212 protein-coding genes and 3 pseudogenes (2 of these 215 only partly in view) are annotated in these 230686 nt (G+C 45.0%); 102 read left to right on the forward strand and 113 right to left on the reverse strand.

Annotated elements, in window-relative coordinates:
* Nucleotides 1-1168 carry the 5' portion of a SulP family inorganic anion transporter gene (locus BUB19_RS07120; protein WP_073093866.1) on the reverse strand. It extends 377 nt beyond the left edge of the window, so the window shows 1168 of its 1545 coding nt (coding positions 1-1168); the start codon lies at nt 1166-1168; its stop codon lies beyond the left edge, outside the window.
* 334 nt (nt 1169-1502) lie between these two features.
* On the opposite strand from BUB19_RS07120, the gene BUB19_RS07125 reads away from it, so the two are divergent.
* The gene (locus tag BUB19_RS07125) at nt 1503-2069 is read left to right on the forward strand and encodes an acyl-CoA thioesterase (RefSeq protein WP_073093867.1); all 567 of its coding nucleotides are present in this window, start codon (nt 1503-1505) and stop codon (nt 2067-2069) included.
* Nucleotides 2070-2071: 2 nt separating this feature from the next.
* Here BUB19_RS07125 and BUB19_RS07130 read toward each other — a convergent pair whose 3' ends face one another.
* Nucleotides 2072-2797, reverse strand: a complete 726-nt coding sequence (locus tag BUB19_RS07130) for a class I SAM-dependent methyltransferase (protein ID WP_084097086.1) — start codon at nt 2795-2797, stop codon at nt 2072-2074.
* Between the two features lie 333 nt (nt 2798-3130).
* On the opposite strand from BUB19_RS07130, the gene BUB19_RS07135 reads away from it, so the two are divergent.
* Complete coding sequence (locus BUB19_RS07135; protein WP_073094209.1) at nt 3131-3574, forward strand: DUF4440 domain-containing protein; 444 nt, start codon at nt 3131-3133, stop codon at nt 3572-3574.
* Nucleotides 3575-3642: 68 nt separating this feature from the next.
* Here the strand turns inward: BUB19_RS07135 and BUB19_RS07140 are convergent, their stop codons facing one another.
* From BUB19_RS07140 to BUB19_RS07150, 3 genes are all read right to left on the reverse strand, one after another.
* Entirely contained in the window at nt 3643-4305 is a 663-nt protein-coding gene (locus BUB19_RS07140) for a bifunctional 4-hydroxy-2-oxoglutarate aldolase/2-dehydro-3-deoxy-phosphogluconate aldolase (protein ID WP_073093868.1), read from the reverse strand.
* Nucleotides 4306-4398: 93 nt separating this feature from the next.
* Nucleotides 4399-4851: a NanQ anomerase/TabA/YiaL family protein gene (locus BUB19_RS07145; protein WP_073093869.1), complete on the reverse strand. Its 453-nt coding sequence runs from the start codon at nt 4849-4851 to the stop codon at nt 4399-4401.
* 11 nt (nt 4852-4862) lie between these two features.
* Nucleotides 4863-5888 (reverse strand): sugar kinase, encoded by a 1026-nt coding sequence (locus tag BUB19_RS07150; protein WP_073093870.1) that lies wholly within the window; start codon nt 5886-5888, stop codon nt 4863-4865.
* Between the two features lie 333 nt (nt 5889-6221).
* Here BUB19_RS07150 and BUB19_RS07155 point away from each other — a divergent pair, with 333 nt between their 5' ends.
* Nucleotides 6222-7016, forward strand: a complete 795-nt coding sequence (locus BUB19_RS07155) for an SDR family NAD(P)-dependent oxidoreductase (protein WP_073093871.1) — start codon at nt 6222-6224, stop codon at nt 7014-7016.
* Nucleotides 7017-7063: 47 nt separating this feature from the next.
* Here the strand turns inward: BUB19_RS07155 and BUB19_RS07160 are convergent, their stop codons facing one another.
* The 5 genes from BUB19_RS07160 to BUB19_RS07180 all read right to left on the reverse strand — a co-directional run bounded on the left by BUB19_RS07160 (nt 7064) and on the right by BUB19_RS07180 (nt 12595).
* Nucleotides 7064-7930 (reverse strand): SDR family oxidoreductase, encoded by an 867-nt coding sequence (locus BUB19_RS07160; protein ID WP_073093872.1) that lies wholly within the window; start codon nt 7928-7930, stop codon nt 7064-7066.
* A 242-nt stretch (nt 7931-8172) separates the two neighbouring features.
* A complete protein-coding gene (locus tag BUB19_RS07165; RefSeq protein WP_073093873.1) occupies nt 8173-8568 on the reverse strand; it encodes a hypothetical protein in 396 nt (131 codons plus the stop codon).
* A gap of 156 nt (nt 8569-8724) precedes the next feature.
* On the reverse strand, nt 8725-8931 hold the full coding sequence (locus BUB19_RS07170) for a hypothetical protein (protein ID WP_073093874.1): 207 nt from the start codon (nt 8929-8931) through the stop codon (nt 8725-8727).
* A gap of 103 nt (nt 8932-9034) precedes the next feature.
* Nucleotides 9035-9841: a polysaccharide deacetylase family protein gene (locus BUB19_RS07175; RefSeq protein ID WP_073093875.1), complete on the reverse strand. Its 807-nt coding sequence runs from the start codon at nt 9839-9841 to the stop codon at nt 9035-9037.
* A 54-nt stretch (nt 9842-9895) separates the two neighbouring features.
* On the reverse strand, nt 9896-12595 hold the full coding sequence (locus tag BUB19_RS07180; RefSeq protein ID WP_073093876.1) for a DUF7133 domain-containing protein: 2700 nt from the start codon (nt 12593-12595) through the stop codon (nt 9896-9898).
* Nucleotides 12596-12910: 315 nt separating this feature from the next.
* Between BUB19_RS07180 and BUB19_RS07185 the strand changes: the two genes are divergently transcribed.
* From BUB19_RS07185 to BUB19_RS07200, 4 genes are all read left to right on the forward strand, one after another.
* Complete coding sequence (locus BUB19_RS07185; RefSeq protein ID WP_084097088.1) at nt 12911-13999, forward strand: amidohydrolase family protein; 1089 nt, start codon at nt 12911-12913, stop codon at nt 13997-13999.
* A gap of 96 nt (nt 14000-14095) precedes the next feature.
* Nucleotides 14096-14794: a hypothetical protein gene (locus BUB19_RS07190; protein ID WP_143155945.1), complete on the forward strand. Its 699-nt coding sequence runs from the start codon at nt 14096-14098 to the stop codon at nt 14792-14794.
* 308 nt (nt 14795-15102) lie between these two features.
* On the forward strand, nt 15103-16014 hold the full coding sequence (locus BUB19_RS07195) for a pirin family protein (RefSeq protein WP_073093878.1): 912 nt from the start codon (nt 15103-15105) through the stop codon (nt 16012-16014).
* Between the two features lie 328 nt (nt 16015-16342).
* Complete coding sequence (locus BUB19_RS07200) at nt 16343-18013, forward strand: hypothetical protein (protein ID WP_143155946.1); 1671 nt, start codon at nt 16343-16345, stop codon at nt 18011-18013.
* Between the two features lie 77 nt (nt 18014-18090).
* On the opposite strand, the gene BUB19_RS24125 is transcribed toward BUB19_RS07200, so the two are convergent.
* Nucleotides 18091-18246: a hypothetical protein gene (locus BUB19_RS24125; protein WP_178371452.1), complete on the reverse strand. Its 156-nt coding sequence runs from the start codon at nt 18244-18246 to the stop codon at nt 18091-18093.
* Nucleotides 18247-18469: 223 nt separating this feature from the next.
* Between BUB19_RS24125 and BUB19_RS07210 the strand changes: the two genes are divergently transcribed.
* Nucleotides 18470-20728 carry a nitric-oxide reductase large subunit gene (locus tag BUB19_RS07210; RefSeq protein ID WP_073093881.1) on the forward strand — a complete coding sequence of 753 codons (2259 nt, stop codon included), beginning with the start codon at nt 18470-18472 and terminating at the stop codon, nt 20726-20728.
* Between the two features lie 295 nt (nt 20729-21023).
* Here the strand turns inward: BUB19_RS07210 and BUB19_RS07215 are convergent, their stop codons facing one another.
* The 4 genes from BUB19_RS07215 to BUB19_RS07230 all read right to left on the reverse strand — a co-directional run bounded on the left by BUB19_RS07215 (nt 21024) and on the right by BUB19_RS07230 (nt 25895).
* Nucleotides 21024-21653: a YceI family protein gene (locus tag BUB19_RS07215; RefSeq protein ID WP_073093882.1), complete on the reverse strand. Its 630-nt coding sequence runs from the start codon at nt 21651-21653 to the stop codon at nt 21024-21026.
* A 290-nt stretch (nt 21654-21943) separates the two neighbouring features.
* Nucleotides 21944-23257 carry a sulfatase family protein gene (locus BUB19_RS07220; protein ID WP_245802794.1) on the reverse strand — a complete coding sequence of 438 codons (1314 nt, stop codon included), beginning with the start codon at nt 23255-23257 and terminating at the stop codon, nt 21944-21946.
* Nucleotides 23258-23444: 187 nt separating this feature from the next.
* On the reverse strand, nt 23445-25619 hold the full coding sequence (locus BUB19_RS07225; RefSeq protein ID WP_073093883.1) for a polysaccharide lyase family 8 super-sandwich domain-containing protein: 2175 nt from the start codon (nt 25617-25619) through the stop codon (nt 23445-23447).
* A gap of 45 nt (nt 25620-25664) precedes the next feature.
* Nucleotides 25665-25895 carry an MbtH family protein gene (locus BUB19_RS07230; RefSeq protein WP_073093884.1) on the reverse strand — a complete coding sequence of 77 codons (231 nt, stop codon included), beginning with the start codon at nt 25893-25895 and terminating at the stop codon, nt 25665-25667.
* A gap of 318 nt (nt 25896-26213) precedes the next feature.
* On the opposite strand from BUB19_RS07230, the gene BUB19_RS24335 reads away from it, so the two are divergent.
* From BUB19_RS24335 to BUB19_RS07270, 7 genes are all read left to right on the forward strand, one after another.
* Nucleotides 26214-26894 (forward strand): response regulator transcription factor, encoded by a 681-nt coding sequence (locus BUB19_RS24335; protein ID WP_073093885.1) that lies wholly within the window; start codon nt 26214-26216, stop codon nt 26892-26894.
* A gap of 123 nt (nt 26895-27017) precedes the next feature.
* Nucleotides 27018-32408, forward strand: a complete 5391-nt coding sequence (locus BUB19_RS07240; protein WP_143155947.1) for a hypothetical protein — start codon at nt 27018-27020, stop codon at nt 32406-32408.
* Between the two features lie 12 nt (nt 32409-32420).
* Nucleotides 32421-36731, forward strand: coding sequence for a hypothetical protein (locus tag BUB19_RS07245; RefSeq protein WP_073093887.1), 4311 nt, complete (start codon nt 32421-32423; stop codon nt 36729-36731).
* A gap of 220 nt (nt 36732-36951) precedes the next feature.
* Nucleotides 36952-37437, forward strand: a complete 486-nt coding sequence (locus tag BUB19_RS07250; RefSeq protein WP_073094212.1) for a hypothetical protein — start codon at nt 36952-36954, stop codon at nt 37435-37437.
* 338 nt (nt 37438-37775) lie between these two features.
* Complete coding sequence (locus tag BUB19_RS07260) at nt 37776-39245, forward strand: efflux transporter outer membrane subunit (RefSeq protein WP_143155948.1); 1470 nt, start codon at nt 37776-37778, stop codon at nt 39243-39245.
* Nucleotides 39242-40405 (forward strand): efflux RND transporter periplasmic adaptor subunit, encoded by a 1164-nt coding sequence (locus BUB19_RS07265; RefSeq protein WP_073093889.1) that lies wholly within the window; start codon nt 39242-39244, stop codon nt 40403-40405. Before BUB19_RS07260 ends, BUB19_RS07265 begins: the two co-directional genes overlap by 4 nt.
* A 12-nt stretch (nt 40406-40417) precedes the next feature.
* Nucleotides 40418-43537 (forward strand): efflux RND transporter permease subunit, encoded by a 3120-nt coding sequence (locus BUB19_RS07270; protein WP_073093890.1) that lies wholly within the window; start codon nt 40418-40420, stop codon nt 43535-43537.
* Between the two features lie 126 nt (nt 43538-43663).
* On the opposite strand, the gene BUB19_RS07275 is transcribed toward BUB19_RS07270, so the two are convergent.
* Nucleotides 43664-45634, reverse strand: a complete 1971-nt coding sequence (locus tag BUB19_RS07275; RefSeq protein ID WP_073093891.1) for a right-handed parallel beta-helix repeat-containing protein — start codon at nt 45632-45634, stop codon at nt 43664-43666.
* Nucleotides 45635-45792: 158 nt separating this feature from the next.
* The gene (locus BUB19_RS07285; protein ID WP_073093893.1) at nt 45793-46344 is read right to left on the reverse strand and encodes a DUF2911 domain-containing protein; all 552 of its coding nucleotides are present in this window, start codon (nt 46342-46344) and stop codon (nt 45793-45795) included.
* Nucleotides 46345-46569: 225 nt separating this feature from the next.
* On the opposite strand from BUB19_RS07285, the gene tnpA reads away from it, so the two are divergent.
* From tnpA to tnpC, 3 genes are all read left to right on the forward strand, one after another.
* Nucleotides 46570-46857 carry an IS66 family insertion sequence element accessory protein TnpA gene (gene tnpA / locus BUB19_RS07290; RefSeq protein WP_073093894.1) on the forward strand — a complete coding sequence of 96 codons (288 nt, stop codon included), beginning with the start codon at nt 46570-46572 and terminating at the stop codon, nt 46855-46857.
* Nucleotides 46857-47126, forward strand: a complete 270-nt coding sequence (tnpB, locus tag BUB19_RS07295) for an IS66 family insertion sequence element accessory protein TnpB (RefSeq protein ID WP_084097094.1) — start codon at nt 46857-46859, stop codon at nt 47124-47126. The genes tnpA and tnpB overlap by 1 nt, the downstream gene beginning before the upstream one ends.
* A gap of 254 nt (nt 47127-47380) precedes the next feature.
* Nucleotides 47381-48886: an IS66 family transposase gene (gene tnpC, locus BUB19_RS07300; protein WP_073093895.1), complete on the forward strand. Its 1506-nt coding sequence runs from the start codon at nt 47381-47383 to the stop codon at nt 48884-48886.
* Nucleotides 48887-49170: 284 nt separating this feature from the next.
* Here the strand turns inward: tnpC and BUB19_RS24735 are convergent, their stop codons facing one another.
* The 4 genes from BUB19_RS24735 to BUB19_RS07320 all read right to left on the reverse strand — a co-directional run bounded on the left by BUB19_RS24735 (nt 49171) and on the right by BUB19_RS07320 (nt 54193).
* Nucleotides 49171-49512, reverse strand: coding sequence for a DUF4136 domain-containing protein (locus tag BUB19_RS24735; protein WP_394333880.1), 342 nt, complete (start codon nt 49510-49512; stop codon nt 49171-49173).
* Between the two features lie 104 nt (nt 49513-49616).
* A complete protein-coding gene (locus BUB19_RS07310; protein WP_084097126.1) occupies nt 49617-49910 on the reverse strand; it encodes a phosphoribosyltransferase family protein in 294 nt (97 codons plus the stop codon).
* 190 nt (nt 49911-50100) lie between these two features.
* A complete protein-coding gene (locus BUB19_RS07315) occupies nt 50101-52323 on the reverse strand; it encodes an outer membrane protein assembly factor BamB family protein (protein ID WP_073093897.1) in 2223 nt (740 codons plus the stop codon).
* A gap of 67 nt (nt 52324-52390) precedes the next feature.
* Nucleotides 52391-54193 carry a PQQ-dependent sugar dehydrogenase gene (locus BUB19_RS07320; RefSeq protein ID WP_084097096.1) on the reverse strand — a complete coding sequence of 601 codons (1803 nt, stop codon included), beginning with the start codon at nt 54191-54193 and terminating at the stop codon, nt 52391-52393.
* Nucleotides 54194-55112: 919 nt separating this feature from the next.
* On the opposite strand from BUB19_RS07320, the gene BUB19_RS07325 reads away from it, so the two are divergent.
* The 9 genes from BUB19_RS07325 to BUB19_RS07365 all read left to right on the forward strand — a co-directional run bounded on the left by BUB19_RS07325 (nt 55113) and on the right by BUB19_RS07365 (nt 62177).
* Complete coding sequence (locus tag BUB19_RS07325) at nt 55113-55481, forward strand: endonuclease domain-containing protein (protein ID WP_245802795.1); 369 nt, start codon at nt 55113-55115, stop codon at nt 55479-55481.
* A 375-nt stretch (nt 55482-55856) separates the two neighbouring features.
* Complete coding sequence (locus BUB19_RS07330; RefSeq protein WP_073093899.1) at nt 55857-56828, forward strand: phosphotransferase; 972 nt, start codon at nt 55857-55859, stop codon at nt 56826-56828.
* Nucleotides 56829-57701 carry a 3'(2'),5'-bisphosphate nucleotidase CysQ family protein gene (locus BUB19_RS07335; protein ID WP_073093900.1) on the forward strand — a complete coding sequence of 291 codons (873 nt, stop codon included), beginning with the start codon at nt 56829-56831 and terminating at the stop codon, nt 57699-57701.
* 213 nt (nt 57702-57914) lie between these two features.
* Nucleotides 57915-58439, forward strand: a complete 525-nt coding sequence (locus BUB19_RS07340; protein ID WP_073093901.1) for a DUF6557 family protein — start codon at nt 57915-57917, stop codon at nt 58437-58439.
* Nucleotides 58440-58505: 66 nt separating this feature from the next.
* Complete coding sequence (locus BUB19_RS07345) at nt 58506-59747, forward strand: alpha/beta hydrolase family protein (RefSeq protein WP_073093902.1); 1242 nt, start codon at nt 58506-58508, stop codon at nt 59745-59747.
* Between the two features lie 73 nt (nt 59748-59820).
* A complete protein-coding gene (locus BUB19_RS07350; protein WP_073093903.1) occupies nt 59821-60366 on the forward strand; it encodes an antitoxin Xre/MbcA/ParS toxin-binding domain-containing protein in 546 nt (181 codons plus the stop codon).
* 2 nt (nt 60367-60368) lie between these two features.
* Entirely contained in the window at nt 60369-60836 is a 468-nt protein-coding gene (locus BUB19_RS07355) for an RES family NAD+ phosphorylase (protein ID WP_073093904.1), read from the forward strand.
* Between the two features lie 119 nt (nt 60837-60955).
* Nucleotides 60956-61387 carry a very short patch repair endonuclease gene (locus BUB19_RS07360; protein WP_073093905.1) on the forward strand — a complete coding sequence of 144 codons (432 nt, stop codon included), beginning with the start codon at nt 60956-60958 and terminating at the stop codon, nt 61385-61387.
* 37 nt (nt 61388-61424) lie between these two features.
* Nucleotides 61425-62177, forward strand: coding sequence for a TdeIII family type II restriction endonuclease (locus tag BUB19_RS07365; protein ID WP_073093906.1), 753 nt, complete (start codon nt 61425-61427; stop codon nt 62175-62177).
* Here BUB19_RS07365 and BUB19_RS07370 read toward each other — a convergent pair.
* The 3 genes from BUB19_RS07370 to BUB19_RS07380 all read right to left on the reverse strand — a co-directional run bounded on the left by BUB19_RS07370 (nt 62164) and on the right by BUB19_RS07380 (nt 64560).
* The gene (locus BUB19_RS07370) at nt 62164-63564 is read right to left on the reverse strand and encodes a DNA cytosine methyltransferase (RefSeq protein ID WP_073093907.1); all 1401 of its coding nucleotides are present in this window, start codon (nt 63562-63564) and stop codon (nt 62164-62166) included. The genes BUB19_RS07365 and BUB19_RS07370 overlap by 14 nt on opposite strands.
* Before the next feature lie 478 nt (nt 63565-64042).
* Nucleotides 64043-64312 carry a Txe/YoeB family addiction module toxin gene (locus BUB19_RS07375; protein ID WP_073093908.1) on the reverse strand — a complete coding sequence of 90 codons (270 nt, stop codon included), beginning with the start codon at nt 64310-64312 and terminating at the stop codon, nt 64043-64045.
* Entirely contained in the window at nt 64312-64560 is a 249-nt protein-coding gene (locus tag BUB19_RS07380; RefSeq protein ID WP_073093909.1) for a type II toxin-antitoxin system Phd/YefM family antitoxin, read from the reverse strand. The genes BUB19_RS07375 and BUB19_RS07380 overlap by 1 nt, the downstream gene beginning before the upstream one ends.
* Before the next feature lie 414 nt (nt 64561-64974).
* Here BUB19_RS07380 and BUB19_RS07385 point away from each other — a divergent pair, with 414 nt between their 5' ends.
* From BUB19_RS07385 to BUB19_RS07400, 3 genes are all read left to right on the forward strand, one after another.
* Nucleotides 64975-66294, forward strand: coding sequence for a purple acid phosphatase family protein (locus BUB19_RS07385; protein WP_073093910.1), 1320 nt, complete (start codon nt 64975-64977; stop codon nt 66292-66294).
* 445 nt (nt 66295-66739) lie between these two features.
* The gene (locus BUB19_RS07395) at nt 66740-68158 is read left to right on the forward strand and encodes a sensor histidine kinase (protein ID WP_073094215.1); all 1419 of its coding nucleotides are present in this window, start codon (nt 66740-66742) and stop codon (nt 68156-68158) included.
* A gap of 7 nt (nt 68159-68165) precedes the next feature.
* Entirely contained in the window at nt 68166-68825 is a 660-nt protein-coding gene (locus tag BUB19_RS07400) for a LytR/AlgR family response regulator transcription factor (RefSeq protein ID WP_073093912.1), read from the forward strand.
* Nucleotides 68826-69072: 247 nt separating this feature from the next.
* On the opposite strand, the gene BUB19_RS07405 is transcribed toward BUB19_RS07400, so the two are convergent.
* Entirely contained in the window at nt 69073-72294 is a 3222-nt protein-coding gene (locus BUB19_RS07405; RefSeq protein WP_143155949.1) for a PVC-type heme-binding CxxCH protein, read from the reverse strand.
* A 232-nt stretch (nt 72295-72526) separates the two neighbouring features.
* On the opposite strand from BUB19_RS07405, the gene BUB19_RS07410 reads away from it, so the two are divergent.
* Nucleotides 72527-73987 carry an SLC13 family permease gene (locus BUB19_RS07410; protein WP_073093913.1) on the forward strand — a complete coding sequence of 487 codons (1461 nt, stop codon included), beginning with the start codon at nt 72527-72529 and terminating at the stop codon, nt 73985-73987.
* A gap of 60 nt (nt 73988-74047) precedes the next feature.
* On the opposite strand, the gene BUB19_RS07415 is transcribed toward BUB19_RS07410, so the two are convergent.
* The 7 genes from BUB19_RS07415 to BUB19_RS07445 form a co-directional block, all read right to left on the reverse strand.
* Complete coding sequence (locus BUB19_RS07415; RefSeq protein ID WP_073093914.1) at nt 74048-75259, reverse strand: tetratricopeptide repeat protein; 1212 nt, start codon at nt 75257-75259, stop codon at nt 74048-74050.
* Nucleotides 75260-75293: 34 nt separating this feature from the next.
* The gene (gene gyrA, locus BUB19_RS07420) at nt 75294-77807 is read right to left on the reverse strand and encodes a DNA gyrase subunit A (protein WP_073093915.1); all 2514 of its coding nucleotides are present in this window, start codon (nt 77805-77807) and stop codon (nt 75294-75296) included.
* A 172-nt stretch (nt 77808-77979) separates the two neighbouring features.
* Nucleotides 77980-78969, reverse strand: a complete 990-nt coding sequence (locus BUB19_RS07425) for a hypothetical protein (RefSeq protein WP_073094217.1) — start codon at nt 78967-78969, stop codon at nt 77980-77982.
* A gap of 92 nt (nt 78970-79061) precedes the next feature.
* Nucleotides 79062-79577, reverse strand: a complete 516-nt coding sequence (locus BUB19_RS07430; RefSeq protein WP_073093916.1) for a hypothetical protein — start codon at nt 79575-79577, stop codon at nt 79062-79064.
* A 120-nt stretch (nt 79578-79697) separates the two neighbouring features.
* Nucleotides 79698-80351 (reverse strand): ribulose-phosphate 3-epimerase, encoded by a 654-nt coding sequence (gene rpe, locus BUB19_RS07435; protein ID WP_073093917.1) that lies wholly within the window; start codon nt 80349-80351, stop codon nt 79698-79700.
* Between the two features lie 82 nt (nt 80352-80433).
* Entirely contained in the window at nt 80434-82065 is a 1632-nt protein-coding gene (locus BUB19_RS07440) for a S8 family peptidase (protein WP_073093918.1), read from the reverse strand.
* Complete coding sequence (locus BUB19_RS07445; RefSeq protein ID WP_073093919.1) at nt 82052-82741, reverse strand: hypothetical protein; 690 nt, start codon at nt 82739-82741, stop codon at nt 82052-82054. The genes BUB19_RS07440 and BUB19_RS07445 overlap by 14 nt, the downstream gene beginning before the upstream one ends.
* Before the next feature lie 52 nt (nt 82742-82793).
* Here BUB19_RS07445 and trpF point away from each other — a divergent pair, with 52 nt between their 5' ends.
* The gene (gene trpF / locus BUB19_RS07450) at nt 82794-83423 is read left to right on the forward strand and encodes a phosphoribosylanthranilate isomerase (RefSeq protein WP_073093920.1); all 630 of its coding nucleotides are present in this window, start codon (nt 82794-82796) and stop codon (nt 83421-83423) included.
* On the opposite strand, the gene trmB is transcribed toward trpF, so the two are convergent.
* The 9 genes from trmB to holA form a co-directional block, all read right to left on the reverse strand.
* Nucleotides 83420-84085, reverse strand: coding sequence for a tRNA (guanosine(46)-N7)-methyltransferase TrmB (gene trmB, locus BUB19_RS07455; RefSeq protein WP_073093921.1), 666 nt, complete (start codon nt 84083-84085; stop codon nt 83420-83422). The genes trpF and trmB overlap by 4 nt on opposite strands.
* Before the next feature lie 4 nt (nt 84086-84089).
* Nucleotides 84090-85394 carry a bifunctional folylpolyglutamate synthase/dihydrofolate synthase gene (locus tag BUB19_RS07460; protein ID WP_073093922.1) on the reverse strand — a complete coding sequence of 435 codons (1305 nt, stop codon included), beginning with the start codon at nt 85392-85394 and terminating at the stop codon, nt 84090-84092.
* Between the two features lie 9 nt (nt 85395-85403).
* Complete coding sequence (locus tag BUB19_RS07465; protein WP_073093923.1) at nt 85404-86357, reverse strand: energy transducer TonB; 954 nt, start codon at nt 86355-86357, stop codon at nt 85404-85406.
* Nucleotides 86358-86360: 3 nt separating this feature from the next.
* Complete coding sequence (locus tag BUB19_RS07470) at nt 86361-86753, reverse strand: ExbD/TolR family protein (RefSeq protein WP_073093924.1); 393 nt, start codon at nt 86751-86753, stop codon at nt 86361-86363.
* A gap of 1 nt (nt 86754) precedes the next feature.
* The gene (locus BUB19_RS07475) at nt 86755-87456 is read right to left on the reverse strand and encodes a MotA/TolQ/ExbB proton channel family protein (RefSeq protein WP_073093925.1); all 702 of its coding nucleotides are present in this window, start codon (nt 87454-87456) and stop codon (nt 86755-86757) included.
* Nucleotide 87457: 1 nt separating this feature from the next.
* Nucleotides 87458-88129, reverse strand: coding sequence for an SPOR domain-containing protein (locus tag BUB19_RS07480; RefSeq protein WP_073093926.1), 672 nt, complete (start codon nt 88127-88129; stop codon nt 87458-87460).
* Between the two features lie 127 nt (nt 88130-88256).
* A complete protein-coding gene (locus BUB19_RS07485) occupies nt 88257-89939 on the reverse strand; it encodes a TonB-dependent receptor (RefSeq protein ID WP_073093927.1) in 1683 nt (560 codons plus the stop codon).
* Nucleotides 89936-92944, reverse strand: coding sequence for a tetratricopeptide repeat protein (locus BUB19_RS07490; RefSeq protein WP_073093928.1), 3009 nt, complete (start codon nt 92942-92944; stop codon nt 89936-89938). The genes BUB19_RS07485 and BUB19_RS07490 overlap by 4 nt, the downstream gene beginning before the upstream one ends.
* A 5-nt stretch (nt 92945-92949) precedes the next feature.
* Nucleotides 92950-93972 (reverse strand): DNA polymerase III subunit delta, encoded by a 1023-nt coding sequence (gene holA / locus BUB19_RS07495; protein ID WP_073094218.1) that lies wholly within the window; start codon nt 93970-93972, stop codon nt 92950-92952.
* 120 nt (nt 93973-94092) lie between these two features.
* Between holA and BUB19_RS07500 the strand changes: the two genes are divergently transcribed.
* The gene (locus tag BUB19_RS07500) at nt 94093-94788 is read left to right on the forward strand and encodes a tetratricopeptide repeat protein (protein ID WP_073093929.1); all 696 of its coding nucleotides are present in this window, start codon (nt 94093-94095) and stop codon (nt 94786-94788) included.
* Here the strand turns inward: BUB19_RS07500 and BUB19_RS07505 are convergent.
* Both BUB19_RS07505 and BUB19_RS07510 read right to left on the reverse strand, forming a co-directional pair.
* Entirely contained in the window at nt 94775-95611 is an 837-nt protein-coding gene (locus BUB19_RS07505) for a universal stress protein (RefSeq protein WP_073093930.1), read from the reverse strand. The genes BUB19_RS07500 and BUB19_RS07505 overlap by 14 nt on opposite strands.
* Before the next feature lie 15 nt (nt 95612-95626).
* Nucleotides 95627-96553, reverse strand: coding sequence for a 2-hydroxyacid dehydrogenase (locus BUB19_RS07510; RefSeq protein ID WP_073093931.1), 927 nt, complete (start codon nt 96551-96553; stop codon nt 95627-95629).
* Nucleotides 96554-96787: 234 nt separating this feature from the next.
* Here BUB19_RS07510 and BUB19_RS07515 point away from each other — a divergent pair, with 234 nt between their 5' ends.
* Nucleotides 96788-97636, forward strand: a complete 849-nt coding sequence (locus BUB19_RS07515; RefSeq protein ID WP_073093932.1) for a DUF2911 domain-containing protein — start codon at nt 96788-96790, stop codon at nt 97634-97636.
* A gap of 42 nt (nt 97637-97678) precedes the next feature.
* On the opposite strand, the gene BUB19_RS07520 is transcribed toward BUB19_RS07515, so the two are convergent.
* Nucleotides 97679-99400 (reverse strand): sodium:solute symporter family protein, encoded by a 1722-nt coding sequence (locus BUB19_RS07520; RefSeq protein ID WP_073093933.1) that lies wholly within the window; start codon nt 99398-99400, stop codon nt 97679-97681.
* 72 nt (nt 99401-99472) lie between these two features.
* Nucleotides 99473-101992: a PIG-L family deacetylase gene (locus BUB19_RS07525; RefSeq protein WP_245802796.1), complete on the reverse strand. Its 2520-nt coding sequence runs from the start codon at nt 101990-101992 to the stop codon at nt 99473-99475.
* A 159-nt stretch (nt 101993-102151) separates the two neighbouring features.
* On the opposite strand from BUB19_RS07525, the gene BUB19_RS07530 reads away from it, so the two are divergent.
* Nucleotides 102152-103096 (forward strand): phytanoyl-CoA dioxygenase family protein, encoded by a 945-nt coding sequence (locus tag BUB19_RS07530; protein WP_073093934.1) that lies wholly within the window; start codon nt 102152-102154, stop codon nt 103094-103096.
* A gap of 11 nt (nt 103097-103107) precedes the next feature.
* Here BUB19_RS07530 and BUB19_RS07535 read toward each other — a convergent pair whose 3' ends face one another.
* Entirely contained in the window at nt 103108-105336 is a 2229-nt protein-coding gene (locus BUB19_RS07535) for a DUF5916 domain-containing protein (protein WP_143155950.1), read from the reverse strand.
* A gap of 127 nt (nt 105337-105463) precedes the next feature.
* The gene (locus tag BUB19_RS07540) at nt 105464-106657 is read right to left on the reverse strand and encodes a Gfo/Idh/MocA family protein (RefSeq protein ID WP_073093935.1); all 1194 of its coding nucleotides are present in this window, start codon (nt 106655-106657) and stop codon (nt 105464-105466) included.
* A gap of 175 nt (nt 106658-106832) precedes the next feature.
* Here BUB19_RS07540 and BUB19_RS07545 point away from each other — a divergent pair, with 175 nt between their 5' ends.
* Nucleotides 106833-107519, forward strand: coding sequence for a hypothetical protein (locus BUB19_RS07545; protein ID WP_073093936.1), 687 nt, complete (start codon nt 106833-106835; stop codon nt 107517-107519).
* 106 nt (nt 107520-107625) lie between these two features.
* Nucleotides 107626-108825: an L-2-hydroxyglutarate oxidase gene (gene lhgO / locus BUB19_RS07550; RefSeq protein WP_073093937.1), complete on the forward strand. Its 1200-nt coding sequence runs from the start codon at nt 107626-107628 to the stop codon at nt 108823-108825.
* Between the two features lie 14 nt (nt 108826-108839).
* Here the strand turns inward: lhgO and BUB19_RS07555 are convergent, their stop codons facing one another.
* From BUB19_RS07555 to BUB19_RS07565, 3 genes are all read right to left on the reverse strand, one after another.
* Nucleotides 108840-109256: a response regulator gene (locus BUB19_RS07555; protein ID WP_178371453.1), complete on the reverse strand. Its 417-nt coding sequence runs from the start codon at nt 109254-109256 to the stop codon at nt 108840-108842.
* Between the two features lie 218 nt (nt 109257-109474).
* Complete coding sequence (locus BUB19_RS07560; RefSeq protein ID WP_073093939.1) at nt 109475-109822, reverse strand: hypothetical protein; 348 nt, start codon at nt 109820-109822, stop codon at nt 109475-109477.
* Nucleotides 109819-111033 (reverse strand): BaiN/RdsA family NAD(P)/FAD-dependent oxidoreductase, encoded by a 1215-nt coding sequence (locus tag BUB19_RS07565; RefSeq protein WP_073093940.1) that lies wholly within the window; start codon nt 111031-111033, stop codon nt 109819-109821. Before BUB19_RS07565 ends, BUB19_RS07560 begins: the two co-directional genes overlap by 4 nt.
* Nucleotides 111034-111169: 136 nt before the next feature.
* On the opposite strand from BUB19_RS07565, the gene BUB19_RS07570 reads away from it, so the two are divergent.
* A complete protein-coding gene (locus BUB19_RS07570; protein WP_178371454.1) occupies nt 111170-112054 on the forward strand; it encodes a DNA/RNA non-specific endonuclease in 885 nt (294 codons plus the stop codon).
* A 34-nt stretch (nt 112055-112088) separates the two neighbouring features.
* Nucleotides 112089-112730 carry an outer membrane protein assembly factor BamD gene (locus tag BUB19_RS07575; RefSeq protein WP_143155980.1) on the forward strand — a complete coding sequence of 214 codons (642 nt, stop codon included), beginning with the start codon at nt 112089-112091 and terminating at the stop codon, nt 112728-112730.
* A 36-nt stretch (nt 112731-112766) separates the two neighbouring features.
* Here BUB19_RS07575 and BUB19_RS07580 read toward each other — a convergent pair whose 3' ends face one another.
* Together BUB19_RS07580 and BUB19_RS07585 are read right to left on the reverse strand one after the other, a co-directional pair.
* Nucleotides 112767-113372, reverse strand: coding sequence for a tetratricopeptide repeat protein (locus BUB19_RS07580; protein WP_245802797.1), 606 nt, complete (start codon nt 113370-113372; stop codon nt 112767-112769).
* A gap of 9 nt (nt 113373-113381) precedes the next feature.
* On the reverse strand, nt 113382-114197 hold the full coding sequence (locus BUB19_RS07585) for a 2,3,4,5-tetrahydropyridine-2,6-dicarboxylate N-succinyltransferase (protein ID WP_073093943.1): 816 nt from the start codon (nt 114195-114197) through the stop codon (nt 113382-113384).
* Between the two features lie 38 nt (nt 114198-114235).
* Here BUB19_RS07585 and BUB19_RS07590 point away from each other — a divergent pair, with 38 nt between their 5' ends.
* From BUB19_RS07590 to BUB19_RS24485, 25 genes are all read left to right on the forward strand, one after another.
* On the forward strand, nt 114236-115372 hold the full coding sequence (locus tag BUB19_RS07590) for a glycosyltransferase family protein (RefSeq protein WP_143155951.1): 1137 nt from the start codon (nt 114236-114238) through the stop codon (nt 115370-115372).
* Between the two features lie 238 nt (nt 115373-115610).
* Entirely contained in the window at nt 115611-116282 is a 672-nt protein-coding gene (locus BUB19_RS07595; RefSeq protein ID WP_073093945.1) for a metal-dependent transcriptional regulator, read from the forward strand.
* A gap of 102 nt (nt 116283-116384) precedes the next feature.
* Nucleotides 116385-116837: a thioredoxin family protein gene (locus BUB19_RS07600; RefSeq protein ID WP_073093946.1), complete on the forward strand. Its 453-nt coding sequence runs from the start codon at nt 116385-116387 to the stop codon at nt 116835-116837.
* A complete protein-coding gene (mnmE, locus tag BUB19_RS07605; protein ID WP_073093947.1) occupies nt 116838-118220 on the forward strand; it encodes a tRNA uridine-5-carboxymethylaminomethyl(34) synthesis GTPase MnmE in 1383 nt (460 codons plus the stop codon).
* Between the two features lie 242 nt (nt 118221-118462).
* Nucleotides 118463-118816, forward strand: a complete 354-nt coding sequence (locus BUB19_RS07610; RefSeq protein ID WP_073093948.1) for a helix-turn-helix domain-containing protein — start codon at nt 118463-118465, stop codon at nt 118814-118816.
* A complete protein-coding gene (locus BUB19_RS07615) occupies nt 118813-119907 on the forward strand; it encodes a site-specific integrase (protein ID WP_073093949.1) in 1095 nt (364 codons plus the stop codon). The genes BUB19_RS07610 and BUB19_RS07615 overlap by 4 nt, the downstream gene beginning before the upstream one ends.
* Nucleotides 119908-120134: 227 nt before the next feature.
* The gene (locus BUB19_RS07620; RefSeq protein ID WP_143155952.1) at nt 120135-120920 is read left to right on the forward strand and encodes a hypothetical protein; all 786 of its coding nucleotides are present in this window, start codon (nt 120135-120137) and stop codon (nt 120918-120920) included.
* Nucleotides 120921-121151: 231 nt separating this feature from the next.
* A complete protein-coding gene (locus BUB19_RS07625; RefSeq protein WP_073093951.1) occupies nt 121152-121451 on the forward strand; it encodes a helix-turn-helix domain-containing protein in 300 nt (99 codons plus the stop codon).
* Complete coding sequence (locus BUB19_RS07630; protein ID WP_073093952.1) at nt 121448-121744, forward strand: helix-turn-helix domain-containing protein; 297 nt, start codon at nt 121448-121450, stop codon at nt 121742-121744. Before BUB19_RS07625 ends, BUB19_RS07630 begins: the two co-directional genes overlap by 4 nt.
* On the forward strand, nt 121731-122651 hold the full coding sequence (locus BUB19_RS24340) for a BT4734/BF3469 family protein (protein ID WP_084097098.1): 921 nt from the start codon (nt 121731-121733) through the stop codon (nt 122649-122651). Before BUB19_RS07630 ends, BUB19_RS24340 begins: the two co-directional genes overlap by 14 nt.
* 3 nt (nt 122652-122654) lie before the next feature.
* Nucleotides 122655-124472: a DUF3987 domain-containing protein gene (locus tag BUB19_RS07640; protein ID WP_073093953.1), complete on the forward strand. Its 1818-nt coding sequence runs from the start codon at nt 122655-122657 to the stop codon at nt 124470-124472.
* 119 nt (nt 124473-124591) lie between these two features.
* Entirely contained in the window at nt 124592-124882 is a 291-nt protein-coding gene (locus tag BUB19_RS07645; RefSeq protein ID WP_073093954.1) for a helix-turn-helix domain-containing protein, read from the forward strand.
* Nucleotides 124883-125000: 118 nt separating this feature from the next.
* Nucleotides 125001-127004, forward strand: coding sequence for a Piwi domain-containing protein (locus tag BUB19_RS07650; RefSeq protein ID WP_073093955.1), 2004 nt, complete (start codon nt 125001-125003; stop codon nt 127002-127004).
* A complete protein-coding gene (locus tag BUB19_RS07655) occupies nt 127004-127414 on the forward strand; it encodes a Fur family transcriptional regulator (protein ID WP_014022288.1) in 411 nt (136 codons plus the stop codon). The genes BUB19_RS07650 and BUB19_RS07655 overlap by 1 nt, the downstream gene beginning before the upstream one ends.
* Before the next feature lie 45 nt (nt 127415-127459).
* Nucleotides 127460-127789 (forward strand): DUF6660 family protein, encoded by a 330-nt coding sequence (locus BUB19_RS24740; RefSeq protein ID WP_394333878.1) that lies wholly within the window; start codon nt 127460-127462, stop codon nt 127787-127789.
* Between the two features lie 187 nt (nt 127790-127976).
* Entirely contained in the window at nt 127977-132389 is a 4413-nt protein-coding gene (locus BUB19_RS07660; protein ID WP_073093956.1) for a CusA/CzcA family heavy metal efflux RND transporter, read from the forward strand.
* 27 nt (nt 132390-132416) lie between these two features.
* Nucleotides 132417-133688, forward strand: coding sequence for an efflux RND transporter periplasmic adaptor subunit (locus BUB19_RS07665; protein WP_073093957.1), 1272 nt, complete (start codon nt 132417-132419; stop codon nt 133686-133688).
* Between the two features lie 108 nt (nt 133689-133796).
* Nucleotides 133797-134138, forward strand: coding sequence for a P-II family nitrogen regulator (locus BUB19_RS07670; protein WP_073093958.1), 342 nt, complete (start codon nt 133797-133799; stop codon nt 134136-134138).
* Nucleotides 134139-134160: 22 nt separating this feature from the next.
* Entirely contained in the window at nt 134161-134955 is a 795-nt protein-coding gene (locus BUB19_RS07675; RefSeq protein ID WP_143155953.1) for a cation diffusion facilitator family transporter, read from the forward strand.
* A gap of 21 nt (nt 134956-134976) precedes the next feature.
* On the forward strand, nt 134977-135360 hold the full coding sequence (locus tag BUB19_RS07680; protein ID WP_073093959.1) for a DUF3703 domain-containing protein: 384 nt from the start codon (nt 134977-134979) through the stop codon (nt 135358-135360).
* Complete coding sequence (locus tag BUB19_RS07685) at nt 135350-136231, forward strand: cation diffusion facilitator family transporter (protein ID WP_073093960.1); 882 nt, start codon at nt 135350-135352, stop codon at nt 136229-136231. Before BUB19_RS07680 ends, BUB19_RS07685 begins: the two co-directional genes overlap by 11 nt.
* A gap of 137 nt (nt 136232-136368) precedes the next feature.
* Nucleotides 136369-136653, forward strand: coding sequence for a SpoIIAA family protein (locus tag BUB19_RS07690; RefSeq protein WP_262485834.1), 285 nt, complete (start codon nt 136369-136371; stop codon nt 136651-136653).
* Between the two features lie 199 nt (nt 136654-136852).
* The gene (locus tag BUB19_RS07695) at nt 136853-137239 is read left to right on the forward strand and encodes an ArsR/SmtB family transcription factor (protein WP_073093962.1); all 387 of its coding nucleotides are present in this window, start codon (nt 136853-136855) and stop codon (nt 137237-137239) included.
* Nucleotides 137236-137850, forward strand: a complete 615-nt coding sequence (gene merTP, locus BUB19_RS07700) for a mercuric transport protein MerTP (protein ID WP_073093963.1) — start codon at nt 137236-137238, stop codon at nt 137848-137850. The genes BUB19_RS07695 and merTP overlap by 4 nt, the downstream gene beginning before the upstream one ends.
* Nucleotides 137851-137869: 19 nt before the next feature.
* Nucleotides 137870-138079: a GDCCVxC domain-containing (seleno)protein gene (locus tag BUB19_RS24485; RefSeq protein ID WP_073094223.1), complete on the forward strand. Its 210-nt coding sequence runs from the start codon at nt 137870-137872 to the stop codon at nt 138077-138079.
* 1094 nt (nt 138080-139173) lie between these two features.
* On the opposite strand, the gene BUB19_RS07710 is transcribed toward BUB19_RS24485, so the two are convergent.
* Nucleotides 139174-139518: a winged helix-turn-helix transcriptional regulator gene (locus BUB19_RS07710; RefSeq protein WP_014773247.1), complete on the reverse strand. Its 345-nt coding sequence runs from the start codon at nt 139516-139518 to the stop codon at nt 139174-139176.
* 88 nt (nt 139519-139606) lie between these two features.
* Between BUB19_RS07710 and BUB19_RS07715 the strand changes: the two genes are divergently transcribed.
* The 13 genes from BUB19_RS07715 (at nt 139607) to BUB19_RS07780 (ending at nt 155942) form a co-directional block, all read left to right on the forward strand.
* Complete coding sequence (locus tag BUB19_RS07715) at nt 139607-140023, forward strand: DoxX family protein (RefSeq protein WP_014773246.1); 417 nt, start codon at nt 139607-139609, stop codon at nt 140021-140023.
* 33 nt (nt 140024-140056) lie between these two features.
* A complete protein-coding gene (locus BUB19_RS07720; protein ID WP_014773245.1) occupies nt 140057-140932 on the forward strand; it encodes an SDR family oxidoreductase in 876 nt (291 codons plus the stop codon).
* A gap of 38 nt (nt 140933-140970) precedes the next feature.
* A complete protein-coding gene (locus tag BUB19_RS07725) occupies nt 140971-141603 on the forward strand; it encodes an NAD(P)-dependent oxidoreductase (RefSeq protein ID WP_073093964.1) in 633 nt (210 codons plus the stop codon).
* 8 nt (nt 141604-141611) lie between these two features.
* Nucleotides 141612-142658: an LLM class flavin-dependent oxidoreductase gene (locus tag BUB19_RS07730; protein WP_014773243.1), complete on the forward strand. Its 1047-nt coding sequence runs from the start codon at nt 141612-141614 to the stop codon at nt 142656-142658.
* An 801-nt stretch (nt 142659-143459) separates the two neighbouring features.
* Nucleotides 143460-143894, forward strand: a complete 435-nt coding sequence (locus BUB19_RS07740) for a DUF6943 family protein (protein WP_073093965.1) — start codon at nt 143460-143462, stop codon at nt 143892-143894.
* 178 nt (nt 143895-144072) lie between these two features.
* Nucleotides 144073-144714, forward strand: coding sequence for a DUF6266 family protein (locus BUB19_RS07745; RefSeq protein WP_073093966.1), 642 nt, complete (start codon nt 144073-144075; stop codon nt 144712-144714).
* Nucleotides 144715-145095: 381 nt separating this feature from the next.
* On the forward strand, nt 145096-145401 hold the full coding sequence (locus tag BUB19_RS07750) for a hypothetical protein (RefSeq protein WP_073093967.1): 306 nt from the start codon (nt 145096-145098) through the stop codon (nt 145399-145401).
* 13 nt (nt 145402-145414) lie between these two features.
* Nucleotides 145415-145849: an HYC_CC_PP family protein gene (locus BUB19_RS07755; RefSeq protein ID WP_245802798.1), complete on the forward strand. Its 435-nt coding sequence runs from the start codon at nt 145415-145417 to the stop codon at nt 145847-145849.
* A gap of 109 nt (nt 145850-145958) precedes the next feature.
* Complete coding sequence (locus tag BUB19_RS07760) at nt 145959-149783, forward strand: efflux RND transporter permease subunit (protein WP_073093969.1); 3825 nt, start codon at nt 145959-145961, stop codon at nt 149781-149783.
* Between the two features lie 34 nt (nt 149784-149817).
* Nucleotides 149818-151224, forward strand: coding sequence for a TolC family protein (locus BUB19_RS07765; protein ID WP_178371457.1), 1407 nt, complete (start codon nt 149818-149820; stop codon nt 151222-151224).
* A gap of 25 nt (nt 151225-151249) precedes the next feature.
* Nucleotides 151250-153034 (forward strand): efflux RND transporter periplasmic adaptor subunit, encoded by a 1785-nt coding sequence (locus tag BUB19_RS07770; RefSeq protein ID WP_073093970.1) that lies wholly within the window; start codon nt 151250-151252, stop codon nt 153032-153034.
* Between the two features lie 142 nt (nt 153035-153176).
* Nucleotides 153177-153827 (forward strand): DUF3347 domain-containing protein, encoded by a 651-nt coding sequence (locus BUB19_RS07775; protein WP_143155955.1) that lies wholly within the window; start codon nt 153177-153179, stop codon nt 153825-153827.
* Between the two features lie 60 nt (nt 153828-153887).
* Nucleotides 153888-155942 (forward strand): copper-translocating P-type ATPase, encoded by a 2055-nt coding sequence (locus BUB19_RS07780; RefSeq protein WP_073094225.1) that lies wholly within the window; start codon nt 153888-153890, stop codon nt 155940-155942.
* A gap of 224 nt (nt 155943-156166) precedes the next feature.
* On the opposite strand, the gene BUB19_RS07785 is transcribed toward BUB19_RS07780, so the two are convergent.
* Both BUB19_RS07785 and BUB19_RS07790 read right to left on the reverse strand, forming a co-directional pair.
* Nucleotides 156167-157375 carry a dipeptidase gene (locus tag BUB19_RS07785; RefSeq protein WP_245802799.1) on the reverse strand — a complete coding sequence of 403 codons (1209 nt, stop codon included), beginning with the start codon at nt 157373-157375 and terminating at the stop codon, nt 156167-156169.
* Between the two features lie 189 nt (nt 157376-157564).
* Complete coding sequence (locus BUB19_RS07790; protein WP_245802800.1) at nt 157565-158737, reverse strand: hypothetical protein; 1173 nt, start codon at nt 158735-158737, stop codon at nt 157565-157567.
* A gap of 504 nt (nt 158738-159241) precedes the next feature.
* Between BUB19_RS07790 and BUB19_RS07795 the strand changes: the two genes are divergently transcribed.
* Both BUB19_RS07795 and BUB19_RS07800 read left to right on the forward strand, forming a co-directional pair.
* Entirely contained in the window at nt 159242-160135 is an 894-nt protein-coding gene (locus tag BUB19_RS07795; RefSeq protein ID WP_073093971.1) for a glycoside hydrolase family 16 protein, read from the forward strand.
* Nucleotides 160136-161032, forward strand: coding sequence for an alpha/beta hydrolase (locus BUB19_RS07800; protein WP_245802801.1), 897 nt, complete (start codon nt 160136-160138; stop codon nt 161030-161032).
* Between the two features lie 605 nt (nt 161033-161637).
* Here BUB19_RS07800 and BUB19_RS07805 read toward each other — a convergent pair.
* The 3 genes from BUB19_RS07805 to BUB19_RS07815 form a co-directional block, all read right to left on the reverse strand.
* Nucleotides 161638-162069: a nuclear transport factor 2 family protein gene (locus BUB19_RS07805; protein ID WP_084097104.1), complete on the reverse strand. Its 432-nt coding sequence runs from the start codon at nt 162067-162069 to the stop codon at nt 161638-161640.
* 226 nt (nt 162070-162295) lie between these two features.
* Complete coding sequence (locus BUB19_RS07810; protein ID WP_073094229.1) at nt 162296-163555, reverse strand: glucuronyl esterase domain-containing protein; 1260 nt, start codon at nt 163553-163555, stop codon at nt 162296-162298.
* A gap of 25 nt (nt 163556-163580) precedes the next feature.
* Nucleotides 163581-164498 (reverse strand): dienelactone hydrolase family protein, encoded by a 918-nt coding sequence (locus tag BUB19_RS07815; protein WP_073094230.1) that lies wholly within the window; start codon nt 164496-164498, stop codon nt 163581-163583.
* A 344-nt stretch (nt 164499-164842) separates the two neighbouring features.
* Between BUB19_RS07815 and BUB19_RS07820 the strand changes: the two genes are divergently transcribed.
* The 12 genes from BUB19_RS07820 to BUB19_RS07870 all read left to right on the forward strand — a co-directional run bounded on the left by BUB19_RS07820 (nt 164843) and on the right by BUB19_RS07870 (nt 175069).
* Nucleotides 164843-165184 carry an ArsR/SmtB family transcription factor gene (locus BUB19_RS07820; RefSeq protein ID WP_073093972.1) on the forward strand — a complete coding sequence of 114 codons (342 nt, stop codon included), beginning with the start codon at nt 164843-164845 and terminating at the stop codon, nt 165182-165184.
* 11 nt (nt 165185-165195) lie between these two features.
* Nucleotides 165196-166074, forward strand: a complete 879-nt coding sequence (locus BUB19_RS07825; RefSeq protein WP_073094231.1) for an arsenite methyltransferase — start codon at nt 165196-165198, stop codon at nt 166072-166074.
* A gap of 164 nt (nt 166075-166238) precedes the next feature.
* Nucleotides 166239-166745 carry an arsenate-mycothiol transferase ArsC gene (locus tag BUB19_RS07830; RefSeq protein WP_317041581.1) on the forward strand — a complete coding sequence of 169 codons (507 nt, stop codon included), beginning with the start codon at nt 166239-166241 and terminating at the stop codon, nt 166743-166745.
* Entirely contained in the window at nt 166742-167779 is a 1038-nt protein-coding gene (gene arsB / locus BUB19_RS07835; protein ID WP_073093974.1) for an ACR3 family arsenite efflux transporter, read from the forward strand. Before BUB19_RS07830 ends, arsB begins: the two co-directional genes overlap by 4 nt.
* Nucleotides 167780-168151: 372 nt before the next feature.
* On the forward strand, nt 168152-169009 hold the full coding sequence (locus tag BUB19_RS07840) for a heme/hemin ABC transporter substrate-binding protein (protein ID WP_073093975.1): 858 nt from the start codon (nt 168152-168154) through the stop codon (nt 169007-169009).
* On the forward strand, nt 169006-170067 hold the full coding sequence (locus BUB19_RS07845) for a FecCD family ABC transporter permease (RefSeq protein WP_073093976.1): 1062 nt from the start codon (nt 169006-169008) through the stop codon (nt 170065-170067). The genes BUB19_RS07840 and BUB19_RS07845 overlap by 4 nt, the downstream gene beginning before the upstream one ends.
* A gap of 1 nt (nt 170068) precedes the next feature.
* The gene (locus tag BUB19_RS07850) at nt 170069-170368 is read left to right on the forward strand and encodes an ATP-binding cassette domain-containing protein (RefSeq protein ID WP_073093977.1); all 300 of its coding nucleotides are present in this window, start codon (nt 170069-170071) and stop codon (nt 170366-170368) included.
* Entirely contained in the window at nt 170305-171015 is a 711-nt protein-coding gene (locus BUB19_RS07855) for a ChuX/HutX family heme-like substrate-binding protein (RefSeq protein WP_073093978.1), read from the forward strand. The genes BUB19_RS07850 and BUB19_RS07855 overlap by 64 nt, the downstream gene beginning before the upstream one ends.
* A 43-nt stretch (nt 171016-171058) precedes the next feature.
* On the forward strand, nt 171059-172066 hold the full coding sequence (locus BUB19_RS24490) for a TonB-dependent receptor (RefSeq protein WP_245802802.1): 1008 nt from the start codon (nt 171059-171061) through the stop codon (nt 172064-172066).
* Between the two features lie 33 nt (nt 172067-172099).
* Nucleotides 172100-173377 (forward strand): TonB-dependent receptor plug domain-containing protein, encoded by a 1278-nt coding sequence (locus BUB19_RS24495; protein ID WP_262485835.1) that lies wholly within the window; start codon nt 172100-172102, stop codon nt 173375-173377.
* Nucleotides 173378-173385: 8 nt separating this feature from the next.
* Nucleotides 173386-174009, forward strand: a complete 624-nt coding sequence (locus BUB19_RS07865; RefSeq protein ID WP_073093979.1) for an HmuY family protein — start codon at nt 173386-173388, stop codon at nt 174007-174009.
* A 181-nt stretch (nt 174010-174190) separates the two neighbouring features.
* Nucleotides 174191-175069 carry a poly(ethylene terephthalate) hydrolase family protein gene (locus BUB19_RS07870; protein WP_143155956.1) on the forward strand — a complete coding sequence of 293 codons (879 nt, stop codon included), beginning with the start codon at nt 174191-174193 and terminating at the stop codon, nt 175067-175069.
* 484 nt (nt 175070-175553) lie between these two features.
* On the opposite strand, the gene BUB19_RS07875 is transcribed toward BUB19_RS07870, so the two are convergent.
* The 4 genes from BUB19_RS07875 to BUB19_RS07890 all read right to left on the reverse strand — a co-directional run bounded on the left by BUB19_RS07875 (nt 175554) and on the right by BUB19_RS07890 (nt 177789).
* Nucleotides 175554-176357 carry a DUF1206 domain-containing protein gene (locus tag BUB19_RS07875; RefSeq protein WP_073093980.1) on the reverse strand — a complete coding sequence of 268 codons (804 nt, stop codon included), beginning with the start codon at nt 176355-176357 and terminating at the stop codon, nt 175554-175556.
* Nucleotides 176329-176685, reverse strand: coding sequence for a hypothetical protein (locus BUB19_RS07880; RefSeq protein WP_073093981.1), 357 nt, complete (start codon nt 176683-176685; stop codon nt 176329-176331). Before BUB19_RS07880 ends, BUB19_RS07875 begins: the two co-directional genes overlap by 29 nt.
* 583 nt (nt 176686-177268) lie before the next feature.
* Entirely contained in the window at nt 177269-177571 is a 303-nt protein-coding gene (locus BUB19_RS07885; protein WP_073093982.1) for a type II toxin-antitoxin system RelE/ParE family toxin, read from the reverse strand.
* On the reverse strand, nt 177568-177789 hold the full coding sequence (locus BUB19_RS07890) for an addiction module protein (protein ID WP_073093983.1): 222 nt from the start codon (nt 177787-177789) through the stop codon (nt 177568-177570). The genes BUB19_RS07885 and BUB19_RS07890 overlap by 4 nt, the downstream gene beginning before the upstream one ends.
* Nucleotides 177790-177925: 136 nt before the next feature.
* Between BUB19_RS07890 and BUB19_RS07895 the strand changes: the two genes are divergently transcribed.
* A complete protein-coding gene (locus BUB19_RS07895; protein WP_262485836.1) occupies nt 177926-178099 on the forward strand; it encodes a helix-turn-helix domain-containing protein in 174 nt (57 codons plus the stop codon).
* Nucleotides 178100-178167: 68 nt separating this feature from the next.
* Here the strand turns inward: BUB19_RS07895 and BUB19_RS07900 are convergent.
* The 5 genes and pseudogenes from BUB19_RS07900 to BUB19_RS07920 form a co-directional block, all read right to left on the reverse strand.
* Nucleotides 178168-178680 (reverse strand): annotated as a pseudogene (locus tag BUB19_RS07900) (RHS repeat-associated core domain-containing protein); the annotation flags it as partial.
* Nucleotides 178681-178769: 89 nt separating this feature from the next.
* On the reverse strand, nt 178770-179192 hold the full coding sequence (locus BUB19_RS07905) for a hypothetical protein (RefSeq protein WP_073093985.1): 423 nt from the start codon (nt 179190-179192) through the stop codon (nt 178770-178772).
* Nucleotides 179182-180057 (reverse strand): annotated as a pseudogene (locus BUB19_RS07910) (RHS repeat-associated core domain-containing protein); the annotation flags it as partial. The pseudogene BUB19_RS07910 and the gene BUB19_RS07905, both read right to left, overlap by 11 nt.
* A 287-nt stretch (nt 180058-180344) precedes the next feature.
* Complete coding sequence (locus BUB19_RS24745) at nt 180345-180641, reverse strand: type II toxin-antitoxin system RelE/ParE family toxin (RefSeq protein ID WP_073093987.1); 297 nt, start codon at nt 180639-180641, stop codon at nt 180345-180347.
* Between the two features lie 2 nt (nt 180642-180643).
* Nucleotides 180644-180877, reverse strand: coding sequence for a hypothetical protein (locus tag BUB19_RS07920; RefSeq protein WP_073093988.1), 234 nt, complete (start codon nt 180875-180877; stop codon nt 180644-180646).
* 165 nt (nt 180878-181042) lie between these two features.
* Between BUB19_RS07920 and BUB19_RS07925 the strand changes: the two genes are divergently transcribed.
* On the forward strand, nt 181043-181243 hold the full coding sequence (locus BUB19_RS07925) for a transcriptional regulator (RefSeq protein WP_073094233.1): 201 nt from the start codon (nt 181043-181045) through the stop codon (nt 181241-181243).
* 243 nt (nt 181244-181486) lie between these two features.
* Here BUB19_RS07925 and BUB19_RS07935 read toward each other — a convergent pair whose 3' ends face one another.
* The 6 genes from BUB19_RS07935 to BUB19_RS07960 form a co-directional block, all read right to left on the reverse strand.
* Nucleotides 181487-182278, reverse strand: a complete 792-nt coding sequence (locus BUB19_RS07935; RefSeq protein WP_073093990.1) for an RHS repeat-associated core domain-containing protein — start codon at nt 182276-182278, stop codon at nt 181487-181489.
* Between the two features lie 307 nt (nt 182279-182585).
* Nucleotides 182586-183662: a Fic family protein gene (locus BUB19_RS07940; protein WP_143155957.1), complete on the reverse strand. Its 1077-nt coding sequence runs from the start codon at nt 183660-183662 to the stop codon at nt 182586-182588.
* A 73-nt stretch (nt 183663-183735) separates the two neighbouring features.
* A complete protein-coding gene (locus tag BUB19_RS24750) occupies nt 183736-183897 on the reverse strand; it encodes a site-specific integrase (protein ID WP_084097110.1) in 162 nt (53 codons plus the stop codon).
* A gap of 27 nt (nt 183898-183924) precedes the next feature.
* Nucleotides 183925-184257 carry a hypothetical protein gene (locus BUB19_RS07950; RefSeq protein ID WP_073093991.1) on the reverse strand — a complete coding sequence of 111 codons (333 nt, stop codon included), beginning with the start codon at nt 184255-184257 and terminating at the stop codon, nt 183925-183927.
* A 278-nt stretch (nt 184258-184535) separates the two neighbouring features.
* Nucleotides 184536-184844, reverse strand: coding sequence for a type II toxin-antitoxin system RelE/ParE family toxin (locus BUB19_RS07955; RefSeq protein ID WP_073093992.1), 309 nt, complete (start codon nt 184842-184844; stop codon nt 184536-184538).
* A 3-nt stretch (nt 184845-184847) separates the two neighbouring features.
* Nucleotides 184848-185132 (reverse strand): hypothetical protein, encoded by a 285-nt coding sequence (locus tag BUB19_RS07960; RefSeq protein ID WP_143155958.1) that lies wholly within the window; start codon nt 185130-185132, stop codon nt 184848-184850.
* A gap of 180 nt (nt 185133-185312) precedes the next feature.
* On the opposite strand from BUB19_RS07960, the gene BUB19_RS07965 reads away from it, so the two are divergent.
* Nucleotides 185313-185651, forward strand: a complete 339-nt coding sequence (locus tag BUB19_RS07965) for a helix-turn-helix domain-containing protein (RefSeq protein ID WP_073093994.1) — start codon at nt 185313-185315, stop codon at nt 185649-185651.
* Nucleotides 185652-185784: 133 nt separating this feature from the next.
* Here BUB19_RS07965 and BUB19_RS24755 read toward each other — a convergent pair whose 3' ends face one another.
* A complete protein-coding gene (locus tag BUB19_RS24755) occupies nt 185785-186258 on the reverse strand; it encodes a CHC2 zinc finger domain-containing protein (RefSeq protein WP_073093995.1) in 474 nt (157 codons plus the stop codon).
* 144 nt (nt 186259-186402) lie between these two features.
* On the opposite strand from BUB19_RS24755, the gene BUB19_RS07975 reads away from it, so the two are divergent.
* Nucleotides 186403-186768: a helix-turn-helix domain-containing protein gene (locus BUB19_RS07975; RefSeq protein WP_073093996.1), complete on the forward strand. Its 366-nt coding sequence runs from the start codon at nt 186403-186405 to the stop codon at nt 186766-186768.
* A gap of 86 nt (nt 186769-186854) precedes the next feature.
* Here BUB19_RS07975 and BUB19_RS07980 read toward each other — a convergent pair whose 3' ends face one another.
* The 8 genes from BUB19_RS07980 to BUB19_RS08020 form a co-directional block, all read right to left on the reverse strand.
* Nucleotides 186855-187202 carry a YxiG family protein gene (locus BUB19_RS07980; RefSeq protein ID WP_073093997.1) on the reverse strand — a complete coding sequence of 116 codons (348 nt, stop codon included), beginning with the start codon at nt 187200-187202 and terminating at the stop codon, nt 186855-186857.
* Nucleotides 187199-188716, reverse strand: coding sequence for an RHS repeat domain-containing protein (locus tag BUB19_RS07985; RefSeq protein WP_073093998.1), 1518 nt, complete (start codon nt 188714-188716; stop codon nt 187199-187201). The genes BUB19_RS07980 and BUB19_RS07985 overlap by 4 nt, the downstream gene beginning before the upstream one ends.
* Nucleotide 188717: 1 nt before the next feature.
* Nucleotides 188718-189068 carry a hypothetical protein gene (locus tag BUB19_RS07990; protein ID WP_143155959.1) on the reverse strand — a complete coding sequence of 117 codons (351 nt, stop codon included), beginning with the start codon at nt 189066-189068 and terminating at the stop codon, nt 188718-188720.
* 102 nt (nt 189069-189170) lie between these two features.
* The gene (locus tag BUB19_RS07995) at nt 189171-189731 is read right to left on the reverse strand and encodes a hypothetical protein (protein WP_073094000.1); all 561 of its coding nucleotides are present in this window, start codon (nt 189729-189731) and stop codon (nt 189171-189173) included.
* Nucleotides 189732-189783: 52 nt separating this feature from the next.
* The gene (locus BUB19_RS08000; protein WP_073094001.1) at nt 189784-190404 is read right to left on the reverse strand and encodes a hypothetical protein; all 621 of its coding nucleotides are present in this window, start codon (nt 190402-190404) and stop codon (nt 189784-189786) included.
* Between the two features lie 573 nt (nt 190405-190977).
* Entirely contained in the window at nt 190978-191217 is a 240-nt protein-coding gene (locus tag BUB19_RS08010) for a type II toxin-antitoxin system RelE/ParE family toxin (RefSeq protein WP_218588548.1), read from the reverse strand.
* Nucleotides 191211-191429, reverse strand: a complete 219-nt coding sequence (locus tag BUB19_RS08015; RefSeq protein ID WP_073094003.1) for a hypothetical protein — start codon at nt 191427-191429, stop codon at nt 191211-191213. Before BUB19_RS08015 ends, BUB19_RS08010 begins: the two co-directional genes overlap by 7 nt.
* 70 nt (nt 191430-191499) lie before the next feature.
* Nucleotides 191500-191733: a hypothetical protein gene (locus BUB19_RS08020; RefSeq protein ID WP_178371458.1), complete on the reverse strand. Its 234-nt coding sequence runs from the start codon at nt 191731-191733 to the stop codon at nt 191500-191502.
* Nucleotides 191734-192013: 280 nt separating this feature from the next.
* Between BUB19_RS08020 and BUB19_RS08025 the strand changes: the two genes are divergently transcribed.
* Together BUB19_RS08025 and BUB19_RS08030 are read left to right on the forward strand one after the other, a co-directional pair.
* Entirely contained in the window at nt 192014-193336 is a 1323-nt protein-coding gene (locus BUB19_RS08025) for a site-specific integrase (RefSeq protein WP_073094004.1), read from the forward strand.
* Nucleotides 193337-193354: 18 nt separating this feature from the next.
* On the forward strand, nt 193355-194206 hold the full coding sequence (locus BUB19_RS08030) for a hypothetical protein (RefSeq protein ID WP_073094005.1): 852 nt from the start codon (nt 193355-193357) through the stop codon (nt 194204-194206).
* 47 nt (nt 194207-194253) lie between these two features.
* On the opposite strand, the gene BUB19_RS08035 is transcribed toward BUB19_RS08030, so the two are convergent.
* The gene (locus BUB19_RS08035; protein WP_073094006.1) at nt 194254-195345 is read right to left on the reverse strand and encodes an endonuclease/exonuclease/phosphatase family protein; all 1092 of its coding nucleotides are present in this window, start codon (nt 195343-195345) and stop codon (nt 194254-194256) included.
* A 195-nt stretch (nt 195346-195540) separates the two neighbouring features.
* The gene (locus BUB19_RS08040) at nt 195541-195792 is read right to left on the reverse strand and encodes a hypothetical protein (protein WP_073094007.1); all 252 of its coding nucleotides are present in this window, start codon (nt 195790-195792) and stop codon (nt 195541-195543) included.
* 847 nt (nt 195793-196639) lie between these two features.
* Between BUB19_RS08040 and BUB19_RS08045 the strand changes: the two genes are divergently transcribed.
* Together BUB19_RS08045 and BUB19_RS08050 are read left to right on the forward strand one after the other, a co-directional pair.
* Nucleotides 196640-197743: a 6-bladed beta-propeller gene (locus BUB19_RS08045; RefSeq protein WP_073094008.1), complete on the forward strand. Its 1104-nt coding sequence runs from the start codon at nt 196640-196642 to the stop codon at nt 197741-197743.
* A 43-nt stretch (nt 197744-197786) separates the two neighbouring features.
* Nucleotides 197787-198065 (forward strand): hypothetical protein, encoded by a 279-nt coding sequence (locus tag BUB19_RS08050; protein ID WP_143155960.1) that lies wholly within the window; start codon nt 197787-197789, stop codon nt 198063-198065.
* Between the two features lie 151 nt (nt 198066-198216).
* On the opposite strand, the gene BUB19_RS08055 is transcribed toward BUB19_RS08050, so the two are convergent.
* The 6 genes from BUB19_RS08055 to BUB19_RS08080 form a co-directional block, all read right to left on the reverse strand.
* Nucleotides 198217-198408: a DUF6922 domain-containing protein gene (locus tag BUB19_RS08055; protein WP_218588550.1), complete on the reverse strand. Its 192-nt coding sequence runs from the start codon at nt 198406-198408 to the stop codon at nt 198217-198219.
* Between the two features lie 131 nt (nt 198409-198539).
* On the reverse strand, nt 198540-199460 hold the full coding sequence (locus tag BUB19_RS08060) for a helix-turn-helix transcriptional regulator (protein ID WP_073094010.1): 921 nt from the start codon (nt 199458-199460) through the stop codon (nt 198540-198542).
* A gap of 5 nt (nt 199461-199465) precedes the next feature.
* On the reverse strand, nt 199466-200029 hold the full coding sequence (locus BUB19_RS08065; protein ID WP_073094235.1) for a GNAT family N-acetyltransferase: 564 nt from the start codon (nt 200027-200029) through the stop codon (nt 199466-199468).
* Nucleotides 200030-200633: 604 nt separating this feature from the next.
* Nucleotides 200634-201509 (reverse strand): toprim domain-containing protein, encoded by an 876-nt coding sequence (locus BUB19_RS08070; protein ID WP_073094011.1) that lies wholly within the window; start codon nt 201507-201509, stop codon nt 200634-200636.
* 209 nt (nt 201510-201718) lie between these two features.
* Nucleotides 201719-202954, reverse strand: a complete 1236-nt coding sequence (locus BUB19_RS08075) for a VapE domain-containing protein (protein ID WP_073094012.1) — start codon at nt 202952-202954, stop codon at nt 201719-201721.
* Between the two features lie 84 nt (nt 202955-203038).
* Nucleotides 203039-203320, reverse strand: coding sequence for a helix-turn-helix domain-containing protein (locus tag BUB19_RS08080; RefSeq protein WP_073094013.1), 282 nt, complete (start codon nt 203318-203320; stop codon nt 203039-203041).
* A gap of 281 nt (nt 203321-203601) precedes the next feature.
* Between BUB19_RS08080 and BUB19_RS23785 the strand changes: the two genes are divergently transcribed.
* Together BUB19_RS23785 and BUB19_RS08090 are read left to right on the forward strand one after the other, a co-directional pair.
* Nucleotides 203602-203784, forward strand: coding sequence for a helix-turn-helix domain-containing protein (locus tag BUB19_RS23785; RefSeq protein WP_084097112.1), 183 nt, complete (start codon nt 203602-203604; stop codon nt 203782-203784).
* A gap of 4 nt (nt 203785-203788) precedes the next feature.
* Nucleotides 203789-204211 carry an efflux RND transporter permease subunit gene (locus BUB19_RS08090; RefSeq protein ID WP_245802805.1) on the forward strand — a complete coding sequence of 141 codons (423 nt, stop codon included), beginning with the start codon at nt 203789-203791 and terminating at the stop codon, nt 204209-204211.
* A 46-nt stretch (nt 204212-204257) separates the two neighbouring features.
* Here the strand turns inward: BUB19_RS08090 and BUB19_RS08095 are convergent, their stop codons facing one another.
* The 17 genes and pseudogenes from BUB19_RS08095 to BUB19_RS08185 all read right to left on the reverse strand — a co-directional run bounded on the left by BUB19_RS08095 (nt 204258) and on the right by BUB19_RS08185 (nt 224623).
* On the reverse strand, nt 204258-204611 hold the full coding sequence (locus BUB19_RS08095) for a SpoIIAA family protein (protein WP_073094014.1): 354 nt from the start codon (nt 204609-204611) through the stop codon (nt 204258-204260).
* A 17-nt stretch (nt 204612-204628) separates the two neighbouring features.
* Nucleotides 204629-205891 carry a saccharopine dehydrogenase NADP-binding domain-containing protein gene (locus tag BUB19_RS23790; protein ID WP_084097114.1) on the reverse strand — a complete coding sequence of 421 codons (1263 nt, stop codon included), beginning with the start codon at nt 205889-205891 and terminating at the stop codon, nt 204629-204631.
* Nucleotides 205888-206472 carry an SRPBCC family protein gene (locus tag BUB19_RS08110; RefSeq protein ID WP_073094015.1) on the reverse strand — a complete coding sequence of 195 codons (585 nt, stop codon included), beginning with the start codon at nt 206470-206472 and terminating at the stop codon, nt 205888-205890. Before BUB19_RS08110 ends, BUB19_RS23790 begins: the two co-directional genes overlap by 4 nt.
* A 53-nt stretch (nt 206473-206525) precedes the next feature.
* The gene (locus tag BUB19_RS08115; RefSeq protein ID WP_073094016.1) at nt 206526-207524 is read right to left on the reverse strand and encodes a sodium:calcium antiporter; all 999 of its coding nucleotides are present in this window, start codon (nt 207522-207524) and stop codon (nt 206526-206528) included.
* Nucleotides 207525-207549: 25 nt separating this feature from the next.
* Nucleotides 207550-208344, reverse strand: a complete 795-nt coding sequence (locus tag BUB19_RS08120; RefSeq protein WP_073094017.1) for a cation efflux transmembrane domain-containing protein — start codon at nt 208342-208344, stop codon at nt 207550-207552.
* Nucleotides 208344-208775, reverse strand: a complete 432-nt coding sequence (locus BUB19_RS08125; protein ID WP_073094018.1) for a Fur family transcriptional regulator — start codon at nt 208773-208775, stop codon at nt 208344-208346. The genes BUB19_RS08120 and BUB19_RS08125 overlap by 1 nt, the downstream gene beginning before the upstream one ends.
* 45 nt (nt 208776-208820) lie before the next feature.
* Nucleotides 208821-211442: a TonB-dependent receptor gene (locus BUB19_RS08130; protein ID WP_178371459.1), complete on the reverse strand. Its 2622-nt coding sequence runs from the start codon at nt 211440-211442 to the stop codon at nt 208821-208823.
* A gap of 73 nt (nt 211443-211515) precedes the next feature.
* Nucleotides 211516-214017, reverse strand: a complete 2502-nt coding sequence (locus tag BUB19_RS08135) for a heavy metal translocating P-type ATPase (RefSeq protein ID WP_073094237.1) — start codon at nt 214015-214017, stop codon at nt 211516-211518.
* A 25-nt stretch (nt 214018-214042) separates the two neighbouring features.
* A pseudogene (locus BUB19_RS08140) lies at nt 214043-214377 on the reverse strand (YnfA family protein).
* 134 nt (nt 214378-214511) lie between these two features.
* Nucleotides 214512-214928: a Fur family transcriptional regulator gene (locus BUB19_RS08145; protein WP_073094020.1), complete on the reverse strand. Its 417-nt coding sequence runs from the start codon at nt 214926-214928 to the stop codon at nt 214512-214514.
* A 10-nt stretch (nt 214929-214938) separates the two neighbouring features.
* The gene (locus BUB19_RS08150) at nt 214939-215226 is read right to left on the reverse strand and encodes a P-II family nitrogen regulator (protein WP_317041582.1); all 288 of its coding nucleotides are present in this window, start codon (nt 215224-215226) and stop codon (nt 214939-214941) included.
* A gap of 119 nt (nt 215227-215345) precedes the next feature.
* On the reverse strand, nt 215346-216623 hold the full coding sequence (locus BUB19_RS08155; protein ID WP_218588551.1) for an efflux RND transporter periplasmic adaptor subunit: 1278 nt from the start codon (nt 216621-216623) through the stop codon (nt 215346-215348).
* On the reverse strand, nt 216623-221035 hold the full coding sequence (locus BUB19_RS08160; RefSeq protein ID WP_073094021.1) for a CusA/CzcA family heavy metal efflux RND transporter: 4413 nt from the start codon (nt 221033-221035) through the stop codon (nt 216623-216625). The genes BUB19_RS08155 and BUB19_RS08160 overlap by 1 nt, the downstream gene beginning before the upstream one ends.
* 326 nt (nt 221036-221361) lie before the next feature.
* Nucleotides 221362-221682, reverse strand: coding sequence for a DUF6660 family protein (locus BUB19_RS24695; protein ID WP_073094023.1), 321 nt, complete (start codon nt 221680-221682; stop codon nt 221362-221364).
* 116 nt (nt 221683-221798) lie between these two features.
* Nucleotides 221799-223016 (reverse strand): hypothetical protein, encoded by a 1218-nt coding sequence (locus BUB19_RS08175; RefSeq protein WP_073094024.1) that lies wholly within the window; start codon nt 223014-223016, stop codon nt 221799-221801.
* Nucleotides 222991-223419 (reverse strand): QcrA and Rieske domain-containing protein, encoded by a 429-nt coding sequence (locus tag BUB19_RS08180; RefSeq protein WP_073094025.1) that lies wholly within the window; start codon nt 223417-223419, stop codon nt 222991-222993. Before BUB19_RS08180 ends, BUB19_RS08175 begins: the two co-directional genes overlap by 26 nt.
* Before the next feature lies 1 nt (nt 223420).
* Nucleotides 223421-224623, reverse strand: a complete 1203-nt coding sequence (locus BUB19_RS08185; RefSeq protein ID WP_143155962.1) for a di-heme oxidoredictase family protein — start codon at nt 224621-224623, stop codon at nt 223421-223423.
* Between the two features lie 71 nt (nt 224624-224694).
* On the opposite strand from BUB19_RS08185, the gene BUB19_RS08190 reads away from it, so the two are divergent.
* On the forward strand, nt 224695-225336 hold the full coding sequence (locus BUB19_RS08190) for a metal-dependent transcriptional regulator (protein WP_073094026.1): 642 nt from the start codon (nt 224695-224697) through the stop codon (nt 225334-225336).
* Between the two features lie 146 nt (nt 225337-225482).
* Here the strand turns inward: BUB19_RS08190 and BUB19_RS08195 are convergent, their stop codons facing one another.
* The 6 genes from BUB19_RS08195 to BUB19_RS08220 form a co-directional block, all read right to left on the reverse strand.
* Nucleotides 225483-225695: a heavy-metal-associated domain-containing protein gene (locus BUB19_RS08195; RefSeq protein WP_073094027.1), complete on the reverse strand. Its 213-nt coding sequence runs from the start codon at nt 225693-225695 to the stop codon at nt 225483-225485.
* A gap of 33 nt (nt 225696-225728) precedes the next feature.
* A complete protein-coding gene (locus BUB19_RS08200) occupies nt 225729-227993 on the reverse strand; it encodes a heavy metal translocating P-type ATPase (RefSeq protein ID WP_073094028.1) in 2265 nt (754 codons plus the stop codon).
* A 139-nt stretch (nt 227994-228132) separates the two neighbouring features.
* Nucleotides 228133-228705 carry an AraC family transcriptional regulator gene (locus BUB19_RS08205; protein WP_073094029.1) on the reverse strand — a complete coding sequence of 191 codons (573 nt, stop codon included), beginning with the start codon at nt 228703-228705 and terminating at the stop codon, nt 228133-228135.
* A gap of 122 nt (nt 228706-228827) precedes the next feature.
* Complete coding sequence (locus BUB19_RS08210; protein WP_143155963.1) at nt 228828-229280, reverse strand: hypothetical protein; 453 nt, start codon at nt 229278-229280, stop codon at nt 228828-228830.
* Nucleotides 229281-229435: 155 nt separating this feature from the next.
* Nucleotides 229436-230071, reverse strand: coding sequence for a DUF2911 domain-containing protein (locus BUB19_RS08215; protein WP_073094031.1), 636 nt, complete (start codon nt 230069-230071; stop codon nt 229436-229438).
* Nucleotides 230072-230076: 5 nt separating this feature from the next.
* A protein-coding gene (locus BUB19_RS08220; protein ID WP_073094032.1) for a DUF6503 family protein crosses the window boundary here: on the reverse strand, nt 230077-230686 show its 3' portion. Its footprint extends 164 nt past the window's final position; the window shows 610 of its 774 coding nt (coding positions 165-774); its start codon lies off the right edge, out of view; its stop codon occupies nt 230077-230079.

A 230686-nucleotide genomic window follows, 5' to 3' on the forward strand; every position in this document is an offset into this window, starting at 1 on the left:
GGGCAAACTGTTCTCTTCCCAGTGAATACATCTCTTTAAAAAGGGAAGGCTTTGCCAATTTATAACCGACCAAAAACAATATGGCCGCCAGACTGGCCAAAGGAATCATGTTCAGCACATTGGCAATCGTAATGGCACTGATTAGCAGAAAGAACCCATGTATAATGGCTGACATTTTTGTTCTCCCGCCGAATGCGATATTGGTGGAACTTCTGACAATAACCTGAGTAATAGGCAATCCCCCTATCAAACCTGAGATGGTATTGCCCAGACCTTGTGCTTTCAGCTCTCTGTTTGTCGGTGTTACCCTTTTTTGAGGATCCAGTTTGTCTGTTGCTTCTACGCATAAAAGCGTTTCTAAACTTGCTACCACTGCTATGATAACCCCAATTCTCCATATTTCCGGCATCGCCACTGCGGAAAAATCAGGAAATGTAAATTGGCCAAGAAAATCGCTGGCGTTTTCGGGGACAGGTAGATTGACCACCTGAGTGCTGTTCAAAGAAAAATTTAAAATGCCGCTTTGGTAAAGAAAGTGAATCAATATACCAACCAACACCACCACGATAGGTCCTTGTAACAACTGAAATATCTTATGTTTTTTTGTCAATACCATTTCCCAAAGCATCAAAATGGCCAGGGAAATAACAGTGATCAATAAGGCACCCGGAGTGATATTTTGGAATGCTTTTATGATCTCCGAAAAAGTATTTTCTCCATCGATCTGATGAAATGCAAAATCTCCCAGCACATCTTTGTCCCATCCCAGCGCATGGGGAATTTGTTTTAAAATGATCAGCAAACCGATCCCGGTTAACATCCCTTTAATCACAGATGTAGGAAAGAAATAGGCAATAAATCCCGCTTTGGCAAATCCCAGTATAAGCTGTATTGCGCCACCGATGACTACAGCGACCAGAAAAAGCTCCCAATTTCCCCCCAATTCCTCGATGGCATTAAAAACGATAACAGCCAGCCCTGCTGCTGGACCACTCACCCCCAACGGAGATCCGCTGGCTATTCCTACCACTATTCCGCCAATAATTCCCGCGATAATGCCAGAGAAAAGCGGGGCACCGGAGGCAAGGGCTATGCCCAGACATAAGGGAAGGGCTACAAAAAATACAACGATACTGGCAGGTAAATCTCTATTTAAGTCTTTAAACATATTCAGCTTTTTGGGTTGTTAATGCTAATCAATTTGGTATAAACGACAATTTAAAAGTAACAAATAGATTAGAGACTAAAAAACCTGTGTTCAGGTTGTTTCAATAGACAGGTTGAAAAGCCAATTTTTCTTCGTTAACTTCCGGTTAGAACAACTGTCATATTCAAGCTCAAAGCATTTCAGGAAATCTATGCAGGCGTGGTTTTGACAGGCTATATCGTAAATCTGCCGTTTCTTCATAACGGTTATCCTTTTTACCATATTAAAATAGGATAATCGTGCTTACATTTGGTGGAATTTTGAAGTAGTTTAAGTCATTTTAATGCCATTGCTTATGCCTGTTTCTATACAGCCAAAACCCGCTAGTTTTTCGAGAGTCACCATCACCGAACTGATGATCCCCTCTTATGCCAATTTTGGCGGGAAAATCCATGGTGGTATACTACTATCGCTGATGGACAAAGTGGCTTATGCGGCAGCCAGCAAGCACAGTGGCGCCTACTGTGTCACCGTGTCGGTAGATACCGTTAACTTTTTGCAGCCCGTTGAAGTCGGAGAGTTGGTATCCCTCAAAGCATCCGTAAACCATGTGGGGAACAGCTCCATGATCATTGGCATCAAGGTAGTTTCTGAGAATGTCAAAACAGGCGTGGTAAAGCATACCAATACCTGCTATTTTACGATGGTGGCCAAAGGAGAGGATGACAAGCCCACGACTGTGCCTCCCTTGCTACTGGAGACACGGACTGATGTGAGAAGATTTGTAGAAGCCATCAAAAGGAAAAATTACAAAAGAGAATATGATTTACTCCTGAACCAGGTAAAACGAAATTGGGATCAGGAGGCCATCTCCTCATTGTTAGATGGGCAGCGCTGTGTGGTATCCACGTCGATACAATGAACTTACCGGGTTTTGCCAAAAACCAGAAAGTGCTGGATATTTAAAAATTGCCCATTTTTTACCAGTTCAAACCCATTTGCAGAAAGCTCTTTCTTCACCTGTTCGACGGTCATCTTATGTAGGGGTTTTATCGCCACGGCCGGATCCTCACCCCGGTACTCAATCAGCAGCAATTTACCCTCCGGTTTGAGGGATTTACGGATGTTTTGAAGCATTTCCTGAGGAAACTCCAGCTCATGATATACATCCACCATGATGACCAGATCGACTTCGTTTTCGGGAAGATTTGGAGATTTTGCGGAACCCATAATAGGCTTTACCTGGTCTGCATTCAGGTCAATTGCTTTCTCTTCAATATAATCCAGGGCCGCTTGTTGGATTTCTACTGCATAAACTATACCCTCCGGTACCCGCTCGGCTATCCTGAAGGTATAGTATCCAGAACCTGCACCAATGTCGGCTACGATACTATTTTCTGTGATCGGCAAATTGGCGATCGCTAGTGCGGTATTCTCCTCTTCTGGTCTGCCAGGCCTTTCCAGCCAGGCCATTCCGTGAAAGCCCATGATCTGGGAAATTTCCCTACCCATATAAAATTTACCTATCCCATCCCTGCTCGCATTGGCATAGGAATAGGTGGAGTTTTCCTGGGCCTGACTACGGTCACAGCCCATCAGGGTAAATGTAATGAATAAGACCAGGTATGTATACTGATTGTAGAATGCCATAATTTTTAAACGGTAAACGGCATTCCTTGTTTAATTTCTCAGGCGATTAGTTTACGTCAGCAGGGGTCTTCAACGATAATGGCGTTTTTTCAGGCGTTTGTCGGATGGGATCCCAATGCGAATAAAACGATCGGGCAATAAGCAGCGGCATACAGTTAAGATATCATCTATCGGTAAATTTGATTATATTTATAAAAACGCAGGACACCAAAAAATAGACACGTAAAAAATGATCATAGGGTGCACAATGCAATGATTATTTTAACCGGCAATGATTCTCCCGATAAAATAGTGACAAGGCGTCCGACCAATAAAAAAGCAATGTATACATACATGAAAACTCAATTACTTACGTCCCTTGCGATGATGCTTCTTTCGGTGATTCCGTTGTGTGGCCAAACCATAGAAGACGGAAAGGCCATCATTGATCTGATCGCCAAATATGCAGAAGCCCGGGACAAAGCAGATACCCTTTTGTTAAAAGCGATCATTACCGAAGACATGGACCAGTTGGTTTCTTCGGGAGAATGGCGCCATGGTATGGACGCAGCCGTAAAGGGCATGATAGGAAGCTCACAGGCCAATCCCGGAGAGCGGGTATTGAAAGTAGAGCGTGTCAGGTATTTGTCAGAACAGACGGGTATAGCAGATGCGCGATATACCATTAAGAATTCCGATGGATCAGAACGCAGGATGTGGAGTACTTTTTTAGCAGTAAAAAGGGGGAAAAACTGGAAAATTGCTGCCATCAGAAACATGCTTCCGGCAGAAAATTAAAAAATCCGGTGTTATTTTCTGATTCAACAGAAAACCACACCGGATCAGATAAAACCCAAGCAGATAAATTACGATTTCACTTCGTTGACTACCTGAATCGCCTGTTGGGCCATTTCCTTAATTTTAGGATAATCTTTTTTCTGCAGCAAGTCTTTGCTTACCAATTTGCTGCCCATACCTACAGCACAGACACCTGCTTTGAACCAGGATGCAATATTGTCCTTGTCAAGGGAAACTCCCCCAGTGGGCATAAAGAGCAAGTCCGGAAAGAGCGACTTGATCGCCGACATGAATCCGGGGCCCAACATGTCGCCGGGGAAAAGCTTGATCATTTTTGCACCCATATTCTCCGCTTTAATAATTTCGGAGGGCGTCATGCATCCGGGGATCCAGAGCATATTATGTTGATCGGCAATTTCCGCAACTTCCTCCACCAGTCCCGGACAGATGATAAAATCTGCGCCTGCGGCGATGTAGGTCTCGGCCATTTTTTTGTTTTTAATGGTCCCGATACCCAGCAGCAGGTCCTTCATTTCTGCATTCCTCAAGGCCACCATTTTTTTGAAATTCTGCAGTGCAGCTTCTCCCCGGTTGGTATATTCTACCATCCGGATGCCGGCTGCGTACAGTGCTTTCAATACTTCCAGGCTTACAGTTTCATCCTTATCGAAATACAGGGGAAGGATCCCCTGTTCTGGTATTTTTTCTAAAATTGATGCTTTATCACTCATTTTACAAATGGTTTAAACTAGTCTATACAGCATCTCCGGCTGTATCAATTCACATGTAACACCGAAATCGGGTATTTTGTCTTTAATGGAGCGTCAGACCTTTACCTTGACCACCATTTTTTTGATTTCTCCTTTACCGATCATGGGCGAATGCACGTCTTCGGGAAACAATATCACAAATTGGCCGGGTTGCATTCCAAAATACATTTCAGGCGCATCCGCATAAAATGAAACGTCCTTTTCAGCATTGTAGTCCCCCTTCTGATGCCTGCAGGATGCCCTTGGCTTCCAGCCTATGCTTTCCTCGCCTGAAATGAGCACCTGAATGTCGATATGGCGGTCATGACACTCAAACTTGTCGTTGGATTCCTCTGCGGTTTTAGCAGGTTTGGTAAACACAGCAGCTACTGCCCTGTCGCCGTCGATTTCATATTTTCCATCCTCCAATGCCTTCAAATCCTGTCCTTTGATGTAAGCAAACGCCTTTTCAAAAAGGGGGTGAATGCCTTGGTATTTATGGCTATTTGCAAGCGTATCCAGTACCATATCAATTGCAATTAACGCTGTACCCGTCCACTGGCATCTCCACCCATCAGGACCTTTACCTCCGAAAGTGTAGCATGGTTCATGTCACCAGGAATGGTATGCTTGAGGGCAGAAGCCGCCACGGCAAATTCGCAGGCATCTTTCATCGCCATTTTTTCTACCAGTCCGTAAATAAAGCCGCTGGCAAAGGAGTCCCCGCCGCCCACACGGTCGACAATCCGCACATCGTACTTTCGGGAGTGGTAAAATTCATTGCCATCATACACCAGGGCACTCCATCCATTGTCTGAGGCACTGTAGCTTTCCCTCAATGTTGAAGCAATGTATTTGAAGCCAAACTTATCTTTCATCTGCTTAAATACATCCTTGTATCCCTCCAGATTCAGTTCGCCTTTTGTGACGTCTGTTTCTTTGCTTTTGAATCCCAGTGTAGTTTCTGCATCTTCCTCGTTACCGATGCAGACGTCCACGTATTTGCAAAGCCGGGTCATCACCTCTTTGGCCTTTTCCTTGCTCCACAATTTTTTGCGGTAGTTCAGGTCAATACTTGTCGTTACACCTTTTGCTTTTGCTGCCTTCAGTGCGGCTTCTGTCAAGGCTGCTGCCTTGTCGCTTAGCGCAGGAGTAATACCGGTAGTATGGAACCATACGGCTCCATCAAATATTTTGTCGAAGTCAAAATCGTCAATTTCCGCTTCAGCAATGGAAGCATCTGCACGGTCATAAACGACCTGTGAGGCTCTCATAGAAGCTCCTGTTTCTAAAAAGTAAATGCCAAGTCTTTTGCCTCCTCTGGCGATAAACTGAGTATCCACCCCATACCTTCTCAAATGGTTGATAGCAGACTGTCCTATTGGATTATCAGGTACTTTTGTGACAAAGGTGCCCTGTAGTCCATAGTTACAGAGTGCACCGGCTACATTGGCCTCTCCGCCTCCATAAGTAATGTCAAAGGTGTCTGATTGGACAAAACGTTTAAAGTCAGGTGTTGAAAGACGAAGCATTACTTCACCAAGGGTTACGACTTTTTTGGACATGATTATTTGATGTGTTTAATGATGATTTGAAATAATGGATTGAAAGGCCTTACCTACGGCTTTTCGAAAGCAATTATGCCATAAAATGCCTTTTCAAGACAAGACTACTGCTTTATTTTGGAAAAACCAAATAACGTCCCAGCAACAGAAAGTATTCGATTCGTTATCAATAACATATACATGGTGGATGATTTCACGGCAGATATCACCGTGTCGGCATGCGGCAGGTAGCTGGACTTAAAGGACACCCGCCAAAACATACATCCTGGTAAAATTTTTCAGTGCTTTGCTGCCAGATTACCTTCTAATCATTCATTTTTATTACTTTAAAGGATGAATAAAAATGTTTTCACTCTCATCACAGGGGCAAGCATGGGTATCGGAAAGGCCTTTGCGGAAGCCTGTGCAGCAAGGGGCATGAACCTGCTGCTGGTGGCACTTCCTGATGAGTTTCTGCAGCAGGTAGGGCAGGAGCTAACAGCTTCATTTTCCGTAAAAATATTGGTCTATGGTACAGACCTTACCAGGGAGGCCGCGGTTCCGGAGCTTTTTGAATATTGTCGGAAACAAGAGCTGGAGATCAATATGCTCATCAACAATGCCGGCGTAGGAGCGGGTGGAAGGTTTGAGAATATTTCGCTGGAAAAATACCTGCAGATTGTAAACTTGAATAACCGGGCATTGGTGCAGATGTGTCATCATTTTCTACCCCTTTTGAAACAACACCGGCAAGCTTATATGTTAAATATGAGCAGTATGGAAGCCACTTTGCCCTTGCCATACAAGGCCGTCTACACAGGCTCAAAAAATTTCGTATATGCCTTTTCACTGGCATTGAGGGAAGAACAAAAGAAGGGACCCGTAAGAGTAACCGTAGTTTGTCCCGGCCCTGTCATGACCAATCCGGATGCTCTCAGAAGATTGGAAGCGCATGGAGGCAGGGCCAAATGGGTGGTCAGCAGCCCCGCAGAAGTGGCTGAAGCAGGTCTGAAAGGCATGCTTCGTGGAAAAAATATCATCATTCCGGGCAGGATCAATGGTTTGATGAGCAGTTTGATGAAACATTGCCCCACCGGATTGAAAATGCGGCTCCTGGAAAGATTATTCCGGGTATATAGCGAACATTGAGCCTCCGAATGCTGAAAAAGGCTGATTCATAACCGGACTTTAACCAATCAGGGAAAGTATTTACTGATACCACACATTTCCATACTCAGGTCCCAAAGTCTGGCAGCAGCCACCGGTGAATCAGCTGTGTAAGAAGGACTTTTGATGTGGCAATTGTCCCAATATTTGCCCGAAATACCCCTTACTTCCCCGGAGCTGGCAAGGTAAATGCTGGTCTCAGCTCCCTTTCTGGCCGACTTACCCACGAGCCTTCTGAGTTTCCACATCAGCCCATGAAAAGAAACGGTGTGTTTTAATCCAATGTCGGTCTTGACCAATCCTGGCTGCACGGCATAGACGGAAAGCTTTTCAACCGGCTTTCTTACTTCGAATTCATGAGTAAACAACACATTGGCCAGCTTGGATTGAGCGTATGCACGCAATCCGTGGTATTTTTTGCTCAGGTTAACGTCATCAAAATGTATTTTCCCATGAAAATGAGAATCTGAACTTATATTGATAATTCTTGGGTCTTTTGCCTCAAGCAATGCAGGCAATAACAGATGTGTCAGTAAAAACGGGGCAAGGTGGTTGATGGCCCACTGTCTCTCGAAACCATCTTCTGTCCGTCCGAATTCAGAAAACCAGGCTCCTGCGTTGTTGACCAGAACATCAATTTTAGGATATTGCTCCAGTATTTCCTGAGCGACGGTCCTGACCTGCTTTTGCGAAGACAGGTCAGCAATGGCCAGATCAATTTCCGCTTCCGGATGCAAAGCGGTAATTTCCTTCCTTGCCTTTTCTGCTTTATCGGCAGAACGGCACAGCAAAATCACCTTACTGCCTCTTAGAGAAAGCTCCTTTGCGGTCTCAAAGCCTATTCCTGAATTGCCACCTGTGACCAGGCATATTTTACCTTTCCTATTAATTGTCATTATTAACGTAGTTACGAACTTGCCGCTATTTATCCCGTTAGCAATACTACACCGCGATTGAAGTAAGATGATGCTCAGTCAATAACTATTCCAATGTAGAGGTTCTTTAGTTTTAGATTCCTCTACGATAGGGCAATCAGAACGAGGAATAAATGCAGTATCTTGTGAAATGGAGACCGGAATGTCACCATCAAACCGTTTAGGCCTGACCCTTTATTTCTGGCAGGTAAGCATCCAAGCGGTCAGGGCTGCTTGTCTGACAGCTCCTCTTTTGCCTGCCGGATATGGGGATACAGGTCATAGGTTGGATAAAATTCAGTGGAAAATGCTCCCCACACACTCTTTTCTACAGCCATGTTGAGCGTCCTCAATTCACTGGCGGGAATTCTCAGCGTTACTACCTGCCCGATTCCCATCATGACATACCAGTTGACCACCTTGGCCGAGGGGGGAGGAAAATTTTCCAGGAATCCGTTTTGATTCCTGATTTCGCGTAGTTCCTCAATGTTTTTATCCTGGTGGTGTTTCATGAAAATGGTGATCATCAGGCTGTCGGATGGAGTATTTTGCGCGTTTTCCTGCGCGTGCGACACCAAGAAACTGAAAAGGAGAGGAAAAATAAAACTGAAGAATTTCATAAGCCGTTGGGGTTGGTTCATTCAAATGTATAAAATTAATTGTTTTCCTCACTGGTTTGATTGTCCTTCCAGAAATTGTCGTTTATCTACCAAAAAGAGCCCGGTATATATTTCCGGGCTCTTTCGTTCATAATCCAGGGCTGGAGGGAAAAATCATTACTTACAGAACAAAACACGGTCCCAGATACCATCATGCTGGGACTCACCGTCGGTCAGTTTCAGTTCTGCGGTCAATCTTACCTCATAGGAGCAATTGGGCAATGCCGCCACGTCGCCGGTATATGACGATGTTCCGTATGCTTCTTCACCCGGCGAAGGGAAGGTGACCGGGGCAAAACTGTGAGGACCTCCCGGACCTGTCATTCCCAGGCTTACGTTTCCAAGATTGGGATTAGCAGCCGTAAATTTTACGGTCAGGGAATCTGAAATGGTGCTGCAACCACCTGAGCTGGCCAGTTCTTCCAGGTCAATTTTTCAGAGGTTTTGTAAAATCTGGTTTTAATTGTCTGGCAGCTTCTTCAAAGTCAATATATACTTCCAAATCCCGTAGGGACAATACCTGAAAACCGTGTTCGCTTAGGAAATCCAGGTATTTGGCAAAAAGCTCAGGAGAAGTAGTGACCCAGGGGTGTTCCAGATCCGGAACCCCGTGGATGGTCAAAATGACCACTTTTCCATTTTTAGCTTTTTTCAGCGCATCAAAGATTACTTGCTCATTGGTATCGTCTGTAGCCCAACTGGGAATCAGGTAGGGGTAATCTGAGTGCGGATCATAAGCACGGCTGCCACCTGCCCTTGCCATACGGTAACCTTTCTCTTTCAGAACGTCTAATACAGCATGGCTCATGCTGTACCCGGGATAAGCAAAACTGAGAGGTCTTTGCATATCGAGCGAATTCATCTTTCCTTCAATGTATGCAATCTGTTGCCGGACTTCTTCCTTTGGCAGCTTTCCCACACCGGCGTGGGTGTGGGTATGATTGCCCACTTCGAAGCCCATTCGGTCGAGCTCCTGTATTTGCTGCCAGGTCATGTATTTGCTGCTATCCGCATAATTGGGTGGAAATTCGCAAACAAAAAACGTGGCACCAAAATTTTTTTCCTTCAGGAGCGGTGCGACATGGCTATAGTGACTGGCAGGGGCATCATCAAAAGTCAGGACTACAGTTCGATCCGGAATAGGCTTTCTGACAATCTGTGCCTGGCTGATACCCTGGAGCAGCAAGATCATCCCGCAGAGCCACAATAGGAAGCTACTAGTTTTAAACTCCATCAATAAGCTTGTTTAATATGGCTTAAAGGCGTTGGATGACCGGTCTTTTCTCCGCTATCGGGCATATATTCTCAGGTTCTTCATTGCCCATGCATTTTCCCGCTGCTCGTTCAGCACCAGCCGCACCTGGTTTACGGCCGTTTCGTCCTTCCAGCTAACTGTATTGATGCCCTTTTGACCAGCTTTTGACGCCACCCTTCTCCATTCTTTGCCGTCGCCGGATACTTCCACGGAATAGCTGCCAGGGAACAGCTCCTCTCCGGAGTCAAACTGGATTTCAGACAATTTCTGTGGTTTAGGTACGGTTACCTGAAACCACATTCCTGGTTTTTGAGATTCTTCCGTCCTCCACCCTTTGAAACCAAAGGCATATCCGGGATCCCGGGTAGAACCTACTCCCTGCAATGCTGTACTACTGGCACTCACCTGCCAGTTGTCTTGTGGAAATAGCTGCTTGGGTACCTCTGCAACCAAGGCATCGTGGGAATAGTTGTTTTTGCGATCTTTTGTGGCTTCCCTCACCTGAGCTACGTACTCAGGGCTGATAAAACTCCCCTGATTTCCAAAGTCATTCCGGATATACGAAATTACAGAGGCGATCCATTCATCGGTATTTTCGCCCATTGCGATCATCACGCCTTCGTATTCTTTACCTTCAATGGCACCTGTAAGGCCGTGAAGTAAGGTTTTGACCGCATACTCAGGATGACCCTGTATGCGTGGCGATCCGGAAAAACCTGGTGCGATGAGTTGCCCGTCTGCACTTCCCGTTGGGGTACCAAGCCCTTTTACCCCATGACAGGTCGCACAGTAACTGTCAAAAATCGCTTTTCCACCATCAAATAAAACCCGTTCTTCGGCCGTATACTGGTTGGCAGCTCGTTCCCGGGCTTCGGCTATTTTATCGAGCACCTGTTGGGCCACCGTCTGTACACCTTTTGCGGTATTGCTATCGAGGGCCTTTTTCATTTGTTGTTCTATATCTTCAAAACCAAGGATATAGCTACTTAGCATGGCCTGTACGGCTACTTTCGCATCCTCCGCTTCCATTAGCCTGTAATATTCTTCCTGAAGGGATTTGTCTCCATATTTGTAGAGGGTTTCTCCTGCCCTGAGCGCCTGAACCTGTAACCTTGGGTTCCGCGTCCGAAGCCATTCCTTAACCAATTCCGGTTGTAAAGCTCCCAGTCCCTCCAGCGTCCACAACGCGTGGATACGGGCCAGCTCGTTGTCATGCCTTTTAGCCATTTCTTCCAGTTCGGAAACTACCGATCTGTCCTGTCGAAGGATAAGCAACTGCTGGGCCTTGTCCCGCCACCAACCGTTCGGATGGCTGAGGTGTCGGACCAGGTCACCCGAAGATTCCTCAAACATCTGAGGTTTCTCAGTACTTCTTGGATAATCCTCGTGGGTCAACCTCCAGATACGGCCATTGCCTACCACGTCATCCATTTGATATTGCTGAATTTTGGTACGCAGATAGCTGCCTTCCTGAGTCCAGTTGCCTTCCTGTATGATCCCTCTGTACATGTCTACTATGTACATGGTGCCGTCGGGAGCAGTAGCCATGTCTACAGGCCGGAACAAGGGATCGGTTGATTGAATAAACTCTTTCTGCTGATCCCTGTAGGGGTTTTGCAGGTAGGTCAATCCTTCGGACTTGTCCGAGCGTACCTGTCGTACGATGCGACCCACAGGTTCGCCGTAAAAATACTGATTGATCAATCTTTCCGGGAGCCTGTCTCCGCGAAAAACGTCATTTCCTGCGGCTCCGGTCACGTTATTGAGTGAGCCGTCCGCTTTTGTTTCCCGCATGCCCGGTTCAAAATCTGCCAATCCTACCAGGCTGAACGGCTCGCGGAAACCTTCCTGAAACTGTCCTGAAACCCTGAAATTGCCGTAAACGATCGGAAAATTGAAGTTTTGAGGAACCCCTCCGGCGCCGTCCTGAAACCATACCTGTCCATAATTGTCCTGCGTCACGCCCCATTGTCCATACGGGTTGCCTGTTGGCTCCTGTATGACACCTTCAGGAGTCCAGCGGATCCGTCTGGAATTGTAGGTACTGTACATCCAGTTGTCCATCGCCCAGGTCAGGAAACTGGTTTGGTGCTCCACATTTCCGGAACGACCCAGACCGGTAGCAAAAAGCTCTTTGGTATCTGCTTTACCGTCGTTGTCAGTATCCGTAAATTTGTACACATGATCTTCGTTTGACTCCATTGATAAAATGGTATTCGGGCCAAACGGGACAACAAAGCGGGGAAATACCAGACTGTCCAAAAACACCACACCAGTTTCATAAATACCGTCATTATCTGTATCCTCCCAGCGGGAAATGCGACCTGCAGGCATCAATTCCCCTGTAGCATCTATATCCTGCATGTAGGTGCGTAGCTCCAATACATACATCCTTCCATTCCCATCAAATTGGATGGCGGCCGGCTCCTGTATATGTGGTTCTGCCAGAATCGGCTCCATATGAAAGCCAGGTTGAAGCCGAAACGACTTTTGTTCCTCCAGGGCCGATACCGGGATTACAGGTGCGGTAGGGCTCAGGTCGATGCCTTTCCATCGGGGAGATTCCATATCCACTCCTTCGGGAATAAGAATTTGAGGATAGGGAGCATCATTTCTTTTGGGATCAAGCTTTGCTTCCGGAGAGACATCAAAAGCCGGCGGCTGCAATTCTTTTTGCTGACAGGCAGCTGCCAATAATAGGAGGCAGAAGTAACTCAGGTATTTGGCATTCATTTATGTATAATGGTTTTGTTCTATCCAACTTTTAGCATCTGTTCTCGTCAGGGCAGGCGAAAAACAAAAAGCAAGTGCCAAAGTAGGGCATTTTTGTAAAAATACCGGTACCGGAAAAATAATTTTTTTGGGTACTATACCATACTTGTAAATTTTGTACTAATTTATAAGCCTGATCAATTGCCAATGAAATCAACAACATGTAGAATCATTATTAGCCACACGGGGAAATGAGAATGGTACCCGTCAAAGATTACCGTCCGACTGGTTTCATCTGGGCCGGTATGTGGCCTATTAATAACAAATTATTAACACATGAAACTAAAAGTATTTCCCGCCATCACCATCAGCACGGCAACTCTCCTTTGCATGGTTCTGGCTTGCAACTCAGATTCAGAATATTACAGCATGGAGGATTATCCTGAAGTAACCAAAATGGATGTACATGTACACCTGGAAACCGAAAGGACCCTTTTTGTTGAAAAGGCAACCGGTGAGGGCTTTAAGCTGATCAACGTGGCGTTGGAATATACAGATGGCTGGAACGATGTATACCGTAAATTTGCCTATGGCAGGCAGCAGGAAAATTCCTACCCGGAGAAGGTATCCAATGTAACCGCATTTGCCGTGGCCGACTGGGATAGTCCGGACTGGGAAAGCAAAGTAATTCAATGGCTGGACAGCTGCTTTGACCAGGGTGCTCTTGGCGTAAAAGTGTGGAAAAACATCGGTATGGTCTCCCGGGATACGGCTGGAAACCTCATACAAATTGACGATGCCCGTTTTGACCCAATTTTTGAACATATTCAAATGCGGGGTAAAACCCTTATGGGCCATTTGGCAGAGCCCAGGAATTGCTGGCTTCCCCTGGATGAGATGACTACCAACAATGATAGGAATTATTATGGCAACCATCCGGAATACCACATGTATCAACAACCTGAAATGCCCAGTCATGAGGAACTTATACGTCGTCGGGACAATATGCTGGAGAAACATCCCGATCTAAAATTTGTAGGCGCACATATGGGAAGTCTGGAATACGATGTGGATGAATTGGCCAGTACGCTGGACAGATTTCCGAATATGGCGGTAGATCTGGCGGCACGAATGGGACAGGTGTTTTACCAGACGGCTGAGGACAGAGAGAATGTACGGGATTTTTTTATCAGGTATCAGGATCGTCTGCTTTATGCCACGGATCTTTCCGACAATGGAGAGCGGAGTGAGGAGGAGCTACATGCGGCAATGGATGCAGCATGGAAGCGGGATTGGGAGTTTTTTGTGACAGACAACGAGATGAAAAGTAATCTGATTAACCAGCCATTCCGGGGATTGAAACTGCCCAGGGAAGTGGTCGACAAGGTGTTTTATACAAATGCGAAGGAGTGGTTTGGGATGTAAGCATGAAATGTATTACCCACCTGGCGAAGGCCATAAATTGTATCAAATTGCCTTTTCAGTTTTAGAAAAATTATTTACTCACACCAATTCTTCAATATGAAAACAATGTTGATTGCACTCTTTTTGGGTGTTTTACTGAACCCTGCCCGGGCACAGGAAATCCAGGGAAAAATTCAGTCCCATCCCCGTAAAGACATGGATATGGTACTGATGCCCTTTGGAATGGATCATTCGATTTCTTCGGGAAAAGTCGACAAGAGAGGTGATTTTGTTCTCGATCTTAGCAGCGCCGATTCGCCTGATACACCCCAGGAGGTCAAATCCATGTTTATGAGTGATTTGTATTTTAACTTTCATTTCAGATGTGGGGATGGAAATGATTTTGGAGAAAATCATGATGTGCCGGCTGCCCGGATAGATTATGTCCGGCTAGTACAGAAAGGGGAGTGGGCCGGAACCGTTTTTATGGTGTCTGATGAAGACCTCATACCCTGGCTGGAGGACGAGGCCTACCATCCGGCTGCTGAAGGAATATTTTGGGAAATACTTTATTTGGAGGATGCGCTTACCATTGATACAAGCTGTACTTTCTCAAAATTTGTGGATGCGGATACCAATGTGGATGTTACCTATTTGTATCAGTTGGAATTAAAACCCGGCTTTAACTGGCTTGAATACCAAATCGAAGAGGTTCATCAAACCGAAGATGGCCAGATGGCTTCATTTCCTTCAAAAGTAAAAATTACAAACCTGTATGATCCTTCAAAAATGCGGTGGATCGGCAAGTATTATTAGCCGGTTTTCTCAACCATTTTTACTTCGTATTTCCCGGGGCGAACCCCTTTATCAGGTTTGGCAAACCGGCCATTGGTATCCAAAATCTGGAAGCGCTGGCCCGGGAATGCCAATGGAGGAACCGAACACATTTCCTGGCTTGAGAACCGATTGAAATAATAGATTAAGAGCTCACTTCTCTGAACCGGGGAAAGAGCCTGTCCCGCATTTTAACAATTTTATATTATCCTGATAACATATTCCCGCCTGTGTATGTTACCCGTAAAACGAAAGACTGTAAATAGTAAAAAATCAACTTGAAATTTGCCATGCCAGAAATCGTCATCAATGCCCGGAAGGCTGCTATTGGACCCGGAATGATGGTCAACCGTATTCTTCCTTTTCGCATGCGTCGAATGGTGGGTCCCTTTATATTTATGGACCATGCCGGTCCGGTCAGCCTGGATGCTGCAAATGGGCCTGGGATGGATGTGCTTCCTCATCCCCATATTGGATTATCTACCGTAAGCTATCTTTTTAAAGGTAAGGTAACGCATAGGGATAGCCTGGGCGTTAAGCAGATCATTGAACCGGGAGAGGTAAACTGGATGACCGCCGGAAAAGGAATAGCACACAGTGAGCGGTTTGAAGACCCGGCGGTATTGGCCGGCGGGCAACTGGAGATGATTCAGACCTGGGTGGCTCTTCCCGAAAAAGATGAGGAGACTGATCCCTCTTTTTTCAATTACCAAAAGGAACAACTGCCTGTTTTTGAGGATACAGGATTGTGGATGCGGCAGATAGCAGGAGAGGCCTATGGATTGAAAAGCAATGTGCCTACGCATTCTCCCATGTTTTACCTCCATGTAGAATTGAAAAAAGGTTTTCGATTGGAAGTACCCAGGGGCTTTGAAGAGCGTGGATTGTATGTGGCGAAAGGGCTCCTGGCATTGGGTAACCAGCAGTTTGCTTCAGGCCAGTTACTGGTATTCACAAAAAATGAAGAGCCAACTGTACAAGCGCTGGACGATTGTACGATTATGCTCCTTGGAGGAGAGCCGCTCGGTGAGCGGTTTATCTGGTGGAATTTTGTAAGCAGCAGAAAGGAACGTATCGAACAGGCAAGAGAAGACTGGAAGCAGGGTAGGATAGACCTCCCGCCGGATGATAAAGAAACATTCATACCACTACCCGAAGAAAAGTTTCGCCGAAAGGACCCTCCGCCAGAAGCTTTATCCTAGCTGTTATTATTGGCATGAATACCTTTTTGATTCACCAAACTGGTCAGTTTCATAAGGTATTTCTGAGATAGATGACAACCAAAAAATAAATTTTTAAACTATTTTTTAAGAAATATTTTTTAAACTAAATAAAATGTATTTTATTGTATTAAAATTGTTTTTTGAACTTTAAATATGACAGCTATGAAAAAACACAATATCCGATTGGGGGATGTCTTCCCATGTGCAGTTGAGACATTACTGCCGAATCACAACGAGCGCTTCGCTTTTTTTATTCAATTATTTTATCGCTAATACCTATCAATTTTATTTACTAAATCTTTAAATTATGAAAAAGACAACACTTTTCCTTTGTCTCATGATGGCTCATTTCTTTTTATTTGGCCAGAACCTTTTGGACAACACCCAGGTAAAATGGGGTAATGAAATGAAATTCAACAAAAAAATGACGCTGTCAGAAGTTGCCGCCGCAGACAAAACCGGCTATTACCTGATCAAGCGTAAGTACGCGCAAGAAGTGCGGGAATCGCAGAAACTTCCACATTTAGAGAAATATGATCAAAACCTGCGTTATGTAAAAAGTGTGGATCTATCGAAATTGGACCTGCCCGGAAAACCCAGCTTTGTGAATCTCTTGCATTTGAACCAGCAGCTATGGCTTTTTTATGCTACCGATCCCGGTAAGGGAGGTAAGGAAGGTTTGTACAGGCTGGCCATTGATGGCAATAGTCTTCGACCTGATGGTGATAGCCATTTTGTTATGGAAACGGGTAACAAAGGGGATAAATCCGGATTTGCCGGACTGGGAATCAGCTTGAAGAGTACTGACCCACAATTTTATTTTCATCATGTGCCGAACCAGGACAGACTCCTGATCGTGCATGAAAACGGAGCACTAAAGAAACAAGAAAAACTGGTCAATTTACTTGTCCTGGACCTTGAATTTAACCCGATCTGGATCAGGGAGGAAACTATTCATGCCAATTCGGACGAATTGGAGGTTGTCAATGCACTACTTGACAGCAATGACAATGCGCACCTGCTGAGCAAGAGCATGCCGGCTAACATTGGAGTTAAAGCGCTGTTTAAGCAGGAAAAATACTTTTTCACGCTAACCAGCGTCACCCAAAACGGAAAGGAAGCTTTGCACAAGCAAATCGATCTGCAGGAAAATCAGATCAATGCCGCAAATATCCAGGTTAATCAGGATGGTGCCTTGTATTTCGGTGGGTTTTACACCAATGCGAACAGAGCTACCAAGGGTACCGGAGGTACATACTTTCTGAAAATCAATGGTAAGGACCATAGCCTGTTGAGCCAGCAAATTGAAGCTTTTGATGCCTCCTTTCTTACCAGGGGGCTCTCTGAAGGAAAAGCCAAAAGAAAGTCAAAAAAACTGGCCCAGGGCAAAAATCCGGAGGACTCCTATTTCTTTCTTGATGAGATCATAATAAAAAATGATGGCACAGTAGTCTTCGTTGGGGAAGATCGCCAGGAAACAACGGTTAGCAATACCAGCGCTTCGCCCAATACCGGTGTGGTATCCACCAGCGTGAATCATCATTATTCGTATGGAAGCATCGTAGTAGCCGAATTCAGTCCGGAAGGAGAAAGAAATTGGGCGAAGAAGATCGTGAAAAACCAAAAATCCACCAATGATTCCGGATTCTATTTTTCTTATTCCGTTTCCCTGATCAACAATAACCTGTACTTCATTTTTAATGATAATGTTAAAAATCTTGGCTACAATGGAAGAGGGAAGGTAGAACGATTTACGCCCAAAAGCTATAAGGAGCACATGATGACTTTTGCAAGGCTGGATGGCGAGGGCAATGTGAGCCGGAGTTCACTTTCCATGAACCGTAATCGCAACCTCATGACCATAACACCGGTAAACACCCAGACGGATGAACACGAGATGGTTGTGTACGGGCAACACAAAAAGAAATACAGGTTGGCCAGACTGGATTTTGATCCAAAAATGCTGGCTGCAGAGTGAGTTTCTGCCTGTAGTCACTCAGGCATTCAATGAATCTGAAAGGGAACCTGTTTCGGGCGGGTTCCTTTTCTTCCGGATCAAGAGTATAATAAAAGATCCTGTATGATACCGCCGAAATCAGCAGGATTATGAATCTTCGCCTGGTTTTCGTTGTTTCCGGCAGCTATATCCACACTTTCAGCGACATTGCTGACCCAAACTCCAGCAATTTCCACATCATTTGCAAAGCGCATTTCTACAAATAATTCGTTCTCAGTCCTCTCCGTATTTACTGGAAACCATAGCTGCCAATTTCCACTGCCCCTTTCCGAATATATTTTTGATACCCACTTCAAATCAATTCACCCCCTAAAAAAATCTGTACATTTATTTGGTAGAGAATAAAGGTAATTATATCTTAATATCCTATTATAAACACATCAACAGATTCGTCAACAAACGAAAATTTTTGTAGATATGAAGACAGAAAAAAAATTATGGATAGCCTTCTCACTTGTAGTCGGTATTTCATTTGCAGTCCTGGGATATTATGGATATGAGATCTATCAGCAGGCACCTCCCATTCCGGAGCGTGTGCTGGATGAAGACGGGACCGTATTGTTTACCGGGCAGGATATCCGAAACGGCCAAAACGCCTGGCAGTCTATGGGTGGACAGGAAGTGGGGTCAATCTGGGGACACGGAGCTTATCTTGCACCAGATTGGACAGCAGACTGGCTACACCGGGAAGCCTTGTTTTTCCTGGATCGAATGGCAGGGGAGGAAGGCCATGCGGATTACGAGAGTGCACCTGAAGAAACACAGGCTGCGTTGAAATCGCGTCTGCAACAGCAGATCAGGGAAAATACCTATGACCCTGAAACGGAGGACTTGAAGATTTCATCTATGCGGTACGAAGCCTTCCAATTTCTAAGCAACTATTACAAGGATTTGTTTATGGGAGGTGGCCAATTGGAAGATTTGAGAAATTATTACTCTATTCCGGAAAATGCCATAAAAGATCCGCAGCGAATGGCAGACATGAATGCATTTTTCTTTTGGGCCAGCTGGGCATGTGTGACCGAAAGGCCGGGAGAGGAGATCAGCTATACCCATAATTGGCCGTCAGATGAATTGATTGGCAATAAGGCCACAGGCGATTTGTTGCTGTGGACCGGATTTAGCGTGATCATGTTGCTGTTTGGTACAGGCGTTCTGGTTTTTTATCATGCCAGAAACAAGGAGGAAGAGGTAGATGCACCGCAAGAGGATCCATTGATGCGACAGCAGATCACACCTTCTATGAGAGCGGTGGAGAAATATTTCTGGGTAGTAAACCTTCTTATATTGGTGCAGGTAATTATGGGTGTGATCACGGCCCATTACGGGGTAGAGGGCAACCTGTTGTACGGCTTTCCGCTGGCAGAGGTCCTTCCTTATGCCGCCTCCAGAACCTGGCATGTTCAACTGGCCATCTATTGGATTGCGACGGCCTGGTTGGCTACTGGACTCTACATAGGTCCATCTCTTACGGGAAAAGATCCCAAATTTCAAAAGTTGGGCGTTAACTTCCTTTTCATAGCACTTCTGGTGATTGTGGTCGGATCCATGGCTGGCCAATGGATGGGAATCATGCAGAAGATGGGCTACGTGGAAAACTTCTGGTTTGGACATCAGGGTTATGAATACGTTGGCCTTGGCCGGTTTTGGCAGGCATTTTTGCTGGTTGGGCTTTTCATCTGGCTGACCCTGATGGTGCGTCCCATGATACCGGTATTCAAAAGCAATACGAACGAAAAGCATCTGCTCACAATGTTTTTAATTTCCTGTGCGGCAATAGCCCTCTTTTTTGCTGCCGGCTTGATGTGGGGCAGGCAAACGAACCTGGCCATTGCAGAATACTGGCGTTGGTGGGTGGTCCATTTGTGGGTGGAAGGCTTTTTTGAAGTTTTCGCTACGGTGGTCGCTGCCTTTTTATTTACCAGGATGGGTCTGCTCCACATCCGGTCTGCGAGCAGCGCAGTCATTTTTGCAACGGTCATCTTTCTTGCGGGAGGAATTTTAGGTACTTTCCACCATTTGTACTTTACCGGAACACCGAAAGCGGTGATGGCACTGGGAGCTACCTTTAGTGCACTCGAAGTTGTGCCCCTGGTACTTATCGGTTTTGAAGCCTTTCACAATTACCGCCTGAGCAAATCCACCGAATGGCTGAGAGATTACAAATGGCCCATCTATTGCCTGATATCAGTGGCCTTCTGGAATTTCCTGGGTGCAGGTATTTTTGGCTTTCTGATTAATCCACCTATAGCCCTGTATTACATGCAGGGATTGAACACCACGCCTTTACATGGACACACCGCCTTATTTGGCGTCTACGGCATGTTGGGGATTGGTCTGATGTTGTTTGTACTGAGAAGCCTGTACCGGCACCAGGTGTGGAACAACAAGCTCATCGGTTTTTCGTTTTGGTCGATCAATATTGGCTTGATGCTCATGGCAGTGTTGAGTTTATTGCCTGTAGGCTTACTGCAGACTGTGGCAAGCGTGAACGAAGGCATGTGGTATGCCCGCTCTGCCGAATTTCTTCAGCAGCCCATAATGGATACACTCAGATGGTTGAGAGTAATAGGAGACACGGTATTTGCGATAGGAATTCTGGCATTGTTCGCTTTTGTCATTGGTCTTTTTTATGATAAGAAAAAAGTAAAATCGAGGGAGAAAGAGTTGGTGTGAAGTTACAGCGAATCAATGCCGATATTACACGAACGATACCTATTTAATGGTGCACAAAACATTAGGCAGTTGACTCATTTCACATAAAAATGTCCTTTAGAATAAAAAGCAGCGGATAGCATTCATCTCATAAATGCTCCGCAGCTTTTCTTTCAATACCTTTTTCCATTTATGCAAAATGACGATACTATCGCTACTATTGAAAAAAGTACCCTGCTGATCTTATCATAAAACTACCGCCCCAAGCTATATTATCGATCCGGTACGGCAGTTGTTTTTACGATGTGGGGTTGACTTATTTCTTTGCCAGCAGTACTTCAGCATGTACAGCCACCTCGCTCCAGGTTTTGCTTATGCCATCTGACCCGGTATGAAGTGCTTCGCAGGCTTTGTTTATGGAGGCAACAGCATCAAGTGCATCCCAATTGGCCAATTCCATCACCCCGTCAAAAACGAATTTGGTATCGTCTACTACCGAATATTCCAGAGGGATATTTTCTGTTTGTCCATTTAGGGTGACGTCGATGGAACATTGCTGGTTTGCATCCACTTTAAACACTCCTGAAATCAGCTCGGTGTTTTCCAGAGCGTCAAAGAAAAATTCTAAGATTTTAGGGTCTCTGGTTCCCGTAGGATCGTTGGTAAACAGACTGCTAACGGGAATACTGAATTCTGTACCGTTCATCGCTTCAAATGCGGTATCTCCTGAACCGAAATTGCTGATATTTATATTGGTAAATTCTCCTCCCACAGGCACCTTATCGGTAGTTTTATAGGCTACAAAACCGACCTTGGTCGAATCGCGTACCAATTCATAATTTGATGTATTTTCCTGGTCCTGCGTTTCCTCTGTATTACGGGAATTGCTACAATTGAAACAGGTAAGTGATACCAGGGTGATAACAAGGTAGTGAATCTTTTTCATAAGTATTTTTTTATCACAAAATAAGGCCTTTACTGGCAAAATAAAAAGTTTATGGATAATAGACGCAGGTTTTTCCTGGTACAGTTATGATTCAGTGCCCTTTAATTAAAATAGAATAACGGTTGTTTACGTCAAAAGCGTTGGTCGCTATTAGAAAAATAGGATAACCCAGGCATTCCCCCCGGATGTTCCATACCATCCGCAAAGGATTTTTATTGTGATGCAACATATTGACAACAAAATGAACGCATCTTCTGAATAGTGCGGTACAGTGGTGAAATCTTGTGAATTCACCTCATATTACCAATTACCCTTTTAAATTTTCTCACGGATTTCTTTCCCAGTCTATCCAGGTCCTTAAACTGAAGTGGACTGTTTTCGAGCGGGTCATTGCGCAGGTCGTAGATTTCTCCGTCTGCATAATACTTCCAGGAGGTATCGTAAACAAAGGTTCTTGGAGTGAAGTTTCCCCAATTAGGTGCATAGTGGCAAAATACCCATTCCCTGACCCTTCCGGAATATTGCGGGTTTACCAATTGGGGGTAGAAGCTGATGCCGTCCATTGGAAAGGTCTGATCAAGGGGGTCCCTACCAGATACTTCGAGCAGCGTAGGTAAAAAATCGGTCAAATCGATCAGGTTTGGATTGCGGCTACCCGCCGCTATGGTCCCGGGCCAGTAGGCCAGCAATGGCACGTGAGTACCCAAATCGTTGGTATACCCCTTGTTTCCCCGCAATTCACGGCCATTTAACCGGTTGACAACGTCTCTATCTGTACCATTGTCACCCATAAACAGAATCAGCGTATTCTCCGCCAGCCCAAGCTCGGTAACTTTGTTGATGATCCTGCCCACCAATTTGTCCATATAGCTGACCATACCCGGAAAATAACGGGGATCATTGACCCGGTCCTCAGGATCATAAGAGACGTAATCCGGGGAGCCAGGATAGGGTTCGAAGGGATCGTGGGTCAGGGCCATGGGAAAATACGCAAAAAACGGTTCGCCTGCCTGTTTCTCCACAAAATCCTCCAGATAATCTGTAAAAAGGTCCGGGCCGTACTGGCCTTCAAACTTTTCCAGCCCGGTGCCTTTGGTGTCGAGCAGCGCATTTTTATAACGGGAGCCCAGATCGCGCACCTGCCACAGGCGATAGGAATCAAAACCAGCTTCCTCCGGCAGACTGCCTACTTTGCCCCCAGCCAGTTCCTGCTGTCTGGCGTTTCCGTAAAGTTGCCACTTGCCCACCACGCAGGTAGCATAGCCCCGGTCTTTCAGCCAATGTGCGATTGTCTTTTCACCCGGGTCCAGCAAGCCAAAGCCAATGTAATTGCGGAAATTGTACTTTCCGGTCATCAGCTGCACACGTGAAGGTGTACAGAGCGGCGTGGCATGTGCGTTTTCGAAAACCATACCACCTGCAGCCATGCGGTCCAGAAAAGGAGTTTGGTGTTCTTTGTTGCCATAGGCGGGAAGTACCTCATATCCCAAATCATCTGCAAAAATCAAAATGATATTGGGAGACTGCTGGGCTCGCGGCCCGGGATTTACTCCTGCCAGACCGATTAAAAGCGTGAAAGCGATCAATAAAGGTTTTGGTGTCAAAATGAAGGTTTTTGAATGGGTGAACATTACGTCGGGCCTCTTTCCGCAAGTTAATCTACTACATAATCGGAGGTTTTCCAATAATCAGCTTCGCAGATGAGGCTATCAAATCCAAAACAGCAGAAAGCCAAAATTTATTGATTTTAGCGAAATAGAAGTCTGAACCAGAGTCCACAGGCTGATTTTTCTACAGCTCCTCCAGGGCAATGGAGACTGACTTACCTGCATAAACGCCATTTGGCAGCTTTATGGTGATTTGGGTGGTCTCATTGCTTTCCTCCCAATTGGCTTCAGCCTGTGTCCCTGTTACGGCATACCTTCCGGGTAGCCTGATATTAAAGGTATCCAATTTTCTCATTGGGTCAGCTACCGTCAACGATTTTTTGCTTTTTGTCTCCTGTCTGAGTAGTAATATTCCCGGCTGATCAACATTTATCAGCGAACCGTCTGACAGAGAAAGTGAACCTGCCTCATAAAATACGGCCTGGGTTTGCTTCAGACCGGGGTGATGGACGGCCTGCAGCCCTGGCTCGTTGGCCAGGATCCGCAGACCAGATTGTGCCATGGCTGAAAGGACTTCAGGATTGGTAACTGGCAGCACCACATAGGCATAGCTACCTCCATCGGGCCGCACGCCATGATCAAAGTAGGCTGTCAGGACCTTTTTTCGGATCTCTTTCGTAGACACATGCTTTTGATCGGTGATATCCGCCCAGCTGCCGGTTTCTACCCGGTTGCTGACCTTCAGGTTGGGCTGCTGCGGAAACCAGTAGCCAACCCCATCGTGATACAACCAGTCCAGATTTTCCAACACATGTTCTCCTTCGGGAAGCTGGCTGGCGGCCCTTCCGTTTTGCCCGATGCTGATCTCATCTCTGAGTATTACCTGATCTACGGTAGTAGCCACCGGATAAGGTTTGGAGGAAGCGATTCCTGCTCCAAGGCAAACATACATCCTGTCGAAAAAAAACCAGGCCTTTTTTGCCATTGTACTGTCATGAGGACTGATAAAGTCAAATCCTACCGCCCCAAAGTAACCGTCTTCAGCCGCGCCGACAAATTCTGTCAAACCATCCAATTGAATATTGTCTGGCCTGTGTAGTTCCGGTTTTTGAAGGATGGTGGTCCCGGATATCTTTTGCCAGTCGTAAACGGGCCAGATATCATGGTATTCATCGCCTCTCAGCATGAGGTAATTGGTCCCATCTGCACGATGGTGGGTGGTAATGCCCGGACCATTGTAAGGTTTCTCCATATTTCTATTTCTGGTAGAAAACATACGCACTGTAGTGTAAAAATCAGGTCGCTGCAGCACAAAATGTTCGGTCTGCCAGAAAAATTTAGCGAAAGAAGTACTGGGTTTGCTTTCTCCCTTTCTGAGCCTCAATATCTCCATTAATTCTTCCTCCCGGTAATTGGTACTGCGCAAAAGCCGTTCAATTTCGAGGGTGCCTTTGGGCTGGAATCCGGATTGATTGGAAATGGACCTGTTTTTTACACTGATATCCTCGTAAATGCCATACACTAACTGTTTGTATACCCCATCGAGGTAATAATCTACCAATTGATTGATCCGGTCCTGGTCGAAGGCGTAGCTGGTGCCCGCCACATAATCCGCCCACTCACCAAAGGCATTGGCATATTTGCCATAGCCATAAGATGTGGTATTGTTTACCCGGTCTTCCCGGTGATGAAAACTATAATCGTGCTGGATGCCGCGCTCACCGGTACTGAATTTGATCTCATTGGCAATGATCTCGATGACCTCGTCAAACGCTTGTTTGTTTTCCGTGAACAACATGTTTTTTGCCAGTATACCGGCAATTACGATGCGGTCACCACTGGGCCTGGCACCCGAGGCTGCCATATGTGCCCTGCCAATAATGGGTTGTGCTTTTCGCACCAGTCCAGTCGGAAATTCACTTCCCATCAGCAGCATCAGATTTACCAGATGGGTAGGGGTAGTAATTTGATTGTTGTGCCAGTTATCTCCCACAAAGTCATTCACCACCCAGTATCTCAGCGACAAAGTAATTTTTTCTTTGAGAGCAGAATCCTGAAAGAAGGGAGAAGATTTTTTGCTGTAGGCTTTGGCCAGATAGACCAGATCTGCTGTATGCCTTCGATGTGGAAAGCCCGCATTCCTGCTCAGGTCTTCATAATCGATTTCAGGAAAAGCCCCCTCCTCATTCATGCGGTCCAATATATCATGGACACGGGAGGGATCGATCGCCTCCTCCAGCAGTTCAGCAACCACCCTCTGGCGAATCGTATCCAATTCACTGGCGTGTGATAGAAATGATGGGAATGAGCATAAAACCAGTAAGAACAACAACAGCCTTCCGGATGCATGTAATTTCATATTCAGATTATTTTGGGCAATAGACTAGTTGGCAACTGGATTTATTCAGGATTCTTTCCTGTCATTCCGTTCCAATTCTTCCATTCTTTTTCTCAGAGAAAGTGGTCGCATGTCGGTCCAGATTTCCTCGATATAGTCCAGACAGTCCTGTTTTTTGCCAGCCTTTCCTGCAGCTTTCCAGCCCAGCGGAATTTCGCGGTCTTCCGGCCAGATGCTGTACTGTTCTTCGTGGTTGACGACCACCTGATACCGCCTGTTGTCTTCATCTTGATTCATGCAATACAATTTATCTTTTTATAAAGGTTTATTACGATTTCAACCTGTCACTTTTGCTGCAAGCAGGAATATTCCGGCGAAGCCAAATAGAAACCCCTGTGCATATCGAAAATAACACGACGAATGCGACATTGCCATTAAATGTACGGATTTTCTCGAATGTATCAAGCAATTGTGTTTGCCAAGCCGGATACTGGAAAATATTAAAATGTAGAAAAGGTAGATTTTCAGGGTACCGAATCGGAACTTTTTTCCATTTTATCTTTATCTTTATTGACTTGATAAATCATTGGTACATAGCTTTTTAATTTTTATCTCATGTCGGCAAGCAACGAAAGCATGACACCTTTTACCGGGATTTTGTCCAGGGAAGAGATATGTGCGCTCCAGCACTGTTGTAAACATGAAAAAAACCTGATGGTCAGTATTTTTGATACAGGGAGGAAAAAATTCTTATTCCACAACGATACTTTTAAAAGCATCCTCGGTTACAACACCGATGAAATGACCAATGGTGGCTGGGAATTTTGGTTTAAGAAAATCAAACCTGTGGAGCTGAAGTCTATCAGCAACCTGATCGATTCCCTCACTGGTACTTCGGAGGCCCTGCCTCCCATGCACAGTGGTCAGGCCTACACCTACCACGTGCAGGATATTTTTAGAAATTGGTTGTTGATTCAACACCAGGTTTCACTTTTGATGAAGGCCAATAAAGAATTTATTATCAGCTATATATATAACATTACCAATCAGGAGCGTTTGGATACGATTCTTACAGAATTTCAATTCTGCTACCAAAACAATACGGTTGAGATTTCTAGAAGGGAGAAGGAAGTGCTGCATTTATTAGGGGAGGGATTTTCATCGAAGCAAATTGCCGATAAGCTTTTTATCAGTATTCATACGGCAATTTCCCATCGAAAACATTTGATTGAAAAATTCGCTGTAAAAAATACTGCTCAACTGATCAAAGAGGCCTCCAAATCTGATTTGATCTGAAAATCCCCATAAATAGGGATTGTGTTCGCGCAGGCATTCGGGTAAATTTAACTTTCGGTAATTCGCTGTGTTCCCTCCAGAAAATTGCCGGGATCTTTTTTTTCAAGCCAGCAAACCTTCTCCATGAAAAAAACAAACCCAGCATCCGTTTTATCCGGCCTAATAGGACATTTACGTCTTGACAGGCCGGAAGAGAAAAAGGCTTCTCTCGAGCTGAACGCACTTTTGACCAGAACCCGGCTTGAAGGAGGAGCTGAAAGGCTGAGGTCAGGTCTGTTTTCGTTCGAAACATCGGACCTTTTCCAGGCCGATACGATCAGCAAATCTCAGCAAAAAGCGATTCAGACCATCCGGGATGCCCGACAAAAAAGAAATCCGGAGACACAGTTTAAGGTTTTCCGCAGAGAGCTGGCACTGAAAGACCCCCTCATACCACAATCGGTATCGGACTGGTCTGTGGGCTCCAGGGTAGATGAGACAGTGGGTCCGTTTAGAAATAAAGATGGCAGGCAATTCTGGTTTGACTTTTTGCCCATAGGCAGCTTTACGGCATTATACAAGCAGGGCACAACAGCTCCCATCCTCTTGTTTCAGGAGAGGAAAGCACCTGGTAAAACAGCTTTGCGTGCAAAAAATACGATACGACCATCCCACCAGTATTCTCTGGGAGATGGCGGAATATGGATCAATGCCAGGCTTCTGTCTCCAAACGCACCTGAGGGTACATTCACCGGACTCACGATCAGCTCCGGGCTCATCAAAATTAGCCATCCAGCGAAAACGGTCAGCAAAAAATTAACCCTTCCGGCCAATGGTCAAATAGAGGTGGTTTTAAAATTGGCACAACAGGAGCTCACTGCCGTCGATAAAAAAAGTGCCTATGGAAAGGCTGCGGCTGAGATGACCATAAACCTCCCTGCCATTCTGGAATTCGGCATTGCTGGTAACACAGCATCCATTGATAAGATCGACCGGTCGGCATGGACCCTGATGGGGCAAAAATTAAACTTTACCTGGGATAAACAACAGGCTTTAACCTACCATCCCCTGTTGCAGCGCATTCTGATCCCTTTTCAAGTTTCAGCTAAAATGCTGGAAATGCAGCAAAACGAGTCAGACTTCAATTTCCTGAGCAATAGGGCGCCGATAGAAAATTCCGGATGGCTATTGCCCGTCACGCAACTGGACCTGAACCAACCCACAGTCCCGGAGGGTACCGGACAACTGTACGTTCGTACCGGGCCGGGACTGGTTAACTCCTGGGAAGGACTGCAGGGTAGCGGCTTTCAGCTATCTCAAACACACCTGGTGGGTGGACCTGGCCAATTGCTCCTGGTAGATTTTGCCGTTTCTAATCCCCATGCAAGTCAGGAACTGGACTTGTGGAAAACCGCTGATCAAGTGGTAGCATCAAAAGCTTTGCTTACATTTCCCCAAACCGGCCCTTTGATTTACCTGAGCCATGCCAATGGCAATGAACTCCTGATGCGTTATTGTGATGCAGATTTTCGGGTAGACCGGCCGGTCAAAGTGGATGGTACACCGCCTGTCTTACAATCCAGGCATTCCCTTCTCCTCTTATCTGCTACTCCTGCAAACCGGTTGATTTATTTGTTTGACGACAACCTCATCGCTGACACAGCCGCAATAGAGAATCAGGATCCCTATATGCCGGAGCAAATGGCGCTAGCCATGAGCAATGCCTTATTTAAGGTCACACAGCCAAACGGCTGCCTGCTCTTTGGGGAGTTGGATGAAAATTTCGCAAAAGTAACTGAAGGCTTTCTCTTTTTGTCATTCGGTCTATTGGCCTATATCCCGATCCTGCCAGATCCCTATGCTGCCAATTTAGGTCTGGTACGAAGCCAATTCAGGGAAAGCAGTAGTTCTACCGGTGGGGCAGGACTTCAGGGCTGGCTGATAGGAAGAACGGCATGGAGCCCCGGTGAAGAGGGCGATCAGGTCGGCGTTTCCTTTCACTTCTCACCGTTGGAGCAGCTTTTTGGAGGGATTTCCCTGGAACAACCGGAACAGCATGGCACTACCTCTCCTGAGGTTGCTGGCCCGGGAATGGTTTCGGCAATTTCTAAGCGTCCTCCCTTTTCATCCGTAGCCAACGCTGATCTGGAAAGTCCCGGAGGCAGACTTTCAGCCATGCATTTTTCGTCAAGGCTGGAACAGTCAGATGCGGTCAGGTCTGCCCCTCTGGCTGCTACTGCCGCAGCAGCAGCGAGTGCTGCTCCGGTACGGCTACCGGACTATGACAGCCAATGGGAAAAGGAGACCAGCAGGTACCGGCGGGATGTTTTTGCACTGCTGGACGTCAGCACCAATGCTGATCTCTTTGGAATCAGCTTTGATCTGCTGAATCGCCGTGAATTCAGGGTGGATACAGAAAGGGATCCAACAACTGGAGAAATTAGTTACAGCTTTTTCTCTCTGCAGGTACAGGGCCTGGATGTGGTCAGTGCCGGTGAAAATGTACGGGCCTTTACTGTACCACAAATTTCATGGGAGCCGGTGATCAACCTGAGTCCTCCGGTTCCTCCTCCAGACGGACCCTTCGACGGGGACCCGGCAGCCGGGTTCAATTATTATCCGGACGATGGAGGCCCCACAAGGATCTCCAATAATAGCGAAGATAAGGTCATACTTGCTCCACTGCCGCTTACTGATTTCCTGGTGGAGCATCGAAAAAATGACGAAAATTTTAAAGCTTTCTCATTTTTCACCCTTCCCTTCGGTATGAAAGCCGCAGCACTGCTAACGGAAAATTACAGCTTCAACAATGTAAACCGGCAAGGGGGCGATTTAAGTGGAAGCCGGTATTCTTTTGACGAGCAGCTACTGTCGGGGCTGCAACTTCGAATGGATGCAGGGACACCTCTGAGAGATGGAGACAGTCAAATGTTTATGGGATCTACCGTACAGATAAATAACATTCTCGATTTTTTAGGCAATGAAACGGGTAATAGTACCCTGGGTGGCAGTGTAACTGATATTTTCAACCGGGAGTTTTTTTACGACAGCAACTATGCCTTTGAACTTTACAAGCAGCGGGGTGTGCCGGTGACCCGTATGGACCTGAGCGGATATGGTGCCAATATGTTCAGCAATTGGCTGAATACGAAGGCGGCGGTAGCGGAAACCAGCCAGGCAAAGTTTGATGTGATGATGGGACGCTGTTCACACGAGATCATTCAGGTCAAAAGCATCCTATACCCCTGGGCAATTAAAGTAGTGCGGACCATTACCCTTTTCCGGGTGAGCAGCGGGTACGTTTACCGATTCGACAGCGGATGGCGGGCTGAAAGCGACGGCAAATTTGATTTCAGGTATTTCGTGTACGAAAACAACCCTGCCTTTCCCGGAGGACCTGCTGAAAATCCCGAACCACAATTGATTGGAATAGAGAAGATGGCCGAGTATGCGATCCATCCGGGATTGATTAAGGGTTTGTACAATGTGTCGAATATCATCGAAACCGGCGAAGTCGCACCTTTCAGTGAGAATATACTCTTCGAAGAATCGGTGGATCAGGAGGGGATGGCGGTGAATATACCTCAAAATCTCGATGTGAATCTGCAGCCTGTCTATTTTGATGCGGACGTGGAGATTGAAGGCGTTGTTTCCGGCATGCAAACCAAACCAACCACCGACGGTGATAAGGCATTGGTACCTTCACGGAGAATTCTGGGTTTTGTACAGTTGGGCCCCAAGGGATTTCCATTGAATAATGCTGCCTTGCGACTACTGGTGCAGCGGCAAGGTACGATTGGAGGGGCAATTGATTGCGAGGTGGATTTGGTTGGCAGCCATCAGAAGATGCGGCTCAGTCACTTTGATTTCAACAATTCATTTGCTGAAAATGGCTCAGATCCGGTTTTCTGTGTAGCGGGTAGGGGCAATATGTTACTTCCCAAGGATGGCAGTTGGTCCATGGTCCGACACGAGCGGGCCAATGGTGAAGTCAGCCCTGTTCCTCCAAATTTCGGCATTCCGGTAATCCGTCCTGGCAAAGTGGTAAAAGATGGGGATGGCGTAAAAATTGACCTTCCGGCTACTGCTGTGCTTACCCGTATAGCTGAGCCATTGGAACTGCTCCGGCAGCCGGTAAATGGTACCATCAATTATGGTTTTTTGCAAAGTACCGATACACAAAAGGCCCTGTTACTTACTCCGTCTTTCCAAAACGGGGTACAGAAGCTTCTCAGCAAAACACCTCCTTTATTTGTGGATGCATTCAGGATCGTCAATACAAAAGGAATTTTTCCAAACATAGGACAGGGAGATGATTTTTCCGCACAAACCCTGGGTGAAGCCATCCTGATGAAGAAAAACGGCTCCTTTCCTTTTGACCTGAATGCTTTACAGGATCTGGGCCAGGATGTATTTGAACTGATGGACGTGCAGGATACCCTGAACGGCATCAAGGAACAGGGCTTACAATTGCTGCACAATCCGGAGGAAATGTTTGACCTGCCCACCGAGTTTGAACTCATCGATGTGGGAGATGGAAATTTCAGAATTTACATCGAATATGACAAAAAAGACAAAAATGGAAATGTAGAAACGCAGGGATCGCTGGATTTTGACATCAATTCCGTAGCAGAAAGTTGGAAAAGCAAGATGAACAATATCGGCCTGGTCATTGATCTGGCTGGGATCAAGCGACTGATGACCATTCGGGGCAATTGGGATTCTGAGAACGGGAAAGAGGCCAGTTATCCACAGCCGGATCTTGAATTTGCACCCGAACTGGATCCCCTGGTCGATTTGCTGGAAATATTGCAGAGTCTGCAGGAGGGTGATTACGGAGCCGCGGTTCAAAATGGGCTGCAACTGGCCATGAGTAACAAGGCAGGTAGCTGGGAATACAAGTTTGAAGCTTCGAAGGAGATTCCCGTGATACGATTTCCTATTCCTGACGCCGTCTACAACGACCCCAATACGCCCTTCAAGCTCGAGGCCGGACTAAAAATCGGCGCTTACTTCAATGCAGCAATCAAAGTCACGACAGACGCAAATGAGCTGCTTCCCTCTGCGGGAGGAGTTCTCGGTTTTTATGGGCGTTTGTCGGTGATGTGTGTATCCATTTCCGCAGCCACCATTTACGCCATAGGGCAGGCTGACGTAGATATAGCCGCAGATACCAAGATCGGCCCCTCGCTGAGAATGAAATTTGGTTTTGGAGCCCAAATTGTAGTTGGCCTGCCCGTAGCAGGAAATGTAAGCGTGCTCTTTGTAGTAGGTGCTGAAATTTTTATTGCGCAAGGGATAGTGAAAGTTTCTGCTTTCATGCTTTTCGAGGGGCATGCTGAGATCCTGGGAGGCATTGTATCCATCACCATACGTATCGAAGCAAAGGGTACTTACGCCAAAAAGGCGTTAGAAGGGGGAGCTTCCCGCACCGATCTGCAATGTCAGGTCACCTTTGGGCTGGATATCAGCATAGCCTTTATCATCAATATCAGTTTCACCGAATCCTGGCAGGAACAACGCCGGATCGCTTAATAGATTTTTGCCATGAATGCCAATCAGAGATTATCTATCATGACCTTTCCGCAGTATTTTGACGGAAATGAATTGCAGGTAAATATTGTGGTACTGCCCAGAGACCACAATCCACTGAATCCAATCATTACCGGAGAGGCACCAGCCATTCCGGATGCATCGGAGGCCTTTGCGGATGCCAGCTTTTCCTTTGGGGTACAGATAATCCAGGGGTTTGGAGCCAACCCCTTGCCTCAGCCACAGCCGCTGGCAGACGCTCAGCCCGTAGGTACCCAGGCTCCACAAAATCCAAGAGAGATATTTGAAGCCATGGCCAATCATCTCCAGATCCTGGATGTGAATATGGTCAACAGCAATGCTGTTTTAACCAACATACCCCAATCCAGACAATTTGAGGCACCCAGACCCCTGAATGTATCTGTATTCAAACATCTTCCCAAAACATTTTTAAAAGCTACCGGGCTGAAAGCCATAAAAAGTAAAAATGCTTTTACCGATGACACTTACCATTGTGCGGTGAAAGCAGCGGATTTCTACCAGGGCTTTCAGCAAACTGGTCCGGCAATCAGTTGGGGGAAAGTGTTTGCCCATATTCTGCGGCAACCGCTTCTGGCAAGGGCCGCCGGATTTATTTACTCCTTTCAATTGCCCGTTGCAGCCGATACATTTCCTGAGGGTGGTTTTCTTTACATTGACCTGGCGGAAGGTAGCAGCTTTAGTCCTCAGTTTGCTGCAGACGATACCTTTATCAAACGATATGCAGCCAGAATACCCATACTCAGGCCTGGTGAGCCACGCCAGGTTTTTGCCCCCTTGCTTTACCCGGTATTGAATGTTCACGATGGCAATTACGATGAATTGTTTATCGAGACAGCCATCTATGACGACGGCTTTGCCAAGACGGTACACTGCCATCAGGCTCCTCATAGAGATCCACTGATTGAAGAGGCTGAGGGGGCTTTTCCCCTCCAGGATGCAGGTGTCCAGCTCGGCTGGGATGACCTGCAACTGCTGAACTGGTATATCCGTCAACTGTCCATTGACACCAGTGTAAGCGGACCGGTGAAGCGCCTTGACGCCCCTATCGGCGTAAATGGTTTTGTCATTGATGTCCGCCAACAGCCGCCTGCAGGAGAAGATCCGGGCGAATGGGAATCCCTGAATTGGGTTCAGAACCGGAATACTTTCAGCCTGAGCCGTGATCCTGATAATCCAGATGACGTCATTGTGCTGGGTGACTTTTCCGGGGACCTGCCTTATCAGGTTTATCCCACCCAATTGGACGGTACGGAGCAGGTGACCGGACAGCGACAGCCCTATTGGTTACCGATGTACTTTGCCAATTGGACAGGACATAGCATGGTCTTGCCGGATCAAGATGCAGCGACCATCTACCAGACCACCCACCCGGATTTAAATGCGGATCCCGATGGTCAGCCCGCTACTGACAAGGATGGTAATCCGGTAAGCACCGGTACCGGAGTCACCGGTGCTGCACAAAACCAACTGAATCAAATTTATCAGGCTGGTCCAATAAATGCTCTCCTGCGGTATGGGCAATCCTATGAATTCCGTGTACGCATGCAGGACATCAGTGGGGGAGTACCCGATATCAGCCGCCAACCGGTCAATCAGACACCATCGGATATAGGATTGTGCCGTTTCAAGCGATTCATTGCGCCTATCCAGCCCCGAATTCTGGAAGTGGAAGCTGATCCGGGTGCGCAGCCGGGCGATGAGCATCCGGTAACCGGTGTGGACGGACCAAACCATCTGGAGGAACTCACCATTCGCAGGCCCAAGTTGAGCTATCCTGCTGTGGTTTATACAGGAAAATATTCCGATCCGATAGGAAGGCTTACCGCACAATCCAACCTGGGACTCAGTCCGGAGGCAGGAGATGCTGAACACCGCGTTGGCCTGGGCATAGCAGATCCGGATGTGGACCGTATTGAGATCTCCGTAGAAATAGCCACCTTAAAACTGGACAAATTGGATAGCCTGAATGGAAAGGATGACTACATTCACCTTTATACTACCTACAGGTATTTCCCGGCAATAGGAGACAATGAAGACGGGTATGAAGCAAACCTGAATATCCCCATCATTTACAGGGATATACAGGGTACCGACAAGGTATTGCATACGGGAGCCAGCCTGAATCTGGAGCAGGATCTGGGCCTGGAAGCCGATATCGTCCAGCTCAGCGAATTGGTATTGCCTACGGGAAGAACAGCCAGGCTGACCGTTAGGGCTGTATGTGAGGACAAGGAAACAGATTCCCAAACAGAAGCCTATTATGGCGTAGTGGATGCAGCCAAGCCTTCGCTGGACGTGCGTTTCGGTGCTGCATTCACTGTACTGCTCTATCAACCTTCGGCAGATGAAACCGGTTTGCTGGCCGATACGCCGGGGGTTCCTGCACTTCAGGGCCTCTATATGCGGCCGGATGCCAGCACAGTATTTGACGGAACCTGGAATACGCTTCTTTTTGGATCCTCCGGAGAAGGTCAAAACAGCAATATACAGCAACTCGCCAACAGGCTAAACCTGGAAAGTAATGGGCTCACCCTTTATGCCCCAAAAGGTAAGCGGGTTGTTTTTGGTTGCAGCAGTCGTATCCGGCACAGCCTGGCTCCAGACGGATCCTCAATAACCTTTGCTTCAAAGGGAGATCTTTTCAATCACTGGATTTGCTGTCTCAACTATGAGTTGGACCGGGATTGGATGTGGGATGCGATGGAGACCGAAGCATTCTGGATCAGGCGGTCAAAAAAGTTTACCCACGATTCAGATCCAGGTGAAACGGACGTAAAAGTTGGAGTATTGAAAATGGTCCGTACTGCCTCTTTTGAATCCCTGGACGGTGCCCAGAGAAACAGTACCCAATTGGTGTTTTTTGATGCCGTAGAGCCCAAGAGATCAGAAGAAAATGCTTTCCCGGATACGATTGACATCACTTACAGCATGGAAGCCAGATTTAAACCTGATCATGGCACATCCCGGGATGACATGGAAAGTATAGCAATGACATTGCCCATTACCACTGTACCGGCTCAAGTGCCAAAGGTTGTTTCAGCAGGATATGCCTTATCACCCTATGTACGGGATGAAAAGTATGAAAACAGTGAATCCAGAAAGCGCTTTTTGTGGATCGAATTTGACCAGCCGGTAGAAGACCCACAGGATTGCTATTTTGCCCGGGTTCTGGCCCAGGCGCCCGACCAGTTGATCAGCAACAATCATCCAGCCTTGTTTCTGGCACCTGAAGAACCCGCATTGCCGGTGGACGCTGAGCTGCTCCGGATCATCACCCCCGCTTCATCCAATGATCTTGCCGGACTAAATGCCATGCAGCCCATGCTCAAAAGCAAAGACAGTGACGTTCACTATATCCTTCCACTTCCTCCGGGACTTCACGCCAATAGCGACGAAATGTTTGGCTTTTTTACCTACGAATTTCGCGTCGGCCATTTTAAACGTCCTCCTGCTGAGGAAGGCGGTGCAGGAGAAAGTGTGTGGACCACAGCTCAGGGACGCTTCGGTCGTAGGCTCAAAATGCAGGGAATACAGCATCCTGCGCCCGCATTGTCATGCATGCCCAACAGAGACAAAGAAAAGGTCTGGGTAACTGCCCCATACGCCGTAGCCGTCCATAAGGGAAAGAATGTGACAGCAAATCCACCCCGTACCGGGCTATGGGCACTCCTCTATGCCCAGGTGAAGCGTGTGGACAATCAGGATTACCGTAATATTTTACTGGATGACAGGCCACTGGACTGGCGGGTGCAGGTTCAGGCAATTGTGCAGGAAAACCTGCTGGAGTCCTACTCAGAATTGGAGCTACAATTGCTCAATCAGGTTGCCATAAAAACCCTCAAAGGGCAGGGAGATATATCCTCCGCAAGGAAATTTCTGAAATTAAAGTCCGGATCCGGAAAGAACAAAAATGCCACAAAATACGGGACCACACTTTGGAGTAATACTGAGATCAATCAGTTTCTGCAACTCTATGGATTACCCCGGGATGCTTCGCTTAGCGTAGTGGTAGTGGAAGTCCTGCCTCAAATCAATGATCTTTTTGACCATGTGTCCGGGCTCGAAGATACGCTTGTAGCAGAATCTACGAGTAATTTTATGAATTCGGGTCAGCGGGATTCCTTCAATCAAAGTTACAAGCAGCGATTCGGCTCAGCAGCAGGAACCACATCCGCACCTGTAAATTTGAATAGTCCGGTCAGCAATGAATTGGGCCACCACCGCATTTTGCGTACATCCAGATTGACCAAGGTGCCTGATATCTGCTGTCCGGATTGTGACTGATCCGGCAAAGCTGCTATCCTGAATCGGGTACGATTGTGTGGATTTCTCTGCGGAAATAGTTTGAATTGATGCAGCTTCTGTGACAAGCGATACCAGTTTGTTTCTGGAGATAGGCGTTGGTTATACAATGTTTTTGGCGGATTTTGCAAAAATCAGACTAATTTTGCTTGCATTGGTCCGGACTTTTCCCGGAAGTTTTTTAGTTCGAGAAAGAAAGCACATGCAGATACCGAGTTTAAGCACACTAAAAAAGGAATTACAACAAAAAGAAAGCAATGAACTTATCGAATTGATATTGCATCTGAGTAAGCTCAGTAAAGACAACAAAACCTACCTTTTTTTCAAGTTGTTTGATACCGAAGATTCCAGGCTTTTTATTGATACCCTGAAAGAAGAACTGGAAGCTGCCTTTTATAAAGCCAACACCAGTAATTACTACCTGGCCAAAAAGTCAGCCCAGGGCATTCGGAAAATACTCAACAAAAACCTGAAATTTACCAGGGATCCCATTGCCAAAATTGAATTGATCTCCTTTTTTTGTCAGCAAATGCAAGGTTTTGGCTACCTGGAATTCCGGCATCCGGTTATTGAAAATTTATACAGCTTGCAGGTAGGTAAAGTAGAGAAATTGGTTGAGAAGCTCCATGAGGACCTTCAATACGACTACAGAGACACCTTGGAAACGCTGCGAAACCCCATTGGCTAAAAGGCCTGTCCAACTGGAGAAAATGCATAACAAATAAAAAAGTAAGCCGAAAAAAACTAAAAAACATTAAATGCTGCAGCACAGTTATATGGAAACAATTTTCATCTGTTCAGGCAAAACCGGGATTTGCAAACCCTTGAAGATTCAAATTTCCTTCAGAATGTGGGCCTAATTTTCAAAATTCCCTGGAAATGCCAGATACCATGGTCAGGCGAAACCTGGTCTCAGGACTACAAATATTTACCTCTTGATTGCGCTCGCCGTGGATCAATGGGAAAACAAAACCTTGCTATTGATTACCTGCGGTTTTTTACTAACTTCATAAAAATAAAAGTCTTTTGCCTTTAAAACGACTGACAATATTGCTTTTTTCTTCTCTAAATGGAACCCGACTAAAGTCTGGTCTTCCAACCACATTGATCATCCTCTTTCTGGGAGTAATGACAGCCTGCGGAAACAGGGTGACCACCTCTGATCTTCCAGTGGCTATACCTGAAAATTATACCCTCAATACCGGCGAAGAAGATCTTGAAACAGCCTGGTGGACCTCATTTGGAGACACCAGGTTGAATGCTCTTGTGGACAGTGCCTTGCGGCGCAACCTGGAGCTGCAGGGTTCCTGGTACCAGGTGGCCCAGGATGCCAGTACCGTTGCCATTATTGCTTCAGAGCGGGTGCCGCAGGTGTTTCTGGAACTTCAGGGTGGAGCAAGCCGTCCGGTTCCTGATTTTGTGGGTGGTGAAAATACCCAGCTATCTCTACGGAGCAGCTACGAAGTAGATTTATGGGGCAGGGTAAAACAAAGTAAGATGGCAGCAGAAAGCAGGCTCAAAGCAAGTTACCTGGACTATCAGACATTGGCGATCAGCATAGCCGGAGAGGTGGCCGTTACCTGGTTTTCCCTGCAGGCATTTCAGGAACAACTGACCCTGATCAGAGAACAGACAGATTACAACGAGCAGGTTTTGGGCTTGATACGAGCGAGATTTGCCAGCGGCCAGGTCAGGGGTGTGGACATACTCCGTCAGGAACAACTGATCCAAAGTACAAAAGAGCAGGCTACCGCCATTCAAATAGAAATTCAAACTCTTCAAAACCGGCTGGCCGTATTGCTCGGATCTGCACCAGGTACAATTTCCCTTAGTCAGGATGCCGGCTTACCAGAGCTTGGACCCTTACCGAATGCAGGTCTTCCGATGGAGTTGATCAATCGGCGCCCCGATATTCAAAGCAGTTTTTTTCAAATGGAAGCGGCAGACCGGGAGGTGGCTGTAGCCATCAGCAATACCTACCCAAGACTGACATTTAATTTTACTGGTGCATTACGTTCCAATACGCTTACCAATCTGGTAGAATCTCAGGCCGCTTCCATTACCAGTAGTTTGTTGATGCCGTTATTTTATGGAGGAAGGCTAAAGGCTGAAAAGAGACAAGCTGAGGCCTTCAGAGACCAACAAATTCAAGCATACGGGCAGACTGTTTTGCTGGCACTACAGGAGGTAGAGGATGCCATGGTGCGGGAAAGGCTTCAGCGGGAACGAATCGGCTACCTGGAGCAGCAACTCAAACTGGCTGAGCGGGCCTTTCAGCAATTGCGTGTGGAATACCTCAATGGATCTATTGCTTACCTGGACGTTTTGGTGAGCCTGGATCAGATGCAGCAGCTCAAGCGCGATCTGGTCGGCGCAGAACTGGATCAGCTCCTGTTTCGGCTTGCTTTGTACCGCGCCCTTGCCGGAGGCTTTGAAACCCCTATAGAAACGGGTGAAGGATTTACCATGAACGAAAACACAATTCCAACACAATGACCAAAACGAAGACCATATGGATCAGCCTGGCCCTCCTGGCAGGAAGTATCCTTGCCGCTTTGATATTTTTCTGGACGGCGCCCGAAGCTGAAATGGAGGGTGCATCCAAAACTACGGCCATGCTGGTGGATGTAGTTCAGGCGGAAAGAGGTGATTTTACACCTACAGTCGTAGCTACCGGAATTGTACAGCCTGCCACAGATATATCCCTGAGCAATCAGGTAGGAGGGGAGATCACCCGGATAGCTCCAGCATTTTTGCCCGGAGCTTATGTCAATAAAGGCGATCTGCTGCTCCAGATAAATCCCGCGGATTATGAAAATACGCTGATGTTGAGAAAAAGCGATCTGGCCCTGGCCCGGTCAGACTATGAAGTAGAACTTGGCAGGCAGGACGTCGCGCAGAAAGACTACGAATTGATCGGTGATGATTTATCTGCAGAAAACCGTGATTTGGTTCTTCGCAAACCCCAACTCGAGGCGGCAAAAGCAAATGTTGCTGCTGCAGAAGCTGCAGTTAACCAGGCAACCCTTGATCTTCAGCGTGCCAGTATTCGTGCCCCTTTCGATGCCCATATCCTGTCGAGAAACGTAAATCTGGGTTCACAGATTTCTCAGGGATCTGACCTGGGAAGATTGGTAGGTATAGAGGAATACTGGGTGGTTGCCAATGTACCTCTTTCCAAGGTCAATTGGCTGGATATTGGTGAAAACACCTCCGGGCAGGGTGCACCGGTAAAAATCGTCCACCCAGCTGCCTGGGGTCCGGATGAGTTCCGTGAGGGTAGGGTTTCGAGGCTGGTAGGAGCGCTGGATAACCAAACAAGGCTGGCGAGAGTTATCATTAGCGTAGATGATCCGCTAATGAGGTTAAACCCCGAAAATGACAGACCACCACTTATCATCGGTACCTTCGTAGAAGTTCAAATAGAAGCGCGTAAATTAGAAAACGTAGTTCGGCTGGAACGTCAGTACATTAGGCCTGGAAATACGGTATGGGTATTTGAGGATGGGGAGCTGTCCATCAAGCAAGTGAATATCCTCTTTGAAGACCGGGAATTTGCCTATATCAGCCAGGGATTAGAAGACAATGCACAGGTGGTGGCTACAGATCTGGCAACTGTAGTGGAAGGATCACCGCTTCGCCTGGACGAAGATTAAATATACATCGACATGAACAACGACAAGAAACCGGATACCGAAAACGGCGCCATAGCCTTTATGGCCCGCAGGCCTATCATTACCAATCTGTTGATGGTCATCTTGCTTGCTGGTGGGGTATATACCATGTACAGCATTCAAAAAGAAGTGTTTCCACAATTTCAATTGGACATTGTAGAAGTATCCGTGGTATACCCCGGAGCAGCACCGGAAGAGGTGGAGCAGGGCATAGTATTGCCCGTTGAAGAGACGGTGCGGCAGGTTCAGGGTATAAAGGAGATCATTTCTACAGCAAATGAAGGGTCCGGTACGGTGGAAATCTGGCTCATACCCGGTACCGACCGCATGAAAGCACTGCAAGATATCAATCAGGCAGTAAGCCGGATACAAACCTTTCCGGATGACATAGAGCGACCTCAGATCATACTTCAAAATCAGCAAATGGATGTGATGCAGGTTGGGATTTATGGCCACGTGGACGTATGGACGCTTCGTGTTTTAGCCGAAAGGCTCCGCAGCCGCTTTCTAAGCAATGAACAAATCTCACAAGTGGAAATCGGTAATGTGCCTGACTTTGTTACCCATGTGGAAATACCGAGAAATACTTTACTCAAGTACAATTTAACGCTGGGCCAGGTGGCCGACCTGATTGAAAATTCCAGCCGGGATATTCCTGCAGGATCTATTGAGACCTTGTCGGGGGAAATTTTGCTGCGCATGGAAGAACGCAAGCTTATGGCAGAGGAGTTTGCGAAAATCGACATTGTTTCTTCAGAATCAGGTACTACGGTAACCCTGGGAGATATCGCCAGCATTCGGGACGGATTTGAAGAAGTAGGCTTTCACGGTCAGTTTGAGCAGCAAAATACCGTAGATCTGGAAGTATTCAGGATCGGTAATCAGTCTCCCCTGGAAATAGAAGAAGCAGTCAAGTCCATTCTGGAAGAATTTGAACCCAGCCTGCCACCAGGAGTAAAGGTACGGGTAGAAAGCAACCGGGCGGAGGACTTTCGCGAGCGCCTTTCCCTGCTGACTGAAAACGGTTTGATGGCTATTGTGATCGTATTGGTGATCTTAGGACTCTTTCTGGAATACAGACTCGCTTTTTGGGTCATGATGGGCATGACCATCTCATTTGTGGGTGCCATGATCGTCTTTCCTGCGGTAGGCATAAGTATCAATATGATTTCCATGTTTGGCTTTTTGATTGTCCTGGGTATAGTCGTTGACGATGCCATCGTAGTGGGTGAGAATATTTATGAGTACCGGCAAAAGGGCTATAACTACATGGATGCGGCCATATTAGGGGCCAAGGACGTGTCCAAACCGGTAGTGATCAGCATTTTGACGACCGTAATGGCATTTGTTCCCCTGCTGTTTATCCCCGGCGAAACGGGGAAATACTGGTGGCCACTTCCCGTAGTGGTGATCGTGGTTTTATTTGTATCACTGTTCGAGGCGTTATATATTCTTCCTTCACACGTTACCAAGCCTCCAAAATCTAAAAAGCACCCCTGGGTGCATAAACTGGAGACCTGGCAGGGGTCCATTGCAGATGGATTTAACCGTTTTATCAATAGGAAATACAAGCCATTTCTGGATCTTTGTCTGCGCAACAGGTACCTTACCTTTTCAGCGGCCATATCGCTGCTGATCCTGGTTGGAGGATTTGGCTACAGCGATCATATGGGTATGGTACTGATGCCGGAAGTGGCCGCAGATGAAATCGAGGCGGCAGTCCGACTGCCTGTTGGAACTACCAATGACCAGGCGGCAAAAATTGCTGAAGAGATTACCACCAATACCCGTAATATGTTTGAAACACATAACCTGTATGAGGTGGCAGAGGGGGTCAAGACCAATGTGCGTGGCAAGGATTTTATTGATGTAGAAATCGTGATGAAGCCGCCGGACCAGCGGGACATGAGCCCCAAGGAATTGATTGCACTCTGGCGGGACAATATTGGTGATATCAAAGGGGTAGATCAAATCAACTTTGAAGCCGAACGTGGACCGGGCGGTGCCCGTCAGGATATCAGTGTGGATTTGAGCCACCCCGATATTGAAGTCCTCGAGCGGGCCAGTGAGGAGTTTTTGCAGCGGGTAAATGAATTTGCAGAAACCAGAGATGTGAGCGACAGTTACAATAAGGGGAAGCTGCAACTGGGCTTTGAATTGCTTCCGGAGGGGCGAAATCTCGGACTTACGCCCAATATGGTCGGGCAGCAAATCAGGGATGCTTTCTTTGGTGCCCTGGCGATGCGCCAACTCAGAGGTATCAATGAGTTTGAAATCAGGGTAAAACTCCCTTTGGAGGAAAGAAAAGACATGGATTACCTGGATGACTTTATCATTCAGGCACCAGATGGCACACAGGTTCCACTGATGGATGTAGTACGCATTAAGGAGGGCGAAACCTTTACCAATATCAACCGGAGGGATGGCAAACGGGTAGTCAATGTAGGCATGGATGTGGAACCTCCAGCGGCGCAGACCCGGGTCTTGAACGCACTGAATGAAAGGGTGCTGCCACAACTCCGGGCAGACTTTCCGGGGATAGCCTGGACCTATGAAGGCAGTCAGGCTGAAATGAGAGAATCTACTCAGGCTCTCTGGTCTGGATTCATCATTGCCATGTTGCTGATATTTTGTCTGCTGGCAGTTGCCCTGGGCAGTTATACCCAGCCGATAGTGATTATGATGGCCATTCCTTTCGGCATCGTGGGAGCCGTAATAGGACACATTTTGCTCGGGTATGACCTCTCACTGGTAAGCCTGATGGGCGTGATCGCCCTTTCCGGAGTAGTTGTCAACGATTCTCTGATCATGATCGATTATGCAAATAAACGACGTGATCCGGACACCTCTGCCTTTGAAGCCATCCACGAGGCCGGTGTCCGTAGGTTCCGTCCCATTATCCTCACCACGCTGACCACCTTCGGTGGGTTGACACCCATCATACTGGAGACTTCCAGTCAGGCCATGCAGCTAATTCCCATGGCTATCTCACTGGGTTTCGGGATTATTTTTGCCACAGGCATCATCCTGGTGATCGTGCCCTGCCTGTACATGATCTTTGATGATCTGGTACAGGCAGCAAAGCCGGAAAAAAAGCAGGAGGTATCAGTGTAAGCGCAAGAATGGTAGTAGCGTTGGAGGAGTTCGAAAAGAGCATAGAAGCCTTTGCGAACCTCGGTGTAAGGGTAATGGTTTCCGATAGCATCCCGGCAGGCTCCGGTTTCATTCGATCCGGCTATGCTATCTGTACCAGATCGGGTCTTCCAGCCCTCTGGGGCCATATTGATGTGCTGTAGCACCGGCCTCCAGTGCGCCCAAATCCGGTGCCTCTCCTGTGTAATTGTCGTTGATATTGGGTATCAGAGTTCCTTTACCAACTGCCATTCCCGAGGCATTTAGAGTGAAATCCAGGTCTGAGGCATGGTAAATCCGATGGGGCTTATCTGAGTCCGGAGGCCTCATTTCCTTAAATACTCCATAGTCCACCAATACGCCATTTGCCTCTAATCCACTACCAGCGTATAAGCTTTCCAGCGAGGAATAGCGCTGCAGGTCTCCCTCATTCAGTTCATAATCATAAACCTTGTTACCTTCTGGCCCAAGGTAAAGGAAATGGTTTTCAGTGCCGGGATTGATCCGGTAGCCATTGTAATCTGAGGTAGAATAAGCAGTGGCGAATGGGAAAGCATTTACAGGTCTTCCGGACTTGCTGGTACCCATAAAAAGATTGTTTCGGAAATGGGCGTTAGAAAAGGTTTGTGTATTTCGGTTCTCTGATATGATGGTATTGTGGTACACAACAAGACCTGCAGGTTTGGACATGAATTTAAGGGCAAACCCGTTCGGTATATTGTAAACCAGGTTGCGGATGAAATAGGCAGGGCCACCAAAAACCGGCTGTGCACTTAGTGCACACTGCCCCGAATTTACTCCCCTGTTTCTCATAATCCGGATATTGTGCACTCCTCCATCTGCTTCGATAAAGTCATCAACCATCAGGTGCAGGTCATTGTTGTAAATGTCAATGGAGACTGCTTTTAAATCCTGTGATTCCTCCGGAGTGCCATAGGTCGAAACATTGATGCCATCATGAAAAAAGGCGATGGCATTGTGACAAATCACATGTCCGGCACCATATACTTTTATACCCATATAGCTTTTTAAGGGGCTGGGAGGATAGGGCTGCGGATTGGCCCAGCCTACCAGGTGGCTTCGTGGATCCCTTCCTAAAATCACATTATCGGCGATGTAAAAATCCCTTGATCCGGCAAATTCCGTAATCAGCCCCAGGCCTACATCTTCCATCCGACAATTCCGGACAGTAAGATTACTGGCTCCGACGACTCCTTTTGTGCCGGCAGAAAATACGATGTCTGTATTCCTGAAGGTCAGATGCTCAAAAATATGGTGCTGTGTACCCATAACGTCAAACAAGCGGTGGGCGCCGTTCCCGTCAAAAATGGCTTCTCCATCCCCAGCGCCACGAATGACTATCGGTCTCTCCTCTGTGGCGTTGATATTGAGCACATAGGTTCCATCAAATGGAATGCCATGGGGGTCAACATAGTCCAGTAGGTCGGCCTTGTATGTACCAGCGTGGACCAGAATAATATCGCCGGGCTGCGCCGGCTTCTCGCTTACAACAGACCAGTCTCCCAGCCCGGATCCATAATAGGCCTTCTTGAGCCCTTCAAAAGCCGGTTCTATCATTTCGCCCTTATACCCGGGAGGATATACGTGCAGGATACGTCCATTTTCATAGGCATTCGGTGCCGTGCGCGTTGTGACCTCTACTTCCTTGACGGTAGTTCCTGAGACGCCGTCAGGATCTGAAAGCTCAAATCGACAGGCATAGGCAGTACCGGGCTCCAGATCAAAAATGCTGCCTGAGAACTGGTGCGGGACCGTGTATTCCAACTGTTCTGCTTCACGAAATATCCTTTCCCCGCCGATCCGAAGTAGAGGCATAGCCGGCAACCATTCCGGACTGTCCGATTTGCGGTAACTTACCTGAACCATTGCATTTCGGTTTGCGTCACCTGAGATTTTCCACTCGAATCCCAGGTTCATCAGGGTAGGGGGTTCGACAATAAACTCGCCGGAGAGGACGGCATCCTGAGCACGAAGTGAAAAACAACATATTAAAAAAATAAAATACAAGCTGAGTTTTACCGTAGCGATTGTCGAATCGATTTTATTTTTTAGTTTCATGGAGGGTTTATTTACAGCAAGATACCAAATTCCGATCAGTTGTGTATCCTTCGCTTTGCAGCAAAATTATCCTGATCAGATTGGAATGGCATTGATTGACCAATTTCGCATTTTCTATTCCTGGATCAGAAAAGAAAGGCAGCAGGGAGTAAAATTCCTTATTGGAGGGCCACAGGTACCGAAAACCGGACATTGTCCCAGCTAAAAGTAATCCTGGCAGCATTATCAGCAGCGCGGATATCGATGGTAAAGGTCTCTACGGTAGAATTTGTCTGCTGAACCGGGGCTTTTACACTCAGTACATCCAAGGCGGCATCCGGTTCTGAAGCGCCAAAGAATGCACCTGTATCGCTGTTCAGCCTAACTTCAAATGTTTCCGGACCGGGAATCGCATACAGGCGGTATGTGCCTGCATTGACCGCCTGTCCACCAAAGGTCACGTCTTGATTGAAGGTGATTTCGGTAGGCGCATTGGCCCCCAAACGCCAGTATTTGCCATAGGGCTGCAGTGCGCCGGCACTTTCCTCCCCAAATATCAATCGTCCTTTTTTGGACGGTTGGCTGTAGTCTACCGTAATTTCCAATCCACCCTGGTTGTAGGAAGCGGTAGCCGGAGGACTTAGCGGGGTAGTAAGAAAAAAGGCATAGACCACCCAGATAATAAAAATCAGCATTACGATTCCAGCGCCGATTAAGATATTTCTTCTCATTTCTTTGTATGTCTTCTACTTAAAGGTAAAAAAAATATTCTATTTATACAGGCAACTATCCGTTTTTAAGTAATTTGTTTGCCAGAAGATCGTAACAAGGATGTTGTCCTGACAAATCATCAGATCAATTATCTAATAAGGCAGAAAGTGTACCGTATGCGACCCACCAAGTGCATGTTTCCTGTAAACAGGGAGCTATTTATTTTTGTAACAAAAATGTAAGTTATGAAAATAAGAGAAGAAATGACCCTGTTGATGGAGGAATATGAAACGAGCGGACAGACGCAGAAGCTTTTCAGTGAATCCAAGGGTATAGGGTTCCATAAATTCAATTACTGGTACAGGAAGCTGCAAAGAGAAGCAGCGGCCCCAGGTGGTTTCCATAAGATCGAAAGCCGTGTTCCCCGCCCGGTCCGGGATTGCAGGGCAGAGCTTGTCTACCCAAATGGAGTGGTGCTGCGGCTTGACAGTTTGGATCCTGAACTTGTTTCCCGTCTTATCCGGCTTTACTGATGTTCAGTCTGGGATCCACTCACAGCTATTTCCTTTACGGCAGTCCCGTGGACATGAGAAAAAGCTTCGACGGACTTTGCGGCCTGGTTCGTAACCACCTGGATAGAGACCCCTCATCGGGAGTGGTGTATGTGTTCCTGAACCGGGGCAGGAACCTTATCAAACTGCTTCACTGGGAACAGGGCGGTTTCGTGCAGTATTACAAAAGGCTGGAACAGGGCACCTTCACTCCGCCGGAAAAGGTGGAAAAGGGTGGCCCGATCCGGTGACCGGAGCTGATCATGATGGCCGAGGGCATCTTAGTACAGGGGTACAAGCAAAAAAAAAGGTACCAAAACAGCTTCTAAAAGCACTTTTTTTATTGACCTTGAGTCAGTAAATTTCCTACCTATCTGCGTTTGCAGGCCGTATGGGGTGATTTTGCTCCGTTTTTTCAAAAATCCATTTTTTTTCCCGACTTATCCACAGACTGTGTGGAAAAAAAAACCATTGAAATACGCTTCCCACAGCCTATTTTCACCCTATGGAAACCTCCCTGGAACTGCTCTCCAAAGAACAACTCATCACCCTAGTGGGTGACAGGGAGCGTATCATCCGCGAGAAAGAAGAGGAAGCCGTTTACCTGAAGGCGCTTGTCGAGAAGTTCAGGCGGCTTGCCTTCGGACAGAGAAGAGAACGCTTTGAGGGCAGCAGTGACCAGATGGCACTTCCCTTTGAAGCACCTGCCGAAAAACAACAGGAGCAGGCAGCGGAGTTTGAAAAAAAGAAGGAAAGACTACGAAGTAACAGGAAAACTTCCCATAGAGGACGCAGACCCCTGCCGGAGCATCTTCCCGTGGAAGAAGTGGAACTGTATCCGGATGGTGACCTCTCGGAGATGGTCTGCATCGGAAAAGAAGTAACCGAAGAACTCGACTATGTTCCCGCAAAGTTTTTCATCAAAAGGTTTATCCGCTACAAATATGCCCAAAAGGACAAATACAGCGAAAACGGGGTAAAAATAGCGCAGTTGCCCACCAGGATTATCGACAGGGGCATCCCGTCGGCAGGGCTTCTGGCACATATACTGGTGGGTAAATATATGGACCACCTGCCACTCTACAGGCAGATTCAGCAGTTCAAAAGGGAGAAGATCCCGATTGCTACCTCCACAATAGAGGGATGGGCAAGACAGGGCCTGGAACGGCTGGAACCCTTATATGACTGCCTGCTTGAAGACACCAAATCGATGGGCTATCTTCAGGCGGATGAGACAACCATCAGAGTGCTGGAAAACCCGGGTAAAAAGTCCTGTCATCTAGGCTTTTACTGGGTCTACCACAGTCCGCTGGATGGCACCGTCCTTTTTGACTACAGTCCTACGCGTGCAGCGAAAAGCATGGAAAACATACTCAGTGGCTTCAAAGGCTATCTGCAGACCGATGGGTATGCCGGATATAAAAAGACGGGTGCCAGAAAGGATGTCACTCATCTCGCCTGCTGGGCACACGCCAGAAGGGAGATTTTTGAAGCCATGTCAAACGACGAAAAAACGGCACAGCAGGCACTCACCTATATAGGTCAGCTCTATGAAGTGGAGCGGGAAGCTAAAGAAAAGAAGCTTAGCCCCGAAGCCCGCAAGGCACTCAGGCTTGAACGATCCCTTCCAGTTATCAATAAAATGGCTGCGTGGATAAAGGAGCAGCTGGTAATTATAAAATCCCGTGAAGCTATCGGAAAAGCACTTTTATACAGTGCCAACCGATGGGCCGAATTATCCAACTACCTTCACGACGGCCGGTTGGAAATAGATAATAATTTAGTTGAAAATACCATAAGGCCCGTTGCGCTTGGAAGGAAAAACTACCTCTTCGCAGGTTCACATGCATCAGCACAGAGGGCTGCCATGATCTATTCCTTCTTTTCTATATGTAAAAAACATGATGTAAATCCATATGAGTGGCTCAAGTATACACTTGAAAACATCATGCAGACAAACCACAGAAACGTTAGGGACCTTTACCCACAGAACTTCAAAAATAAGGCTTAGAATGTACTCGGTGGGATGCATACATAAAAACTGTCGCCAATATTACCAGAAGGGATGTGGAAGAATTTCTTAGCCTGGCGGCTTCAGTTCCCATTAAACCTGAAGTAGAAATTTATCCATTCGGTAAAGCCAATGAGGCGATACTGGTCCTGAAACACAAACAGGTGAAAGGGGCCAAAGTTTTAGTTATTGAGTAAGCATAAATCACGGTTTTGCTTTTTTTTCAGACCCGCAGTTACAACTTAAAAATCAGACGGCAATACCTTCAAAGAAAGGAATATTGCTCATAAAGCAACATCTTTTTTAAGGTAGGGGGATTGTTCAAAGGCCTGCTCAATTGTAGCTCTAAGGCGTTGATTAATGTGGGATCTTGGAGTTTCCAATACACCAACAATCAGCGCGCTCCAGGGCACAGGTACATCGCTGCCTGGCCCATTGTTTCTATTGTCGGTCATTTGTATGAAGAGGGATCCGGCCGTGTAGCCAGTCCTGTGAACGGGATAGTAATATCCGGGGTAGTACCATGCCCATCCGGGATACCATCCGGGATACCACCAATACCAGTAATTCCAATCATAATAGTAGTAAACACGGGTACTTGTAGCAACAGAAGGAAAAGGACAAATGGCTCAATAGGACCAACAATTATCTCCGTATTGCCAAAAACTATTCCGAAAAACTTCCCCTATGAGTCCGGAATAGGTGGATTTAATTCCGGTCAAGTAAAAAACTACTTTTTCGGCTGATCCTCGTTTATCGTGTCTGCTGACAAAACCTCTGAGGCCATTTCGGAAATGTAAAAACTGCCATCTTCAGCAACTGCCCCAAATGCGGCTTCAGGATTGCCGGGATAGCCCAATTTTCGGGTAATCACCAGCGACATCTCTGCGTCTAAGTGCCTGGCTACATAATATGCCGTTTCTGCACCGCCTCTGGGAATTCCAAGGACCAGCGTCTTTCGGCTCCTATACCTCTCTAATGCCCTCGCCAACTTTTCTGCGGCATCTTTTCTGTCCTCAAACATGATATTTATAATTTGGTCTAACTTACTAATGAACTGCCAGCTTGTTTTTCCGGATCGGCCGGCAGGCATTCCTCCGTTTGCCGCTAAATCCTGATGTAGCCGTGCGAAGACTGATCCTTAATATTCCCAAAATATTTCATAAACCACACGGATATGAATTCGATATTTAACGATGCAATTTTGGGGTTTATCAGTCCGGCAATGAAAATGCCATTACCGATCCGGCCGTGTTGCCGGAATTTCCTCCAACAGAAAGTACAATGTACTGCCTGCCGTTCACCTCATAGCTACTGGGATTGGCATTGGCAAAACCCGGTAAATCGATTTCCCAGAGCTTTTCTCCGGTATCCTTATCAAAGGCCCTAAACTTGTTGTCCCTCGTCCCGGCTATAAACACCAGTCCGCCTGCGGTAACAGTAGGTCCGGCAGAACCCGCTTCACCTGTCTCTTGCTCATCAAACTGAAGCTCAGGGTTATTGCCCAGACGAACACTCCAGGCAAAATCCCCGGTATTCAAATCGATGGCATGTAGCATGCCCCAGGGCGGTTTGATACCCGGCCGGCCTTCTGGATCCCTGAAATATCCATAGGCGGTAAGGTTCAGGTATCTCGGTAGGCTGTCTATGGCCTGGTTTTCAGGCGAAGCGCCCTGGTTGTTGTTGATTTCTTTCAACAGGGATGTTTCCCGCCCGGGACGTTCTTTGGTTTGGTTCTCGAAAAGGTAAGCCAGAATAGCCTCTTCCTTTGCTTTGTCTGAAATGACACTGGAGAAACCGGGCATTTTACCTGCTCCCTGTTTGATTTTGGTAAGTACATCTTCCCGGCTCATGCGCCCCTTTAATGCTACCAGGGATGGATTTCCCTGTTCGTCTCCATTCCGGTCCCGGCCATGGCAGCTCAGGCAATAGCTGGTATATATAGACTCTCCCTGTTCATATACAGATTGATCGGTGATGTTACTCTCGGGCTCCACCTTTTTCAGGCGCATGATTTCGGGTGAATCGTTTGACCTGACGTAGAGGAGGCCGGTTTGGGCATCAAAAGCCGCACCTCCCCAGCTAGATCCACCCCGGGAACCGGGAAACTGCAAGGTCCCCTTTACAGATGGAGGGGTAAAAAGCCCTTCATAACGAAGAGACCGGAATACCTGTAGCAAAGAGTCCCTGGATGAAGGCGAATAATCAGCAATGTCTGATTCGTCCAGGTATTGCCGGGCGTAGGGAGCGGGTTTCAGCGGAAAGGGCTGGGTGGGCCAGGCCTCTTCACCGGGAACATCTGAGGCAGGTACGGGCCTTTCCTCTATGGGAAATAAGGATTCACCTGTTTCCCGGTCCAATACATAGAGAAACCCTACTTTGGAAGTCTGAGCTATTGCATCGATTTTACGGCCATTCTGTTCCACTGTAACCAGATTTGGAGGTGCCGGTAAATCGTAGTCCCAGAGGTCGTGGTGTACAGTCTGAAAATGCCAGATGTAGGCCCCTGTTCTGGCATTCACAGCGACTACCGAATTACCAAACAGGTTCATGCCTTTGCGATCTGCGCCGTAGTAATCATAGGTAGGTGATCCTGTTGCAAAAAATACCATCTCCCGGGAAGCGTCCAGGCTTAATCCTCCCCAATTGTTGGCTCCACCGGCATATTTCCATGCTTCGGGTGGCCAGGTGTCATGCCCGACTTCACCTGGCTGTGGGATGGTGTGAAAAGTCCATACCAACTTTCCCGTACGCACGTCATAGGCCCGTACATGGCCAGGCTCGGCGCCGTATAGCTCGGAAACCTCAGTACCGAGTATCAACAAATCTTCGAAAACAATTCCCGGTGAAGTGGGGATTACAGAGATTTTATCGGGGTCGCCCCGCATGCCCTGGTTTAGGTCCACCTTACCTTCATTGCCAAAGCTGGGAATGGGAAGCCCGGTGCCGGCATCAATGGCAAATAATTTATCTCCCCCGGTAAAAAGAATGCGTTTGTCTGCACCGTCCTCCCAATACGTAACTCCCCGTTTGATTCCGCCGCCACGTTCTCCATCGAAGGGATCAAAACTCCATTTTAACCGCCCGGTGCCTGCATGGACGGCGAATAGCCGGCCTCTTGCCGATGTGGTGTAAAGTACCTCCTCAATGACAATCGGGTTGCTCTCGCTGTTTCGCGGTCTGCCCCCGGCAATGGTGTCCATGGGCTCAAAAACCCAGGCCAGGGCAAGCTTAGAGACGTTTTCTTTATTAATCTGATCGAGAGGAGAGTAGCTGCTACTTCCCGGGTCTGCCTTATAGACGCCCCAATTGGAATAGGTATCCTGTTTTTTTTGCTTACAACCACTATTAATGGCAAGCAGTAGCAGGCAAAGCATTAAGCCATTGATGGCCGGATATTTATGCTGCCTGACTTCAGGTAAACTAGCAATTTTCATTTTTTAAACGGGTAATTTGGATTTCCTGGAAAAATACAAAAATTCTGCCCGACTCATGCGTATTTCTCTAATTCACCACCTTCTCTCTGATTATTCTTACCTCGCTCGGGCTGATGGGACTGGCTTTGTTTCCCCATCTGTTTCGGATATAGGAGCTGATGGAAGCTACTGCATGATCGTCCAGGATATTGGCATGCGGAGGCATGTACCCGTTGTAGGTTTTACCACGTACGGTGATTTCGCCTTGTATTCCGTTCAGGATGGAGGCAACGAGGGGCTCAACCTCCCCAAGCACCCGCTCCGATCCGGCCAGTGGTGGGAAGCGGTTATTGTCTCCCTCTCCGTTGCGCTGGTGGCAGGTGGCGCAGTAAGTATTGTAAAGAATTCCTCCTTCCAGCAGTGAACCTTTATCCAGGTTATCTACACCCGCTACCGGTGTCTTGATATAGGTTTTATGGGCGGTTAGCCGCTTCATTTCCTGCAATTGCTTTTCGCCAAATTCTTTTTTGTCTCCTTTGTACATGACCCTCCAGATTTTTCCTTTGTTCGACTCGGACAGGTACAAAGAGCCATCCGGGCCTTCTGCCAGGCCCATGGGACGGTAGCGGGCATCTCCGGTATTTTCTACCGTATCTACCCCGGCAAATCCATCCGCAAAAACTTCCCAGTCACCGGCTTTCCCATCGGCCAGGGGAACAAAGCAAACGATGTATCCGGCCTGCGGGTAAGGTGACCGATCCGTGGATCCGTGAAAGGCGACAAACACCCCCTGTTTATATCGATCGGGGAATTGTCTTCCCTGGTAAAAAAGCAAATCCATGGGAGCCCAGTGGCCGGGGAAGCCAATCACAGGCTCGTCAAATTCCGCTGCCCTGCCTACGATCGTACCATCACCACCGTAGGCCGGGGACAAAACGTTTTTTCCCTGCAACTGATCATAATAAGCATAGGGCCAGCCAAAATCTGCACCTTCCGTTACCTTCACCAATATTTCCGATGGCAGAACCGCTGCCTGCCAGGAGGAGTATAAAGCAGGGTAAAGTGTATGAAAATTGTCTATCCCGTTGACCACAGCATAGAGCTGGTCGTCCAGCGGGCTCCAGGTCATGCCGACGATGCTCCGAAGTCCTGTGGCAAATTTGGTTCCGTCTGCCTGAACCTGACCCTCCCTGCCGGCGTCAAACTTCCAGATGCCGGCATGCATCTCCCGTTCCGGACTGGGATCCAGGCCCTTCCCGCCCGGAATGCCGGTAGGACCATATAGGTCAATGTCCTGTCCTGCATCAGAGGGCGATCCAAAGGGGATGTACATATTCCCCTTTCCGTCAAACGCAGCAGGTTTCGTGGTATGCCAGTTTCTGGCCACATTCGGGTGCGTATCGGTGAGTATCACTTCAGTCCTGCTACCGGGCACCAATTCTCCCGGGCTAAGTTTGTTTCTGAGAACCTGCCGGACCGTACTGGTATAGAGGTATCCATCATAGATAGTAACGCCCACCGCAGAACCGCCCACATCCTCATAGTCGCCAAAGCGAACGAGAGTGTCTGCCTTTCCATCCCCATTGAGGTCCCGCATACCAATGGTGCCTCCCTGCTTGTCCCTGGAGAAGCGGAGTTTGGCATAAATGTCGCCATTGTCGTTGACTGCAATGTGGCGGGTAGGGCCGGCACTGTCGATGACCACCAGGGCTTCAAACCCACCCGGAAGGATCAAACCACCATTATCTGCATCGCTGGCTGGCAATTGCACCTGCTTGTTTTCGCAGGAAACGCTGAAAAGCATTGCCACAATGAGGCTGTAAATCCAAAACAATTGGTTGAAGCCAAAATTCAAATAAACCAATTTGGTTAATCTATATGGGTGGAGCATGATCCTTTGTGAATTTAAAGAAGTAGCAGCATTTTAACGGGTAATTTAACCTTCTTCGGTCTATTTATCGATATTGGTCTTACTATTTTTATACTGAATGATATGTTATTTAGCAGGTGTTCGAAAGGCCTTACCATTGCTCCGCCAGGCTAAATTGACTCAATTCAGTAGACATGCACTAAGGTAAGCAAGTCCTCTTTGGCAAGAGTGCAGCATGTCCCGACCAAAGTCGGAAAGGTTTTTATTAGATTGGTCAAATTTATAATGTATTGAATTACTGATAGTTATGTAAATAAATCCCCCTTGCCCCCTTAAAAGGGGGATTTGGATGCGATTGGGTAGGCGGATAACGTATACCCGTTAAATTTCTCAGACCAGGGTAATAGCATCAAATAAACGATAAAATCTATTTGGCGTAAATCCCATTTGGCAGAAGAAGGCCGTGACTGTTCGGGCCAAAGTCGGGAGTGATTTTTTGGAAAGTTAAAATTCCTAATATATTGATTTATTGATAATTACGTAATCAAATCCCCCTTGCCCCCTTAAAAGGGGGATTTGGATGCGATGGGATAGACGGATAACGTATATCCGTTAGATTTCTTGGACCAGGGTAATAGCATCAAATAAACGATAAAATCTATTTGGCGTAAATCCCATTTGGCAGAGGAAGGCCGTGACTGTTCGGGCCAAAGTCGGGAGTGATTTTTTGGAAAGTTAAAATTCATAATAAATTGATTTATTGATAGGTACGTAATTAAATCCCCCTTTCCAAGGGGGACCAAGGGGGATTTATTACCAAACGGAAAATCGATCGAGAAATATAATTTTAATATCAAACCAATTATTAAAGAAAAAATCCTGGAATTCTAATCCATTATTTTTAAATTAATTCATGCACTTTGTTCCCTACAACAAAAAATTGAAAGAATTCTCCAGAGAATTAAGAGCTCATTCTACCTTATCTGAAGTTTTACTTTGGCAAAAATTACGGGCAAGTCAATTTCGAGGGTATGCTTTTAACAGACAAAAACCTTTGGGAAATTATATTGTAGACTTCTACTGCAGGAAATTGCAATTGGTAATCGAGATTGATGGAGATTGCCATTTTGATGGTGAATCTGTCGTTGAGGATCAAAGCAGACAATTAATTTTGGAAAAAATGGGCTTATGTTTTCTAAGATTTTTGGATAGCGATGTTAAGAAATCTATGCCTTTTGTTCTTCAGGAAATTGGTTCATTCATTGATGACTGGGAAGGTAAAAATGGTGTTCCTAAAACAGGTTTTTGAGGTAGTTGAGATTAAATATTAAAGTTCTCGTTAAAATCCCCCTTGCCCCCTTAAAAAGGGGGAATAGCTGAAATGCTGATTCAAAGCAGATTGTTGCCATTAAAATGGGCTTAGCAAATCCACCGGTTTTTCCAAGCTTATAAATAAATCCCCCTCGCCCCCTTAAAAGGGGGATTTGGATGCGATTGGGTTTGAGGATAACCTATATCCGTTAACTTTCTCAGTCCGGGGAATTAATGCCAAATGAGCCATATTAGGCAATAAGATAAAAATTTCTTTAATTTTATTTTCCGTTAGCCACAGTTAGTAAATAAAGAACAGAGGTTTTTTTCAACCGACACAAGATACCAATAAGTATAAAATTCCAATCAATCCATGCATGCAATAACTACCCAAATTCTTGAATGTACCAGGGCAAAGGCGATCAAAGACAGCGAAGAGGTGCAAAGCTTATGGAGTGGTTATGGATCCATCAAGCGCTATACATTGGAAGGAGGGAAGTATCCCTCGGTAATTGTCAAGCACATACTTTTGCCTGAAAGCGGGAAACACCCAAGAGGCTGGAATACCGATTTGTCCCATGAGCGCAAAGTCAAATCCTATGCTGTGGAAAGCTATTGGTACCGGCATTATGCCTGCTTGTTGGGATCGGAATGTAAAGTGCCCCGATTATTACATGCTGCCGAAGAGGGTAGCAGTCGGCTGCTGGTTATGGAAGATCTCAATGCCCTGGGTTTTCCTGGACGGCTGTCACCTGACACGGTTTCATTGGGAGCAGCGAAAAACTGCCTGACCTGGCTGGCCAGGTTTCATGCCAGGTTCATGCAGGTACCCCCCAAAGGCCTCTGGGAAACAGGCACCTATTGGCATTTGGCCACGCGACCCGATGTATGGAAAAAAATGAAACATATCCCCCTGCAGCAGGCAGCTCCAGCCATCGACCAACGGCTTAATGCAGCTGCTTTCCAGACCCTGGTGCATGGCGACGCCAAGCTGGCCAATTTCTGTTTCGGCCCGGAAGAACAGGTAGCAGCCGTGGATTTTCAGTATGTCGGCAGGGGCTGTGGCATCAAGGATGTGGCTTACTTTATCAGCAGTTGTTTTGCCGAAGAAGCCTGTGAAGCCTATGAAGAGGATTTGCTGGAACATTATTTCAAATCACTTGAAATAAATATGGATAAATATCTTGATTTTCAGTTGGTTAAACAAGAATGGTCCAGGCTCTACAAATTTGCCTGGGCCGATCTGTACCGCTTTCTGGATGGCTGGAGCGCCGGTCATTGGAAACTGCACAGCTATAGCGAGCGCCTTACCCGATCTGTATTGGACGAATTAAATGAACTTTAAATGCTAAACAAAGACATTCTTTCCAACCTTTGCCAAAGCGCCGTTACCGCAAGTATAGAAGCCGGGCAAATGATTCAGTCGCAGGTCAATCAGCCATATAAACATAAAGAAAAGGAGGGAGCACATTCCAGGGCTTCCCAGGTGGTGACCGAGATCGATTTTAAGGCGCAGGAAATTATTTTAGAACATTTGAGGCCAGGTATTCACCAATACGATCTGGGCGTATTGACGGAAGAAGCTGCCGATGATCAATCCCGGTTGTATACCGACTATTTCTGGTGCATTGACCCCCTGGATGGTACCCTGCCTTTTACGGAACAGCGGCCGGGATATGCCGTTTCCATTGCGCTTATTTCTCAATCCGGAGATCCGCTGACCGGCGTGGTCTATGTACCGGATGAAGACCTTTGTTATAGCGCTATTAAAGGTGAAGGTATAGTCGTGAATGGTCAGCCTTTTCAATTAGGAAATTCAAGCAATGAAAACGTTTTGCATATCTATATGGACCGCAGCATGCAATCGGCCGGATATTTTGGCGCCTTAAAAGACCGAATAAAGCAGTGGGCCAAAGCCCAAAATTACGGTGAGGTGGTCTACCACCTTGGTTTTGGTGCTGTCCGGAACGCCCTGGGTGTGTTGTCACACAAGCATGCCTGCTACATTAAATTTCCCAGACCGCAAAGGGGAGGAGGCAGCATCTGGGATTTTGCGGCCACCCGGCTGATTTTTGAGGAGTTAGCCTTACCGGTTTCCAATATGAAAGGTAAAAAACTACATCTCAATAGCCCGGAAACTACTTTTATGCACCGGCAGGGGGTGGTGTATGCGACTACGGAACGCATTGCAGAGATGGTTTTGCGGTTAGAGTTTTAACTTGAATTTCCGTATGCCTTTTTGGAGGCATTTGGTAGCAAATCAACCATGAGTAATCGTCTTAGACTGGTAACAAGGACAAAGTTTTTCTACCTCCCGAGCCCAATTAACCACCCACCTCCTAAAACAGTAGGGCAGTTAGAGTAGGTGGAAAAATTGAGGAGAGGCAGAATAATATAGAATAAAAAGACACAACCTTAAAATAACCCAACCATGACATTCCACGAATTGATTCGAAGGCAACACTGGCTAAGCATTGAAACAGAACTAAATCGGCTTTATCCAGATCAGGAAGAGCAGATCGATGCATATAGAGAGGTGTTCAACCAGCTAATGGAAATGAAACCTGATCCTTCCAGCGATATTGCCATCCGGCTGACTGAAATCAGGGAAGAAGCTGAAAATTATGTGGATGTAGATGGTTACCACGCTGATGGAAGAGTGGATCCGTTTTCTGGAAACGATGGCTTGGCTCTTGAATTTACTCCCTGGGACATTTGGCTTGGCATGAAGGTGGATGAGCGTGCATTTAAGGAGTTTACGGAATTGGAAATCATTGCCCATTGCCTGTATGAAATGACATTTTTCTCTTTTGACCAGGAGGAAATAGCAGAGCAACTTGAAGACCTGAACAAGACTATGGAGGAATTTAAGGATATGACCCCTGAGGAGAAAAGAAGAAACACCAGATCAATGGATGACTTTTTGAGTGGATTAGGCGAGAGGGAAAATGAGTGAATTCGCTTAACTCAATTAAAGAATTTACTCAAGTCTCTTTTTCAACCAATAACGAAAAATTAAGAATTGAATATAAAAAAAACGATTTTAATCGGCTTAGCCCTCTTTCTTTTGCGAGGACTGGTGCTTGCCCAAAAGGGGCTTTCTCTCCCGCCGGATCTACATGGAAAAATTCCCTGGGATTTAGAGACCTTATCTGCCGCCCCCGACTTTACATGGGTAACCCAGGAAGACGATGTCTGGTCGCTGATCTATACCGGTGAAGAATACGAAGGGAAAGTGACGGAGGTATTTGCTTATTATGCCAGCCCGGCTACATTGGGAGAACAAAATCCAGGAACCGGGGAATTTCCCGGCATCGTGCTGGTTCACGGTGGAGGAGGCACAGCCTTTCGGATCTGGGCAAAGGAATGGGCGGAAAGGGGATATGCTGCTATAGCCATGGACCTGAGTGGCAATCAGCCTTTACCTACAAATCAGCAGGACAACCCCTGGGGATCAAAAAGCACCCGGCTAGCTGCCGGAGGCCCCTTGCAGGACGATGAACACAAGTTTTTCCGATTGAATGAAGACTTTACCGCCCAATGGCAATTCCATTCGGTATCGAATATTATCCGGGCCCATTCCCTGATCCGCAGCTTTCCGGAAGTCAATCCGGAGCAAACTGCCATCACAGGCATCAGTTGGGGCGGATACCTAACCAATCTGGTAGCCGGAGTGGATCACCGATTCAGCGCCGCCGTGCCAGTATATGGAGCGGGTTTTCTCCATCAGGGAAGTGCCTGGGACAGTCATTTTGATTCCCTGGGAATCGACGGAACCCAAAAGTGGGTAAGTTTATGGGATCCTTCCCGTTACGTCGGCAATTCAACCGTACCCATGCTGTTTGTCAATGGTACCAACGATTTTGCCTATTTTGTCGAAAACTGGCAGAAAACGGCTAACCTGGCCAGCAATGCGCAATATTCCATGATACCGGAACTGAAACACAGCCATTTGCACGGAGCAGAACCCGGTGAAATTTACCGCTTTATCAGTACCCAACTGGAAAATAAAGCCGAATTTATTAGTTCAATTAAATTAAGCCGAAAGGGGAGTCAGGCCAGGTATTCGATTTCTCCTGCGCCGAAAGAAGTTTACCTGGCATACACCGCAGATGCGAAACGGAGTCCGGAAAGGAACTGGCAACGGATCCCTCTTGATAAGGCCAAAGGTAACGTCACTATTCCTTCAAATGCCAGGCTTTGGTACATCTACTGGGTGGATGAGTCGGGGAATAGAAGGAGTGGGGAGGTTTCAGGCAATTGAAACTCAACACACAAAGTAAAAGATAGAAAAAAGCTTGTTTTAACCCTTCAAATGACATATATTAGGATATCAAATGAAAAAGAACAAGCAATACGAAGCCATTAGGTCTGAAAACCTTTCCGAAATCAGTGATTATGAAAAGCCCTATGGCATTACTGATACATTTGTGGTCAAAAAGGGAGACCAGCAAGTCAGTTATGAGGTCAGGAACGGGTATGGTTATTATTTAAATGGTTTTAAGAGTGCAAAGAGCTTGGCAGAGGTGGCTGGAAAGCTTGAGGATAAGTTGACCTATGCTGAGATTTCCCCGATAATTGATTTTCTGGATCTTAAAATGGTTGATTTGGCCAAGGCAGCCGCAGTTTCCCAAAGCACTGTTTCCAGGTGGTCTGCTGACAGTAAAATCGGCATACCTGGTTCTTACCAGTTTTTTAAAATAGACGAAGTGATCAAAAAGGGAATGGAGATTTTTGGTCGGGAATCCAGCTTAAAATCCTGGATGAATACACCAAATATGGCTTTGGGTCAAGTCAAACCCAGGGATCTATTGGTATCCATGACGGGGATAGACCTGGCGCATGAAGCCATAGATGCCCTTCAGTTCGGAAATGTCATGTAGGCATGTTGACCTATTACCGCATGATGTCGGAAAAATACCACCGGGAGCCTTTTAGCAGTTCTTTGTCAGGAGGAAGGTGGAATCCCAAAGCTTATCCTATGATTTATACCGGCAACTCGGCAGCTCTGGCGGCATTGGATTACCTATGTATCAAAGGTACTTCTACTGCTCTTGAAACGGGGTATGTGGTTATCTATGAAATCCCTGACAGTGAACTGGTTGGTACCCTTGATAAAGAAAGTCTGCCACAGAACTGGGACATGCTGCCACATAACAAAGCAACACAAGATTTTGGCAAACTGTGGCTGGTAGAAAATAGTTTTCCATTTTTAAGGGTTCCATCCGCCAGGTTGCATTTATCTTTTTATCCGGAAGAACACAACCTATTGGTCAACCCCAGGTTCCCTGGTATCCAGGATTTGTTCAAGGTGGTGGATGTCAGGAAGTTTGTTTATAAACTTGGGAATTAGGGAATATCGATCTTTATATGGGTGGAGCACAAATTTGGGATTTGGGTTTATCAGAAGGGAAGGGAGAATGGCAAATGGGTGGGTGGAACTCAATGAACCATGTACGATGTTAATCCCACATGCCAAAAATACTACGTTTCAGTGAACATTTTACCACTACAAAAGAGCGCTCAAAATTAATGAGTAAAATCCGAGGTAAAGATACCAAACCAGAAGTGGCATTACGTAAAGCTCTCTGGGCGAAGGGTATTCGATACCTCAAAAACTATAAAAAGCTGAATGGCAACCCAGATATTTATATTTCAAAGCATAGATTGGCCATCTTTATTGATGGGGAGTTCTGGCATGGATATAAATGGGCTGAGAAGAAGGAGAAGATCAAATCCAACAAAGAGTATTGGATTCCGAAGATAGAGCGTAATATGGCAAGGGATATGGACAACAACCAGCAGCTAGAGTATCTGGGGATTACAGTATTAAGGTTTTGGGAACATGAGATAAAAAAGGACTTGGAGGGATGTGTTAAAAAGGTAATTGGGAAGTTAGGCTAGTTTTTAATAATTTTATGCCTTATTCTAAAATTTGCCGATGACCAATTCAACAAAAGAATCGATAAAGAAACTTTTGCTAAATATCGTTACTGACACTATAATGAGAACAAAAGCCAATTTATTAGGTGACAGGAAACCATTTCACAAAGCATTGTTGGATAATGAAGTTATAAAACTATCATCTTTTGAGAGGTCATTTTCTACAAGCTTTGGCCAAAAGTATGTGGAAGAGATATCTCGGTTGATTGTTGAAGGGACAGGGATTTCTTGTTACAGGCAACATTTGCTAAAGGTAAGTATTTTTCAGGGTGCTGCTGACCAAATAGATACAATAATGGCATATTTAAAGACTAACAGAACCCGCCCTGATTGGAACAGAGAACTTGCAGATATTGCTGCCCATGATAAAGGGCGTACCATTGTAAGAGATGTTATTTCTGACTTATATTTTGAAAGAAACGGAATAAAACATTACTTCTCAATTAAAACTGTAAAGCCCAACCTTGATCAAACCTCTATCGCCAAAAGAGACATGCTATATATAAAGGCTCATAACCCTTTAAATGAACCATATTTTGCCTTATACTATAACCCAACAGGAGAAGGACAAGATGAATATAATTACTCCCAACCCTTCAAATATTTTAATATGAAGCATGATTCATGTGTGCTAATAGGTAAGACCTATTGGGATTTTTTAGGGGGGTTAGGTACCTATGAGGAACTACTGAAGATATTCAATGAGGTGGGCCAAATAACTATAGACCAGGTAAAGTCTATGAAACTTTAAGTATCCGTTGCTGCAGTTTGGAAAATTCTTCTTCCCAGTCCTTATCATTCGTATTTACATAACGAGAATACTTAAAATTATTAAATACGGGAATATTTTCCTTATTCATAGCTTTAATAATCAACTCACCAACAGCCTTTCCAAGGCCCACAGGAACTGCATTCCCTACCTGTTTATACTGCTCAACCAAGCTTCCTGCTATATGCCAGGTGTCAGGGAATTGCTGTAAACGTTTGTATTCTTCAATGCTTAATGGCCTATCCTCCACAGGATGTGCTAGATCGGTTGCGGGCATGGCAGGATGTGTAACGAGGGTAGGTGCCGGTTTGTCCCATGCCAGCCTTCTTAAAAAACCTGTTTTACCACCGCCTAAATAGTAGGATTTTCCTAAAGCCTCCTTTTGGAGGTTTTCCGGGAGGTTTTTCCAATATTGCCCAGGCTGCAAAATCCTGTAATATTTAAGTCGTTTTTCCGGAAAATTAAGATGCTTCATCCCTTTTATCGGCAAGCCCTGCACTGCATCTTCAAAAGTCAACCATTTTGGGAGACCGTAATGTCCTTTTTCAGAATGAGTAGGAAGCAGGTAGGGCAGCTTTTTCCCATCCCGGGAAGCAATAATAATTACCCGCTCTCTTTTTTGTGGAGTTCCAAAATTAGCCGCATTATAAAGGTTAAATGAGACACCATATCCAGAATTCCGCAATACCTCAATTATATGTTTTAACGCTCCACCCTTAATAGGCTCCTCTAAACCATTATCTCTGTTCAGTCTATATGAGGCAGAGAGGATACCACGCACATTCTCAAAAACTGCAAATTTCGGCCTCAACTCAATAATTCTATCTAAAAAAGTGAGGAAAACATTCCCTCTTTCATCTTCAAATCCTTTTCTTCTACCAGCAGTACTAAATGCTTGACAAGGTGGACCTCCGACAATAAGATCAATATCATCATTTTCCGATAGCCCTGCTTTAAACCTTATGTCAGCAGTGTTATGATTTCTTATATCACCAATCAGGGCAATATCAGGTTTATTGTGTACAATGGTTTTTCTACATGCTTTATCTACTTCACAAGCTAATAATGTTTTAAAACCCGCCTTTTCAATACCAAGATCAAGTCCCATAGCACCTGTAAAAAAAGATAATGCTATAGGGGTTTGAAAATTAATGCTCTGCTCAGACGCTGAAACAGTAGTGCCTTTATCATCAGTTTTTCCACAACTATTTTTAGCCATGTAGTTAATCACAAGTTGCTCCTCTAAAATCCATGTATTTCCTACTTTTTCAGCATAAAGCTTATTGTCACGACAAAGGTTACGAACTTGTTGTGGAGTAAGATCAAGTTGTTCAGCTGCTTCTTTAATTGTGATATAGGTACTATCCATACTTTCGAAAAGGAAAATTTAAAGAGTACCCAAATTTATTTGATATTTGTTAAATAGCAAACTATTTTGATTTATTTTTAAGAATTTCGAAAGCAGAAAGCCCGCTGAAAAACCAAAATATCAGGCCAGCATCCGGCCAGGAAGGTTGATGGATTATTTTACCGGTACAAGCTAGACAATCCCTTCCGCAGCCGAAAGTTTGTCTAAAGGCCAGCGTGCTTCCTCTCATGAATCTCTTTTGTCGGTTTGATAGGAATTTCGTAGTATCTTCAATTTATAGGTGTGTTGGTGTATCAAAAATCCGAGCCAATATCCGGTATTGCAGGTTAAACGTCAGTATTGGTTTAATTAAGTTGATTAATGTTTTTATCTATGAAAGAAAGTAATCTCCAAGAGGCCAGAGTAAAAATAAACAAAAACAGGATAATAAGTTATATAATTTATATTATGTTAAATACTAATAATTCCAACCCATCAATTAATAATGAAACCTGCACTGAATAATGGTACACTTCTGGTCCCTCCCTTTTGTTCCTAACACCGCATAAACCAATCGGTGTTCTTTATTGATACGCCTGGACCAATATCCTCTATAATTGCCTTTAAGTGCTTCGGGTTTGCCTTCCCCCTTGAAAGGATCTCTTATGATTCCTTTAATTAAGCTGTTGATTTTTTTTGTTATATCCGGGTCGGACATAACCCAATACTGGTAATCTTCCCAGCCATGTGGCGTAAACTCTATGTTCATCAAAGTTTAAAAGGAACTGATTTCCCGTCTTTATGCTGTTGGATTGATTCATCCAGACGTTCCCTATTCGCCTTGGTTGACATCAGGTGAAGGGTTTCGTTGATCGAGTTGTACTCCTCCTCTGATATCATTACCACTGCATGCTGACCACTTTTTCTGGGAACGATAATCGTTCCTGAATCCTTGGATACGTAGTCAAGATGCCTTTTCATGGACTTACGCAATTCGGTCATTGTTATGGTTTTCATTGGAAAAGTATTTTTTTACAAATGTACATAATTATGTAACGTATTGTGGCAAAATTAGGTGCTTGATTTTAAATAAAGAATCAATTTTGTAACTTTCCTTGTCTAGCCCTTATTTATTATTTTCTTTCCGGTAAAGGAACCCCTCTCAAAAATTGCTTTCGAACGAATACCTACTTATGTCGTAGTATTTGTAATAAAAAGTCTGCACCAGCGGTGCCATCTCCCCCATCCTATTGCGGTTTTTAACTAACAGGAACGTTGATTAAGTATCAATCTATTTCCAGTACTAAATGGATAAAAACGAAAAAATATCTGCTATAATCATTCGAAATTAGAAAGGATAGCCCTTTTTAATACGCTCCAAATAGCCACTTTTTCCCATTTCCGGTATATTTACCAAATAACAACTAATCCATGCAAAGCCGTCTTAGCCCCCAACTTTGGTTACGCTTTCTTACCGGTCAACTGCTGACCCTTTGCCTCTGTGCAGCTGCCCTGGCCCAAACTGAGCCTGCTGCCATCCTCCTTACCTGGCAACAAGACCCCACCACTACCATCAGCATCGACTGGCATACCCTTCCCGAAAGTGAAGCTCAGGAAACCCTTTCCTACCGCTCTTCAGGCAGCACCGAGTGGAAGACCGCTCAGGCCCAATCCTTTCCATTCCCTTATTCTGAACGTCAAATCCACCGTATCGAGTTGACCGGCTTGCACCCAAATTCAAACTATGAATTTCGTGTAGGGGAATTTCAACGGGTCTACTCTTTTCGCACCCTGCCAGCCAAAAATGACAGAGCTCTCCGCTTTTCCGCCGGAGGAGATACCTCTCACGGAGCACTATTCCGCCAGATGAACCGCGCCGTGATGCAATACGACCCGGATTTTATCGTCTGGGGCGGAGATCTGGCCTATGCCAACGGCAACAAGGAAAATGTGGACCTTTGGTACCAATGGTTTGATGGAATCCGGGAAACACTGATTACCGAAGACGGACGCGTGGTCCCCATTGTGGTAGGTCTGGGTAACCACGATGTCATCAATCACCACTACCCGGCCTCGGAAAGCAATATCGACAAAGGAATGGGCATGCCCGCCTTTATAGCCAAAGTGAAACAAGGAGAAATGGAAGAACCGACCGATGCCATGCGCCTGGAAAAAGCACCCTTTTTCTATCCCCTCTTTGCTTTTCCCGGTCAACCCGGCTACGGAGTGCTGGATATTGGGGATTACCTCAGCCTGATCATCCTGGACAGTTCGCACAGTAATCTGATCAGCGGTACCCAAACGGACTGGCTGGAAAAGACCCTGCAAAGCAGGCAGGACCGGCCTCACCTGCTTCCTGTGTACCATAAACCGGCTTTTCCCTCAGGTCGGGTGGAGCCCGGAGGAAAACGAGTTCAATTCTGGTCAGAGGAAGTGCTGGATAACTGGATTCCTCTATTTGAGGAACATGGGGTCCGGGTCGCATTTGAAAACGACGACCATACCTACAAGCGGAGTTATCCCATAAGAAACAATGCCATCCATCCTAACGGAATCGTCTACCTGGGTGACGGTTCCTGGGGAGTGGAAAAAAAGAAGCCTAAAACCCCGGAAGAAGTCTGGTACCTGTCAAAATCCGCCGAGGAAAACTCTGCCATTATTGTTACCCTCCATGGACCTCACCAACATTTCCTGATGATCAACGAAACCGGCAAGATCATCGACGAATGCCCGGAAACAGTAAAACAGTAAAGATCATTCCCTAAATTAGTGGCTGTTCAACCCCTCCCGGGGTTGGGAATATTCAAAAACTTTGCCAGCCCTGGGTTGACACCCAGGGTTATTACTGTTCAGGCCCTTCAGGCCTTTTACCTACCCTAAATGGTAAACCCTTAAATTCCATCCCTCATTTCCCCCATTTCGTCACATAAATTTGATGGAAGGCTCATTGTGGTTTATTCTTGTGTTAAAATTATTGCTTCCTGAATCGTCCGGAAAGAAAGGGCCAAATTCAATAAGCCAGACAATTACCATGAGCAAAGCCACAAAGAGAACCTATATAGCACTGCTACTTGCCGGTTTACTATACAATATCTACCTGACCTGTGGAGCATGTAAAACGTCTAATCAAAAAATCCCGATTCAAACTGAGTTCAGCGTATTTGGGATAAACTTTAATTTTTAAATGGAATACAAAATGAAAAACAAACCTTTAGCATTTCAGGAAATAGAATGGTGGACCGTTACTTTCGTTTTTTTGATTACAGTCCTGGTCAATATTCTCAGTTCCGGCAGTATGCATCACCAGTACAACTATGGCCCCGCTATAGGAAATTTTGCCAAGGTGACCATTCCCATCATCCTCTTCGCTGTTTTTTACCTGATGCATCGGGTTTTGATACCCAGGTACCGGGAGAATTCCCGTAAGTGGCCATTTATCGGCTATAGCCTGTTGATATTTCTGGTCTCCTACGTGCTTGTCACCATGATAGCGGCCGGCACAGGCATTATCCAGCCGCCTTTTACGCCATTTTATTTTACCATTATGGCCTTATACCTGAGTTACCTGATATGGGTACGGTTGATCAGGCAAGCGTTCCTTCCCCCAAAGAGGAAGGACTACCTTACCTATAACCTGTTGCGCCTGTGCAGCATTTTCTTCTTTGTGATCCTGATGTTGTTCCAATTTGACTTTTTGGTATCAGAAGATATTTCGGTAGCTTTGGCCCTTTTTCTTCCGGCATCTGTATTGGTCTTGCTTTACAACTACTTTTTGATCTACAGGAATCGCCTGCGGGGGAAAAAACGTGCTGCATTATGGTTCAATATCCTTTTGATCCTTATTTTTCCAGGATTTCTGTTATTTGCAGGACTGCTAAACCAGGAGCCGGTACTGGTCTTTTTCGGTCTGGGTGCGGGATTGGTCATTCAGTTGGTAGCCTTACCCCTCTCCGACCTGGTCTTTGAAAAGTATTTTGGGATGAAGGGAAAAATTGAAAACCTCAGCCATCAGGTGGATCGTGGCTCGGCCGACCTGCGTTTTCTCAAGTCGCAGATCAATCCGCATTTTCTTTTCAATGCCCTGAATACCTTGTATGGTACGGCATTGACGGAACAGGCGGAAAAGACCTCAGACGGCATTCAAAAGCTCGGGGACATGATGCGCTTCATGCTGCACGAAAACCAACAGGATAAAATCCCCCTTCGCCGGGAAATCGACTACCTGCGCAACTACCTGGACCTGCAGATGCTGCGCTTTAAAAATGAAGATAATCCCGAAATAAGTATTAAATTGAACGATGAGTCTTGTGAAGGAACAATTGCACCGATGCTGCTCATACCTTTTGTCGAAAACGCCTTTAAACATGGCATCAGTACCAAAAATGAATCCTGGATCCGGATCAACCTGCGTTGCCTTGCCGGTTCGGTGCACCTGGACGTGGTCAATTCCATTCATCCGCCCAAAACACTTAAAGATCCGAAAGAGGAATCCGGAATCGGACTGGACAATGTACGCAAGCGACTTCAGGTACTTTATCCTGAACGCTACAAGCTGAGCATCGTGGCCAATGATACGGAGCATTTTGTTCATTTTTCCCTACAGCTAAACCCTTGATATTTTGATGATTACCGCAATCGCAATTGATGACGAACGAATGGCCCTGGAGGTAGTCAGGTCTCATGCTGCGAAGGTACCCTTTCTGGAACTGCAGCAGGTTTTTTTGGATGCCATTTCTGGTCTCGAGTACCAGAAGACCCGGCCGGTAGATCTTGTATTGCTGGATATCAACATGCCGGATCTCTCCGGAATCGACCTGGCTGAAATGCTACAGAATGAAACCATGGTGATCTTTACCACGGCCTATTCGGAGTATGCGGTCAAGGGATTTGAACTCAATGCCCTGGATTACCTGCTAAAACCATTTTCCCTGAGCCGCTTTTTGAAAGCCTGCCAAAAAGCACAGGAATGGAAACAATTACAGCCTTCCGAAATAAATGGCCATGTATTTGTAAAAACAGCTGAAGGGCAGATCAGGATCAACTTTTCAGAATTATTTTTTTGTGAGGCCATGGGCAATTACGTCACCCTGCACCTGGAAGATGAAAAGATAATTTCCCGCATGACTTTCAAGGAGCTGGAAAAGTTGCTTCCCTCCTTTTTTATCCGGACTCACCGTTCTTTTTTGGTCAATAAGAACCGGATCGAAAAAATTGAAAAACACCAGGTACAGATCGGAGACCACAGGGTTCCCGTAAGCCTGTCTTATACCCTCTCGTTGTAATTTTTCTTTAACGGAGAGCGTAACTCCGCTTAATTCCTATTTATTAACTAGTTTGCAAGGGTAAAAAGTGGTTGTAAAGCCACACGTAATTAAGTCCCTCTTTTTAAGCCGGATTTGATTTCGGTTGAATTTCCAGGTCGGATATTATTTGTGATGTGTTAATGGCCTTTTACAAGCCTTCTGCTAACTCAAAAAAAAAAGCCAGCCCCAATTAAGAAGCTGGCAGTTGCCTTAAATTTTTCACATCTTACTCTCCCGCTTCCATAGGATGCTCCTGCAGCAGTTCCGCAGGGGAATAAAATCCTTCTTTTGCTTTGGTCGCTTCCCTGACTTCAGCCACTTTTTCGGGTTTGATAGGGGAAGATTCGTTGCCGAAGCTATTCCTTACATAGGTTGCCACTGCGGCCACTTCCTTATCATTAAGCATACCGGCGTAGGGTGTCATGGGTACCTGTCCGGGATATTCTTTACCCAGCACTTCGATAGGACCCATCAAGCCGTTAAGGATGATTTTTACCAGGCGTTCCTCACTTCCGTTTACCCATTTGGTGCCTGCCAGTGGGGGAAATCCTGAGGCGCTCAGCCCTTTTCCGTCAGGCTGGTGACAGGTAATACAAAACCCTTCCCTACTGTAGATGGCTTTACCCATTTGAAACAGCGTCAGGTCTTCTCCCTTCAGCCTGCTATTGGAGGGTTTTTCCTCTTGTGCAGCTTCCTGAAAGACGATACTTCCATCCGGATTCACGACCATATTGCTGACCGACATGCCGTTCAGGTGAGCGAGGGCGGTCTCGAACGGCTTTTGCATCCACATATCTTTCGGATGCTCATCGGCTACTTCCAGTATGGCCAGGCCATCTTCTTTGTCCAGCCAGGAGGCCGCTACGATGGCTTCCAGCCGAACCCTTCCGTGGGGGTCTGCAGCTGCTTTTTTCAGCATTTCTACCTGATCGGCTACCTGATGACCGGTATAGCGTAAAATCCTAGCTACTGCTGCCCTTACCCTGTGGTCGTCAGAAGCAAACAATGTCTTCATCAAATCCTCGTCCACCTGATTCAAGCCCCAACTCACCCAAAGCGCTTCGAGCAGGTGGTGCTCATAACGGGGATCGTTGGGATCTAAGGAGGCCGTCCAGTCCTTCATCTTTTCCAGCACTTCTGCCTGGTCCCTGCCCCGTAGTTCGGCGCGGGTGCGGTAGCGAGCCCTGAATTCAGGTAATTTCAGGTTATCCAGCAATGTTTCGATGCTGGCCCCATCGATCTGCGGAGGAGTCACCAAAGGTCTGGATGGATAGGTGATCCGGTAAATTCTACCATGTACGTGGTCGCGGAGCGGATCCCTTGCGTTGTGTTGCATGTGACCTACCAGGATATTGTGCCAATCTACAAAATACAAAGAACCATCGGGAGCAAATTCCATGTCCACCGGACGGAAATTGCGGTCATCACTACGGATAAGATCTACGCGGTGCTCGCTGTCATAACCAGTACCGTCTTCCATCATCTTGTGCATCTTCATGCCCAGGAAGCCAATGGTATTGTTGATCAGCAAATCCCCCTGTACATCTTCGGGAAAGTGCCGGCTCGAAACAAATTCAAGACCAGAGGTAGGCCGTACCCTATGGGCATCCTCGATCAGGTTAGGCCCTTTATGGGTACCTTCACCGTACCGGGGTTTGATGGAGCCAGGCATCATCCAGCGTACATCTGGACCAGAGGTTTCTGCAAAGAAGTTTTGTCCCCATTCGTCGAAGGCAATACCCCATGGATTAGGGATGGGAAGCTGAGCGGTTCGTTCCAGATGCATCCGGGCAGGATTGTATCGGTAAAAGCCACCGTTTGTTCCCCGAACCGGCCCGTACGGCGTCTCTACATTGGTATGTAAAAACACACCTTCTCCCATGTAGATTGCTCCGGAAGGATCGGCTACGAAGGCAGAAATATTGTGGTGCGTATCGTGGTCATCGAATCCGCTCAGCAAAATTTGTCGTTCCTCGGCATAATCATCCCCATCCTTATCCTTAAGGATGATCAGGTTGGTACCTTGGGATAAATAGACGCCTTCTTCGGCAATTTCCATCCCGATGGGCAGGTGCAGGCTGTCTGCAAACACCGTCTGCTTATCGGCTTTGCCATCGTTATTGGTGTCTTCCAGGATCAGGATTTTGTCATTGGGTTTTGGATCTCCTGGCTTGTAATGGGGATAGCTGGGCATCACAGCCACCCATAGCCTTCCTTTGGTATCAAAGGTCATCTGTACCGGATTGGCCAGGTCCGGAAATTCGGATTCAGAGGCAAATAGTTCCACCTGATAGCCTTCAGCCACTTCAAACTTTTCCAGTGCATCTTCGCCATACAGGTATTCCAGGTCTCCATTTTTCTCCGGGTTGTAATTGGTCTCTACCTGAGGAAGTTCAATGGTATTTTCATCTGCCGCCGCCAAATCAAAGCTTTCACCTTGACTTACACTCCAAATGGCCTGATCGCGGTTATCGGTCATCTGGCGGATTTTCTGTAGTTCGTAGGGGTAATTGTCGGGGCCAAAGGGATTGTATCTCCTGCCGAAAACGTGAACACCATTTGGTATTTTGTAATCGTTGTGCCACATCCAGTTTTTCTCAAATACTGCCGCACGAATGGCCTCACGCCTGTCTTCTGCCACCGCCTCGTCTTTTCCAAACAACTTGTTGGTGAGAAATTCGCTGAATTTTTTGTAGCCCTCTTCAGTAAGCTGAAAGCCGTCGATGGTAAGATAGGCATCCTCATCGGCATACCAGGATTTGGAGGGTTCAAAAGCGTCCACAAATAACACCTCATTGGCCGCTGCTATTTCCTGCATCGCCTCGGTATACAATTTTAGATTCTGGTTTTCCGTTTCTCCGTTGGGAAGGTCAAAATCTCCACTCAGGTTTTCAAAAGCGATGGGGGAAACAAGTGCCAATTGCGGCGCTTCCTCTCCATTGTAAATCGTATTTTTGGTATGGCTGATAAACGCTTCCAGCTCATTTTTATAATCCTCCAGCCCCTCCTGGCCCTCAAAGGACTCGTTATAGCCAAAAAACCCTACGATGATATCTGCTTCGTGTTTGTTGATCCATTCGTCCGGAGACTCAAAATGTCCCTCACTGCCTGAATTGGTGGCCAATTCATCCTGAAATTCTTCTGCTCCCGGGAAGGCCCAGGGAGAAACCCTTCCCGCATGGGGTCTGAAACCGGGGGTATCTCCCGCATCACACATGTTTCTGATGTACAACAGAGAATCCGGATAACGAACATGCATTTCTGTCTCAAAATGACCAAAATTCATCATCCTGGAACCAAGGTTATTTCCTACTAAAATAATATGGTCACCTTTTCGCAATTCCAGTTTGGGCCCTTCAGGTCCGCATTGAAAAGCCAAAAAAGAAACCAGCACAAGGATAAGTGTGGTGTAAATTCGTTTTGCCGGGTTTAATTTAAATGGGATCATTGATATTTTTATAAGTGATGACAATGCATTTTCTCCAATAATACTACAATTTTCCAAATATTCTTAAATAAAGTGATTAGAGCGGTGATTTCTGTCCTGCACTGTCCTGTGTCGTCCACCAATGGAAATATTTCCCTTCACAAGCGCGGGAGGATATACCCTCCAGGTTTCCGTGCAAAAAAAATTTTTGATTTCCATGATTTATGGCTATTCTTAAATTTTAATTCCTGCTATGCAAACACAAAAAATCGGCTTATTATTAGGTCCGGCGATCTTCTTCGGTATTTATCTTACTGCCGCTCCCGAAGGCTTATCAACTTCCGGACATGCTTTATTGGCGGTCACTTTCTGGATTGCCATCTGGTGGATCACAGAAGCTATCCCCATCGCAGCAACTGCGCTTTTGCCGTTGGTTTTGTTTCCTTTTACCGGCATTATGGGGATCACTCCTACCGCCGAACCCTACTCAGATCCAATGGTTTTGTTGTATATGGGAGGCTTTATGATTGCAGTGAGTATAGAAAAGTGGAACCTGCACAAGCGGATTGCGCTGAAAATCATTTCCTATCTGGGTACAGACCTGAAAAGGATAATCCTGGGTTTTATGGTAGCCACCGCTTTTTTGTCAATGTGGATCTCAAATACCGCTACCTCTCTCATGATGCTGCCCATCGCCATTGCTGTGGTCGTTCAAATCAGCCAGTCCAATGAGTCCGTCAAAACGACTCTGGGCCAGGCCCTGATGCTGGGAATCGCTTATAGTGCCTCTATCGGCGGCCTGTCTACCATTATCGGAACGCCTACCAATATCATTTTGGTGGGTGTAATACAAAACACCTATGGTGTAGAGATTAGCTTTGGGGAATGGATGATGGTAGGTTTGCCCATTTCACTGGCTTTGTTGTTTGTTTGCTGGTACTACCTGGTAAACCGGGCGTTTGTTTTTCCGAAATCGCTGAAATTCTCAGGTGGAAAAGAGGAGATCAGCCGGCTATTGGAACTGCTTGGCCCCATCAGCAAACAGGAGAAGCGGGTTTTGTGGGTTTTCCTGCTCGTCAGTTTTTCCTGGATCAGCCGAAGCTTTATTTTACAGGATTGGATTCCGGCGCTAAACGATACCATCATCGCCCTGGTGGGGGTACTGCTGTTGTTTGTTATTCCTGCAGGAAATGATAAAAAGGAGCAATTACTTGACTGGAATGTAGCCGAAAAAATTCCCTGGGGCATTTTGATCCTATTCGGGGGCGGACTGGCTTTGGCAAAAGGTTTTCAGGAAACCGGACTTGCCAATTGGATAGGCGAACAGTTTATCCTGCTGCAAAATGTACCATTCTGGATCTTTTTATTGTTCATTATCGCAGCAGTCAACTTTTTAACTGAAATCACCTCCAACGTAGCGACCGCGTCCATGTTGCTGCCCATATTGTCTGCTGTGGCTCTGGCCATGGGTGTACATCCTTATGGTCTTATGGTTGCCGCTACCATGTCTGCATCCTGTGCCTTTATGCTACCCGTGGCTACCCCTCCCAATGCGGTGGTATTTGGATCAGGGTACCTGACCATACCCGTCATGATGAAAACCGGTTTTGCGCTCAACCTATTATCGATTTTGCTGATTCTGGTACTTACCCTATTTTATTTTCCCTGGGCATGGGATTTTGCCCTCATGGAATTTCCGCTCGAGTGGAAATAAAAAGGGCTTTCAGCCTAAGCCGAAAGCCCTAAAATCATAATCGGATTGATTATCCGATAATTATCTGGTCAACCAGTCTTCTCCCAGTTTTTCTGTAAGCATTTGGTTGTATTCTTCCGCCTTGGCTTCATTCTTCAAACGCGTATGGATCTGGAATAAAATTTCCATAATGTCCGTATTATCGGGTTGTAATTCAGAAGCTTTGGTGAAGTATGGCAGCGCTTCTTCGTACAGGCTGTCCGCTTCAGCCAGCATACTGTCAGACTTTTCTTCCCATTCCTCATCAGAAAGGTTGTTTACCTCTGTGATGATATTTCTGGCTTTATCCAGATAAATGGCACCTGCATAATAGTTGCCTTCAAAAAATTCCGGATCTGCTTCTACCGTTCTCTTGTATTCCTGAAGCGCACCTTCCATATCGCCTGAACTTTCTTTCAGGTACCCATATCGCAATCTGATGGCCGGATTATCCGGATCAGTTTCCAAAGCCTTTTCTATAGAAGCCATGGCTTCATCCATTTTATCCAATTGTAGCAACAATTGAATTTCGAATTCTGCCAGACCTTTGTCGTCCGGATATTCTTCTCTGGCTTGTTTTGCTATTCTATATGCTTCCTCTGGATCCTTGTCTTCTGCACTTGCAATCTGGATCAGAAAATAATAGGCATTTAATTTATCATACTCCTCAATCTCCAGCAATTTGGTAAAATACTTCTTCGCTGCATCTGTATTGCCTATCATGTTGGCCGTGTAACCAGCGTTAAAAACAATTGAGGTATCTTTGGGGTCCAAATCGGCGGCAAGAGAGAAAAACTCAAATGAAAGCTCCATATCTTCCTCTTCGTATTTTTCTATCGCTTTGTTAAAAGAGGCATTCTTCAGGCGGTATACCCCTTCACCCTGCAGATTGGCAGGCAAATCAGGAATGACCTCCTTGAAGAGATCTTTACTTACCTTGCTGGTGGAGTCCATTTCTTCCATCTCAAAAGTCGTCATAAAACTGCTTTCTGCTTCTCTTCCCAATGCTACCGTCTCCTGCGTGTTGGAAGAATCGGCTTCAAACATCTGGGTTTCAATTTTACCCTTGATGAAATAGGTTTCCGACTGGCTACCCGTTTCTTCATCATTTATAGCAGTTTTGATATCTGAATAGGCTTCTTCGATATTGCCTCTTCTTAAATTTCTTTCGGCTGAGCGGACTACCTTTTTTTGTGCAAAGGCAATTGTAGCAGCTATGCTCAACAAAGCCAACGATAAAATTAACTTTTTCATGTTACGAGTATGGTTCTAATTTGGTTATAAACTATTATTCTGTATCTGGACTGATCGTGTTTTCCGAATCCAGCGAATCGCCGTTTTCTGCATCTTCTTCCAGGATATGCTCTATTTTTTCTACGGAGGAGATTTTGTCTGAATCGTTTAGCCGGATAAGTTTGACGCCCTGAGTAGCTCTTCCCATTACACGAACTCCATTTGCAGGAGTTCTGATGATGATGCCCGACCTGTTGATGATCAGCAAATCGTCGGTATCTACCACTTCTTTAATAGCGACCAGGCCACCCGTTTTTTCAGTAATGTTCATGGCTTTTACACCTTTTCCACCTCTTTTGGTGATCCGGTACTCAGACAGAAAGGACCTTTTCCCATATCCCTTTTCTGTGACGACCAAAAGGGTTGCCTCTTCTCTCTGAACACAAACCATGCCAATTACATGGTTGTCTTCCTCACCCAAATTGATGGCTTTTACTCCGGTGGCAGTCCTGCCCATGGGGCGTACATTGGATTCGTGAAAGTGCACCGCCCTGCCTGAGCTGGAAGCTATCACTACATGGGCATCGCCATTGGTCAGTTCTACATTCAGCAATTGGTCATCGTCCCTGATGTTCAGGGCAATAATGCCATTTGTTCTCGGCCTGGAGTACTGCTCAAGGGTGGTTTTTTTGATGATCCCATTCCGGGTCACCATTACAATATTGTTATTGTTGATATAATCTTCATCATTCAGGTCCGTGACCTGAATAATAGACCTGATTTTATCTCCGCTTTGTATGTTGATCAGATTCTGTATGGGCCGGCCTTTGGAAGTTTTGCTTCCTTCCGGAATGGCATATGTCTTCAACCAGAAAAGCTTACCCTGGTCGGTAAAAATCAACAGGTAATTGTGGGTAAGTGCGGTAAACAGGTATTCTGTATAATCGTCTTCCTTGGTACTCACGCCACGGGAACCTACCCCTCCCCTGCTCTGGGATTTGTATTCTGTAAGCACCGTACGTTTGATATAGCCCTGATGAGAGACAGTGATGACCACCTCCTCATTGGGAATCATGTCTTCATAATTGAAGTCTTCCGCGTTGTGCTCAATCTCGGTTCGCCTTTCGTCGGAGTACCGGGTCTTCATCTCCACCAGCTCATCCTTGATGAGCTGCATGCGTTTGTCCTCATTGGCCAGGATATCCTTCAGCTCTTCAATGAGTTTCATCAACTCATCGTATTCCTGCTGAATTTTTTCCCGCTCCATGCCGGTAAGCCTCTGGAGCCGCATGTCCAGTATGGCCCTGGCCTGGATTTCTGACAGTTCAAACCTTTCCATCAGACCGTTACGGGCGGTTTCGGGGTCTCTGGAATCCCGGATCAACTGAATCACCTCATCCAGATTGTCCAAAGCGATCAGGTAGCCCTCCAATATATGGGCCCTCTTTTCTGCTTCCTTGAGTTCATACTCCGTCCTTCTGATAACCACCTCATGCCGGTGATTGACATAGTGGACAATCAGATCCTTCAAATTTAAGGTGTGGGGCCTTCCCTTTACCAGGGCTACATTGTTGACGCTAAATGAAGTCTGAAGCTGTGTATGCTTATACAGGTTATTCAGTATCACGTTGGGGACGGCGTCCTTTTTCAATTCGTACACAATGCGCATCCCATGCCGGTCTGACTCATCCCTTATGGCCGAAATCCCATCCAGTTTCTTTTCATTGATCAACTGTGCGGTTTTTTCTACCATGGAAGCCTTGTTGACCTGATAGGGAATTTCGGAAATGATGATCATTTCCCGGCCATTCGATTTGGTTTCAACGGTGGCTTTCCCACGCATAATCACCCGTCCCCTACCTGTTTCGAATGCCGCCTTGACACCATTGTATCCATATATAATACCGCCGGTAGGAAAGTCCGGCGCCAGGATATGCTCCATCAGTTCGGGAATGGTGATATCGTTGTTATCGATATATGCGGTAATGCCATTAATCACCTCTCCCAGATTGTGGGGAGCCATATTGGTGGCCATTCCCACGGCAATTCCCGATGCGCCATTTAGTAAAAGGGCGGGAATTTTTGCGGGTAAGACTACCGGCTCTTTGAGGGTATCGTCAAAATTGAATTGAAAATCAACCGTGTCCTTGTTGATGTCTGTCAGCAGCTCTTCGGCGATACGCCTTAGCCTGGCCTCTGTGTAACGCATGGCTGCGGGATTATCTCCATCCACGGAACCAAAATTACCCTGTGGGTCGACCAGAGGATAACGCAATGACCAGTGCTGGGCCATCCGCACCAGCGTTTCATATACTGCCGAATCTCCATGGGGGTGGTATTTACCCAGGACCTCTCCTACTATTCTGGCTGACTTTTTATAGGGTTTGTTATGGGTGACACCCAACTCCTGCATGCCGTACAAAATCCGGCGGTGAACTGGCTTTAATCCGTCTCTGACGTCCGGCAAAGCCCTGGAAACAATTACCGACATCGAATAATCGATGTAGGCACCACGCATTTCCTCCTCAATATTTATTGGGATAATGTTCTCGTTCTCTCCTTGAGCCATATTTAAAATTTCTCGCTTATAACCTGCAAGATAGCAAAAAGAACAGGTTTAGAAAAATATAATTTTTCTATGAATATAAATTGAAGGTATTCAATTTATATTCATAGAGTTATTTTTACATTCACTTCATGAAATTTGGCAAAGGATCACTTAGGTGGCCTGAATCTGTACTTTACCATTGCCCGACTTTCCGGTTTTGACGAAACCAGATGGAGCTTCCGCGGTACTCCACTCCATTGTGCAGGTGCTTCATCACTACCCGGCATCCTGGCACCTTGCATTTTTTGGTGCCGGGCAAACTGATCGAAATACCAGCCTGTAGGGTATACAGGTTTTGATCGATGCTTTGTATTTCCGGTGCCTCTGGCTCAGCATAGGCAAATGACCTGAAGGATGCCGAGGGCTTCACAAATGCACGTGCATATTCCGAAAAATCGTACTCCAGACGTAGGCCTATTCCATAATAGGGATCCGGAGCGGTAAGGCCGGGATCCGGCACTTGCCGGAGCATCATGGAGCCAAATTCTCCTTCCAACACCAACCTCCAGGGATATATTTGTCTGGCGCGCTGCTTTAGCTCCGACTGCATGTATATGTTGTTTCCGGAATACTTTCGGTATTGCCATCTCAGAAAAGCATTTCTCTTTCCTGCACCCCAGAGTACGATACCCAGGGTTCCGTATAACTTGTCATAGGTGTATCTGCTACTTTCCAACTCCAGTGCGTACTCCGGGCTGCTGAGCACTGGAAGGCGGCCCCATTCTCTACCATATCCGGCTCCCACAGTGATAAAATTAAACACATTGATCCTTAGTCCCAGATTGACCGGATAGGCCATTGCTCCCCCCTTCAGACTAAGTGTATCGCCAGGCTGCAGATCCATAACCTGATCAACGCCCGTTGCCCGGATGGGGTAATTGGACGGGCTTTCACTGCTAAAAAGCAAAGCATGTTCCTGATAGGCAGCTCCTGCGGAGAATTCGAAGGAAAAGTTGCTCACCACGTTTCTAAATACATTACCCAACTCATTGTCACTTTTCCGGCCTTTCAATTTTCTTTCTATGCCGAAAATATCTTCCTGGGCCAATCCGGGGGTCTGCAGTGCACAAAGGACAAGCAATAAGATAAGAGCACAAGGGTTTTTTCTTGATAACGTTATCATGTTGAGGTGTTTGTACATGAATACCTAACGTACAAATACAAAAAAACCCTCACATCCGGAGGGTTTTTTTTAAATTTATTTTGAATAGGAGATCATCCTGCGTCTGCAGCAGCCTCGTCTTCAGACTCTACCGTCCTTTTTTCCTTCAGATCAGCAATCATGCTGTCCACCTTTTCCTGAATTTCCGGATTCTCCTTCATGGCCTTGTTTACCTTATTATAAGTAGCCACACCGAGGATATCATCGTTTTTGATCAATCCAATCTTAAGATCCCTCACTTCATTGCTCAGCGATCCCATAAATTCGAGTATTTCTTCATATGCTGCTTTCTCTTCATCGGTGATCTCGATCTCGGCGAGTTTCTCCTCGTCTTCCCAGGCGCCCTTGATCTCATTGTACCGGGCAGCACCCTCAATTACTTCATTGTTCTTGATCATATCCACCAATTCCTCGTTTTTCTGGTCGTAAAATGCCATGACGGAATCTTCAACCGCCGCAAATTTTGCCAATTCTTCATCAGTGATTTCCTCTTCTGCTTCGTCCTGGGCCTGGGCCTGAAATCCAATTACACCTAGCATCAAGAAAGCCAATACAAATAATCTTTTCATAATTTCTATATCTATTTATTAAACGCTTTATACCCACTAATTAAATGAGATTCCATTTATTTCACAAATAATATCGCAAAAAATACGCCATTTTTTATACGGAACCCTTAATATTTGAATTTAAACGATGTTTTTTAGCTTTTTGATGGTTTCTGCAGGATTTTTTGAAGAAAATACAAAATTACCGGCTACGAGTATATTGGCTCCTGCGTTAAACAGCTTTGCCGCATTTTCCATGCTTACACCGCCATCAATTTCTATTCTCGCATGAGATCCTGTTTCAACGATTAATCTGGAAAGCGCATTTACTTTCTTAAAGGTATTTTCGATAAACTGTTGTCCTCCGAATCCTGGGTTAACCGACATGAGTAAAACGATGTCAACCTCCCTGATAATGTCTTCCAAAAGTTTAACCGGGGTATGTGGATTCAAGGCTACCCCAGCCTTACACCCCAGATCTTTAATTGTCTGAATGCTCCGGTGAAGATGCGTACAAGCCTCATAATGCACTGTAAGGTGCGATGCTCCGGCTTGCTGGAAAATGGCCAGGTATTTATCCGGATCGGTGATCATCAGGTGCACATCCAGCGGCTTTCTGGCGTGTCGGTGGATGGCTTCCACTACCGGTAATCCCAGCGAAATATTGGGGACAAAAACTCCATCCATAATATCCACATGAATGTAATCTGCATCAGATTCATTGATCATTTCAATGGCGTCCTGCAGATTCGCAAAATCGGCGGCCAGGATGGAAGGGGCTACTGTAGGATTCATGATATTGGTTTTTTGAAATAGTTGTTAATGGATACAACAAGGTACCCATAGTACAAAACAAGAAAATAAAACCATCAATTCCTTATTTCTTCAATAACTTTATGCTTCCCGCACGGACACTATCCTCTATTTCAAGCCAATAAATACCGGGATGCAGCATCCCCATATCGATCCGATATGGTTCGTTCCGGCCCTGGCGGTGCAGGGATAAAAGATTCAGCATCTTGCCCTGAGTATTATAAAGTTTTAGACTGCAGTTGTTTTCTGTCCCAAATTCCAGCATCAATTCATTTGCCTCAAGGGGATTGGGATAGATCTTAATGTCTCTTTCTACCAGAGTGCCGGTATTGGATGTCTTCTTTACCCTCAGGTAGTTTGGTATCCCATAACCGAGTTCAGCGTCCGGTTGGTCTGATTGGGAGCCGCTTTCCAGCAGCTTGCTCATCAACATGGCCCGTGTCCATCCGGGATATGCCTGCCATATACCGGCTGCCAGAGCGGCTACCTGAGGTGAGGAAAATGAAGTACCGCTGGAAACACTCGTTCCCTCCTTCTGCCGCCAAAGTGTGACTCCGGACCCGAAAGCCACCAAATCGGGTTTGATCCTACCATCGCTACTTGGGCCGGTAGAACTGAAGCCGGCTTTGTTCAGGCTGTTGGTAATAGCACCTACTGCAACGACGTCCTTCGCATCCGCCGGAACGGTAATGGTTTTCCAACTCAAATTGCCTTCATTGCCTGAGCTGGAAACTACCAGAATGCCTTTTTGGGCAGCCATATTGGCAGCAATGGAAATTATGGCTGTCGTTCCATCTAAATCATCTTTCGAATAATTCATCTCCGGATCGTCAAAAAAATTGTAGCCAAGAGAACTATTGATTACGTCTACCCCCAGGCTATCGGCATATTCCGCTGCCCTCAGCCAATTGTATTCCTCTATTCGGAATTCTGAAAAGACGTCTTCAGTAATACATAAAATATATTCTGCTGCGTAGGCGGCTCCTACCAATTGACTGGGATCATAGGCGGCCATCAAAGAAAGTGACCCGGTGCCATGGGTATCGGTATGGTATACACTGCCGGACCCACCCTGTACGAAGTTGCGGGTACCAAGAATTCGGTTTTCATTGAACAGGTGCTGCAATCCGCTGATTTGATCAGCATTTAAAAATCCGGCATCAAAAACAGCGATCCGGATACCTTCTCCATGATACCCATCCCGATGCATTTCAGGTATCCCGAGAATATTATTCTGAAATTCAAAAGCCCTTTCATCTGAATAAAGTATTGATATGGGCGATTCCCGAGGCTCCCGAATACCCTTAGTCCCATCAAATCCATTGGCTATGCCACCCCTGGCTACGAGCTCCACTTTTTCCACAAAGGCCAGCGCTCTGATCTGATCGATCGCCATTGGACTTGCGCTGACCAGAGAGGCATTCAGCCACTTAGAGTGGTAGATAATCTCATTAACTTCCTCTTTTATCAAGCTAACATACTGCTCGGATACAGGCAGGTCGGTACTGTCTACTGCCAACATTTCCCTTTCGCGCCTTTCGAGCGCGGCAGGTGTCATCAATTCTTCCGGCCTATCCAGGCTATACTTTACCGTGGGCTTGTACTTGTAATGTATGGCATACCTGTCCTGAGCCAGCAGTGTATTGCTGCCTGCAAGCAGGATGAAAAAGAGACAGAAAATACTACATTTGCCCATGGCCGATCAGCTTTAAATGTGTAAAACGTCCTTCCTGAATGATTTGTTCTCCCAGGCAGTCATTTCGGGAGCAATAGCGGAATACCTCATAATACTTTTCCACCAGGCCAATGTTTTTCGCAAAAACTTCATAGCGATTGTCTCTGATGGTGATCAGGTCATCCTCCTCCCGCTGTCTGACAGTGATGGTTTCCGCAAAATTCAGATTTCCCAGAATGTAGTCCCCTTCCCGCTCCACAACAAAGGTCTGCATTAGTTTGTTGTTAAGTGCATTGCCGTCCCATTCCCTCCCGGTATCGGCAGGGTAGACCAAGATGATCTCCTGCAGGTTATCGTCCTGCCGAATGATGCGGTTTCTGCTCAGCGACACGGTGAATATGCGCTCATTGAACCAGTTTATCCTGTCCGGAGAGGACTTTCTCTGAATTTTATAGACCAGCTCATTGTCTGCATTGAGGTATTGATCTACCATTTCATCCCGATAATAAAAAGACCGGTTTTCCGCGTCGCCTTCACCGAAATAAACAGTCTCTTCCACGCTGTATTCCCAGAAATTGCCCATGGCAAAGGGATAAAAAGGAGAGCCAATGGTTTCGGGATCTTCCCGGTAGGTTTCACAGCCGAATATAAAAATGAGGAACAGAACAAAGGACTGCCTTTTAAACAAAATATACATTCTCTATCTTTGAATTCGCTAGAAAATTACACAAATAATACCCTAAAATAAAATGGCTTTAAAAACTTTTGTCAAGATAAGCAACGTCAATAATCTCAGTGATGCCAGATACTGCGCGGGGATGTACGTCAATCTCATGGGCTTTTCGCTGGAAGAGGGTGATGAATACTACGTGTCTCCCTCAGAGTTTGCCGAAATCACCGAATGGTTATCCGGATTGCATTATGTGGCAGAGTTTAACATGTCCCATCCGGACCAGATCCTGGAAGCCCTTCAGCAATACCGGGGATTTGATTACATTCAGGTAAACGAGAAGTTTCACCTTCAATTGCTGTATAACTCAGGCTACGGACTGATCTATAATCAGGTGATCAAGGAGGATAAAGACTGGGATGAACTACAAACGCTTTCGGTAAGTCTTAAAAAACACAATGTCATGTTAAACCTGGAAGCGGATGCTGCAAGGGAATTGCAGCCGGACGAAAAAAAGCACCTTCAGGAGCTGTCAAAAAATTGCGATGTTTTGCTGGGGTTCGGCTTTGATGCAGAAAATGTAGAACAAATCCTGGATCAAACCGGTGTGAGGGGCATCAGCATGAAAGGGGGGCACGAAATCAGCCCTGGTATCAAAGACTTTGATGAATTGGCAGATATCCTTGAGGTGCTTGAGCTTGAAGACTAATCGGCTGTGAATCCAAATTCCAGGTATTTGATCGTTTCACCCTTTTCCATAAACATTTTCTCGTATCGCGTCATGATGCCATGGTGCTCGTCCTTCCAGGGAGAACGATAAAAATCTTCTGTTTTGCGTTCTATCCGGATTTGCTCCATGGAGGCGAGCAGTTCGGTAGTGTAATGGAAGAGGCCGGTATTGTCGGTTTTGAAGTGTATGCGGCCGCCTTTGGATAAAAGCTGCCTGTAGGTTTCCAGGAAGCGTGGGGCAGTCAAACGTTTCTTCTCCTCTCCTTCTCTTGGTCTTGGATCAGGAAAGGTAATCCATAGTTCATCGATTTCTCCCTCTGCAAAAAACTTGTCGAGCTGCTCGATTTGCGTCCGTAGAAATGCTGCATTATCCAGGCCTTCCGAATAGGCCTGGCTGCTGCCCTTCCAAATCCTGGATCCTTTGATGTCTACCCCCACAAAGTTTCGGTCAGGATACTGCCTGGCGAGGCCTACGGTAAACTCTCCCCTGCCGCAAGCCAGTTCGACCACCAGGGGCTTATTGTTTTGAAATTGCAGTTTATTCCAATTTCCCCTGATGCTGTCAAAAAGCGCCTTTCCAGCCTGTACTACATGTGGATTGGCCTCATTTTGCCTGAAACGTTCCAGTTTTTTTCTTCCCATTGTGCTATACTTCCATTAATTCCGCCACCACGAAGGTGCTTCCTCCTACAAAAACGACATCTCCGGCAGCCGCTGCCTTCCGAGCATAAGCCAGCGCCTCGTTGACATCCGGAATACAACGGCCCGCCAGGCCAAACTTTTCACACTTTTCCAGCAAAGATTGGGCTGGCAATGAGCGGGGCTGATCTGCCTGGCAGAAAACGTATTCGGCATGTTTTGGTAACATAGATAAAATCTGCTCATGGTCCTTGTCTTCAACCATTCCCAGAACCATAAACAGCCTTTGCGGACCCATTTCCTTGAGTTGCGAGAGAATGGACCTGAACCCATCTGCATTGTGTCCGGTGTCGCAAATGGTCAGCGGATCTTCGCCTATAATCTGCCAGCGCCCCTTCAATCCTGTTTTCTGCCTGATTTCTGCAAGGCCGCTGAGAATATGCTCTGCCCGGATATCCAGGCCAACTTCCTGTAATGTCTCCAGGGCTTTCAATACAGCCGGTAGGTTTTTTAGTTGATAGTTTCCCATCAGGTCGATCGCGATCTCATTGAGTCCTGACAATGCCGGATGGATTTGATACACTGCCCTGTGCTGCTTGTCTCCACCGCGCCTCAAACCCAGAGATGTTACTGTAAATGACTGATCGGCAAAGCAAATCGATGCCCCACACTCTTCTGCCTTCTCCCTGAAAACAGGAGCTGTCAACCGATGTGTCTCACCTATAACCACAGGTACTCCTGATTTGATGATGCCCGCTTTTTCAAAAGCGATTTTTTCCAAGGTATCTCCCAGGAATTGCGTGTGGTCCATCCCGATATTGGTAATCAGGCTAAGTATAGGCCGGATCACATTGGTACTGTCAAATCTGCCGCCCATTCCGGTTTCAATGACAGCATAGTCTACCTTTTCTCTGGAAAAATAATCGAATGCCAGTGCTACGGTCATTTCGAAAAAGCTGGGCTTTAGTTCGGAGAGGTAGGCCTTATGCCGGGCCACAAAGGCAGTCACATCTGCCTCAGGGATTTCAATGCCATTTATCCTGATTCTTTCGCGAAAGGATTTCAGGTGGGGAGAGGTGTACAGACCGGTCTTGTATCCGGCTTGCTGCAGCACGGCAGCCAGAGCATGTGCCGAACTTCCCTTCCCGTTTGTGCCGGCGATGTGAATGCTTTTGAAATTTTCCTGGGGCTTGCCAAGCCGAGCGCACAATTGAAGGGTGTTGCTTAGATCCTTTTTGAATGCCGTGGCCCCTACCCGTTGAAACATAGGCAAGGCCTTGTATAAAAATTCTAGTGCTTCCTGATAATTCATGGATCTCACTTAGTCCACCCGAATGATAAAAGTAATTCGTCCGGTAGAATATTCCGCGGTAGGATTACCACTTTGCCGTTTGAATGAAAGCCTGTTTACCACCGTTCGGTAATAATTTAACACCTCATTACTTACGTTATATTCCAAAGGTATGGCTTGTACAATCCGTCCGTTGTCATTTACCGTAATCCGAAATACGATCTTCCCGTTTCTGTTGGAGACGTTATCCTGGATATTAGGCCTGGAAGCAAAATCCCAACCCGCCAGATCCAGGTTGTAGCCCGAGCCATCACCCGTATTGCCACTTCCGGATTGCAAAATGGAGCGCCCATCAACAGTTCCCTGAGGATTTCCTTCGTCCCCCTGCTGATTGCTTGTGCCCTGCTGACTGCCAGAGGCCGGTTGGTTGGAGCTGCCCTTGGTACCCCCGGCGCCAAAAATGGCTCTGGGATCCACTGTAGGTTTCTTTTCTTCCACCTTTTCCGGAGCAGGTTGTTCCTTTACCGGATTCTCCCTGGATTCAGACGGCTTTTCCGTCTTTTTCTCAGTTGTTTCCCTGGCTCTTTCCGGTTGTTTCTCCGCCTTCACAGGACTTGGTACATTTGATTGTGCCTGTATTTCGGGCTGACTTGTGGCAGGCTTGCTTTCAGAAGGGTTGCTTTGTGGTGGACTCGCAGGTGTAATGTTTTCGGTGGGTTGGGGGGCCGGCTCACCCGGAGCTGCTGCCTCGGCGGCGGGTTCCTGGCTGGTAGACGGAGCAGTTGTGGTCTGATTTTCACCGCTACCCACATCGGTGAAACCCAAATTTAATTCCAGGCCAAACTGGGACATGGGAGGAACAGGCGGCTTCCATACCACAATAAAATAGATAGCAGCCAATATCAGTACATTAGTAATAAACGTAATGATAATGGCCTTTTTCTTGGTATTCTCCTGTTCCCTTTGGTCTTCCCAGACTTCCATAGCTCATTTAAATGGTTGCGTTGCGATGGTCACATTGGCTTCCAGAGAGGCCGCAATGCCCCCTATCTCTACCAGATATTCCACCGGAACTTCCTTATCAATATGCAAAACTACATATCCTTTATTTTGACTCAATAACGTAGCCAGCTCATTTTTAATTTCATTTCTGCTGACTTGCCGGTCGTTTACCGCATATCTCAGATCCTTGGTGATGCTAACCGTGATCTCCTGCATCACGATATCCGAACTTTCGCTTGAGGGAAGGTTTACCGGCAACCCGGAGGGGGTGATGAAGGAAGAGGTAAGCATAAAAAATATCAGCAGAAGGAAAATAATATCCGTCATGGAGGACATGCTAAACGCTGCTTCTATCTTATTTTTTGATTGCAATGCCATATTATTTCTTATCCTGAAGTAAGTCGATAAACTCTATGGTCGTGTATTCCATATTGTGAATCAGTTTAGACACCTGGGTGACCAGGTAGTTGTAGCCCAGGTAAGCGACAATGCCGACGACCAGGCCGGTAGCCGTAGTAATCATGGCCTCATAAATCCCCGTGGACAACAGCTTGGGGGATACCATACCTTCCTCCTGGGCTACGCCAATAAATGCCCGGATCATACCGGCAACAGTACCCAAAAAACCGATCATGGGGGCAGCACCAGATACGGTGGCTAGCAAGCCCAGGTTTTTTTCCAACTTGTATATTTCTATTTTTCCTACATTTTCTATGGCCACTTCTATGTTCTTTAACGGACTTCCTATCCGCTCCAGGCCCTTCGCTATCATGTGGGCCACTGGTGTTTCTTCGCCCTGGCAAACCATTTTTGCCTGCTCGATATTTCCACTCTGCACCATCATTTTGACCTGATCGATCATGCCTTTGGGCGTTTTAGAGGCCTTTTTGAGGGTCAGGATGCGCTCTACAAAAATAAAGATGGCCAGGATAAACAAAAGATATAAGGGGATCATCATGTAGCCTCCTTTTATCAATAATTCCAATAAGCCAATATCTGAGGATCCGGCTCCTTCCATAAGGGCAAGGGAATCCACAGTTTGCTGTCCGTCAGTTGTCGACAAAGTTTGTAATAAGATCATATTAGTATTTCAAAACCCATAAGTTTTCTTCGTAATCGTTTTGAGCAGTGTTCATCGCTTCCAACGCCAAATCCAGGTTCTCAAATTGTCCGACCGCCAGCCTGTAGAAATGGATGTCGCCGTAAGGATGAACCAAAAACGTATTTTTACCGGAATTATTGAGTCGGTTGGAGTAATCTCTGGCCAGGTCGTCGTCTATAAAACTCCCTACTACCAGAAAATACCTCGAAGACTCTGCTCTTCCGTCTATTTCGGTAAGTGAGGGAGCGGGAGCATCTTCTGCTGCTTCAGGTACGGTGGGTACCGGCTCCGGAACAGGCTCCGGGTCTGGCGTTTCCAGGACCGGATCTGGCTCATCTTCAGCAGTGGTACCAACCGTTTCTTGCTTAAAATTGTCCATCCAGCCAAAGTGATAAACACCATATCCCACCAGCAAAATAAAAAGCAGGATAAATAAAATCACCCAATTCGTTCGGTCTTTCTTTTTTTCGGGTTCCGGACTTGAATCCTTTTCCCTGACCGGTTCCGGAGCACTGACTTCCGCCACCGGACTTGACTGGCCCGCGGATGCCGAACTGCTGCTCTGCAGCGGACTGATGTTTACCGGGGGCAGCCCAAAGTCCTCATCATTATCTGATTGGCTGTTATGATCCTTAGATTTATTTTCAGACATCTCAAAAATGGTTGATTTAATCCACTAAGCTAAAGTAAAAGCATCAATTCGCCAATACTGCCTTGAATAATTACCAGATTTATCGCCACTGGCAAAGGAGTCTTCTGGGCTGAACTTTCCCAGTTTATTAAAACTTAAACCCAATTCCACCAATCACTTGTATGGATCTTACGGGGTAATAATTGAATCTTTCATAGGATTGATTCAACAGGTTGTTTCCCTGCAAAAAGGCGGAGAATTTTTCGGTAAATGCATAATCCACACTCAGGTGCAGATCCAATATGGGACTTAGCTTTCTCTGACTGTCCGAGGCCAGGTTGATTGCCTGGATACCTCCGAGAGCGTGCATATTGGCGTGAATGGTCCACTTCGGATCGGGCGTGAAAGTATTGTTGATGTGGATTTCCCATTCCGGCCGATGCCAGGCGGAGTTGATCTCATCCAGGGTATATTGAAAGTATTGGGCGCTGGCCTGAAGCTGATAAAACTGCTCAAACTTATAATCCAACGTAGCGTGGTATTCCATTACTCTGGTGTTGTTGTCATAAATTAGCTGGAAGCGGGTACTATCTGCCATATTGTTGCCGTAAAAATGCATGTTGGTGTAATCCCCATAGCGCAACCCTACCTCGTAATTCGTTTCCCCATTTATCTTTCCAGAGATCCCTGCATCAACCAGATAGTTTTGTACCGTATTTCTGAGCTGATCGGATGGACCCAGAAACGGGTTTTCCATCACAAAGTCATAGTAGGTATTTCTTTTTACGTCCCCTTCATATCTGGCGTAGGCACCAATTTGGGGCACCACATGGTAGGACAAAAATGCCGAAGGAAACACGTAGAACTCTTTTAATTTATTGGGGACAATATCATTTTCATGAATTACATTGGCACCGACTTCTACATGCAGCCCGTCCTTGGTGTATTGTGCATAGGGATGCAATTTGAAATAATTCCTGTTGATCGCCTCGTAGTTCTGGTCCGAGGGAGAGGTGAATGCCAGCCTGGAATCAATGCCACCCTTCAGGTTTTCACTGGCCCTGAAAAGTGCCCTGACCTTCACCAAAGCTTCGCTTTCTCTGGCTGCGTATCTGTCATTAAACAATCGCAGAGAAAGGCTCGCTCCATAATCAAAGGGTTCTGACCGATCGATACGCTTTATTCCCAACCTGGTCTTTAAGGTATTGAAGACCTGCCGGATACTGTCCTGAGGTACGGAAATTTCCGGATCGGGAGTATAGCCATAGAAATGATACATGTCCCTCTCAAAATCCAGGTTACCATATAGCTCCAGAAAATCCCGGAACAAACTTCCGCTCAATCCCACCTCCGTATGGTCCTCTGCAGAATTTGATCCGTCTACCGGACCGGTATAAAAGCCCTGATGCTTCAAATGCAGGCCATATGTTTTTTCAGAATCCGGCAAATGATGGTAATCCAGGTGTATCAGGGGCGAGGAATAATTTCCAAATCCCAGTTTGGCATTGCCAGGCGTTTGGCCATAGGCAGGGCGGGGAAATGGCTTCTGGTAGGCCTGCGTCTCCAGCACAACTGGCTCCAGGGGCACAAAAAAATCTTTTACCTGGTAGCTGAAACTTGTAGTTGCTGCTACAGGCGGCAAAGAAGGGCTTTTTTCAAACACCCGGGATTGCCGGGGCAAACTCAAAACACGGTCTTTCCTAATAATAAATTCAGTATCTCTGATCTCTCCCCTGCCGGGTTCCTGTTGATCCTGAGCCTGTATCGGGCAGGAAGCCAGCATTCCCAACAGGCTGCATCCCACTACAAAAAGTGCTTTTATCTGGTTCATTCTCCTGTTGTGTCGATAGTTTGCAATAATTCTTCTGCTTCCTGCCTTACCGTTGCATCTGCAGAATTCTCTATAATTGATTCCAAAGTAGCCTTGGCCTGGAAGGTCTCTTCCATGGCCAGGTAATTTCTGGCAAGTTGGACAAACTGCTTACCATACCAGTAATCGTACTGGCTGAAAGGTTGCGATTTTTCAAAAATTAACTCGTTGGATGCCGCATACTGGCCCAAATCAGTTTTCATGCGGGCAAGTTCGAACAATGCCTCTGCTCCCTGAATGGTTTTGTAATTGGCCACCAGCGTCTCATAGGCGGCTGTGGCGCGAGAATTGTTGTTGATGGCCTGCAGCGATTTGCCTTTGATCAACAAGGCATTGGGTTCCGCATCAGGCGTGATGTTGCCGAGTTCAAGGATTTTATCCGCGTTCTCAATGGCTTTTTGGTGACTATCCGTTTCATAATGGGCGAGCATCAAACCAAAATACGCTTCGTATTCTTCTGCCTTACTTCTCGCATTTTCGGCGGTGAATTCAAAATAAGGAATGGATTTGGCAAAATTGCCCCGCTCAAACTCTATCGTAGCAATTTTCTGGAAAACCCTGTTTTTCAAATTGACATCTGTGGTGTTTTCCAGTTCATAATACAGGGAAAGGGCTTTGTCTACATTTTCCGTTCTCAAATAAGCGTCACCGAGATAATATTTGGCTTCCGGAGTCTGGGGAGCCTGTGGATAATTTCTGATGAAGCCCTCCAAAGCTTTGATTGCCTCGTTGTAGGATTGGTTGAATACAAGGCTTTTTGCGGCCTCAAATTCCACATTCTGGAGGTTGGTACTGCCCGGATTGGATGAGCGGTACTCAGCCAGGTAAGATGAAAATTCTCCTGACCGGCCTTGCAGGGACAGGCTTTCCTGGAGCCCTACCAAAGCTGCCTCACCATTGCTGGCATTGGGAAATTGATCCAATATTTGCTTGTAGTCTTCAATGGCCTTATCGTATTCTTTTAGGGAGTAGTTGGCTACTGCCCTCCCTTCCAGTGCAAAAGGGATAAAGGGACTGTTTGGTTTGGCCGAAATCAACCTGGAAAAGACCTCCCTGCCCTGACTGTAGCCCAGGTCCTCCATGTGAATCTGAGCCTTCTGGAATACCGCATCTTCCCAATACAAGCTATTGGGATAGTTGTTGATCACCTGATCCAACTGCCGGATGGCTGTACTGTTGTCATTTTGAAAATTGGCCACTACCCCACTCCTGAAATAGGCATAATCGCTATATGGGTTGTCTTCACTGATGGCTCTCCTGAATGTGGCTGCGGCTGCATCAAATTTCTTCTGGACATAATAGGTATCGCCCAATCTCAGTAATGCGTCATCATAATGCTGCTTGTCAGTTGCATTCCGGAGTTTATCGGTATAGGTTTTAAACTGGTTTTCGGCTTTTTCGTACTGGCCCTTGTTGAAGTAAGCATATCCCAGACCATAATGTGCTTTGATCAGACTTGGATCATTTGCCGGGGGCCTCATCGCCAATAGCCGTTCAAAAGCCTGTATAGCCGCATCCGGCTTGTCCTCGATGGCATTCATTTCGCCTTTCCAATACTGGGCCTGATAGAGCAAAGACTTGTCCATCGGATATCTCATCGACTTGTTCAGGTGATCCAGCGTTCCGTTGTAGTTGTTGCTACGCATGTAGGTCATCGCCTGATAAAAGGCCACCTTCTGGTAAGCAGCCTTAATGCGATCGGAGGGTTGCTGCATGCCTTCGATATGAGAAATGGCCCGCAGATAATTGCTGGTATTGATCAGGGCATCACTGAGCAAATTTTCGGCTTCATTTACCTTCTCTCCTGCCGGATATTGGTCCAGGTAATTGTCCAGGGCAGACACTGCCTCCTGAAATTTACCCATTTCCAGATTCACTTTGGCGTAGTTGAACAAAGCCTCCTCCTTGATACCTGGCTTAAAATCCATTTTGTAGGCAGAACTAAAGCTATTTGAAGCAAAAGGTAGATTCCCCTGCTGAATATAGGAATGACCCAGAAAATAGCTGGATACCTGCCCCAGCGCATCGCTGACCAGCGCTACTTCCTTGAAAAAATTGCTGGAAGCGTCATATTTTGCGCTTTCATAATTGGCTACCCCCGCCTTGTATTTCTGATCACGGGACAATTCCCCTTTATTTTCTGTCAGGAAAGCCTGGTAATGAAATGCGGCCTGAGAAAAGTCTGGTTGATCATAATAGGCTTCGGCCAGCAGCAAGTGGATCTGTGCCTTATTTTCCAGTCCTGCCTTGTTGGTCAGTGGGGCGGCATAGGCGATCAGGCTATCGAGCTTGTTTTGCTGATAGTATAAGGCGGCCAGCATGTAGGGGACCTTCAGGCTAAACTCGGATGATTTTTCTGCCTGCTTAAAATCTGCTACCGCCTGGCCAAATTCATTCTGCTTAAATGCACTATACCCTGCGTAATAGTAGGAGCCAGCCAGGAAAGGGCCCCGGTATCTTTTTGCCCTGTCAAAATAATACCTGGCTTGCTTGTAGTTTTTTAATTGAAAATAACTGTAACCTTGTTTGAAAAGATACTCCGGATGTTTTTCTTCCGCCAGCGGCACATTTTGAAGCATGTTGAAATTTTCGATGGCCTTGCGGTAATTCCTTCCTGCCAAAAAGTAGTTGCCCAATTCCCAGGAGGCATCATGGCTCAACGGATGGCCTGGATGATCCAAAATGAAGGCTTCCAACACGGTAGGGCCTTCGGGAAAATCACCCCGCAGTGCCGCAAGCGCGGTGTAATAAGCCACCTGAGCTGAGCCCGCATCATTTTCATTATTGACCTCAATTTTCTCAAAAGCTTCTCTGGACGCAGCAAACTGATCCTTTCGGAATAAATCCAATGCATCCTGAAAACCGGAGGCCATATGCTGCTGGTGCTGTGTAAACTGGCCTTTGGATTCTGAAAAAACCACAGTGGCAAGCACCGAAAGTAAAATGACTTTTTTTAGGCAACTCATCCGCGTTAATGAAGAATTTTAAAAATTAGTTCTTTAAGTATCTGGCTTTCTTCCATATTATTTGCTGTCACTCCCTTTGAACGTAAATCTGCTTCTCTCAGGTATCCGATGATATCAATAATCTTGCCTAAAGGGTAATTTTTTCCTGCTGTTATGTATTCTTTGATAAAATACGGGTTGACCTTGAGCAATCCTGCCAATTCCCTTTCTCCCAGGTTCTGGTTGGTTTTGAGGAGTAGCAGCCGGGTAAAATGGGTATAAAGCAAGTATAAAAGCGGAATCAGGGGGTGAGCTTTGGGATTCTGGGCAAAATACCGGATGATGGTATTGGCATTTCTTACATCTTTGTAGCTAAGTGATTTGGTCAGCTCAAAATTATTATAATCCTTACTGATGCCGATATACCGTTGAATATGGGAGGAGTCAATCTGCACAGGCTCGTCGAAATTGATCAGCATTTTATCAATTTCGTTGGTCAATACCTCCATATTGTTTCCGATTGATTCCGCCAGTACCTGGCAGGCTCTGGCTTCGATGGTAAAGCCTTTTGACTGAACATATTTATCTATATATGGTCCCAGCTTGTATTCCTGGATTTTATCGGATTTTACCAATACGGCCTTTTTATCCAGTTCTTTCGCCAGCGCCTTCCGGCCATCCAGCAATTTGTATTTGTAGGCAAAAACCAGAATGGTGCTGGGTAACGGGTTTTGAATGTAGGAAATGAGCTGCTGTATCCCCTTTTCTTTGCTTAAATCCTGCACATACTGGGCCTCCTTTACCAATACGACCTGCCTCTCTGCCATCATGGGGAAGCGTTTGGCATGGGTAAGGATCGCTTCCATGCTGGTATCCTTTCCGTATACTATGGTTTGATTGAAGCCCCTATCCTGCGGCGGGAGGGCATTATTTTCAATAAAATCAGTAATTTTGTCTATAAAATAGGGCTCCTCTCCCTGAAGAAAATATATGGGGGCAAATTTATTTCCTTCCAGATCTTTGAGAACACTTTCGGGATTACTCGGCATACCTGATTTAAAAATATCGCTTTGAGAGTTCAAATATAGAAAGAATAAAGAATTTACCAGACTGACGGGAAACAATACCCTGATAAATTTTGTATGTATAATAGGTCAAAAAAATAAAAAGTGGAAAAGCTGGAAAAAGGAATAGCATTGTATAAAGAGGGTAAATTTGAGGAGGCTTTGCTGGTCTTTGAGGCCCTGGTCAGCGCGGATGGACCTAAACCAGGCTACCTGCATTACCGGGCCCGGATCCAATCCCGGCTGGGTGCCCTGGATGCTGCCATAAGCGATTTTGATGAGCTGATCGCACTTGAGCCCTTCAATACCACCTTCATCAGTGATCGGGCAGTGGTGCTACATCTTCTGAAAAGAAATGAGGAAGCCATGGAGGCCTTTGATCAGGCGCTGAATCTCGACCCGAAAAATCCCTATCGCTATTCCAGCAGGGCCTACTTTAAGGACAGAATCGGAGATCTGAAGGGGGCTATTGAAGACTACGAAAGCGCCATTGCACTGGACCCGGAAGACGCCATCGCCTACAACAACAAAGGGCTCGTAGAAGAAAAACTGGGATATCAGCAGAAGTCCAGGAAGAGCTTCTCAGAAGCTGACCGGCTGAGTGGGTACAGCAAATCTGACCCACATTATTCTAACGGAACAGAAAAACGACCACCGCTGGAACCAAACTATATACAGGAGGATGAGAAAAAGCCCATGAGTCTGGGGCATTACTTTTCGGTGATATCCGACCTTTTTACGAAACAATCCACCAGGGTCGAATTCGCTCAATTCCTGCGTTCAAAATTCAAAAGGTCTTGATGACAAACAAAGGTTTGTTGATGAAATAAGACATTTTTTTTGAAAGATTCTTGGTAAAAAGCTGTTCGAACCAGGATTTTTTGTGGCTCAGTGTAAACAGGACATCACCCTTGGAAGTGATCAGGTAATTTTCAAGACCAAGGCCTGGTTCGTCTCTATAGCTTTTCAGCACAAAATTTATCTTCTCATATTTGATAAAAGGTGTCAGCTCCTCCTTCACAACGGCATGCTGTGCTTTATCAATATTTTTGATACGGGTACTGACATGGACCACATCTACTTCAGCATCATAACATTTGGCCAGTTCAACGACTTTCTGAATGGCCAATTTGTCTTCCTCCAGATAATCTGAGGCGTAAACCAGTTTTCTGGGCGCCCTGAAAAAAACCTTTCTGGGAACGATAAAAACGTCACAGGCAGATTTGAGAACCACCTTACTTGATTTGGTACCGATATAATTTTTCTTCACCTCATTGATGCCCTCTGTGCCCATAATGATCAGATCTACGTCCTCCTCTTCGGCACATTTCAGTATTGCGGGTACCGTTTTCCCTTCCTGTATAATACCGTTGCAGGCGGACAAGCCTTTTTCAAGGCTTTCATCCCGGACCGTTTGCACCAGGCGGTCCAGTTTACGTTTGGCTGTCTTGAGGCTTTCATCCAGCATGTTGCCGGGAAAAAGCTTCTCGTAGTCTTCCTGGTCCGGAATGTGGTATAAGGTCAAATTGGCCCCTAATTTTTCTCCCAATTTAGCCGCATACTCTATCGCGTTTAATGAGCATTCAGAAAAATCCGTAGGGCATAGAATCGTGAAGGTTTTCATATAGGATAAATAGGTTTAATATCCCTGATTTTTATTGATTTGGTTGATCAGGGGCTTGTTGGCCATTAGGTTGTTATAATTTTCCATAATCTGTGGCGCCGCAGCTTTATGGTTGGTGATGCTGGCAATATGTGGGGTGACCGTAATCCTCTCATCCTCCCAGAAAGGATGGCTCGCAGGCAAAGGCTCCTTCTGAAATACATCCAGCAAAGCTCCGGATAGGGAGCCCTCCCGGATCGCGGGAATAAGATCCTCCTCGATCAGATGCTTTCCCCTGGCCACATTGATCAGGTAGGTACCTTTTTTGCACTTTTCGAAAAGGTCCCTGTTTAGAAATCCAACCGTCTTTTCAGTCAGTGGTAGCAGACAGACAAGCACATTGACCTGGTCTAAAAACTCCTGCAACTGATTACCGTGATAATAAGGGTGCCGGAAATTTGATTTGGGCGAATTGCCATATCCCACCACGGGGAATCCCAGCCCTGCCACCTTATCCAATACATCTCCGCCCAATTCTCCTACCCCCATGACACCCACTGAGATGGGTATTTCCGGATGGCTCATGTCCCAGGTTTTAGACTGATTGTCCCGGATATAACGCAGGATTTGCCGGTGAAAATTGAGTATGCCCATCACCACATAGTTGGTCATCGAAAAGGTCAGCCTGGGGTCTACTATACGGGTGATGGGGATATGCTCCGGAACATAGTCCGCCATGATGTGATCCACCCCCGATCCCATGGAACAGATCAAGCGCAAATTGGGAAATTCGCGCAGTATTCCCTCCGGGTGCTGCCAGAGCACCACCACCTCGACGGCATCCTTATTGTCGATATGTGGATAAATCTGAAGGTTTACGTCCGGATTGAGTTCCCTGAAAACATCCTTCCAGGCATCGATTTCATCTGTAGATTTATTTGGAGCAATTATTGCCAGTCCCATTGAAAGAATTTTAGTTTAAAGACAAAATGTTTCTAAAAATGACCTCCAAAAAAGCATTTCTCTATACCGCTCCCAAACAATATCTCCTTTTTGAATGCTAAAATGGTACAGCACTTCATCGCAATTTCTATATCTTTGCGGAAAGTACCATTACCGGTAAACCGGAAATTTTACCTGTGCTGTAAACTGCAACTGTTTCGGACGATCATAATTTCAATCTAATTAAAAATTTCTATGAAAACAAAAAATGTGCTTTTTCTCGTTACAATTTTGTCGTTGATCCAGATAAATGGATTTGCGCAGATAAAAATGCCCCAGGCAAGTCCCGGCAGCCAGGTGATGCAGCAGGTCGGGCTCACCGAAATGCACCTGGCCTATTCCAGACCCGGCAAGAAAGACCGGAAGATATTCGGTGAACTGGTCCCTTTCGGGCAAGTCTGGAGAACCGGGGCAAACAACCCCACCACACTGGAATTTGATACGGAGATAGAGGTGGAAGGACAACCGCTTCCGGCTGGGAAATACGCTTTGTATACGGTACCGGGAAAATCTGCATGGACTGTAATCTTCTCCAAAAATACCGAGCTCTGGGGAGCCATGGGCTATGACCAGGCAGATGATGCGTTGCGCGTAAACGTACCGGTAGAAAAACTGAAAAAACCGGTGGAAACTTTTACCATTCAGTTCGCAGCGCTGACCGATACTGGTGCAACGCTTCAGCTTTCCTGGGACAAGAGCCAGGTCGGAGTCAGAATTGAAACAGAGGTGGATCCGGTGGTGATGAAACAAATCCGGGAACTCCTGATAGACCAGGATAGTGACAACCCGGGGCTTTACTTCCAGGCTGCAAGCTATTACTATACCAACGACAAAGACCTGGATACTGCCCTGGAATGGGTCAATAAATCGGTAGACGCAGATCCAAAATACTATATCGTGCACCTGAAGGCCAAAATTCAGGCATCACTGGGCATGAAATCTGAAGCAATTGCTACTGCACAACAATCTCTGGAGATGGCCACGGAAGCCAATAATCCGGATTATGTAGCATTGAATGAACGACTGATTGCTTCGTTAAAATGATATACAAAAGGAGCTGCCGGCAAGGGCAGCTCCTTCTGCTTTTTATTTTTTGGACGCTTTCTTTCCGGGCATAAATAGCTGTAAAATTGCTGCAATCAGCATGACGAGAATACAGCCTATTGCGTTATACCAAAGGTAACCAATATCGATCGCAATACCGGCTAATGTCTGCCCATTAAAATAATGAAGCGTGAGGATCAGCATCTCCGTCAGAATGGCCGCCACAAAAACAGCCCTTCCACCTACCCATTTCATAAAAAAGCCCACCAGGAAAATACCAAGAATGGTACCGTAAAACAGGGAACCTAACAAATTGACCGCTTGAATAAGGTTTTCAAACAAGGTAGCATAGGTGGCAAAGAGGACCGCAAACAAACCCCAGAGGGCAGTGAACCATTTGGAAGACAACATGTAATGCCTGGAACTTTCCGATTTACGGATAGACCGCTTATAGATGTCTATGGTCATTGTCGATGAAAGTGCATTCAGTTCGGACGCCGTCGAAGACATGGCGGCGCTGAAAATCACCGCAAATAACAGTCCCACAATGCCTTTTGGCAAATAATCCATCACAAAGCGCATAAATACGTAATCGGTATCGTTGGTCTCTGCCATGGGATCGTTGCTCACGATCAGTTCCTTCACTTTGTCTCTCACTTCTTCCTGCCTGGCAGTATGTTCGGCTATATCGGCCTGGTATTGCCGGGTTTCAGATTCATTTTCCGTGGAAATTGCGCCCAACAATTGCTGTATGCTTTCACTTTTCTCCTTAAATATTTGACCATATTCATTTTCAAGATCCTGAAAATCGGTTACATATTCGCTTTCCTTGAGTTTGTCCAATTGTATGGTATTGAAGATGACGGGAGGCTGGAAAAACTGGTAAAATACAAATACCATCACACCGATAAAAAGGATGATAAATTGCATGGGCACTTTTAGAAATCCATTCATCATCAGCCCCATCCTGCTTTGGGTCAGCGAACGACCACTCAGGTAACGTTGAACCTGAGACTGGTCTGTACCAAAATAGGACAAAAACAAAAACAATGCTCCCGTCAGTCCCGACCAGAAATTATACCTGTCAGAAAGGTCAAATTCAAAATTGACAATGTTTAATTTCTCCATTTTCCCGGCCAGGTGCAGTGCTTCTGTAAATTCTACCGGAATCATCTGGATGACAATAATTCCGGCGAGAATCATCCCTCCCATCATTACCGTCATCTGTTGCTTTTGGGTGATGGACACCGCTTTGGTGCCTCCGGACACCGTATAAATGATCACCATCAGGCCGATAAAAAAATTGGTCAGGGTGAGATTCCATTCGAGGAGGGTAGAAAGGATGATAGCAGGTGCATAGATCGTAATCCCCGCGGCCAGGCCCCGTTGTACAAGAAAAAGACAGGCAGTCAATGTCCTTGTCTTCAAGTCAAATCGGCTTTCCAGAAATTCATAGGCAGTATAGACTTTGAGGCGGTAATAAATGGGCAAAAATACCACACAGATGATGATCATGGCTACCGGCAGACCAAAATAAAACTGTATGAAGCGCATACCGTCTGCATAAGCCTGCCCGGGAGTACTCAGGAAGGTAATGGCTGATGCCTGTGTGGCCATGATCGAAAGTCCTATGGTCCACCAGCTCAGGTCATTTCCCCCACGGAGGTATTTGTCCATGTCCTTCGGGCCATAGGTTTTGTAAATCCCATAGGCCGCAATGACCAGGAGGGTGCCAAACATTACTGTCCAATCCAGATAGCTCATGAAAAGGCGCGGGTTAGCAGGTAAAATAAAGCAACCAAAATACCCAATACCAGTACCTGCAGCCAGTAAAGTTTATTCCAATGTTGATACTCCTTCTCTTTTTTCACCGGCTTGCTCGATTAGGTTGACAAATAATTTGACGGCACCGGGTACCCCTGCTGGCAGTAGGCGAAACCAGGATATACCCGAATAAGTGAATGTGCCTTTACCGTAGGCAGTTACCAAAAGTGCTCCCCGGGTGGGTTGTTCATTGGGATCCTGCATCAGGAGTGGCGCCTGGTACTGATCATCCCAGCTTCCCGGAAAATAAAGGCCCCGCTCCTGAACCCAGCCTGAAAAATCTTCCTGGGCGATGTGATTTGGATAATTCAGCACGGGATGCTCCTCCAGCATAAGCTTTACAGGTGAACTCTCTACCGCTATCCTGTCACGGGATAGCTCCAGGGGATATGGACCAAAGTCTCTGGAAAGCAGCGGAGAGCTGGTATTGTATTGGACAATCAAATTGCCTCCATTCCGGACATAATCCATCAGTGCTGTGGTATTGTTGGCCAATTGCTGATTGACGTTGAAAGCCCTGATGCCTACGATGATGGTAGGGTACTTACTGAAAAGTGAGGCACCAAAATTGTCATTTTCAAGCAATTCTACGGTGTAGCCCAGATTTCTCAATACTGCTGGCACATCATCACCTGCCCCGGGAATATAGCCAATGGTCTGTTTACTGATATCCATATCCATGCGGATCAGGTTGAATTGGGCTCTTGGAAAATAAGTTTGATTTGGAATGTGGCTGTAGAGGATACGGTTCCTTCCCCGGTCATATACCTTGCCGTCTTCACTTTCAAAATATACCCGGTGGGTTGACTTTTCCTGACCATTCGCATTGGTTAAAACTACTTTATAATAGTACTTCGCATTGGCTTCATCTACCAGTTTATCCTCTATCCGGAATTCTTCGGGACTCAAACCATCTATACCTATTGTACCTTCCATCATTGCCCCATCAAAGGTCACTGAGACCTCTATAAATGACGCTTCTCCATTGAGTAGAAAAACATTGTCCTGATCTACTTCCACAGAAGCTCTCGGGACCACCGTAAATGGCTGGATGATTTCACCATTGACCTGATCGTTATACCGGTATTGCAGGGGAATGCTGATCTGAAAAGATTGTTGGTCAATGCTGAAGTGCAGTGTGCCGGAAATGGCTGGATCATTGAACGGCTTACCAATCCGGGTCTGTTCCCGCACTACATATAGATTGTTTTCGGGCATTTCCTCGAGCCAATAGGGCTGTGAGATGGGATAGGTATCCGGAATGGTCAGCTCCATTTCCAATTCAACCGGTCGGTTTTCCGAAAGGATTTTATCCAGTTCGAAGCTGTCCCCCAATACCTCGAAATCCTCCAACCGGACCGGCTTGCCGGATGGCTGGTTGACCAGGAGTCTGCCAGAGATCTGGCTGGAGGGATAGGACAATTCCTTGTTGGATACAAAAAGAGATTTCCAGCCAATGGCATCCAGGATGATCTCGTCTATCAATTGCTGCTTTTCGTTGACCCAGGGTAAATCTTCCTGAACCTGGTTCAATGCGGATTTGATGGCAAGCAGATCGGAAAGATTTTTCTCTGGAACTACGAAATCAAATGAGGCCAGAACCTGGTCAATTTGCCGCTGAATGTCTGGACCGACTTCCAGATCTTTCCACCGGCTGGAAATACCATCGAAGGGGCTATCGTCAAAAGTGTCCCCCGCAACCAATTCAATGAAATCCTGGCTCTCTCCTATCGATGCAGTTGCGCCAAATCCCTGAGATTTGTGCATTGTTCTGCTGTCTGCAGCAATCTGTGAATAGGTAGTACCCAGCAAGGAATTGAACGCACCCACCGGAAACTGGTGGTATTGTTTATCTCGTTTAGGCTCATATTGTCCGCCCCAGCTATAGGCATTCCAGAATATGCGCTTAGCAGACCAGGGATCTACCCATTTCAACTGTTCGGGAAAAACGGCTGCATCTCCCGATTTCTCAAAGGCCTCTCCCGCCAGTATGGCCGAAGTGGTGTGGTGACCGTGGGTGGTCCCGGGTGTAGTATTGAATCTGGTGACAATGATGTCAGGCTGAAACTTTCTGATCACCCAAATAACGTCGGAAAGCAATTTTTCCCCATCCCAGTTATTGAGGGTCTCATCCGGATTCTTACTGTATCCAAAGTCAATGGCGCGAGAAAAAAACTGCCGTCCACCATCTGTTTCTCTTGCTTTCAACAATTCCTGGGTTCGGATCATGCCCAGTTGAATGCCCAATTCCTTTCCAATCAGGTTCTGTCCTCCATCGCCCCTGGTGAGCGACAAGTAACCCACTTCGGCATGCGCTGCATTGGACAAATAGGCAATCAAACGCGTATTTTCATCATCCGGATGGGCAGCAACATACAGCACCCGTTTGGTTTCTTTTAACTTTAATAGCTTATGATAAATGTCAGAACCGCTCTGCGCAAAAGCCAAAGGACTGGCCAGCCACATTCCGGTAAGGTAAAAAATAAGAACCAGGCCGGATTGGCCGAATAAATTCATTGGTCTAGGTTTCATGTTTGAAGCTAAGGATTGTAAAACTGATCCTGAAATTAATTTACATTAATGGAAATATACGCAGATCAAATGAAATACCCAGCCGATTCTAAAAATTACAGGATTTTGTAATATTTGATTTTAAATGCTATATTTTGACTAAACGAAAAAGATATTACTATGGCAACTGATAAGATCCATAAAGATATACCCGGCAACCCATCGACTGCTGCTTCCAGCAAGGTGTTTTTGAACGACCGGAGCAACGGTCGCCCCTTAAAGGTGTTGACCGAAAATGACTGGCGGTTTTGGATAGAGAATGGGTATGTGATCATTAAAAAGGCAGTACCTAAGGGACTGACTTCCAGATTAGCGCAGCTTCTGTGGGAGTTTGAAGAGAAAGATCCCAATGATCCCGACACCTGGTATCGGGAGGAAAAGCCTGAAATGAAAATGAAGGAATTGACCAACAGCGGTATGGTGGAGATCTATAACCACCAATTTCTTTGGGATATCCGCCAGTATCCAAAAGTATACGAAACATTTACGGATATCTGGGGGATGGATGAGCTATGGGTCACCATAGACCGCGCCAACCTGAACTTGCCCGCCAGACCAGATTTTGAATTTAAGGGTTTTATCCACTGGGATTACGATCCGGAAACCAACCCCCAGAATGTACAGGGACTTGTCGCCCTGAACGACCAGACAGATGCCCAGGTAGGGGGTTTCCAGTGCATACCTGAGCTATACCGGGAGTATGATACCTGGAAGCGTAGTCAGCCCCAGGACAGGGACAGGTTCAAACCGGACATCAGCGGCTTTGACCTTACAAAAATAATGTTGGAAGAAGGTGATCTGTTGATTTTTAACAGCAAGCTGCCCCATGGCATTCGTCCCAACACCAGCGAAAATAAAGTCAGGATGGCCCAGTACATCTCCATGATGCCGGCTGAAAATGAGAATGAGGAGCTGAGAAACTGGCGCATCTCCTCCTGGAAAGACAGGATCGCTCCGGAAGGATATGCTTTTCCGGGTGATCCCAGACACTGGGAGAAAACCAGATACCAGACAGCCCGGCTCAGCGCTTTGGGAAGAAAGCTACTGGGACTTGACCCCTGGTAGCCATGAATCCCTTATAAAGTCCACCAATAAGTAAATTTCAATGCCAGCGTTCTGTTTTTGACATAGAAGGGTGCCGGCAGGTAATTGTCGGTAAATACAAGATAAAGGTCTGAGGCCGGCTTGAATCGCCATTGAAACCTGGTGTTGAGATTGATGTTGTCGATCTGTTCGTTGTATTGGGCGAAAGCGGTAAAAAACAGGGTATTGGTGAAGGTCACATCTACTCTGGGCCCGACCAGCCAGAAACGGGTATTTCCCCAGGGCTCCGGCAGGTCGATCTGATTATAATTGCCGGTCATCGACAGGCCCACATAGGGTTGAAACCTGTAGCCCAGTTCCCCAGCCAAATTGAACCTTTCTCCCTGAGCAAAATATCCACCATATTGTGAAGAAACCGTGTAGGTAAACAAACTTTGGGGTTTGGAGACGTATTCCATCCCCACGGCACTCCAGGTATGGTCTGTAAAAGCAGCCAATGTATCTCCACTAAAGTTGGTAGGGTCAAATGCCTGCTGCAACAGGATGCGGTTGTAGGTATATTTCGCCGTCAGGTTACTCTGGCTTCTGAAGCGTACGGTGTATCCCAGCTCAGTAATATTGTCTGTCTGTTCCCTGTCCATATTGTAGAAAAGGGAGGTATTGACCGTGGGACCATGGCGGAGTATTTTCTTACTTTTTGGAAAAAAGAGATAGGCGGCGCTGGGATTGATCCTGTAATATCCGTTACGCGGAACATAGCCCACTTCTGCGGTATACCGGGGAGAAACGTATTCATGCTTCCACTCCCATGTGAGGTTGCCACTGGAATACCGGAGGTTGGCTGCATGGACCATACTCTCCCCGGACTGATTGGGGCTAAAGGATTTAAGAAACAATGCTTTGCCGGTCCATAAGTTGTTGGACGAGGCCAGATTGTATTCCAGTCCGATATTTCTGTTGTACTGAGTCAATGGTGCAGTGTCGGTACCATTTCTGGCTGGCATCTGCCCAACATTGGTTTTGTTTACAAAAATGGCCGCAATATTGGAGCGTTGGCCCACTCTTCGCTGTGCAGACATTACGGTAAAGTTCTGGGCCGGTGTTGCCGTCTCTTCCACGAGGCCGGTTTGCATGTTCATGGCCCCTATACGCCAGTCTCTGTTGATTTTTCCGCTTAGTCTGGCCCCGAATTGAATGGGTGCGTTGAGTCCGATGCGTCTGGAAAAGAAAGGCCTGATGGTTTCGTAGCCAAAATTCGCAAAAAGGTCACCATTTTCCAGAAAAAATTGCCTTCGTTCCGGAAAAAAGAGCTCAAAACGATCCAGGTTGGTAATTTGGCGGTCTACCTCTACCTGTGAAAAATCAGGATTTACGGTGAGGTCAAGGTTCAGGGATGAGCTCACCGCTATTTTGGCATCCACCCCCACCCTGTTTTGGTAGTCGGTAGGCGTGCCACCCTCATGGTTTTTCACACTTCCACCCATGACATAGGGGATAATGGACACGTTCATTCCTGCCTCCGGAGGGGCTTCATCCCAGACCAGAATGCCCGTATAGGCCAGGGAGGCAGAGGGAAACTGTCTGGGCACGGGAGCCCAGGAGGATTTCTCGGTAGTCTTCAAATCCAGGCGGCTAAAATTGATTCCCCACTCCTTAATGCCCTTTTTGTAACGAATAGATTTGAAGGGTATCGCGGCCTCAAAAACCCATCGGTCATCATAGTTCCGGACTTTGGAAACCCACTTGTTGTCCCAGCTTAAATCAACCTTTCCCCCTTCGTACATGATGCCATCCCATTGGGCTCCGGCAGCGTTGGCGCCGAAAGAAAAACCATTGGTCTGGTCGTCGAAAGTATCCATGAAGAGCAGAAAATTGTCATTTTTGCCGAAAGAAAAATCGCGGCGGAGGGACTCCACATAGTACGGACCGGGAACAGCATGGTAATTGATCACCAACAGGTAAAGCCGCTCATCATCATAGGTCATCATCACGTCTGTATCCACCTGTGAATAGCTGGTGTCCATAGGCAGAATCATGTAAAAGTCACTGGCCACCTCGGCATCCTTCCAGGCTTTTTCTTCCACTTTGCCATCAATAATTATCGGCGAACTGGCCCGCTTGATCTGGAGCCGGTAATCATCGTTGATTTTTTGCGCAAAACCGGTAAAGGAACAAGCGATGCCAACCAGCAACAAAAAAACAAATCTGAACCTGAAATCCCCTGCAGGAAAGTCCCAAATCAAACAAAAATCGCGAACCATTAACTTTAATCGATTATTTACAGGGGGCAATAATAAGTTAAATAATCCTATTGTGAGCTTTTATTGCCTCAATTCTGTCAAATTTCACGGTAATTTATACCGGCTGTGCCATACGCAGTACCAATGGTTATTTTCGCTTTGTCTCCTGTACCACCTTGCCGGTCGTTTTCTCTTTCAAAATTAATTTCTCGTCGCCATTGGGTAGAATTTCCTTCTTTATCAGGTAATACTGTTCATTGTAGGAGATGTGAGATTTTTCATGACTCGTTTGGCGATCTCCCCTCCAGTCTTCCAGGATCACCTTCTCCCAATTTTTGCTCTTTGCGGACAAAAAGGCGGCATCCAGAATGGCATTCACCACATAACCATCGTAAAAAGTTTCCATTGGCGGACGCCCTTCCTCTATGGCATCAAACATGTCCGAAAACATGTGTGGATAGCCCAGTTCATGTGCTTCGTCGCCCACCGGAAACAACCAGCCGGTAGCCGATTCTGCTTTTTCCGCGACATATTCAGCTCCTTTTCCGGTAGTAAACATATCAAAACCAGTTCTCAGAAAACTATTTAACCAAATGGTTCCTTCTGTTCCCATCACTTCGTCTCTTAGATCCATGCCGCCACGGAAGGTCCAACTGACCTCAAACTGGCCGATGGCGCCGTTTTCGTAGCGAACCAGACCGATGGCATGGTCCTCGGCCTCTATGGGATGCACCTGGGTATCCGCCCAACACATCACTTCTACCGGTCTTACGGATTTGCCAATAAAGTTACGCCCGATTTCTACGCAATGGCAGCCCAGATCGATGATCGCCCCCCCTCCAGAAAGTGCTTTGTCCCAAAACCAGTCACTGTGCGGACCTGGATGCGCTTCCCGGGATTTGGTCCACAAAACCCTTCCCAGGGCACCCGCCTTAACACTCGACAGGGATTTTAAGAATTTTGGTGTATAGCACAGGTCTTCCAGGTATCCTGCAAAAATTCCAGCCTGCTCTACAGCTTCGAGCATGCGTTTGGCTTCCGCAGCATTTCGACCCAGAGGTTTGGTACACAATACCGCCTTTCCCAACCGGGCACAGGCCAAAACGGCTTCTTCATGCAGGTGGTTGGGCAGGGCAATGATCACCGCATCAATATTTTCGGCGGCAATGGTTTTTTCCATGTCAGTATCGTGGCGGGCTAAACGATAATCCTCAGCAAAACGCCTGGCATTGGCGGCATCTCTGGAATAAACAGATATAATTTGATCTTTTCTTCTCTGGGCATGTAGGGTATCGGCGTAAAAGCGGGCAATAAAGCCCGATCCGAGCATGGCTATATTCATGGGTTTTTATACATTGGTCGGTTAAAAGTACCAAATTTGTGGAGAAATGAAAATCAACTCCGAAAATAACGCAGTAGGCAGAAACGAGTATTCGGCCTGCTGCCAATTGCTGCTGCAAACGGACTGATATCATGCCGGCCGATTTACCTTAATCCTGCCATTTGAAAATCTGGAAATGCAAAAACTGATCGAGGCTGTGGAGACCGCAGCTATTTTGGAATGGGCTTCAGCAAAGGGACTGCTGCTAAATTACGATTCCGACCGCCATAAAATTATCCTCGAAAAGGATGGGAGGAAAGTGGCCTCAGTACGGCTAGCGCTTTCGGTATCCTATTCTCCGGAATCGGGTACGGTCAAACCCGTAGAGAAAAACCATGTCCTCTGTATGGTAAAAGCCGGAATGGCAGCAATCGGATATTTCGAGAATGGCCAGAATATTTCCCATAAAGTTTTTCGCGCATACATGGTCCGGAAAAAGCAGGGAAAAAGTCAGATCAAACACCTTAAAACCAAAGGGAAATCGAGGGCCGGTTCCCGGATAAGGCTGGCGGAATCAGAAAAATTTTTTGAGCAGATCAATTCCCGCCTCACAGCATACCTCAATACCTATCATATAGACTATATAGGCTATGCCTGTTCCAAAACATTATGGCCGTTTCTTTTCAAAGCAAATCTGAAGGACCACAAACAGTTGTTGTACAAAATACCCATCCACGTGCAGCAACCCAGCTATGAAAGGTTACTAAGTATCAACAAACGGCTTCAAATGACAGCTATTCAAACAGAGGAAAAGGAATCCGCTTTCTTTGCCCCCTACTTTCAGAAAAATCCCGACCCAGCATCGGATGAGGATTCCTGGTGATGGGCAGATACCGGAAAGACAAGACAATTTATTACGATTTTTATAGGCTGAATTTTCAGATTCTTATCTCCCTTACCTTTATATTTGCCCTCATACCATACAAATTATGCAATACGATATTACCATCATCGGCGGAGGAATAGTCGGCCTGGCAACAGGATTGAAAATAAAATCCCAAAAGCCGGATTTGAAAGTGGCGATCCTGGAAAAAGAAGAAACTTTAGCCAGGCACCAGACAGGAAACAATAGTGGCGTGATCCATTCCGGCTTGTACTACAAACCTGGCAGTCTGAAAGCCAGGAACTGTATCGATGGCTACCGGCAATTGGTAAACTACTGTGAGCGCAAAAACATCCCTTTCGAAATCACCGGTAAGGTAGTCGTGGCAACCAGCAGGGATCAATTGCCTCAGTTACAATTTCTGATGAACAGGGGACTGGAAAATGGCCTGCAGGGCATCAGGTCTATAACCAAACATGAACTCAGAGATCTGGAGCCGTATTGCCGGGGACTTGGGGCCATACACGTCCCGCAAACCGGCATTGTAGATTACAAGGCCGTGGCTTTAAGTTATGGGAAGGAATTCGAGGAATTGGGAGGAGAGATATATTACAAACACAAGGTATTGGATATAAATCCTTTAAATTCAAACATTACAATTAAAACTTCTGCTAATGAAGTAAGCAGTAAAATCCTGGTCAATTGTGCCGGTCTGTATGCCGATAAAATGGCAGAACTCCATGAAAAGAAAAACATGCCGATCCGGATCATTCCTTTCAGGGGGGAATATTTCAAAATCAAAAAGGAAAGAGAATACCTGGTCAAAAACCTGATCTATCCGGTTCCGGACCCCAATTTTCCATTTCTGGGGGTACATTTTACCCGAATGATGAAAGGAGGCGTCGAGGCTGGCCCCAATGCGGTGCTGGCATTCAGAAAGGAGGGGTATCATAAAACAGATTTTAATTTAAAGGAATTTATAGAGGCCATTAGCTGGCCGGGTTTGCAAAAAGTTGCCGGAAAATACTGGAAGACAGGATTGGGAGAATACAAAAGATCCTTTTCTAAAAAGGCGTTCACCACAGCACTGCAGCAATTGATCCCGGACATACAGGAAAGTGACCTGGAAGATGGAGGCGCCGGTGTCCGTGCCCAGGCCTGCGACCGGGACGGTGGGCTGCTTGATGATTTTGCCATCCACGAAACCCAGCGTGCAGTTCACGTGATCAATGCCCCCTCTCCGGCAGCCACCAGTGCCCTTTCTATTGGCGATAAAGTAGCCGCGATGGCCTTGGCAAAACTTTAGAGTTTACGATTACTTCAGCCCTGAAGGTGATGCGTCCAGAATTCGATCGTGGTGCGGATCAAACGCTGGTATGCCTCTATCTGAAGGGGTTTTGAGAGGAAGGCATTGGCACCACGAGCAATGGATTTCAAAGCGTCTTCCTGACTGGAACTGGACGAAAACATGATCACCGGCACGAGTGCCATTTCCGGCCTGGCTCTGATTTTATCCAACATTTCAAACCCGTTGATTCTGGGCATGTTGATATCCGAAATGATGATGAATTTTTCTATCCGGAACATCTCCGGATGAAAGCCCCCTATGAATTTCAAAAATTCCTCGGGGTTGGAAAAACTGTTAAAATTAATAGAGGCTGAAAGGTCCGAAATCGCATCTTGTATGATCAGGATATCGACATCGCTATCGTCCACTATTACCAAATTTATGCACATATATTCAACAAGATCTGTAGGAAGGATAGTGCATTCTTGTTTCATTTTGCTGCACCGCTCCGACCCGGCAGCAAAGGTATGACATCGGTTTCAAATCCGCTATTTAATCGCAAAATGTTTGTCCTTTTGCGTCGTCATTTACAAGCTTCCGTAGAAAAAGGTGATTTTTTCTGTTTGATACTACCAATGGCAGGGAAAGCAGACATCTCAGGGCAAGATCACCTGTATTGCTTCACTTCTTCCAGAACCTCATTTGCAGCGTCCAGAAATTCTTCTTTATGCCTGTCTATGCCGTCTCCAAAGCCATTCTCAAGAAGTAGACGTTTGCCATTTCCGATAATAACAGCCAATTTTTCCAGATCGAAAAGTCCGAGGGTGGGCTTGATCTTGTGCCTGGCCTGTTTGATTGTCGGCAAACTCTTTTCTTCGATCCCCCTGACATAGGTATTGCGGAGCTCTTCTACTGCTACCGTAATGGCATCTAACAGTTGATTTCGGAAATCCACATCATCCTCAACCATCTCTTCAATTTTATTGAAATCAATATTTTTGAACTGTTTACTCATATTTGTTTTTTAGTTGAAGATTTTCCAGCCAGAAATCCGGTACTCCAGGCTGCTTGAAAATTATATCCCCCTGTGATTCCATCCACATTGATGACTTCCCCGGCAAAAAATAATCCTTTAATGAGCTTGCTTTCCATTGTGTCCGCGTCGATTTCTGCCAGGTCCACTCCCCCGGCAGTCACAAATTCCTCCTTAAAGGTAGTTTTTCCTGAGATTTTTAGTGGAAAGTTAAACAGGTTTTCTGTCAATTTGTTGATCTTTTTTTTGCTGATGTCCTCCCAGATCAGAGCCTCCTCAACTGCCGCATTCTCTGCCAGGAATTGCCACAACCGGGATGGAAGATCAAACAAAGCATTTTTTTGAATGTTCTTTTTTGGATGGGCCTGCTTATAAGCATACATCGCATCCTTCAGGCCGGTTTCAGTAAAATGTCTGTCCCAACTGATCAGCACCTCAGCCTGGTATTGCTGATCGAATAGCCATTCTGCCCCAAATGCAGAAAGCTTCAGGACGGCAGGACCAGAGACTCCCCAATGGGTAATCAGAATAGGCCCGGAATATTTTAATTTTGACCCGGCAAACCGGATCATTCCATCTGGTACACTTATCCCTTTCAATTTGATCAGAGCGGAATCAGGAGTATTAAAGGTAAAGAGCGAGGGAATCGGATCGATCACCCTGTGGCCCAGTTGTTCCAGGAAAGCATAACCTGCCCTCTTGTTATTTCCTCCGGTACAGACGATCAGGCGATCAACTTTTTCTTCCAGCCCCTTTCCGCCTAGTACAAACTCCCCTTCCGATACGCTCAGTCTATCTATCGGCTGGCGGGTCAACACCTGTACCCCATATCGAGCGGCTTCGTCCATCAAAATGCGAACGATGGTCTTCGAATCATTGCTTTCGGGGAAAACCCGCAGGTCTGCTTCTGTCTTCAGGCTCACTCCCCTGCTTTCAAACCAGGCAACCGTATCTGTAGTACTGAAATGCCCGAACACCTTTTTTAAAAATTGTTTGCCCCTGGGGTACCCTTTCAATAATTCATTGATCAGGTGGGTTCCATGAGTCACATTGCATCTGCCGCCACCTGAAATCAATACTTTGGAAAGTACTTTCGGACTCTTTTCAAAAAGTTTAACTTTATGGCCGGCGTATGGTGCGTGAATGGCCGCAAAAAATCCCGCTGCTCCGCCACCGATTACTCCTATTTTCATATAATATGTAAGGTATTCCTAAATTGCAGGGGCAAAATATCCATTTTTAGAATAGCATATGACAAAACAGCATAAAATTAAATCAAAAAGGCGTAATACATCCAATAAAAACATTTTTTTATTTTATTTTTGTTTTTTGCTGTTGGCGATATTCCTGGCATTCCAGGCTCGTAAAGAGTGGAAAAAGAACGCAGAACGGTTTCATTCGGATAAACAAGCCGAAGCATGGTATATAGAGCCGTCTCCTGATGAGCGAGCGCCTGAACAATTGCATTCACACAGGAAAAAAAGCAATTCCCTCCCCCACCTTTTTCTGGATTCTGTCTATGTACAGACACTACTCCTCCCACAATGTTCAAAAGAAAAGGAGCTGCAGGTAATCCACCATGAATTTTTTTCGCTGGCTTATGATGAATCGACCGAACAGGCTGCCTGGGTGTCTTACCGGCTGAATGCCCAGCTACTCTCAGTGAAATACGAACGCACCGATAATTTCAAAGATGACCCCCGTATTGAGAGCGGTTCGGCTCAGCCCGACGATTACCGTCACTCTGGTTATGACCGGGGCCACCTGGCGCCTGCCGCAGACTTTTCCCATTCGCTGGAGGCGATGAGAAGTAGTTTTTTGATGAGCAATATTTCTCCGCAGCGTCCGGGTTTCAACCGGGGCATATGGAAAAAACTAGAAGAACAGGTCCGTTCCTGGACCAGAGAATACGGGTACCTTCTGGTAATCACCGGACCATTGTTTGAGGAAGAGGCGGCAAGGGTTTTTATTGGAAAGAACGAAGTGAGGGTGCCGGATTACTTTTTCAAAGTGATTTTTGACATACAGGGCCCTCCATATAAAATGCTGGCTTTTTTGTTAAAAAATGAAAAATCTGGCCGACCTTTATTGGATCACGTGGTTTCAGTAGATAGTTTAGAACAATTTTCCGGAATAGATTTCTTCGAAACGCTGCCGGATAGCCTGGAAATAGCCTTAGAAAATGAGATTGATTATGACATTTGGTTTGAATAGCATGCGAAAACAGTTCCTCTTACTTCTCTTTTGGATGCTTTGTTTACCCGCACTTGCCCAGCTCCAGCCAAACCTCGGCCTGACCTCCCGCCTGATGGACAGGGCCGTAAATGCGATGGAAAGGGAAGATTATTTGGAGGCCAACAATCAGTTTCGGGAAATCATCAACAGCAATCTCCCCATCCCTCCGGAAATGCCCTTTTTCTTTGCCACCACCTTGTATGAATTGGGTCAATACTACAACAGTGACAGTTTTATCAAAAAGTACCTAGACCTTAACGGATTCAAAGGTGAGCATTATGATGAGGCAAAAACCCTCGTCGCAAAATTAAAGGCGCCGTTGGCAGCTATTGCGGCCTGTAATCTCTGTGACAACAGGGGCTACCGGTTTCAAACCTGCCAGGCCTGCGATGGAGAAGGGCACCGTCAGCAAGAATGCTCGCTATGCAAAGGACTTGGTGTGATCGGCTGCAGCCGCTGTACCGGAGATGGACTGATCACCAAAAGAAACGTTTTTAACATTCTGGAATACTTTGAATGTGAACGCTGCTCCGGCAAGGGGCGCCTGACCTGTACCAAATGTGAAGGAAGCCTGGTGGAGCATGGCGACTGTCAGACCTGCAAAGGTACTGGAAAAGTGGAATCCACGCTCATCTGCGACCATGAGGAACACTAAAACAAAAAAAGTCTGGATTACCAGACTTTTTTTTATCTATTGACAATAATTCTTTATCGCTTCATCCGCCTGTTCAAACCCATTTTCAGCAGCGCTTTTAAAATCATCGCAGGCCTCGGATACTTTTTCTGTAGCTACATATAGCATTCCCCGGTAGTAAAACATCTGTCCGTTTTTAGGACTCATTTTTATCGCCGTGTTGTACTCTCTTAATGCTTCGTCTACATTTCCCAGGCGGTGCATAGACCTGGCTTTGAGAAAGTAAGCCGTAGAAGGAGCTCCAGACACCTGTACAGCGTTGTCTGCATACATCAGGGCAAGCTCAGGCCGCTCATTGTTATGATACAGGTTGGACAAGCTCAGCAATACCTGAATGTTTTTGGGGTCTTGCTTAAGGGCCAACTTGAAGCTTTCTTCGGCTTGTTTGAAGTCGTTCAGCTCTTCATGTGCCCTACCTTTATTGTATAATGCTTTCACATTATTCGGTCTGTTTTCCAGGTAACTGGCATAGGCCATGATCGCTTCTTCATACTGACCTTCATTGTAATAATAATCTCCCTGAGTAGAAGAACTTTCTTCACACGCGACCAGCATCAGGGCAATAAGCAGCAGGCTCAATAGGCTTTTAATGGTAATCATCATCTTTTGTATTTAAACGGCTACACTGTTTTCTCTCAGCGCATCATTGAGAGAGGTCTTTAAATCAGTGGAAGCTTTTCTTTGACCGATCACCAGTGCACAGGGCACCATGAACTCACCTGCCTTAAAGTTTTTCTTAATAGAACCAGGTATAACGACCGACCTGTCAGGAACATATCCTTTGTATTCCTTTGGCTGGTCTCCGGTCACATCTATGATTTTTGAGCTGGCGGTAAGTGTCACACCGGCTCCGATTACTGCTTCTTTTCCGATCCTCACTCCTTCTACAATGATCGCTCGGGATCCGATAAATGCACCATCTTCTACAATCACAGGTGCTGCCTGGATGGGTTCCAGTACGCCACCAATCCCGACACCTCCACTCAGGTGCACATTCTTTCCTATCTGCGCACAGGAGCCGACAGTAGCCCAGGTATCGACCATGGTTCCCGAATCCACGAAAGCACCTATATTTACGTAAGAGGGCATCATCACTACTCCATTAGCAAGAAACGCGCCATATCTCGCCACTGCATGAGGCACCACCCTTACGCCTTGCTTGGCATAGTTGGTTTTCAGAGCCATTTTATCGTGAAATTCAAAGGGCCCCACCTCTATTGTCCGCATTTTCTGGATGGGGAAATAAAGAATTACAGCTTTCTTCACCCAATCATTAACCTTCCAGGATCCGTCTTCAAGCGGCTCTGCGACTCTTAAAGAACCATTATCCAAATCCGCAATTACTGTTTTGACAGCGATCTGTACATCCTTTTCATTTAATAAATCCCTGTTATCCCAGGCTTTTTCTATGATATGCTGTAATTCCATAAAATTTATAATATTAGCTTTGTCTGAATGATTTTTGAATGATGAGAAAAAAAATCCCTATCGTCCTGGCATCCATCCTCAAACCTGTCGATGACTCCAGAATGTTGTTTAAGCTGGGATTTTCATTGCGTGAAACAAATAAATACGACCTTAACATCATAGGTTTTTCTTCAAAAAAAATGCCTGACATAAAAAATGTCCGGTTTATTCCCATTTTTTCCAAAAGCAGGACACATCCGTGCCGAATTATTGCCCCTGCTAAATTTCTATTTCATCTTTTCAGGATCAAACCCCGCATTGTGCTGGTCTGTACCTATGAGCTCCTTCCGGCTGCGGTATTTGCTAAATATTTCCTCTCATTTAAGCTGGTCTATGATATGCAGGAGAATTATTTGTATAACCTGGAATACAATCAAACCCTTTCCGGAACTAAAAAATCGCTTGCAAAATTTTTGGTCAGGACCATTGAAAACTGGAGCGGAAGGGCGATTGACCAATATATTTTTGCGGAGAAGTGCTATGCAGAGGAGATGCCCGGTATCGACAACCCCACAGTCATTGAAAATAAAGCAAACCTACCACAACGCCAGCTGCCGTCCTTCCATCTGATCCGACCCCATTCCCCCAGACTTTTGCTGACAGGTACCATCGCCCGGGCTTATGGCATCTCTACCGCAATTAAATGGTTTAGAGGGCTCCGAGAGGTCTTGCCTGAAGCCAGACTGTATATCAGCGGACATTGCCCCTCATCCTCCTATGCCCGGCAACTGGAAGCAGAAACCAGCCGGCAGCCCGGCATCCACCTTGACCTTTCCCCTGCTCCATTAGCCCATTCCGAAGTACTCAGGGAAATCGGAGAAGCCGATGTATTGCTGCTACCCTATCGCTTGCTTCCCAGTATCCGCAACAAAATACCCACCAAGCTTTATGAAGGGATCGCCTTGCAAAAACCCGTTCTCATCAGCAGGAATGAAGTATGGGAAGATATCCTGAAACGCTATCCGGCAGGTATGGGAGTAGATTTTGATGACATGGCCGGGATCAGCGGCATCTGGGAAAAATTCGCCGGAATGGAATTTTACCTTCGCCCGCCAGGAGATGAAGTAAGCTGGCAGTCGGAACGAACTGCCCTCCTGAAGCTGATCGATTCACTTTATGGATCCTGCAATCCGTAAAATTGTACTTTTCCAATAGACCCCATTCAGGGTTCGGCCACCAATAATTCCGCTAGTTGCAAACTTTAATACGCTGAAATCCAGTGTATTGTCGTATTTTTAGCCGCATCTAAAATTATTTGATGCCGTGTCTAAATTATTGAAAACATTGCATCTGGAGTTATCCACAAAGAATTTAGACTCAAATTAAATATTTTTTTAGACAGTCCTAAAAGGTATATTTGCACAAAAATGAATCATGCAAAAGCTTACTGCCGCTGAAGAAAATTACCTTAAGGCGATCTATCGCTTATTGGAAGAAGACCTGGAGAAAGTGTCGACCAATGAGATTGCCGCCCTGATCCAAACCAAGGCTGCATCTGTCAGCGACATGCTTAGAAAGCTCGCTGAGAAAGGTCTGATCGATTATAAAAAATACCGGGGTGTGAGCCTGACCGAGCCCGGAAGGAAAATGGCCTTGCATATCATCCGCCGAAACCGCTTGTGGGAAGTATTCCTGGTAGAGAAGCTTAAGTTCAGCTGGGATGAAATAGGCAATATCGCAGAAGAGTTGGAGCATGTAAACGCTCCCCTACTCGTCCGGCGTCTGGACGAATACCTGGGCTTTCCAAAATTTGATCCCCATGGAGATCCGATCCCTGATGAGTTTGGCGAATTGAGCAGCAAACCGCGGGTACACCTGGAAGCGCTGTCCCCCGGCCAGGCTGCAAAAATTGTAGCTGTAAACAACAGCAGTGCAGCATTTTTAAAATACCTCGATAAAGTGGGCATTTATATCGGAGCCAGGGTGATTGTGCTGGACCAGATTGAATTTGACGGATCGCTGGAACTGTTGATTGACGGACAGAAGACCTTGCATGTATCCCGGGAAGTTTCCGCCAATATTCTGGTCATGTTGCAGCCTTCCTGACGGCTTGGAACCAGGGAAATGTTTTTTTGGTTTTAAGTCAATATTCCTGCAGACCATTTCGGTGCAGAAATCGTTATATTTGAAAAATCAATCAAACTAAATATGCAGAAATTATTGGGGATCGTGTTGCTGGCGCTGTTGCTTCCATTCAATCTGGTGGCACAGGAGGAGCGCATAAACTGGTACAGTTTTGAGGAAGTGATCGACAAGGCTGCTGAGCAACCTAAAATGATCCTTGTGGACGTCTACACCGACTGGTGCGGATGGTGCAAAAAAATGGACAAGGAAACGTTTACAGACCAAAATGTGATCGATTACGTCAATCAGAATTTTTATGCGGTCAAATTAAATGCTGAGGATGCAAAAAGTAAATTTGAATTCCGTGGCAAGGAATATACAGAAGAAGAAATGGCACGTGCCATGCGCGTAAGGTCATTTCCGAATTTTGTCATCATGGATGCTGCCATGGAAAATATCACCCAGCTACCCGGATACCGGGAAGCCGAACCTTTTGTGGAGGCTCTTGCTGCGCTTCTGGAAAACTTCAAACAATAAATGTCACAAGTAATCAGCCCCCATGAGGACACCATCGTTGCACTGGCCACCCCTCAGGGCGTAGGTGCGATCGCCGTTATCCGCCTGTCTGGACCACAGTCCATACAGTTGGTCAATAACGTTTTTTATGGCAAGGACCTGGAAAAGCAAGCTGGTCACACCATTCACTTTGGCAGCCTGAGGGAGGGGGAAAAGGTAATCGATGAGGTGCTGGTGTCTCTTTTCCTGGCACCCAGGTCTTTTACCAAAGAGAATGTGGTGGAAATTTCTACCCATGGATCCTCCTATATTGTCAACCAGGTCATCAAGCTGATGATTCGTCAGGGAGCCAGACCTGCGAAGCCCGGGGAGTTTACCCAGAGGGCTTTTCTCAATGGGCAGTTTGACCTGGCCCAGGCAGAGGCAGTGGCTGATTTGATCCACTCGGATTCTGAGGCATCCCACCAGGCAGCCATGAGCCAGATGCGGGGAGGGTTTTCCGGAGAGATCACTGATCTGCGGGCACAGTTGATCCATTTTGCCTCTATGATTGAGCTGGAATTGGATTTCACGGAAGAAGATGTGGAATTTGCCAGCAGGGAGGACTTGAGGAATCTGGTAGAAAAACTCCTTAAGGTGGTCGAGCGGCTAATTGACAGCTTTGATCTGGGGAATGTCATCAAAAATGGTGTACCCACGGTCATTGCGGGAAAACCAAATGCTGGCAAATCTACCCTGCTCAATGCATTGCTGAATGAGGAAAAGGCCATTGTTTCTGAGATTGCCGGCACCACACGTGACTTTATCGAGGATGAAATCAATATTGGTGGGGTTATTTTCCGCTTTATTGATACTGCAGGTCTTCGGGACACTACCGATACGATAGAGGCGATGGGGGTAAGCCGTACCCGTGAGAAAATGAAATCCGCTTCACTGATTTTGTACCTGTTCGATCTAGGAGATACCGACATGATAGAAATCAACCGGGACATCAATCTTTTGGAAAACCTGGGGGTACCCTTTCTTAAAGTAGCCAATAAAATAGACAAGGGTAATAAACAATTGATCAATGAGTTAAACAGGCTGCATCCGGATACCATTTTCATTTCTGCGGGTAAAAAGAAGCACCTGGATCTGTTGAAAGATAAGATATTGGAACTGGTGAATCTGGACAAATTCAAAACGGGAAACACGGTTGTGACCAATATCCGGCATTACGATTCTCTGAACCGAACCAGGGAATCCTTATTGGATGTCCTGACTGGATTGGACCAGGAGGTGAGCAATGATTTTCTGGCCATGGATATCCGCCGCTCCCTGCATTACCTTGGCGAGATCACCGGGGAGATTACGACGGATGATTTGCTAGCAAATATTTTTAGTAAGTTTTGTATCGGAAAGTAATTACTTTTCGAATAGTACGCTAAACCCTTCTTTTACTTACTTTTAGGCTGTTTTTACTTCCTTTTCTTGTTGCTAAATTTCCTATTTTTTCCTATCTTTCGTTTCTAATTTGTTGCTGACCAATCAATATTTGTTGTTAGCAACAAATTTTTAAGATCGAGGCGAGATGATGTTACATAGAGATACATCCTGATACAAAGGGATACACTCTGAGACAGAAACAAGCCGAAAAAGGAAACACCATGAGCAGCAACATTCGAGTTCCCAAAATCTGTCAGCATTGCGGTACTGAGTTTATCGCCAAGACTACTGTGACCAAATTTTGTGGTGATAACTGTGCCAAGCGTGCCTACAAGAAACGCAAGAGAGATCAGAAGGTGCAGGAGATTGCCCCTACTGCAGTACAGAAACAAGAATACAATCAGGAGCAAGTCAGAGACAAAGACTTTCTAAGTATTGCCGAAACCTGCAAACTACTTGGTGCAAGTAGAATGACCCTGTACCGTCAAATCAAGAACGGGAAAATACAAGCTGCAAAAATTGGGAGCCGAACCATTATCAAGAGAGAAGAAATCGAAAAACTGTTTCAGGGATGAAAGTAACACTAAGAAAACGCAATCAAGGTGGCAAGACCAGTCTATACCTCGACTACTACCACAAAGGGAAAAGGAAGACGGAATACCTCAAATTATACCTTTCTCCCAATGCAAAGACCAAAGAGGAAAAGGAAGTTAACAAAAAGACCCTTCAATTGGCTGAGACTATTAGAGCACAGCGACAAATCGAAATCCAAAACGGTGTATATGGATTCAGAGATAATGAGAAATTGAAAGGCAGCTTCCTTGCATACATTGAGCTACTGGCTAACCAGAGGCAGGATAGCCCTGGCAATTACGGCAATTGGACAAGTATGCTGAAACATCTAAAGGCTTTCTGTTCCTATGAGGTTTCCTTCTCAGATATTGACCGACAGTTTATTCAGGATTTCAAATACTACCTTGATAAGAAGGCTATTGCACATGGTGACCAGAAACTATCTCAAAATTCTAAGTACTCCTACTTTAACAAGCTGCGAGCAGCTTTAAAGCAAGCAGTGAAAGACGGCATTCTACCTACCAACCCAAGTGAAGGAGTTAACGCCTTTAAACAAGGTGAACCTGAAAGAGAATTTCTGACTTTGGAGGAACTTCAAGCAGCAGCCAATACGGAATGTGAAATACCTCAGATGAAAACGGCATTCATATTTTCATGCCTTACAGGTCTGAGGTGGTCAGACATTAATAAGCTACTCTGGTCAGAGGTGCAGCACTCAAATGATAACGGGTATTACATCCGATTCAGACAAAAGAAAACCAAGGGAGCAGAAACCCTCCCTATTTCAGAACAAGCCTTTGGCTTGCTCGGTGAAAGGCAAGCTCCAGAAGAGCGAGTATTCAAAGGATTGAAATACTCTGCATGGCATAACCTGAAATTGCAACAATGGATGATGAAAGCTGGTATCTCCAAAACCATCACTTTCCATTGTGCCCGTCATACCTATGCCACTTTGCAGCTTACGGCAGGAACTGATATTTACACAGTCTCAAAGCTCTTAGGCCATAAGGAATTGAAGACCACCCAAGTCTATGCGAAAATCATAGATGAAAAGAAACAGGAAGCAGCCAACAAAATCAAACTTGACCTATGAGCAATCAAACCAAATTACTTGACGACATCCTGTACCAAGAGCTTCGCCCTTGGTTAGGAAAAAACAGCCTTGATCAAAAGTATGCTTCCAAACTCAGTAGCGTAAAGGAAGCCTCCACAGATTTTCAATTCAAATATGAAATCAGCTTTCACAGGCCATTCGATCACAAAACAAAGTACTATTCCAAACTGATATTAAATAATGTCAAATCAGAATGTGTCAGGCTTGTGGAACTGATCAAGGAGGACAACAACGAAAACTTAATCAAGTATTGGCTTGAAGACACACTCAACAAGCGGATTAAAACCCGCTTAAAAGACCTTGGAAAACTCATTAAAGAAAAGGACTATGCACTGACGTACATAGATCCTAAAAAAACATCCTTTGAATTAGACCAAACCCACAAGGCAAACACATTCATCGTACAGCTTCTAAAGCTTGCATACATGCAGCTTTACTTAGAAATCCAAAATGCTTTCAGCACTTGGATAGATGATCAATTCATACTGGAGGACTTTTACAGCCAACTACTTTTAGAACCTATCCCGGACAACCATTTCTTGAAACCAGTTCAAGTAATTGAAGTTGAATCCAAACCAGTACCAGCAGCCAAAACGGAATCCACAGCAACGGTAAATTCATTTCATTCATTTACCTACAAACAGTTACCCACCAACCCAGATAAATTGACCGATCTATGGGATAGTCTAAAGCTGAATCATTTCATTAGCAAATCCACAACCCTACTCAACTTCAAAAAGGTATTCTCAGGAGGTGAAATCAAAACACCTATAGAATGGACAGGAAATATCAGCGAGCTATTCTATTTCATTAAGCTGATATACTCAGAGTATAAGTTGGTGGATGATCTAAAGCAAAAGCAATGGGAAGTGACTTGCCTATGCTTCGTTGATACTGATGGAAATTCCTTTGACAGGTCAAAGTTCAGGTCTTTAAAAAGACCGAACCTGACAGGAGATAAAATAGAAAAGGCAGTTTCGCACCTGATATAGTCCACTCTGCACTATACTCCTTTTATCTTTTTTCTGTTTTTGTTTAGTCCTCTTTTACCTTAAAAGTGGGCTATCAATTTTTACAGCCCACTCTGCACTCTGCACTCTACACTGCACCATACTTTAGAGCCTCATAACGCCCCTTTTAGCCTCATACTTTAGCATCGTATTCGACAATCGGATATGACTTTTGGCCAAGAGTCCATTCATTAATTCTTAATACGATTTAAGATGGACGAAATAATTGAACGTCTTGAAAATCTCCAACGCCTAATTGAGAGCCAGGGGATTTACACGAAAGAAGTTTTAAACTTCAATGAAGCTTGCCAGTATCTGGAGCTTTCCCAATCTCACTTGTACAAATTGACAAGTGCAGGGAGCATTCCGCACTACAAGCCCAATGGAAAGAAGCTCTATTTCAAAAGAAGCGAGTTGGAAAGCTGGTTGCTACGCAACCGCAATTCCACTCAGGAAGAAATAGACCAAAGGGCAGCGGATTACCTAATCAAGAAAGGGAGGGTGAAGCTATGAACGAGATAATGGATATGATCTTGACGCTAACTCAAGACATTAAAACAGTCAAAGCCTACCTCCTCAACTTCCATAAATCACGCTTGGAGCAATTCAGCGAGGAATGGATTGATGGGCAGGTAGTGATGCAAACGCTTCACATCAGCAAAAGAACCCTCCAATCCCTTCGGGATGGTGGGGTTCTTCCCTACAGTCGAATCAATGGTAAATTCTATTACAAGGTTTCTGATATAGAAGCCTTGCTGGAATCCAACTACTCACCTTCAAAATCAAAGCATTATGGAGATCAGTAGAGAAGCCATTTTGAGAAAGACACATTACGGCTTGAATATCTATGCCCATGTGTTACGCCACTACTATCAGGGTGAAACAGTCCTATCCCTTTCGGGACGGGACTGCAAACCTGCTAAGAATCCATTCAATGCGGACAAGCCCACATTGATGGTTAAAGTAGTTGACGGCATTGCTACACACACATATACAGAAGAAGCCATTGCACAGGGCAATGTCTTTGATTTTGCTTCATTGCATTTCAGCCTCGAAGGGCAAGCCCTTCTCGATAAGATCAATGAAGAACTATACCTGAGAATTGGCAAGGAAAGAGGTTTTTATCATCAAGAGGAAACGCAACCTGCGGTTGCTATTCCTGAAATTCAAAAGCCTACACCGCCAGTATTCAGCTATTTCAAAAAGCCTGTTTCTAATGTGAAACCAAGTCGCCAAGTCTCCTTGATTGAGGTGTACCACCTCATCAAAGGCAATGATTTTGCTTCGTGTACAAGTACACTTCGCAATATCTCCGAGCCAAAAGATGCCCGAAAGTATAAAGCTCAAAACTTCGATTATGTGACCTTCTCAGGCTCATTTTCTAAGCGGAATGATGCAAACCTCCAAAGACACTCAGGTTTGCTCACAATCGATTTTGACCACATTGAGGACATCCCAACACTCAAGCAATCATTACTCAATGACCATTATTTTGAAACAGAGCTACTGTTTGTGTCTCCGTCAGGTGATGGATTAAAATGGGTCATACCGATTGATTTGACACAGGCAAAACACCAGGACTATTTCAAGGCGGTGGCAAACTATGTTTCCCACACCTATCAATTAGAAGTAGACCAGTCAGGAAAGGACATTTCAAGAGCATGTTTCCTTCCACACGATACAGAAATATTCATCAATCCTAAATACATATAGGTTATGGAACGAAAAACATTCAATCCGTTGGAATGGCTTGATAAGCCAGACCAACCAGTAAAAGTTACAGAGCAAAGCAATTACAATACAACTACACAACTCGAAGACGTTGAACGAATCATTCAAGACATTGAGGCCAGCCGTATAGATGTCACCTCCGCTTACAGCGATTGGGTAAATATTGGTTTTGCCTTTGCGGATGAGTTTGGCGAAACAGGTAGAAACCTGTTCCACCGAGTCAGTCAATTTCACCCTGAGTATTCCATACAGGAATGCGACAAGCAGTTCGATAATTGCATGAAGGCAAGAGGTCAGGGAGTTTCCCTGAAAACCTTCTTTTTTCATGCCAAACAAGCGGGCATTCCTTTGGCTACACCAAAGCAGGAACGACAGGACTACAGCCCTGCAAGCAAGTCTGAATACCAAAGCAAGAATCTCAACACTCAGGCAGAAAACAAAAAAGAACCGGATTTAATGCCAACATTCCCAAATTCCTTGTTTCCTGAACTTCCTGAGTTTTTGCAAAAGGTAATACAGATAGCCACTTCCAATGAAGAAAGGGATATTCTACTCCTTGGCTCCTTAGTGGCTATTAGTGCCTGTTTACCCAAAGTGTCAGGAATCTATGATGGCAAGCGTGTCTACTCCAATCTGTTTCTATTCATTACTGCCCAAGCCTCAGCAGGTAAAGGTCGTTTGGTGCATTGTCGTCAATTAGTGAATCCAGTACACAAAGAGTTTCGGGAACAAGCAAAACTCCACAAGCAACATTACGAACTGGAATTGGCTGAATACAACGCCAACAAAGGAAAAGTTGAAGGAATAGAGAAACCCGAGAAGCCACCCGAAAAGATGCTCTTTATCCCTGCCAATAACAGCTCCACAGGAGCTTATCAATTATTAGGTGATAGTGATGGTAAAGGACTGATATTTGAAACTGAGGGTGACACACTTGCACATGCTTTTAAGAGCGATTACGGTAACTATAGTGACGGCTTTAGAAAAGCCTTTCACCATGAAACCATTTCCTACTATCGCAGGACAGACCGTGAATATGTGGACATAGAAAGCCCTTGCCTTTCTACTGTCTTGTCAGGTACACCCAAGCAAGTAGCGGCCTTAATCCCGAATGCAGAAAACGGCTTATTCAGCCGTTTCATATTCTATTACATGAATGTTCGGCCAGTGTGGAAGAATGTATTTGCTTCGCAAACTACCAATGGATTAGACGACTACTTTGATACATTAGGCAATGAGTTCTTCAATCTCTACAGTTCATTAAAAGCTGGACAGGATGTTCAATTCTTTCTCACCGCTGACCAGCAAGACCAGTTCAATCAGTTCTTTGGTCAGATACAAGAAAAGTATATGAGCATTCAAGGAATCGACTACATGGCAACCATCCGAAGGTTGGGATTGATTGCCTATCGTTTCTGCATGATATTCTCCGCTTTGCGGATCATGGAGACTGGTGAAACATCATCAAAGATGATTTGTGAAGAAAGAGACTTTCAAGCTTCGCTTGCAATGGTCAAAGTGTTGGTAAAGCATTCGAGTAAAGTATTTGCAGAACTCCCGGAAGACGTACAGAAACCTACTCGATTAAATAGGAAAGAGAAATTCTTGAATAAGCTACCCAAACACTTCAACCGTCAAAAGTACCTTGAAGTGGCAGCAGCTTTGAGCATTCCTCACAAAACGGCAGAGGGCTATATCACTGACTTCTGCAAATCAGGTCTGCTTCACCGTGAGTCTCAGGACAACTACATAAACACCTCGATTGAGGATACTCAGGATTCTGAGGATGCTAAGGAAAATTAATCCTTGGTATCCTCCATTTCCTTAAAATCCTGAAACATTAAATCCACAAATCTACCTACTTCGTTTCTTCTTTTTCTTTCCTATATTTGGCATTATTTGTCAAGTAATATATTGCCAACATGGATAACTTCGGTTCTAGACTGAAAGCATTAAGAACAAAACAAGGGCTATTAATGCGACAAGTCGCTGCTGCTACAGATGTGGACACCTCTATGATAAGCAAGTTTGAGAATGGTGATCGACTTCCAACAAGAAAACAAATTGAAAAGCTCGCTTTGATTTTAAAGGTTACAGAAGAGGAATTACTCGTTCAAGCATATAGTGAAAAAATTGCATACGATTTAATCAAAGAACCGCTAGCTGAGGAAATTGTCGAATTGGCATTAAAAAAATTACAATTAAAAAAATGAACTAACCAAACAGTACATCTTTATGCCTAGCCATTGTTTCAATATACTCACATTCAATCACCCTCAGGAAGAACAAACTTTTTACTTCACTGACCAGGAACAAGCCAACCTCACAAGGATGTACAAATCCCTTGTGCCTGATGAGGTTATTGAAAAGTATGGAGAGCAAGACCATTATTACACCTCATTTACAGTTGAGGAGGAAGCTTTCTTAGCAGTATCGAAACCGACAAGCCCACAGTTTGAAACAAAAAAGAATGAGCAAGGTGAAGAACGTTCATATACCATTCGTAATTCTACCTTTTCCACTTCAGTATTAAAGCGATATTACAATTCGCTCATTCATAGCCATTTCAAAGGGAAAGGATTTTTAGTAAAGCCCAATTTTATAAATGATACAGAAGTTTGGCTTCCAAGCACCAAACAAGACACCACTGGCCAGTATAAGATATTCGACCGCTTCTCACTCAAAGTACAGTTTAAGACAGTTTCCGACAGTCTGGAATTGTTGGTGACATTTGAAGGTAAATCCAAAATCTTCAAAGTTCCTGTCTCCACCCTATTAGAGGATGTATCACCGACAGATATTAATTGGGTAGTATACGAAAAGGGTCTGTACCGTTTTGATGAGTTACCTGATAGCGGCAAAAGAGAATATGACAAGGTGTATCCAGTATGGAATTTCGAAATCAGAGATGCATTAATGCAAGGAACAGAAGCCCCGGACAAAACCAATAAGTACAAAAAGTTTAGAGAGGAAATCGACAAGTTCTACAATCAATACCTGAATACAGAGGAGTTCAAAGCAATCATTCCAATTACCTCCAATGGATTCATACCAGTTAATAAATTCAATATCGGGTCAGTCAATAATTCCAGTAACCGCCTTTTGTTCGGTGAACAAAAGTCTGGCATTGTGCCAATGGATGGAATGAAAGAGCATGGCCCCTTTGATTTCAGCTCTACTTCTAAAATCCACTTCTTTTTCATCTTCCATAAAGATGATCAACATATCGCCCAGAAGATGGACGGTTATTTCAAAGGATCAGAATTTGGCTTCAAAGGATTGACCAAGTTTATTCATACGCCTTACCATACTGAAAAAGGGTTCAGTATAAGATTTGAAGACAGAGACAATCCATGGCCAGAAATCTATGAAGCGGTTACCAACAAACACTTTGAATCAGATATTCAGTACATCGCCATTTATATCAGTCCATTCTCCAAGAACTCACCAGACAAATCAAGAAGGAAGATATACTACAAGCTGAAAGAATTGCTTTTAAAGGAAGGTGTTTCCTCACAGGTAATTGATGGAGAAAAGGTAATGACTAATGAAAAGTACTATTACAGCTTACCGAATATTGCAATTGCCATTTTAGCCAAATTGAACGGCATTCCTTGGAAACTGGATACCAAGCTCAAGAACGAATTGATAGTAGGCATTGGAGCATTCAGAAACTCAGAGGTGGATATACAATATATTGGCAGTGCTTTTAGCTTCGCTAATAATGGGAAATTCAACCGTTTTGAGTGCTTCCAAAAAGACCAAACAAAGGAGTTAGCAGGTTCAATTATCAGAGCAGTAAAAGAGTATGCAAATGTAAATACAGGCATCAAACGGCTTGTGATACACTTCTACAAGAGTATGAGGCAAGATGAACTACAACCGATAGAAGACGGCCTCAAAGACCTTGGATTAGACATTCCAGTATTTATAGTTTCCATCAACAAGACAGAATCCTCGGACATTGTTGCATTTGATAACAGTTGGAAAGACCTTATGCCAATGAGTGGCACTTTCATAAAGGTTGGGTACAATAAGTTCCTGCTATTCAACAACACAAGATACAGCCCAAAATTCTACAGCTTCCATGCCGGCTTTCCGTTCCCGATAAAACTGAAAATCTTTTGTACAGAAAAAGAATTGGTAGACGAATATAAGACCGTGAAAGAATTGATTGACCAAGTTTATCAGTTCAGCCGTATGTACTGGAAATCAGTAAGACAACAGAATTTACCAGTGACCATCAAATACCCTGAAATGGTCGCAGAAATGCTTCCTCATTTTGATGGTAATGAAATACCTGAATTTGGAAAAGACAACCTTTGGTTTTTGTAATGGACAGAATAGAAGAAATATTTAAAATTAAGGACGTAAAGCCGACTGCTGTAAGGATAGTAGTACTGCGCTACCTATTAGAACAAAAGAAAGCACAGTCTTTAAAGGACATTGAAGTTGGTCTCGATCAATCAGACAGAAGTTCAATTTTTCGCACACTAAAAACTTTTGAAGATCATAAGGTGATCCATAGTATCGAAGATGGCTCAGGGATGACCAAGTATGCTGTATGTGTAGAAGGCTGCAATTGCGATCCAGAAGACCTTCATTATCATTTCTATTGCACTTCATGTGAAATGACTTTTTGCCTTTTAGACCACCCTATTCCTTTAGTCAATCTACCAAATAATTTTAAAATGGCACAAGCTAACATGGTCATTAAAGGATTATGCGATAAGTGTAACCAATAACCTTTGCAATCGGGTTGCACTATCACTTCTTTATATTTGCAACCAATGAAGTATTTATCTTTGATATTCGCCACGTTTACGCTGATGCTCTCCACAGTCCCTATTGAGGGAGCTTGTCGTAGTAACTCGTATGATGGTGTTTACAACTACTCAAATACAGAATCTAGTCAGCAGGAGAGCGGAAATCAGGATAACGAAAATTGCCCCCCACTCTGCGGTTGTCAATGTAGTCATGTACATGCAATCTCTTTTGGAAACAATAGGGTAATTATCAATCTGGTATTTGCGGATAATAATAAGTTGCCCAGAAACTACAACAATGGTATTTCTTTTAATTTAATCAATGCCATTTGGCATCCCCCAAAGTTCTCCTAATAGGTTATTGCTTACTTATTCAAAGGTATTAACACATGTGATTTTCAAGTCACATGTGTGATATTCAATAACCACCACTACGCCTACAGTCCAATAGAACAGTACGGCTTGTATTTCCAAATCAACATGTTTAAAAGTCATAAACATCAGGACTTCTTTATCAAGAGATCCTGATAAAAGTAAAGCTATGATTAATCAAATAATTTCGTTTTCAATAAAAAACAAGCTTATTATTGGCCTGCTCACGCTGGCCCTCATAGGAGTAGGTATCTACTCCATGTCCACGGTTAACCTCGGTTCGGTGCCGGATATCACCAACAACCAGGTACAGGTAATGACCGTATCTGAAAACCTGGCTACCGAAGATATCGAGCAGTTTGTCACTTATCCGGTGGAACTGGCCATGGGAAATCTTCCCGGAGTGGAAGAAATCCGTTCCGTTTCAAGGTTTGGCCTGTCGGTCGTCACCATCGTTTTTGAAGACGATATGGGTACTTATCTGCCCCGCCAATTGGTACAGGAAAAACTGAATGAATTACAGGAGACCATCCCTGAAAAGTTTGGCGACCCAACTATGGGCCCTATTTCTACAGGCTTGGGCCAGATCTATGAATATACCATCCAACCGAAACCGGGTTATGACACAGTCTACAGCCCGATGGAACTGCGAACCATTCAGGATTGGATCGTAAAAAGACAACTCACCTTGCTTGATGGTGTGGTGGAGGTCAACTCATTTGGTGGTTACATCAAACAATACGAAGTGGCTATTAATCCTGAAAAGCTCAACGCCATGGATGTGAGCATTTCAGAGGTTTACGGTGCCCTTGCCCGAAATAACGTAAATACTGGCGGTGCTTACATCGAAAAAAACCGGATGTCCAATTTCATTCGCGGGGAAGGACTGGTGCGCTCTCTGGACGACATACGGAGTATTGTAATCCGAAACGAAAATGGTATTCCCATCACCATTGATGACGTGGCCGAGAAAGTTCATTTTGGCCACCAGGTGCGCTACGGGGCTTTCACCCGTGATGGTAAAGAAGCCGTAGGAGGCATAATAATGATGCTGAGAGGATCCAACCCTAATGCCGTTATCCAAAACGTGAAAGAGCGCATGGAGGAAGTAGAAAAATCGCTTCCCGAAGGGCTCACGATTGATGCTTTTATCGACCGTAGCGCACTTATAGGGAGAACCACTGATACGGTAAAGAACAACCTGATTGAAGGCGCACTGATCGTAATCTTCGCCTTGGTAATCCTCCTGGGAAGTTTGCGCGGGGGTCTCATTGCGGCCACTACCATTCCGCTTTCTCTGCTCTTTGCCTTCATTTTGATGAAGCAGTTTAACGTTTGGGCCAACCTGATGAGCCTGGGCGCTATTGACTTCGGGATTATCATTGATGGGGCAGTGATTATCATTGAAGGAACAGTTTACGAAATCCAGAAACGTATTCGGTCAGGGAAAATCAAGTTCAACCAGAGAGTAATGGATGAGGTAGCTTATGAGTCCGGCAGCACAATGATGGGTTCAGCCTTTTTCGGACAGATTATCATCCTGATTGTATTTGCCCCTATTCTTTTCCTCACAGGTGTGGAAGGTAAAATGTTCCAGCCCATGGCCTATACCTTTGGATTTGCCATGATAGGTGCTATAGTCTTGTGCCTCACTTACGTTCCCATGATGTCTGCCCTTTTCATGAAACCCATCCAAAACAGAAAGAACTGGTTTGGCCGATTTGAACGCTGGCTGGAAAAAATCAGTGATAAAGTCATTGGTGGCATTCATTGGGCCTATCTGCCCTTACTCAAAAGTGCACTCCGGTTTAAAACAATGGTAATTATCGTTGCTGTTGTTCTGCTCGGCATAGCGGGCTATACCTTTTCCCGAATGGGAGGAGAATTTGTACCCCAACTGGATGAAGGTGATATCGCCATGCAGGCATTGATAAGGCCGGGAAGTTCGCTGAGTGAGGCAACAGATGTTTCCTATAAAATTGAGAACCTGTTACTGGAGAATTTCCCTGAAATCAAAACCGTAACAGCTCGCATAGGTGTGGCCGACATTCCTACCGACCCTATGCCAATGGATATTGCCGATATGTACCTCATTCTGGAAAAAGACCGGGATAAGTGGACTACGGCAGAAACGAAGGAAGGGCTTATTGACGAAATCAAGGAACTGCTTGAAGAGCGGTTGACTGGTGTCAACCTTGTGTTCACACAACCTGTGGAACTTCGATTCAATGAACTTTTGGAGGGAGTGCGCGAAGACATTGCTGTCAAGCTCTATGGTGAAGACCTGGATGTATTGGCTACCAAAGTTCAGGAAATGGCCGATATTATTGAGACCGTGCCGGGTGCAGGTGATGTGAATGCCGAACGAACTTCGGGTTTGCCTCAAATGACCGTGCGCTATAACCGCAAGAAAATGGCACAATACGGGTTGGACATTGAAAAGGTGAACGCCTACATCAGTTCTGCTTTTGCAGGTGGAAAGGCAGGGGTGATTTTTGAAGGCGAAAAACGCTTTGATCTGGTCATCCGTTTTGATGAGGCCCACCGCCAAGGTATAGACGATCTGCGCACCCTGTATATCGACCTTGAGAACGGAACACAAATTCCCATCAAAGAAATAGCTGACATAAGTTACCAACCAGGCCCGATGCAGATTAGCCGCGACAATACCTACCGTAGGACTTACGTAGGTGTAAACGTGCGAGGCAGGGATGTGGAGTCGGTAGTAAATGACATACAGGCTAAATTGGATGATCAATTGGATTTACCATCTGGCTATTATATTACGTATGGTGGCGAATTTGAGAATTTACAGAGTGCCAAAAAACGGCTCACTATTGTAGTGCCCATTGCACTCTTTTTGATTTTCGTGCTGCTCTATTTTGCACTAAAGTCATTTTCGCAATCCATTATGATCTACATGGCCATTCCCCTGGCAGCCATAGGGGGCGTTTTTGCCTTGTGGATGAGAGATATGCCATTTAGTATTTCAGCCGGTGTTGGATTTATCGTGCTGTTTGGTGTAGCTGTATTGAATGGTTTGGTTCTGATCAACCGCTTCAATTCCCTCAAAGAAGAAGGGGTGACCAGCTTAAAGGATCGAATTTTGACCGGTACCAAAGAAAGGATTCGCCCCATCATGCTTACTGCAACCACGGATATATTCGGTTTCCTGCCTATGGCTTTCTCGGCATCTGCCGGAGCGGAAGTGCAACGGCCTTTGGCCACCGTAGTAATTGGTGGAATGCTGTCGGCTACACTTCTTACGCTGGTTGTACTGCCTGTACTCTATACCTTCGTTGAGAAACGCAGGGAAAAGAAAATCGGAAACCAGGGGCATAAAACAGCTCTGAACACCATCGTTCTACTCATTGGTTTAGGTAGTTTTCTTGGCTTTTCCCAATCTGCACACGCACAGGGAATAAACCCGGATACCTTGCAAAGCATTTCCCTTGAAGGTGCCCAAAATCGGGCTGTTGAGTATTTCCCGCAAGTGAAGGCCAAAAGGCTGCAAATAGAAAGTGAGGAAGCCTTGAAGAAAACCGCATGGGATTTTGGGAACACCCAAATTTTCACGGGAGCGGAAGAAGCAAGCAGCAATACTGATGGAGTTTATACGCGGATAGGGGTTCAACAACAAAATATTGATGTTTTTGGAATTGCTCCACGACTGCGCTTGCAAAAGGAACGGGTCGCCCTTGCCGAAAGCGCTCTCGACCTGTCATTAACAGAGCTTAAACGAGAAGTGAAGTTGGCCTGGGGCCAGGTTTACACCGCTAAAAACACCTACCAGGTGTACAACCGTTTGGATTCGCTCTTTACCGATATAGAACGAGCGGCAGATGTGAGGTTGGAAGTAGAAGAAACTTCTAAACTGGCCTATTTGGCCACTAAAAACCAGGCCAATGAAGTGCGCATCCAAAAGGAACAGGCCTATCGCGATTACCTGGGCGCTTTGCAGCGGCTCAACTTATGGCTGGTCAGCGATACCCTTTATACAGTACCGGATGTGCCCAGTGAGCAATTGACCGGGATCCTTAATTATGACTTGGATTCCCTAAGTACTCACCCTTTGCTTAATGTGTATCAACAGCAAATAAAAGTGGCCGATGCTCGAATAAAGGAAAGAAGATCGGAGTTTTTGCCCAAGTTACAAGGACAGTATGGCTGGCAAGAAGTTGGGGGGCAAACCGGGTTTTACACCTACCAAATAGGCATACAAATCCCCTTGTTTTTTGGGCCCGAGCTGGGCCGTACGCAAGAGGCTAAAATCCAGCGCGAAATTGCCACGGAAAATCTCAGGCAGAACCAGCTTCAACTCAATGCCGAGTACCAATCCATGCGGGAAGAATACCTGAAATGGCGTAACTCATGGATTTACTATCGTGACCAGGCATTGCCGCTGGCACGCGAGCAAAGACAAGGTTCGATAACGGCTTACCGAGAAGGCGCAATAGACTATGTAAGTTTTTTGCAAAACATAAGGGACGCTATCCGCATAGAAGTGGATTCATGGAATGCTTTGGGCAATTACCTGGACAGCCGCTATGAACTCGAATACTATTTACAAACAACAAACTAAAACCGGCAACGGATAAAAATAAAAGACATGAAAAATCAGATCATAAAATTATTTGTACTGCTATTTATAGCAGGTTTTGTTTCGGCCTGTGGCAACGAAGGAAATGGTGATGGGCACAATCACGAGGAAGGTGAGCAACACGAACCGCACGAAGGCCACGGTGAAGAAGAAGGCCATGAGGGGCATGGCGATGAAGAAGGCGGGCACGAAGGCCACGGGGAAGAAGGAATGGGCGAAGTTCATTTGTCCAACCTGAAATTTAAGAGCCTGGGAATGAAAGTGGACACTATGCCCACTCGCCCCATATCGGGCGTGGTAGAAGCCAATGGCCAGTTGGAAGTGCCACCCCAGCACGAGGCCACAGTTACAGCGATAGTTGGAGGTAACATTACCTCCATCAAGGTGATCGAAGGGGACAAAGTCAACAAAGGCCAGGTGCTGGCATACCTGTCTCATCCTGACCTTATTGAAATTCAAACCAAATACATCACGGCCTACAACCGCAGCGAATACCTGGAGCAGGAATACAACCGGCAAAAGAAGCTGTACGAGGAAGAGGTAGGTTCAGGCAAAACCTTTCAGGAGACCAAGTCTGACTATCAATCCATGAAAGGAGAAGTAAAGGGCTACGAAGCCCAACTGCGCCAGTTGAACCTGAAGGTAGAGAAAATCAGGAATGGCGATGTGTATGAGCAGGTACCGGTGGTAAGTCCCATAGATGGCTACATTGAAAAAGTGTTGATCCAGTTAGGTCAGTACATTCAGCCGCAAACGGGAATGTTCACAATTGTCAATACCAAACATATTCATGCTGACCTTATGGTATTCGAAAAAGATGTGTACAAAGTGAAAGAAGGACAAAAAATTTCATTCACTGTAGAATCCGTGCCCGGTTCCCGCCTTACGGCCAAAATTTATTCGGTGGGCAAACAATTTGAACAAAACCCCAAAGCGGTTCACGTCCACGCAGAAATTGAGCAAAAGAAGGAATTCCTGATTCCGGGCATGTACATCAACGGAAAAATCTACACGGAAAATAAGGCTGTAAAAGCCCTGCCGGAAGGAGCTATTATCGAGGAAGAAGGCCAACCCTATATCTTCATTGCCGAACAGCACAATGAAGACGGTGAGACGGAGTGGACCTTTAAACCGGTGGAAATACGTACCGGTATTGCCGATGAGGGTTGGGTGGAAATAGACCTGCTGGAACCACTTCCCAAAGGAACTAAAGTAGCCTGGAACAATGCCTATTACCTGATTGGGGAGATGAAGAAAGGAGAATTGGGAGACGATGATTAAATGCTAAGTTGGAAATAGGCAAGTTGGCACACTTACAATACAGTAGCCAACTGTCTTTTTCCCTTTGCCAACTTTATTAATGAATTAGAAATTTAAACAACTAAAAAGATGAAAGAAATAAAAGCATTTATAAAACCTAAAAGAGTGCAGGTAGTGGTAAAGTCTCTGCGGGATGCAGGCTTTGAAAGTGTCACACTATCCAAAGGAGAAGGTACGGGGGCTCATAAAGAGCCAGATGCATCTCCTTCTCTGGATTTTCATTTTACCGATAGCCCGATAGTAAAGCTGGAGTTGGTTTGTCAAAATGAAGAAGTGGAAAAAGCAGTACAATTAATATGCGGCAAGGCCAAAACACCAGAGCCGGGCGATGGGATCATTTACGTCTCTGAAATAGATGATGCGTATAGAATAAAGACCGGAAAGTCTATCAAAAGATTTGATATGAAGTAGATTAATTTAAGTCCGATATAGTATGAAAAAGACCACTTTCCATATCAGCAAAATGGACTGCCCATCAGAGGAGCAGATGATAAGAATGAAACTGGAACCTTATAAAGAGGTAAAGCAGCTTTCTTTTGACATTCCCAACCGTAAACTGGAGGTATATCACACGGAAGAAGTAGACAAGATCCATCAGGCCATTAGCGAACTCAAACTCAACGACCGGCTGGAAAACACAGAAGATGAAGCTGAGTTGCCGTTGGCTACTGACGACTCCCAACAGCGAAAAATACTTTGGTGGGTGCTGGGCATCAATTTCGGGTTCTTTGTTGTAGAGATGACTACTGGATGGATTTCCAACTCTATGGGCCTGATAGCCGACTCATTGGATATGCTGGCAGATTCCATCGTTTATGCACTAAGCCTGTTTGCAGTTGGTGGTGCTGTTTCCAGAAAGAAGAAAGTCGCCAAATTCAGCGGTTATTTTCAAATGGGATTGGCGCTCTTAGGCTTCTCAGAAGTATTGCGGAGATTTTTCAGCGAAAGCGAAACACCGCTGTTTCAATGGATGATAGTTATAGCAATTCTGGCCCTTATCGGCAACTTGGTTTCCCTATGGTTGATCAATAAAGCCAAAAGCGATGAAGCGCACATGCAGGCCAGCGCCATATTCACTTCCAACGACATTATTGTTAATGGCGGAGTGATCCTGGCCGGTGTAATGGTTTATTTTCTAAACAGCAAATGGCCTGACCTGTTAATTGGTGGAATCGTGTTCGCCTTTGTGATGCGGGGCGCTATTCGCATTTTAAAACTTTCTAAATAATAAGAGAATTAAGCAAATAATATGAAACTCAACACCATTATGCCTGCCAGGTTACAGCCCTACTTCGAACAGGAGCTTAGAGCATATCGGGCTGCCCTGGAAAAGAACCAATTCAGCATTGCCTGGAGACACCTTGAACGGGCACATATAATAGGCCAGGCTTATCCCTGGGAACACAGCTATGTGCATTGGAAGATGCTTTTCTTTGGTATCAGAATTAAAAGTACCAAAGAGGTGATAGGACAAATACCACGATTACTGGTGGGAGGCGTAAAATCTTTTGTTGGAAAAATTCCTGTAGGCAATACAGGCGGGGCCAATGTACCACCTTTAAAACCCTTGCCAATCGACAAAGATATTCTCGAAATATTCACCAAAGCAGGCTCGCATAATTATGGCTCATGATCATTCACATCAGCATGGAGGCGGCACCAAAAATCTGAAGATTGCCTTCTTCATCAATGTAGGCTTCACCATACTGGAAATTATCGGGGGTTTTTTCACAAACAGTATTGCCATAATCTCCGATGCGCTACACGATCTGGGCGATAGCCTATCATTAGGGCTCGCTTGGTATCTAGAAAAGAAAGCTTCCAAAGAAGGCTCAACCAATAAATTTAGTTTCGGCTATGCTCGTTTCCGGTTATTAGGTGCTTTAGTAAATGCGCTCGTGCTTATCGGAGGTTCGGTTTATATTATTATCGAAGCAATTGCCCGGCTCCAAAACCCTGAGCCGGTGAAATCGCTCTGGATGATCGGCATCGCTATTATTGGAGTGGGCGCAAATGGCTATGCTGCCTGGCGGACAAAAGGTGCCACCTCTCTAAATGAAAAGGTCATAAGCTGGCACTTATTGGAAGATGTATTGGGTTGGGTAGCAGTGCTTATCGTTTCAATCGTTTTACAATTTAAAGATTGGTATTTTCTCGATCCTGCCCTTTCTATTGGTATAACTTTATTCATCCTGTATGGTGTTGGCCGTAGGTTGTGGGATACGGTTCATCTTATCCTGCAAGGAGTTCCAGAAGAAATTGACCTGGAAGAAGTGCAATCGATACTACGAAATGTAGAACACGTGCAGTCTATCCATCACACCCATGTCTGGTCACTGGATGGGGAGCACCATGTATTAACAACTCATCTGGTGTTGGAAAACATAACCAATTACCATCAAATCGATACCGTACGGGAGAAGGCTCTGGAGGCTTTGAATGATTATGACTTTTTGCATCACACGGTTCAGGTGGAGATTGATCCGGAAACTTGCAAGATTTGATATCGTTTCCAGATTCGGGATGCCATTTGGATGATCGCTATCTGCTAATTCTGAACATTGACTACTGAAGGTCCTTTATTAATTGTGTTGTGCTTGAAATTCTTGATTCCACACACAAAAATTACATAGTCTTTAAAGTGGAGGGAGCCGGGACCCCATCTACGTATGAAAAGTTGTATCAAACTTTGACCAATCACTTCGAAAAATATGGGCCTCTACAGGTTTACGAGGAATTGCTGAATTTCAACTTCAAAGCTTTTTTGTCCTCCTCTATAGGTGTTTATCATAACGTGAAGTATGCAAAAGTCTTTGAGGTGGAGCGGCTTGCAATAGTATCAGATGGAAAGTGGGCGAAAATTCTGGTTGCCCTTTGGAAGAAAATTGAATCATTTTGGCCGTTAACCGCTCAAGAAATCCGCTGATTTTCAAACAAAAAGGCAAAGGAGGCGGAGCAGTGGTTATCATCAAAATAGACCAATTTCTGTTCACTTGTATCGCAGCTATTCCGGAAAAAGGTTGGAAGTAGTGTATAGGGTCGCAATATCATATATTGCGCTCTTCATTTAATCATTTGCTTAAATAATGGTGCTATAGTATCTTTGCCAGCAAATAAAAAGCCGAATGACAAAAGCTGATCCCATAAATTGTATACGTGCCGAGGCTGACCAGGCGCAAATTGAAAGAGGAAGGTTTGAGTTAGAGAAGCTCCAGCCGCAAGTAAATCAATTAGCCTCTGTACTTGCATTGGCGGGAAATGAAGTGCGCCTGAAGATGCTTTACCTCCTCTTTTTAGAACGAGAACTTTGCCCCTGCGACTTAGCCGACATCCTACAAATGAGCGTTCCTGCTGTTTCGCAGCACCTGCGCAAAATGCGGGTCGGTAGGATTATTATTTCAAGGAAAGAAGGCAAGACCATCTTCTATTCACTGGAAAATGAAGCATTAAAAGAGTTGAAACCAATGCTGGTAAATCTTCGGGTTCCATCCCTAAAAGAAGCTACATTATGAGTGAAAGTAAATCATCCAATGGACTTGTAGGAACAGGGATAGTTACTGCGATAGCAGCGTCACTATGCTGTATAACACCGGTGTTGGCTCTGATCGCAGGCGCCAGTGGTGCAGCTTCCACTTTTTCCTGGATCGAACCCGCACGCCCCTACCTAATAGGCATTACCATAATTGTTTTGGGCTTTGCCTGGTATCAAAAATTAAAGCCAGGTTCTAAAGAAGAAATTGATTGTGCTTGTGAGGATGATGAAAAGCCGTCTTTCTGGCAATCCAAAAAATTCCTGGCCATAGTCACCGTTTTTGCTGGGTTGATGCTGGCCTTTCCGCTTTATACAGATGTTTTTTACCCAAAGCAAGATCGGCAAGTGATTGTTGTTGATCAGCAAAATGTGCAAACAGCAACCTTTTCCGTAAGCGGCATGACCTGCACAGGGTGCGAAGAACACGTCAGCCATGAGGTAAATAAACTTGATGGCATCGTGGACGTGAAAGCTTCTTATGAAAATGAAAATGCCACCGTACAGTTTGATTCTTCTAAAATTTCAGTCGGTGAAATTGAAAAAGCCATCAAGGCAACAGGTTACAGCGTAAAAAGAGTAAATAGTAGGTAGAACATAATAGGAAATGTTTATGGAAATAGTCGCTAAATCAACCATCACCTGCCCCGAATGCGGGTTTCAGAAAGAAGAAACCATGCCTACGGATGCCTGTCAATACTTCTATGAATGCGAGAACTGCTCCACAGTATTAAAACCAAGAAAAGGTGACTGCTGCGTCTATTGCAGTTACGGTTCGATAAATTGTCCACCGATTCAGCAGGATAAATCTTGTTGCAATTGAAAGTACACATTTAATAAATACACATTTAATAAAGCAATGTGCCTCCAGCAGGTTCCTTCCAGTCGGTCGTTCCTCCCTTCTTGTAGTCACCAGCTTCTGTCACCGCGCAGCAAGAGTAGCGCCTTCTCTTCATTCCGCTAAAGCTCCACTTCATACCGTGCTACACTTGCTTTTTCCAACGCACACCCCAACGCAGGTAAAGCGGTGTTCGTCAATCGTTCCGTTTTGTTCCGCAAAAACATATCTGCAAGGGTAAAATGTACTCCCTTCGGTCGCCCTTGCATATACCGTTCACTTACCAGTTCGTTTGCGCTCCAGTAGGTGCTCACTCACTGCCGTTCACTTGTTTTGCTTCACACACTCTCTCCTTCCTCACTCGCAGCTATTTCATCCCCCCAAACCCCTTCTATGGTGTTCGCTACACTCACAATATTTTTTATTGGGGGTCTGCCGCTGCTTATTGTTTTTGCTCGCCTGCGGGTCGCTGCGGGCTGATCGGGCTGTCATGTTTTTTGCTTTCCCCTATGTGCTTTCAGTCGCTTCGTTTCAGTCATTCGTTCCTCATTCCTTCAACTCAGCCACTTTCAGCACCGCTCACAAGCGTAGCTCTTTCACTTCACTACACGAGCCAACGCACCGTCATTCCGCAATCTGCCTGCAATCCTTCTCCAATAGGTTTTTACTCCATTCAAAAATTACAAACCCTACCAACGCTATTGCAGGCAGTTATTGCTCCATTCCTTTCCTACAATCGTTTCGTTCCGTTCAGTCGCTACCCTTGCCTTTGCCGACCCTGATGCAAAAAAACACGCCAGCCCTGCCGTAAACGGTAGGCGTCTGCCGCCCTCATTCTTCGGGCTTTTGCAGCCACCACCCTTGCTCCGCTCGCAGGCGGCTCGCAGAAATGGCTTCGCCTGGGTTTACCTGCGTTTCCCGCTTTTTTCCCTCCGCACAATTCACTAAATTAGTTGACCATGAAAGAACTATTTGAAGACTTTCATTATCTAATTTTTCGCAGGGATGAAAAGGAATTTCTAAGACATTATATGTCCACCCAAAATTACCTATTAAGCACCCCTATTAAACGAAGAAATTTACCTTCCAAGAATTTTCTTGCGGTGATTTTTACCCCAATCACTTAATGCCTGTATAACAGGTTGAAGTGTTTTAGCATAGGGTGTAATGGTGTATTTGATAACTACAGGTATATCATCATATACAGTTCTTTCAATAAGTTCATTTTCCTCTAAATCCTTCAATTCCTTTGCAAGGACTTTTGATGTAATTTTTGGAATACTTCTTTCTATCTCTCTAAAACGACTATTTCCAGAAGAAATAGAAATTAAAATCAACAACTTCCATTTTCCACTAATAATGTCCAGCGCATCCCTGACAGGGAGCATTTCGGACGTACACTCTGTATGACTTGCTTTGCTCATCGCTCTAAGTTTTTTCGCTTACCTTTTGGTAACTGCTATACTTTGGAAAGCAAATGTACGTATCTTTGCCGAAATAAAAAATGAATAAATGACACAGAAAAACAAAACTTCAAAAGCAATGAACATCAGTCTTTGGGCTGCTCAAGTAATTTTGGCTGTAGCCTTTGGCATGGCTGGTGTTTCAAAATCCTTTTCACCAATTCCAGAATTAGCAGCACAGTTAGTATGGCCAGGAGACATTCCTGAGTTTCTTGTGCGTATTATAGGTATTTCTGAACTCGCTGCGGCTGTAGGGTTATTGTTGCCGTCTTTGCTACGCATTAAGCCAAAATTGACAGTTTGGGCTGCTATAGGTTTAGTGGTTGTGATGGTCTTAGCCCTAACATTTCATATTGTACGTGGTGAAATGTTTGCTATCCCTATCAATTTAGGATTCGGACTGGTTGCAGCATTTATTGCTTGGGGAAGAACAAAAAAAGCCCCAATACAACCCAAAACAAAATAACAAGATTGTTAAATCAACAAAAAACATAATATAATGAGTAAGATTTTAGTGACCGGAGCAACCGGACAATTAGGCAAAGCAGCCGTAAATGAATTGTTTCATAAGGTGAATGCAAGTGATATTTCTATTCTTGTTCGTGACCCTCAAAAAGCAGAGGAACTGAAAAATAAGGATGTAAATGTTATCAAGGGAGATTATAATGATTACGCGTCTTTGGTAGCTGCTTTTAAAGGAATTGACAAATTATACTTTGTATCATCCAGCGATGTGATGAACAGATTTGCACAACACGAAAATGTGGTAAAAGCTGCAATAGAGGCAAAAATTGGTCATATCATTTATACAAGTGCTCAACGAAAATCAGAAGATGGCACTTCGCCAATTGCAATGGTTGCAGATGCCCATTGGAAAACTGACAATTTGATTAAGCAATCTGGACTTCCTTATACCATATTAAAACACGGTTTATACACAGATATTTTACCGATGTTTATGGGAGATAAGGTTATTGAAACTGGAACTATTTTTCTTCCAGCTGGTACAGGAAAAGCCTCTTATGCTAGCCGTAATGATTTAGCTGCTGCGGGTGCTGTCATTCTTACAACAGATGGTCACGAAAATAAAGTATATGAATTTGGTGGAACTGATTCTTATTCTTTTGAAGACATTTCGGGTATGCTTAGCGAACTGTCGGGTAAAACCATTCAGTATGTTTCGCCATCAGCCGAGGAATATGCAGAACAATTAAAAAGCCTTGGTGTGCCAGATGAAATGATTCAGGGAGCTGCTACGTTTTGTGTAGCAACAGCTCAGGGAGAGTTTGATTTTCCAGCTACGGATTTAGAAAGACTATTAGGAAGAAAGCCAGAATCCGTAAAGGATTTTTTGAAAGCTGCTTATCAGTTGTAGTCCATTTAGTTTTTTAAAATATTAAAAGAATAGAAAAAATGAAAATAGCAGTATTTGGGGCAAACGGAGCAATAGGAACCCATTTTATAAAGTCGGCTCTTAAAGAAGGATACGATTTACACTTGTACAGTCGTAAGAAAATTGATTTGGCTGATTCAACAAAAACAAAATTATTTATTGGTGAGCTTTCCGACTTTGAAACTATTCGGGAAGCCATAAAAGACACGGATGCAGTAGTAAGTTTTCTTGGACCTGCTCTTAAATATTCCTATCCCGGAATGCCAATAACAAACGGACACGAAAATATCATCCGTGCGATGAAAGAACTAAATGTTTCTAGATTTATAACCATCGCAACACCAGCCGTCAAGTTTGAAAAAGATAAGTCGTCTATCATCACCATTATGCCTAAAATTATGGCAAGGCTATTTATGCCAAAACCTTACAAAGAAATTGTAGCAGTAGGCAAGTTGACAAAATCATCGAGGCTTGACTGGACAATCATCCGCTTTCTTGCACCTGTAGATGGTGAGCCAACAGGAAATGTAAAGGTGTCTTTCGGTGACAAGAAAATTGGTTTCAAGATTACCCGTGCAGACATCGCAGGATTTGCCCTTAAAGAATTGACTCACCCAGAATATATTAGGTCAATGCCGATTATCGGTAGTTAAGCATAGATATGGAGAAAAAAGTAAATTTTGAATTGGGGGTATATTCCTTTGGAAATACGCCCCGAAACAAGGATGGGAGTTACGCATCTACAGCACAAGCAGTTCGTGATGCACTAGAAGCAGTAAAATTAGCCGAAGAAGTTGGTCTGGATTATTTTGGATTTGGCGAACATCATACGAATTCAATGCCGATTTCTTCGCCAGCTTCTATGGTTGTTGCAGCAGCTGCATTGACGAATAAAATAAAATTGGGTACAACCGTAAGCGTGCTTTCAACAGAAGAACCTATTCGTTTATATCAACAACTATCTACGGCAGCATCTATTGCACCTGGACGGATTGATATTGTAGCTGGTCGTGGCTCTTCTGAGATTACGTTCTCAATTTTTGATTTAGACCAAAACAATTATGACTTGTTGTTTAACTCAAAATTTGAATTACTTCTTCAACTCAATAAAGATGAAAATATATCTTGGTCAGGAAAACACCGAAAAAAAGGATTAGTTAACACGTTGATTGTACCTCGGCCAGAACAACCCTTGAAAATATGGCTTGGTACAGGAGGAAGTCCAAATTCAGTTTACAGAGCTGCTGAATTAGGAGTGCCTATGTTTCTTGGTATCCTTGGTGGTTCACCTGAAAAGTGGGCTAACTACGGTACTGCCTATCGTGATGCTTGGACAAAAGCAGGGCATTCCCCAAATCAAGCGGACATTGGAGTAGCAGTTCACGGATTTGTGGCAGAGAATGATCAAGAAGCAAAGAAAATTTATTTAGAAAATGAAGCGCAAATGTTTATGACAGGTTCAGCCGAAATTGGAAGACCAATGAGCAAACCCGTTGGTAGAGAAGCAGACCTTGAAAAAGGGATGGTATTTGCAGGAAGTCCAGAAAACGTTGCTGAAAGAATAGTGAACCTTCATAAATTACTTGGACACTCAAGACAAATTTTGCAAATGGATGTTGGCGGTATGCCTCAAAAGACATTCCTAAAAAGTATTGAATTGCTCGGAACTAAGGTGTTACCGATTGTACGGAAAGAGCTTAACCATTAAACTTTTACACTTAATAATTTCATTACAAGCAGAAAAGAAGGCAAGCCTAAACGGTTATTATATCAATGGGTAAATACAGGAATCCCAAAGAATGGATATAGCTCTTACTTAAACTTATGTTTTCCTTTCTTGCAAATCCAATATAACCAAATTAGGCTCTAATTTCCTCACCTTCAAATTGATCCAACCTTAGTGTCAATATATAACTCAAACATAAAGCAAAGTTACAGGCGTGCGGATGCCAGAGCTGCAAGGGTTCGCTACGGCTGTTAGGAAAAAAATCTCCACCCTACGGGTAGTATTTTTTTCCCACAGCCCTTGCATCAATCGCACCGTCCTGTATTGCGAGGGCATTATGTTTAAGTTATTATTCAGAGTCCGTTTCGGCAGCCGGTGGTTGTTGGCGGGCGTTCGCACCTCAGGTCTTCCGTTTCATGCAGGCATTCAGCGTTGTGGCATCACAGATTATACGCTGCGTGTTTTTTGGTTCGAGTTGTGCCTTTCAGAGCTTCCTTTTTAGGGGGCTCTTTTTTTTACTCGTTAAGGGAAAATTTTAAAAAGAGAAAAGCAAAGATAGGCGGGTTCGCACATGCCCACCGCACTTTCGGACAGTCAAGGTCAAGCCCTACGGGTTTTGAAAAAAATCTCCACCCTTCGGGTAGTATTTTTTCCAAAAACCTTGACAGCCGAGCCTCACCCGCCTGAAAGACAGCTTTCTCTTTTCTTTTTTTCCCTTTTTTCTTTTCTCTTTTGAAAAAATATATGCGAAGCGCAGCGAGCAAAACTTTAATGGCTCACTGTATGAAATCGTTTCGTATCAAAACACACCGACTGGAAAGCAGCTACCAACAGCCGCACTTCTTTATCCTGAATAAAGGATTGAATAGCGGGAAACCGCTCAACAACGCTTGCCCGAATTGCTTTGTTTGCCTCACCGACAACCAAGAGGACAGGGAATTTCTCTTTTGGCTTTGCTTTGGATTGTGGAGGTCAAAATCATTTCACTATCTCCTGAAAGGCTCTGTAATTCCATTTGTGACTATTGATGAAATCCGAAAGCTGATCCGGGAAAGCTCTACCAAAGCAAGCTGCAAAGCCCAGGCATTTCAAAAGGCAATTCAAGCCCTTCAACTACTCGATACCAACGAGCAAAAAATCAAGGTCACACTAAAGATGATTGATACTGCCAGACAAGCCATATTTTATGACTTGATGAAAGAAGCAGGTGCAGGATAGATTCCTGCCCTGCCAAAAAAACAGGGCAACAAAAGCAAAATAAAGCACACCACCGCAACAGCACCCAAGAGAGAACTACTGCCTAATTCTTGAAGTAATTTAGTTGGCGAAGGGCAAATCCATGGTAAGTCCGTGTCAAGTCCAAGCAAATGTTTAACCCTTAAAAAATCGTAAAGAGATGGGAAAAATTAATCAAGGTATTCTCGGTGGTGTCTCAGGACAGGTTGGGAATGTAATCGGTGGAACTTGGAAGGGCATCGATTACCTGCGCATCAAACCTTCCAGTGTAGCGAACCCAAGAACTGAAGGTCAGGTTGACCAGCGTTCTAAGTTCTCAACTGTATTGAAGTTCTTGCAGCCAATGACAGACTTCCTTAGAGTTGGTTTTAAGCAGTATGCCAACAAGATGACGCAATTCAATGCGGCCATGTCATACAACCTGAACAATGCCATTACAGGAGCTTACCCCAACTTCATGGTAGACTATGCAAGTGCATTGGTCTCAAGAGGTAACCTGACTGGTGCTGCGAATGGTGCAGCTTCTTCTCCAAGTGCTGGAAACGTAGAAGCGACCTGGACAGACAATTCAGGAAGTGGTAGTGCCTTAGCAACGGACAAAGCTCTGATTGCTCTTTTGAATACCACAAGAGGTGAGGCAGTTTTCACAACTGCGGGACCAGCAAGATCAGTTGGTACAGCAACCATTCCAGTTCCTTCTGAGTACTCAGGAGAAGACGTTGAAGTCTTCCTTGGATTTGTATCAGAAAGTGGAACTAAAGTCGCTAACAGCGTTTATTTAGGCTCTGTAACAGTTGCTTAATAGCGATTGTGTTTTCCTTAAAAACCGCTTCCTTTGTGGAGCGGTTTTTTTATGCCCGCACACTTCGTTTTTCCTTTCTTTAGTCCTTAATTAGCTTAATATCAACACTTCTTGTTGCTAATCTGTTGCTAATTAGACATAACTACCTGATATACAGGTATTGAAAAGATATTGTATCGGGAAGTAAAACCCTTCAGGTTTTTGAAACCTCGAAAGTTTCACTGTGAATATTAGCGATTAATCCTCGATTTTATCAATATCTAAAATGACCGTCGAATAGTTAGCCCAGTACCTTTCCCCTAAAAGCCCGGATTCTTAACCCAAAGTGGCTTGTCCATCTACTTAGTTGACCCTGGGATTTCTTTCTCTTACGATTTTGAAATGAATGAATTAGATTTTTCCTTTAGTTTATTTTCCGAAGAGGGATGCCTTCACGAGTTTATTGAGGGATCTAGAATACAGCGCATCAGTGATTTTGAAAAATTGAGCTACAACAATTGTAGGATCCGATACCTCAACCTGGAAGCAGACCTGGAGGTCAAACAAATGAAATTTGATGAGGCTCCCCTGAATTTTCGATTACACAAAATGAAAACCCTGGTATTCTCAGCCTCTATCAGGCAAACTAAAACGACATTTAACCCGCAAACAAAACATTCCCAACAAATTTTCGTACCTTCGCCATAGAGACTCTCCTATCGTGCGGCGTTTTAGAAAAATATCGGCCACCTTATTCTCAGCCCTGCTGCTGCTCAGCTCTACGAGCCTCAGCCTTGGGATGCATTTTTGTATGGGCCAACTGGAAAGCTTTTCGTTTTTCAATGAAACTGAGGCCTGTGAGATGGCACAGCACAAAACTCCCTGCTCGTCCGACATGCACGAAACAGAATGTGAGCACGAGCACATGGCAATGACAGATTGCTGCGAAGATCACACACTGGTGCTGGAAGGCAGTGAAGAATTGAGCCTCCTGAAGACGGTATCCGTACCTGATTTTCACACTACCGCACTGCTCTTTGCCCTCGTTTCGCAAATATTTTCTTTACCTTCCTCAGATTACCAATCATTTAACGACTATACCCCTCCCCTGATTGAGCGGGACATACCGGTACTCGTTCAATCGTTTCTTATTTAGGCATTTCATTCAATTATCTGATCAGGTTGCAGTCTTTACCGCTGCGCTCCGGGCCATGCTTTCCCATGGACCTATCACAACATCAGTTTAATTTCAAATTGGATGAAATATGCTCAATGCCATCATCAGGTTTTTTCTCGGGAATAAACTCGTTACAGTTCTCGTATTATTACTCATTGTAGCCTGGGGCATCGTTACTGCCCCCTTTAACTGGAACGTGGACCTGCTGCCACGTGACCCGGTCCCGGTAGACGCCATCCCGGACATCGGGGAAAACCAGCAGATTGTCTTTACAGAATGGATGGGTCGTTCGCCAGAGGACGTAGAGGATCAGATCACCTATCCACTCACCACCGCATTGCTCGGCCTGCCCGGCGTGAAAAGCGTGCGGAGCAGTTCGGCTTTCGGCTTTTCCAGCATTTATATCATCTTCAATGAAGACATTGAGTTTTACTGGAGCCGTTCCAGGGTACTGGAAAAACTCAATTCACTTCCCGCAGGCTTGTTGCCAGCGGAGGTACAGCCCAAACTCGGCCCGGATGCCACCGCACTGGGTCAGGTCTATTGGTACACGTTGGAGGGGCGTGACAAGGAAGGCAATCCTACAGGAGGCTGGGACCTGCACGAGCTGCGCACCATACAGGATTACTATATTCGCTACTCACTCACGGCTGTCGAGGGGGTGGCAGAAGTGGCTTCTGCAGGTGGCTATGTGAAAGAATATCAGGTAGATGTGGATCCGGCCGCCCTGAAAGCCCACGGTATTACGCTAATGGACGTGATGCAGGCCGTAAAAAACAGCAATATCGACGTCGGCGCAAACACCATTGAAGTAAACCGGGTCGAATACTTTGTAAGAGGATTGGGCTATGTGGAGGAATTGGCCGACCTGGACAAGGCGGTGGTGAAGGTTTCGGATAACGTCCCTATCCGGCTGCAGGACGTGGCGATGATAAACATCGGTCCCCAACCACGCAATATGGGCGGCATCCTGGACAAATCCGGCGCTGAGGCTGTGGGGGGGGTGGTGATTGCGCGGTACGGAGACAATCCCCTGAAAGTCATCAATGCGGTAAAAGCAGAAATTGACAAGATAGCAGGTGGCCTTCCCTCCAAGACCCTGGAAGACGGCACAGTCTCTAAAGTAACCATCGTCCCTTTTTATGACCGTACAGGACTGATCTACGAAACACTGGGCACGCTTTATGAAGCCATCAGTCTCCAGATCCTGATTACCATCATCGTCATTATTGTGATGGTGTACAACCTGCGGGCCTCTGTGCTGATTTCGGCCCTGCTGCCCCTGGCAGTGCTCATGTGTTTCATTTTTATGAAGTACTTTGGGGTGGATGCCAATATTGTGGCCCTGTCAGGAATTGCTATTGCTATCGGTACGATGGTGGATCTGGGCATAATCCTGAACGAAAACATACTCCGGCATCTGGAAATTGCCCCGAAAGGCCAGTCGAAATTAAAAACAGTATACGAGGCCACTACGGAAGTAGGAACAGCCATACTCACCGCCGTGAGCACCACCATTGTCAGTTTTCTTCCCGTGTTCACCCTGCAGGCGGCAGAAGGAAAGCTCTTTGGCCCGCTGGCCTATACCAAAACCTTTGCCCTGGTATCCGCATTGATTTTTACATTGATCATCATGCCGGCTTTTGCGCATTGGATCTTCTCTATGAAAAAAGGAAAGGGCAAAACCGGCCTGTATCTCAATTTCCTGCTGCTGATAGCCGGAGCGGTCATTGCCTTTACGGTTTGGTCATGGGCTGGCTGGGTACTCGCAGGCTTTGGTACGATCAATCTGCTACTCCACTATTTTCCGGACAAGCTCCAACACCGGCAGGACCTGTTACGCATTGGCTTTACCCTGATAGCAGTGGCCTGGCTGCTGGCCACCGAATGGGTGCCACTGGGGGTTTCGAACAGCCTGCTGGTCAATTTCCTTTTCATCGCGGTCATATTGGGAATGGTACTGGGTACGTTTGCCCTGTTTCTTCGCTTCTATTCCAGGATCCTGATGTGGTGTCTGGAAAACAAAGGATTGTTTCTGCTAGCTCCTGTAGTGATCATCCTGACCGGCGCCAATGTCTGGCTGGGCTTTGACCGGATATTTGGCTTCCTCCCGGCCAGCACGGAAAAGCTGGGATGGAACCTAAGGGAAACAGACGGCTGGAAATCCATGACAGCGGTGTTCCCTGGATTGGGCGAAGAATTCATGCCTTCGCTCAGTGAAGGATCGTTTCTGCTGATGCCTACCTCCATGCCACACTCAGGTGTAGCCGAAAACCGGGAAATATTGCAGCAACTGGACATGATGGTAACGGCCATTCCGGAAGTGGAAATGGTAGTTGGTAAGGCGGGACGTGCCGAAACGGCCATTGATCCGGCCCCTATGTCCATGTTCGAAAACACCATCAACTACAAGAGCGAGTATGCCTCTGACATCAATGGCAACAAACTTCGGTTTCAGGTAAACGATAAGGGTCAATTTGCCCTTCAGAACGGGGATATATATGACCCTGGAACCATGTCACCCGGGCAAATTGATTTCAGTCAGCTTATACCAGACGAAAACGGGGAATATTTCCGTCAGTGGCGGAATCACATTAAAACCCCGGATGATATCTGGGAGGAAATTGTGGCTGTGATCAATATCCCCGGGGTAACCTCCTCGCCGAAGCTACAACCTATAGAAACCAGGCTGGTGATGTTGCAGACCGGTATGCGGGCTCCCATGGGGATCAAGGTCTACGGTCCTGACCTGAAAACCATAGAAGATTTCGGACTGCAACTGGAGAAATACCTTAAAGAAGTCCCTTCTGTCAAGGAGGAAGCTGTTTTTGCGGATCGGATAGTGGGTAAGCCTTACCTCGAAATCGATATAGACAGGGATCAGATCAGCCGATATGGGCTTAATATTCAGGATGTGCAGGACTACGTGGAAACGGCCGTCGGTGGCGTGAAGCTGAGCACTACCGTGGAGGGCCGAGAGCGCTTCCCCATTCGCGTACGCTACGCCAGAGAATACCGGGATGATCCATCGGCCATAGAAAATATGCAGGTGCCTACACCGCTGGGCAACTACATTCCCCTGGGGCAATTGGCCAACATCAGCTATCGGCCCGGCCCTCAAATGATACGGGGGGAGAATAGCTTTTTGGTGGGTTATGTCCTGCTCGATAGAAAAGAGGGCTTCGCTGAAGTGACCGTGGTGGAGGAGGCACAGCAGTACCTGCGGTCAAAAATTGATGCCGGCGAACTGGTGGTACCTGCCGGGGTTCGGTATGAATTTTCCGGAAGTTACGAAAATCAGGTCAGGGCTGAGAAACGCCTGGCCATAGTAGTACCGCTCTGTCTGATCGCCATCTTCATGATCCTTTATTTCCAATTCAGGGCCGTGTCCACCACCCTGTTCGTATTCACAGGTATCACCATGGCTTTTGCAGGAGGTTTTTTGATGCTTTGGCTCTATGGACAGGGATGGTTTATGGATTTCTCTGTTTTTGGGACCTCTATGAGAGACCTCTTTCAGATGAAAACCTACAACCTCAGTGTAGCCGTTTGGGTAGGTTTTATTGCCCTGTTTGGCATAGCTACCGATGATGGCGTAGTAGTGGCCACGTACCTCAAGCAAAGCTTTGAGAAACGGGAACCAGAAAATGTGACGGAGGTGCGCGAGGCGGTACTGGAGGCAGGTAAGAAACGGGTACTTCCGGCCATGATGACCACTGCCACCACCCTGCTGGCACTCTTACCGGTACTCACTTCTTCCGGGCGGGGATCCGACATCATGATACCTATGGCCATTCCCTCATTTGGAGGCATGATTATAGAGGTCATTACCGTGCTGCTCGTCCCGGTCCTCTATTGCTGGTGGGCGGAGCGCAAATTCAAACGCAATCCGGAAGTTTTTACAGAATCATAAAAGAAGGATGATGAAAAAAATAGCAATCCTATTCATGTTGTGTCTAGGTCTTCGATCCGCAGGTTTCTCCCAAAGCCTGGAGGAATACCTGAAGGTAGCGGCAGAAAACAACCCGGAGCTAAAGGCTTACTTCAACGATTATCTGGCCGCTTTGGAAAAAGTGCCGCAGGCCGGGGCGTTGCCTGATCCGGAACTGAGCATGGGCTTCTTCATTCAGCCCATGGAGCGGTTTATGGGCAATCAGCAGGCGGATATCCAACTGATGCAGATGTTCCCTTGGTTTGGCATATTAAAAACCCAAAAGGATGAAGCTGGCAAGATGGCACTGGCACGCTATGAACTGTTTCAGGAGGCCAAATACCGCTTGTATTATCAGGTGAAAAGTAGCTGGTACCAGCTTTATAAGCTGGAAGAGGAAATCCGCATTACGAAAGAGAACTTGGATATTCTCCGGCAATATGAACGCCTCGCTCTTATTCGTTTTCAGACTTCGGGTACTCAAGCAGGTCCTGCGTCCGGCAGTTCAACTCGGCCTGAAGCCTCAAGCATGAGCAGCAATTCCCCTGTCCCATCTACAGCTTCAATGGGCGGGATGAGCGCAGGTGTGTCCAGCAGTACTTCCGGAAAAACCGGCTCAAAAACCGGGTCTTCCATGGGTACGTCCGCCTCAATGAGCGGTGGCGGATCCGGTATGACTGATGTGCTCAGGGTAAGAATTCAAATCAAGGAATTGGAAAATACGCTCGCTTTGCTCGAAGACTCCCGGCAACCGATAAAAGCCGAATTTAATCTGTGGCTTAACCGGGATCCCAATGAGCAAATCAATATTGCTGATTCGCTGAGCGCATCGCTGGTCTCCTGGGAACGCCAGGTTTTGCTTGACAGCATTACGCAGAACAATCCCATGCTGAAAATGCTGGATGCCGAGGAACAAGTCTATGAGGTTCAGAAAAAGATGTCACTGCTGGAAGGCAGGCCAATGCTGGGGGCCGGGGTAAACTATATGCCCTTTACTCCCCGTCCGGACAATGGCATGAACATGGCTGGCAATGATATGGTGATGCCCATGGTAAAGCTTACTATTCCCATCTACCGCAAAAAATACAATGCGCTACAAAAGGAAGCGGAGTTAAAACAATTGGCCGTTCAGCAACGCAAGGAAAATACCGTCAATCAGCTCACCACCCAATGGTATGCTGCATTGCGGGATTTGGAAGATGCCAGGAGGAGGACAAAGCTGTACAGCGAGCAAACCGATTTGGCCAGACAAACCCTGAGTCTTTTGATGACAAGTTATGCCACCGATGGAAGGGATTTCGAAGATGTGCTGGCGGTACAACAGCAGTTGCTGGATTATCAACTGAAATTGATCACTTCAATAATAGATCAGCACATAACTATTGCCGGGCTGGAAAATCTGGCGGCTACAGAATTGAATTAACCGATGAGCAAAAAAGCGTAAAGCGATGAAAGAATTACTTAAAAATAAAAACGTCCTCCTGATCGTGCTTTTAGCACTGTTGCTTGGGGGCACTATAAGCTGGCTGATTAAGCCGGCTGAAAGCAAAAATGAAACCGAGATGCTTCATAATCATGAAGCAGCGGAAAATGGGGTTTGGACCTGTTCCATGCATCCTCAGATCCGGCAATCAGAACCCGGACAGTGTCCCATTTGTGGGATGGATCTTATCCCTGCATCCAGCCGCCGTTCCACGGCAGAGAGCGACCCGCTGATACATGAAATGACTCCAGAGGCAGTGGCTATGGCCAATATCCATACATCGAGGGTCAGTCGTGTATCCCCGGAGGGCGAGTTGTTACTGACCGGAAAAGTACAGGTAGATGAGCGCCAACTGGCATCTGTTACAGCCAAGTTTCCCGGACGGATAGAGCAGCTTCATATCAACTTTACCGGGCAGAAGGTCCGGCAGGGAGAGCGGCTGGCTACCATTTACTCCCCGGAATTGGTAAGGGCGCAAAGGGAACTTCTGGAGGCAGCCTCAACCCAATCCACCTATCCGGAACTTTATAAGGCTGCCAAAGAAAAACTGCGCTTGTGGAAACTGAGTGAAGCGCAGATTGAGACGCTTGAAAACTCCGAAAAAGTGCAGGACCAGTTTGACGTACTGGCAGATAAGGCTGGAGTAGTGACACAACGTAACATTGCTGTAGGAGACTATGTGAATACAGGATCGGTCTTGTTTGATGTGGTGGACCTCAGTCGGGTATGGATCATGTTGGATGCCTATGAATCCGATCTTCCCCTGGTTGAGCTGGGCGATGAGATCAGCTTTACGGCAGCCGGCATACCCGCTGAGACTTTTAGCTCGCGGGTCAGCTATATTGATCCAGTGATCAATGCCAATACCCGTGCCGCTTCCGTTCGTGCTGCGACTGCCAACCGCTCTGGAAAACTTCGTCCTGAGATGTTTGTCAATGCCCGTGTCCACACTACCTTAAATCGCGAGCAGAACACGCTGGCCATCCCCCGTACAGCCTTGCTTTGGTCTGGCAAGCGATCTATCGTTTATGTTAAGGTGCCCGATACGGAATACCCCAGCTATGAAATGCGTGAGATCACTATTGGCCCGCGCATGGGCGAAATGTGGCTGGTAGAGGCCGGCCTGGAAGCAGGAGAGGAAATCGTCACAAACGGTGTATTTGCCGTTGATGCTGCTGCGCAGCTTTCCGGCAACTACAGCATGTTGATGCGCCCTGAGGCAAAGACCATGGATGTCCCTCAGGCATTTCGGCAGCAGATCACCGCAGTTGCGGAGGCCTACTTCCTGGTAAAAAATGCACTGGTAAATGACGATGATCAGCGTGCAGTTGCAGCCTTAAATGAAGTGGAAACTGCGATATCCCAGGTGGAAATGAAAAATCTGAGAGGGAAAGCACATGACCAATGGATGGACTTGAAGGAGCAATTAACGGAAGCCATTGACATGATGAAGGAAGCCAATGATCTGGAAACCCTGCGCCGGCATTTTTCTATGCTTTCGGAACAGATGCTGGAACTAACCGAATCATTCGGCTTGGAAAAAGACAAGGTATACAAGGATTTCTGTCCCATGGCTTTTGACAACAAAGGAGCTTTCTGGCTGAGCGAATCTGAGGAAATCCGCAATCCCTATTTTGGGCATGCCATGCTGTCTTGTGGAGAGGTAAAGGAAGTCTATCGGAAAGGACAAAAAGTATTTGAAGAAGGTGAATCTGTCCAACAGGCCTCTGCAGGAGGACATAATCATTAAAGGAAAGAAATAAGCCCTGCACTACGGGAGTCAAACCGTCTCCCACAGTTTAAAAAACGGCTAATCCGGTTTATCCGTCAGAACATGATACTACGGATAATTGGTTTGGGCCTGATTCTTTACCATTTTAAACCAAACAATTATGAAAAGAACAATGATCTTAGTGAGCCTGGCTTTATTCAGCTGGGGAGCAACTGCGCAACACGACCATTCCGCGCATGAAACGAAAACAAACACAGAACATGACGAACCCTTGTTCAAAAACAAAGCATTGGGAACGGCCTATAGTCACTATCTCGCTTTGAAAGATGCACTGGTGGCTTCCAATCAACAAGAAGCCAGGAAAGGTGCGGGTGTACTCAGCAATGCACTTAACGATGTACAAAAGGCGGAAAATGCGCTGGCGGAAGCAAAAAAGGTAGCGCAAGCAACCACACTCGAGCGACAACGCAAGGCATTCACAGGCCTGAGCAATGAAATGGCCGTCTTGGTGAAAGGTGCTGAAATGAGTTCGGGGAGAACTTTACCTGGAATATTGCCCGATGGCCAATGGCAACACAGGAGGTTACTGGTTATCCAACGAAAAAGAAGTCCGCAATCCCTACTTTGGCGACAAAATGCTGAAATGCGGTACGGTGAAAGAGACGATCAATTGATTGTGTCTACTCCCAAAGGATCTTGTCTGGGAGTTTTATTTCAGTGCATACATAAATCCAGACTTTCCGAAGTCAGGCAGAGATGCAGTACCTATAATACGTTTGCGGGTTTGAAACATCATTGCTATTTGGGTTGATTTTTGGCTATTTTGGTTTCATTCCCTTTCAATACAGACAATCACAAAAATATTAAAATCATGGAAAAGCATCATCACGACAAACACGAACAACACCATGGGCATCATAGTGAACACGCTTCCGGGCCACAGGCAGGGAAGTCAAACCACGGTCATGGAGGGCATGGCCACCATAATCACCATGCCATGATGATAGAAGATTTCAAAAAGCGATTCTGGATTTCTCTGGCACTGACCCTTCCGGTTTTGGTACTTTCCCAAATGATCCAGCAGTGGCTGGGGTTTGAATGGACTTTCACCGGAGATCAATATGTCTTGTTTGCGCTTTCCTCGGTTATCTTTTTTTATGGAGGATGGCCATTTCTGAAGGGACTTTGGGATGAACTTAAGGATAAAAATCCCGGCATGATGACACTGATCGGAGTAGCGATCACTGTAGCTTATGTGTACAGCACGGCCGTTGTTTTTGGTCTGGATGGAATGGATTTTTACTGGGAACTTGCCACTTTGATCGTGGTCATGCTACTGGGACACTGGATAGAAATGAAATCGGTGATGGGAGCTTCACGGGCATTGGAGTTGCTCGTACAGATGATGCCTGCCGAAGCACACCTGGTCGAGGGGGATGATGTGCGGGAAGTAAGGGTAGACGAGTTGAAAAAAGACGACATCATCCTCATCAAGGCCAATGAAAAAATACCCGCAGATGGCCATGTGGTAGAGGGTGAAAGTTACCTCGATGAAAGCATGCTTACTGGTGAAAGCAAACCTGTAAAGAAGTCGAAAAACGACGAAGTAATCGGCGGTTCGGTAAATGGCAACCAATCCATTCGGGTAAAGGTAGTGAAAACAGGAAAAGAGAGTTACCTGAACAAAGTGATCGGGCTGGTAGAGGAAGCCCAGAAAGCCAAATCCAAAACCCAAAACCTGGCCAATGTTGCGGCGCGCTGGCTTACCTTCATTGCCATTGGCGCCGGTACAGCCACATTGATCGTATGGCTGAGCATGGGCAGGCCGTGGGATTTTGCGCTGGAACGCATGGTCACGGTCATGGTCATTTCTTGTCCCCATGCGCTGGGCCTGGCCATTCCACTCGTGGTAGCCATTTCCACCGCGGTATCAGCCGGAAACGGCCTGCTGATCAGAAATCGTACGGCTTTTGAAAATGCCCGCAAGATCACGGCTTTGGTGTTTGACAAAACCGGAACATTAACGGAAGGAAATTTTGGGGTTTCCCGAATAGAGAGCCTATCGGACGCGCTCTCAAAAGAGGAAATGCTGACAGGAGCGGCGTCACTGGAACAACAATCGGAGCATCCTATCGCACTAGGCATCGTAAAAGCAGCGAAAGAAAAGGAATTGAGTCTGAAAAAAACAGAAGACTTTGAGTCATTGACCGCCACGGGAATACAGGGAAAAGTAGACGGTAAAACATGGAAAGTCGTGAGCCCGGGATACCTGAAGGAAAACGACATCAGCATCCCTGAAAAGGCCGGGTCTGATGCCGCCGAAACCATTGTCTACGTACTGCAGGGAGATAAACTGGTTGGTTTTATTGCTTTATCTGACAAGATACGGGAAGAAAGCGCCAATGCGATTGATACCCTCAGAGAAAAAGGCATGAAGCTTTTCATGGCCACCGGCGATAATGAAAAAACCGCTAAAGCCGTAAGTGAAAAACTTGGACTGGACGGTTACTACAGCGAAGTCCGTCCCCATGAGAAGGTAGAGATCATCGAAAAACTGCAGCAGGAAGGGCATTTTGTAGCCATGACTGGTGATGGCGTAAACGACGCCCCTGCCCTGGCACAAGCCAACGTAGGAATCGCGGTGGGTTCCGGTACCGATATCGCGGCGGAGACAGCCGATATTGTCCTGGTGAATAGCAATCCGAAGGACATTGCGAACCTGGTCCTCTTTGGGAGGGCTACTTATAAGAAGATGATCCAGAATCTGGTATGGGCTACCGGCTACAACGCCGTTGCACTCCCCCTGGCCACGGGTTTTATTCCCGGCCTGGTAATCAGTCCCGCCATTGGTGCTGTATTTATGAGTTTGAGCACCATTATCGTAGCGATCAATGCGCAGCTACTGAAAGGGCAGATCAAACAGTAGGAAGCCGAATGATCTGGAAATTGATCAACGGCCATTTGCTCAGGCAGTCGGAGTTGAAGGTATTAATTAAATCCGTTGTGGGCAGGGTAACCGAAGGCAGCGTTGGGAGAAGCATTTTAAACGTTTCAAATGATGGGAAGCCCTCAATCTTCCCTTATTATGGCCAAAGAAGTTTCCCCGGACACGCCAATGAATGATATTCCAGCAAGATGAATCAAATCTACTTATCTCCCCGTTACCTCCCGGATCACACGCAGCCAGTTTAAACCAAGGATCTTTTTGATTCGCTTTTCGCTGTAGCCCACCCGTTGCATCGCCATGGTAATTTGGGGAAAATCGCTGATGTCTTTGATTTCGCGCGGCAGCTCAGGCCCCCCATCTAAATCGGAGCCTATCGCAATATGGTCCTCCCCCACTAAATTTACACCATAATCAATCACTTTAGCTAGCTGATCCACGTGCATCCAATACTCATCGGGAATCTCCCCGGTAAAATTCAGAGGAACCTCTGTCCGCAGTTCCTCGTCCACTTCTCCTATGGTATTCAATTCAGCGCTATGAACGGAGGCCGGCGTGGTCTCCTTGGTGTCTGTCTGCCATTCAAAGTATTTTGGGTTGTTAAACAGGCTGCCAAAGTGAATTCCGATAACTCCCCCTTTTTCCGCCAGAGCTTTTGCCGCTTCGTCGGTAATACAGCGCGGATGAGGTACGATGCCGTAAAAGCCTCCGTGACTGTAGATTACAGGGGCTTTACTTGCCTCTACGGATTGCAGGATAGCGTCGTTGGAAGCATGGGCAACATTAATGACCATGCCAAGTCGATTCATTTCGGCAATGATCTCCTTTCCAAGCCCGTTAATCCCCCCCCAACGACTCACATCGTTGCAGGTATCAATAAAGGCATTGGTGGTATTGTGGGCCGTGAGCTGCATGGACCGAAGGCCTAACCGATAAAGTGCCCGGAGCAGGTTGATATCACCGTCCAGGTCAAAAGGGCCTTCCAAATCCAGAAAAGCCGCAATTTTTCCTTTCTTACTGATGCGTTCTATATCAGAAGCGGTGAGGGCCAGCTCGATTACCGCGTTGTTTTTCTCAATCTGGTCCAGCGCCAGATTCACCACCCGAAAAGTGTTTTTGGTTTCGAACCTGCCGGGATAATAATGTTCAGGGGTATATACGGTAAAAAACATCGCATCCACTCCACCTTCCTTGGCCCTTGGGAGATCGACGGTTCCATCTTTATAGCGCTGACCGATATCGGTTCCCATCAGTAGCTCTCTGGTCATGACATGTGTATGTCCATCCATCACCAGTGCTTTTCGATGCAGTTCAGGCATCTGATCATCCTGTAGGAACAAAGAATGATTGTCTACTGCCACAGGGGCGGATAACAGGGATTCTAATGGAAAAACACTACCTGCTAATGGCAACATTGTTAAGCGCTTAATAAGGTCTCTGCGTTTAATTCGCATATTCTTTCATTTTAAATTCATTTATCGGAATTTGGGTCTCCTTTCTTCGTGCCTATTGGCTCTCCCACCAAAATAACCGCTTAATTCGTTAACTCTAATTATCGGTTCGCACCGGTGTACATGAGTCTCCCTCACATTCAAGACTGAAGCCTAAGAGTCAAAACCCCGGATATAAGGACGACTTGGCGGCCGTTCCCCTTTGTTAAACTGTGCTCCGCGAGTAGGGCGATAGGTCATGTTCATGTAGGGTGTCTCTATTGGTCGTCCGACGGCCGTGTAAACGCCGTTATCCCAGTTTGATTCCATATAATGGTTTGTAATCCCACTTGACAAGAGCAACCTCTCTGCATGAAAGGGTTCCGATTTGGTCACCATCATCTCTGTGATCCAGTGGGGTTGGGCGTTTGAAGCGTGGTACTGATCGAAAGGGCCGGCCCAGCCCAGCATAGAAATAATCGTCGGCTCATGCTGCCCTTCGATTTCTCCGGCGTAGGTCCAACCGACACCCCGACCCGATATTACAGCCGCATTTGTTCCATCATTATATTCCACCAAACATATATTTGCCTGCTCATTTTGCTGGAAATGTCCTGACGGTAGTTCAAATTTTTTGGCCACTGATTCAATAAGCTTGGTGGCCCAGGGATTGCGTTCTACCCAGTTCCAGGTTTCAGGCCCCCTGATGGATTGCACCGACCTGACTCCGGTCTCCCCACCCTTTCGACGCTCTACAAAGGCCTGAAGTACGTCAATACAATGGAAAATCCCACCTTCGTCCCCTGCTCCTCCAAGTACAATTGAATGCTTTATGGGTGTATCGTTGTCGAGTTCTTTCTCCGGTTTTCGGTAGTAGACGGGTATGGAGGAACCTCCGGTCAACGGAAAGTTGAGCTCACGGGATTTGTCAAACATCCATTTGGACTCATCCCAATTGTAAGAGAGGTGTTTGTCATTAAAGACGGGTACTGACCTTTTACTCTGCTCGAAAACCTGCATTACCTGGTTGTAGATTTGCCAGCGCGGCAAAAGCCAATGTCCCTTCAAATCCTTTGGATAGTCCCCGTGTTCTCCCACGATGACCACACCGTCCACCGCAAGTTCATTCCCTCCTAGCGTAACGGCCTCCCTTACTGTTTTAAAGACCGGAATGCCTTTCGCTTTTGCAACTTTCTGGCCCAGTACACTTTCCTCATGCTGATGCATGTATATAGCGGCAACATCCACTCTGGAAGGAGTATATGCACCCTGCCACCAATACCCGTCTATCAGCTTGGTAACAATCCAATCTGCATGCGATCGGGTAGCCCCCCAATAGCTGACCAAAACGGCGATAGGGGGGGTTTTTCTACTGTCTGCGCAACAGTCCCGGAGGTGATACCGGTCAAAGTCGCCAAACCTACCATTCCGGTTATTCCCAGCATCTCACGCCGGGTCAGGGCCCTGTTTGTTTGCGAAAAATTAGTTAATGCGGATAAATGTTCTGTGTTAGCAGTATTTTCGGATTGTTTTTTGGCCATAATTTTTAATTTGCGTTTGGTAAAATTAACCAGGCACCCTCACCAATCAATACAAATTTACGCATTTAATAAACAAGGTTATCCTTCCTATTAATTGTTTTACAGATTGTTAGTCCTTTATCAGTAAGGTTGGGAACCTTAGTTAATCCTGTGGAATTATAGGGTCATTTTCAGGAAAATTTTCCTATTAATCCAAATTTGAAGGTATGTCTCACCATCAACAGGTACGCCGGACAATGGCCCCCATCTTTGAAGGTAACACATTCCATACATTTTATTAAATTTGTTCCTAACTACATACCATTATCCCATGAAACCATCCATTTTACTGGCCATATTGTTTCTTATTCCTTTGGTGACCATTTCCCAAACCGGCAAGTACCACGATCCTTTTACCGAAGATTTTTCAGATTCGACTTCGGCGTATTTCAGGTATGGCTCTACCGGTAACAAAACGGATTTTAAATACAAGTTGGGAGTGAGTTCTCCTACCGAAAAAAATACCAAAATCCTTTCCTTCAAAATAGATCCCACAGATAGTGCCGGTGCCGGTCGCGGACCAGAAATTATCTCCAGAAAATTTACCCATTTTGGTACTTATTCGGCCAGACTTAAGGTCCCGGAAGTAAAAGATATCCAACCGAATGTTGGTGCAGTAGTAGGGTATTTTACTTATCATGTGGACAGCATTCCCGGCTTGAGTGAAATTGACTTTGAGTGGCTACTTGCAGACCCGAGTATTATCTACGTGGGCACCTGGACGGGTCATAATGGAGAACTCAAAAGAGTTGGAAGAATCATCAATATGGCTGAAGGGCTCATCTATAGCACAGTTTACCGGGAGGATCACAATGAGATCCGTGAAGCACTTACCGGAATGCAAAATCAGCCCGGGCAGATTCCCGCCCTGGAAGGCTTCGATGCCTCCAAACAGTTTTATACGTATGGATTCGACTGGTATCCGGACCGCATACGCTGGTGGATGCTGCATCCGGTAAGCGGAGAAAAAATAACACTCTGGGATTATCAGGGCACTGAAAGGGGAATACCCCAACACCGAAGTCGATATAGAATGAATTTCTGGCATACCGACAACTGGTCGGTGCATACCAATCCGCTTTCTACCGAAAAACCGCTGCACCCCTATGAACTGGAGGTGGATTGGATGTCGTATGAGCCTTTTGAAGATACTTCTAAACAGTAGATGATGAAATACTTATTCTTATTGGTCCTTACGCTTTTATTATTCCTACCCGGAATAGCACAGCAAAGCAACAAAGTCATGGGGCTTTTCCCCGAGGGCACTATCCTGCATGGCGACCTGCCTTATCAAAACGATACATTAAAAAAGCACTTGCTGGATATTTACCTGCCTGCCGGGACTCAGGAGAAAGTTCCCCTGGTCATTTTCATTCATGGAGGCGGCTGGCTAAGCAATGATAAATATGCAGACATGGGCTATATGAAAAACACGGTCGCTGAAATTGTCAGTAGCGGCTATGCATTGGCCTCCATCGATTACCGTTACAGTACCCAGGCAGTTTTTCCGGCGCAATTACAGGACTGCAATGCCGCCATTTCGTTCTTATACGATCATGCCGCGCAATATGGCTTTGACAGGGACCGGTTTGCTTTGATGGGCTTTTCAGCGGGAGGCCACCTCGCAGCGATGGTGGGGCTTTCCAAAAACAATTCCGTGCATAATTTTTCTATTCCTGGTTCCAGTAGGGATTTCGAATTGCGTGCAGTTATTGATTTTTACGGACCCAGCGACCTCACCCTCTTCCCGGGCGCTGCTGACGCCAGGTCACCAGAAGGATTACTGATAGGTGCTGCCCCTCTGGATCGGCCGGACCTGGCAAAAATAGCCAGCCCGGTCACTTATGTAGATGAAGGGGATCCGCCATTTCTGATCATCCACGGGGAGGCTGATGAGCTGGTATCTGCTGCACATTCGCGATTGCTTCATTCATGGTTGAAAATTAAAGGCGTTCCCACTGAGCTGATCATTGTGGAGGATGCCCCCCATTTCGGACCCATGTTCGATGTCGATGAAATCCGGACTAAAGTAATGGAGTTTTTAGCCAGAGAGTTGGATTGAAACCGACCCGATAGGATTCTGCGACGCTGATCTGAATACCAGGCGAAATTTAGTTCCCGATAGCGATACAGGCCTTCCAGGTTATATCGAGGTGCAACAGCCCATGTATAAACCTGAACGTTGGCTAAAAACAGAGTCAATACATCAAACTTCTATTTAAACTTTATGACTTAAAGTCAGAATTGTTAACTATAATTCATATAACTGATAATCAGTCTCTAAATTGGAGTCAACGGTAGTTTTGATTCAGGCGAGAAAACTTCAATATTCTGTGCACTTTTGTTTTTTCCAAACCATGAAGGTCCGGCTCCCAGGGCCCGGAAGAAAAAACCACCTCAATGGACTTGATGGAACATTGAATAAAAGCAAGGGAGATCGAGGAAAAATAGTTGGCCGGTTTCCTTCAAAATCATCTCCTGCAACATTGCGGATTTCTGATAGGATATCGGTAAACAAACGTACATGGAAAAAACCGTCGAGGTACCAAAGACCTCAACCGTTATAGACATTGACCTTTGGGGTTTTCCCAACCCCGAAGGTCTTTTCGCTGACGTACACGGAAAAAACCGTCGAGGTAGCAAAGACCTCAACAGTTATAGCTACAGTTATTTATCTTCCCTCACGCCAGCATAGGTTTGCCGGATGATCTTGCCATTGCGAATAATAAAAGTGTCCGTAGCGTAGGTAAGATTGAATGCTGGTGTATCGGCCTCCCAAAGGATGTATCCAACATCCTGAACCGCCAGACTTTCCGTCAGCGTCAGTGTGGCTTCCCCTGCTGGAAAGGCTTTGAACGCATTGACAAAGTTCTCCCTGATCTCCTGTAGTCCCCTGTACGTACCGTTTGGGGTAATCAGAATGGACTCTTCTGTATAATCTTCCATGACCCCTTCCAGATCGTTTTCTACAAAGGTCTTCCAGTGGTGGTCCAAAACCTCCTGGGTGCTGCTTTCATCGATTTCTCCACCAGGCGAAGACGGCGTGCATGCAATTGCCAGCAGGCCAACAAATAAAACTAGGGTAAAATACTTTTTCATGGTACAAGGTTTTTAATCCGAATATAGGAATTTTCCCTAAGGGAAATAGGGATAGGCACAATTATTCCTTATTCCAATAAATACTTCTTATGAAAATTAAGCTTTAACAAATAAAAATTGCGTAAATGACTTTTTATTGCCAAACACAGTTATTGGGTAGACGCAATTTGTGCTTTTGTAAGTTTTGGCATACTGCTCTGGCTGCCTTGTGAAGTTTGTTGCTATTTCAGGGATGTACCTTCCAGTGCTTGTCTGCAAAATTAAAATATTGGTGCATGTCATAAGGCAGCATGCCATGTCCCCCACTCCTTACATGGTACCCGATATCTCCCATCACTGGTTGGTCTACATCCGGTTGCTCATTTACCGGCATGCCGGTTTTGCCAAATAATTGATATACGGGATTGGAATATAGCCCACTAAGGAACTCTCCCTTCGGATCTGCCCATCGGTCATCCACCCCACTGGCAATATATACGGGACGTGGCGCCATCAGCGCTATCAGTTGGTGCTGATCTACGGGTAAAGCATCCTCATTTTCGTTGTAGTGATCAAATTTTCCGGCAAACCAATGCGGAAAGACCCGGTTGATCCTCCCTACCGTCTCTCCATACCTCCGCCTGGATAATGCTGCACCACCGCATCCGGAGTTGTTTGAGATCACCATGGCAAAGCGCGTGTCAATCGCTCCAGCCCAAAGGGCTGCTTTCCCCAGACGGCTATGGCCCAATACGGCCACCTTTTCCCCATCTACCTCCCTAAGGGTCTCCAGGTAGTCCATCACCCTGGACAATCCCCAGGCCCAGGCAGCCACGGCTCCCCACGAATTTTCGTTTCGTTCTTCCTGGTAAAGTGCATGTACTCCGTTTTCAAAACCATCGTCAAAATCAGGGTCCAATTCTCCATAGTACAGGGTTGCTATTCCATAACCCCTGTTGATGGCTTCTTCTACTGCCCAATTCTCCCGTCTCTTTCCCCTTCCTTTTTCTGAAGCCCTGTTATCAGAGGAGCCATAGGTTTCATTGTTTCTGATCCAGGCATCGGTAACCCTGATGGCCTGGTGTTCGGACAAAGTATGGTTACCATAAAAGTTAAGTCCTAAAAATACTGGTGACCGAGAACTCGATTTGGGAAGGTATATTAACACATAAATATCCACTTGTTTTCCCTGCCGGATCAGAGAAAGCTTCACTTCTTTTCTGATGGCCTTTCCCCCAACAGCATTTTGCTTCTCGGAAATAATTTCTGTCTTCATTTCACCATCCCAAGCCGGACTAATGCCATATACTTCTGTTTCGAAATACCTTAAAGTTTCGACACGCTTTTTTTCCCAGTCCGCCAGACTGTTTACCTTTTCCCCGTTTTCAAAGGCCAAAGGATCAGGCAACTGATAATCAGGAACTTTTGATTCATCGTAATTGGGTATGAATTCCTGTGCAAAAAGAAGGGAGGGGAAAATTAATAGTAAAAGGCAAATGGATCTCATGTCATTTGGGTTTATTTTTCCCAATTTACAACCAATCCCTCAAAAACTGCAAGATATCCTTTCTCATCTCAGCTGTTTCTTCATGGGCAACTGGATAAATATTTAATTGCCAGGCATCAGGAGCACCATCTTTTTCATAGACCTTCTGTAGATTTTTATCGATAATTTTAAGTCCCTCCATGTGTGTAAGCGGATCGAACTCCCCTGCCAGACCCAAATGTGGCCTTGGGGAAATCAAGGCATTGATGGATGAAGTGGTAAAATGATTCAATAGGTCGGGAACATAATAATAAATGCCATGCAACCAGAGATCTCCCTGCTCCATCAGGGTGTGAAAATCTGTCAGGCAGTTTAGGTCCACACAGACCTTGATTCGCTCATCCAAAGCAGCCAGCCACCAGGCCATGGTGCTACCCATAGACATGCCCATGGTGGCGATTCGGTCCTGATCAATATCATCCCTGGATACCAGGTAGTCCAGGGCCCGCAAGTTGTCATAGACCATCATCCCAAAAAGAACCTGTCCCTGCCAAATCATCTCTTTAAAAATATCCAATTCAGCCCTTCCCGACCTTTCACCAAAACCCCAGGAATCAATGCACAATCCGGCATAACCTTCTTTGGCCAGGGCAAAGGCATAGGGAGGTGATTGCATTTCTTTTCTTCCCTTCACAAATTCATTTTTTCCTACCTCATACTGTCCAAAGTGAGAATGGTTGAAAAGGACCACAGGCAGTTGGTCGCTTGCATTTTTGGGTTTGGAAAAATAAGCGGGAACCAACTCCTGCCCATTGATATCCAGCATTAATTGCTCTATGATGACTCCGTCTTTTTCTTCCGTGGAAATCAGTTCTGCGGTAATTGGACGCTCCCTGTCCGGTAACCTACCCAACAGTTGGTATAATTTTTTCCTTTGCACCTCTTTATTTTCAGTCTTTTTCATGGGACTCTGGGTTTGGGGAAATACTTCGGGCAAAGGAGCAAAGAAAATCAGTATAGCGAAAAGGTATAATGTTACATTTTCCATTTGGTACCATTTTAATGGAACAACAGGTGAAAATTACATACAAATTATTTCCAAAAATATACTTCTCACCTGTGATTTCCTCGCTCACTGCGATTTTTTGTAAAAGGATTTATTACACACCCAGCTTTCCTCCATAAAATTGACGGACACCCTATTGCAATGATTCGATAAATTGATTTCTGGAAAAGGCCAAGAAATTTTTATTTTTACTTATTAATCGTAATATTGCAATGTATTAATAATTGAAAAGAAGGTTTATAATGGGCGTAACCAAAAGCGATTTGTTCAGTGCCACCCAAAACGAGCTGGCGGCAGTAGCCAAAGTATTGGCACATCCGGCAAGGGTTGCGATCCTTCAATACCTGCTGAAGTCCAATACCTGCATCAACGGACATTTGGTGGATGAACTGGGCCTTGCCCAGGCCACCATAAGCCAACACTTGAAAGAGCTTAAAAACAGTGGTATCATACAGGGCACCATAGAAGGAGTCTCGGTGAGTTACTGCATCAATCCGGTAAGATGGGAAGAAATCAAAGGTATTTTCAATACGCTTTTCGAAAGTTACCCTACCCCTAATCCCAATTGTGGTCCAATTTGTTAAATCAGAAAAAAATGAGCACATCAGAAGGATTAAAGAAATTGATTCAGAAAAAATATAGTGAAATCGCCCATCAGGAAAGTGGTTCTTGCTGTTCCGGTGCTGCCGGGACAGAAGAGGTTTATCACCTGATGACCGATGATTATGCCAAAGTAGAAGGGTATCATGCAGCCGCAGATCTGGGCCTGGGTTGCGGATTACCCACTCAATTCGCCAAAATTCAAAAAGGAGACACCGTTATAGACCTGGGTTCAGGTGCGGGTAATGACTGCTTTGTGGCCCGGCATGAAACTGGAGCCCAAGGAAAGGTGATTGGCATTGATTTTACAGCCCCTATGATCCGGAAAGCCCGTATCAATGCAGAAAAACTGGGGTATAATAATGTGGAATTTCGGCAAGGAGATATCGAGGACATGCCTGTTTCAGATAATGTAGCAGATGTAATCGTCAGTAACTGTGTGCTCAATTTAGTACCGGACAAGCAAAAAGTAATCGGAGAAATTTACCGTACCCTTAAGCCTGGAGGACATTTCAGTATTTCCGACATTGTGTTGGTGGGAGATTTACCCGAAGCTTTAAAGACCGATGCTGAAATGTATGCCGGATGCGTGTCAGGTGCCATTCTAAAAAATAACTATATCGCTTACATTCAGGAGGCTGGGTTTATAGATATTGCCATCCAAAAGGAAAAACCAATTACTCTGCCTGATAGCATATTGGACCGGTACATGGATGCGGATCAAAAAGCCGATTTCAAATCCGGGGAAACCGGCATATTCAGTATCACCGTGTTTGCCAAAAAACCTGGCATCAAACTCCTGAAAACCCTTGCAAATGCAATCGGGGACCAAACCAGCACTTGTGTTCCCGGCAATTCATCAGGATGTTGCTAAACCATGATCAACCACCAACTATACATCTTACATCCATGTCAGTAGCCGGCAATGAATTATTTCCTGAAATAGAAACCATCATAAAAAATTTGGATTTTCATTCTATTTCAGCCGACAGAAAGAAGCTATTACAATCCCTAGTTGATTATATTCAGGATAAAGTAATGCATAATAAGGCATTAAGAATCAACTTTATATGCACACATAACTCACGCCGTAGTCACTTGTCTCAGGTATGGGCACAAACACTGGCAACCAAATATGGCATACCGAATGTGAATTGTTACTCGGGGGGTACGGAAGCCACAGCCCTCTTTCCCATGGCTGCTAAAACCCTGAAAAATCAGGGTTTTGAAATCAGTACCCTTTCAGAAGGCAATAACCCGGTGTACAGCATCAAGTATGGTGAAAATACCCCTCCGGTCATAGGTTTCTCCAAAACCTATGACGATACTTTTAATCCAAAATCGGACTTTGCGGCTATCATGAGTTGTTCGCAGGCAGATGCAGGTTGTCCCTTTATTGCCGGAGCAGAAAAGCGCATCCCCATTACCTATGATGATCCAAAGGCATTTGACGATACGCCACATCAAGCTGAAAAGTACCTGGAGAGAAGTCTACAGATCGCTACTGAATTGAGTTTTGTATTTTCTAAAATAAAGCTGGAATGAGCACCAAAACGGAAAAAAAAGAAATTGCTTTTTTTGAAAGGTACCTGAGCCTTTGGGTGGCCCTGTGTATACTGGGAGGCATAGGTATTGGCTTTGTTGCTGGTGATGCCATGGCCTTTCTCAGTTCCCTGGAGATCTATCAGGTAAATATACCCATTGCCATTCTGATCTGGCTGATGATCTACCCCATGATGCTTCAGGTTGATTTTTCCAGTTTGAAGAAAATCGGAAAAAAACCCAAAGGCATTGTGCTCACCCTGGTGATCAACTGGCTGATCAAGCCTTTTACCATGACTTTTTTCGCCTGGCTGTTCTTTTCCAATATTTATAGTGCCTTTATTTCGCCTGAATTGGCAGGAGAATACATTGCCGGGGCCATTTTACTGGGAGCCGCTCCCTGTACCGCCATGGTCTTTGTCTGGTCTTATCTCAGCGATGGAGACCCCAATTATACGCTGATGCAGGTATCTGTCAATGACCTGATCATATTGGTGGCTTTCGTCCCCATTGTAGGCTTTCTCTTAGGGATTACTGACGTGTATATTCCCTACGAAACCCTGATCATCAGTATAGTTATTTATGTGGTAGTTCCTCTGCTAGCCGGGTATTTGACCAGCCGGACTTTGATCAGGGCAAAAGGTGAAAGCTGGTTTACAGAAAGGTTTTTGCCAAAATTCAAACCTGTTAGTATCCTTGCCCTGCTATTGACCCTGGTTTTACTGTTTGCCTTTCAAGGTGGAAATATCCTGGATAACCCCTGGATCATTTTCTTCATTGCCATTCCATTGGTGATCCAAACCTACTTTATTTTCTTTATTGCCTGGTATTCTGGAAAAAAGATAAAGCTGAGCCATGCCGTTTGTGCGCCGGCTGCCATGATAGGAGCCAGTAATTTTTTCGAATTATCGGTGGCTGTAGCCATTGCACTATTTGGCCTGGAAAGCCCCGCAGCCCTTGTTTGTGTGGTGGGAGTACTCGTAGAAGTTCCGGTGATGCTTTCCCTGGTAGCCTTTGCCAACAGGCAGAAATATTAGTTATAACCTGATTAAAAAAATTCAACTGGATAAGAAGAAGAAAAACCTGCAAGGTTTTACCTACCCAGGGTTTGTAGCTCGTTGAAAATCAACAAAGACCTTTCAGGTTTGCGTATTTTATGGGAAAATCCCTAAAACCGGAGTGAACATGCTTTCTTAATGTAAGCCCCTGCCCTATTTTTTTCTCTAGAACTTTGAAATTTTTTCAGGTCCTCCCCCAAATGTATATTTTGGGAAAGATGAAGTTCTGCTTTTTACCGCAATAATCATAAATGAAATTCAAATACCCATAGAAATTTTCAATTATTATTAATTTGGATTTAATCTAAATAGATTAATATTTGCATATCTATTTATATTCAATCTTAATAAATGAAACGCTATTACCTCATTCTCTTCTCACTCCTCGCCATGGCCTGTTCTACCGCATCTACGGAAAAGGAGACAAAGAACCAAACGATAATCACTGCCGGGGGAACCATTACGGAAATCGTTTATGAACTGGGTTTTGGAGCATCCATTATCGCCACAGACATCACTTCCACCTACCCTTCGGCTATGCAGGAATTGCCCTCCATAGGCTATCGAAACCAGATCAAAGCAGAAGGCATTCTGGCCCTGGGACCGGACATCCTTTTAATGGAATCTGGCTACCTTACAGCTGATGTGGTGGCACAATTGGAAGCTGCTGAATTGGAAATTCATGAATTTGAAAAACCCAAAGATCTCACCGGTACCTATAAGCTAATTGAAGCATTGGCTGAATTTTTGGAAGTACCGGAAAAAGGGAAAGCAATGGCCCCAAAATTAGACCGGGATATCCAGGAATTGGAAACTTACACCTCCAAACTAAAAAAGCAGCCAAAAATGGCTTTTGTCATGGCCCGGGGGCAGGAAAACGTTTTTGTAGCGGGTGAGGATACTTTTGCGGAATCTCTCCTTCAAATGGCAGCCATAACATCCGTTGGAAAAGGCTTCAAGGATTTTATCCCCCTGACCCCAGAAGCCCTGGTCTCCATGGATCCTGAATACCTGCTCTTTTTTGAATCAAGCCTCCAATCCCTGGGAGGCAAAGCAGGGGTAAGAAACATACGGGGCATAGAACAAACCAGAGCCGTTCAGCAGGATGGCATCCTGGCTTTTGATGGCCTCTATCTTTCAGGTTTCGGCCCCAGAGTAGGAAAGGCAGCCCTCGAGTTGGCCAAAAGTGTAAACCGCGAGGAACCATGATCCAAAACCTGTTCTATTCGAAAATGCAACACCAAAACCTGGTACTATCCATTTTGGGTTTGGGGATGGTGATGCTTGCTGTTTTTTCCCTATCTGTCGGGGCATTTTCGATTCCTTTCTCCAACGCCATTTCCATTCTATTGCAGCAGCTGGGAATAGTGTCGGGAAGTTTTACTGTTCAGGAAACCAATGTATTATTACAAATACGATTTCCCAGGGTTTTGCTGGCTATGTTGGTGGGGGGAGGACTTGGTATATCCGGAGCGGCCCTGCAAGGCCTTTTCAGAAATCCCCTGGTAGAACCCGGACTGATCGGGGTGAGCAGCGGAGGTGCCTTATTTGCTGTGATTTTTATTGTTTTTGGGGCCTCCTTTCCCTGGTTTACCGGTCTTTTTGGTAGCTTCAGTCTTCCATTATTTGCATTTGTTGGTGGCTTGATCAACGTCCTGTTGGTTTACAAAATGGCCAATTATGGAGGCAAAACAGATATTTCCCTGTTGATCCTTGCCGGGGTTGCCCTGACTGCCCTTTCAAGTGCCTTGATAGGTCTGGCCATATTCTATGCAGATGAAGCGGCCATAAGGAATTTTAGCTTCTGGAGCCTGGGAGATGTGGGAGGTGCCAATTGGAGTAAGGTTAAAATTGCATTTTTACTGATTTTAGCTCCGGCTTGTTGGATCATGCTTCAATACCGCAATCTCAATGCACTGGCGCTTGGGGAAAATGAGGCTTTCCACATGGGGGTGAATGTGCAAAAGGTAAAATACATTGTACTTTTTATGAGTGCTCTGGTGGTTGGCGTGGGCGTATCCATGACCGGTACCATTGGATTTGTGGGATTGACCGTCCCCCATCTAATCCGGCTTTCATTTGGTGCTGATCACCGGTTGGTTTTATCAGGCGCCTTTCTATTAGGTGCCTGCCTGCTTACCGGAGCCGACCTGTTGGCCAGAGCTTTGGTCATGCCGGCAGAAATGCCCATCGGAATCATTACGGCCATTATCGGATCGCCTTTTTTTATCTGGCTGATCATTAACGTGAAAAAAATAAGAACCTGATATGCTGGAAGCGAAAAACATTCATTTCTGTATCAATAATAAACCTATTGTAGACCAGGTCAGCATAAATCTGAAGCCTGGTGAGATAACCGTATTGCTCGGGCCCAATGGCGCAGGAAAGTCCACCCTCTTCCGCTTGCTGTCAGGAGAAATAAAATGTAAACTGGGAAGTGTCAGGTACAATGGCCGTTCAATAAACACACTGGCTGCGAGAGAACTTGCCCTATTGAGCAGCGGGTGTTTTTGGGCAAGTGGAAATACGGATTTGCCGTTACCACTGAAACCGCACGTGGCACCATGAGAAGCTTTCAGTTTTTTGATCAGGCGGGGGATGCAATTCTAAAAATCTACCTGCAGGAAAAGAGCAACCAGGATGCGTATGACAACATGGTAGACAGCTATCGGCAAAAGAAGAAAAGTGATCCAATACAGGTTCTTCCTTTTGAGCCTCAAACCTATGCCAGTGCGGTAGACAGGGAGGCTTTTGCAAAGGATTGGGAAAATATGAAAGACACCCATGATTTTTTTGGCATGCTCCGGAAATACAATGTGCACCGCCTGGATGCCATCAAATGGATAGGAGAAAAATGGGCCTACCCTGTAGACAGGTTATCCAGCCGAAAAATCCTCGAGGTAGCATCGGATGAAAAGATGCCAATCATGATTTTCGCCGGCAATAAGGGGAACATACAAATTCATCAGGGAAAAGTGCGTACCATCCGCCAATTGGGGGATTGGCTCAACGTAATGGATCCTGATTTTAACATGCATATGGATGAAACTTGTATTGCTGAGGCATGGGTGGTTCACAAAAACACCGATGATGGGCTGGTTTCCTCTTTGGAATTGTTCGGCAAGGATGGCGAAATGATTGCCCAGTTATTTGGACTGAGAAAGCCAGGACTTCCTCAAAATGAACGCTGGAAAAATCTGATAGACAGTTTATAAAAAATTTCCCGGTGGAGCCAGCACCGGGAAAAATTTTAGCCTTATGTATAGAATTAATCTTAATAAATATAAAATATTTGTCGGGCTATTCGGGTTGCTCATTATCCCCAACCTGGCTTTTCCCTCCGACCCAATCTTTATTCAGGATGCTGAGGGCAATCCCATCCCCCATGCCCTCGTGAAAATTGGAACTGAACAGGTGCTTACGGTCGGTAATGATGGCTCATTTGAGCTTCCTGATAACCTGCAACAGGACCAGCTGATCGAAATAATTGCCATGGGTTATGATACAAGGATATTCCAGGCCAGAGAACTCAGGCAGGTAAACAAGTTCAATTTGAAGGAAAAGATCGGGCAGATGGGGGAAGTGGTGGTAGCTGCCACCCGAACCGATCGCAGTGTAGAAGATTTGCCCATGCCGGTCACCATCATTACCCGAAAGAAAATCGCGGAAACAGGGGGCATGCGGCTTTCGGAGATACTCCGCGAACAAACAGGCCTGCAGGTAGTGGGAGATCATGGAACAGGTTTGCAAATGCAGGGACTTTCATCGGATTATATATTGATACTTCTGGATGGAGAACCCCTGATAGGCCGAACGGCTGGAACTTTTGACCTGGATAGGATTGCAGTTTCCAATATCGAACGGATCGAAGTCCTTCGGGGTCCCTCCAGTGCGATTTATGGAAGCGAAACCATGGCAGGAGCTATTAATATCATTACCAAAAAAAGTAAGGAAAGGTTTGCTGCCAGCCTGGAATCCAGGTACCGCTCGTTTAACACCCTTGACCTCAGTGGAGATATCGGCATGAACCAGAATGACTGGAACATTTATGCCTATTTCAACCGCTTTTCCACCGATGGATTTGATATAACTCCCGAGGTACCCGGAAAAACCCAAAGTCCATATGAAGCCAGTACTGCTCAATTTAAAATCGGTAAGAAAACCAAAAAGTGGGATTTTAAGCTTTATTCCCGGTTTTATAACGAGAATTCGGAAAATAGCATGCCGGTGGCTGGAGAAGGAAATCCAAGATTGGCTGACCTATAAGGGAAGAGTCTGGACCTGAACCTGAATCCTACCATTAGCTTTCGTCCCAACGATCAATGGCAGATGACGGTAAGGAGCATGAGTTCCCTGTTCCAGACCCATACCCTGACAATATTTCAAGAGGATGGATCAATTCTGGATGAGCAGGATTTCAAGCAGCATTACCACAGGACAGAATTCCAGACGGACCATCAATTGGATTCCAAACAACTCATCACCATTGGGCTAGGTCACCTGATGGAAACCGTGGAAGCCACCAGGTATGATGACAACAATCGATTTGATGCCGGATATGTCTTTTTTCAGCACCAATGGGATCCTTCAGAAAAGTGGAATCTGGTTACCGGAGTAAGGGCAGATTTGCACAGCCAATATGGTGAAAGAATCAGCCCCAAGATTTCAGGGATGTACAAGGTCAGTGAACGATTTAGCTGGCAACTTTCACTTGGTGCCGGTTTCAAAGCCCCGGATTTCAGGCAATTGTTGTTGAATTTCAACAATGCTTCTGCAGGCTATTATGTATTCGGTGCCAATCTGGTACAGGCAGGCATAGCAAGATTGCAATCCCAGGGATTGGTACAAGAAATGCTGCTCGACCCCAGTCGGTTTGGCCAGCTGGAAGCTGAAAATTCCAGGGCCATCAACACGGGTTTTAGGTGGAAAATATTCCGGGAGCTATTGTTTCAGTCTAATTTTTTCCATAATGACATCTCCAATCTGATTGAAACCGCTCCGGTAGCTCGCCTGAATTCCGGACAAAATGCCTTCTCCTATTTCAACATTGCCAGGGTCATCAGCAGAGGGGCCGAATTGGACTGGACCTTTCGGGTATCGGACAACCTGCAATTTTCCCTGGGCTACATGTACCTGGATACAAAGGATCTTGACGTATTGGAAAAAATCGATGCAGGAGAACTTTTCCGTCGGGATACCCAAAACCGCAGCCGACGGGTTCAAAGGAGCGATTACGGTGGTTTATTTAACAGGAGCCGGCATAGTGGCAATGTGAAAATCAATTACCAGGAGTCCGGTACTGGTGTAAATATGGTGCTTAGAGGCATCTACAAGGGTAAATTCGGATTTGGCGATGTGAATGGAAACCTGATACTTGACGACCCTTCCGAATATGCTCCCGGGCTTATCAGTTGGAACCTGAGTCTCAACAAAGACCTGAAAAACGGGATCATGGTCGAGGCGGGTGGATTTAACCTATTCAACCAGACCACCATTCATGCGCCCGACAATCCTGGCACCATCCTGTTTGCAGGCTTGAAATTACCTATTCATCAATTAATTAATCAAAATAAATAATTATTAAAATGATCAAATGGAATCAAATTTTGGCAGGTATTCTTTTGCTTGCAGTTAACGCAGGATGCGAAAGTAGCGAAGTAGAAAAACCGGAAATTGACGCTCAGGCAAAAACCGTGGAAAATCTTTATGCGCCCAATGATGTGATTGACAGGAGTACCGGAGAAATTACGGAGGAGCGACCTTTCCGCTATTTCAGCCTGGAAAATAACCAGGAAACAGACAATCGGGAAGGGAATTGGGACATTGCTTTTAAAGGAACCACTCTTATCGTCAATAGCGGGACAAGCGGTTCGGGTTCCGCACAAGGCACTGTGGTGACTGCAGCCTTTGATGAATTGAATGAGGTTCCTTCCTCAGTGGAATTCCATAGCGACGGCGCAGATGGCATGGCCATCCCAACAGGTTCCGGAAACGGTTGGTACAATTACAACCCGAGCAACCATGTCGTCAGTCCGATCCCGGGCCGGGTAATACTTATCAGGACCAATGCAGGCAATTATGCCAAAGTGGAAATCCTGTCCTATTACCAGGACAATCCTCCCCTTGCAGAAGTAGATCCTATGAGCACTCCAAGTCCCTATTACACATTTAGGTTTTTGGTTCAGCCAGATGGATCAATGAATTTCTGAAATAATAAAATCACCTCAAATCTATACCATGATAGATTTGAGGTATTCTTTTAAATTTAGTTATATTGGCAATCCAATCAATGTCATATACAGTTCTTTAGAAAAAAAAATGCCCATGTTTGACCAATCGGCTGCTCAATATCCAAGTATGAGGTATAGGATTCCTCAAGCAACTTTTTTAATGTTCCTGATTCTACTTTGTTATGGATGTGCCTTTTTTAATCCCTCTTTGGCCCAGGAGAGCAGCAACAGAATTATCGAAGATGGAGGCACCGGACAATACAGTGCTATCATGGAAAAGGACCCTACCCTTCCCACCCACACCATATTCAGACCTGAGGACCTGAGCCGGTTTGGGGATAGGGAGAAGTTGCCCATCATCACCTGGGGCAACGGTGCCTGTGCCAACTCACCCTGGGAACATGTGAATTTTTTGAGTGAAGTGGCATCCCATGGTTTTTTTGTAATAGCACTTGGACAGATGCCGGAAGAAGGTGAAAAGGGTTCCGGAAAGTCACAATCCGCTCAAATGTTAGCTGCCATCGATTGGGCCATCGCCGGCAATGAAAACAAAAATAGTCCATTCTTTGGGAAATTGGATACTTCTAAAATTGCAGTGAGCGGCATGTCCTGTGGGGGATTACAAGCACTGGAAGTCGCACCCGATCCACGGGTCACTACCCTCGTGGTATGCAACAGTGGTATTCTGCCAAATCCGGGTGCCGGGATGCCTGGCATGCCCAACATCAGCAAAGCACAGCTCAAAAAGCTACACACTCCTACCCTGTACCTGCTGGGTGGAGAAAAAGACATTGCTTATAACAATGGCATGGATGATTTCAACCGGCTGGACCATGTTCCTGTATTTGTTGGCAATATGGATGTAGGTCATGGAGGCACCTATGCCCAACCACACGGAGGTGAATTTGCCCGGGTTGCATTGGCCTGGTTCAACTGGCAATTGAAAGGAGACCAGACATCCGGAGAGATGTTCGGTGGCGAGCCTGCTGGACTTTCGCGTTCAGATAAATGGACGGTACAAAAGAAAAATATTCCTTGAAAATCAATCCAGAGGCTATATAAACCCAACCAATACATGAAGTCCCTAAATTCAGGTTACTTCTATGATTTACTTTTTTAAGTAGTGTATTCTCATTTGAAAAACCTTAAAAAGGGATTCTTATCCGCTAATGCAAATACATCTTCTTCCTATCCAAGGTGTTGAATGATTTTCAGTTTTTTGACAGAGACTAACCAGCCATGGGAGGACATCCCGGTATTGCCCAGATCCTCTACCAATCCGTCGATTTCCTGATGTTCTGCGACACTGTGCCTGGCATGGTCCTGTTTTCTGTCGTACTTCAGTATTAATAACTTTATTCGGCATCTGCATGAACTTGCAACTCCTTCCTGAGCCGGTCAAAAAGTTCTTTACGGCCTTCTGAATCCCCATTCATTTTGATCAGCAGATAGCAAAGGATTCATCGTTTTTGATGGTCCTGTTTGATTTCCGTAAATAAATCCTTTGTCGGTTATCGGTTAAATTAAAAATTCATTTTCCGTTCACTCGCCTTAATTATCATAAAGACCCCGAATCCCAGCAATCCGAGGGCGATAATCCCCATAACAAGTGTTCCAAATTCATTCTGGATAAATTGAAAAGCATCCTTCGTTCCTCCAGCCTTCGATGCGTCGAAGGTAACCGCAGCTCTTACCGTAAGGTAAGCGATTAAGCCAGCCACCAAGCCCCTGGATGTATATCCTACATGCCCGGAATAGATCATGAGCTGCTGTGCTTTCTGATCCATACCAGCCTGTTCCACTTCTTCTTTAAATTTCCCGGAATAGGCATTGAAAATTTGATAGACAGCTTTTCCAAAGAAAACAAGAGCGACTGCAGCCAGCAGCCAGCGACCGTATTCCTGGTCTAACAACTTCTGTATCATGGATTGTTTTCCGCCACTGTCACTGCCACTACCGATCAAAACCTGAACAGCAGTATAAATGATAAAGAGGTAAAAAATGCCACTTGAAAAAAACCCAATTCTGCGGGCAATACCTTTCGAATCCGAGCCTTCATCATCCGGATCGTTAAAGGTTTGATACATTCGCCAAAAAACATATCCGGCCAGGCCAAACACTACGAGCCAGAGCATTACCTGGCCAAAGGGTTGAGCAACTAAAAATTTCAAGGCGCCGTCACTACCGGTTGTTTTACCGCCGCTACCGAAGGCGGCCCAGGCCGTCAGACCACCAGTTAGCACATAGACTACTCCTTTTGTAGCTATCCCAAAGCGGGCAAACTTTTTTTTCTTCTCTTCACCTGGGTTTTGGTTTTGGGTTTCCATGGCTTGGTTTTTCGACTGTACTGTACCAATTTTTATGCCAAAGGAAATTATCCCTAAGTATGCATTGGGAATTGTATTCCAGACTGAAATTACCATGCCGTGAGTGGTAGCCCCACCTGTTACAGTAAACGCTGGGCCCTCTACTGTCGGAATTATATACCAGCGTATTACCCGAGGTCTCATCCAAACCTATTCCTGATTTTCCCAAATATTGATCTCCTGACTGCGGGTCCAGGTCTTCGGCGGAGTTTACGTTTTCACGCCACTCAACCTTACCTTCCTTGTCCTTTACCCAGTCATCCGGGGCAAGGCCGGTCGGGTCAACCATTCTTAGCGGATTATCGAAAACGAAATTATACGGAGACCATTGTGGCATTGCATCTGTAAGGGCATCAAATTCACATCACCTTCCTACGCCCGGATCATACTGCCTGAGTTCGGTCGTAAAGCTCCTGCCAGGGCCATTTACCTCATCATCGCCTTCCATACCATTGAACCCATATCGGTACGCCCCTGCACGATCTTTTCAGGTATTTCCCAACTCCCCCTTCACGACTTTTAAAGAACGTTTCGCCCCATTGGACAACCAAAAAGATAGTTTTTTTCAGTTGAAAAGTTTTAAATTGAAAAAAAAGAAGGTGCGTGCGGGCTTACTTTTTGTAAAAAATTCCTAAAAAGAAGAAACGAAAAAAAAGAAAGCCTCCAATCCGGCGGGTATGGGTAAAAAGCAAGGTGATTTATGCTGTTGAATAAAGGATGATGGATGTCTAACTCGCAGGTGTGGCTTTTTGCCGAATGAGAATGACGAACACCGCTAACCATTAAATTGTATTGCTAAATTTTCTATTCTAAGTGGCTATCACAAAGGAATGCAGTTGGATCTTGAGGTTTTCATACCAATCCATATGGGATCAGGTCTTGCTTTTCCAGACCCGGGGATCCCTGCTGGTATGTGTTATCGCCAAAACAACAATCAATCCCTCCGTTTCCTCTATTCTGTAATGTACCTGATAGGGAAACTTTTCCAACAAGATGCTTCTCACATCCCTATAGCTAACCTGAAAATGCAGTGGATACCTCCGGATATAATCAAGCCTTGATTTCAATGCCAGATAAAACCCCTTACCTAATCCCGGTTTTTCTTCATTGTACCATTCCATTATTTTCTTAATGTCAAAACGGGCCTCCGGAAGCAGCTTTATACTGTAGATCATAAATCCTTTTCAAGCTCTTTCATTACTTCATCCCAGTCCAACGCTTTGCCTGGATCCTTTTCATAGGAAGCTATACGCTCATCCAACAACGCCTTGTGGGCATCGCTTAACCCTGCCTCCTGAAGATGTTTGAGAGCCTGTAGCTGTTCCAGTATTTTCAGGTCCTGTAGCTCCGTGAGCCAGTGGATAAGGTCGACTTTGATAGTTTGGATATCCATTTTGATCAGTTTTTTTTGTTCTTTAAAGTTAACGGTTTTTTTGTTCAGTTAAGTTTCCCCTGTACGAAAAGATGGTATTTCCACACCGTCGTCCTGATCCCTGAGTGACGGCAGCTGCATTTCACTAGCACAGCAGATCGGTGCATCCCGTGAGATCATCGGGAAGTATGAGCGCGGGGATGCCGTCCCATTCATCGAGGCGGCAAAAAAAATTGCCGATGCCTTCGGCGTGTCGCTGGACTTCCTGGTCGGCGAGGGAGTGAACAGCTCCTTTGACAAAAAAACCCTCAAACGCCTGCAGGACATCTAAAAACTACTGCCCGAGGACAGGGAACACATCTTCGCACTGATGGGCGCATTCCTGTTCTAGTGCCAGGTTCAGAACTCACTCAGTGTATAAAACACAAAAGCCCGGTACTGCCGGGCTTTTGGAATAGCGAGAATAACTGAGACAGTTCCCATAGCTAATGCAGATGCGCCTTTATTAAATTCTTCTTGCTGTGATTGCCTCCAGTCGCTCCACCCGGGAATATTTCCTTGATTATTCCCAATAAACTCGTTCTTAAAACAAAACTGGCTTTCCGTATTTATCCCAGACCAATCTCCGTTATTAGTGGTTAAAACAGGATTATGAAGTGGTTCGATTACATAATTCCCATTTTTATCCATAAACACATTGAAAGAAACCATGTAGCCGGCCTCAAGGCCATCGATATCAATAGCCCATAAAGGAGTATGGGTCGCAAATTGATATGGAGTTAATGCTGCGTATTGGGACGCCATCGGATCCACACTCAAAAACTTCGCTATGGAGGGGTTATAGATCCTAAACCCGTAGTCGTAATGGCTCTGTCCGCCCCATTCGCCGGATGAATCCTCTTCCTTACCGTTAAAGCCATAACGGTATGCTTACCAATAAATACATTATTTCATCTTCCTGATAGGACTTCTTCAACTTTGTAAGAGGATCATTATTACTTTCAAATCATAGATACTTTTTCGCCTAATCTATTTTTCAAATTAGTTAGTAGGCCATTAAAATCTTCCGATTCCATTGAAGGTGACAAAACCGATCTGCTCCTTCCTTTTTTTGTATAAATATCTATAAATGGCATAGAAGCATAACCCGTATTAGATTTTCTGATGTCAACCTTTTCTATTTGTTCGAATTCATATCTTTTTTCCTTTTTATAAAAAATCCAATTTGGATATTTAATTACAAGATTAGAATCAACAATTTCAATAACAGGAATTTGCCACATTACGTATATCAAAGCAGGAACCATAACAGCAAAAAGTGCTAAATAGTGGGCAAAAGCTCCTACGACACCAGCGATTATCCAGGCAGGGTTAAGAAGATCTTTAAGAAAATAATTTTTAGTCGCCTTATTCTCATTCATCATTTGAAATTGAATCCTTAGTATTTTTCACACCGTCATAGAAACTTTTTGTATCACTTCCAATGCCAATAATATTATCGATTGGAGCAGTACCTGTGTAGGGTTTACTCATCAAACCGCTACCACCTCCAAGAATTCCCGCTAAACTAAAGGCACTCTTGATAACATTCCCCAATGTCCCTCCAAATTGATTTTGGATAACGGTATTTCCATCATTTGAAAAATTTCCGGTTAAATCGTCAATCCCATTCAGGAAGCTCATCCCTGCAAAAGCTTTTTGAAGCATTGTGGGTGCTTTTAAGATCCCGATTCCAGAAATAGGCAGGGAGACGGAGGTAATATAATTTGATACAGTACTGTTAAACTTCTGCCCCCTATAACTTTGGTTAAAGTTTAAAAGTAAATTTCCATAATTCAGGTCTGCCTTTGATGCCATGCGTTGAACACCATCCTCTTTCATCTTCAAGCTTGCAACCCCAGACTGCCATGTCCCGTCCCTATCATTATAATCAGTATAAATATTTGTGACCTTTCCTTCGTTGTCAACCTTGTTGTATTGTTCTAAATACTTTGTCCCCTCCCATTGACCCCCTCCTAGATTATCATAAGTATGGGTTAGTCGAAGTTTTGTTGATCCATCACCTGCTATGTTGTATTCAGTGATTATTGCCTTTTCAAGTCCTTCTAAATCAATACTTCTAATAACATCATTCTCAGCAAACGCGTACGGACTGTTCCATGGGAATTCGGATGCCAAAGGATCCACACTCAAAAACATCGCAATACTTGGATTATAGATCCTGAACCCATAGTCATAATGGCTCTGTCCGCCCCATTCTCCGGCTGAATCCTCTTCCTTGCCGTTAAAGCCATATCGGTACGTCCCTGCACAACAATTTTCTAAGCTTTTCCAATCTCCTCACAACCTTTTTCCGGGCCTGCCGGCAGGTAAACAAAGAACGTTTCGCCCCTTTGGACAACCATAAAGATAGTTTTTTCTTTTTCAGTTGAAAATTTTTTAGTTAAAAAAAAGGTTCGAATACCTTAAATGAAATTCCCTAAAAGGAAAATAAAAAAAGAAGGCATATGAGCTGATTGGTAACAGTCCCTTTTCTCTTCTTTAAGACATGTTGAGCCGTACCTGATAATGATAATTTATATTTTAAACTTGTTGGGATCTTTCCTATTAGGCCTAAAACTCACGATCTCTATGTGGTCTTCATTTATGCGGTAATAAATGCTCGTCTGTTTACTGAAAACGCATTTTCTTAAGCCATTTCTTTTATTGGATTCCCGGTACATCTTCGGCGATTCCGATATCCGATCTAATGTTTTTTCAATATTGACATATATTTCTTTTGCTTTCTGTTGTCCGAACTTCCGAACTACATATTCCAACAATTCTATTTCCTCATGCCTTGCACGAAGAGAATAGCGGATCGCCAATGCCAAACCTAAAAATTGAACCGGTTTTTGATTTCCTCACGGACCGATTCATGGGACACGTGTTGTCCTTTATCCAACTGCTCCAGACCCTCATCGATGGCTGCCCGGTCTTCCGCATTTAACCCTTCCCAAAAATCCATTTCGTCCTCAATATTCAAAAGTGATTTGATGGCGTTTAAAACACCCTCATCATTGGTATTGATGATTTCCGATATGATCCTGTATTTTACCGCAATATCCATTTGATGGTTTTTTTGATTATCCCATAAAGTTAACGATTTTTAAGTTTATTACATTCCCCATTATCTCAGCTAAGGTAGTTTCTGTTCTGCCGCCTTCGATAATTGGGACAAGGTACCAGGGGAATCAGCGTGGAAGAGCTCTACAAGGCTGTGCAGCTCTTCAACATGACTACTGACCAGATACTCGCATATGATGGGGACATCCCCTCCGAAGTCGTCATCGAGGATAAGACAGGCGTAGAACAGCTCAGGCTTATCCAGCAGCTCGAAGAAGAGGACAGGCAGACCATCTTCAAGCTGATCGACAAGATGCTAACCAACAAAAAATTCAAAGACTTCTTCCTGAAAAATGTGGCGGCACTGTAATTGAAATAGGTCTGAGTTTGCCAAAATTGTTGTATCCACTTCTATTAAAATGCACTAATTAATAGATATAAACCTCCAAGAATAGAGAATAACCCTGCAATAGTTAATTTTACATCCCCTATAGTGGCTCCTCCTTTTTTCTTAAATACTCCTTCCCGAATTTGAATAATTGAAATAATTATTGAAACAAACATAAGTGACAACCCAATAAGTATATTGAATATATCCATAGATCTTATTTATTTAATTGTCAGCACCGCCGGTATCCAACTCCCAAGCCCAGTCACTGAGGATTTCCCACCCCTTTATAATTCCTTGCCAAACATTATTTGCCTCTTTACTCAGGGTTTCTGCCTTTACAGCCTTATCTCCTCCTTTAAAAAGGTGATTAAACACAATCCCTTTGCCTACTTGATAACCAATTTCATTTGTGGTAAGACCTCCTGTCGAAGCATTGATCGCCCCTTCCATTAAATTGCCTACTCCAGAAACCCATCCACCTACCACTGTTATTTCAGGCTGCGCTGTGGCAATACCCGCAACCTCTATAGCTGTACCAAAATCCTGTACTACCTCTTCTCCTAACAAACCTCCTTGTTTAGAAGCTACTTTTACACTCGATGCTACTGCTGCTCCATCATTGATGGTTGAGACGGTCGACATAAGAGATGCTTGAGAATTACTGAGTTGGGATGAGTATCCTGAATTCAAGTTACCTGATTGCCCAGTTAACAATCTTTGGGATGGAGCTTTAATATTATTGGTAAACTGTGAAAAAATTAAACTTGCCTTTGTGTAATAATATGATCCAGGACATATGGGACATTTTCCATCAGGGTCTGTGTACTTGATAGGATTGTTCCATATCGCCGAATAAGGAGACCTTCCTATTTGATTGGAATGGCTTGCCAAAGGATCTACGCTAAGCCATCTCCCGATACGCGGATCATAAATCCTTGCCCCGAAGTCATAACTGTTTCCGGGTCCTTTTATCTCATCATCAGACTCCTTGCCATTGAACCCATAGCGGTACACCCCTGCACCACATTTTCCTAAATTTTTCCATTCGCCTCACAACCTTTATAAAGAACGTTTCACCCCATTGGACAACCATAAAGATAGTTTTTTTCTTTCAGTTGAAAAGTTTCAATTAAAAAAAATAAGGGGTGTGCGTAATACTATAATTGACATTTCTTAAAAGAAGGAAAAATGATTTGATAAAAGACACTGATCCATACTGTAGGGACCTATAGCAATGGGATTTTTTATCGATGTGGGCACACAAGGCGTGCTTAATCTGTAGACCGAAGGGGTATTCGGTAACCGTTTTCGACGAACTGACTTATTTTTTGATATGATAACGGACTCCCCGGCCCGCCCCCGTTTTCAACAGGATACCTTCGTTCACAAGATAGGCCAGGTCTTTCTTGATCGTGTTCCTGGAATAATTTCCCAGGCTGTTTTCCAGCTCGCTGATCTGGGCGGTCTCCTTTTCCCTCACATGGGCCACGATCTGTTGCTGCCTTTCGTTCAAAAATACTTTCAGCTTCCTGTAGGTTTCGTACTTGGCCTCAAGGCGAACGGTCAGTTCCACCAAACACTCCAGGAAGAACAAAACCCATCCGTGGATCCGTTCCCGGTCGCTGTAGCGGTTTTTCTGACCGTCCATCAGGGCCCTGTAGTAGGCCTCCTTCTTGCTTTCCACCACGTGTTCGAAGGAAAGGTACTGGACAAAACCATAATCCAGCTTTATCAGCAACAGGGTGGTCAGAAGCCTGGACAGACGACCGTTGCCGTCCTGGTACGGGTGGATGGATAAAAACTCGTAAACAAAGACGGACACAATAAGCAAGGGGTGCAGGTCCTGTTCCCTGAGGCGTTCATTTGTCCATAATAGCAGGGCTTCCATTTCACTGGCCGTCAGGTGCGGTTCCGTCGTCCTGAAAATGGTTCTTTGCGTCCCGTCCGGATAGTTGGCCACCACCTGATTGGACAGGTTCTTGTAACGCCCCTTATGGGTCTGATCCTTGTCGCTGTGCTTCAACAGAATACCATGCAGCTGGTGGATATAGCTTTGGGTCAGCGGGATTTCCCTGTGGTTTTCCAGAATAATCTCCAGGACTTCATAATAGCCCACCACCTCCTGCTCCTCCCGCTTATCCAGCTTGCTGATCTTTACGGACCTCAATAGCTTTTCCACTTCTTCATCCGTAAGCGTCGCCCCTTCTATCCGGGTGGACGAACCGGTGCTTTCAATGGTGGCAATCTTGCGCAGTTCTTTCAGGTAACCGCTTTTGGTCTGTTCCAGTACGTTCCACGAACCTTTGAACGTGTCAATCACGCCCAAAAGCCGGTTGATCTTCTGGTGTACCAGGCTTTCAAAGTCCAGTTTCCGGTTCATTTTTTTGGATATATCCATTTTGTATCCATTTTTACCCAATTACAAAAGTAGGGGCTTTTTCCTGTTTTCAGATCCTCATAAGATTTTATTTTCACCCAGGCGGGTGGTGCCTCTGTATCTGCTTATTCAGCTCTTCCAGCTGTGCCTGTTTGTATTTCTCCGTTGCCGAGGGATATTTATGTCCGGCAAACACCTGGACAATCCTCAGGTCGTGCCCCGCTCTCAGAAGATTGGTGATGACACTTTGCCTGATCGTCCGGCACTTGACCTTCCTGGGTGCTTAAAGCCCCTTAACTCTCCTTGTGACCTGCTTGATGATATCTTCCGCAATTACCGGGTGCTGACGGCTTCCGATCAACAGTGTTTCCCTTTCATTGCCCTTTAATAGTTTCGGCCTGACCTGGCTGAGGTACTCATGAAAAAGCATGATCTGTTCGGGCTTTAGCTGCAATTCCCTGCTCCAGGTCCTGCCAATCCCAGGATCATACTGTCTGAATTCAGTCGTGTAGCTGCTTCCATGTCCATTCACCTGGTCGCCGCCTTCAAGTCCGTTAAAGTCAAATCGGTAAGCTCCCGCAAAAAAATTTCCAAAGCTTTTCCAAGCTCCTCCCAACCTTTTTCCGGGCCTGCCGGCAGGTAAACAAAGAACGTTTTGCCCCTTTGGACAACCATAAAGATAGTTTTTTTCTCTCAGCTGAAAAGTTTTTCAATTGAAAAAAGAAGGTGCGTATACTTTAAATGAAGTTCTCTAAAAGTAAATAAAAGAATGCCCTCCAAACGGCGAAAGGCGGGTTTTAGGTGTCCACTTAACCTCGCTCTTTTTTGTTTGCGTGGTGAGATCATGCCAACTTATGTGCTGGAAACTGGTATAAGGGTAGCCTTGGGCGGTGGCTATTTATTCCTTTTCGGTTTCCTAGCTGGTTTCTGATAGTTGCTAAAAATATCCGTGACAATAATGATTTCACTATCAACCTTGTATATGATTTTGTAATGATATTCCAGCAAATATCGGTGCCCTTTGCCAAGAGATATCAGGTCATCTTCTACTCTTCCTCTATCCGGATATTTATTTAGGGTTTCTGCTCTGTCAATTATTTTATTTACGATCTCAGCAGCTTTTTCGGGATTGGCCTCTTCTGAATAATGATCGTAAATCTCTTTTAAGCATATTTTCGCCCACTCTGAAAACCTTACCTCCATGGACTACCAGTTCTTCATTTCCTCCCTGACCTGTTTTGAAGTTTTTACGCGGCCTTCTCCAATGTCCCTTTCAGACCTTTCTGCCCTGGATATTAGTTCCTCTTTTGTGATAATTGTGCCATCGGGTTTATATCCTACAGGTGAAGATATTTGGTCTGCTTTGATCAGCCCATGAATAAGTTTTAACACACGATCATCTGCGTGTTGAAGGTATTGGCTTATTTCTTCCCGTATCTTAACTGTGTCCATTGGTTTTTTCTTGTTGTTCCGTAAAGTTAACGATTCCACATTACAATTTGATTTGTTCCAGAGTATGATATTTCAGTATTGGCTTTTTTTGGGGATAAATGTCAAAGTTCTACCCGATGTATTTGGTGATGCGTTCGGCCGTCATCAGACTTTTATTCTGCCTACTATTTGTCCTTATAAAATATAAAAAGGCTTTTTAAACTAAAAAGCTTCTCAACTATGACCATTTCAGAGAAAATAAGGCTCACCAGGCAGCAGAAAAAACTGTCCCAGGGGGAACTCTCAACAATATCGGGGGTCAACCTTAAAAGCCTTTCAAGGTATGAGTTAGGCACAATCGTGCCCCCGGCCGACGTGCTCAAAAGCATCGCCGATGCACTTGAGGTATCAACCGACTACCTGGTGAATGAAAACAGGCAGGTACAGATAAAGGACAGGGAACTGTTCAAAAAGTTTGAGCTCATCCAGGAAATGGAGGGCGAGACCAAGAGCATGATCATGAACTTCCTCGACCTGGCGATCAGGGATTTTAAGGCAAAACAGGCATATGCGTCTTGACATGGGAGACCTTGTAGGTGTCCTGAAGGTATGCAAAATGTGATTGCTTTTGCATGGACGTCAGGGCTTTTTTGATAAAATGTCATTTATTTTATCATATTGAACTCCAGGCTTTGGTTGGATACTATCTTTTTTAAGCGACTGTTTTCCTGCTCAAGGCTTCTGAGACGACGGAGTTCCTGTACTTCCATCCCCTAGTATTTGTTCCGCCAGGAATAAAATGTATCGGAACTAATGCCTTGTTTCCTGTTTTGTCCAGTATCTGCTCACGGCTGACGGTTGGCTTCACTGCTGGGCTTACAGTTTTGTTCGAGTTATTTGATGGGTTGTTTTCTCCGCCTGAAAGTTCAACGGCCTTTTCGATTGCTTCCGCTTTGCTGCTGTTCTCTTTGTGCATGATAAAATTGATCACATCCATGCTCTTACCATGGGTCTTGCAGTTGCTGCTGAAGCAGTAGGCCGTGTGGGTTTTGGTATACACCTGCAGGGAAGGCGTCCGGTCATCGTGGAACGGACAGTTCAACCGGCCGTGTTTGTCGGGCTTCAATCTGTAGTGGGCCAGCACTTCGGCCAGCGTCAGGCGTGCTTTGATTTCCTGGATTTCCATTTGAAAAAAAGTTTTGCGATTTATTCAATCGTAAATGTATCAATAAATTCACTATATCGCAATTATAGTATTCGCAATACCGCAATATTTTGCTTAAAATCCACTGAATCGCTACTTTTGTACAACCTACTTAATTTCAAAAATATGAGTTTAGGAATAACCATCAGGAAAATCAGGGAGCAAAAAGGACTTTTGCAAAAGCAGGTCGCCGCCGATTTGGGTATTGGCCATACCAATTACAATAAGCTGGAAAACGGAAACCGGGAACCGTCCGTCAAGGAACTGCAGCTACTGGCCAGGCTTTTTGATATGACCGTAGATCAGGTCCTCAACTATGAAGGGGAGCTGCCCGGCGAAGTGACACTGGAGGATAAACCGGAGTTTGAGCGCATCAAACTCATCAACCAACTCGACGAGGACGACCGTAGCACCGTATTCAAAATCATCGACACCATGCTTACCAAAAAGAAGTTTAAGGACTTTTTTAATAAAAATGTGGCGGCACTATAACTTTTTTCAAAAAATTCAGCATTACTGCTTTTTTGCCAGATTGAGAACAATGAAAAAAACCTGATCACTCAAAGGCTACTGGTAATTCATGATTCTTGTAGATTTAGACTGCCTGCCATGATGAATATTTCAAACCCATCACCATCAAAAAGATAATTATAATTTGCTTTTTCGCTTTCTTCGATTGAATATTCAGCCCCTAATTCCGGTAAATGAAATATTTCCGCCACGCTAATAAATTCCCACTTTTCATCTGCCCGGTCCTTGTTGACTTTGTACCTTAAGACTTCATTAAAAACCAACTTAAAACTCCTTGATTTTCCAGCTTCTGAAATTCTTAAATCAAAAGTGATTGAATTCCTACTGAAATCAAAATCAATTGACTGGATTTCAGAACCATAAAGCCCATTCAAGATCTCTTGACTTACATTCATAGATTTTCGTTCGCCTTTATGATCTGCTGAATTTGCTCCGTTGGATCACTTGTAAATTCAATATGGGAAGCTCCCCTGTCGCTGTTAAAATTGCCTGACGCATCAATTGTCCCCTTATTACCTTTGCTTATCCGAAAGTACGGGCTTGTTCTCTCTCCTCCTTTATACATCATGCGAACTGAATATTTACCATACTTAACAACGCTACCATCACCAGTTGCCTTGTCAGCAACCCCACCTAATGATTTTGCGAGTTTATCAGCATAGTCACCTATTATAACATGTCCCGTGAGCTTACGTATTTGGGCTGCATTATAACCCGGCAAATTGGTTAGTCCTTTAGCTACCGCTTTGGAACCGTATTTTGAAGTAAGCTCACCTAAACCACCTCCTGCAAGGTCTCCAATGAAGCCTACAGTAAAATCCTGATAAAACTGTTCAGAGTCATAACCACCGGGATCATTTAAATAATTAGCAACAACATCACCCATGGATGTACCAGCTGCTCTACCCAATCTGCTGCCAGGTGTTTTCCAAGGTATTAAGCCCTCTAATCCTGACCGAGTAATCTGCCAGCCGTTGACAGCACCTGATGAAGCCCCCCAATCCCCAGCTGTCTCAGGATTAAAGTAGTAATTCATTGCTGTTTGGGCAGCAAAATCAGCGGCCGCATTTGCTCCCGCTTTAACTAATAAAGGACAAATGGGGCATCTTCCATCCGGATCATTGTACCCTATGGGGCTGTTCCAAAATACCGAATAAGGTGACATCCCAATTTGATTCGGGTGGTCTCCCAACGGATCCACACCCCACCACCTTCCTACGACGGGATCATACTGTCTGAATTCAGTTGTATAGCTCCTACCGGCGCCATTTATCTCGTTATCGGCTTCCATACCATTAAACCCATAACTGTACGTACTGTCCTGCACCGTACGACCATCCATGGCTAAACCGAACGGGTAGTAGTCTGTCGTATTGATGGCCGTGGTCCAAGTTGAATCTAGGTCCAAGTGGATATTGTCACTTACGACCGCAAGGACGTTTCCAAGGTGGTTTGTAAGTTCGTACTTTTTGCCACCAAGACTTCTATATCCTGTTTTGGAAGCGTAATTAACCAAACCAAGCCTGGAACTGCCGTAAATAGCTTGTTCCTTTAAAGCTTTGTTATTGTAGACTCCCATTACGTTTCCGCTCGCATCACGAACGTATATAGTCGTATCACTATCCGTGATCTTGGCAATCCGGTTGCCTGACGCATCATAACGAAAGCTAACCTCGGAATTGTCGTCTTTGACTACCTTTCCTACTTTTCCGTAGGGTGTCCATTGGATGTCGGCTATGCCTTCGGCATCATCAGAAATGCCACCCCGCTGCCTGGCTCCTTCGCTAAAACAGTCCACAGGACTGTTTTTTAACGCTCGGCCCTCAATCTGGTCGTAGGTATAGTTTTCTGTGGTTGATCCATCTACGTTTTTCAGCTTATTGCTCTCCTCGTAGTAACTGTATGTCAATTCATCCTGAGGAGACGTATTCCCACCCAGTCGTCGTAAAGATAAGGATTTTCGATAAATGGTGAGTCAAAATATTTATATTCCCTTTTTTCAATCCCGTTCTCGTTAGGCCTGCCCTGCAACCTGGCCCCTCCCTAAAAATGTCCACCGGACATTTTCTTAACGGTCGGTCCTCATTAGGATCATAGCTGTAATCGGTGTCATATTTGTCGTCGGGATTACTTCTGGTTAACCCGTTCTGGCCATAGGTACTCAGGCTTCTGGCCCGTACGATTCTGTGAAGCTGATCGTAGCCGTAGACCATGGCCTGCATGCGGTCGGACTCGCCCAGGCTGGGAAGGTCGGTGCTCATCCAGACACAGTAAAGGTAGTTTTTTAGAAGTACGTTTACCCAATCGAAATACCGTCTATAAATTAAATTTACATAAATCCTACCCTGCATCCCGGCCCCTCCCTAAAATGATCCAAAAGGATCATTTCTTAACGGTCGGTCCTCATTGTATAAGCCTTTTGCCTCGGTCGTACCCCGGTCTTCCTGGTACCTGGTCCATAGGTTGTCCCGGGTATCGGAGAGCGTGATGCCGCTGCCGATCGGCGTATAATCATCCTGGTAATAGCCCAGTGAAAAGGCCATGGCATCCCCTCCGGTACGCAGGCCGTTTTCCCCATCCCCTCCGGGATCGCCTATGTACGGGGTGTTCACCCCCTTCAGCCAGCCCTGTAGGGTATAGTAGTAATCCAGCCCCTGTACGTTGTATTCTCCCAGCTCTACCCGGGCCAGCGGGCCATGTGGATAATAGAAGTAGGTGGCATCTGTGCTCCAGACGAAGCCATCGGTGCTGCTCATTACTTCTTCTATGCGATTGTCGGCATCGTAGCGGTAACGGTGGATCAATTGGTCCTCATGACCGCCCTGGTAAATCACCGCATTTACTTTGCCACTGATCAGGTCGTAGATGTAGTCGGTGCGTTTGGTCCCTATCTCCGGCAGGTCCTGAAGTAAGGCCTTGACCAACCCTGCAGCCTGGCGCTTCGCTAAAACAGTCCACAGGACTGTTTCTTAACGCTCAGTCCTCATGTGCATCATAACTGTAGGCCGTGAAGATGGTGTCCGTCCGATCTTTCTCCACCATGGCCGTCCAGCTGACACGGGTACGCAGGTATTCCTGTTCGAATCCCGGATACTTTCCGGAAATTGGCTGGTCGTAGCTGGTCAGGGTAATGTCGTAGCAAGTGTACGTTTGATGGTCCGGAAAGCCGGGATCTTCGATATTTTCCAATAACTGGGAGCGACTTTCGGTAGATTCCATTTCGCCCGTTTCTACCACACGGCCCAGATGGTCATACCTGGTATAGCTGTAGGCATCCGCAGCGGACTGCACCGCATTCTGGGACAGCCGCAATTGTCCGGCCCGGTCGTACCAAAAATCGGATTCTCCCCCATCCGGGGATTCCTGAATCCTCAATTGGTTTCTGCTGTCATACCGGTAATAGCTGGGCAGGGTATGCGCAGGATTTACCTCAGTTCCCTGATTGATCACCCTGTCTACCTGGTCTGATGCCAGGGGATGAACTCCCTTGGGCGGTACGGTCTTTACCAGTTGACCCGATTGGTCGTAGTAGTAGAGGGTATAATGGTATTCCCTGGGCGTGTAGGTATAGGTAAAGGCCTCTGTTACATTTTCCATACAGCTAAGTTCCAGCGTCTGGTAATAGGTATCGAGCCATTGGTTTTCGAGCTTCTTCTTTGCCAGCGCCAGCAGGTCGGCTTTTTTAGCCAGGTCATCCGCCTCGCATTTTGCCAGGTAATTGGCATAGGAGTAGGCCAGGTAAAAGGGGCTATCGGTATTTTCTCCAAAGCCGTATTCCAGGCAGTAACTGCAATTGCCTCCGCCGGAACCTGAACCGTCTCCGATATGGAGGGTCTGAGGCCTGCTGCTAAGCTCAAGGGAAGGTTTCGTGGATCCCTAGAAACTAATTTCTATTGCATGAGAGGGTTAAATTATTATCCAGTCGGCAACTATTTCGTTAGATAGTTACCTATTGCCGGTGGAAGAAAATCCAAGGAAAAAACGTTAAGATATGCCGGTATGAAACACCAATAAAAATTTGTAGAACCTTTACATTATTTTAATATGCCATAATAGCAGTTAGAGTCAATTCAGTTTTAGTACTGTTTGGGTTCTTGTTTTACATGCCTTACCCGGAGGATTTTGATTTCGCTATCCGTATGCCGATAAGCTACCCGGTAGGATTATTTTTCAAAAAGCCCTGTAGTTCCCTGGGTTGTCCTTTTTAAACCTGTCCAAGGGATATTTTTCCGGGTGATCCGGCAATTGCCGGGTCATTAAAAAAATGGTTTCTTTCACCTTCTCCGCATTCACAGGTGAGCTTTCTTTAATTTTTTCGAAGGCTTTTTGAAAAGAAATAACGGCACTTTTGGACCAGGAAACTTTAGGCGGATGTTCAGGAAGATTTTCTATAGGATCATCCGCTACCATTTTTTAGCCATTTTCTCTACTTCCTCCTGGCTGTATAAGGCTCCTCTGTCCATCTCGGCTTCAGCTTCATCCAATTCCCTGTTGTATTGCTCAATACTGGCTGGGCTTTCCGAGAACTTGAGCATAGAGGTTTCTATTTCAGTGAGTTCCTCTTCATTCAAATGCATCACCTTCTCTATTATCGCATATTTTCTGGCGGCAATTGTTTTCATCCTTATCAATATTTAAGTCTTTTCAAATATAACGATTTTAAAGGAATTTAGATTTTTCTGACTATTCCCGTTAATGGTATTCTACCCCATTTTTCAATCCAACCCTTGGACTTTCCATGGCGTCAATAAGTCTGTCGATTTCACTGGCCTTCGACCCCAATTTTGCCTGATTGAATATTGCTTTGACATTTCTAAGCTGATCGATCCTTTTCGGTGAAAGATTTGCTCCATATCTGATTTCGCTTACCTTTTTGGTGATATCCTTTTTGATGTTATCCGGAGAAGCTGTCAGGGTTTCTCCCATTGAAGGAATCTGCACCCCATTCTACACCCCTGGCAAAAACAAAAAAACCTAACTACCTGAAATAAAGATAGTTAGGTTTTTTATATGTAGAGAGTGGGGGATTCGAACCTATTAACAAAATCATATTAAAACTGCCTTAAAATATCGTATATACATATATATGAATATATAGGATTTGGAGTAATGACCATATTTGTGAATATTTGATCAACTTTTTCGCCCCTGAATTCGCCCCTAAGTTTTTTTTCCTTAAATTTAGGAATGTTTTAAAAACCAGAAGATGGAAGCATCATTGAGATATGAGTTAAGAAGGGATTTGAAAAACAAGCGAGGTGAGCAGCCACTTACCTTATTGATCCACCTTGCAAGCCAGAGGAGAAAAATAGCTACAGGAATTAACCTGGTACCAGAGCTATGGTCCCTTGAAGACCAACAAATCTTAAACCTTACCACCAAACTTAAAATTCAACTCCAAAAAAAATATGGAGACAACCTGCCCAATAAGCAGTCCCTGATCCAATGTCAAGATGATCTAATAGATTTAAAAAATAGGGTTCGAAAGATTGAGGAAGATTTTAGGTCTAAAGGAATTACCTATAGTGTTGAAATGCTGGTAGAGAAAATAAGGGGTTCTAATACGGTGAAAATAAAAAAGGAAGAACCTAATAACCTGGTCTATGATTTTATAGACCGCTACATCCAGGAGCATGAACTCACCAGAGTAAAGGGGAGCTTAGTAGTGTATAAATCCCTTAAATATCACTTAAAAAATTACGAAGCAAAGACAAGGACTAAAATTCGATTCGATAAAATCGATTATACCTTTATGCAATCTTTCCAGAATTTTTTGATTGGATGGGAAAAAGTCCATGAGACTACTGGTACAGTTAATACCCTGAATAATATTACAATAGCAAAACAATTAAGTACACTTAAAACCTTTCTGGGATATGCAAAGAGATTGGGGATAAAAGTCAATGATGGGTATAAGGACTTTTCCATCAAAAGAGATAAACTAGAAGTTATCGCCCTGACCCAAATGGAACTGGACTTGCTTTTTAATTACAACCTGCAGTTAAATAAGCGATTGGACCAGGTGCGTGATGTTTTCTGCTTTAGCTGTGCAACGGGTTTCAGATTTTCTGATCTTCAACAATTAAAAAGAGAGCATATCAAGGATATGGAGATCAGGCTGACCATCAAAAAAACCAAGGAACCCTTAATCGTTCCATTAAATAGGTATTCTAAGGATATTTTAAAGAAATACGAAGAGCTGGCTTCACCCCTACCCATGATCTCCAATCAAAAGTTCAATAAATATGTCAAGGAGCTTTGCAAGCTGGCGGGGATTGATGATCCTATTGAAATAATTAGGTACAAGGGAGCAAGCAAGCAATCCACCATTTACAGGAAACATGAAATTATTAGTGCACATACCGGAAGGAAAACTTTTGCCACCCTTTCCCTGGAAAAAGGAATCCCAGCAGAGACGGTCATGAAGATTACCGGACATGCCGATTACAAAAGTTTTCAACGGTATGTGAAAGTTACGGAAGAGAGAAAAAGAAACGAAATGCAGAAAGCCTGGGGAGCCCCATTATGAAAATTCTAACACTAAGCTATGCAAAAGTTCGATCCAAAACGGTCCCTTTGGCTGTATAAGCTCTGGGAATACCTGCTGTTGTTTGATGGCAGCTCCGAAGAAGAAAGAATGCTGGCCTATCGGTACGGCTGGCATATTTTTTCCAGTAATCGACAGCACTTTGAAGATTTCTCCCTTTTTCTCCGCCGAAGAAAGTGGTTTATTTATCTTTCTTTGATTTACCCCATACTCATTACTTTTATTAGCCTTTTGCTGGCCCTTTCTGTCTTGACAATTGAGGTGGCTATGAAGGTGCCGCTGGCACTTATCTTTTCGGGAGTCACGGCAGGAATTATTTACAACTTGATCGGCAAAACGCTCAAAAATATCCGGGAAACAGCGATTTTCCTGAGGTATGTCAATCCTAATGAAAAACTGGCCAATTTCCTTGAATTTGAAAACCTGGATTTATTGGACAAGGAAAACGCCTTACTTTTTTACGAAAATATGAGGGCCAAGCGGGATTATATTCATGACGAAACTCCTGAAAACAACCTTGATAAAACGGAGAAATTACTGGCGGTTGAATTTTTATTAGGAGGACCAGGGACCTTGAACGAACTAATCAACAAATTGTGCCTTAACCCAAATTGCAGTTTGTCAAAGGAGGGGGTTTACCGGGTTTTGGGTGTAATCCTCTCCGCTTCCCCGAATAATATCAAAAAAGATATCGTTAAAGGAGTGAAGGAAATTAGATCTGGAGAAAACCTTTCCTCAAAAAGAATTGATCAACTCAGAAATGTTAAAGCCATTTTCAGCCAATCAAAACTGGGATTAAAAGCCAATGAGATAGATAGCCTGATTTTTAATCAAAAGAAAGGTAGCTTCTGATTTTAAATTGTGGTTTTTTAAGTCTAACTCAATACAATTTTTCTTGATCACAAATCAGCTAAAGGAGCCTCCCCTGGCATCAAGCTATTGAGATAGTCATTGGTAAAATCTACTTTGAGTTCTACCCAAAGTAGTAAATGGTCTGACATCTGCCAAGTAATCCATTCTTTGTTGTAGTAGTTCCGTTTTTGTTCTTCTGTTCTAGGAGCATTTCTGTTTGCCCCTCTGCCTCTAAAATTAAAGTCACGGTACTCTGTTTTCATATAGTCGAAATAATCCTCATAATCCTCTTCTCTACACACGGCGTCCCTGAAGTCAAAAACCCCGGCATCTCCAAACTCGAGCCTTTTATCATTTTGCTTAAAGGCAATTTGATCATAGAATTTGTTTTTGCCCAAGTTGGTTTCAAATCCCTTCAAAATGTCGGGGATTTTGAAACCGTTTTCTTCCAAGGCCTGCATAGTTTGGTGTTGAGGACTGACTATATTAAAATCCCCGAGTAAGATGTAATCTCCCGTTTCTTTTTTGTTAAGGTTTTTAAAATGGGTAGCAATTTTTTCGATTTCCTCAATCCGCCTTTGCAATTTTTCACCACTATCTTCTCCGAAGTAAATGTGAACAGTACAAATGTTAAATTTAAACCAACCTGCCTGGAAACTAACCACATAAGGAGCCCTTGCAAATTGCAGGCCCTCCTCAGTTACCATTGTGCTTTTAGGTAAGATCACCTGCCATGAGAGATTGGTAAATTTCACCCGTTTCTTGTTGAAAAGGAATGCCATTCTTTCTCCGTTTCCAGATAGTCCTTCAGTTATCGATGTTACCAAAAAATCCCAATCATTTCCCAGAAGCCAGACTAGTTTTCTAAGAGGATCCAAGTCACGGTTTATTTCTTGCACCGCCACCAGGTCAAAGCGGGAAATGATTTCCGCAATGTAATTGTAGGATTCATCCAATCTAGGTCCTTGTTTGTAAAAATTGGAATCAAAATCCTTGATATTCCATGTGGCAAGCAATAAGGAATCGGGTTTGGTGAAAGGGATTTTTTCTGACAAGACTTTTCTTAAGTCTAGAATTCTTTCTAGGGTACGTTTTCTGGTTTTAGCTTCATAGTCCCTTATTTTAAAATACCTTGGCATAGTAGTAGAGTTTGGTTGAAACGTTCAAAAAAACTTAAAAAGGGCCTGAGAAGAACTAACCCTCTTAAATTTAGTAAAAATATTTAAATGATTTTCTTATTTCGTATTGAATTTAACATTAAATTTAGTTATGTCAATTTTAGGTCAAATACATTCAAATTCTCATCTTGAAAAAAAAGCCCCTAAGGGCTTTTCCTAATCCCTCTTGGCCTTTCCCCGATTCGGAGCAGCGACCTTTTTGCTGATATAGGCGGTATGAGTTTTACAAAATTGGTCCGGCTCTTTGAGCGAGGCGACTTCAAATACCAGGTATTCTTTGCCATCGTAGTCGACCATATGGTCTTTAAGAATTTCCTCCAATGTTTCTTTGGAGATGGATACCCGGATAATGTTGAGGTCCTTTACCTGGGTTCCTTTGCTGATGTAGGATTTTTCAAATTGTGACATGACTTTTATTGTTTAAGGTTTGAAATTTGATTATGACCAAGAGAACGGGGGCTGCCAGGAACTCCCAAGCCAAGGGCCGTACAAAAAAATGGTGGAATGCTTCCTTTGTAAAACCCTATTTTTTGATCGAGTGAAGCTTACCCTTGGTGGGTGGACCGCTGCTCCCATCTTTGCATGAATCATAATTCAGAACCGGGAACAGGATAGCCCATGGCATTGGAAAGGCTAGATTATAAAGAAATCAAGGAAAAGATACTTAGGAGTAATAGGGATTGTCCAGCTTTAGGAATAGGGGAATTTGTGGGGCCTTGAAGAACGGCTAATAAAGTCTCTGTAATTTGATTTCGCTGATGAAGTTAAAATAGGAATTCCATATCTACTGCTAAGATAAAGTTACTACAATTCCAAACCTGGGTTTGGATTGAGAACAGGGTGTTAAGTGAATTTGCAACTTTACCTTATTTATGCAATAAATTTGACATTGGGATTACACATACTTGTGTGAAGTTCCATCCCGTCTAAGACTCATCCGGCAAAACTTTCAATTCCAGTATATAAAGTCAAAAAGTTGAAAAATAAATTTTTAGATTTAACTTTAGGTATGGGATTATGAGCAAACATTTCCATTTGATTATTCATCTAAAAAATGGCAAGGTATCGGATTGGGTACGCTATTTCAAATGGTTCACTAGCAAAAGTTTCCTGATGTCTACCAGGATTGACCTCGAGGTTTTATCTTTGAATATTTTCTCCCTCCCGATAGCTCAAGAGTCGAAAATGCGCAAAGAACTTGTTTTCTACCCCTTCTCAGTTTGTAATTAAATTTTGATAACCTAAACCCAACCGTATGAAAAAAATAATCAAAATTGCATTTTTAGCATTAATGGGCTGCGGAGCTGAAGAAAAGCAATCCACTAGAGTCATCGATTTTGATAAAGTAAAGGAGATGCCGGCTGATTTGAAGATTGAAAATGTCGTTTTGTTGGAAACAGATACCACAGAGCTGCTCGGAGAAGATGTAAAAGTACAGTATAATAAAGAGGGTTTTTTTGTCATGAATAGCAGAAATGCAAAAGGAATTCATCATTTTTCCCCATCAGGGCAGCATCTCGGTATGGCCGCTCAGATAGGAGAAGCGCCTGGTCAGTTACCTCAGATAGAAGATTTCAAATTAATAGGAAATTCATTATTTATCATCTGCGGAATGGGTGAACGAATCGATTTACACAAATTCTCTATTACCCATAAGTTGGAGACAACCACTGAGATCCCGCGCTATGCATTTTCTTTTCAGCCGCTTGAGAATGGGAACTTATGGTTCTATGGTGGATACTACATTTTGGCTGGCGACCATCGACTCTTTCTAACGGATGGATCTGGCAAGGTAAAGATTGAATTACTTCCAAATGAAGCACCTCCTATTGGTCAGATTGGGGGCCATGCTTTTTTCCAGGGAGATGACCGAATTTTGTTTCGGGAACCTCTCAAAACTACTGTATGGGAGATCACACCTGGAGATACCCTAAAAGAAGCTTATAAATTTGATTTTGGCAACAATACAGTTCCAAAAGAGTTATGGGAAAATGATCTTTTCGAGGGGGTCGGGAAGATCATGACTAAGGGATTTATGGATATTTTCTTTATGGTAGAGTCCGATCGATATTTTTTGGCGGATGTAACCACTCTGAAAGGTAGGGATAGAAGTAAAAGCTTGTTTTTAAGGGATAATAAATCTCACAACCAATTTAAAATCAAGGTTAACCAAGAGGAATTAGGGCATTTCAATTCACCCATCGGAATAAAAGGAGATCAGATCATATTTTTCGCCTATGCAGCATATTTGGTGAGAAATAAAGAAAATCTAAATCTTAGTGATAAAGCCAAGGCTTCTATAGCTAATCTAACAGAAGATTCAAATCCAGTAATTCTTTTTACTAAAATCCCGGAGTAGTTTGCTTGCTCTAAAAGCGTATCAAAACTCAAAAATCAAGAGTATGGAAAATAGAGCGGTTGATATTAATTATTACTATCCTAAAAAAACCATCATCAGTTGCGATCATATAGGCAGGAAGAAAATGGTTTTGAGGCAAAGCCCAATAAAAAAGGCTGTTTTTAAGATTGAACCTTTATCTTCCAGGAGTTGGAAATTCCAATCCCATTTCTTGATACAACTTCCGCACCTTAAACCTCCAACTGATCCTGGCTTCTTGCCAGGACTTGCTCCCCTCAATTATATCGATTCTGTCGTTGGAATGGAAGGGCTTGAATTTTGAATATTTCCTGTTGTCAAATTCCAATAATAGCTCAGGCCTGGTTAGCGGGCTGATTTCATTGTTTAAAACGAAAGAAAATATCCACATCATATCTGTTAGCAACCAGCCTGCAGACCTCATTGCTTATCCTTTCTTTTGTGGTCTTGAGATGTTATAGGATCTGCTTTCTGGAATAAAGGTTTTCCAGAGTAGCAATATCTGTATCAAAAGTTTCCGGAGTAGTTGCAAAGAGGGCACGGGGAATAATAATATCCTTGTCCCTTTCAAAGTCAAGCGCACTATGGTCCATATCCCAAAATAGATGTTTGGGGAAGACTTTGGCTATGTTGATTTTTTCCTTCACAGTGCAAAGTTAACGATATTTTATAAAAAAAGATGCGTAACCGAGCGGTGGTGCTTGTCGTTGACCCTCTGGTAATTTTACTTTGTCTAACGATTGTAAGTCGGTCCGGAGTAATTTAATCATTCATTTTGTCACGCCGATTTCACCCTTCTGCTAATCTTATTCAACAGGTCAAGCTTATTATTACTTCCAGCCTTTTTGAAAATATTCTGTATGTGCTTATTGACAGTCCTTTCGGAGATATTCAGGGCATCGCCGATTTCTTTGTAGATGTAGCCATCTTTGACCAATTGGCAGATCTCCGTTTCCCTTTTGGTAAGCCCCAAGCCCTTACACCGAATGCTGAAAATCTCCTCCTCATTTTTGGTTTGGATCAGGTCCAGCGTTTCCAGATCCTTGCGGTTTTCTTCAATCATATTCCGAAAAAAAAGAAAGGTGATGATCAGGAATCCGCCGTTGGTAAAAAGCACCTCAGTGAGTTGGGTTACCTGCAAGTAGGCCAATAAGGGCATCAGGGCCCAGGGAGCTACGGCGATATAGGACAGAATGGCATCGAAAGAGGCTTTTCTATTTTTGTATCGCTGCCGAATGCCCCAAAGGATGTTGTATACCATGTAGAATGCATAGGCAAACGGAATAATCATTCCCACATAGATGACCGTCATCAAATCCAATCCAAGTGGATAGAGTATGCAGAAGAAGATGATAAAGGGCGAAATCAGGAAAATCAGCACGCCATATTTTGCATGAAATTCCAGATGGGTGATGTTGTAGGCCTGGTAAAAATAATAGGGAAAATAGGCACCCATGGAAAAGCCAGCCCCATAAGCCAGGATGTATTGAAACACAACCGACATGGGAAGGTTTTCGTCGGGAAAGAGACCTCCGGCAATATTGTAGATGATCAGTAAGAATAGCAGGATCAGGTAATATTTTCGCTTTTTTTCTTTGGGCTTTTGCAGGTAAAAGACCAGTTGGTGGGAAAACATTAACGTTTCCAGAATTACAAACAGAAGGGTTACGATATGTATTTCAGTATTGAGAACGGTCATGGCGTTCAGGCAGTTTTTAGAAAATAGAACGGGAACCCAAACCGCTCTGAAACGGTATAAATCTCCATGCCGTGTTTTTGGTACCAGGGCAGGTTTCGCTCGGTAGAGGTTTCAAGATAGACCGGCCGCTTGAGCGTCCTGGAGTAATCCAATACATGTTTCAGAACCGCCGTCTCAAAGCCGTTCCCCTGCCGCTCAGGGTTCACGCCAATAAACCAGAGGTAAGTAAACGGTTCGCTGGGATAATGCTTTTTGATAAAGGACTCCCTGGCCAAGGCCTTGGGAATGTTACCCAGGCCGATGGTTTTAAGTATTAACTGTATATCCAGATAGGTGCTTTTCCAGGAGAACTTTTTCCGATCCTGAAACTGGATCATGGCGCAAGCTTCACCGTCGTCCGAAATAAATATCTCACCGGTATCCATGCAGTTGTCAAAGGAATACTCCATCAAATAGCGGATCTTTTTCTCCTGCTTCCCTGCAATGTAGTTGACGCTCTTGTTTTTTTTGAATGCTTCCAGCAGTATGGTTACCACTTTCTCCCGATCATTTTGGGTTGCTCTTCTCATAATTTTAATTTTTAAATCCGAGTTGCGAGGATTTCCCTCCCCTCCCCCCACCACAAAACCGTATGGAAAAAGGAGGGGCAAGTTCGTTTTTGGCTGATAAAAACCGGAAGGTTTTTTGTCGGACAAAGACACAACTTGCAAGGACCGCGCACAGCGGATTGGTGGTTATACCAGAGCAGATTTTTAGCTCCGGATGAATATAAGTAAGAACGGTTAAAGACGATAGTATAAATTAATAATACCATTTTTACTACCTAATATAAATTTATATCTAAATAAAAGCAAATATATTTACACTATTTTTACCTATATGAATAGGTAAATAAGCAGCTATACCCCTATCTGGATAGCTGAATATGCAGCTATTCGTGAATGTATCGTTCGGGATATTCGTTTGTCTTTCGCCAACTTAAACTTAAAAATCAATGTATATCTATGTATTAACCTATACTTGTCTCGGAATAGTTAGGTATTCGTATATACCGATAGCTGACTATTTTTCAGGTATAATTTTTAGATTTTCGAACTCCATATTAGGGATCGCTTTTCCTTTACCTCTTGCTGATTGCCTGACCGCTGATTCGGGTATGAGGAATAGGATCATTTATCGTTTCACTCCTAGGTTTGCTCTCTTCATCCAGTACTCATTCAAATCCTTGTAAGGAAGGTATAATTTCGACTGATCGCGGCATTGCGGAAGTGATTGCAGTAATTCTTTGGTGGCTTCTTTCCCAGCCTTGTCCCGGTCAAGAAATAAATCGACCTGTCCGTACTTTTGAATAGTTGGCATGGCCGATTTTAAATTGGCCAGGGAGTTAAGTACCATAAAATCCACTCGGCACCGTTCCGCCTTTCTCATTTCCACATAGCTCATCAGGTCGAATATGCCCTCAAACAGGCAGAGCTCTGCTGCATTGTTCCGGTAATGCGAAACCCCCTGAGCCGTGCAGCCCTTCCAGTATTTGTTCCGTATGGACCAGCCGTTTTCATTTGCGTTACCCATCCCGAAATACCTTTTGTCTCCGATGTGGTAATATACCTCCCGGCAGAAGTCGCGTGCCGTCTCCAATGATATGCCTCTGGAGTGCAGGTAATCCGTAATGGCACGATTGTTTCCAAGATGCTTCGTTTTAATGATGGTAATCCCAGGTGGTTCCTTTTCGGAAGGCTTCGCATTGGAAAGAATTGGCGGGTGAAGAAAAAAAGAGGATCCGCTTATGGTGGCTATTTCCTGGATGGCCTCAGATATGGTAAAAGCCGGATTCATTTTCAGAACCAGGTCAATGAGCGTACCACCTGCATTCCCATCTCCGAAATCCACCCAGAGGTTTTTGATGGGATGTACTTTAAAGGAAGGCGTCCTTTCCTCCCTATAGGGGGAGTAGTAAAAGCAATAGCCTGCTTTTACTTTGCTTGGTTTTATTCCCAGTTGATCCAGATAAGTTACTATGGATATCTTATTGGCTTCTTTGGCATTCATGGTCTTAAAGTTTAATCTTTTTAAAAAACCACCTACTACACCTACTACCTTACTACATTTTGTTGTTATTTATTTGGTATTCAGTTATTTATAACTGTTGAAAATCAAAAAGCATCTTACTACAAAAACCCTTTTTGTAGTAGGTTGTAGTAACTTGATATATTTTATCCTACTACACTTTATTTAATTGATTATCAATTGTTTAAATGTTATTTGTAGTAAGTAGTAGGTTGATTATGTTTAATGTAATATCCCTTTTCGGGGAAGGTTTGGGCTTCGTTTCTACGCACCTGGGTCTGAATGTGGCCGAGCAGTTTCAGGGCCTTTCCTATTTCTACCGGGCTGATTCTTAGGTTTCCGGAAAGGTTCGAGGCCAGCTGGTGACAAATCTCAGTGGCCGTCATAAATTTGTCATGGTCCTCCTTGGTGCCCGGGGAAAAGTACTTCTGTACCAGCTCCACTTCCGGGGAAATGGTTTTGTACTGATTGTTCATCAGTTCATTTTCCTGAATTTCAGCAGCCGTCATCTCGTATTGGAAATCCGAATGATACAATTGATAGGCTTGAGCCCAAACCTGGTCGATATCAATGTCACGTTTATAATCCCAGTTGATCGCTCTTACTGTAAAGCAGAGCCAGCGGACACTTCCAGTCACATCGGTCAGGAACTCGGCCTTATTGGTGGATCCCCAGATGGATGCCCTCCTGGGCTCCATTTTAGGCTTTTTGTCATAAGGATGCCTGACCTTTACATGTGATTTACTCATCAAGGTTTTCTGTGCATTGATTTCCGTTCTGGAAAGCGTGGAAAGCTCATCCTGGATCACGCCGAAATTCTGGCTCAGGGCGATCAGACTGTCCTTATCCACGGAAATATTTTCCGCATGATAGGCCATCAATTGATCCGGGATCAGGAAACGGGTTAGGGTTGTCTTGCCGCTGTTCTGCTGCTCCTGCACAAAGATCAGGGCCTGCTTATTAAAGAAGTCATCCCTGAGGCAACAGGCCACGCAGCGGACCAGCCATTTTTTGAACTGTACCTCAAACCGCCCCTGCCCATATACCTGGATATAGTCTGTGAATTTTTGGATATAGTCTCCATGGAGGGTTTCTTCCCATTTGTTCCGGACCTGTCTAAAATACTCCACAAAAGGATTGGTTTTGGGAATAAAGTCCGAACAAAGGAAGGTGTTGATTTCACCTACCGAGGTGCGGTACCCGGCCTGCCGACATTCTATGTAAAGGGTATTGGGATTGACTGGGCTGTAGTTGTTCCCTTCTTTTTCTCTGGCAAAGACTTCGTTTAGTACCAGGTTGTTCTTAAAGTCGTATTTTGAGATCAGGAACCTGATCATCCGAATGGTAGGGCTGGAAGATTTCTCATCTATCTTCCTGATAGGGTTTTCCTCGTCCATTTTTCTGTAGGTTTGGGTTGGTAAATCCATACAGAAATGGTATATTCGTCTCATTCAAAGAGGGATACCATTTCCTAATGAAATTATAGCAAGCGGATCGGGCATGATCCGCTTTTATTTTTTCCGGCCGTTTTTCTGGTGGCCGGCATTGAGTATATCCGACTTTTTGAAATACACCCTGGTATTGATCACCTGTTCTTTCAGGAAACCTTCCCTGCGCCAGTTATTGATGGTGGTACGAGAGCGGCCCAGAAGCTTCATGGCTTCTGGGATCTGTATCAGCTCGTTTTCCTGTACCGGTGGCTGCAGCTCGGGGATTATCCTGGCGACCACTTCTTCGGCAATCTCCTGGATGAGTTGCCTTTTGTCGATGGGGGAAAAGATCATGTCGTTCATATTCGGTTATCCTTTGGTTTGTGGTCCGAATATGGTCACAAGTTGGCAGGGGTAGGTAGCTGGGGTACTACCCCAAGTTTTCAAAAAGCGTCACAACTGGCGATTATAGGTGTTTTTTAATTGAAATAATTCTGGGGTAGGTTTGGATCGGGGAAAATTTGTTGGGGGTATTACTGCTTTTGGTAGTGAAAAAGCGAAAGCAGCAAGATTATTGGTTTGGAACCTTTTCGTCATTTTCCTTGATATTTGTAGGCAATATCCAAGGGGGAACTCTCTAAAATATCGGGGTCAACCCCAAAAGCCTTTCAAGGTATAAGCTCGGCACAACCGTGCCCCCGGCCGACGTGCTCAAAAGCATCGCCGATGCACTGGAAGTATCCACCGACTACCTGGTGAGTGAAAACGGGCAGGTACAGATAAAGGACAAGGAGCTGTTCAAAAAGTTTGAGCTAACACTCCCTTAGAAATATGAAACTGGCTTTTGTAGTGCTTATCAACCTGCACTTGGCATTGATTGGTGGTATTCTTATTGTCTATTTCACTTCAGGTATCATCAGCATTGCAGCTACCATTGGCTTTATCAGTTTGTTTGGTATCGTCACGCGAAATGGAATTTTGCTTATCTCCAGGCACGAAGACTTACGCAGAGAAGGCAAACAAGGCCTTGCGTTGATCAAAGAAGGTGCTCTGGACAGGCTCAATCCTATTTTAATGACCGCTTTTACTACAGGATTTGCCTTGATCCCATTAGCCTTAAAGGGCGGTGAGCCTGGTAGTAAGATTCAAAATCCAATGGCCGTGGTAATTTTGGGTGGATTGCTATCAGCTACCATTTTGAATTTGGTGGTAATACCTTGTGTGTATCAGTTGGTCACAGGCAGAAACAAATAAAATGTACATTACATTAAGTTAGGCCAACGAATTGCTTTGGCTTGGCTTAACTGACCCATTCCTTTGCTTCTTCCTTTTCTTCCAACTCAAAATACTTTATTTCCGCATTGGTAAACGGTTTCATAAATTGGGTGATCCAATTCTGCCATTTTTTGTCGCCTACCATGGCTATCTTTTCATAATCATCGGCATGCGACATATCCATTTTTAAATCCTGCCAGAACGCATTCAATTTCGATCCGGAAAAATTCTCCATCTCAAAGTACCACCGTACTTTTTTCCCACGGTTCACAATGTTATGAATCAACGGATGTATTTTCTGAATATCCGTTTCAGTCAGGTTATCCTTAGCCCTGGTGGCTATAATGTTGTTTTTGGTGAATTCAAGTATTTGTAGCATAGTGGTATATAGTTAAATTATAAATTTCTTTTTTCCATTTCTGCTTTCGCGATAGCCCGGTCAATGGCTTCTGCCTTAGTGCATTTATCATGGACGTAGAATTCTTCGGCATATTTTAAAGCCAACCACCTAATATCTTCATCCAATGCATTGAGGTGGTGCTTATAGTCATTGAATAATCCCTCTACTGCTTCATTCTTTACTGAGACTTTCATGCCCAGTGCCTGAAGATTATGAAGAAAATCATTTTTTGGCACCCATTCCCCCATAAAGAAAAAGCCGAATTGGTCAGGCTCATTTTTTAAAATAAGACGGGCAGTTGTCACCACGGGTATGGCCGTAGCTTCATATAACTCATTATGGGAATTGGTAATTTCCCTTTTGAGATGCGAATTTTCAGCCGTTACCCGAATTACTCCTCCATAAGGTTTTTTTGTAAAATTTTGAATAGCCCATCTGAACAGGCTAACACCTACATTCATTGGTAAGAATTTATTGAAAATCATTTGCCAACTGAGCATGATAATGTTGGCCAACCCGTTGATTCCTGCATGATAATAGGCCATGTTTTTTAAGTTGTATTTTGACGGAATAGATTGTAATTCAGGCATCCAGATTGGGACACTGATTGCTTTCCCAAACCCTTGAGGAAACTCTGCTATTTTCATTTTAAAGGGGCAAGCTTTTTTAAGCGTACCGTTTTTAACGATGTAAGCAGGCTCATTATGGCCTATTATATCTTTTATGCCCCCATCAGGAATTTCAGGATCGTGGTAAACTCCTTCAATAAGGAGCTTTTCAGGCTTATCCAATTCACACAGTGCCCACCGCGCCATAAATCCGGGCAAGCCGGGCTCAAAACCAGCATCCAGTAAAAAAAGATGCTCCCATTCTTCAATAGCTTCCTTCATTTCATTAAAGGCCAGGTGCTTTTCCTTTCCCGGGCTGAGGTCAATGTGGTGGGCGTTTTTTGAATTCAGCACAGCATCAATTAATGATAATGAGTTTTGATAATCTAAAGGAACAGCGACAATTACCAACTGCACCTCTCTGATAATGTCCGTGAGTTTTTTCCGATTGTTGATATCTACCTCCATGGCTTTAAACACTCCACCTGGAAATTCATTCTGAAGATGTTCAGTTTGCTTTTGGGCCTTCGCAAGCGTCCGGCCGGCAGTGATAATTTCGTATTGATCATAGCTTGCCAATAGTCGAGAAATTGACTTCCCGGCCCTTCCATAGCCACCAATGATCAAAATTCTATCTATATCATCTTTCATCCCTCAAGTTGCTCTTTAAAGTATTCTAATTCCACCAGTGTATGTTCGGAAGCACTTTGCAGCATACCAAAACAGCTTTCCATCAGCCAACTGAGCGTGCGCCCACCAAAAGTGTCTTTAAAATTTCCATAAATGCGGTGCGAAACACGATACCCTTTATCGGTGGTTTCTTCAATTCTAAAAGTACCTCCCTCATCTACCGGAATCTCCATGCCGAGGAAATAGTAAATGGTCTTTGCCTTCCAGCGAAAACTCCGGCTTTCATTTACATCATAGACTGTCCCATCCAACTCAGCAGTAATGCCGCCTACCTTTTCTTTTTGGTAAAACCTAAGGCTGTCCCAAAACGGTTGCTTCGGTTCGGAAAGAATTTCCGTGCCGCGATGGGCCGGATTGGAATTCTCAAAAGCTCCTTCAAAATCGGTAGCGATCTCCCAGATGTCCTCTCTGTTCGCTTTTATAATTGCCGATTGGGTGGTATCCACGGGTAATTGTTGTCGGGATATGCCAAACAGAAGCACACCCAATATGAGGAGTGGGATACCAATAGTTTTTAATAGTTTGTTTTTTGATGTTTTCATAACTCACTAGCTTTTTCTTTAATTTTTGAATGGTCTAAATGCTCTTCCATAGATTAAAAAAGTTTTAAGACAAAAAACGCCATAATCAATAAATAGGCAACATAAGCTGCATCAAATACAAATATTTGCCATTTGCTAAATCCATGAAGCTGCTTGCTTTGATGGACAAAAACCGAATAAAGCAACGGCATCAATCCTACAAAGGCCAGGTTGACCCAATACAATTGAAAATCCTCCACTGGGGTGGTTACCAGGGCCAAAGGGAAAAATGCCACTGTCATGGTTACCGCATTGTCGGCTATCACGCTGGTGGTACCTGCGGTAACCTCTCCACCCATTACCACACTCCAGGTCTTAAATACTTCAGGAGCAGTGGTTATAATGCCGGTGATGAATAGTCCTCCGACAATCTCCGATATACCCAAAGCCGTAACGATGTTCTCAGTGGCTTTCACAATGAAAAATGCCCCGGCCGCTATGGCAAATGCCCCGGCAATGGAAAGCCATATTTTCTTTTGTGTCCATTCTACTTTTTCTCCTTCTTTTCTTCCTTTGACAATCGCGTGAATTAAAAAAGCACCATAAGCCCCAAGCATGATCCATCCCTCAATCGGTTGCAAGCCCCGCCAGGCTTTCGGTAAGGTTAGTACAGCTACCAGTGCGATTATACCCAAATAGGGCAGTGACAAAACGGATACGGAACGCTTGTTTAAAGCCAATAGATTAGCGTCCAGATGTTCCTGATGTTTTGGGTTGTTTTTGAATTGTTTGCGTGAAGCAAAATAGGCTATCGTAACCATGAGGGGAATGGAGATGATATTAGAACCCAGTAAGTTTCCTAAGCCTATATTTGATACACCCCGGGCAGCACTGGTAATGTTGATAGCTACTTCGGGACTTGCTGTTACAATTGCCAAAAAGGCAGCTCCTGCCGAAGCTGTGAGTCCCCATTGTTTCCGCAACTTTCTGAGCGGTGTAAGCAATTGATCTGCTCCCCAGTGTGCAGCCCATGCGGCTACTACTAAAACTCCTGCCCATAACCATGCACTCATTCTTCTGTTTTTATCGGTTAATTATCTATTTAGCTATTTTCAATATCCTTACAGCCCCGCGCATTACGAAGGTGAAAACAATTGCCCCAATGGCCAAATCGGGCCATTTGCTATCCAGCCAGTAAACCAGTACACCAGCCAAGATCACTCCGCCATTCACGATAATGTCATTGGAAGTGAAGATGGCACTCGCTTGCATGTGGGCCTCCTCACTTTTGGCTTTATTGATCAGCCAGAGTGAAACCAGGTTGCCTATGAGGGCCAGTACTGCTATGACGATCATCCATTGAAACAGCGGTGTTTCGCTTTCGCTGAAAAACCTGCGTAATACTTCTGAGAAGCCTAGGAGCGCCAATCCCATTTGAAAATAACCGCTGAATTTGGCGACTTTCTTCTTTCTGGAAACAGCACCACCAACTGCAAACAGGCTTAGTGCATACACGATAGAATCTGCCAGCATATCCAATGAGTCGGCTATCAGGCCCATAGAGTTGGAAATCCAGCCGGTAGTCATCTCTACTACAAAGAATCCGAAATTGATACCCAGCACCCACCACAATATTTTGCGCTGGTGAGAATCGTCAGCGGCCAACGGCAACTCTGCTTCATCTTCCGTGTTTTCCAGCCGGTCGTTGAGTTTGAGTTCGCTAATGGCCAGATGGATCTTGTCTACTTCTTCCGTGTGATATACCTCCAGTTTACGGTTTGAGATATCAAAAGAAAGCTGCTTGACCTCTTTATAAGGTTCCAGCTTCATACGGATCATTTGCTCCTCTGAGGGGCAGTCCATTTTGCTGATATGGAATGTGGTTTTCTTCATTAAAAATATGTTTGATTACACTTTTCACATATACCTTTTAGTACAAGATTGACCTCTTTAATCTGGTGCCTTTTTCCGATTGCCAAAAGTCGCTTGGGAATTATTTCAGCCAGGCAAAATGTCTCTCCGCACTCTAAGCAATGAAAGTGAAAATGCCAATCCTTCAGTTCCTGTTTTGTAATTGCATATTTTGCAGTTTCGGTTCCATCATCAATCTTGTGTACTATTCCTATCTCTTCAAAAAGATCTATTGTCCGGTAGATAGTTGTTTTAAGTACTGGCTTTTCCTGTTGGATCGTGATAGCCAGAGCTTGTTGCAGTTCTTTCAAGCTACAAGCAGTTTTCTTATTAATAATGTATTCAATCACTTCGATACGTGCAATAGTCGGAACAATCGCATGATCCTGAAGTATTTTTTCTGGTCTCCTCACTTTTATAGTTATATTTTACAGGTTTTTTATAATCTATCGGTCATTTCATATCCTCAAATTGACACCAGCAATAATTTGCCTGAATCCACCTCCGAATATTCCTGAAGTGGCCCGGTTCAATCGAGAGGCCCGGTAAATTTCATTGGTGATATTTTTCCCGTTGATAAAAGCCGTCATATTCAGTTTTTTACCCAAAATAAAATCATGGTTCACGTAGGCATCTATCGAACGATAGGCAGGCAGCTTTCCGATTGCCCCATCGGCAGACTCGTTGCTAAAATTATGGAACTCTGTGAATTGCTCGCTTACGAAATGTCCACTGACACCAACGGATAGGTTTTGGAAATCATAGTTCAAACCAATGCTCGCGTTCCATCTGGGTGTGTAAGGTGCTTCGGCATCTGAAAGGCCGTCCTCTCCAAAACGGATAACGCTTTTTGTTATGTTCTGAAAACCAGCTTGATCTATGGTTTCATCAGTAAGTAATACTTCACCTCCCGAACCATTTGAAACATATACCTCATAGGCACTTCGGTTGGCGTTTACTTTATCGATATACTCGTTTTGGGTGGCGGTACTGTGAATGACTTGCGAAAAAAGGTCTTTGTCCACCAATCTACCTTCCAACACTCTCGACTGCATCACATTGATATTTCCGAGAAGATGAAGCCGGTGCTGGTTTATATTGAAAAGTTCCGCTCCAACAGCAGCCTCCAACCCTTGCACATTAAATTTGCCTAATTCCTGAAATACTTCATTTCGGCCTCCCGCATAGAAATTCCGGCTGGTATTGTTGAAGTAGGTCAGTTGCCCGTCAATGCGATTATCCCATAAATTTCCTCGCCAACCGATTTCCTTGTTCCACGCCAATTCGGGTTCAATGTTGATGCTTTGTCCTGCAAGCGGGTTGGTAACAACACCGTCCTGCTCCACCAAAAACCCGAATACCTTGGACGGGGCTATCATACCCTGATAGATGCTTCCATAAAATTCCCCGTCTTGAATGCGATAATCTACTGTAATGCCCGGTAAAAATTGCGTGTAAGCATTCGGCACCCTACCTTCTTCCGTACTGTTTATGTTCGGGTTTTGAGCAAGAGCCAATAAATCTTGTCGGTACATATCCACGTATTCCAAACGAAGGATAGGTGTGATGCCCCATTTTCCGATATTAAATTCATTTCGGATAAAACCGTTGAAAGACCATAATTTGTACCACAAATCTGTTGTGGTGGTTCCATTTCTTGCCCACCTACTTCGATCTGCCACTAAAAAGCGGTCTTTAAAAGTTTCCCGGTGTAAATTGATTGCTGCTTCCAGGCGTTGCTTTTCACCGAATGCTTGCCAATCATAGTTCATGGTTTCTTTAAATCCCGAAACGGTGTACGTCCAACGACTATCTGTGGTGCTTTCCCGACCGTTCAACACCCTGCCTACAATTACGTAATCTTCATCATCGAAATCCAATCCTTTTAAATAACTGTACCGGTCATTAAAAATCGCCTCTCCAACGTAATTCCTTACCTCTGATGCTTTGACCTTTGCCGTGATTTGTCTCCACCAATCCCGCTCAAAATCGGTAGCATAAATTTTTGAGGTGAAACTCAGGTTACTATTAAGCAACCATTTATGGATAACGTCCACACCATAACGCCTCATCGTAAATTGGTCGGCATCCAAGGGGTTTATGGTTGGGTCGGTGTCGAAGGTAAATGGTGTTTGGGAACTTAATGAAGCCTGGTTGTCCTCAGATTGGCCACTTACTTTGAAATACAGGGATTGATTATCAGAAAGTTTAGCATATATTTTCGCATTCAAATTCAGTACTTCTACCGATGAATTATCGGTAAATCCATCAAACTTTTTGTAAACGCCCTCGACCAACGCCCCTAGATTGTTCCAGGTGCCGCCATAAGACAATAAGCCTGTTTGATAATTTCGTTGACCACCAATCAACTTCATTCGTAATTCAGGTTTTTGAGGCGGTAAGGCGGTAATGTAATTAATGGCACCATACATATTATTTGGCCCAAAACGCAGCATATCTGCACCTTTGTACACCTCGATGGAGGTCAACCGGTCGCTCACAGGGTTGTAGTAAGCTCCGGGGGCAATGTAGGGCGCGGGTGCGGAAGGTGTGCCGTCTTCCATAACCAATACTTTCTTGGAACGCCTTCCCCAGGAGCCTCTGATACTTATATTGGGGCGGTTGGAAAGCCCCATATCACCTAAAATGTTCACTCCGGGTACCATCCGCAGCACTTCTTCCGCACTCAATGGATTGATGTTTTTCAGGGTAATCGGACTTATTCTGAAATTGCTTCCTTTAAATTCCTCTTTAAAATTATTGGGTGATGCACTTACGATGACTTCATCCAAAGTTGTACTGGCTCGTACCAAGGCTATTACTCCTAAATCAGGTGTATTGGTATTGACGGAAAAAGTTTTTGCGTCATAACCCAAATATTTAATTTTGATCGTATTTGAGCCATCCGGAAGTTTGATCTCGAAAAATCCCGATTCACTGGTTACAGTAACAACGCCCTTAGATTCGACAACGATTTGAGCGCCAATAAGCGGTTGTTTGTCCTCACTGTCAACCACCCTTCCATTTACTTTTGTTTGGGCAAAAGATGTAATACTTATAAGTATTAATAATAAGGTCAAGGGTGAATTTCGTTTGGCCATTTTCAGTCTTATTGTTTTGTTAATTCTATGCTATAATTTCAAATATTGAGTCCTACTTCTTATAAGCCAACAACCTCAATGCATTAAACACCACCACCAAAGTAGAGCCTTCATGAATCAGCACTGCGATACCGATATTAGCAAAGCCGAAAACCGTAGCGGGTATTAACAAGGCTACTATGCCCAAACTCACCCAAAGATTTTCTTTGATAATGCCTTTGGCCTTTCTACTCAAACCGATGGCAAAAGGCAAGGTTTCCAGCTTGTCAGCCATTAGGGCGATATCGGCTGTTTCCAGGGCTACATCACTGCCTGCCGCTCCCATGGCAATACCTACGGTACTGTTGGCCATGGCCGGGGCGTCATTTACGCCATCACCCACCATCGCTACTTTAGATTCTTTTTCCCTGAGCTTTTTAATGGCTTCTACCTTTTCTTCCGGCAGCAAGCTGCCCCAGGCATCCGTGAGTCCAATTTCTTTGGCCACTGCATCGGCTACTTTCTGGTTATCCCCGGTAAGCATGACCATACGCTTGATACCAATCTTTTTCAGTTGCTCCAGGGTATTTTTAGCTTCCTTTCTGGGCGTATCCATCAGTGCAATAATGCCAATGTATTTGTCATTTTGACGGATCAGCATGGTAGTATTGCCATCTGACTCCAGCGACTTTACCTTTTCGTCCGTTTCCTTTTCGGGCTTTTTGTCATCCAGGGATTCAAACAGGTCCAGGTTGCCGATGTATATTTTGTCATTATCCAGGGTGGCCTTGATCCCTTTACCAAGCACCGCTTCCAGGTCTTTCGCATCACGCACATCAGAACCATCCAATCGCTCTTTGCCATCCCGTACCACGGCTTTGGCCAGGGGGTGGTCGCTCAGGCTTTCTACAGCTACTGCTATTTTCAACAGTTCGTCCTCTTTTACATCACCTAAAGCAACTACTTCAGTGAGCTTAGGCTTTCCTTCTGTCAATGTTCCGGTTTTATCAAAAGCCAGGGCGGTGAGTACACCCAGATCTTCCAGCGGACGGCCACCTTTGATAAGCACCCCGCTTTTGGCTGCCCTGGCTACTCCGCTTAGCACTGCACTTGGGGTGGCTATCGCCAAAGCACATGGACTGGCTGCCACCAATACGGCCATCGCACGGTAGAAGCTTTCGCTAAAGGTTTCGTCCAGTACCAGAAATGCGAAATTGAGTATGACTACCAAAACCAGTACAGACGGCACAAAATATTTCTCAAATTTGTCGGTGAGCCGTTGTGTAGGTGACTTCTGGGTCTGGGCTTCATTGACCAGTTTCACCAAGCGAGAGAGGGTAGAGTCCTTCGCTACTTTAGTGACTTTGATTTCCAGCGTATTGTTGCCATTGATGGTACCCGAAAAAGCCCGGTTCTCGTCTTTGATGTCTTTTTCCTCCGACCAGTTTTTATCAGGATTATCCACTGGTTCTTTATCTACCGGCACACTTTCACCGGTGATAGGAGCTTGGTTGACACTGCTTGTACCGCTTACAACCACACCATCGGCTGAGATTTTGCTGTTGGGCTTCACCACGATGATGTCACCTATGCTCAATTCCTCAATACCGACTTCTTCGGTCTTACCATTTCTCTTGAGCAATGCCGTTTTAGGAGCGAGCTCTGCCAAAGCAGCAATGGATTTACGGGCTTTGTTCATGGCGTAGTGTTCCAACGCATGCCCCATGCTAAAAAGGAAGAGGAGTAATGCACCTTCCGCCCATTCGCCCAGAATTGCCGCTCCAATGGCGGCTACGAGCATCAGGAAATCAATTTCAAAACCTCCTTTGGCCACTGTTTGAATGGCTTCTTTGGCCGTGAAATATCCGCCAAAGAAATAGGCTCCGATGTATAATGCGAGGCTCACCCAGGAAGGCACAGCCTCTACATAAGACAATCCAAAGCCAATTCCCAGCAATGCTCCACAGATAATGGAAAAAATCAGCTCTGTATTTTTACCGAAAATGCCACCGTGCGAATGTTCATCATCTTCACCTTCCTCATGGTCATGTTCCTTTTTACCTCTTTCTTGATCTTCGCCTTTTTCAGTTTCTTTTACTTGTTTAAGAAAACGTTCGGCACTTACTTGGGTATCCGGTATATCAAGCCCCTCTTTTCTCAGTGCTTTCATAATTTCCGCCTCATCCACTTTGGCCGTATCATACTCAACCCGCACCATACCGGATGCCGATACGGAGGCTTCTAAAATACCCGCTATATCCCGAAGGTCACGCTCTACATGACGGGCGTGGCGTGTATGGCGAATGCCTTCTACTTCTATGAGTTTGTGTCCAAATTTCTCATTGATTTCAGCCCCGGTTTGCTCGGCTAACGACTGGATACGGTCTAGGGAGATTAACTCAGGGTCGTAATGAAAACATAGCTGAGGCACACCTTTATCTGTTTCGTCTGCTATATGCACTTTTTCAAGGCCTTCTGTATCCTGAAGCTGTTGAATAAGTTTTTGCACACATTGATCCCTCTCATCAGGTACTTCGGGCAGGAGAAGCGGTATTTTAATTTGTAGTTTTTTCATGTGAATGTTATTTTTTAATTCAAAATCATGAGGGCCTTGGAGCATACATGATGATAAGCATACCTATTAAAGCAATTGTCCCACCTATTATGTCATACCCGTCGGGCACAACCCTTTCTATTTTCCAGCCCCATTGAATGGCCATTACGATAAATATTCCACCGTAGGCGGCATAGACCCGGCCAAAATGATCCGGTTGCCATGTAGCCACAATACCATATCCGATCAGAATTAAGCCCCCAATACCCCAATCCACCATGGTTTGCCCTCTCGTAGTGTGAGCCAAACCATATATCCACCACCTATTTCGCAAAGCCCGGCCAGCACGAATATTCCTAATGATTTTATGATAATTCCCATGTTTTACTTTAGTTTATTTTTTTAACTGAAATCAAAAGAACCCCTCGATAGCTTAACAACATACAGTGGGATTCTTTTCGCACGGAACTTCCGGCAGAAGGAGCATATTTTTATTTATAGTTTTTTCATGACTATTAATTGGAGCAATTATCACAAACACCTTTTACCACTAAGTTAGCCTCTTCAGGAACATACTTCGGAGGCAACTCCACTTCGGGAATTTTATAACTGGTCAGGCATTTGGTTTGTCCGCATACTCTGCAATGAAAATGCAAGTGTAAGTCCCTTTCAATTTCGCACTTACAACCTTCTTCACACAAGGCGTATTTCCGCACACCTGTGCCATCATCAATACTATGTACTAGTCCGTTATCCTCAAATGCCTTTAGTGTTCTGTAGATGGTAGTTCGGTCCGATTTCTCAAAATCTTGATATAGATCGGTCAAACTTACCGCTGCTTCCCTACCCATGAGGTACTCTAATACCAACAGCCGCATAGCAGTAGGTTTTATATGATGTGCTTTTAGGGTTTGTTCTAAATCCTTTATCATTTGCTTGAGATTATTCTTTTAAAGAATCACCTGTTTTTATTCTATACGCATCATCTATTTCAGAGACGTAAAAAATCCCATCACCCGGCTCAGGCGTTTGAGCTTTTCCACATATCAACTGTACCGCTTCTTCCATTTCTTCGTTTTGGCAAACCAGCTCCAGTTTTACAATCGGGCTATCGGTAAAATGAAAGTCTAATGAAGGGGAAGCATCTTTTTGTCGGTGCGCCCCGGCTCCTTCACCTCTAGATAGCGTTACACTCTCAAAACCTGCATCGCGCAGGGAGACAACAACTATGTTGTACTTTTTTCGGTTTTATATATGCTTTTATTTCCTTCATGTCTTTGTTTTTTATTGTCTTCTAGCTTAGAAATGCAGTTGACACGTTTTCTTGCCAACTGCATTTTGCAACTCTTTTAATGACCATGAGAGGTCTGACTTTTCTTCATTTCAGAAATCAGGTAATAGGCATTGTTCCATGCTACCTCGGTACCGTCAGGAATTGGTTCTAATAATTTGATCTCTACCCAACCATCTTCGGTTATACCGGTGCGTACTTCTATGGCTTTAAATGCCCATTCGGTCTTTCCATCGTCTTCATGGGCTTCCGCCATAAAAATAAAAGGCTTGCCTTCTTCTTCTATGATGGCACTTTCAGGTAAGGCTTTAACCTGATTGTCTCCAGTGCTTATTTTACCATTGATATACATGCCCGGGATCAGAAAATCTTCTTTTTGATCTATTTCGGCATGCACATGTACTGCCTTAGGGTTTTGTTCAAATTGTTTACCCACAGAATAAATCTTGGCTGAAAGCGTAGTACCCGGAATGGATTCCACGGTAAAGGCAATTTCCTGTCCTATTTTAACCTTGTGAACGTCCTTTTCAAATACCATCAAATCCGCATGTATGTGGTCGATATTGACAATCATGAACATCTCGGTCTGAGGATCAACATATTGCCCAATCTGAACCTCTACTTTTTCAATGTATCCATCAATTGGACTAACCACTGGTACGTATTGATAGATATCACCACTCTGTACATTTTTCACATTTAAGCTTAGCTGCTTCAATTGAGCTTCATAGCCTTTCACCTCACCCTTCATGGCCTGGTAGTCCGCCTGTATTTGCTGATAAGTTTTTCCGGAACCGACTTCCTCCTCATATAACCTTTTCTGCCGTTGATTTTCTTTTTCCAGAAACTGTAGTTGGCTGTAAGCCCGTACATAGTCAGTCTGTAACCTGGTCAGGTTGGGGTGGGAGAGATAGGCCAATACTTGCCCTTTGCTCACCTGATCTCCTTCAATCACTTTGATGGAAGTAACATTGGCTCCCAGAATAGCCGTAACGGTCGCCTCATGCTGAGGCGGCACTTCTAACTGACCATTTGCTTCTACCACGCCAGATAGTGAGCGGGTGGGTAGTGTGTCAATCTTGATGCCTAGACTTTCAAATTTGAGGTCCGAAAGATGAAGCTCGGCCAGCCGTTCTTCATTATTTCCTTCCTCACCTTCGTGCCCAGCCTCGCCCTCACTGTGTTCGTGAGAAGCTTCACCTGAGTCATCAGCCGAATTTTTGCCGCAACCTGTAAATACCGACACCATAAGTACTAGTGCAACTATATATATAATTTGCTTTTTCACTTCTTCTATTATTTGTCTGATTTTATTTTTGACTTTCAATTCCATCATTAGTTTGATGTTTTTAAATAGTATTCCAGTTGGTAGCGGCTATCCAGGTAATTGCCAAAGGCATTCCAGGAGTCCACTTCTATGCGAATGGCATCCCTGATGTTTTGCAGAAAGGTCACATAATCTATAGCTCCTTCGCGATAAGCCAGAATCGTACCTGATCGCTGTTCCTGTGCCAGGGGTAGCGCTTCATCGCGGTAATAATTCCATGAATTGAGCCATTTCAGGTATTGTTCTTTCTGGTTTTGATATGCTGCATTCAATTCCAGTTGAGTTTGTCGCAGGTTTTGTCCGGCTATATCCCGCTGGATTTTGGCCGACTGTGTCCTGCCAAGTTCAGGCCCGAAAAACAAGGGAATCCTTATCCCTACCTGATATTGATAAAAACCGGATTGTCCATCTACTTGTTGTCGGCCATACTGGCCTTGCAACTGCGGAAGAAACTGAGAATACCTTTCCTTTATGGTAGCATCCGCTACATCTACACGCTGTTTTGATACATTCAGCAACGGATGGTTCATCAAAGAGTCAGCCACATAATTCAGCGGTTCATCCAGTTGGGTAGCTGGGATATCCGGTACGGTAAAGAGGGTATCATTGGCAAACCACAGGTTAAGCCGCTGCAAGGCACTGAGATAATCCCTGTAAGCCTGTTCCTTCTGTATCTGTACCTGATTGGCCTGATTGGAGGTAGCCAGGTATTCCAGTTTGGAAGTAGCTTCAGTTTCCAAACGAATTCGTGCGGCTCTTTCAATATCGGTAAAAACCGAATCCAACTGCTCATAAACCTGGTAGTTATTTTTGGCTGCATATACCATTGCCCAGGCTTGGCTTACTTCCCTTTCCAGCTCTATCACGGACAGGTCAAGCGCCTTCTCAGCCAGTGCTACCCGTTCTTTTTGTAATTTCAAACGGGGTGCTATGCCAAAAATATCAATCTGCTGTTGTTGGATGCCTATCTGAGTGTAAACTCCATCCGAGCCATTGCCCACTTCTTCCTTACCAGTAAACACCTGCGTATTGCCAAAGTCCCATGCTGTTTTCTTTAAGGCCTGTTGGCTTTCAATTTCAAGTCTGGCTGATTGTATCTTAGGATAACTTTCTACCGCACGTTTTCTAGCCTGCTCTAATGTAATCGTAGGTAAGCTGTCTTTCTCCTGTCCCTGCTGCTGGGCATTAGCCATAGCCGGTAAGCCAAATAATCCACCACAAACGATGAGGACAATGATCACGTTGGCATTCGGTGCTTTCAGGTTCTTTCTTTTATCGCTCCTTCCTTCTACAAAAGTGTAAAGCACCGGCAGCACTAGCAGGGTAAGCAATGTGGCTGTCAGCATTCCTCCAATTACTACAGTTGCTAAAGGACGCTGCACTTCCGCTCCGGCAGACCCAGAGAAAGCCATGGGTAAGAACCCAAATATATCTGTTGTGGCTGTCAGCATAATGGGCCTGATTCGCTCTTTGGTTCCTGTTAAAATTCTTTCTCTGATGCTGGTGACGCCTTCTTCTTTCAATGAATTAAAGCGGTTGATTAAGACCAAGCCATTTAACACGGCTACTCCAAAAAGCACGATAAAACCAACGCCTGCTGAAATACTGAAGGGCATATCTCTAATCCACAGCGCAAATATACCACCAATAGCTGCCAGGGGTATAGCGATATAAATCATGATGGATTGTGAAAATGACTGTAGCGCAAAATAGAGTAAAACGAAAATCAAGAACAGCGCTATTGGAACAACAATGGCTAATCTGCTCTTCGCTCGTTCCAGGTTTTCAAACTCTCCTCCATAAGTGATGTAATAGCCGGGAGGTAACTCTAGTTGTGCATCCAGTTTTTCCTGAATATCATTTACCACTGACTCTACATCTCTTCCCCGTGTATTCACTCCTACATAGGTTCTTCTATAGGTATTGTCCCGCGAGATCTGCATGGGGCCCGGCACATAGCTGATATCTGCCACTTCTTTTATCGGCACTTGGGTACCATCGGGCAGATCAATGTAGAGTGTGCGCAGGTCATCAATACTTTTGCGATGTGCCTCGTCAAACCGGATGACCAGATCAAACCTTTTTTCTCCCTCAAAAATCACCCCGGCCACACCACCGGCAAAAGCAGAGCTTACATACTCATTGAGCTTTTGAATATCCAGGCCGTATTGGGCAATTTTATCCCGGTTGTAACGAACGGTCATTTGAGGAAGTCCTGATGTCCGTTCGGGGTTTACATCACCAGCTCCTGGCACGGTAGAAATAATATCGGCCATCTCCTGCACCTTTTCGGAAAGCACTTCCAGGTCTTCACCATAGAGTTTAACGGCAATATCCTCCCGTACCCCTTCCAGCAACTCATTAAAACGCAGCTCTACCGGCTGGGTAAATACCAGGTTTACTCCTGTAAGATGCATCTCAAGCTTATCCTTGATTTGCTCAATTAGTTCATCTTTAGTCTCTGCAGACACCCATTGGTCTTTATCCTTTTCTAAGATGAGGTACATATCGGCTATATCCATCGGCATAGGGTCGGTAGGGATGTCCGCCACCCCGATCCGGGCAGTTACTGTTTTTATTTCAGGGAAACTTTCCAGCAACAGGTTCTCAATCCTGATAGATACCTCTTTTGATTCGCTTAGGGAACTCCCGGGCCTGATGAGTGCCTGCATGGCGATATCTCCTTCATCAAGCTGAGGCACAAACTCACCTCCCATCCGTGAAAAAATGAACCCGGCTGTTCCCAGCAGCACAATAGCTACGATAATCACTATTGCTTTAAAACGCAGGGCGCTTTTTAGCAAGGGCAGGTAAGCCTTTTGAATACCACCAATGATTTTATCACTTACTCTTTCCAGCCAGCGTTCAAATCGTCCAAACCAGTTCTTTTTGTTTTGAATAGGCTTCATAAATAAGGCCGACATCATCGGTACATAAGTCAGGCACAGGATAATGGCGCCAATCATGGCAAAACCAAAGGTGTAGGCCATCGGCTGGAACATTTTACCTTCCACACCGGTGAGGAATAAGATGGGGGCGAATACAATAAGGATGATGATCTGTCCGAAAAATGCCGAACTCATCATGGTACTGCCTGCATCATAAGCCACCTCGTCCATCACACCCTGATTGAACTTAATTTTCCCTGATCGGATGCGTTTCTGGATTTCATACACCGTACCTTCAATGATGATCACCGCCCCGTCTATGATGATCCCAAAGTCAATGGCTCCCAGGCTCATGAGATTAGCCCATACATTAAACTGCTTCATCAGAATGAAAGCAAACAGCAGTGAAAGCGGAATGGTGGTTGCAGTGATAATACCACCACGGACACTACCCAATAGAATTACCAGGGCAAAAATTACAATCAACGCCCCTTCCAGGAGGTTCGTTTTTACGGTGTCTGTCGTTCTGGAAATCAGGTCACTTCGGTCAATGATCGTGTAAATAGTTAGTCCTTCGGGAAGAGACTTTTCTACCTCGGCCATACGCTCTTTTACATTTTGGATTACCGCATTGGGATTAGATCCTTTCAGCATCATAATGATACCCCCGACAGCTTCCTTTCCATCCTGTGTGAAAGCTCCATACCGTACCTGATTACCGAAGTGTACTTTGGAGGCGACATCACCTACCGTAACTGGGATTCCATTTTCTGTTTTTATGACGATTTTTCTGATATCATCCAGAGAGCGCACCAATCCTTCTCCTCGGATGAAATTGGACATCCTGTTCTTCTCAATGTAAGCCCCCCCGGTATTGACATTATTTCTCGCCAGAGCCTCGTATACCTGAGAGATGCTCACATTCTGCGCATTGAGTTTATCCGGGCTGATGGCTACTTCATATTGCTTGATATAGCCACCGAAAGAATTCACTTCAACCACACCATCAAGCAAGGTCAGTTGTCTTTTTACAATCCAATCCTGGATTGTGCGCAACTCCATAGGAGAATACAGCGAGTCATAACCCTCTTGTGGTTGTATTGTGTATTCATAAATTTGGCCTAAACCGGTGGAAATGGGACCCATTGACGGGCTTCCGAATTTCTCCGGAATGGTTTCTTTTAATTCGTTCAGTTTTTCCTGTACCAGTTGTCTGGGCAGATAGGTACCCATATCGTCTTCAAAAACAATAGTGACTACCGACAGGCCAAACCTGGAAATAGACCGGATTTCATCCACCCCCGGCAGGTTGCCCATGGCCAGTTCCACCGGATAGGTAACAAACTGCTCTATATCCTCTGTGGCCAGGTTTGGAGAGACAGTAATTACCTGGACCTGGTTATTGGTAATGTCCGGGACGGAACCCAGATTGACCGTTGACATGGAGTATATCCCCACGCCAATGAGGGCGAGCGTAAGCAGGCCCACGATGAATTTGTTCTTTATTGAGAACGATATGATTTTATTGATCATACGACTTTTAATTATTTGATATGGACGGAGAAGAAGTGATGGAACCGTGCTACAATCGCTACCAAAAGGATCAGGCTGACCAACACAATAAAAAACCACTTTAGGATCTGTTTGACGGTGACTTTCTTCCTTCTTTCTTTCCTTTTTTTCGTTTTGCTTTTATTCAATTTTTTCAACTTTTGGATAAAATTGAACACAATGAATTTTTGCCTTTGAGTACTAAAGGCCCATTAAAAGAAAATGCCTGACGGATCAATAAAATGCTTACTCAGTCCTGTTAAAAGGACTTATCGTCAGGGCATACTTATCCTGCAAGACAAGAAGAATTATGATTTGGGGGGCTTGATAAATCCAGAGATTTCAATGCTTCTGAAATCCTGAAAATAAGAAGTGTAAACCGCAGAAAGTTTCACGAGGTGTGTGAAATCAACCCCTGCTGTTGATAAAAAATGCACATGGCAACAATGGCATACGCAAAATGGAGAACAACCGTCCCAACCCTGATTGTGGTCATGATTGTGATTATCATTCGCAGTTTTGATTACTGTAATACTATTCTCGCTATCCTTAAGTGGCACTGTATCCGCACAGGCCATCCCTGAAAGGACGATAAAGTAAAAGCTTAATATGTAGCACGCGATTTTCACTATTGCAAATATACGGATTAATGCAATGCAAGGGTATTGCAAAGTTGTATCTTCATATTAACGCATGTTTTCTCAGGATTGTTAGTACTTAAATAGTTAATACGATAGCAGACCGACTAAAAATAGCTGGATATGCCTATCTGGAATCCTGCTGTTTTGGCTGCCGGATTGCCCAACAAATCTGTCTCCCATATATGCCGGTAATTGGCGCGGATCACTGTTTGAGATGATGGACGAAAACTAAGAGCCGGTACTATGGCTTGTACATCATCATGAATGTTTCCTCCTGTCTCTTCAAATGACCCTACGTTATAATCTACATGTTCAAGCCGTAGTGCCAGGTTAATTCTGGCATTCTCCCACCCGAACATTTCACGCTTTAAAACGGTATAAACAAAATCTATAAACCCGCCTTGTTGTTGACTTCCAAACTGCTGGGAGTAAGTGGCAGGAACGTCCACGAATGCCCATACCCATTCCCCGGTAATATCCAGATTTTTTATTGCGGAAGTATTAAAATCAATTGCCAAAACATCCAGTCTCCTTTTTTGATCCAGCATAAGTCCGTCTTCTTCATACTTGTTATACACATCGCCCATCCAAGACAACCCTATTTCCCCGATTTTCCGGTGACGAATAGCCGTCTTTAGCGTGATAAGGGGAACAGCATTGAAGTTTTCTTCAAAACGATCTACATTTTCTTTGGTAGCTGGAAGCCAGGTTCTGCCTTCACTATTCGCAACTATCCGATCATTAAAACCATTGGTAACATAAGCTTCGTAGGCCCATACCCATTGTTTTTGATAGGTCTTTCCGTGCAAACCAAACCCAACATTACTGAAAGTGGCCGGGATAATAGTAGTGGCAGAGATTGGCCTGTCTACAAACTCCCACCTCGGGCCATCGTGGTTTTGATTAAATGCCCCAATCGGGTTCATGATAATTCCTCCCCTGAAATTGAGTAATGGATGAAATTCAAAATCAAGAGCGGCAAACTCAATGTTGATCTCTTTGGTACCTTCTTCAAATTCTATTTCCGAGAGAAATTTAATCCGCTCAGTGATGGTGGAAGATACAAACAGGGTCATTCTCGGAATTTTAAAAGAGACACCCTCGGTAATGCCATCGGACACAAAGTATTCTCCCTGTGCTTCAATATAACCCCCAATTGCTACCGGAAAACTTCCTGCTTGCAGAAAAGGCCGGTTGTAAACCGCGTCCATATTCAGTAGCAACTGAAAGCTGTCTGACTTTTGGGCAAATGCTACATGATTTAAACAAATCAGCACCAGCAGATAGCCACCAATTTTATAAATAGATGAAGATGTTTTCATGATCTGTGTTTACTTTAAAGTTTTTAAGATTCGTTTCTGCCGGGCCTTGTACCACATTCCCCTTGGCATCAAATTCACTCCCATGGCATGGGCATACCAGATAGTGTGGTTGTGCATTTACCTCACAGCCCTGGTGGGTGCATTCCATCCAGAGTGCCATGTAATCATCTGCTGAGAGCCTGTATAATGCAATAGGAAAAGCCAGTGATAGCTCTCGCACCAGCACGACTTCTCTTGGCTTTTCCACCCCTTCAATAAATTCTTGTTTTGAGACGGTGAGCCTGTTGTCTCTGGCTATTGTATTTACCCGATGGACTGAGGTGCACCCAGAAAGTAAAATCGGGACTCCAGCAATCGCTAAACACGAACTCCCTGCCAGTTTCAAAAATGTTTTCCTGTCCATCTTAAAGTGACTTTAGGAATGTCAAAAGCTTTTGTTTGTCAATATCACTCAACTGCTCAAAGCTACCCCGGCTATCATTTGCCTCTCCACCATGCATTAAAATGGCTTCTTCAATACTTTTGGCTCGGCCATCATGCATGAGAAAAAACTCACCTCCTTGCGAATCAGGTGACAGGCCCAAGCCCCAGAGCGGAGGAGTTCGCCATTCATACGTTTCTGCTGACCCTTCAGTGGCCCCATCGTCCAGTTCTGGCCCCATGTCATGGAGCAATAAATCCGTATAAGGATGAAAAGTCTTATTGCTGAGAGCCGGAATGTCAGATTCAGGTGTTGTCCAGGAGGGAATATGACATGAGCCACAGTTGATATCAGTAAAGATTTGTTGCCCCTGGATGACATTATAAGTCTCCGGATCCCTTTGGATAGGTGCTTTGAGTGTACTCAAGTAGAATACCACCTCCCGAATGGTCTGGTCACTAACTTCAGGATCGACCGATAGGTCTGTGGCCACATCTAAGGGCTCAAACGTAGAAGTGACACCCATATCCTGATTATAAGCGGTAGCGGTCTGCTGCAACAAATCTATAGCTGCGGCTTTCTTTCCAAAACGACCGATGAATTGCGCGTTGACTGCCTGGTGAAACCATTTTGGTTGGAAGTAATCGGGTGGATCAATATAATTGGGAATCCCTGATATTCCATCTCCATCCACATCATCAGGGTCGGCATTCTTCAGGATTTGTTCATCAGTAAGTGCTGCTAATAAACCAAGCCCGGTAACTGCCGGAGGGGTGAATTTCATAAAAGGTGTGCCCAAAGTTAGTTTTTCTGGCTCAAAACCTGGTATAGCCCGGTTTTGAAGCTGGGGAGCACCCGCAGGAAAATCGGTGCTTTGGCCGGGAGAAGTCTGGCCAAACCTTGTAAGAGTCGTAAAAGGATGGCCTTTACCATCACCCGGATGACAACTTCCACAAGAAGTAGCTACGAACATAGGGCCTAATCCGCTTTCGGGTGTGAATATTTCATCATTGAATGCCACATCTCCAGCCAAAAACCGGTTTTGCTCTGAAAAGGAGAGCGCACCTATGGGTCCGTCAAGTAGCTCATTTTCGGCCGGTGCTTCCGGAAAAACCTCATCACAGCTGTAAATGATGGCGGCCATGAAACAAATAACCGGTAAAACCTTAATTTTTATATTAATCATATTTTTAAATATTGATTAGACAAACTTATAAATTTGTTTTGTCAAAGTAAAATTTTAGATTAATCTAAATTATGAAAAACGAATCATCTACAGTTGAGAATTATATCAAGACCATCTATTCTTTATGTGACAAGAATGGCAAAACGACTGTGAGTGCTGTAGCCGAAAGACTGCAAAACAACCCTGCATCAGTATCAAACATGGTTAGGCGGCTACATGAAAAAGGGTTATTAGAGAATAAGAGCAAGCTGATATTGAGTAAGGAGGGCAATCTGCTGGCTCGTCAACTGATAAGAAAACACCGACTTTGGGAAACTTTTCTTGTGAGAGTACTCAATTTTAAATGGGAGGAAGTACATGATATTGCTGAGCAGTTGGAGCATGTACATTCGCCACTACTCACAGAAAGACTTCCAGTCTTTCTTAAATACCCAAAATTTGATCCGCATGGTGATCCAATACCTGACAAAAAAGGCAACTTACCTGATTTGAATGCGATACCTCTTACTGAAGCCGAGGTTGATCAACTTTATATATTTCGGAGTGTTGCAACAGATAAAAGCGATTTTTTAAACTATTTAAATAAGAAAGGGCTTCAACTTGGCCAAAAATGGAAAGTAACTGAAAAAGAGGAGTTTGACGGCTCCGTCAAACTCCTAATTGACGAAAACAGGGAGGTATATTTCAGTGAAACAGTAGCCCAAAACTTCTAAGTGAGCGCTATATAGTGATCTTGGTTACCTCTACCCCAAACTGTTGCCAATCACGTTTACCGAGCTCAGGCTCATGGCTGCTGCTGCCAGCATTGGACTTAAAGCAATCCAAAAAATGCAAATAAGGTTTTTGCATCTGCCTGCAATTAATTGGTAGCCTCAGCCTTAAAACCCGCTTTCTGTACCGTTTTCTTTATTTCTTCTTCAGTCAGATCAGAAGTTTCTACAGTAAGTATGCGGTCATCACTTTCAAGGTTGACATCCCATTTTTTTATGTTCTTTTCTTCGTTCAGGAAGGGAGTCACTTTTGAAAGGCATCCGCCACAATTGATATTGGTTTTGAATTTTAAAGTGTTCATTGTTTAGTCTATTTAAAGTTTATAATTTGATTCTTAAATTTTTGCTGCTTTCAACCGCAGACTATTGGCTACTACCGATACCGAACTGAAGGCCATCGCCATGCCCGCAATCATCGGGTCAAGTAAAAAGCCGTTTACCGGATATAAAAGCCCTGCTGCTATCGGGATACCGATAATGTTGTAAATGAATGCCCAAAAGAGGTTCTGACGGATACCCAATACGGTTTTCTTAGATAGCTTAAGTGCTTTAGGTATGGACTGCAGGTCTGAAGTTATTAATGTCATCTTCGCCACATCCATGGCTATGTCAGAACCTTTGCCCATCGCGATGCTGATGTTGGCTTGTGCAAGAGCATGTGAGTCGTTGATGCCATCCCCAACCATCGCCACAATTTTTCCTTTGGCTTGTAGCTCTTTTACAAAATCTGCCTTGTCGGAGGGCAACACTTCCGCTTTGAAGTGTTTCAAACCCACTTGGTGAGCAACCGCACGAGCTGTTTGTTCATTATCTCCAGTGAGCATATACACTTCAATGTTTCTTTCCTGCAGGGTTTCAATGGCCTTCTTAGACGTTTCCTTGATCTTATCGGCAATTGCCAGCACAGCTAAAGCCTGATCTTGATTGGCAAAAAAGACTACAGTCTTGGCTTCCTCCCGAAGTGTTTTTGCTTTTTTGTCAAGTTGATTACTCACGTTGATATTATGCTCGGTAAGCAATCTTTGGTTACCCATATAGAACCTCATGTCATTTTCATCAATTGCTTCAACCCCCCGCCCCGTACTGCTGTTAAACTGGGAAATGGTTGCAGATTTAATGCCTTCCTCTTTTAGCTTTTGAACCACCGCTTCTGCCAAAGGATGTTCCGATTGCGACTCCATGGCCAGTACCATGGGCTTGAGCTTTTCAGATTGCCCCTCATCTTCCCAAAAGATATCCGTAACGACCGGCTTCCCTTCGGTGATGGTGCCCGTTTTGTCTAAAACAACAGCATTTACCTGATGTCCCAATTCCAGGCTTTCAGCATCTTTGATCAGAATATTGTTTTCAGCACCCTTTCCAACACCTACCATAATAGCGGTTGGGGTAGCCAGCCCCAAAGCACAGGGGCAGGCAATCACCAACACGGCTACCGAGGTAAGTAACGCATGCGTGAAGGCATCATCTCCACCTACCAACATCCAGGTGATAAAGGTCACGATGGAAATAGCCATGACGACCGGTACAAATATTCCTGCTATTTTATCTACCAGCTTTTGAACCGGGGCCTTACTGCCCTGGGCTTCCTGCACCATTTTGATTATTTGGGCAAGCAATGTTTCCTCGGCTACTTTTTCTGCGATAAAGCGGAAGCTTCCCTTTTGGTTTACCGTTCCGGCAAAGACTTTTTCACCTTTTGTTTTCTCTACCGGTATGGGTTCTCCTGTAATCATGCTTTCATCAACAAAAGAATTTCCCTCGGCCACTTCACCATCTACAGGTATCTTCTCCCCCGGACGAACCAAAATGGTATAACCCACCTCAACCGAGGCAATGGGCATTTCCACTTCCTCTCCATCCACGATCACTTTCAATGTTTTGGGCTGTAAACCCATTAGTTTTTTGATGGCAGAAGAAGTATTGGATTTTGCTTTTTCCTCCAATACTTTTCCCAGTGAGATGAAAGTGATGATTACGGTAGCCGCTTCATAATACACATGTGGATGTATGCCCCTATTGTGCCAAAACTCAGGAAATAAGGTATTGAACAAGCTGAAAATGAATGCAATCCCCGTACTCAGGGCCACCAACGTATCCATGTTAGCCTTCCCGTGCCTGGCTTGTTTATAGGCATTAATGAAAAAACTTCTGCCAAACCAGAATAAAACCGGAATGGTAAATGCCAGAGAAATCCATCTGCCCGGCATCCAGTCCATGTAGAACATGCCCAGAATGAATACCGGTAGCGTTAATATAGCAGACCAAATGGTGCGTCTTTTTACTTCCTGGTAATGCTTTTCCTGAAGCTCCTGCTGCGCTTCTGATGGATTTTCAGCGTCTACAATCAAATCATAACCAACTGACTGTAGCGCCTTACGCAAATCCTCTGAGGTGAGTGAATCGTTATATTCTACTAATACCGAACTATTAGCGAAATTGACACTTGCCTTGGCCACACCTTCAGTATGGGTAAGGATGGACTCCACGCTGGAGGCACATGAGGCGCAAGTCATCCCCGTTACAGGAAAGGATTTTTTTAGTGTCTTGTCCATCTTTTTAGATGGTCTTCTTTTTGGTTCAATAATATCTATGGCTTCCATATATCATTTTTTAATCTATATGTTCTGAGATGAACAATACAAATTTCGGAAGTGCAAAAGGAATAAGTACTATAGGATTTGCTGAAGGTTTTACAAAATTGTCAGTAGGCCGAGCACACGGGATTTGAATATTGAATAATTATATGTTATCCAATGTGTTTCTTTTTCTATCAATAGTACTTTTAAACTGAGAAGGTGTCATACCAGTGACTTTTTTAAATTGACTACTTAAATGTGCCGAACTGCTGTATCCTAACTGAAAGGCGATTTGGCTCAGTGTAAGTTCATCATAGATCAGCAATTCCTTAATGCGTTCAATTTTTTGGCGAATAATATATTGCTCCAGGGTGATACTTTCTACAGAAGAAAAAAGCATACCGAGATATTTATAGTCATAGTTGAGTTGGTCAGCGATAAAATCAGCCCATTTCACATCTAAAACTTCCTGTGAATGATGAATCTTTTGAACAATCAAATTTTTCATCTGCTCTATCAGTCTGCTTTTGCGATCATCTATAAGCGAAAAACCTACTGTTTCCAGCCCTTCATTTAACCTGCTTTTTTCCTCATCCCCTAATCCTTCTTTGAGTTCAATCTCACCCAATTCCACATTTTGAAAGGGTATCTCCAATTCTTCCATGAGTTGCTTAACCGCTGTTATACAGCGCGGGCAAACCATATTTTTCACGTGTAATTTTCTGCTCTCTATCATCTCAATATTGTAATGGCACTTGAATAAATAAACACTATTTTAAGCGATATGATTTATAAAATCCGGTGTTTGATGTATGAAATTATGAGACTACATTTAAATGCAGCCACTCTGAATTTTGTTTATCGGGTATCTCTGGTAGAAATAATTTTGTGTGTGATAATAAAACTCAGTATTGGATTTACCACAATCGCCAAAAAAGGAGAAAGCCCTACCTCCAAAACTGGTACAATAGGCATCTTTTCATTGTAACTCCAGAAATTAAGTTCAATAGCTACCCATTCCGCTACGAATGCAAACATACCAGCTATTAGAAGTACAGTAACAATTGTTTTGAAATTGAAATTACGAATCCAACACCTATCTTTAAGTACCACAGCCACAAGGCCATATATGATAAATTTAAGTACCACATCCCCGATGGTGCATCCTAGAAAATAGATGCTTTTCATAAAGTAATTATACTCTTCATATAGGCCTGCATGAAGGTTTTCCCAGATAAAATTTAGCACAAAGGCTATCAGGGAAATCCAAATTATCAGACTTTTACGTGTAGGATTATGGGGTTCATTCATAAAAAAATCAGGATCAACCTGCATATAAGGCTGACCCTGATGCTTAAATATCTCACAAAAATAAACCTACAGAAAATATCCCATGACCCTGTACCTCCATAATGAGCGATATCAGGATAAGCGTGTATGTGATTTTGAAGTTCATTTCAGGGTGTTTATTCGTTTACCTTAAAGTCGAAGCTAATGCGCACCTTTTCCCATTCCAGTGAAATTTGTCCTCCATCATCATCTTTTGCTACGGTATAAGTCAGCTCTTCTTTTACTTCGGGCAGCTCTTCCGGTGATACGGAAAATCTCATCACATCCTTATCAGCTGAGTACTCGTCCGCACCGTGCTGGTCCCAGTTTTTGTTAAGTATGATCGTCCATTCTGCCTTTCCGGGAATGGTAAAAAAGGCATATTTCCCTTTTGGGAGTTCCTGCCCATTGATGAGCAGCTCTTTGTTTGTGTCCAGCCAGGTGGCCTTATGTGCCCCTGAAACCCATACTTCATCGTAGGCCACCAGTCCACCAAAAATAACCCGGCCTCTAACACGTGGAGAGGAGTAATCGATATGCACATGAGCGTCATTTATCATGGCCATGGCACTGGTATGAGGGCTTTTAGGCTTCCCTTCACTTTCACTTGCTCCTTCTTTAGCCATATCATGCCCCTCATGTTCATCAGAAGCTTTTGAGGCTGGGTGTTCATGGGCATCATCATGGCCCTCTTTTTGGGAATCAGAAGTTTGACTTGTGCATCCGGAAAAAATGAACGCGGCTATTGTAAGAGTGTAGATTAGTTTTTTCATAGGTTTTAATTGTTATTTAGTTTAACGTTTACATTTTTCAAATCAATATCTGAGAGCTTCTCAAGCTTATCTTGCTGATAGTACTCATCTATTTCTGAAAGCTTGAATTCAACACCTTTTTTGGGTTTGTAATTGAAGTAATCCTGGATTTGGATACCATTGATATCCCCGGGATTGGTTGCTTCCCGGAAGCGAATACCACCACCATTGGTTTGGTATTCATAAGCAAAATAGTCCAGAATGTAGTCCTCACTATCGAACCAATAGATAAATACATCCTCGAAATCTTCTCCGCCCCCCTCTTGTCTAAATGTTACTTGAATTTTATGATATTCTTTGTCAAGAACATTGACTTTGCCGAGATAATTTTTGATTACCGAAGCGTCATTTAGCCTGTAGGGTAAAAATGCGAAGTAGATGACGGAATTTACCGAATTAGCGTAGGCATTTTGCCTTGCTGCCACAAGTTCCTGCACTTTACCGTTGATGTAGCGTGTAAGGCCATTATTGGTAAGCACGTCAAGGGTTTCTGTTCCGGTGCTGTCGATATGGAGACGGGTGCATTCAAACTGATTTTCATTCATTTTATAACTATAGGATCTGTCCCTAAAATCA

The organism is Cyclobacterium lianum (assembly GCF_900143075.1).
GTDB classification, from domain to species: Bacteria; Bacteroidota; Bacteroidia; order Cytophagales; family Cyclobacteriaceae; genus Cyclobacterium; species Cyclobacterium lianum.

Coding starts and splice junctions, on each gene's coding strand:
- BUB19_RS07820 (WP_073093972.1), top strand. CDS start 164,843: ATGGGCGTAACCAAAAGCGATTTGTTCAGTGCCACCCAAAACGAGCTG.
- BUB19_RS07890 (WP_073093983.1), bottom strand. CDS start 177,789: ATGGATATCCAAACTATCAAAGTCGACCTTATCCACTGGCTCACGGAG.
- BUB19_RS07375 (WP_073093908.1), bottom strand. CDS start 64,312: ATGAACATAGAGTTTACGCCACATGGCTGGGAAGATTACCAGTATTGG.
- BUB19_RS07355 (WP_073093904.1), top strand. CDS start 60,369: ATGTTGACCTATTACCGCATGATGTCGGAAAAATACCACCGGGAGCCT.
- tnpC (WP_073093895.1), top strand. CDS start 47,381: ATGGAAACCTCCCTGGAACTGCTCTCCAAAGAACAACTCATCACCCTA.
- BUB19_RS08070 (WP_073094011.1), bottom strand. CDS start 201,509: ATGAATGCCAAAGAAGCCAATAAGATATCCATAGTAACTTATCTGGAT.
- BUB19_RS08160 (WP_073094021.1), bottom strand. CDS start 221,035: ATGATCAATAAAATCATATCGTTCTCAATAAAGAACAAATTCATCGTG.
- BUB19_RS07870 (WP_143155956.1), top strand. CDS start 174,191: ATGTTCCTGATTCTACTTTGTTATGGATGTGCCTTTTTTAATCCCTCT.
- BUB19_RS07365 (WP_073093906.1), top strand. CDS start 61,425: ATGACCAATTCAACAAAAGAATCGATAAAGAAACTTTTGCTAAATATC.
- BUB19_RS07320 (WP_084097096.1), bottom strand. CDS start 54,193: ATGCTCCACCCATATAGATTAACCAAATTGGTTTATTTGAATTTTGGC.
- BUB19_RS07200 (WP_143155946.1), top strand. CDS start 16,343: ATGAAAAAGACAACACTTTTCCTTTGTCTCATGATGGCTCATTTCTTT.
- gyrA (WP_073093915.1), bottom strand. CDS start 77,807: ATGGCTCAAGGAGAGAACGAGAACATTATCCCAATAAATATTGAGGAG.
- BUB19_RS07655 (WP_014022288.1), top strand. CDS start 127,004: ATGGACAGAATAGAAGAAATATTTAAAATTAAGGACGTAAAGCCGACT.
- BUB19_RS08195 (WP_073094027.1), bottom strand. CDS start 225,695: ATGAACACTTTAAAATTCAAAACCAATATCAATTGTGGCGGATGCCTT.
- BUB19_RS07600 (WP_073093946.1), top strand. CDS start 116,385: ATGCAGAAATTATTGGGGATCGTGTTGCTGGCGCTGTTGCTTCCATTC.
- BUB19_RS07310 (WP_084097126.1), bottom strand. CDS start 49,910: ATGTTTGAGGACAGAAAAGATGCCGCAGAAAAGTTGGCGAGGGCATTA.
- BUB19_RS07780 (WP_073094225.1), top strand. CDS start 153,888: ATGGAAAAGCATCATCACGACAAACACGAACAACACCATGGGCATCAT.
- BUB19_RS08020 (WP_178371458.1), bottom strand. CDS start 191,733: ATGGGAGAAACCCTGACAGCTTCTCCGGATAACATCAAAAAGGATATC.
- BUB19_RS07865 (WP_073093979.1), top strand. CDS start 173,386: ATGATCAAATGGAATCAAATTTTGGCAGGTATTCTTTTGCTTGCAGTT.
- BUB19_RS07665 (WP_073093957.1), top strand. CDS start 132,417: ATGAAAAATCAGATCATAAAATTATTTGTACTGCTATTTATAGCAGGT.
- trpF (WP_073093920.1), top strand. CDS start 82,794: ATGGCTTTAAAAACTTTTGTCAAGATAAGCAACGTCAATAATCTCAGT.
- BUB19_RS08080 (WP_073094013.1), bottom strand. CDS start 203,320: ATGAACGACATGATCTTTTCCCCCATCGACAAAAGGCAACTCATCCAG.
- BUB19_RS08200 (WP_073094028.1), bottom strand. CDS start 227,993: ATGGAAGCCATAGATATTATTGAACCAAAAAGAAGACCATCTAAAAAG.
- BUB19_RS07720 (WP_014773245.1), top strand. CDS start 140,057: ATGAGTAAGATTTTAGTGACCGGAGCAACCGGACAATTAGGCAAAGCA.
- BUB19_RS08010 (WP_218588548.1), bottom strand. CDS start 191,217: ATGGTAGCGGATGATCCTATAGAAAATCTTCCTGAACATCCGCCTAAA.
- BUB19_RS23790 (WP_084097114.1), bottom strand. CDS start 205,891: ATGAAAGATGATATAGATAGAATTTTGATCATTGGTGGCTATGGAAGG.
- BUB19_RS07385 (WP_073093910.1), top strand. CDS start 64,975: ATGCAAAGCCGTCTTAGCCCCCAACTTTGGTTACGCTTTCTTACCGGT.
- BUB19_RS24490 (WP_245802802.1), top strand. CDS start 171,059: ATGTATAGAATTAATCTTAATAAATATAAAATATTTGTCGGGCTATTC.
- BUB19_RS07330 (WP_073093899.1), top strand. CDS start 55,857: ATGCATGCAATAACTACCCAAATTCTTGAATGTACCAGGGCAAAGGCG.
- BUB19_RS08095 (WP_073094014.1), bottom strand. CDS start 204,611: ATGCTACAAATACTTGAATTCACCAAAAACAACATTATAGCCACCAGG.
- lhgO (WP_073093937.1), top strand. CDS start 107,626: ATGCAATACGATATTACCATCATCGGCGGAGGAATAGTCGGCCTGGCA.
- BUB19_RS08035 (WP_073094006.1), bottom strand. CDS start 195,345: ATGCCAAGGTATTTTAAAATAAGGGACTATGAAGCTAAAACCAGAAAA.
- BUB19_RS07170 (WP_073093874.1), bottom strand. CDS start 8,931: ATGACAGGTCCGGGAGGTCCTCACAGTTTTGCCCCGGTCACCTTCCCT.
- BUB19_RS07830 (WP_317041581.1), top strand. CDS start 166,239: ATGCATAATAAGGCATTAAGAATCAACTTTATATGCACACATAACTCA.
- BUB19_RS08050 (WP_143155960.1), top strand. CDS start 197,787: ATGGAAAATAGAGCGGTTGATATTAATTATTACTATCCTAAAAAAACC.
- BUB19_RS07530 (WP_073093934.1), top strand. CDS start 102,152: ATGGCAACTGATAAGATCCATAAAGATATACCCGGCAACCCATCGACT.
- BUB19_RS07240 (WP_143155947.1), top strand. CDS start 27,018: ATGAAAAAAACAAACCCAGCATCCGTTTTATCCGGCCTAATAGGACAT.
- BUB19_RS08040 (WP_073094007.1), bottom strand. CDS start 195,792: ATGTCACAATTTGAAAAATCCTACATCAGCAAAGGAACCCAGGTAAAG.
- BUB19_RS07180 (WP_073093876.1), bottom strand. CDS start 12,595: ATGAATGCCAAATACCTGAGTTACTTCTGCCTCCTATTATTGGCAGCT.
- BUB19_RS07875 (WP_073093980.1), bottom strand. CDS start 176,357: ATGGAAACCCAAAACCAAAACCCAGGTGAAGAGAAGAAAAAAAAGTTT.
- BUB19_RS07590 (WP_143155951.1), top strand. CDS start 114,236: ATGATGAGAAAAAAAATCCCTATCGTCCTGGCATCCATCCTCAAACCT.
- BUB19_RS07560 (WP_073093939.1), bottom strand. CDS start 109,822: ATGAGTAAACAGTTCAAAAATATTGATTTCAATAAAATTGAAGAGATG.
- BUB19_RS07195 (WP_073093878.1), top strand. CDS start 15,103: ATGCCAGAAATCGTCATCAATGCCCGGAAGGCTGCTATTGGACCCGGA.
- BUB19_RS07555 (WP_178371453.1), bottom strand. CDS start 109,256: ATGTGCATAAATTTGGTAATAGTGGACGATAGCGATGTCGATATCCTG.
- BUB19_RS07400 (WP_073093912.1), top strand. CDS start 68,166: ATGATTACCGCAATCGCAATTGATGACGAACGAATGGCCCTGGAGGTA.
- BUB19_RS08185 (WP_143155962.1), bottom strand. CDS start 224,623: ATGATTAATATAAAAATTAAGGTTTTACCGGTTATTTGTTTCATGGCC.
- BUB19_RS07750 (WP_073093967.1), top strand. CDS start 145,096: ATGAATGAATTAGATTTTTCCTTTAGTTTATTTTCCGAAGAGGGATGC.
- BUB19_RS08180 (WP_073094025.1), bottom strand. CDS start 223,419: ATGGACAGGAAAACATTTTTGAAACTGGCAGGGAGTTCGTGTTTAGCG.
- BUB19_RS07150 (WP_073093870.1), bottom strand. CDS start 5,888: ATGTCCAAAAAAGTCGTAACCCTTGGTGAAGTAATGCTTCGTCTTTCA.
- BUB19_RS07210 (WP_073093881.1), top strand. CDS start 18,470: ATGAAGACAGAAAAAAAATTATGGATAGCCTTCTCACTTGTAGTCGGT.
- BUB19_RS07250 (WP_073094212.1), top strand. CDS start 36,952: ATGCAGATACCGAGTTTAAGCACACTAAAAAAGGAATTACAACAAAAA.
- BUB19_RS24335 (WP_073093885.1), top strand. CDS start 26,214: ATGTCGGCAAGCAACGAAAGCATGACACCTTTTACCGGGATTTTGTCC.
- BUB19_RS07360 (WP_073093905.1), top strand. CDS start 60,956: ATGCCAAAAATACTACGTTTCAGTGAACATTTTACCACTACAAAAGAG.
- BUB19_RS07395 (WP_073094215.1), top strand. CDS start 66,740: ATGAAAAACAAACCTTTAGCATTTCAGGAAATAGAATGGTGGACCGTT.
- BUB19_RS07425 (WP_073094217.1), bottom strand. CDS start 78,969: ATGATAACGTTATCAAGAAAAAACCCTTGTGCTCTTATCTTATTGCTT.
- mnmE (WP_073093947.1), top strand. CDS start 116,838: ATGTCACAAGTAATCAGCCCCCATGAGGACACCATCGTTGCACTGGCC.
- BUB19_RS07565 (WP_073093940.1), bottom strand. CDS start 111,033: ATGAAAATAGGAGTAATCGGTGGCGGAGCAGCGGGATTTTTTGCGGCC.
- BUB19_RS08120 (WP_073094017.1), bottom strand. CDS start 208,344: ATGAAGAAAACCACATTCCATATCAGCAAAATGGACTGCCCCTCAGAG.
- BUB19_RS07595 (WP_073093945.1), top strand. CDS start 115,611: ATGCAAAAGCTTACTGCCGCTGAAGAAAATTACCTTAAGGCGATCTAT.
- BUB19_RS07525 (WP_245802796.1), bottom strand. CDS start 101,992: ATGAAACCTAGACCAATGAATTTATTCGGCCAATCCGGCCTGGTTCTT.
- BUB19_RS07940 (WP_143155957.1), bottom strand. CDS start 183,662: ATGGATATATCCAAAAAAATGAACCGGAAACTGGACTTTGAAAGCCTG.
- BUB19_RS07580 (WP_245802797.1), bottom strand. CDS start 113,372: ATGATGATTACCATTAAAAGCCTATTGAGCCTGCTGCTTATTGCCCTG.
- BUB19_RS07485 (WP_073093927.1), bottom strand. CDS start 89,939: ATGAACCAGATAAAAGCACTTTTTGTAGTGGGATGCAGCCTGTTGGGA.
- arsB (WP_073093974.1), top strand. CDS start 166,742: ATGAGCACCAAAACGGAAAAAAAAGAAATTGCTTTTTTTGAAAGGTAC.
- BUB19_RS07745 (WP_073093966.1), top strand. CDS start 144,073: ATGGGAAAAATTAATCAAGGTATTCTCGGTGGTGTCTCAGGACAGGTT.
- BUB19_RS07880 (WP_073093981.1), bottom strand. CDS start 176,685: ATGGTTGACCCGACCGGCCTTGCCCCGGATGACTGGGTAAAGGACAAG.
- BUB19_RS08045 (WP_073094008.1), top strand. CDS start 196,640: ATGAAAAAAATAATCAAAATTGCATTTTTAGCATTAATGGGCTGCGGA.
- BUB19_RS07630 (WP_073093952.1), top strand. CDS start 121,448: ATGAACGAGATAATGGATATGATCTTGACGCTAACTCAAGACATTAAA.
- BUB19_RS07695 (WP_073093962.1), top strand. CDS start 136,853: ATGACAAAAGCTGATCCCATAAATTGTATACGTGCCGAGGCTGACCAG.
- BUB19_RS07415 (WP_073093914.1), bottom strand. CDS start 75,259: ATGAAAAAGTTAATTTTATCGTTGGCTTTGTTGAGCATAGCTGCTACA.
- BUB19_RS07440 (WP_073093918.1), bottom strand. CDS start 82,065: ATGGGCAAATGTAGTATTTTCTGTCTCTTTTTCATCCTGCTTGCAGGC.
- BUB19_RS07885 (WP_073093982.1), bottom strand. CDS start 177,571: ATGATCTACAGTATAAAGCTGCTTCCGGAGGCCCGTTTTGACATTAAG.
- BUB19_RS07850 (WP_073093977.1), top strand. CDS start 170,069: ATGCTGGAAGCGAAAAACATTCATTTCTGTATCAATAATAAACCTATT.
- BUB19_RS07640 (WP_073093953.1), top strand. CDS start 122,655: ATGGAACGAAAAACATTCAATCCGTTGGAATGGCTTGATAAGCCAGAC.
- BUB19_RS07155 (WP_073093871.1), top strand. CDS start 6,222: ATGAATAAAAATGTTTTCACTCTCATCACAGGGGCAAGCATGGGTATC.
- BUB19_RS07505 (WP_073093930.1), bottom strand. CDS start 95,611: ATGAAAACCTTCACGATTCTATGCCCTACGGATTTTTCTGAATGCTCA.
- BUB19_RS07340 (WP_073093901.1), top strand. CDS start 57,915: ATGACATTCCACGAATTGATTCGAAGGCAACACTGGCTAAGCATTGAA.
- BUB19_RS07445 (WP_073093919.1), bottom strand. CDS start 82,741: ATGTATATTTTGTTTAAAAGGCAGTCCTTTGTTCTGTTCCTCATTTTT.
- BUB19_RS07190 (WP_143155945.1), top strand. CDS start 14,096: ATGAAAACAATGTTGATTGCACTCTTTTTGGGTGTTTTACTGAACCCT.
- BUB19_RS07315 (WP_073093897.1), bottom strand. CDS start 52,323: ATGAAAATTGCTAGTTTACCTGAAGTCAGGCAGCATAAATATCCGGCC.
- BUB19_RS07920 (WP_073093988.1), bottom strand. CDS start 180,877: ATGGATATTGCGGTAAAATACAGGATCATATCGGAAATCATCAATACC.
- BUB19_RS08210 (WP_143155963.1), bottom strand. CDS start 229,280: ATGAATGAACCCCATAATCCTACACGTAAAAGTCTGATAATTTGGATT.
- BUB19_RS07215 (WP_073093882.1), bottom strand. CDS start 21,653: ATGAAAAAGATTCACTACCTTGTTATCACCCTGGTATCACTTACCTGT.
- BUB19_RS07615 (WP_073093949.1), top strand. CDS start 118,813: ATGAAAGTAACACTAAGAAAACGCAATCAAGGTGGCAAGACCAGTCTA.
- BUB19_RS07270 (WP_073093890.1), top strand. CDS start 40,418: ATGAACAACGACAAGAAACCGGATACCGAAAACGGCGCCATAGCCTTT.
- BUB19_RS07350 (WP_073093903.1), top strand. CDS start 59,821: ATGAAAAAGAACAAGCAATACGAAGCCATTAGGTCTGAAAACCTTTCC.
- BUB19_RS07490 (WP_073093928.1), bottom strand. CDS start 92,944: ATGAGTTGCCTAAAAAAAGTCATTTTACTTTCGGTGCTTGCCACTGTG.
- BUB19_RS07800 (WP_245802801.1), top strand. CDS start 160,136: ATGATGAAATACTTATTCTTATTGGTCCTTACGCTTTTATTATTCCTA.
- BUB19_RS24340 (WP_084097098.1), top strand. CDS start 121,731: ATGGAGATCAGTAGAGAAGCCATTTTGAGAAAGACACATTACGGCTTG.
- BUB19_RS08215 (WP_073094031.1), bottom strand. CDS start 230,071: ATGAAAAAACTAATCTACACTCTTACAATAGCCGCGTTCATTTTTTCC.
- BUB19_RS08090 (WP_245802805.1), top strand. CDS start 203,789: ATGAAACTGGCTTTTGTAGTGCTTATCAACCTGCACTTGGCATTGATT.
- BUB19_RS07980 (WP_073093997.1), bottom strand. CDS start 187,202: ATGAATGTAAGTCAAGAGATCTTGAATGGGCTTTATGGTTCTGAAATC.
- BUB19_RS07480 (WP_073093926.1), bottom strand. CDS start 88,129: ATGTCTGAAAATAAATCTAAGGATCATAACAGCCAATCAGATAATGAT.
- tnpA (WP_073093894.1), top strand. CDS start 46,570: ATGAAAATAAGAGAAGAAATGACCCTGTTGATGGAGGAATATGAAACG.
- BUB19_RS08030 (WP_073094005.1), top strand. CDS start 193,355: ATGCAAAAGTTCGATCCAAAACGGTCCCTTTGGCTGTATAAGCTCTGG.
- BUB19_RS08175 (WP_073094024.1), bottom strand. CDS start 223,016: ATGAAAACATCTTCATCTATTTATAAAATTGGTGGCTATCTGCTGGTG.
- BUB19_RS24485 (WP_073094223.1), top strand. CDS start 137,870: ATGGAAATAGTCGCTAAATCAACCATCACCTGCCCCGAATGCGGGTTT.
- holA (WP_073094218.1), bottom strand. CDS start 93,972: ATGCCGAGTAATCCCGAAAGTGTTCTCAAAGATCTGGAAGGAAATAAA.
- BUB19_RS07125 (WP_073093867.1), top strand. CDS start 1,503: ATGCCTGTTTCTATACAGCCAAAACCCGCTAGTTTTTCGAGAGTCACC.
- BUB19_RS08190 (WP_073094026.1), top strand. CDS start 224,695: ATGAAAAACGAATCATCTACAGTTGAGAATTATATCAAGACCATCTAT.
- BUB19_RS08060 (WP_073094010.1), bottom strand. CDS start 199,460: ATGACCGTTCTCAATACTGAAATACATATCGTAACCCTTCTGTTTGTA.
- tnpB (WP_084097094.1), top strand. CDS start 46,857: ATGTTCAGTCTGGGATCCACTCACAGCTATTTCCTTTACGGCAGTCCC.
- BUB19_RS07520 (WP_073093933.1), bottom strand. CDS start 99,400: ATGAGCTATCTGGATTGGACAGTAATGTTTGGCACCCTCCTGGTCATT.
- BUB19_RS07925 (WP_073094233.1), top strand. CDS start 181,043: ATGACTACTGACCAGATACTCGCATATGATGGGGACATCCCCTCCGAA.
- BUB19_RS07815 (WP_073094230.1), bottom strand. CDS start 164,498: ATGAAAAAGACTGAAAATAAAGAGGTGCAAAGGAAAAAATTATACCAA.
- BUB19_RS07905 (WP_073093985.1), bottom strand. CDS start 179,192: ATGATGAATGAGAATAAGGCGACTAAAAATTATTTTCTTAAAGATCTT.
- BUB19_RS07675 (WP_143155953.1), top strand. CDS start 134,161: ATGAAAAAGACCACTTTCCATATCAGCAAAATGGACTGCCCATCAGAG.
- BUB19_RS07430 (WP_073093916.1), bottom strand. CDS start 79,577: ATGAAAAGATTATTTGTATTGGCTTTCTTGATGCTAGGTGTAATTGGA.
- BUB19_RS07680 (WP_073093959.1), top strand. CDS start 134,977: ATGAAACTCAACACCATTATGCCTGCCAGGTTACAGCCCTACTTCGAA.
- BUB19_RS07535 (WP_143155950.1), bottom strand. CDS start 105,336: ATGGTTCGCGATTTTTGTTTGATTTGGGACTTTCCTGCAGGGGATTTC.
- BUB19_RS08015 (WP_073094003.1), bottom strand. CDS start 191,429: ATGAAAACAATTGCCGCCAGAAAATATGCGATAATAGAGAAGGTGATG.
- BUB19_RS07795 (WP_073093971.1), top strand. CDS start 159,242: ATGAAACCATCCATTTTACTGGCCATATTGTTTCTTATTCCTTTGGTG.
- BUB19_RS07685 (WP_073093960.1), top strand. CDS start 135,350: ATGGCTCATGATCATTCACATCAGCATGGAGGCGGCACCAAAAATCTG.
- BUB19_RS07140 (WP_073093868.1), bottom strand. CDS start 4,305: ATGAGTGATAAAGCATCAATTTTAGAAAAAATACCAGAACAGGGGATC.
- BUB19_RS08075 (WP_073094012.1), bottom strand. CDS start 202,954: ATGGATTTACCAACCCAAACCTACAGAAAAATGGACGAGGAAAACCCT.
- BUB19_RS07405 (WP_143155949.1), bottom strand. CDS start 72,294: ATGATCCCATTTAAATTAAACCCGGCAAAACGAATTTACACCACACTT.
- BUB19_RS08115 (WP_073094016.1), bottom strand. CDS start 207,524: ATGAGTGCATGGTTATGGGCAGGAGTTTTAGTAGTAGCCGCATGGGCT.
- merTP (WP_073093963.1), top strand. CDS start 137,236: ATGAGTGAAAGTAAATCATCCAATGGACTTGTAGGAACAGGGATAGTT.
- BUB19_RS07160 (WP_073093872.1), bottom strand. CDS start 7,930: ATGACAATTAATAGGAAAGGTAAAATATGCCTGGTCACAGGTGGCAAT.
- BUB19_RS07670 (WP_073093958.1), top strand. CDS start 133,797: ATGAAAGAAATAAAAGCATTTATAAAACCTAAAAGAGTGCAGGTAGTG.
- BUB19_RS07460 (WP_073093922.1), bottom strand. CDS start 85,394: ATGAATTATCAGGAAGCACTAGAATTTTTATACAAGGCCTTGCCTATG.
- BUB19_RS07575 (WP_143155980.1), top strand. CDS start 112,089: ATGCTTTGTTTACCCGCACTTGCCCAGCTCCAGCCAAACCTCGGCCTG.
- BUB19_RS08135 (WP_073094237.1), bottom strand. CDS start 214,017: ATGAAAAAACTACAAATTAAAATACCGCTTCTCCTGCCCGAAGTACCT.
- BUB19_RS07230 (WP_073093884.1), bottom strand. CDS start 25,895: ATGAATCAAGATGAAGACAACAGGCGGTATCAGGTGGTCGTCAACCAC.
- BUB19_RS07650 (WP_073093955.1), top strand. CDS start 125,001: ATGTACAAATCCCTTGTGCCTGATGAGGTTATTGAAAAGTATGGAGAG.
- BUB19_RS07625 (WP_073093951.1), top strand. CDS start 121,152: ATGGACGAAATAATTGAACGTCTTGAAAATCTCCAACGCCTAATTGAG.
- BUB19_RS07185 (WP_084097088.1), top strand. CDS start 12,911: ATGAAACTAAAAGTATTTCCCGCCATCACCATCAGCACGGCAACTCTC.
- BUB19_RS07765 (WP_178371457.1), top strand. CDS start 149,818: ATGTTGTGTCTAGGTCTTCGATCCGCAGGTTTCTCCCAAAGCCTGGAG.
- BUB19_RS07285 (WP_073093893.1), bottom strand. CDS start 46,344: ATGAGAAGAAATATCTTAATCGGCGCTGGAATCGTAATGCTGATTTTT.
- BUB19_RS07335 (WP_073093900.1), top strand. CDS start 56,829: ATGCTAAACAAAGACATTCTTTCCAACCTTTGCCAAAGCGCCGTTACC.
- BUB19_RS07265 (WP_073093889.1), top strand. CDS start 39,242: ATGACCAAAACGAAGACCATATGGATCAGCCTGGCCCTCCTGGCAGGA.
- BUB19_RS08145 (WP_073094020.1), bottom strand. CDS start 214,928: ATGATAAAGGATTTAGAACAAACCCTAAAAGCACATCATATAAAACCT.
- BUB19_RS07760 (WP_073093969.1), top strand. CDS start 145,959: ATGCTCAATGCCATCATCAGGTTTTTTCTCGGGAATAAACTCGTTACA.
- BUB19_RS08110 (WP_073094015.1), bottom strand. CDS start 206,472: ATGAAAACATCAAAAAACAAACTATTAAAAACTATTGGTATCCCACTC.
- BUB19_RS07585 (WP_073093943.1), bottom strand. CDS start 114,197: ATGGAATTACAGCATATCATAGAAAAAGCCTGGGATAACAGGGATTTA.
- BUB19_RS07730 (WP_014773243.1), top strand. CDS start 141,612: ATGGAGAAAAAAGTAAATTTTGAATTGGGGGTATATTCCTTTGGAAAT.
- BUB19_RS07410 (WP_073093913.1), top strand. CDS start 72,527: ATGCAAACACAAAAAATCGGCTTATTATTAGGTCCGGCGATCTTCTTC.
- BUB19_RS07990 (WP_143155959.1), bottom strand. CDS start 189,068: ATGAGCACCGACCTTCCCAGCCTGGGCGAGTCCGACCGCATGCAGGCC.
- BUB19_RS07715 (WP_014773246.1), top strand. CDS start 139,607: ATGACACAGAAAAACAAAACTTCAAAAGCAATGAACATCAGTCTTTGG.
- BUB19_RS07710 (WP_014773247.1), bottom strand. CDS start 139,518: ATGAGCAAAGCAAGTCATACAGAGTGTACGTCCGAAATGCTCCCTGTC.
- BUB19_RS07975 (WP_073093996.1), top strand. CDS start 186,403: ATGAGTTTAGGAATAACCATCAGGAAAATCAGGGAGCAAAAAGGACTT.
- BUB19_RS07540 (WP_073093935.1), bottom strand. CDS start 106,657: ATGAATATAGCCATGCTCGGATCGGGCTTTATTGCCCGCTTTTACGCC.
- BUB19_RS07660 (WP_073093956.1), top strand. CDS start 127,977: ATGATTAATCAAATAATTTCGTTTTCAATAAAAAACAAGCTTATTATT.
- BUB19_RS07470 (WP_073093924.1), bottom strand. CDS start 86,753: ATGGCATTGCAATCAAAAAATAAGATAGAAGCAGCGTTTAGCATGTCC.
- BUB19_RS08065 (WP_073094235.1), bottom strand. CDS start 200,029: ATGAGAAGAGCAACCCAAAATGATCGGGAGAAAGTGGTAACCATACTG.
- BUB19_RS24740 (WP_394333878.1), top strand. CDS start 127,460: ATGAAGTATTTATCTTTGATATTCGCCACGTTTACGCTGATGCTCTCC.
- BUB19_RS07645 (WP_073093954.1), top strand. CDS start 124,592: ATGGATAACTTCGGTTCTAGACTGAAAGCATTAAGAACAAAACAAGGG.
- BUB19_RS07785 (WP_245802799.1), bottom strand. CDS start 157,375: ATGTTGCCATTAGCAGGTAGTGTTTTTCCATTAGAATCCCTGTTATCC.
- BUB19_RS07775 (WP_143155955.1), top strand. CDS start 153,177: ATGAAAAGAACAATGATCTTAGTGAGCCTGGCTTTATTCAGCTGGGGA.
- BUB19_RS07545 (WP_073093936.1), top strand. CDS start 106,833: ATGCAAAAACTGATCGAGGCTGTGGAGACCGCAGCTATTTTGGAATGG.
- BUB19_RS07725 (WP_073093964.1), top strand. CDS start 140,971: ATGAAAATAGCAGTATTTGGGGCAAACGGAGCAATAGGAACCCATTTT.
- BUB19_RS08025 (WP_073094004.1), top strand. CDS start 192,014: ATGGAAGCATCATTGAGATATGAGTTAAGAAGGGATTTGAAAAACAAG.
- BUB19_RS24755 (WP_073093995.1), bottom strand. CDS start 186,258: ATGGAAATCCAGGAAATCAAAGCACGCCTGACGCTGGCCGAAGTGCTG.
- BUB19_RS07965 (WP_073093994.1), top strand. CDS start 185,313: ATGACCATTTCAGAGAAAATAAGGCTCACCAGGCAGCAGAAAAAACTG.
- BUB19_RS07245 (WP_073093887.1), top strand. CDS start 32,421: ATGAATGCCAATCAGAGATTATCTATCATGACCTTTCCGCAGTATTTT.
- BUB19_RS07955 (WP_073093992.1), bottom strand. CDS start 184,844: ATGGAGGTAAGGTTTTCAGAGTGGGCGAAAATATGCTTAAAAGAGATT.
- BUB19_RS07610 (WP_073093948.1), top strand. CDS start 118,463: ATGAGCAGCAACATTCGAGTTCCCAAAATCTGTCAGCATTGCGGTACT.
- BUB19_RS08155 (WP_218588551.1), bottom strand. CDS start 216,623: ATGATGGAATTGAAAGTCAAAAATAAAATCAGACAAATAATAGAAGAA.
- BUB19_RS07225 (WP_073093883.1), bottom strand. CDS start 25,619: ATGAAATTACATGCATCCGGAAGGCTGTTGTTGTTCTTACTGGTTTTA.
- BUB19_RS07840 (WP_073093975.1), top strand. CDS start 168,152: ATGAAACGCTATTACCTCATTCTCTTCTCACTCCTCGCCATGGCCTGT.
- BUB19_RS07475 (WP_073093925.1), bottom strand. CDS start 87,456: ATGATCTTATTACAAACTTTGTCGACAACTGACGGACAGCAAACTGTG.
- BUB19_RS07135 (WP_073094209.1), top strand. CDS start 3,131: ATGAAAACTCAATTACTTACGTCCCTTGCGATGATGCTTCTTTCGGTG.
- BUB19_RS07740 (WP_073093965.1), top strand. CDS start 143,460: ATGAAATCGTTTCGTATCAAAACACACCGACTGGAAAGCAGCTACCAA.
- BUB19_RS07275 (WP_073093891.1), bottom strand. CDS start 45,634: ATGAAACTAAAAAATAAAATCGATTCGACAATCGCTACGGTAAAACTC.
- BUB19_RS07130 (WP_084097086.1), bottom strand. CDS start 2,797: ATGGCATTCTACAATCAGTATACATACCTGGTCTTATTCATTACATTT.
- rpe (WP_073093917.1), bottom strand. CDS start 80,351: ATGAATCCTACAGTAGCCCCTTCCATCCTGGCCGCCGATTTTGCGAAT.
- BUB19_RS07805 (WP_084097104.1), bottom strand. CDS start 162,069: ATGAAAAAGTATTTTACCCTAGTTTTATTTGTTGGCCTGCTGGCAATT.
- BUB19_RS07165 (WP_073093873.1), bottom strand. CDS start 8,568: ATGAAATTCTTCAGTTTTATTTTTCCTCTCCTTTTCAGTTTCTTGGTG.
- BUB19_RS07380 (WP_073093909.1), bottom strand. CDS start 64,560: ATGAAAACCATAACAATGACCGAATTGCGTAAGTCCATGAAAAGGCAT.
- BUB19_RS07465 (WP_073093923.1), bottom strand. CDS start 86,357: ATGGAAGTCTGGGAAGACCAAAGGGAACAGGAGAATACCAAGAAAAAG.
- BUB19_RS07175 (WP_073093875.1), bottom strand. CDS start 9,841: ATGGAGTTTAAAACTAGTAGCTTCCTATTGTGGCTCTGCGGGATGATC.
- BUB19_RS07370 (WP_073093907.1), bottom strand. CDS start 63,564: ATGGATAGTACCTATATCACAATTAAAGAAGCAGCTGAACAACTTGAT.
- BUB19_RS07845 (WP_073093976.1), top strand. CDS start 169,006: ATGATCCAAAACCTGTTCTATTCGAAAATGCAACACCAAAACCTGGTA.
- BUB19_RS07145 (WP_073093869.1), bottom strand. CDS start 4,851: ATGGTACTGGATACGCTTGCAAATAGCCATAAATACCAAGGCATTCAC.
- BUB19_RS07825 (WP_073094231.1), top strand. CDS start 165,196: ATGAGCACATCAGAAGGATTAAAGAAATTGATTCAGAAAAAATATAGT.
- BUB19_RS08000 (WP_073094001.1), bottom strand. CDS start 190,404: ATGGAAAATGTAACAGAGGCCTTTACCTATACCTACACGCCCAGGGAA.
- BUB19_RS07510 (WP_073093931.1), bottom strand. CDS start 96,553: ATGGGACTGGCAATAATTGCTCCAAATAAATCTACAGATGAAATCGAT.
- trmB (WP_073093921.1), bottom strand. CDS start 84,085: ATGGGAAGAAAAAAACTGGAACGTTTCAGGCAAAATGAGGCCAATCCA.
- BUB19_RS07770 (WP_073093970.1), top strand. CDS start 151,250: ATGAAAGAATTACTTAAAAATAAAAACGTCCTCCTGATCGTGCTTTTA.
- BUB19_RS07515 (WP_073093932.1), top strand. CDS start 96,788: ATGAAAACAAAAAATGTGCTTTTTCTCGTTACAATTTTGTCGTTGATC.
- BUB19_RS08205 (WP_073094029.1), bottom strand. CDS start 228,705: ATGATAGAGAGCAGAAAATTACACGTGAAAAATATGGTTTGCCCGCGC.
- BUB19_RS24125 (WP_178371452.1), bottom strand. CDS start 18,246: ATGCGCTTTGCAAATGATGTGGAAATTGCTGGAGTTTGGGTCAGCAAT.
- BUB19_RS07810 (WP_073094229.1), bottom strand. CDS start 163,555: ATGAGATCCATTTGCCTTTTACTATTAATTTTCCCCTCCCTTCTTTTT.